The sequence below is a fragment of the Flavivirga jejuensis genome (genome assembly GCF_030540765.1).
Classification (GTDB): domain Bacteria; phylum Bacteroidota; class Bacteroidia; order Flavobacteriales; family Flavobacteriaceae; genus Flavivirga; species Flavivirga jejuensis.
The window spans coordinates 57,672-288,357 of record NZ_JAUOEL010000003.1 but is presented as its reverse complement, the minus strand read 5'-3'; the positions used below and the strand labels follow the sequence as shown (position 1 = coordinate 288,357).

The window sequence follows — 230,686 nt, the reverse complement described above, 5'->3', positions numbered from 1 at the left end:
TACATAATATTACCGCTACCACTGGCTCCAAATATTATTTTATGATTATTTTTTTTACCGTACTCTTTCACATAATCATTAATATCATTAATAACCGTTTGGGTCGATTTTTTATCTTCTTCCTGTATTTGCTTTTGTATGGCTTGTTGGTAATTGTTTATTTGTTGTTGTTTATTACTTAAGAGTTCTTGTTTTAATTCTAATTCTTTCTTACTCATTTTAGAGCGTTCTTTTTCATAGGTTTTTAGCTCGTTTTGCCAATCACTCATTAAGCTATCTACATTGGCATTTAGAGTTTTTGCTTTTTCTTCAAAAGCAGCTCTTACAATTTTTGTGCGTTTATAACCATCTAAAAGTTTGTTGACATCTACATACACTTGCTCTGATGATGATTGTAATTGAAAAATGGAAAAAATACTTGCTGCGATGGCAATTAGGGATACTGGGAATGCTAGTTTGTTCATTTAAAAAGGTTGTTTGTTTAATTTTTTTGTAATAATTGTTCTAATTTTAAAAGCCATGCTTTTATTTCTTGATTAATTTCTGTTTGTATTTTTAATTGGGTGTCTTGAGATTTTAATTGTTTATCTAGTTGAATGGTATAAAGGGTAGTTTCTCAATTTTTGAAGTAACTTTATATTCGTCTTGGCTAAAAGAAACCCTTTTTTACATCTCTTCTTCTGAAGGAATTTCAGATAAGTGTTTGTTTCTCTTTATAAATATTTCTGTTTTTTCTAAATCAGGAAAATCGTAATAGTCTTCAAAACAAAATCGGTTTATTTCTTAGGTATGGACATTTTCTGCTACAGTGAGTCTGGAACCTGAGGTGGTGGTAGCTATACCTACATTATTTCCTGTGTCTGTTATTTGGGCAATAATTGCATTACTAATAAATAAACTGAACAAAAATAACCTCTTCATAATTTGGAATTTTACGGGCGTAAAATTATAACATTACAATGAGAAATGTATAAGGTTCTCCCTTAGGATGTGTAAGGGGTTTTCCTTTTTTTTATAAGGTTTATTTGTGGGCGTGGCTGCCTGTAAACATTAGAGTTTTAAGAGCGAAGTAAATAGGGTGAATTAGAGTAGGGTATTAGTAATTATTTAGTAGTAGATAGTAAATTATTGACCTTAAAAAGATTAGCATGGTTTTTTTTCGAATTGTAATTACTTTAAAATCCACATAAATAAAAATAAGGGAAAACCTTATATATTCTAAGGTTTTTCCTTACTTGTTTTTTGGAAATTATTCATAGATTAGTTGTGTAATTCTTAAGTCCCAAAATATGCTGCATCTTCATTAAAAATAATTAAACACCCAGATATATTATAAGCTCCCAATGTCAAAGCATAATTTTTATTTATGAACTAACCTCGCTCTCAAAATACACGATTGAAAAATCCAAATTTAAATATAACTAAAGATGACAAGACCTATTAATGTTTTAATTATCGATGACCATGTAGCAATAATAGAATCCTATGAAAGAGCTTTTTCTTATTTAGGTTCAAATACAGACTATATTTTTAAAATTGATACCGCATCAGACTGCGATTCTGCTATATTAAAAGTAGGTTTAGCTTTAAAATCAGAACCATACGATTTAGTTTTTCTAGATATTAGTTTACCTCCTTCAAAAGATGATAGTATTCTGTCTGGAGAAGATTTAGGGAAAAGGATTCGACGATTATTTTGTGATGTTAAAATAATTGTGTCTACCCACCATAATAATAGTTATAAAATAAATAATATTTTTAATAGTGTTAATCCAGAAGGGTTTTTAGTTAAAAGCGAAGCTGGGTTTAGCAATTTTATAGAAGCCATTAAACATGTGCTAATAGGAACGCCTTATTATACCAAAACCATTTTAGAGTTTTTAAGAAAGAGTTTAATGAATGATTTTACTTTAGATGAAAAAGACAGGAGGTTGCTATATGAATTATCTAAAGGCACAAAAATGAAAGATTTACCAAGTACTATTAATATGTCTATTGGAGGAATAGAACGTAGAAAACGGCTGTTAAAGCAGGTTTTTAATACCACCAAAGAAAGTGACAATGTATTAGTAAAAGTAGCACAAGAGTATGGATTTCTATAGGTTACAGACGTTTTAGTAATGCCATTTGAAAAACTAATGAAAATCCTTATTCTTACTAAGGTTTTACCTTAGTAATTTCTCAATAATGATCCGTATTTTGACATTATCTAAGCCACTTGCTAAGTTGGTTTGTAAATTACTGATAATCAATTTAAAGTTTCATTTTATTTTTTAAAATAGACACTACTTAAATTTTATATAAGAACAATTAAATAATCATAATGAAAACATTGAAACTACCTGCGTATAACTTACAAGAAGTCTTAATTGTACTTATAATAATAGGTATTTTATTGCTTTTAGCATTGCCTAATTTAATGCCTTTAATTAGTAAGACTAAAAGTATAGAAGCACAAACACAACTTAAATATGTTTACAATTCTCAAACATCCTATCGATATATGTATTCAAAATATTCAATCGATTTAAATGATATTGATTTTGAGGCTCCAAAAACGGTTAAAGAAAATGGAACCAGTAATTATGTTTACGAAATTTTAAGCGCAACAAATAATAGCTTTAAGGCCAGAGCGACAGCTATAACCGATTTTGATGGAGACGGTACATTTAATGTTTGGGAAATAGATGAGACGGGAGCCCCCAAGCAAACTGTAAAAGATTAGTCAATATGATACTTTTAAAAGTTATACTGATACTAACCCTGCTTTTTATTCTATATCAAGATATTAAAGAACGCCAAGTCTATTGGTTTTTATTCCCGGTAGTGGCACTGTGTATTGGGGCGTTACATTATTTTAAAACAATTCCAGAGTTGTTTTTTATGTCTTCTTTTATAAATATACTTTTTGTGTCATGCTTGTTGCTTATTGTGTTTTTGTATATTAAATTTAAGCTAAAAATAAAGTTTAGTGCTGCTTTTGGTTTAGGAGATGTACTACTGTTTTTTTCCTTAGCATTTTCATTCGCCTCTGTAAGTTTTATAATTCTTTTGTCTAGTGCTTTATTTTTTTCATTAGTGCTTCATCTTATTTTAAATAAAAAACATGAAACAGTACCCTTGGCTGGGTATATGAGTATGTTTTTTGCATTAACCTACCTAGGGTTTTGGTCTGGGGTTATTCAATCACCTTATAAAATTTAAACAGATGGATAACTTTATTATAGATACTTCCTTAATTCAACTTATTAGTAGTGAGCAAGCTTATCATTATAATATTATACCTGTTGAAGCTCAAAACGGGCATCTTGTTTTTAAATCGGATAGTGTCTCAGACGTTCTTAAGCAAGAATTGCAGGTTGTTTTGGGAAAAGAGATCAAACTATTGCCAGAATCTTCAGAAAACATACAGCATTATCTAACGACTAATTTTAGAAAGCAAGCAGGTCATGCTAAGGAGGATTTACATTATACGACAGATTTTTTAGAAAAGTTATTACTAACGGCTAAAAATATTGGGAGTAGTGATATTCATTTTGAGCCGTACGAGCATTCTTGTCGAGTGAGGTATCGGTTAGATGGCAAATTAAAAGAACAATTTGTAATTGCTATATCGGAATATCCAGTTATAGTGAATAAGTTAAAAATTAAGGCAGGTCTGGATATTTCGGAAAAACGTTTACCACAAGATGGACGTATAACCATTAAGACACAAATAGACGAATTTGATATTAGAGCCTCTTCTTTACCAACATTACATGGTGAGAAGATGGTACTTCGTATTTTAAGTAAGGATGCCGATCATATTAATTTAGAAGATCTAGGATTTACAACCAAAGAATTAAATACTTATAAAGAGACTATTAAAAAACCAAATGGTATTGTATTGATCTCTGGTCCTACAGGATCTGGTAAAACAACCACCTTATACGCAACGCTTAAATTATTAAATGATGATCAGACCAATATACTAACCATAGAAGACCCTATCGAATATACTTTAGAAGGAGTCAATCAAGTCCAGCTTAAAGAAAATATAGGTTTAGATTTTGCGAGTACGCTACGTACTTTTTTGCGTCAAGACCCCGATGTGATTATGGTAGGAGAAATACGTGATGTTAAAACAGCGAATATGGCTATTCGTGCCGCTTTAACAGGACATTTAGTATTGTCTACCATCCATACAAATTCTGCTTGGGCTACGATTTCCAGGCTAATAGATATGGGGATTCCTGCTTTTCTAATTGCGAGTACTTTAAATGTTAGTATCGCGCAAAGACTTGTTAGAAAACTTTGTAACCATTGCAAAGAAGAACAAGCTATAAGCAAGGATGTTTTCCCAGAACATTTTAATATTCCAAAGACTTTAAAAACACATTTCGTGGCTGTAGGGTGTCATAGTTGTTACCATACCGGGTATCAAGGTAGAAAAGCTATTTATGAAATTATTCCTATTACCAAAGATTTAGTAACACACATTAAACACAACGATTTAGAAATAGATCATTATTTAAACGAACACCATATAGCCACTTTAAAAACCAATGCTATTAATTTAGTAGAACAAGGGATTAGCTCTGTTGAAGAAGTGTATGCCTTATTAACCGATTAAAAAATTTAAATTATGAAAAAATCACTTTTTATTACCTGTCTTTGTTTCTCAATATCATTCTATTTAAGCGCTCAAAATACATTTCCAGCTTCTGGGAATGTAGGGATTGGAATTTCAACTCCTAATTATTTGTTAGATGTTATTTCTTCTGATTTTGTTGTTTCAAAGTTTAGTCGATCTGGAAGTAGCGGAGGAGCTTCTTTACAAATTGATAATGCGTCTGGAACTGGAAGCTGGCAATTAGGTGTTGGATCAAATAATCATTTTGGCATTTATAAAAATAATGGATCTTTATTTGGACAACAGTTAATAATTCAGGATAATGGCAACGTAGGCATCGGCACCACAACCCCAGACTCAAAACTAACAGTTAAAGGTAATATACACACCAATGAAGTAAAAGTAGATTTATTGGGAGCCATAGCGCCCGATTATGTGTTTTATAAAGATTATGATTTAAAAACATTACAAGAAGTTGAGAATTATATTTCAGAAAAAGGACATTTACCAAATATCCCATCTGCAAAGGATATGGAAGATGCAGGTATTAAGTTAAAAGAAATGAACTTAAAACTGCTCGAAAAAATAGAAGAACTAACACTTTACACTATTAATCAAGAGAAAAAAATAACAGTTCTTAAAAACAAAACATCTAAAGTCGAAACCCTTGAAAAAGAACTTCAAAAGCAAAATAGAAGATTACAAAAACTAGAAGTATTATTAAGCTCAAAAAAACGATAAAACCATGAAAAAATCACTTTTTATTATCTGTCTTTGTTTCTCAACATCATTGTATTTAAGCGCTCAAAATACATTTCCAGCTTCTGGGAATGTAGGGATTGGAACTACGACTCCAAAGGAATTATTAGATATAAACGAAGGCAATATTAATGTGCTTGGTTATAATTCTTCAAGATATTTAAGGTTTACAGAGGTTAATCTTCAGGGGGCTTTTATTAATTATGATGGAACAAGTAATGTATTAAATATTGGGGTTAATCATATCAATAGTACAGATACAAATAATGATGTTAATTCTATTAGTATTGTCCGTTCAAATGGCAACGTAGGCATCGGCACCACAACCCCAGACTCAAAACTAACAGTTAAAGGCAATATACACACCAACGAAGTAAAAGTAGATTTATTAGGAGCCATAGCGCCCGATTATGTGTTTTATAAAGATTATGATTTAAAAACATTACAAGAAGTTGAGAATTATATTTCAGAAAAAGGACATTTACCAAATATCCCATCTGCAAAGGATATGGAAGATACAGGTATTAAGTTAAAAGAAATGAACTTAAAACTGCTCGAAAAAATAGAAGAACTAACACTTTACACTATTAATCAAGAAAAGCGTATTAACACGTTGGAAAATGAGAATAAAGAACTTAAAAATCAAGAAAAAAGGATTGCTTCATTAGAAGAAAAAATAGCCTTGTTACTAAATAAAAAACAATAATTAGTGCCCTTTTTACGCTTTATATATGAATAAATTCGTTTGTATTTTATTACTAACCATTAGTTTTGGTTTTGCTCAAAATCAAGACTCACGTATTACAACTATAAAAAACCAATTGGAGATTTTATCGGTTGATAACTCTGGGCTTACAGAGCAAGTAAAAACAGAGATTAGTGTTAGTAATATATCCTTATCAAATTTTTTGCTAGCAGTTTCAGACGTACATAAAGTAAACCTTAATATTGCTCCAGAACTCAATCAAATTAGTATTGTTAACAATTTTACTAATGTAACAGTAGCAGATTTATTGGTGTTTTTATGTAAAGAATATGATCTTACTATAGATTTTACAGGGAATATTCTTTCTGTAAAAAGGCATATAATACCTATAGAAGCACCAAAAAAACATATTATTCCTGTTAATTATAACCCAAGTGATAATAGTCTTACTATTGATGCTAAAAATGACAAGTTATATGAGGTGTTTAAACGTATTATGGACGAGAGTGGTAAAAATTTAGTGTTTACGCCTGGTATGGAAAGTAAATCTGTTACCTCCTATATAAAACAAATGCCTTTTGATGCTGCCTTGGATAAATTGGCGCTGGCAAATCATTTATTTGTAGAGAAAACAAAAGATGATTTTTATGTTTTTGAAGATAATACGCCTGTAAATTTAAATGATCCGAATGCGAGGCGACAATCTGCTAGAAGAAAATCGAACCTGAATTTTAAAATATTAGATTTAGAAACGAAATTGTTAGAAGTTGATTTTGAGAGTACATCTATTGGGAGCGTTATTAATGATATTAGTGCAGAACTGAATATCGATATTCTTACGGCAACACCATTAGACAATGCGGGAACAATAACTTTTAAGACAAAATCTATTACGTTTGATGACTTGCTAATTAAGATGTTTGAATCTCGAAAAGACATAGGTGCTAGCAATTCAGTTAAAACCAATACGAATCCCAAGCCTAATAGAAATAATACAAGTTTGGGAACACCTGAGATATTTACTTTTAAAAAAGAAGGCGATACTTATTTTTTTGGAACCGAAAATCAATTAAGTGTTCGGTCTGTTGAGGTGATTCATTTACAACACCGCTCTGTAGAATTATTATCAGATCCTTCTGGGAATAGTGGTAGTAGTAGAACCGTAGGTAGAACCTATGGAGGGCTAAATAGCTATAATAACACCTACGGAAGTTCTTTGAATACAAATACTACGAATCAGTTTATTACAAATTCAGGGACAAGCAGGAATACTAGACAATCTGTTAATACCAGTAATAGAACAAGTTTTAGTGACACTGGAAGTAAGGCAGAAGCATTAATAAGCATTTTGCCGAATGAAATTACGCAGGACTTAGATGTTAAAATAGATTACGAACTCAATAGCTTTTATGTGATGGGAGCCGCTGCAAAAATTGAACGTTTTAAAAGATTTATTAAAAAGATTGATAAGCCCGTTCCTGTAATACTTATCGAAGTCATGCTTATCGAAGTTAGTAGGAATTCAACCATTGAAGCGGGTGTAAGCTGGGGTATTGGTGAAGAGGCAGTTGAGACACAAGGAGGGATTTTTCCTCAAACCGATTTAACACTAGGGGCAAAAACTATTAATAAAGTGCTTAACGGTTTTGATGACTTCGGACATATTAATTTAGGAAAGGTTGTGCCTAATTTTTTTGCGACTATTAAAGCCATGGAATCTAATGGCAATATAAAAATACGATCCACACCCAAATTGTCAACTTTAAATGGGCATCGTGCTAATTTTTCAAACGGACAAACCTCATACTACGCCGTAACACAACGTAATATTTATGGTACCGATAATCCGCAAACATCAGAAATCACCAATTATGAACCTATCGATGCAGAACTTGGATTAACTATTAAACCTTTAGTGTCTGGCGACGGACAAGTAACACTTGATATTTTTGTAGTACAATCTGATTTTGGATTGCGTATTGCTGATGATGCTCCACCAGATCTTAATTCTCGGGAGTTTAGCTCAATTATTAGAGTGAAAGATCAAGATATTGTTGTATTAGGAGGTTTAGAAGAGCATGTAAAAAACGATTCGGGTACAGGGGTGCCCTTTTTAGCTAGAATTCCAGTAATTAAATGGCTTTTTAGTAGCCGTAGTCGTAAGGATTCCAAATCGAAATTAACAGTGCTTATTAAACCAACTGTTATTTATTAATGTTAAAGTCAATTAAAACATATCTGGAGTACGGAAATCATTTTTGTGGCGTAGAGCATACGGTACAAAATGATCAAGATGTTATATATACAACAGTTTTAAAAAAATCTAAGAATGATATCGATATTGAAAATGTTTTAAAAGAAACATCTTTTGACTCGTTATTTGATAAATTGCCTAAAAAACAACCTGTTTTTCTAATTATTAATAACAATAATGTCTTAACAAAACAGATTAAAAGCCCGCTTAAAGAAATAGAAAAATTAGTTTATAATGCTTTTCCTAATATTAATCTAGAAGATTTTTTTTATGAAGGAATAACACAAGAGGACAATCATTTTATAGCCATCTGTAGAAAGGTTTATGTAAAGGAATTGATTTCTAAATATCAAACTAAAGAGTTTTCTATAATTAATGTGTCTTTAGGGAATTCGGTGATTACCAATAGTAGTAATTTTATAAATTCTAATACGATTTGTACTTCAAATGCAAATATTTCAATTGCGAATGGAAGTATTACAGCCATAGATAAAATAGAGACTAAAGAATTAATACATTATAATGTAAATGGGCTAGAAGTAAATAATAACCAGCTACTATCATTTTCAGGAGCATTAAATGTTGTTTTGCAAAGTTTTAGCCCCTTAACTAATTTTGATTTACTAAAACAATCACTAAAAATCGATTATCAACAATCTCGGTTTTTTACACAATTTGTAAAATTTGCATTGGTATTTATATTGACTTCTTTGCTAATCAATTTTTTTATTTTCAATCATTATTTTAATGAAGTAAATACTTTAGAACAAACCTCACAGGTTAACCAAACGACTAAAAAAAAATTGTTAGACCTTAATGAAAGTGTAAATAAATCACAAAAAATGGTTGATGATATGCTTAAAAGTAGCGCTTCTAAAAGTTCCTATTTTGCAAATATTATTATACAAGGTTTACCTAATTCTATATTATTATCCGAATTAAATTTTCAACCAGTATTAAAGCGCATAAAAAAGGGGCAATCCATAGAAGTAGATAGTAACGTTATTTTAATTTCAGGAGCATCTAATAATAGTGATATGTTTTCTGAGTGGATGGTAGATATAAACAAGCTAAATTGGGTGCGAAAAACAGAAATTTTGAGTTATGAAGACACGTCAAAGACTAGTTCTAATTTTAGTATTAAACTAGTTATTACGAATGACTAAAAAAACTAAAAACATATTATTATTGGCTGGGTTTTTATTAGTCTTGGTCTTGTGTTATCAACTATCCTTTTCAAAAACATTAGATATTAAAAAAGAGTATCATAGTTTAAAAGCACAGGAGGCTCTATTTGAAAATACACCTAAGCAAGTATCTCTTTTAAAACAAAAACAAAAATATTACGATTCATTGCTTACCAAATATCAGCTTAATGGGAGCTCTGTTCAGAATAATCTTTTAAAAACCATTAACACCTTTGCAGATAATACGAACTTAAAAGTAGTTCATTTTTTAGAACCTCACATTATTAATAAAAATGACCTAAGAATAAATACCTATCAATTTACTTTGGAAGGTGATTATAATCATATTATAAAACTCATTCATAAATTAGAGCAACAAACCAAGTTTGGTGAAATAACGAACCTTCACTTTGAAAAGAAAAAGAATTTTAGAACAGGGAGATATTATTTGCAAGCCCACATCTTATTGAAGAGTTTTGGGTGAGTTGTATTTAGCCTTAAATAAAAATGATAAAAGGATGAAGAATGGCTATAATTATGTAGGCTATCATATTAAAATTTTATCAGTTTTATAGAGGGGTTAAGGTTTAATATCTCGACCCTTGAGTCGATTCCTATTATTGAGTTCAGGGCTTACTATTAGGTTTAATAGCTTTTGTCCGTAAAAATAAAATACAAACAATACCATTCATAACTAAACCTATGGATTAGAGGTCTATAGGTCTGCTTCGTGATATACGGTGTAAAATAATCCAAAGTGCAGTTTGAACGCATGTTCGTTTCTAGAACATACCAAATATAATAGAAACAAAAGACTAGATTTAGTAAGCTAAATGAAAGAATAATATCGGATTTGATAGAAAAAGTATTTAAATTCAAACCATGAAAGCGCTAATTTAACCTACTATTAACAAACAGTTAGTGGCGTTAATTTGTCTATTTAACTTTAAAAATATATACGATCAATGGCTATAGCAAAAGATAGAGTCTCAATCAAAGAAAAAATTGGATATGCATTAGGAGATGGCGCTGCAAATATAGCCTGGAGAGGCGTGGCAACATTTTTATTTATTTTTTATACCGATGTTTTTGGACTTAACCCAGCAACAGTTGGGGTGTTATTTTTAGTTGCCCGATTTAGTGATGGTATTAGCGATATATTAATGGGTATTATAGGCGACAGAACAAAATCTAAATATGGTAAGTTTCGCCCTTGGATTTTGTGGACGGCCATTCCATTAGCTACTATTCTCTCATTACTCTTTACAAGCCCAGAACTGAGTGATTCTGGAAAAATTATGTACGCATACGTTACATATATTTTATTTACACTCATTTATACAGCTAATAATATACCATATGGGGCATTAATGGCAGTTATGACGGGGGATGATAAAGTTCGAACAAGCATAGGGTCTTATAGAATGGTTGGTGCTTTTGGTGGTGGTATGCTTGTGCAAGGCGTGTTGCTTTTTTTAGTGGCTTATTTCGGAAATATAAATCCTACTGTAAAAGTAGATAAGTTAGATGATACGACATTTAGGGTAGAGGTGTCTGCACCATCGGATGTGTCTAATGTCAATATAAAAACGGATAATGGGATCGCTTTATTTACTTGGGATAACAAGACTGTTAATGCGGAAGAAAATACACCTACACATGCAAAAAGCTTTTCTATAGAAGCAAATAAACCTTATACATTTATCGTAACAGGAGAAGCGAATATAGATGCTGGTGAAATTTCTATTATAGACCAGAAGCAAGGTTATAGTAACTCCATGTATTTGCTTTCAGTATTTTTGGTTGTTTTTATGTTTATAACATTTTACACAACAAGGGAAAGAGTTACGCCGCCTAAAAACCAAAAAAATAATTTAGGGAAAGATCTAAAAGATCTAATAACTAACAAGCCTTGGTTGGTTTTATTAGTGGTCGGGCTATTGTTTAATGTATACAACTCAATAAAACAAGGCATTGTAGTTATCTACTTTACTCATTATTTAAATAATCAATTATTAGCAGCAAGTTTTTTAGTAGGACTTATGTTAGCATCGATTGCTGGAGCAATGGTAACGGCTCCTTTAGGGAAAAAACTAGGAAAACGAAACCTGTTTATTTATGCGTTAATTTTATCTGGGTTGGTGAATGCCTTATTTGTTTTTTGCGGTCCAGAAGATGTAGGCGCTATTTTTACTATTGGTATTGTTTCAGAATTTTTAGCAGCAATTTTCCCAACATTGTTTTTTGTTATGCTAGGCGATACAGCAGACTATTCTGAGTATAAAAACGGTCGGCGTGCAACGGGACTTATATATTCAGCAGGGTCGTTTGCAACTAAGTTTGGAGGTGGTATTGCAGGAGCTATAATCGGTTTTGTTTTGGCAGGCTTTAATTATGATGGTCAAGATGTAGTTGCGATTAGCGGCGCTATTCCTGGTATTATTATGTTGATGAGTTGGATTCCTGCAATAATAGCTTTAATTGCTGCTGGTTTAATGTTTTTCTATCCATTAACACAAAAGAAATTAGACGAAGTAACGTTCGAGTTGAATGCCAGAAGAGCGTTGGAATAGTTTTTAATAGCATTTCGACTGCGTTCAATGTGACAAAACAGAACAGAACAAATTTCCTTAACTTAAATGACATTGATAGGCAGACAGGGAGGAACGACAGAAGCATCTTGTTTATCTAAAATCAAAACAGATGCTTCAACTCCGACAATTGTCGGAATGGTCTGAATGATAAATTCTTTTGTGCTTTGTATCAGTTGTTTAGGGTTGTGAAATAAGTAGAGACTTATTGTAGGGTAATTTTACTCTAAGAACTCAATTAAAAAAGTTTAAAAGAGTTCTAACTCAAAACGAGTATCTAAAGAAGTATAAGAACTTCCTCCAACAAAAATTTCGAATTCTCCAGGCTCTATAATAAAATCACCCTGGTTATTATAAAAACCTAAACTTGCTTTATTTAAAACAAAATTTACTGTTTTAGTTTCACCAGCTTGTAACTCAATTAATTCAAATTCTTTTAACTCTTTCACTGGACGTGTTGTACTGGCTACAAGATCTCTAATATAAAGTTGAACGACCTCTTTACCAGTTACTTTGCCTGTATTGGTTACATTAACAGAAATATGGACGCTTTCATTTATATCAAACGTTTTTTTGTTAAGTACTAAATTTTCATATTTAAAAGTCGTATAGCTTAAACCGTGGCCAAACGGATAAAGCGGGGTGTTTTCTACATCGCTATAATGAGACCAAAAAACTAAATTAGGGTTATTGGTATCGCTAATAGGTCTTCCAGTGTTTTTATAATTATAATATATAGGTATTTGACCTACATTTCTAGGAAAGGTCATAGGGAGTTTGCCACTTGGATTGTAATCTCCATATAATACTTGAGCTACTGCGTTTCCTGCTTGAGTACCAAGTTGCCATGTTTCAAGGATTGCAGGAATATGTTTGTCTGCCCAATTAATAGTTAAAGGTCTACCATTGTTTAATACCAGAACAATATTTTTATTTACTTTATAAACTTCTTCCAATAATTCTTGCTGAACGCCAGGTAAATCAATGTCTGTTCTGCTTCTGGCTTCCCCACTTTGAAACCCATGTTCTCCTAAAACCATAACGACGACATCGGCTTTTTTAGCAGCATCTATAGCGTCTTTAAATCCGCTTTTATCTGTATTGTTTATATTAAGTTCATTAATAAATTGAGTGCTGCCAATGGTTACATCAGTTCCTTTTTTATAAACTAAATGGTTGCCTTTATAATTTTGCATCCCTTCAAGTACAGAGACCCCAGTGCTATCTTTCGAAGCAATTCTCCAGCTTCCTAACGGACTGTTTTTTTCATTTGCTAAAGCACCAATTAAAGCAATATTTTGACCTTCTTTTTTTAGTGGCAGTAAATGATTTTCATTTTTTAGTAAAACAATAGATTTTTTTGCCATATCCAGAACGGCGTCTAAATGTTCTGGGCTGTTGATTACTTCCTTCTCTCTAATTTCGTCACAATATCTGTATGGGTCGTCAAACAATCCCAATTCAAACTTTACAGTTAAAATTCTGCTAACAGCATCATCAATAATCTCTTCATCAATACTACCATCTTTAACTAGTTGCTCCAGCTCAAATACGTAAATATGCGATTCCATATCCATGTCAGAACCCGCTAACGCAGCCATTTTAGCAGCGTCTTTATTGTCTTTTGCATAGCCCCAAACAACAAGTTCTTTTATAGAGGCCCAATCGGAAATCACAAAACCTTTAAATCCCCATTTATTTTTTAAAATATCCCTTAGAAGGTATTTGTTTCCCGTAGCAGGAACCCCATCAAGCTCATTAAATGCGTTCATTAGAGTTTTAACATTGGCATCTACGGTAGCTTTAAACGGAGGCAGGGCAATATTATGTAAGGTTGAATTTCCTATGTCTACCGTGTTGTATTCTTTTCCAGCTTCAGAGAACCCATAAGCAGCAAAATGTTTGGCGCAAGCAGCTATGGTGTTTACGGCAGATAGGTCATCTCCTTGAAAACCTCTAACCCTTGCTACTGCAATTTTGCTTCCTAAAAAAGGGTCTTCTCCAGCACCTTCCATAACACGTCCCCATCTAGGGTCTCTAGATATGTCCACCATTGGAGCAAACGTCCAGTTTATACCTGCGGCCGATGCTTCTGCAGCAGCCACTTGAGCAGATCTTTCGATGGCTTCTAGATCCCAACTGGCTGCTTCGGCTAGAGGTATTGGACTTAAAGTTTTGTAGCCGTGAATAACATCAAAACCTATTATTAATGGAATTCCTAATCTAGATTCTTCTACAGCAATTTTTTGAACAGCTCTAACAGCTTTTGTCCCTCTTACAGAAAGCATAGAACCAACAAGTCCATTTTTTAAGTGCTCATATTTTTCTTCAGCATCACCCTCATTAGGAACAGGACCAGTTACATCCCAAAACCCATTATATTGGTTCATTTGACCAATTTTTTCTTTGAGTGTCATTATTTTAATAAGCGCATCTACTTTTTCGCTAATTAGATCTTCTTTAGGATGGGGTATCGTTTTATTTGTGTGGTTATCGTCTGTGCAAGCCATAAACATTAGTGTTACTATTATATATGTAATGAGTTTAAATTTAATATTCATAATAAAAATGTTATTACATGTAAAGTTTTAATATTCAACTATTTATGATTTTTTGTGTCGTATTATAAAGGTTGTTGAATCTAATTTTGTTTGTATTTAATAATACTATTTTTTCATTTTAGTGTATAAAATAATCATTTGTTAATATGATTTGATTTATTCTTAATACCTCGTGGTATAGAGCGTTAAATTCTATGTACCTCCTTGATACATTAGATTTAATGAGTGTTTGATTATTTAAATAAAAGCTAAAATATTTTTTTTTACGAATATATATTGCAAAAATATATGTATTAGTACGTATTAAATTGTCTTATATGATCAATTGGTGATACTATTTTTTATTTAAAATAGGTGAGTATGTTTTGGGTAAACATTTAGATAAATAAATGAAAAGAAAGACAAATTTTACAAAACACGCTTAATACATGCATTAAAACCTTCTCTAAATTCACTGGGGGTAGCATTTTTTTCTTTTTTAAAAATACGATTAAAGTTTGCTATATTGTTAAATCCGCACTTAAAACTTATTTCGGCAATGCTTAAGTCTGTTTCTAAAAGTAGCTTGCTTGCTTGACTTATGCGCGTACTATTTACATAAATAACAAAGGTTTTTCCAGTTCGTTTTTTTATGAATCTGTTAAAGGAGACAGGTGTCATGTTTACTAAAGCAGATATTTCATTTAGCGATATTTTTTTGTCGAAATTATTTTGAATATAGTCGTAGACCTTTTTTATTTTTGAGCTGTTTTCAAAGCTTCTTTTTTGTGTGGTAGAATTAGATAGCATGCGTTGATTTCTTGAACTTGCTAAGTCGTATAATATAGATATAAACTCTAAATAATAATCGATACCATCTGTTTTGCTAAGGTTTATAAGCCTTGGAGCGATATCCTCAGATGTTTTTTTTGAAAACAAAATACCATGAGCAGATTTTTCAAACATATCCTTAATAGGTTTAAATATGTTTCTTGCTAATAGCTTCTCATCAAGTAAATCGTAATTTATATGTATGGTGATCTCATGAATTTTTTTGCATTGGCATTTATGTAGCTCCCATCCATGAACTAGATTTGAGCCAACAAAAACAAGCTCGATATCGTCAATTTCTTCAATACTATCTCCTGCTATTCTTCTAACACCTTTTCCGTTTTGTATAAAATTTAATTCGTATTCTGGATGAAAGTGAATAGGGAAATCAAAATCGTCTTTTACGCGATCAAACACTAAAAAGCTATCTTCAGGAGTTAGTTGCGTTATTTCTCTATGGATATTATCTAGCATCTAAATATGTGTTTTTGCGATATTGTGAAAAATATATATTATTATTTGATGAAATCATATTATATGTGTGTCAATTTTGAAGTTAAATTTGTATCACAAACTAAATGTTAACTAATCATTAAATAATATGGATTATAATTTTTGTTCACTACAAATCTACTCTATTTAATGAAATTATTAAAAAATATTTTTTAATAAATTAATTTTCAATTACTTATGAAAGAAAAACTATTTAAAAAACTACTTTTTTTAGCAGTCTTTATTTTGAGTATCTCTACGTATTCTCAAAATATCACTGGTACTATTTCTGATTCTAGTGGCCCTTTGCCTGGAGCAAATGTCATAGTGAAAGGAACTTCGAATGGAGCTGGATCAGATTTTGATGGAAAGTATAGCCTAACTAATGTGGATTCTAATGCCATATTAATTTTTAGCTATGTTGGCTACGAAAAACTTGAAATTGCTGTTGATGGAAAATCAATTATTGATGTTGTTCTTATTGAAGACACGAGTACTTTAAGTGAAGTAGTGGTAGTGGGTTATGGAAAAACATCTAGACGTCTGGTAACTGGCGCTATTTCTTCGGTAAAATCTGAAGATATTAATTTAACCCCAGTTACATCTGCAGAACAGGCTTTGCAAGGGCAGGCACCTGGTGTTACGGTGATTAACAGCGGATCTCCTGGAACAGCACCACAAGTTCAAATACGTGGTCTAGGAACCTTTGGTAACAGTCAGCCATTATACGTAATAGATGGTATTGTTTCTGGAGGGATTAATGAGATTAACCCTAATGATATAGAATCTATTGATGTGTTAAAAGACGCATCAACCGCTGCTATTTATGGATCAAGAGCATCTAATGGTGTGGTACTTATCACAACTAAAAGAGGGAAGGCAGGAATAACTAGAGTAACTTTAGATTCTTATTTGTCTTCTCAAAGTGTTCCAAAAAAATTAGATTTACTTAATTCAGATCAGCTTAGACAATTTACGCAGGAAACGTTCGGTTTGCCTAATAGATATACGGTAGACGAAGCGTCAACAACACTCAACACAGATTGGCAAGACGAAGTATTTCAGACTGCTTTTACTCATAATACGAACGTAGGCGTTTCAGGAGGAAATGATACGGCTATATTTAATATATCCGCAGGTTTTATTGATCAAGAAGGCATTATTATTAATACCGGTTTTAACAGATCGTCTTTAAGAGCAAATAGTGAATTTAAGATTGGAGATAAATTTAAAATAGGAGAAACTCTGGCTATTGCAGATTCTGAAATGAAAAACGAAGAAGAAAATGGGGATAGAACATTAGTAGAACATATGATTAAATCATTGCCTTACACGCCTGTTTATGATTCAGATAAACTAGGTGGTTTTGGAGGGCCAGATGGTTCAGATGGTGGATCGGATGCGGAAAACCCTGTTAGACTCCAAACGATAAGTAATAATACAACCGATATTGCTAAAATATTAGGGTCGCTTTATGCTTCTTACGAGTTTATTAACGGTTTAGAGTATAAGTTTCAATATGGTTTTGAAAGAACATCAGCATCAACAAACATTCATCGTCCTACTTTTAATGAGGGAATAAATAAACGTGAGGCTGCACAACTTGATCAAAGTGCTAATATTTTTAGTTCAGACAGTTACACAAGCTCATTAGCCTACTCAACTATCTTTAATGATGTTCATAATTTGGATTTATTACTAGTTGCTGAAAAGTTTGAAACAACCGCTCGAAACAATCGTACTCAAGCTTCAAACCCTTTAAGTGATGCGGTGCCTGTAATTCAAGGTTCAGAAGGGATAACAGCAACCAACCAGCTTTTTGAATATGGTTTAATTTCTTATGTAGGAAGAGTTAATTACAATTATGATAGCAAATATTTGCTGTCAGCATCAATTCGTCGAGATGGATCTTCTCGTTTTGGAGACAATAACAGATGGGGAACATTCCCAGCAGTTTCTTTAGGATGGGTATTAAGTGAAGAGGATTTCTTAAAAGATTCAAATGCAATTAGTAGTATGAAGCTTAGAGGATCTTGGGGTACAACTGGTAACGATGGATCTACAGATTATGTTTATGAATCGGGATTAGTAGCTACATATGGTTATATTGCATTAAATAGAAATACAGGAGCTTCTAATTTTGGTACTGCAAACCCAGATTTAAAATGGGAAGAAGCAACCATGACTAATATCGGTTTAGATATGGCTCTTTTTAACAATACACTTACGTTATCTTTCGAATATTATAATAATGATGTTGAAGATGTTATTGTGCCAATTCCTAATGTGCCTTCCGAAGGTTTAGGTGCTGGTTTCACCCAACGTAATGGAGCTTCAACAAATACTAAAGGGTTTGAGTTTAATGTTGGTTATAATTATAACAAAGGAGAAGATTTTAGTTGGTCTGCTAACTTAAACCTTGGTACTTCTAAAAATGAAGCTACAGATTTGGGAGACCTGTCATTTATACAAAGTTCTACTTTTGAAGGTCAAACCCTATCCAGAATAACCGAAGGTGAAACATTATTTTACTTTTATGGACTTCAAACAGATGGCTTATTTCAACAAGGTGACGATACCAGTGCACAACCAAATGCAGTACCAGGTGATATTCGTTTTGTAGATCAAAATAATGATGGGGTTGTTGATGGTAATGATGAAGTGAAAATAGGGAACCCTTTTCCAGAACTTACATATGGTTTAAATCTATCGGCTAATTATAAAAACTTTGATGCTACGTTATTCTTTAGTGGTGTAAGTGGAAACGAAATATATAATACAAATTTATTTGATCTTGAAGGGATGGATCGTTTCTTTAATGCAGGAACAGCTGTGTTAAATAGATGGACTCCTACTAATACAAATGCAACAGTGCCAGGGTTTACAGAAGCAGCAAGAGCAGATAAACGTAATGTGGGACGTTCAGATCGATATATAGAAGACGGATCTTATGCTAAACTTAGAAACTTAACTATTGGATATAGTTTACCAGAGTCTGCATTAACATCAATTGCAAATGGTGCTTTTTCTAAATTTAGAATATATGCTACAGGACAAAACCTATTTACAATAACAGACTATTCTGGTTACGATCCAGAAATTGGAGGAAGTTCTACGGTAACTCCCGGACAACAATCAGCAGCTGCAGGAATAGGTATTGATAGAGGGGTATACCCACAGCCAAGATCATTTATTGTTGGGGTTCAATTGGCATTTTAATGTATATTAATTTATAATATAAAAAAACATGAAAAAAATTAAAATATTTTTTACTGGGATCGCAGTAGTTTTTGTAATTCTAATTTCCTGCGATGAATCGGGATTAGAATTAAATAATCCTAACCAAATGTCTCAAGCAACATTTTTTAAGTCAAGTTTGCAATTGGAAGCGGCGGCTACTGCGTGTTATACGTATCTTCAAGAAACGGGGAATTATGCGAGATATCAATTCTATATTAACGATAATATTGGAGGTGAAAATTATGCAGTAGGTAATTTAGAAGCAGATAAAGTACAGATGATTAACCGAAGTGTTGATGAAGCAAATGAAGGTAATATGAGATATTGGATACATAACTATCAAGGTATAGGACGTTGTAATTTTGTTATTACTAATGAAGAAAATTTCGAGAATATACCTGCTGATGAAGCCGCAGAAAGGTTAGGAGAAGTACGGTTTTTAAGAGCTCTTTTTTATTTTAATTTGGTTACTAAATATGGCGACATCCCATTGGTGCTAGATATAGAGAGTTTGAAATCGGGTAGGGCTAAATCGCCAGTATCAGAAGTTTACAGCACTATTGTTGCAGATTTGAGGTTTGCAACAGACAACTTACCTGTAAAAGGAGAAGAAGAGGTTGGCAGACCAACAACAGGGGCTGCTTGGGCATTGTTAGGAAAAGTGTTATTGCAAAACGGTGATGCAGCTGGTGCAAAAGAAGCTTTAGCAAATGTAACAGGCTATAGTTTGGTGTCTGATTATAGAGATAACGCTACCGTAGAAGGAGAACATAACGATGAATCTATATTTGAAGTACACTTTGATGAGGCTACAGGATTAAGTGACTCATGGGATCAGACAGGAAGGGGAAACGCGGAAACAACGTTTAGAGCTCAAGAGTATTCGGGATGGTGGAATGTAAAACCAAGCCAAGCACTTTTAGATGAATTCGAAGATGGAGACATGCGTTATGCATATACTTTTTATTCAATTGATGCTAGTGATAATGGCACCATGACTAATACATTTAATAATGGGGAAAGCACATTTGTTGCAGGGGATTTTGGACCAGATGATAATCCAGGATGGAGAAAGTATCAAAATTTAGATAATAGAGCTGCTGAGACACAAGCTAGTGGTATCAATGCAAGGGTTATTCGTTATGCAGATGTATTGTTAATGAGGGCAGAGGCAGAAATACGTTCTCCAGGCGGATCAGAAGCTGTCGCTTTAGGCTTCATTAATGAAGTTCGATCAAGACCATCGGTTGCTATGCCTGATGTTACAGTATCAGGTACTGCTGCGATCTTAGAGGCTATAAAACATGAGCGATGGGTGGAATTAGCAGGTGAGCAATCAAGGTATTTAGATCTTCAACGATTTGGTGATCTTGATTATCTGCTACCAATACCAAACGTAGAATTACAGGTTAATACCAATTTGTAAATAAAATAAGTTAGTTTTTTTTTATTAGTTAATCCTGTATACTTGTTGTACAGGATTTTCTACATTTGTTTATCCCCAAAAATTAGTTTCATTATGAAATTATTTAAGAGTTTTTTGCTTCTCGTTTTTATTATTTCTTGTTCAAAAAATATTGAGAAAAAACAGTTTACATTATTAAGTCCAAAAGCGTCAGGAATAAATTTTGAAAATGCTTTAACAGAATCAGACAGTCTAAATTATTTTAACTACCCATACATTTATATGGGAGGCGGTATTGCTGTTGGCGATTTTAATAATGACAATTTGCAAGACCTGTATTTTACAGGTAATATGGTTAATAATAGGCTTTACCTTAATAAAGGCGCTTTAGCTTTCGAAGATATTACAGAAAAAGCCAATGCGGGCTTATCGCATAACGATTGGTTTTTAGGAGTAACTACGGTAGACATTAATAATGATGGCTGGTTAGATATTTACTTAAGTGTATCTGGTAAAAAAGAAGCGTGTCCAAATAAATTACTGATAAATCAAGGATTAAATAAAGAAGGACATATAACGTTTAAAGAGGAGGCAGCAACCTATGGTATTGCAGATAAGGGGCATAGTACACAAAGCACCTTTTTTGATTATGATAATGATGGAGACTTAGATCTGTATGTTGCTAATTACCCCATTACGCCTTTTAAAACAACACCAGATACTTTTAGGCAACTTATAAGGCATGCGTCTTCAAGACATTCAAATCATCTATATAAAAATGATGGTAATGGCGTATTTACAGATGTTACAAAAGAGGCAGGTGTGCTGTCGTATAGTTTGTCTTTAAGTGCCAGTGTAAGCGATCTAAATAATGATGGTTATAAGGATATTTATGTAAGTAACGATTTTGCCAGTGCCGATTTTTGTTATATAAATAATGGAGACGGTACATTTAGAAATACGATCGAACAATCTGTAAAGCATACCGCTTTATATGGTATGGGTGCCGATATTGCCGATTTTAATAACGATGGTTTTTTAGATGTTTTTCAAGCAGATATGGATGCTTCTACAAACAAACGATCTAAAGCAAACATGGCAAGTATGAATGTTCAAATGTTTTGGGATACCTACAATTCTGGATTATATTATCAATATATGCACAATTGTTTACAACTAAACACAGGTGTTTTAGGTTTAGATAATACACCGCAATTTAATAATATTTCCAGGATCTCAAATACCTCTAGTACCGATTGGAGTTGGGGACCCATTTTTGCAGATCTAGATAATGATGGATGGAAAGATCTATACGTGTCTAATGGGACAAGACGAGAAATAAATAATACCGATTTTTTTAATGCTATTAAAAAAACTAGAAACCCTTTTGGGGAAAGGAAAAAGAATGATGGTCTTCAAAATTCATTAAAAATGCCATCAGAAAAAACAGATAACTTTGTTTTTAGAAATTCTAAAGATCTAACATTCGAAAAAATAAATGCCGAGTGGGGATTGGAGTTTAAAGGATTTTCCAATGGTGTTGCATATGCAGATTTGGATAATGATGGCGACCTTGAGATCATATTAAATAACATTGATGATAAAGCCGTTATCTTTGAGAATAATAATAGTGAGAATAACAATTATATCACCGTTCAATTTAATGGAAGCGAATTAAACCCTAGGGGGGTAGGTACAAAATGTACCATTATTTCAAATAATAAAAAACAGTTTCAAGAATTAAGTTTAGAGCATGGTTATATCTCTTCCATGGCATCGTTACTTCACTTCGGACTAGGAAAAGAAACTATAATAGACACCTTAAATGTGGAGTGGCAAGATGGTAAAACACAAACTTTAACAAATGTTTCAGTTAATAAAACATTAGTATTAAGCTATGCGGACGCGACATTAAATAAAATTGAAAAAAAGTTAAAAAAGGAACAGCCTTTTAATTCCAAAGATAATGTGTTAGATACTCTGTTTGTGCACATTGAAAACGGATATAATGATTACGATAAAGAAATACTATTACCTCATAAAATGTCCACTTTCGGTCCTTATGTATCAGTTGGTGATCTAAATAAAGATGGATTGGAAGACTTTTATGTAAGTGGTGCTTCAAACCAAAAAGGCGGATTATTCTATCAAAATAAGAATGGCTTGTTTGATAAAAAAGAATTTATGTTAGATAATGAGGCGATTCATGAAGATATGGGGTCTTTAATGTTTGACGCTGATAATGATGGGGATTTAGATTTATATGTTGTGAGTGGCGGTAATGAATTTGAGCCCGACTCCAAATTACTTCAAGACAGACTATATGAAAATGATGGTTCTGGGAATTTATCATTATCTAAAAACACACTCCCAGAAATGATTACTAGTGGGGCTCGGGTTTATAATTTTGATTATGATAAAGATGGCGACCAAGATCTGCTTATCTGTGGTCGATTGGTTCCAGGGAATTATCCTTCACCTGCAAAAACACATATTTTAGAAAATGTTAGCACGTCTAGGCATATTAAGTTTGTAGATGCTACAGATGCTTTAATCCCAACGTTTAATAAATTAGGACTAACCACTTCAGTAAGCATTGAAGATATAGATAAAGATGGGTGGTTAGATATCGTAGCTGTTGGAGAATGGATGCCTATACGTGTTTTTAAAAATAATCAAGGCAAAAGCTTTAGTGAGATCTCAGACAGTTTAGGGCTAACAAATACAACAGGATGGTGGTTTAGCATTGCTAGTGGTGATTTTGATAAGGATGGTGACATTGATTTTGTAGCAGGAAACCTGGGGCTTAATTATAAGTATAAATCATTTGAGGATGAGACTTTCGATATTTACTTTAATGATTTTGATGGTAATAATAAAAAAGATATTGTTTTAAGTTATTATAACGAAGGCGAAAAATATCCAGTTAGAGGACGTTCCTGTTCTTCTTCTCAAGTAAGGGAAATTAAAGAAAAATTTAAAACTTACAATGAATTTGCAGAAGCCACATTAGTTGATGTGTATGGAGAGGAAGAATTAGAGGCTTCTTTGCACTATCAAGTAAATACATTTGCGACCTCGTATATAGAAAATAAACAAGGAACTTTTGTTTTACACGCATTACCTAATGCTGTGCAATTATCTAATAGCAATCAAATATTAGTAAAAGACTTTAATGATGACGGAAATTTAGATCTGGTAGTTGCAGGTAATTTATATGGCTCTGAGATTGAAACCCCTAGAAACGATGCGGGAACGGGTGTGTTTCTAACAGGAAACGGACAAGGTGTATTTACGCCTCATTCTATTTGTGAAAGTGGATTTTATATACCTAAAGATGTTAAAGATTTAGCTATGATAAAAGTGGGTAAGAAGCAAATGATTATCGCTTCAAATAATAATGACCCCCTTAAATTTATAGAAGTTAAATCCAAATAAAGTTGCAAAGGCTATGAAGCAAATGCTTGCTTTTTATAAAAAACCTTGGGTTTGTATTCTTAGTTTATGTCTGTTTTTTGGATGCAAGGAGGAGTCAACCATGCAAGAGTTACTTAAGAAAGCATCCAAAGAACATTTTTTTACTCCAGAGAATGACTATGCATCTTCGGTTAAGGTGGCATATTTTGATAGTATTATTAAAACGGTTCCAGCCAATAAAAAAAGCAGTTTAAATTTACTGAAGGCAGAAGCATTGTTATATGCTGGAAAAACAAAAAGGGCGATTGATATACTAGAACCCTTATGGGATAGACGTTTAAATGGTCCTATAAATTATGATTTGGAACCTCGCGAAGAAGAAAAGATAGGGCCTTTGTTAGCTGTTGCTTATTTACGAATGGGAGAACAGCAAAATTGCCTGCATCATCATGAGGCTTCCGCCTCCTGCATTATTCCTATCGATCCCAAAGGATACCATCATGCAAAAGAAGGCTCAAGAAAAGCCATAGTAATGTTTGAGAAAATGTTGAGTTATAATTCTCATGATTTTAATAGTCGTTGGCTGTTGAATATTGCATATATGACCTTAGGAGAATACCCAGATGGAGTACCCGAAAAATGGGTAATCCCAGAAAGTGTTTTTAAATCGGACTACCCATTAAAAAAATTTAGAGATATAGCTCCTAAATTAGGGTTGAACATCAATGAGCTTTCGGGAGGTATTGTGGTAGACGATTTTAATAATGACGATTTATTAGATGTATTGGTCTCCAGCTGGTTTCCTTCGCATCTCCTGAGGTATTTTGTTAATAATGGTGACGGTAACTTTACCGAAAAAACACAAACAGCTGGTGTGACTGAGATTGGAGGAGGATTGAATATGGTGCAGGCAGACTATAATAATGATGGCTTTTTAGATGTGTTTGTTCTTAGAGGAGCCTGGTTAGGTAAATTGGGAAAACATCCAAATTCTCTATTACGAAATAATGGGGATAATACGTTTACAGATGTGACCATAGAAGCAGGGTTGCTTTCGTTTCATCCAACACAAACAGCAACTTGGGCAGATTTTAATAATGATGGATGGATAGATCTATTTATAGGGAATGAGTCTGAACCAAATAATATACATCCTTGCGAGCTATACATAAACAATGGAGATGGTACTTTTTCCAATAAAACTAAAAGCGCAGGACTTACTGTGAGCGATGCTCATAATGCTTATTATGTAAAAGGAGTTACTACGGTCGATTTTGACAATGATGGTTGGATGGATATTTACGTGTCCAATTATAAAACATCTAGTAAAAACCTATTATTCAAAAATACTGGTATGGATGAAGTAGGAGAGATTCATTTTAAGGAAGTAGGAACAAGTATTGGGATAGGAGAAACGTTCTCTAGTTTTCCCACTTGGTCTTTCGATTACGATAATGATGGCTGGATGGATATTTTTGTAGCAGGCTACAAAAGGAGTGGTTATGGAGATCCCATATCGGCAGATATTACTAAAGAATATCTAGGTTTCCCTCATCAGGCAGAGACCATGCGTCTCTACAAAAATAATGGTGGCACTTTTTCCGATGTGTCAAGTGAAGTAGGATTGAATAAGATCGGATATGCCATGGGAGCCAATTATGGCGATTTGGACAACGACGGCTATCTAGACATATATTTAAGTACAGGAGAGACGGGTTTTGAATCCATTATTCCGAATCGTGTGTTTCGAAACTCGTATGGAAAAACCTTTCAAGACGTTACAACAGCTGGAGGGTTTGGTCATTTGCAAAAAGGGCATGCTGTCTCTTTTTCAGATATTGATAACGATGGGGATCAAGATATACATGTTGTTATGGGTGGTGCTTTTGAAGGTGATAATTTTTTTAATTCTGTATATGAGAATCCTTATCAAAATGAGAACAGCTGGGTGAAATTTATTTTAGAAGGAACAAAGGCTAATCGTTCTGCTATAGGAAGTAAATTGGCAATAACCATTATAGAAGCTGGGCAAGAGCGGGTCATTTTTCACTCTATTGGTTCTGGAGGCAGTTTCGGGAGCTCAACATTAAGAGCAGAAATTGGTTTGGGTAAAGCTTCAGAGATAATTAAACTAGAATTGACTTGGGCTGGAAGCGGTACGCGCCAAATATTTGAAAATATTAAATTGAATACGTTTTATAAAATAATAGAAGGCAATCCGCAGATAAAAGAGGTTTATTTGAGACCAATACCTATGTAAACTGAAAATAATTTAACTTGAACCTGACGTAAATTAAAAAAACAAATAATGTTTTGTCATGTCGACAGAGCGAAGCATGAGTGACGAGACATCTCATAAAGGTGAGATTCCTCCTCGTACCTCATTCGGAATGACAAAAATACATTATTTATAAAGATGAGATTCCTTCTTACAAGCTACACTTTATGCCTTCAAAGAAAATATATTTTGTTTTCTAACGTGAATTCGACGTAAATTAAAAAAAGGTAAATAATGTTTATATTGTTGATAGATAGTATTTTGTCATGTCGACAGAGCGAAGCATGAGTGACGAGACATTTCATAAAGGTGAGATTCCTCCTCGTACCTCATTCGGAATGACAAAATTACATTATTTATACACGCAAATTACTTATTATCAATGCTTAATATGTCGAACGGACGTTTCTATACTCCTCTGTGCCAGAAATACATATAAACAAAAAAGACTGCTAAATGTAGCAGTCTTTATTTTTGTCTAAAAGATATTGTTGGTATTAATGACCAGCTTCTTTCTTTATTTCATCTACTTTGCTTTTTGCAGCATCAGCAGCGCCTTCTACTGCTTTACCAGCAGCGTCAGCAGCACCTTCTGCAGCTTCACCAGCAGCATCTACTGCTTTGTCAACTGCTTCTCCAGCAGCATCAGCAGCGCCTTCTACTGCTTCACCTGCAGCGTCTGCAGCACTTTCTACAGCTTCACTTGCAGCATCGGCAGCTTTATCAACTGCTTCACCAGCAGCATCAGTTGCAGCTTCTATAGCGTCTCCAGCTTCGTCAGCTTTTTTTGTGTCTCTACAAGAAGTAAAAGATAAACTTAGTACAAGTAGTAAAGCGGTACTTAATAATAATTTTTTCATTGTTCTTTGTTTTAGTGTTAATTATTTGAGTATTAAAATACTAGTTACGAATTTAACAACTTTTGATAGATTTTAAGAATTTTATGTTAATTTTTTTAACAATAACTCTATAAAATACCTTATATACGCAGATAATCTATAATTTGGATGACAGCACCTTTATTTTTTTTAATATAATCGCCATTATTTTTTCCAGAAGACAAGCATTTTTCCTTGTTTTGAATCAAGTCGTTTAAAATGCTATCAAACTCTTTTTGGTTGGAAACAGAAAACATACCATGAATAGCTATCATTGCTTTTGCTTCTGGAAATTTTTCGTGATTAGAGCCAATAATAATAGGAACAGAAAATACAGCAGGTTCTAAAGTATTGTGTAAACCAGTATGTCCCATTGCGCCACCTACATAAGCTATATCTGCATAACTGTAAACTTTTGAGAGAATTCCAATAGTGTCAATTATAAAAACTTGAGCATTAATTAATTGTTCATCATTTTTTTTGGAATACAATACAGATTTGGTATGTAATTTTTCTTGAATATTATTTATTTGTGACGCTTTTATATTATGAGGAGCAATAATAAATTTCACATTTTTATGACTGCTGGAATTAATATAATTGATCAATAAACTTTCACCTTCGGGCCATGTGCTACCTGCAACCACACATAGTTTATTGTTTTTAAAGGTTTTGATAAAACTTAAGTTGTTATTTAATTCTAACTGACTAAAAACTCGATCAAAACGAGTATCTCCACTAACAGTTACTTCGTTATAGCCTATAGATTGAAGCAACGTTTTTGAAACTTCATTTTGTGTAAAAATGTGCTCAAAAGTGAATAAGGCACGTCTCAATTCTGCACCATAAAATTTAAAGTAAGCTTGATTTTTTCTAAAAGCTGCAGAAATTAAGATAGCACGTAGCTTTCTCTTTTTTAATTCATTTAAAAGATTAGGCCAGATATCATATTTAACAAAAATAGTAAGCTCTGGGTTAACAATATTTACAAATCGTTTGGCATTGTGCTTAGTATCTAGAGGTAAGTAAACAATAACATCTGCAATAGGCGAATTTTTTCGAATTTCGTAACCAGATGGAGAAAAAAAACTGAGTACAATTTTGTGCTGTTTATATTGTTTTCTTAGTTCTTTAAAAACAGGAAGACCTTGTTCGTATTCGCCTAAAGAAGCACAATGAAACCATAAGGTTTTATTATTGGGGTTTAAATTACTTTTAAGAATCTTAAAAGTGTTTTGGCGACCAATAACGCCCTTTTTAATTTTCTCATTAAATAGAGAGGCGCATTTTAATCCAAAATGAGCTATATGTATGCCTATGTTATAAATAAAACCCAATTCTTTTCTTTGCAGCAAAAATACATTTCTTTGAAACAAATTCATTGGTTAACGTCAATGAATTTTGTAATTTCGTAGGCTGTTAGCCCACAGAGGGTATTCATTAAAATTAGTCTTGATTATTTACTTAAAAAAATAAAAGACTGCAATTTTTTTTAGATGAAAAAAATTCAAATGGTTGACCTTAAAGGTCAGTATAATGATATAAAAGATGTCATTAATCCTTCTATTCAGGAAGTTATAGAAAACACTTCATTTATTAATGGTCCTAAAGTTCATGAGTTTCAAAAAAATTTAGAGCAATATTTAGGCGTTAAACATGTGATTCCTTGTGCTAATGGTACAGATGCGTTGCAAATAGCGATGATGGGATTAGGTTTAAAGCCTGGTGATGAGGTTATTACTGCCGATTTTACTTTTGCAGCAACTGTAGAGGTGATCGCATTATTACAATTAACTCCCGTTTTGGTTGATGTTAATGAAGCTGACTTCAATATAAATATTGAAGCCATTAAAAAAGCCATCACCCCTAAAACAAAAGCCATTGTTCCAGTACATTTATTTGGTCAGTGCGCTAATATGGAAGCAATAATGGAAATTGCTGAAGCACATAATTTATTTGTAATAGAAGATAATGCACAAGCAATTGGAGCGTCCTATACATACAAAAATGGTAGTAAAGCTAAAGCTGGCACCATAGGGCATGTAGGGTCCACTTCTTTTTTTCCGTCTAAAAATTTAGGCTGTTATGGAGATGGTGGTGCTATTTTTACAAACGACGATGATCTTGCTCATACTATTAGAGGTATTGTAAACCATGGTATGTACGAACGTTACCATCATGATGTGGTAGGTGTTAATTCACGTTTAGACAGTATTCAAGCAGCAGTTTTAGATGTTAAACTACCACTTTTAGATCATTATAATAAAGAAAGACAAAATGCTGCTAAAAAATATAGTAAGGCATTTGAAGGGGTTGAAACTATTATAACTCCAGAAATATCAAATGACTGTTCTGAGGATTGCGAAACAGGTTGCGATTGTCATGTTTTTCATCAATATACATTAAGAATAAAAGGGATAGATAGAGATGCATTGGTAAAACATTTAAATGCAAATAATATACCTTGCGGTGTGTACTATCCTATTCCGCTTCATAGTCAAAAAGCATATAAGGATGCAAGATATAATGAAGAAGACTTTAAAGTAACAAATCAATTAGTTAAGGAGGTTATCTCATTACCAATGCATACTGAGTTGGATGATGAACAAATAGAATATATTACATTAACAATTATTAAATTTATAAATGGATAAAATATTAGTTACTGGGGGATTGGGGTTTATAGGATCGCATACTGTTGTTGAATTGCAAAATAAAGGTTACGATGTTGTAATAATTGACGATCTATCTAATTCTACAATTAAAGTTTTAGATGGTATAACAGCTATAACTGGTAAAGCTCCTCTTTTTGAAAAGTTAGATTTAAAAGATAGATCTGGTGTTGAAGCTTTCTTTAAAACACACAATGATATAAAAGGTGTTATTCACTTTGCAGCGAGTAAAGCTGTAGGCGAAAGCGTAAAAGAACCTTTGTTGTATTACGAAAACAATATTGGAACTCTGGTTTATATTTTAAAAGAATTGCAAAAATTACCATCAGCGAGTTTTATCTTTAGTTCTTCTTGTACTGTATACGGACAAGCAGATGAGTTACCAATAACAGAAAGTGCACCAGTAAAACAAGCAGAGTCTCCTTATGGAAATACAAAGCAAATTGGTGAAGAGATCATTAGTGATACTTGTAAAGTGTCCCCTAATTTAAAAGCTATTGCTTTGCGTTATTTTAATCCAGTTGGAGCACACGAATCAACTATGATTGGTGAGTTACCAATCGGCGTGCCTCAAAATTTAGTTCCTTTTATTACGCAAACAGCTATGGGTTTACGTAAAGAATTATCTGTTTTTGGAGATGATTATCCAACAGACGATGGTACTTGTATTCGAGATTATATTCATGTGGTAGATTTAGCAAAAGCGCATGTTATTGCTTTAGGTCGTTTACTTCAAGATAAGAATAAGTCAAATTATGAAACGTTTAATTTAGGGACAGGAAAGGGGAGTTCTGTACTGGAAGTTGTTCAGGCTTTCGAACGCGTTTCTGGAGAAAAATTAAATTATAAAATTGTTGATAGAAGAGAAGGCGATATTATTTCGGCTTATGCAGATACCAACAAAGCTAATGATGATTTAGGTTGGAAAACAGAATTATCTTTAGATGATGCGATGCGTTCTGCATGGGCTTGGGAACAAAAGGTAAGAGCAGAAGAATAGTCAAGTTGCTGTTAAGGATGTGTTGTAAAGTATTGTCCTTTAGGTAGTTGTTTTTTTTTAAAAATAACTTAAAATTAGTAGTTAAAAAGGGTATATTATTATCGGGGATTACCTTTTTAAGTTTTTTTTAAGAATTATAAATGCCTTTATTTATAATTTCATGGTAAGTTCGTTTTGCTATAAAATAGCATGTAATATACACTCTCAATCGATTCAATAATGTTATATAACTCAAAAATATTACTTTTTGTTTTATGCTTATTTGTTGTAACACCTAACAAATTAGTTGCATCTCCAGAATTAAATAGTAACTCCAATTTATTTTTAATACAAATAGATAGTTTAATTAAGCAGAAAAATATCAGTAATGATATGACGAAGTTAGAACTATTAGTATTATATAATGATGCTTTATTCGAAAAACACCCAGATTCAGTCAGTATATTTAAAAACTTAGCGATAATAAATGCCGATCTTAATCAACCAAAAGATGCTTTAGTTTTTACTAAAAAATATATTAATAATACGCTGGATTTTTCAATTTTAAATGATGGCGCATACAATGTTATTAGTGACTCGGAAGAATATGAAACCTTATCTGAAGATTACCGATTGCAATTAGACTGGCTTACATTTTTATTTTTATATGTTGCCTTAATTGGTTTTTTCTTTACTATTATTCTTAGTTTTTCTAAAAAATCTAATAGACAAGCTAAATTATTTATTGGTGGTTTTGTAGGCGTACATTCTTTATTTATTCTAGAGTTTGTACTGTATATTTCAAATTTTCAATATAAAGTTCCGCATACATATTTAATGGCATCTGCTGCGGCACTTTTATATGGCCCTTTATTATATTTATATTTTAAAAGTGTTATCTCAGACTTTAAGTTTAGAACTAAAGATTTATTGCATTTTTTGCCAAGCCTTATTTTAATTTTGTTTTTGTTTCCAATGTATTCACTTTCAGGAGATGAAAAGGTTAAAATAATGTTGGATATAAACGTTGTTTATAACAGTAATAGATATGTCATTTTTATTTCAAAAGTTTTATCACTTACAATATACGCGATTTTAATAGGTAGAGATCAGTATTTGTATGAAAGAAAAGAAAATCATTCTAAACATAATAAAGTACAAACGATTAATAAGTGGAAGAAGACTATTTATAAAATACATATAGTGTATTTGATTTCGTATATTATTTATGGGTTGCCTGTTAGCGGATTGTTAGCTTCTTTTCCTTACTTTATTAACTATATACAAGTAAGTATTATGTCTATTATGGTTATTTATTTATCATATATGGCATATGTACAACCTGAAATTTTTAAACAAGAGTGGACTAATTTATCGGAAGCTAGTAGACTATCCATGGAAAAATATCAAAAATCTGGACTTACTAATGCTTTGTCGAAAGAACTCAAAGAAAATTTGATAAAATTATTTGTAGAAGATAAAGTATACAAAGAAAACAATATAAATCTCGAAATATTATCTGAAAGACTTAATACGACACGACATAATACGTCTCAAATAATTAACGAGCATTTTAATATGAATTTTTTTGAGCTTATAAATAAGTTTAGAATAAAAGAAACAATTAACATTCTTAAAAATGATACTTATGGGAACCTTAATATTATTGATATCGCTTATGAGGTTGGTTATAATAATAAAGTAACGTTTAATAAGGCATTTAAAAAAGAAACATCATTAACACCTTCAGAGTTTATAAATTCACAATTCAAAAAGAATGTTTTTGTTTTAGGAATTAGTTTGGATGGATTACGTTCTCAGTCAAAGCAAAATAAATGCTAATAGCATCGCTATTGAGAGCCTAAGACGACAAGCCAAAGGGTAGAATTTAAACAGTTCTTATAGGTAAACATGAAGTAAACTATCTTCGGTAAGGTAAGGTATTATAAGAATTACCGTTAAATCTCCACTTTATCCTTTTTTTTACCATTGCAATTGTAAAAGGTTAAGGTAGTAATAGAACTTTACTTAAAATATATAAGATTCTTCTAACACTTTAAATTTCATTTAGTAGAGTATAATTTTTTGAATTAGTCACTTAAAAAAAAATTACTGCCTTCCTTTTTCAATCTGCATCGGACTAACTCAAAAAAACATTTAATTTTATGAAAGTAAGAAACTACTATTTAGTACCATTACTTATGGTATTTAGTATGGTATCGTCGTATGCTCAAGAAACGACTATTTCTGGTAAAATTGTGGATAAAGACAATTTATCATTGCCAGGGGCAACCATTGTAATTAAGAATACCACTAACGGAACTTCATCAGATTTTGATGGGAATTATTCAATTAAAGTAAATCAAGGGGAAACACTACAGTTTAGCTTTGTAGGGTATGTCAATCAAGAGATTGTTGTTGGATCATCAAGTACTATTAATGTTACCATGCAGGAAGATGAAACAGCTTTAAAAGAAGTTGTTGTAATAGCATACGGTACACAAACAAGAGAATCTATAGTTGGATCTGTTGGAGTTGTTTCAAGTGCTACTATAGAAACACAGCAAGTAACATCGCCATTAAGAGCACTACAGGGAGCCGTACCAGGATTGAGTTTATTAACAGAAGGAGGGCAACCTGGAAGTAGTCCTGTTATTAGAATTAGAGGAGTGTCAAGTGAAAGTTTAGAAAGGGGTCCACTAATTGTAGTAGACGGAGCAGCTTTTAATGGAGATCTTAGTACCATAAGTCAGGATCAAATAGCCTCTGTTTCTGTATTAAAGGATGCATCTTCATCAGCTCTATATGGTTCAAGAGCAGCAGGAGGCGTTATCTTAATTACAACTAAAAAAGGACATATTGAGTCTGCTCCTAAAGTAACATTAAGATCCCAAATAGGGCTATCTAATCCAACAATTGGGATTCACAATTTAGCAGCACCAGAAGATTATTTAAAGTTGACTTGGGAAGCTTTAAAGAATACAAACCAATATGAAAACGGTCAGACGGCTTCCGTTGCCGCTCAAAACGCAACAAATGGGTTAATTGATCATTTAGGATATAATCCATATAATACTGCAAATCCAATAGATGTTAATGGTAATTTAGTATCAGGTGCTAATTTATTATGGGATTCTAATTGGAAAGAAGAAATTATTAAAGAAGATTATCTTAGAGTAAATCATAATATTAGTATAACTGGCGGCAGTGAAAAAACAACATATTTCATGTCTTTGGATTATTTAAATGAAGAGGGACCAGTAATGCCTTCTAATTTCGAGAGAGTATCTTCAAGATTAAATATAGAAACGCAAATAAAAGATTGGTTTAAAGTAGGGCTTAACTCTAGTTTTTCTCGTTCTCGTTCTAATACTCCAGATCAAACAAGCGGTAGTACAACCCAAGTGATTTCCTGGATTTATGGGTTATCTAGTATGTATCCTATATACGCACGTGATGCTAACGGTAATTTAATAAGAGACACTTTTGGAAACCAAATATTCGATTTAGGAAACGGACTCGTTACCGGTCAAGCAGTAAATAGTACAAGACCTGTTTTTAATGGTGAGAATATTTTAGCGAGTTTAACTTTAGGAAAAGAAAGAAGAGTACGAACTAATTATTTGGCAAATATTTTTGCTGAAATAAACCTTTCAAAAAACTTAACCTTTAAAACGAGATTGAGTTATGAGAATTTTATGTTTGATTCTTATAGTTTCGATGATGATAAAATAGGATCTGCATCCGAGGTAAATGGGCGCGTATCACAAAGTCGAAACATAACAACGACCCTTAATGCTATTCAATCTTTAAATTATAAAAAGAGTTTCGGAAATCATAATCTATCTATAGATGCCATTACAGAAGCTTATACAGATACGCAGGATAATTTATTATCTCAAGGGACTGGTTTTTTACCAGGGGTAGAAAACTTAAACGGAAGTACGTCACCAGAATCTGTAAGTGGCGCTATTGTTACATCAAGAATTAATAGTTACCTAGGTAGAGTTAACTATAATTTTAACGAGAAATATTATGGTGAGTTTTCAATGAGAAGAGATGGGTCTACACGTTTTAGCCAAGATCTTAGATGGGGGAATTTCTTAGCAGGTGGTGCGAGTTGGATTGTGTCTAAAGAACATTTTTTAAAAGAAAACAACACACTTACATTTTTAAAACTTAGAGGATCTTATGGTGAATTAGGAAATAATAGAACAACCAATCGTTTTCCTTATCAATCTGTATTTCAAACAGGTTCTGTTAACGAAGGAAACCCAGGAATTTTATTAGAAGGGGTATCGGATGAAAATTTAAGATGGGAAAAAATAGCATCTTTAAATGTTGGAGCAGATTTCGAATTATTTAATGGAATACTATCTGGTACTTTAGAATACTATAATAAAGAATCGGTAGACTTAATTATGAATAAACCTTTTGCCCGTTCTATAGGAATTAATAAAGTTTTAACAAACATAGGTTCCATTAAAAACTTTGGTTGGGAAGCGTCTTTAAGGTCTGTTAATTTTAATTCAGATGATTTTACCTGGACTACTGGGGTTAATTTTGCATTAAATAAAAACGAATGGACTAAATTACCTCAAGAAGAAATTTTAGATGGGTCTAAACGTTATGTTGTTGGAGGTTCCATTTTTGACTTTTTCATCAGAGAATGGGCTGGCGTAGATGCTGCAGATGGTCGTGGTATGTGGTACATGGATGTACTAGATGCAAACGGTAATGTTACAGATAAAGTAACAACGAAAGACTATGGTGAAGCAACAAGATACGACCAAGGAAAATCTTCCTTACCAGATATAGAAGGAGGATTCACTTCTTTTGTTAGATATAAGCAGTTTGATTTAAATGTATTATTCAATTTTAGTTTCGGAGCTTATTTGTTAGATTCTGATTATTCTTCACTTATAAACCCTTTCGAAAACCCAGGAGGAAGCGCACATCCAGATAATTTTAATGCGTGGCAAAACCCAGGCGATGTTAGCGACTTCCCATTATTATTAGCTAGTAATAACGATCATTCAGCGCGTTCAACGCGTTTCCTGTTTAAAAATGATTACGTGAGATTAAAAAGTTTAACATTTGGTTATAATCTTCCGCAATCAGTTATTGATAGAATGAGATTAAGTAAACTAAGGTTCTTCTTGCAAGCTGATAATATTTTTACTTGGCAATCGCATAAAGGGATCGATCCAGAACAAGCATTTAATGGTATTACTAGTAATAGATCGCCATTATCAAAAACTATTACATCTGGGATTATTTTAGAATTTTAATCGAAAAAATAAGGAAAATGAAAATATATAATAAATTAAATATAACATTTCTACTGGTTTTAGTAGTTACTTTTTTGTCTGGTTGTTCGAAAGATTTTTTGGATGAACCTAAAAATACGGCGGGTATTTCTGGAGATATTGTTTTTACAGATAGAGATATCGTACAGGCTTTTATAACTGGTATTTACGCTAGATATAAAGGGCAATGGGATGATGATTTAACAAATGACAATCTTCCTGAAGGCGAGGGCAATGATTCTAATGCGGATACAGGTGGTTTATATGCCATGTATTTTGCAAGAACAGTTAAAGGAAACGATATAATTCAGGCGCCATCATGGTTTTTGTTTGATTATTCTCATGAAAATAGAGGAACTACTTTTAGGAGAACAAGTTTTACATGGACTTTTAATTATGAGATTATAAATTATGCCAATGTATTGATTAAAGGCGTTAGAGAGAGTCCAGATTTAAATGAAGCAACGAAAAAAGAATTTACAGCCGTAGCTAAAGCCATAAGAGCTTTTCACTATTTTCAATTAGCTTTAGAGTTTGCCCCTAATTATAATAATGATAGAACAGTAACGCGAATTCCTATTTATACCGAGCCAGCTACAGTAGAGTCCATTGGGAATCCTCCAAGCCCGTTATCTGATGTGTATAATTTAATTTTAACAGATTTAAAAGAAGCTATTCCAGATTTACCAGAAGATAGATTAGGTAAAAGTTATATTAACAAAGCAGTTGCTAATGGGTTTTTAGCTCGTGTGTTATTAGTGACCCAAGATGATTGGGAGTTAGCTTCTTCTGCAGCAAAAGCAGCTTATGGGAGTAATGCTTCCACTGCAGTTGTATCTTCAAACTGGGATGCAGGTTTTAACGATTTAACCGACCAAGACTGGCTTTGGGGACATTTTCAAGATGGATCAAACGAATCTAATTTCTTTTGGATGGCACCTCATGTTTTTATGGATCACTTATCAATATCATTTCTAGCAACTTACGTAAATACAAATTTTAGAGATACGTTTTCCGATACAGATGTTAGAAAATTATTTCAAGATATTTATGATTCTGAAACACCTTATAGAGAATTTGTTACTACGAAGTTTGCTTTTTCATTTGAATCAGACGTTCCTTTAATGAGAAAGTCCGAAATGGTATTGATTGATGCTGAGGCTCAATATAACTTGGGTCGTGAGCCTGAAGCTAGAGATTTACTATTTGCATTACAAAGTGAGCGAGATCCGAATGCTACGTTATCTTCTAATTCTGGAAGTGCACTTATGGATGAGATTTTATTAGAAAGACGTAAAGAGTTGTATGGAGAATTAGGCGTAGAGTGGTTTGATGCTAAAAGAATGAGAACACCTATTAATAGAGATGATGTACATAGAGTGGTTGTTAATGTGCCTGCAGATAGCGAATTGTTTTATTTAAATATTCCACAATCGGAAATAGATGCTAACCCAAATATGGATGAGAGTCTAAATCAATAATTAGTAAAACAACTTTGTTACATATTAATAAGAGGTCAAAAAGTGTCATTCTGAATGAAATGACACTTTTTGACCTCTTTTATATATAAATTTTTAAAACGGACTAGCCTTGAGGCAAGCTATTATGGAATAGGTTGCTTTTGTTATGAAAAAAGGAAGGTCTACAAAAATAGTTTTAGTCTTATAATTCTTCTACAGGTGCTTTCTTTTTCTTAAAACTAATAATAACTAAAATGATCATGCCTGTGGTTACAGATAAGTCAGCCATATTAAAAATACCAGTTCTAAATACGCCTCCTAAATCAATAAAAAAGAAATCGGTAACAGAACCATATATGATACGATCATAAACATTAGCTAAGCCACCACCAATAATGCTAGAGAAAGCAAAAAGAGAAAGCGTATCTAAGCTTTTATCTTTGAAAATATAACGTAGTACAAAACCAAGTACTACAATTGGTAAGATTAATAATAAGATGATTCTAAGTGCGGGATTTAAATCGCTTCCCATACCTAGAAAAGCACCAGCATTCTCAACATTCATCATTATAAAAGTATCCCCTATTAAAGAAATACGTTCACCAGCATTAATTTCTGTGCGGGCTTCTATATGCGTTCTAACAAGTGCTTTAGAAATTTGATCAACAGCAATAGTTAATATAATAACGAGTATAATGTAAATGGAGCGTTTAGATAATTTCATTTAGCTATACTAGTTTCAAAGGTTGCTGATACTGTTTGAGATTCTCTATTAATTTTCTTTACCAAACCTTGTAATACTTTACCAGGGCCTACCTCAGTAAACAATGTAGCACCGTCTGCAATCATTTGTTGTACAGATTGTGTCCAGCGTACAGGAGCAGTTAATTGCGATATTAAATTAGCTTTTATAGCAGTCTCATCTGTAACAGCATTTGCCGTTACATTTTGATAAATAGGGCAATTAGGTTTACTAAATACGGTGTTTTCTATAGCTGCTGCTAATTCTTCTCGAGCAGGCTCCATTAATGGTGAGTGGAAAGCACCACCTACAGGCAATACTAATGCACGACGCGCTCCTGCATCTTTTAAAGATTGACAAGCTATATTTATAGCATCAATCTCTCCCGAAATTACTAATTGTCCTGGACAGTTATAATTTGCAGCTACAACAATACCTTCTGTTACAGCACATACTTTTTCAACAATACTATCTTCTAAACCTAAAACAGCAGCCATGGTACTTGGTTGTAATTCGCAAGCTTTTTGCATGGCCAAAGCACGTTGAGATACTAACTTTAAACCATCTTCAAAATTTAAAGCGCCATTTGCTACCAACGCAGAAAATTCTCCTAGTGAATGTCCAGCAACCATTTCTGGCTTAAAGGTATCTCCTAAAGTTTTTGCTAAAATTACAGAATGTAAAAATATGGCAGGTTGTGTTACTTTAGTTTCTTTAAGGTCTTCAGCAGAACCTTCAAACATGGTATCTGTAATATTAAAACCAAGGATATCGTTTGCTTGTTCAAATAATTCTTGAGCTAAAGGGGAGCTTTCATAAAGATCTAAACCCATTCCTGAAAATTGAGCACCTTGACCTGGAAATATATAAGCTTTCATATTGTTTGTAATTATTGTTTTTCGAGCTGCAAAAATAGAAATAAAATTTGTAAAAAGAGATAATACCAGCTATCACTCAAAATAACCCGTATAATTTGCTTTTGAAAACGAAGCGATCTTATTTTCTAATATTAATAGCGGCTTCCGCACAACGTTCCCCATCCATAGCAGCAGATACAATACCGCCAGCATAACCACCACCTTCTCCGCATGGAAATAAATTAGAAACTTCGGGGTGTTCTAATTGCTCGTTTCTGGGAATGCAAACAGGCGATGAGGTTCTGGATTCGACACCAACGATGTTAGCCTCGGCAGTATAATAACCTGTCATTTTTTGTCCGAAAGCTTGAAATCCTTTTCTAAGTCTGCTTCCTATTAATTTTGGTAATAACGAGTGTAAAGGTGCCGATTTTAATCCTGGCTGATAGGAGGAAGCGTTCAAATCGTTCGATAGTTTACCTTCTACAAAATCTGTTAACCTTTGTGCTGGTGCAACCTGACTTCTGCCTCCTGCGGTAAAGGCTAATTTTTCTAAGTTTTTTTGGTATTCTAACCCTTTTAAAGGACCAAATTGTTCATATTTATACAAATCTGCATCGGCATTGATTTCAACAACAATACCCGAATTTGCATACAGATTATTTCGTTTAGAAGGTGACATACCATTTACTACAACTTCACCATTTGCTGTGGCTGCAGGAACTATAAACCCACCAGGGCACATACAAAAGGAATAGACGCCTCTGTCGTTTACCTGATTTACTAAACTATAAGAAGCAGCTGGGAGTAATTCATTGCGTTTACCACTACAATGGTATTGAATAGAATCTATAATGTGTTGCGGATGCTCTACCCGAACACCCATTGCAAAGGATTTTGCCTCTAAGGCTATTTTCTTTTTATGTAATAAATAAAAAATATCACGAGCCGAATGTCCTGTAGCTAAAATAACGCTGTTAACAGCTAATTCTTCACCATTTTGAAGTTGAATAGCTTGTATTTTATTGGCTTTTATAATAAAGTCAACAACTCGGGTTTCAAAATGAATTTCGCCACCATAATTTAAAATGGTTTCTCGAATATTCTGAACCACTTTAGGTAATTTATTGGTTCCAATATGCGGATGTGCATCTACCAGAATTTGATCGGTAGCACCATGAAATACTAAGTTTTCAAAAATTCTACGCACATCACCTCGTTTTAAACTTCGGGTATAAAGTTTTCCATCACTATAGGTACCTGCACCGCCTTCACCAAAGCAATAATTAGAATCCTCGTTTACAAAATGGTCTTGGTTTATGGCTTTTAAATCGCGTCGCCTGTCCTGCACATTTTTACCGCGTTCTAGTACAATAGGTTTGTATCCTAATTCGATACAGCGTAATGCGGAGTACATGCCAGCAGGACCAAACCCAACAATATGGATGGGTTTTGCTTTAGAAACATCTTTATAATCAAACTTATATGCTGAGGTTTCAGGTAATTTTTCTCTAATATAAACGGCAACTTTATAGTTGAAGATTATTTTTGGTTTTCGAGCATCGATAGATTTACGAAGTACTTTTATGCCTGTGATATCTTCCTTGTCGATATCTAAGGTATATGCCGACTTAATTATTAGAATATCATTACGTGCTTCGTCTTTAAGTGAAATACGAAGCTGAATCTCTTTTACCATGACGCAAAATTACTCAAATTTCAGAGAAGATTTTTCAAAACACAAATAGTATTGTGATTAAGAGAAAGGTTTTTCTAAAGTTATCCCCGTGTAAAGTAACGTTCATTTAAAATGTTAAGATGATGTTTTGCATGTCCGATAATGGTAAATCCAATAGCAAGAACGCTTATTTTTATTTCGGAACAAATACCAGTTTCATGAAGTGTACTTTTATCAAAACTTTCAAATAATATGGTAGTTGATTGTCTCACTAGTCTAAACTCTTTTAGTAAACTATCTATACTTCTATTATTAGCCTTAGCGTTTTTAGCATATACATTTTCATCAAAACCTTGTAAAGTGTTTGGCTCTAGTCTAGAGATACATAAAGCTCTGTATGCAAATATTCTTTCAGTATCAATAATATGTTGAAGCATTTCTTTAGGGGTCCATTTATTTGATTCGTATCTGTATGTTTGATGCTGAATTAGTTTTTCGGTAAAGCTTTCAAAAATAGTTTCACTGTTTTTTAAACCATCTATTAAATCCGTATTAGCATCAACTAATGCGATGTACCTGTCAAAGTAGTTTGGACTGAATTTTAAGTCGGATGTTTTCATTATTTTATACTTTGTTTTTTTTATAATAGGTTAATATATGTTTTGGGGTCTTTATTTCTTTTGGTAATAAAGCATCATTAATAGGAGGTTTTGCTACCTGTTTTAAAGGTATCATACCTGCCCAAACGGGGAAGTCTAAATCACTTTTTTCATCAACAACGCCTACATCTCTAATTTTAGCCGATGCGGTTTGTATTTCCATTTCCAGAACTAAAGTACTATTAAATTCTTTTAGATTCATAGGTCTTAGTGCATCCCAACGATCGGGAATCATATGATCTACAACACATTTTAAAGCGGCTTCTTTTGTTTCCTTATTTTCAACTTTAACAACACTGGTAAATAGCGTCGCCGATCTGTAATTTACAGAATGATGAAATCCAGAACGGGCTAATATAAGCGCATCTAAATGCATGATGGTCATACTCGCTTCTTTGGCTTCCAGAAGTGCTAATAACATGCGATTTTTTAGAGAACCGTGTAAGTATATTTTATTTTCTATTCTGCCATAAGCCATAGGTAAACAAATGGCTTTTCCTTTATAATTGTAACTTACATACCCCACAAATCCTGCGTCTAAAATATTATTTATTTGTTCTACATCATAAACGGCCCTTTTAGAGCCTCGTTTTACTTTGTTTAATTCTGATGTTCTATACGTTGACATAACTGTTCGATTTGATTGATGCTTGTTATTTAAAACAAAATTAGTAGATTTATGGAGTATTGTATTCATCCAGAAATCATTTTTTAAATAGTCCAGTTATGATTCCTTATAAAACCATTATAGAAATTGATAGAGCTAATAAACAACCAGTTTATATTCAACTTACTAATCAGTTTATCGATTTGATCAAGAAGCAAATCCTTCCTCCAAAAACGAAATTGCCAGGAAGCAGAACGTTGTCGGATTTAATAGGAGTACACAGAAAAACGGTAATTGCTTGTTACGAAGAACTCACTTTACAAGGTTGGATAGAAAGTGTTCCCCAAAAAGGAACCTTTGTTCATAAGGATATTCCGATGTTGCAGCAACAGAAATGGGCTGAAAAAAAGGTTACTAGGGATAGTAATGAAACGGGTTTTGATTTTAAGCGAAACACTCTGTTAGACCGAAAACTTCCTCAAGATTATACAAATGATTATATGTATGTTAATGATGGTGTTTCTGATGACAGACTTGCACCAACTAAAGAATTAGCTGTTATTTATAGAAAAATAACGAATAAAAAAAATACACTTAAATATATAAATTATGGAACTACTTACGGTAATCCAGAATTAAGGGACACTTTAGTTGGTTATTTGAATGACACCAGAGGATTGAATATTACCAGAGATAATATTCTTATAATTAGAGGGAGTCAGATGGGAATGTATCTAACATCTCAATTGTTAATTGAAAACCAAGATTATATTATTGTTGGAGAAACCAATTATAGTAGTGCAGATACGACATTTGAATTTGCTAAAGCGAAGTTATTAAGGGTTAAAGTGGACGAAAACGGATTGGATACAGCTGCCATAGAAAAGTTGTGTAAAAAGTATACTATTAAAACGGTTTATACAACGCCACATCACCACCACCCAACAACGGTTACGCTCTCTGCACAGCGGAGAATGCATCTTTTAAATTTAGCTAAAACGTATCGTTTTGCTATTCTTGAGGATGATTACGATTACGATTTTCATTATAACCATGCGCCTATTTTGCCTTTGGCAAGTCATGATAAGCATGGAAATGTTGTTTACATAGGTTCGATTTGTAAAACGGTAGCCCCAGTGTATAGAGTTGGTTACTTAATTGCATCAAAAGATTTTGTTGATGCATGTGCCAAATTGCGACGTTTTATAGATAGGCAAGGGGATGCTATTTTAGAACTAACATTTTCTAATTTTATTAAAGAAGGGAGTTTAGACAGGCATATTAAAAAAGTAGTTAGAATATATAAAGAACGCCGTGACCTTTTTTGTGATCTTCTTAAACAAGAAATGAGTGGTTATATTTCTTTCGAAATTCCAAAAGGAGGTATGGCACTATGGGTAACCTTGAATAAAAAGTATTCGTGGGATACGGTTACAGAAATGGCGAAACAACAAAAACTCATTATTTCTGAATGGCAGCGTTATGATATGGGAAACATTAAACATAATGCTATTAGAATAGGGTTTTCATGTTATAATGAGGTTGAAGCCAGGGAGTTTGTTAGACGGTTTAAAAAAACGATGGAGGCTATTGACGCAAAAGAATCTTTTAGCTAGTAGTTTGAGAATTTAGGTTTGTAAGGTGGTGAGGTGTTGCTTAACGTTTTGTATAAGAATAGTAAGGGATTAAACTCACTTACTTTCGGTTTAGCACTGAGCCAAATTTACAATTTTCTTTAAATAAATAATCCGCAAAATCATGAATTTTGCGGACTTTATAAGATGCACTAAACTTTGGGTTAAGCACTGAAACCATTATTGTTTTTACACTTTGTTATGCATTTTATTCTATATATTGATGCTGTTAATGAAGCAGATAATTCTAATTACTGATGAGTTGCTTGTAAGATAATATATCTCCTTCGTTTGGTATAAATATGTTCTTTTTTAAGTTTTCATTTTTGATGTATTCTTTCAAATCGCTTTTACTTAAACTGCAATGATTTATTGCATCCATATGAACAGCAATTATTTTTGAATTAGGTAAAAGTTTTATTATGCTTTTTAGTTCGGCCTGTGTTAAAGTCATAGTAATGTGTGGGGCTAAAACTGGATTTTTTTCTGTAAATTGGCATTCTCCAGTATTTGCTACAATCAATTTTGGATTTGTTTTTCTTAAACTATTAATCAGTAGGTCATCCAAAATAGCATCTCCCGTTAAAAACAATGTTTCATTTTTTGCCTTTAAGAAGAAGGAAGAAGATTTTCCAAATGGTTCTGCACCAGTTGCTCCTTTATGGTGGCTGGCTAAGAATCTTGATATACTTATTCCTTTCCAATTGAAAACACTATCAATCACTTGAATATTTGAAAATCCTTTTTCTTTTAATTTCTTATCATCTCCTGGCTGACAGAATATTAATGTGTTTTTTTGTAGAAGTCTTTCTGCATCAAGGTCAAAATGGTCAGTATGATAATGTGTAAGCAGTACTGCATCTATATTTTCCAATATTTTGTTTTTATCTATTGGTAATGGAATTAGTGGGTTTTTATTCTTATTTGAAAAAGGCATAGGTGGCTCGGTACTTACGTCAGATAATGTTGGGTCGACAAGTATATTGATGTTGTCAAAAGTTACAATGATACTTGCATTCCTTATTAGTTGAATTTCCATTGTACTATTAACTTCCGTTGTGTTTTTTGAAATACTCTCGGTTGAAGTACAGTTTGATAATGCAAATACAATAATCAGAATTATTGAAAGTGTTGCTATTTTTCTCATTTTAATTTTCCTTATTTTAATTATTTACTTAATAAAGTACAAAGATATAATTTCACAATCTTTTATGGAAGAACCTACTTTTTAGTATGGTACATACTTAATTGTATGTAATGAATGAAATCAGTACCTTTGGGGACAAATTAATTTTAAAAAAATATGAAAGAACCAAAAGAACACTGTCCATTAACAATGGCTGTAAAGGTAATTAGTGGTAAATGGAAATTGTTTATACTTAGTGTATTAGCAAATGGGGAAATAAAAAGGTATGGGGAAATTAGAAAAACTTGTGAAAATATAACTGAAAAAATGCTTACGAGTCAATTAAGAGAATTAGAAAAAGATGGTATAGTTTTTAGAAAGGTATATGCTCAAGTACCGCCTAAAGTCGAATATTCATTAACAGAGTTAGGTCAAAAATTATGTCTAATTTTTGACCCACTTTATGAATGGGGTATTGATTATATTAAGGAAATAAGACCCGACCAATTACATATTATAGCTACTAATGGTTATTGTGACTAATGATTATTATACTCAACCAAATTCGGGTTCATTTATTTTCCTTTTAGTAGTGGAATTCGAGTGGTTTTTTATTCTGGCTATTGCTTTTATAGCTTGTTGGTGGTAGTGTTTTATCCTATAGCATTTCGACTATTTGTATTTTATTTCCGCAAGTGTCATTGAAGACAGCAATTTTTACAGTTTAATATTGAAATACTGAAACAAGTTAAGTAGAGGTAAATAAAATAATTTTGTTTATCTCACAAAGTAGGTTCAGGTCTATCTCCTCTCATAAGTCAAAAACGAAAATTCATACTCATGATTTTCATCTTTAGTATGGAAGATATTTGCTGTTTCTTTCCAAACAGAAGTGTCTATTTCAGGAAAGAAGGTATCGGCTTCAAAGTCTTCGTGTACGCGTGTTAATTCAATTCTATCTGCTAAAAGTAAGGCTTGTTTGTATATCTCACCACCGCCTATAATAAAAGGTTGTGGGTCATTTTTAGCAGCATTAATGGCGTCTTCTAAACTATTAACTACAATAACGCCTTCTGGAGTTTTATAATCACTTTGCCTTGTAATAACGATATGGGTTCTGTTAGGTAGCGGCTTCGGAAAGCTTTCAAATGTTTTTCTACCCATTATGATGTGGTGCCTGTTAGTAAGGCTTTTAAAACGTTTTAAATCATCGCTTAAATGCCAGATCAATTTATTGTCTTTACCAATAGCATCATTTTCTGCAGCAGCAACAATAATAGTAAGCTCAGGCGCTATTTCTTTTTTCTTTAAAGAGTCATTATAATGCTCACTTTTAGCAATGATAGGCGCTTCATTTTTAAGTTCATTTTTTAGCTTTTCTATTCTGATTTTTTGTTGAACGATCAATTTATCCAATTGTTTTTGCTCCCAAGCTTTTCCCATGAATCTATGAGTAATAAATACATTGAATATGTGATAAATTAAAAGGAACAACCAAATTAAAATAGCAAACAAAAACCATTCTTTTCCAAGGATTTTAAAATCTTCGCCTATTCCTAAAACGGTATTTGCTAGAATTAAAAATACAGCACCTATTAAAAAGATAACGAAATGAACATACAAACGTTTTTTTTGTTTAATACGTTTTTGGGCATTTTTAATCAGTTCTAATTGCTCTTTGTCTATTTGAGGCTGTTCTTTCTTTTTTCCAAACATAAGTATCTAATAATAGATGTAAAGTTATAATATTTTGTTGAATTTTTTATGTTTATAAATAAAATCGTTTTCGTTCTAAAGCCATTGAAAGCCAAGTGAAAACAAAAAAAGGAGGTTTGTAATCTGATAAATATAACAAGGATATTTTATGTAGTTTAAATAAATGTAAAGTGATACTTATCAAATTGATAATTCTTTCTGGTTTATCAAATTATATATTAACTCACTGGATTTTGTTTTATAAATTTGTTACAGAAATAACATACAAAAACTAGAATTATGGCAATAACAAAACAATACTTAAAAAGCAAACCTATTTGTAAAGTTACTTTTACTGTATCAGCCAAAGAGGCAAATGAAGTCATAGTAGTTGGAACTTTTAACGGATGGAATACTAAATCAACAGCACTAAAAAAACTTAAAAACGGTACGTTTAAAGGCACTGTTAATTTAGAAAAAGAGAACTCTTATGAATTTCGATACGTTGTTGATGGGACTTACATTAATGATGACAAAGCAGACGCTTATGCCTGGAGCGATTATGCATCGGCCGAAAATGGTGTATTAAACGTTTAGTAAAGTGCTTTCTGGTTATTTGATAAAGCACTCTTTTAACGCTTTTTCTTTTTTGAATTATCTATTATTAAAAATAATAGGTAATGAATAACTAATAATAATTGGTTTGTCTTTTTGATAACCAGATTTTTTCATTTTTGGAATTAGCTTTAATACACGAAATGTTTCTTTTTTCAATTTTGGGTGAGAAGCTTTTACTCTAATGTCTTTAATATTTCCCTCCTTATCCACTTTGAAAATAGTATTTATTCTAATTTTTCCATTTGCTAAACCCAGTCGTTTGGCGATTTTTATATTAAAATTTTTTACAACATGATTTGAAATACCTGTAGACATACAATTTTTTAATTCAATATTATTGAGGCTTTCATTACAACCTTTGGAAACAGGTGCATTTTCTTTTATGGTAAAAAGAATTTCGTCAGAATCTTAGATAATTTGAATAGTTTCATCAGTATAGGGGTGGTATTGATGGAAGTGTTTTCTTCATAATATCTTCAATGTTTTATACAGCAACCGCACCTTTTATATGTGGATGTGGGTCGTAATCTACCAAAGTAAAATCTTCAAAGGTAAAGTCGAAAATATCTTTTACTTCTGGGTTTAATATCATTTTTGGTAAAGGTCTTAGATCTCTGGATAATTGTAGTTCCAATTGTTCATAATGGTTGCTATAAATATGGGCATCACCAAAGGTATGGATAAACTCACCCGCTTCATAACCACAAACTTGTGCCATCATCATAGTGAATAAAGCATAAGATGCAATATTAAAAGGCACACCTAAAAAGATATCTGCACTACGTTGGTAAAGTTGTAAAGATAATCTTGGTCTAGCATTTGCACCCTCTTTGGGGGTTGGAGGGCTTACATAAAATTGAAAAAAGGCGTGGCAGGGAGGTAAAGCCGCTTTACCATTAGCTACGTTTTCGTCGAATGATTTAGAAGTGTCTGGTAACACGGATGGATTCCAAGCAGAGACCAACATTCTGCGGCTATTTGGGTTTTTCTTTAAAGTATCAATAACCTCTTTGATCTGGTCGACTTCGTCACTATTCCAATTACGCCATTGATGTCCGTAAACAGGTCCCAAATCACCATTTTTGTCAGCCCATGCATTCCAAATACGCACTCCATTTTCTGTAAGGTACTTAATATTTGTATCGCCTTTTAAAAACCAAAGTAATTCGTAAATGATAGATTTTAAGTGTAATTTTTTAGTCGTAACCATTGGGAATCCTTCACTTAAATCAAAACGCATTTGGTGTCCGAAAACACTTTTAGTTCCAGTACCAGTACGGTCTCCTTTTTCGTTTCCGTTTTCTAAAACATGCTTTACAAGGTCGTGGTATTGTTTCATAATAACGTCCTGCAAAGGCAGGAATCTTTTTAAATTAAATAATAGGTTGAGAATGTAGTGAGAATCTTTTTTAAGACACTTCGACTGCGCTCAGTACGACAAAATGTTGTGCGATAAAAGTAAAAAAAAGCATCAAATTTTAATGCTAGATATTTTAATATATATTATAAAGTTATTAACTGTTATAAATAAGATGCCTACTACAATTTATCTTGAGTGAAAACGAAAGGCAGGAATTGTGTGTTATCCAATAATCATACCAGCAATAGTAGCAGATATTAAAGATGCAATCGTACCACCAATTAGGGCTTTCATGCCAAATTTAGATAAGGTTTTACGTTGCCCAGGAGCTAAAGAACCAATCCCTCCAATTTGAATGCCTATAGAAGCAAAATTTGCGAAACCACAAAGCATATAAGTAGCCATAATTATAGATTTTTCATAATTAAGATGGACAGCGCTTGTAACATCTTTCAAATCTCGTAATTGTATATAACCTATAAATTCACTAGCTGCTAATTTAATACCTAATAATTGCCCCATTAAAGCCATATCTTCTTTAGCAACTCCAATGAGCCACATGAGTGGTGCAAATGCATAGCCTAAAATTAATTCAAGCGATAAATTTTCGTAAGATGTATTATTAGCTACCCAGTTATTTATTGAAGAGATATCTCCAACCCAGCCCAGTATGCCATTAAACATGGCAATAAAAGCAACAAATACTAAAAGCATAGCACCTACATTGACTGCTAGTTTTAGCCCTTCTGTAGTGCCATTGGCAATGGCATCTAAAAAATTAGATCCAATTTTTTCTTGAGAAACAGAAACGTCTGTGTTAACATCTTCTGTTTGTGGGTATAATATTTTTGAAATTACGATGGCACCTGGTGCAGCCATTACAGATGCGGCTAAAAGGTGTTTTGCGTAAAACAATCGTAAGACTTCATCATCACCTCCTAAAAAACCAATATAAGCTGCCAGTACAGCACCAGCAACGGTTGCCATGCCACCAATCATGACTAAAAGTATCTCAGACTTATTCATTTTTTCCAAATAAGCCTTTATTAAAAGAGGTGCTTCTGTTTGTCCTAAAAAGATATTTCCTGCTACACTTAAACTTTCTGCTCCAGAAATTTTTAAAGCTTTGGATAATAACCAGGCCATAGCTTTTACAACTTTTTGAATGATGCCTAAATAAAATAAAACAGAGGTTAAAGCCGAAAAGAATATAATGGTCGGTAGCACTTGAAAGGCAAATATAAACCCAAACGTGTCCATGTCTACCACCAAACCTTCAAATAAAAATTTGCTACCAGCTCTTGTAAAGTCTAATACGTTTACAAAAAGCCCACCTATAAATTCAAAAATACTTTTAACGAATTCAACTTTTAAAACTCCAATAGCAATTAATAACTGAAAAGCTAAACCAATACCAACAATTTTCCAATTAATAGCTTTTCTGTTATTACTAAAAAGAAATGCCAGCAGTATTAAAGAAATCATGCCTAAAACCCCTCTTAATAGACTGCTCATTGAAAAACCTTGACTTGGAATAATGGTACTCGTTGAAACATTAGCAACATTTTTTATTGATGTAGCTTCAATTTTAGAACCTGTATTATTTAAGTCTAAAGTGTCTGTAGAATTATTTACAGGTGTAGTTTGTTGAACAATAGCCTCATTTTGAATAGTATCGGACAACTTAGTTTGATTTGTGTCTTGTGCTATAACAGATGTTGTAACTAAGAAAAAAATAGCGACAATAAACAAAAAAAACTGTTTCATAGAAAAGAGTAAATATTATTCCCGTTTCGAGATTTCATCACGAATATGAGCCGCTTTTTCATAATCTTCATTAGAAACAGCCTCATCTAATAAGTTATGCAATTCTTCGAGTGTTTTCCCTTTTAGATTTTCACGAGGAGCATCTGGTTCTAGTTCATCAGCCACTAGATCGTCTACTAAAATACTATCCTCATTTTCATCATCTTCCTTCGGATTCACTTTTAAGTATATCCCAGCCTTATCGAGAATGTTTTTATAAGTAAAAATTGGTGCATCAAAACGAAGTGCTAAAGCAATGGCATCACTGGTTCTGGCATCTATAATTTCTTCAATTTTATCGCGTTCGCAAATTAAACTAGAGTAAAAAACACCGTCAACTAGTTTATGAATAATCACCTGTTTTACGACAATATCAAAACGATCTGCAAAATTTTTAAATAAATCGTGTGTTAATGGTCTGGGAGGTCTAATCTCCTTTTCTAAAGCAATGGCTATGGATTGCGCTTCAAAAGCACCAATAACGATTGGAAGTTTGCGGTCGCCATCTAATTCGTTTAAAATTAGGGCATAAGCACCGTTTTGGGTCTGGCTATAGGATATTCCTTTTATATTTAATCTTACTAAACTCATAAATTTATAAAAAAGCAAAGAACCGTTTAAATTAGGACTTTACCAACTGACTAAGACAGATTTAAGAAATTAGTGCTAATTTAAGCAGTTCTATAATGACTATACAATTTATTAAAAAATAATTTATTGTTGTGCTTTAAAAGCTTTTAATTTTTCTATGAGTTGAGGAACAACTTCAAAAGCATCACCAACAACACCATAATCTGCAGCTTTAAAAAAAGGTGCTTCGGCATCTGTATTGATAACAACTTTTACTTTTGAAGCATTAATTCCAGCTAAATGTTGAATGGCTCCAGAAATACCAATAGCAATATATAAATTAGAAGCTACAGGCTTACCTGTTTGCCCAACGTGTTCGCTGTGAGGGCGCCATCCTAAATCTGAAACGGGTTTAGAGCATGCTGTTGCTGCTCCTAAAACATCTGCTAATTCTTCTACCATTCCCCAGTTTTCGGGACCTTTTAATCCGCGACCTGCAGACACAACAATATCTGCATCAGCTATGGTTACTTTGTCTGTTGCTTTATCTACAGATTCTACGGTTACTCCCGAATCTGAAATAGAGGGGGAGAAGTCTTCAGCGGAAGCGTTACCACTATTTTCTACCAACCCGAATGAATTATTAGAAACGCCAATAATTTTTATATCTGTATTAATTTGAGACATTTCGAAAGCTTTATTCGTAAAAGCTGTACGTTTCACTGTAAAAGGAGATGTGCTGGAAGGAGCTTCGATAACATTAGAAGCATAACCTGCATTTAAACCTACCGCTAAAAGAGGAGCTAAATATTTGCTGTCGGCACTTGAGCTTACTACGACAACTTTTGCAGCTTCTTTTTCTACAGCTTGTTTAATAGCTTCTGCATATCCATTGGCATTAAAAGATTGTAATTGTGCATTCGACACATTTAAAACTTTATCTACACCATAGTTTCCTAGTGCGGATGCATCATCTACATTTATGGTAACAGCTGTTACAGTTGTTCCTAATTGATTCGCTATTGCTTTGGCATAAGAAGCAACTTCTAAAGCTACTTTTTTAAATGTCCCTTGTTCTGATTCTGTATATACTAAAACTGACATAAATCTTATTTTTTTATCACCCCAACCCCTCTCCGAAGGAGAGGGGGTTTTTTGAGCTTATTTGTTTTTAATATTAATTTGGTCTTTTTTACCGTATCCTTCCGAAATCGTTTCCCTCCTTCGGAGGGGTTAGGGGAGGATCTTAAATAACCTTAGCTTCATTATGAAGTAAGTTAATTAAATCATCTAAATTATCTGCTGAAACCAATTTTATGGCTCCTTTTGGCGTAGGCTTTTCAAATTTTACAGAAGTAGTTTCTGCACTAACATCAATAGGCTCAGCAACAGTTAAGGGTTTTTGACGTGCCATCATAATACCTCTCATATTTGGGATTCTAAGATCACTTTCTTCAACCAATCCTTTTTGTCCGCCAATAACTAAGGGTAGTACCGTAGAAACTGTTTCTTTTCCACCATCAATTTCCCTTGTAGCTTTTACAGAAGTACCATCTATTTCTAAGTTAATACAGTTATTTATAAAGTTAGCATGGGTTAATCCTGCAATCATACCAGGAACCATACCGCCATTGTAATCGATAGACTCACGACCCGCAATTACTAAATCGTAACCACCTTCTTTAACCACATTTGCTAATTGTTTTGCTACAGAAAAGCCATCTAATGCCACAGTATTTACTCTAATAGCTGCATCGGCACCAATAGCCAAAGCTTTACGAAGTGTAGGTTCGGTTTCTGCGCCACCAACATTAACAACAGTAACATGAGCACCTTGTTTTTCTTTAAACCACATAGCGCGGGTTAAACCAAACTCATCGTTCGGATTTATTACGAATTGTACACCGTTGGTGTCGAATTTTGTGTCACCTTCACTAAAATTAATTTTAGATGTCGTATCAGGAACATGACTAATGCACACTAATATTTTCATATTATAACAATTTAATTGTTTAGTTTTTATTTGAGTTAAATCAGTCAATTTTTGCAATTATTATTTGAAAAATAATAGTTTAAAACTCACAAATACTGACTTAATTTTAAGAGTACGAAGGTAATTATTTTATTCCGATTATTTGTTATGCATGCATAACAAATAATCGGAATAATTATCAAAAAAGCATAGATATCGATATTTCTTTATGAATTTTAAATCTTTTCAATGTTTATTGACTATAAAATCTTTTTGTGAAGTAAAAATCAATTGCTGTTTTTTGATAAATATTTAATTATTTAGTATTGAAATTCTAAGGAGTATTTCTTGTTCAGATGTTTATAGAATTACGTGTTAATGCTTGTTTTTATTTGATGACGGTTTTAAATCTTTTTAATTATAATAGAAAGATTACATGATAACTCTTATTACTGGGAAAGAAATAAAAAGAATGAGAACTAATTTAAAGTAACAAATCCTCATTATTGATATGTGATTTCTGTAAAATTAATAATTTTTTTTCACGAAAAATTTTACTGTGAATTTTTATATAAAACTGTAATCAATAATTCTTATTTTTGCAATTCGATTTAAAATATATTTAATGAAGACAATTCAATTTAGAGAGGCTATTTGTGAAGCCATGAGCGAAGAAATGCGTAGAGATGAAAGCATTTATTTAATGGGTGAAGAAGTAGCAGAGTACAATGGTGCTTATAAAGCATCTAAAGGTATGTTGGATGAATTTGGAGCTAAGCGTGTTATCGATACACCGATTGCTGAACTTGGTTTTGCTGGTATTGCTATTGGTTCTACCATGACAGGAAACAGGCCGATTGTTGAGTATATGACGTTTAACTTTTCTTTAGTTGGAATTGATCAGATTATAAATAATGCTGCTAAGATTAGACAAATGTCTGGCGGACAATTTAAATGTCCTATTGTATTTCGTGGTCCTACAGCTTCTGCAGGTCAATTAGGAGCAACACACTCACAAGCATTTGAGAATTGGTTTGCTAATACACCTGGTTTAAAAGTAGTCGTACCATCAAATCCTTATGATGCAAAAGGGTTGTTAAAAGCAGCAATTCGTGATGATGATCCAGTTATCTTTATGGAAAGTGAGCAAATGTATGGTGATAAAGGAGACGTGCCAGAAGGGGAATACATCGTGCCATTAGGTGTTGCTGAAATTAAGCGTGAAGGAACCGATGTAACGATTGTGTCTTTTGGAAAAATAATAAAAGAAGCTTATAAAGCGGCTGATGAATTAGCAAAAGAGAATATCTCTTGTGAAATTATAGATTTACGTACTGTTCGTCCTATGGATAGAAAAGCCATAGTAGAATCGGTTAAGAAAACAAATAGATTAGTTGTTTTAGAAGAAGCATGGCCTTTTGGAAATGTGGCTACTGAAATTACATATTTAGTACAAAGCGAAGCGTTTGATTATTTAGATGCTCCTATAGTAAAAATAAATACAGCAGATACACCTGCACCGTATTCACCAGTTTTGTTAGCAGAATGGTTGCCAGATAGTAATGATGTAATAAAAGCTGTTAAAAAAGTGTTATACAAATAAATTAATTTTTTTTACGTTATATAAACTTCATTAGCACGATTGTTGATGAAGTTTTTTTTGTATTATGGATAAAAAACTACTTATTGCATTTTTTTTCTTCGGAATTATTTCCACAATAGCCCAAACTAAAGTTAGTGGTTATGTGTTTGACGAGTTTAACGAACCTGTGTCGTTCGCAAATGTTATTTTTAAAGGTTCTACAATTGGAACCATAACAAACGAGAATGGTAAATTCTATTTAGAATCTGATGAAACCTGGGGAGGATTAATCGTTTCTTTTGTTGGCTATGAAACGTTACATGTTCCTTTAGATAAAAAGGTGAATTATAGTTTAAAATTTACACTTAAAGAAGACCTGGGGCAACTAGATCAAGTTGTTATAACTACTGGAAAGCAATCAAAAAAGAACAATCCTGCTATCGATTTGCTTAAAAAAATATGGGAACATAAACGTAGAAACGGTTTAAATTTACATAAACAATACGAATACGATAAATACGAAAAAGTAGAATTTGATATTAATACCATAGATAGTGCACTTATTAAAAGTAGACTTTTTAGAGGGATGGAATTTGTTTTTAATGAAGTAGACACCTCTAGAGTTACTGGTAAAACGTATTTACCAATGTTTATAAATGAAGCGGTTTCTAAAGTTTATGGAGATAACACTATTAATAAAGAAAAGGAAGTTTTAAAAGGAAATAAAAACTCTGGATTTAGTGATAATCAAGTGGTGATCGATTTTGTTGGTGACTTGTATTCCGATTATAGTATATACGATAATTACCTAAAGTTTTTTGATAAGAGTTTTGTAAGCCCTTTGTCTAAAACAGGAGTTAGTACTTATAATTATGTACTATCAGACAGTGCTTTTATAGATAATAAATGGTGTTACAATATTATTTATTATCCTAGAAGAAAAAATGAACTGACTTTTAAAGGTGATTTTTGGGTAGCCGATACTACGTATGCTATTAAAGAAATTAATCTCCAAGCTTCAAAAAGTGCTAATATAAATTGGGTGAAAGAAATTTATATAGAACAAGAATTTGAAGTATTAAACGACTCGTTATTTCTTGTGAAGCGTGATTATATGATGTCTGATTTTGCTTTGAATAAAAAGGAAAAATCACGAGGTGTTTATGGTAAACGTACCACCTTATACGATAATTACGAGTTTGATAAGGAGTTAGATAAAAAGTTCTACGATCAGGAAGTTTATAACTACGATAAGGATGTCTACGATCGAGGTGATGCCTTTTGGGCAGAGAATCGTTTAGAAGCTCTAAATAAAGACGAAAAAGGTGTTTATAAAATGCTTGACACTTTAAAAACAGTCAAGAAATTTAAACAGCTTTATAATTTAGGAAGCATTTTGGCATCGGGCTATATTGAGTTTAATACATTACCATTAGATTACGGTCCTATTTTTTCAACCTTTGGATTTAACGAAGTTGAAGGTTTACGTTTACGAGCAGGTGGACGTACTTATTTTGGAAGAAATGACCTTTGGCGATTAGAAGGGTTTGTGGCTTATGGTTTTGAGGATGATAAATTTAAATATGGTATCTCGGGAAAATGGTTATTAGATAAAAAGAGCAGACTTATTATTTCTGGAGGTAATCGTCGTGATGTTGAGCAAATAGGAGCAAGTTTAACCACTTCAACAGATGTTTTAGGGCGAAGTTTAGCATCTTCATCTGTAGTTGGAACTAGCACAAATGATAAATTAACTTCCATAAATTTAACCAGCTTTGCTATAGAAGCAGAACCGTGGCGCAATGTTATTTTTAGATTGGGAGGTAATTATAGAACTTTAGAATCGGCATCGCCAACCTTTAGTTTAGATTATAATACACCAACGGGAGTAGCATCTGAAATTAAGCAGTTTGAAAGTTCATTGTCTGTGTCTTACTTTCCAACCCGAAAAATGACAGGTTTTGGTGTAGAACGTCGTGAAGCCAATGATGGTTTTGCGCGCATATTTACAAAAGTAACACGGGGTGAAAAGGGTTTATTAGATAGTGATTTCGATTATACAAAAGTACAGTTATCATACATACAGCCTTGGCAAGTTGGTGGTTTTGGTAGATTAACCACTACCATTGAAGCAGGTAAAACCTTTGGAGATGTGCCGTTAGGATTGCTAAGTGTTATACCAGGAAACCAATCTTATTTTTCTATTTATAATACCTTTTCTCAGTTAGATTTTTACGAATTTGTATCCGATACTTATACGTCGTTGCACTTAGAACATAATTTTAACGGACGTTTATTTTCTAGGATTCCGCTTTTAAGAAAACTTAATCTCCGTGAAATTGTGAGTATACGTGGTGTGTGGGGTGAGATTTCTGATGGAAATATTTTATTGAATACAACAGGTAATCCTAATGCCGTTCCTTTAGTGGCACCGTCGGATAAAATGTATTACGAATACAGTTTGGGCATTGGTAATATTTTTAAAGTATTTAGAATAGACTTCAATTTTAGAGGTAATTATTTAGATGAAGTTACAAACCCTGATGCTAGAAAATTTGGTATTACTGGTAGTTTTGGGTTTTATTTTTAATGTGTTTATAAGAATTATTTTTATACGTCTTAATTTTGTCGTTTATTAAATTAGGTACATAATAGAATCTAAACTTTTCGAACAATCTTAAACCTTCCCATATATTTTATATAAAAAATGTTCTTTTTTTATGGTACTCGATTGCTTTTTAAAACTTAAAATACATTAAGCTTTTTATTTAAACACAATTATCCATGACTTGTCAATACAAAAAAGCTTATGATTTGGTTCAAGGATTAAGGAGTATATTCAATACCGCTACCTCTATACAAACGGCTTACACCAAACTAGCACATTGGTACAAAGACGTAGAAAACTGACTTTAAAGCTTTAAATACTATTGTCAATACCATAAGTATTAACTATAGATCTATTTTAAACTACTTTATAAACAGAAGTATCAATGCTTCTGCCGAATCTTTTAATGCCAAAGTTCTTTTAATGTATCTCCATTTTTGAACCTAATTAACTATAAAGAGGTCAGACAGGTTTTTGTTGAGATTAGATGTATGGAACAGACATATATCAATAGATTGTATTATTTTTACGTGATAATTACTGAGTATAATTAAAGTAAAGGCAGGAATTCATATTTATTTTCAATTTAAAAAAGATCTGTTTTAACAGATACGATAGAACGATTTGATATCACCAACCACCATAGACCAAGTATTTGAAGCTTCCCGTATAGAGGAGGTTATAGGCGACTTTGTAAACCTTAAAAAAGCAGGAAGTAATTTTAAGGGTTTAAGTCCTTTTAGTGACGAGCGTTCACCAAGTTTTATGGTGTCGCCAGTAAAACAAATATGGAAAGACTTTTCTACAGGAAAGGGAGGGACTGCAGTATCTTTTTTAATGGAACACGAACACTTTACTTATCCAGAAGCTATAAAATACCTCGCTAGGAAGTATAATATTGAAATAGAGGAAACCGAACAATCTAACGAACAAAAAGAACAAGCAAACGAACGTGAAAGCTTGTATTTAGTGAGTGAGTTTGCAAGTGCGTATTTTCAAAAAATATTACATAAAACAGATCAAGGGAAGTCGATTGGACTAAGCTATTTTAAAGAGCGTGGTTTTACTCAGGAAACGATTGAGAAATTTGATTTAGGCTATTCGCTTGATTCGTGGCAAGCCTTTACAGATGAAGCTTTAAAACAAGGTTATAATATTGATTTTCTACAAAAAACAGGGCTTACTATTGTTAAAGAAGACAAGCGTTTTGATAGATTTAAAGGACGTGTTATGTTTCCTATAACGAGTATGAGTGGTCGTGTTCTAGGGTTTGGTGGGCGTATTTTAACGAATGATAAAAAAGCTGCTAAATATGTAAACTCTCCAGAAAGTGACATCTACCATAAAAGTAATGTGTTATATGGTATTTATCATGCGAAACAAAGTATCGCTAAAGAAAATAATTGTTATTTGGTAGAAGGTTATACAGATGTTATTCAGTTTCATCAAACAGGTGTGAAAAATGTCGTGTCTTCATCTGGAACGGCTTTAACATCAGAACAAATACGGCTTATAAATAGATTAACAAAAAACATTACGGTACTTTTTGATGGTGATGCTGCTGGTATGCGCGCTTCATTACGTGGTATTGATCTTATTTTAGAACAAGGCATGAATGTAAAGGTTTGTACTTTTCCAGAAGGTGAAGATCCAGACAGTTTTGCCAAACAAAACACTTTAGAAGAGCTTACTACGTATTTAGATGAAAATGCCAAAGATTTTATTCAGTTTAAAGCATCTGTTTTATTTGAAGAATCGAAGAATGACCCTATTAAAAAAGCAGAGACGGTTAGAGATATTGTAAATAGTATTTCCAAAATTCCAGATCGTATTAAAAAGGAAATTTATATTCAAGAATGTGCCAGAATAATGGACATTAGTGAAGAAGTTTTGTTTAGTACATTGGCTCAAATTAATGAAAAAGAATACCAGGAAGAAAATAAACAGTTTAAAAAAGATCAAAAAGCGTTTGAGGTTATTAAACACGAACAACCTGTAAAAAAGGTTGATGTACAGTTCGTTTTAGAACGAAAGATTATTGAGGTTCTGTTGCTTTATGGAAATAAAGTAGAAGACTTTGAGGATTTAGTTTTAAAAGAAAATAAGAAAGGTGAATTGATTTTAGAACCAGTCATCCATCAAGCGAAGGTCTTCGAAAAAATATTTCTAGACCTTCAAGATGATGAAATGGAATTCTCAAATGAACAATTTAAAACGCTGTATTATAGCATTATAGATGCTCTAAATCAGAATCCTGATTTTGAACTTAAATCGTTTATAAATACAGTTGATAGTCAAATGTCTAACGAAATTACAACCATTTTAATGGAAGATGAACGTTATACTTTAGATGACTGGAACCGTATGAATATTTTTCCAAAAGAGAAAATAAGAACTGTTGCACAGTTAGTTAGCGAAACTATTCTAAGCTTGCGATGTTTTTTAATCGATCAAAAAGTAAAGGAATTTCAACAAGAAACATTACAACGAAAAAACGACGTAAATAGAAATATTCTTGAAGAAGTCAAAGACTATTCTGGATTAAAAATGCTACTTTCTAGAAAGTTAAACCGGGTACTATAATTGTTGACTCAATTTTGCTTGATTAACTAGGTCAACTAAATTAGTAACTTTCAATTTTCGCATTAATCTTGCTTTGTAAGTACTAACCGTTTTCTCGTTTATATCAAGTTCCTTAGAGATCTCTTTATTTTTTCTACCAACAGTTAGAAGCTTTAAAACTTCTGCCTCTCTAGTTGATAGTTTTTTGTAAAAAGTACCACTTTTATTAACTCTATTTCCAAATGCTAATTGCTGGGTTAACTCATTACTTAAATGAATACCTCCATCTTGCACTTTTAATATAGCCTCATTAATGCTTATAACATTAACAGATTTGCTTAGATACCCAGATGCGCCAGCTTTAATGGCGTTTATGGCATAAACCTCTTCTGGTTGGCTACTAAAGATAATGGTTTTAGTCTCCGGATAGTCATTCTTTAAATAACGTAAAACTGTTAACCCATTTAATTTAGGGAAATCGGTTTCTGTTAAAATAATGTCTACGGGATTCTTTTTAACGAATTCTAGGATGGCCTCGCCATCGTCTACACTTCCTACGATTTTAATGTCTGAAGAAGCTGAGAAAAGAACTTCTAACCCTTTCCTTGTGATAGGGTGATTGTCTGCTATTAATAATTTAATCATAATTAAAAAGCTTTTTATAATATTTAGTTAGAATTAGTATTATAATTGAGAGAGCAAGCTTGGTGTAAATGTAATGCTTTTTTGAATAACCTACAAAACTTACAACAAAAAAGTAGGAATATTACAGATTGGTATGGGAATCATCTTATGCTTATTTGCGTTATTTAAGCGTTTATAAATTTTAAAAACCTCTAATTCTCTGCCAGAAAAATCATTTGCGTTTTTGCCCTCATCGCCCATTTTCATTGCCCATTCAAGCTCTGGGTACGAAGCTCCTATTTGGTCTTCGTCACTTCTAGTGTCTCCAAATAAACCATCACTTGGTGCGGCTTGCATTATAGACTCAGAAACTTGTAAATGTTTTCCTAATTCATAGACTTCCGACTTAATTAAATCGGCAATTGGGCTCAAATCGACACCTCCATCGCCATATTTTGTGTAAAAACCGACACCAAAATCTTCTACTTTATTGCCTGTTCCTGCAACCAATAATTTATAAAGGCCTGCATAATAGTAAAGTGTTGTCATACGTAACCGTGCTCTAGTGTTTGCTAAAGCCATATCTATTGTGGCTTGGTCGCCATCAAAAAACACTTCGGTTTTAAATGCTTCAAAAACAGGAGTCAAATTGGTATGTGTATCGCTTACATTGTGAAACCGATCTTTAAGCTGAGTTATGTGTTCTTGTGCTCTGGTTACATGACTTTCAGCTTGGTGAATAGGCATTTCTATACATAACACATTTAAACCAGTTTTTGCACATAAGGTTGAAGTTACAGCAGAATCAATACCGCCAGAAATACCAACTACAAAGCCAGTAACGCCAGCATTCGTTGCATAATCTTTTAACCAATTAACAATATAATCTACAACTTTTTCGGTTTGCATATTAAATGAATTTAAAATTTAATATCAATTGATTTATAAAATAGCTTGAATAAACGGGGTCATTTTTCATTTTATAAATTATAATATTTGTAAAAATAAGACTATAAAAATGAATTATAGTATCGTAAAATAAAAAAAAAGTGACAGCGTTTCTTGTATATTATTTCATAATCAAAATTGATATAAGAATAGTACCTTTGCAAACAAAAATATAATAAACACCCAATTAATAAAAATTTATGCCGTTTAAGTTTAATATGAAGTATTTATTATTGTGTTTAATAACATTTGTAGTCATTATTTCTTGTAAAGAAGGTGATGAACTAGAAAAAAAAATCGCTAATATTAATATAGATATTAATATAGAGCGTTTCGATTTGTTATTTGCTAATACCACGCCAGAAAAATTACCTGAACTAAAGAAAGCATATCCTTTTATGTTTTCAGAAAAATACAAAGACTCGTTTTGGATTGCTAAAATAGCAGATACATTACAGGTAGCGTTATTTGATGCTGTTGATAATGAATTTCAAGACTTTAATAAAACGGAACTAGAGGTAGAATCGTTATTTAATCATTTAAAATATTATTTTCCTGAAATTAATCCGCCAAGAATTATTACGACCACAAGCAACGTAGACTATAGGAACAGAGTTATAATTACTGATACTATTGCGATAGTAGCTTTAGATACTTATTTAGGAAGCGAACACGAGTTTTATGGTAATATTCCAAAGTATATAAGCGAAAACTTAAAGAAAGAACAAGTTACGGTTGATTTGGCTGAAGCGTATGCTAAAAGATATATATATCAAAGTCATAAAAAAACGTTGTTGGACGAAATGATTTATTTTGGAAAACAACTCTATTTTAAAGATGTTGTTATTCCGTTTAAAACAGAAGCCGAGCGCATAGGGTATTCACAAGAACAATTGGATTGGGCTATTGCTAACGAAAGTTATATTTGGCGTTATTTTGTAGAGCGTGAATTGTTGTTTAGTACAGATTCTAAATTGCTAGGCAGATTTATAAATCCAGCGCCATTTTCTAAATTTTATTTAGAAGAGATTGATGCAGATTCCCCAGGACGTTTAGGCCAATATATAGGATGGCAAATTGTAAGAGCTTATATGGCGCAGAATAAATTGGCTTTAAAAGATATGCTGATAACAAGTGCTGAAGATATTTTTAATAATTCAAAGTTTAAACCACGTAAATAATGTCGGATAAAATTACTTCTAGAATAGAATTGAATGTAGAACTAGATGCAAATAGAGTGCCTGAAAAATTACATTGGACAGCACAAGATGGCGGGATAACAAACGAAGAAGCAAAAGCGATGATGCTTGCTGTTTGGGATTCTAAAACCCAAGAATCACTCCGTATTGATTTATGGACAAAAGATATGCCTGTAGACGAAATGAAAGTATTTTTTCATCAAACATTAGTTGCTATGAGTGATACTTTTAACAGAGCAACACAAGACGAGAAAATGACTGCTACCATGAAAGATTTTTGTGATTATTTTGCTGAAAAACTGGAGCTGAATAAGTCGTAATTTGTTAGGTATTTATAATGCGATTTGGACTAATGCCTGAGTTTTAATTTATTTTGCGCTTTTTCGAATCGCGAAACTCCTTTTCAAGATGGTCTAAATATAAGATGCCATTTAGATGATCTATTTCATGTTGAAAAATTACTGATGTAAAATTCTCAACAGTTTCAGTTTTGTGTTCCCCATACATAGTATCGTATTCTATGGTTATAGATTGTGCTCTACTGTTTAATGTGTCTGTTCGATTAGGGATGGATAAGCAGCCTTCTTTAACTGTTTGTGTTTCTTTTGAGTATTTAATAATCTGTGGATTTAGATATACTTCAAAAGGAAAAAGTTCCTTGTCAAAACGTTGTATCCAAATAATATTCTTTAAAACGCCTACTTGTGGTGCAGCAATACCAACTCCCATAGAGATGCTATCTCTAACTGTTGCATAGAGCCTTTTTACAAAAATTTGTAATGTTCTATTATTTGGATCGGGTTTTATATAACTGCTATTGGTTCTTAGTAAAAGAGAATCTTTTTTGTTGGTTATTTTATAAACCCGCATAGGGGTTAGACTATCAGCATTGTTAATGAGACTATTTTCATTAGAAGAAAAAGAGTCTTTTCCAATGCCTTTAATACTAGAACATCCGATAACTAGTAAAAAAATAAAAGCTGCAAGAATTGATTTTCTCATTATAAATAAATACCCTTTATGGGTTACCATTCATTAATTTTATTAGAATCTAATTTAATAAAGATAAAAATTAAAATAGTAAATGCCCAGAGCCCAGAGCCCCCATAACTAAATAATGGTAGTGGAATACCTATTGTTGGTATTAACCCCATTACCATACCAATGTTGATTAAGAAATGAATAAATATAATTGAGGCAACGCCATAACCATAAACTCTGCTAAATTGCGATTTTTGCAATTCTGCTAAATGAAGAATCCGTAATAGGAGTAAAACAAATAATATCACTACAAAGGAACAACCTAAGAAGCCCCATTCTTCGCCAACAGTACTAAAAATATAATCGGTATGTTGTTCTGGTACAAATTTCCCAGTGGTTCTAGTCCCTTCCATAAATCCTTTTCCGTTAAAACCACCTGAATTGATTGCTTTTTCAGATTCGTTTAAGTTATAGGCAAATGTTCTTTTCATTGCTTCCAGTTTAACAGGGTCTTTTTCTAATCGCAACCATAAACTTATCCGATCTTGTTGGTGGGGTCTTAAGATGTAATCATAAAACGATTTTACACCAAAAGATAAAAGGATGGAAAGTAGTAGCACAAATAAAAGCTGAAAAAATGGTGCCTTTTTTTTGCTCATAAAATGATAACCTGTAATAACGATGGCCGCAACTATAGATGCTATTAAAGCGTCGAATTTTAAAGCTAAAACGGATAGTATAATCACCGATATGCCTATAGAAAGATAATACTTTGGTAATCCTTCTCTATACAATACAAAAAAGAAGGCGCCATAAACAATAGTACTACCAGTGTCATTTTGTAATAAAACTAAAAGAGCTGGGATAATAATAATTAGAAAGGTTTGAATTTGATCTTTAAGACTATTAATATTGGTATTTAAGTCACTAATATGTTTTGCTACGGCGAGTGCGGTAGCTGCTTTTGCAAATTCACTTGGTTGTAGCGTCATCCCTCCAATAGCATACCATGATGTTGCACCGTTTACATTCTTTCCGAAGATAAAAAGTCCGACCAGAGATAGCATAGAAACAATGAAAATGATACTGGAAAAACGTTCATAAAACTTAGCATCAATAGCTAATAAGAGGATAATTAAGATAAATGTTAAAAAAATAAATAAGAGTTGCTTTCCGTAAGGGTGTGAGAAATCGAAATAATTTATATCACCTCCAGTATGAGAGGCAGATAGTATATTTAACCAACCAAACCCGACCAGTAAGAAAAAAAGGATAATAGTAATCCAATCAAATTTAAAATGTTTGTTAGTGTCCCTAACCATTAATTTATGGGGTTTTGTAAATTTTTTACTTGTTGTTTAAGTTGTTTGTATTCGGCTTCTTCAACAAGTTGTAACCTTGTATGTTCATTAATTCTAAAAGGCTCTCCAGAATATGGTTTAGCGTATTCGTTTTCTAAGCTATGTCTTAAAATCCAGTCCTCTAAATCTTTTCTGGTAATATACCCTTTAATGTGTTTTTCTATAAGTAAACTAGCTATTTTGCCTGCAAAACGACTACCCCAATAGCCGTTTTCAACAAAAACAGCAATCGCTATTTTAGGATTATCTTTAGGTGCATAAGCAACAAAAATAGAATGATCTGTAAGCTGAGTTTTTAAACTATCTATAATAGCAAAATTTTCTACGGTTCCAGTTTTACCACAAATGTCAATATCTTTTACCTGTAATGAAGCTGCTGTACCTTTTTTATAAACTTGAAACATGCCTTCGATCACTGGTTCAAAATGTTCTCTATCTATCGATGTATACTTAGGTTTTGTATATTTTTCTGGTAATGTTTCATTTTCAATAGATTTTATAATATGTGGTGTATAATAATAACCTCTATTGGCAATAGCAGCAATCATATTTGCTAATTGAATAGGCGTAGTGGCTACTTCGCCTTGTCCAATGGCATTAGATATAGTATAAGTAGAATAAAATGTTTTTGGGTAAATGCGTTTGTAATAAGCTCTATTGGGAACACGACCTCTTGCTCCAACAAATAAATCATTATCTAAATAATTCCCTAAGCCAAAACTTTTAACATGCTTACTCCAATTATCGATTCCGATTGAGGCATTGTCATGTTTGTCTAAAATTTTTCTGTACGTCGTTGCGAAATACGCATTACAGGATCTTTGTATGCCAGAAACCAAATCATTTCTAGTGCCATAATTGCAATGACATTTCATAAAACGATTCCCATATTTGTAACCCTGGTAACAGGTGACTTTTTCAGTATCAGAAATAACGTTTTCTTGAAGTGCAATTAAGGCATTCATTAATTTAAAAGGAGATCCAGGTTCGTAAACCCCTTTCAAACTTCTGTTAAAAAGCGGTTTGGCGATAGTATCATTGTAAAGTTTTGTGAAGTTTTTGGAGCGATCTCTTCCTACTAACAAACTAGGGTCGTAGGTGGGTGCGGCAACCATGGTTAATATTTCTCCAGTGCCAGGTTCAATAGCTATAACCCCACCACGTTTATTTTGCATAAGTAATTCACCATAAGCTTGTAAATTGGCATCAATAGTTATAGTAATATCTTTTCCTTGTTCTGGGATGGTATCGAGTTGACCTTCTTTATAGGGACCAATATTTCTGTTAAATCGATCTTTTTGGATAAATTTGATGCCTTTTACACCACGTAATGTTTTTTCGTAAGTTGCTTCAACACCTTGTTTTCCTTTTAAATCCCCCATTCTGTAATAGGGATCTTTTTTTTGATCGTTTGTGTTTACCTCTCCAATATTTCCCAAAACATTAGCGCCAATAGTTGTTTGATAATGTCTGAGAGATCTTTTTTGAATATAAAAACCTGTAAATTTTCGCATTTTTTCCTGTAAAACAGCATAATCTTCTTTTGACATATGAGATAGGAAAACAGATGGCAATCTAGGGGAGTGGCGTCTGGCTTTATTGTATGTTTTTATAAATTTCTTTTTGTCTATTTTCAATAGTGAGCAAAACTCAAGAGTGTCTAGTGGTTCTACTTCACGGGGTATAATCATAACATCGTATGATGGCTGGTTGGCAACTAAAAGTGTACCATTTCTATCGTAAACGAAACCTCGTTTTGGATAATCAAATACTTTTCTAATAGCATTATCTTCAAATAAATTGTGTTCGGTTGAAGTGTATATTTGAAGGTAGAAGAGTCTAGCTATAAATAAAAGACCAACAAATATTATAGAAATGAAAAGTAGAAGCTGTCTCATTTGGGTTTTTGACTAAAAATAATAGTTATTATCATACTTAATAAGATGGTAAACATACTTGAGAATAACGTTTTTTGAAGCACTAAAATTATTTTTGAAAAGTTAAATATTTCTAATGAAAACAAAATAATATGGTGCAGTATAACAAGTAATATAACATAAGTGAGTTTCGAACCAAACTCTACAGTGCTAAATTTTATAGTATGGTGTTCGTAAATCATACCAAAGGAAAACTTTAATATGATGGGTCTTACATAAGCGATAAATACACAAGCTGCTGCATGAATTCCTCCAGAATCTAAAAACATATCAATAGTTAATCCTAATAAGAAACTTGATAAAATGATTATAGCTCTGTTGTTTTTAATTGGAAATAAGGCAATAAATAGAATATATGGATACGGGTTAATGTATCCTAAAAAGTTAATGTTATTAAATACTAAAACCTGTATTAGTATTAATACAATGAAACGGATGCTATTTACAGAAAATAAATTATTCATTTAGTAAATTAGTAATCTCAGGTTTGTTGATATTTTCTATAATGTAAACATGCTCGAGATTAGTCATATCGTTAAAAAGCTTCACATTAATCTCATAATAATTTTCGGAGGCATCCAATTCAAAATTAGCCACGGTACCAATAGGGATCCCCTTAGGGAAAATTGAAGAACGTCCAGAAGTAATGATAGTATCTCCTACAGAAACTGGAGCTATTTTTTGAATATCAACTAACTGAGTGAATTCAGGTGATTTGGCATCCCATTTTAATGTGCCATAATGATTTGTTTTTTTTAATTGCGCACTTATTGAGCTAGTCGAATTTAAAATAGATATTACTGTGGCATAATTACCACTTGTTTTATCAACAATACCTATAATGCCTTCGGTTGATGCAACACCAAAATCTTGTTTTATGCTATCATTGATGCCTTTGTTGATTAAAAGAACATTATCAATCGCAGAATAATTGTTTTTAATAATCTGAGCGTTAGAAAAATAATATGGCTTATTAAGGCTATCGGAATTGTTTATTTCTGTAGTGTTTTCTAAATTATACAAAAGTGATTTTAAACGTCTGTTTTCTTCGGATAAAAGCTTGTTTTGTGAGTTTAAACTAAAATATGCACTCATATTGTTTGCAGCATTGTAAATACTTCCACATAAAAAATTAGCCGAATTAATAAACTTGCTCTTATGGTAAGAATGTGATTGAATTGTAAATAAAATAGAAAAAGAAAACAGCAACAAGAACAACAAAAAGTTTTTGTTTCTTATTATGAAATTAATAATCTGTTGCATGGATTTAGGGGTGTCTCTATTTAATCAATACACTTTTGTATTTAGGTAAATTTTTAAGTGTGATACCAGTACCTCTAACAACGGCACGTAAAGGATCTTCTGCTATATAAACAGGAAGGTCTGTTTTTTGAGATAAACGTTTATCTAAACCTCTTAACATGGATCCACCACCAGCTAAATAAATACCAGTATTGTATATGTCTGCAGCTAATTCTGGAGGTGTTTGAGATAGCGTTTCCATAACAGCATCTTCAATTCTTAAAATGGATTTATCTAATGCTTTTGCGATTTCTCTATGCGAAATAGAGACTTGTTTAGGTTTACCAGTTAATAAATCACGACCTTGAACGCTCATATCTTCTGGAGGTAATTCTAAATCTTCGGTAGCGGAACCTATTTGTATTTTTATTTTTTCAGCGGTACGCTCTCCAACATATAAGTTGTGTTGTGTACGCATATAATAAACAATATCATTTGTAAAAACGTCACCTGCAATTTTAACAGATTTATCACAAACAATACCACCAAGAGCAATCACAGCAATTTCTGTGGTACCACCACCTATATCTACCACCATATTTCCTTTAGGTTGCATAATATCTACTCCAATACCAATAGCTGCTGCCATTGGTTCGTGTATTAAGTACACTTCTTTACCATTTACACGTTCTGCACTTTCTTTTACCGCACGCATTTCTACTTCTGTAATTCCAGATGGAATACATATAACCATACGAAGTGCTGGTGTGAAAAACTTCTTTTTTAAAGCAGGGATGTTTTTGATAAACATACTTATCATTTGCTCAGAAGCATCAAAATCTGCAATAACGCCATCTTTTAAAGGGCGAATGGTTTTAATATTTTCATGAGTTTTACCTTGCATTAAACTGGCTTCTTGACCAACAGCTATAATTTTTCCAGAAATTCTATCGCGTGCAACAATGGAAGGTGCGTCAACAACAACTTTGTCGTTATGAATAATAAGAGTATTTGCAGTTCCTAAATCTATTGCAATTTCTTCGGTTAAGAAGTCAAAAAAGCCCATGTGCTATTAAAAATTTAAGTGGTTTAAAAAACGAATCCCGTAAATGTAATAAAAGTTGATAAATATATAAGTTTTAAGACCATTCAAATTTCATTAAAAAAAAGGCATAATTCAATTATACGGATTTCATTGATTTTTAGATGACTAATAACGTAATATTTTTAATGTTTAAAATGACGTGTGCCAGTAAATACCATAGCCAGATCATTTTCATTACAATAATCAATACTTAATTGATCTTTTATAGAGCCACCAGGTTGAATAACAGCAGTTACACCAGCATTTTTTGCAATTTCAACACAGTCTGGAAAAGGGAAAAAAGCATCGCTGGCCATGGCAGCACCATTTAAATCAAATTTAAATGAATTTGCTTTATGTATGGCCTGTTCTAGGGCGTCTACACGACTTGTTTGTCCTGTGCCACTAGCATATAACTGTTTGTTTTTTACTAATACGATGGTATTAGATTTTGTGTGTTTACAAATTTTTGAAGCAAATATCAGATCTTCCAATTCATCAGTGTTTGGATTCGAGTTTGTAACATTTTTTAAACCTTCAATAGTATCTGTAATGGCATTTCTGTCTTGAAGTAATACACCGTTTAGACAACTTCTAACATTCATCTTTGGTAATTCTATATCGTGGAGTACTAGTATGATCCGATTTTTTTTACCTTGAAGTATTGCTAAGGCTTCTGCTGAAAAAGAAGGCGCAATAACAACTTCACAGAATAGTTTGTGAATGTCGTTTGCTGTTGCCACATCAATTTCTTTATTACTAATTAAAACACCACCAAATGCAGAAACGGGATCTCCAGCTAAGGCATCAGTATATGCTTGATGAAGTGTATCGCGTTGTGCTATACCACAAGCGTTATTATGTTTTAAAATAGCAAAAGTTGGCGCATCGTTTTTAAATTCAGTTATTAAATTTACAGCGGCATCAACATCTAAAAGATTATTGTAGCTTAATTCTTTACCGTGAAGTTTAGTGAATAACTCATCAAAGTTTCCGAAGAAAAAGCCTCTTTGGTGTGGGTTTTCTCCATAACGCAATACTTTGCCTTTTGTTTCGCTAATTTTTAAAGCAGCTTCATCATGATTTTTGTTGAAGTAGTTAAAAATAGCTGTATCGTAATGAGAAGATACATTAAAAGCTTTACCAGCAAAAAGTTTTCTGTTTTCTTCAGAAATAGTGCCGTTATTTTCAGATATTAGAGTTAAAAATTCAGCATAATCATCTACTGATGATACACAAATAACATCAGCATAGTTTTTTGCAGCAGCACGAATTAAAGAAATACCACCAATATCTATTTTTTCAATAATATCTTCGGTACTAGCACCAGATGCAACTGTTTTTTCAAATGGATATAAATCAACAATAACCACATCAATTTGAGGAATTTCGAATTCTGTTAATTCTGCGATATCACCATCATGATTTTGTCTGTTTAAAATACCTCCAAAAACTTTAGGGTGTAATGTTTTTACACGACCACCAAGAATAGAAGGGTAAGATGTAACATCTTCAACAGGAACCACGTCTACACCTAAATCATTTATGAATTTTTGAGTACCACCAGTAGAATAAATGGTAACACCTTGTTCACTTAATTTTTTTACAATAGGTTCTAATCCGTCTTTACTAAATACTGAGATTAATGCAGATTTAATGGTTTTTTCGTTGCTCATTTTCGATGTGTTATTTTTAATTCCTAATTTTTGGAATGAGATTATAGTTGTTTATCAGGGTTTTAAGCTGAAAATTTTAAATAAATGCAAAAGTACTTATTTCCTTCAAAATACAAGCTTCTAATTAACAAAAAAGAGGTAGATTTTTTAACTAAAAAGAGAAGTTGTTAACAAGCTACTTTTAAATCCCAAAAAAATAAAATCCCAAAACCCTAAATAATACTATTTTTATGTCATGAGAGTAAAACCTAAAAGGACTGTTAGCTGGTATTTGGAAAATGGAATGCTTTATTTGTACCTAATTTTAGTGATTTTTAATATTGTTACTTGGGGAGTGTCTGATATTAATTTCTTTGGTTTTAATAAAACAGTTGGATGGTCGTTTAATTATGAAGACATTTTTAATTTCTATTACTATGGATACTCAACGTTTATATACTTATTCGGTTTTATATTATTAATGATTTTAAAAAAGAAAACAAATAAAATTCTAGGTGCCATTTTTATGATACTTGTAATTTTACCTTTATTGATAACAAATTTAATTTACCTTAGGCTTTTAACTTTTTTAATTTTTCTCATTTTGTTTTTCGATGCATTAATAAAAAGAGCTAATAATCGAATTTAAAGTAGGTTGATAATTGAGTTTTGAGTTTTAATTTTGGAGTTTACGAAAGAAGTGTTGCTACTTGCGAACAAACAAACTCTAAAAAACGTTCGTCTGCTTGAGTAAATGGATCAGGAGTATTTGAATCAATATCAATTTGACCAATATTTTCACCATTTACAAAAATTGGAATCACAATTTCGGCTTTAACAGTAATACTACAGGCTATATAATTATCTTGTGCTGCTACATCTGGCACTATAAAGTTTTTATTACTAACAGCCACCTGTCCGCAAATACCTTTACCAAAAGGAATTACGGTGTGGTCTGTTGGTGCTCCCACGTAAGGCCCTAAATGCAATTCTTCTTTAGTACCATTTCTAAAATAAAAACCAACCCAATTATAATATTCTATATGTGTTTCAAGTAGTTCACAGATGTTTAAGAGACGCTCGTCTACAGTTTTTTCTGTATTTAAAACAATAGTTTTTACTTGTGGTTTCAGGGTTTCAAAAATCATAAATTCAAAAGTTTTGGCAAAAGTATTTAAAAAGGTGTAATTTCGATATCCAGTTTTGCATAATTTTAATCTTAATAAACCAGTTAAACGTTTTTTTTTGAAATAAGCTCAATGAGTTTTTTAGTATTAATTTATTAACGCTCTTATGCTAGTTATGTATAACCAATGAAAAATCGTATGTGCCTCTAAATGAAAACACTCTTTTTAAAATACAAGTCGGTTATAAAGTTTATCCTTACTTTTTTAGTGGTTTATATATCTTTTTCTGTGATTTATAAACTGTATTTAGATGCTTCTGATGGTTCCAGGTTTTATCCCGATTATTTAACGCATTTGGTAGCTAATCAAAGCAACTCATTATTAAACACGCTAGGGTATAATGCTCAAGTGTTGCCGCATCCCAATGAACCCTCTATGAAAGTTGTTGTAAGCGGCAAGTATATAGCTCGTGTTATCGAAGGCTGTAATTCTATAAGTGTTGTTATTTTGTTTATGTCATTTGTTATTGCTTTTTCTGGACGATTAAAAACAACGTTTTTCTATATACTTTCTGGTAGTGTTTTAATTTATACGGTTAATTTAATTCGGATTGTAATACTAACTATAGCATTATATCATTATCCTGAGCAAAAAGAAATTTTACATACAGTCGTTTTTCCAACAATTATTTATGGTGTGATGTTTTTACTATGGATTTTTTGGGTGAATCGTTTTTCTAAACTAAAAAAGAAAAATGTCTAAATTAATTAAATACATATTACTATTTATTTTATTCGCATTACTTGTTCTAATACGGATTTTTGAAAATGAATTGTTTTACGATCCCTATTTAACATTTTTTCAAAACGACTACTTATATATTGATAGTCCAAGACGTGAAGTTTTAAAATTAGTGAGCTTCACAACTTTACGGTATTTGGCAAACAGTATTATTTCATTGGCTATTTTATACGTGTTTTTTAAAGATAAAAGCATCATTAAATTTTCAACAGTCATCTATATATTGGCTTATGTTGTTTTGTTGTTAATTTATTTATATTTCGTTATTAACCCAAGACAGGAAGATTATTATCTGTTTTTTAATGTGCGTCGGTTTTTAATACAACCTGTTATTTTACTTTTATTATTACCTGCTTTTTATTATCACAGACTTAAAAGCTAAGTGTTAATCATTTAATAAAAGAAACGGCTGGAACTTCTATTTTTTGTATTTTTGTTTTGTGATAAAAGAATTATTACATAAAAGTTTTTCAATGCTTCTAGCATTACTCGTTTTGTTTTCAACAGTATCTTTTACTATTGAAAAACATTTTTGTGGTGATGTTTTAGTCGATGTCTCTGTTTTTACTGAAGTAGATAAATGTGCTATGGAAGCTTACGAGATTGCTTTGGAAAAAATCACAAAGAAACCATGTTGTAAAGATGTTGTTGATGTTATTGAAGGTCAAAATGAATTAAAACCTTCTTCATTCGAAGATTTAGATTTTGATGAGCAACAAATCATCGCATCTTATACATATGCTTACTTTAGCCTTTTTAAAGCGCTACCAAAGCAAATAACGCCTCACAAAGATTATTCTCCACCTAATTTGGTCACCGACATACATGTGCTAGACCAAGTTTTTATAATTTGATAAATAGATTTTTTTATTTCCTTGAAAAAGGGAATCTTTTAAAATTTATTAATTCAAATTTTCAATCAAAATGAAACATATATATGCAGTTACAGGGATGACCTGTAATGGCTGCAAATCTTCGGTAGAAGACAAACTTAATGCTATTGATGGTGTTTTAAATGCTACAGTAGCTTTAGAAAAAGCGCAGGTAACAATAGAAATGTCACATCATATTTCGATAGACGTATTGCAAAAAGCATTATCAGATAAATATACAATTTCGGAAAAGCATACGCCTGCTTCAAGTTCAGTTGATGAGGTTCAGGCATCTTCTGATATGACAGCAGGAAAAAAATCGGAGTTAAAACAGTTATTTCCGCTGTTCTTAATTTTTGGATATATTACAATAGCTTCAGTATTGTTAAATTACAGACCATGGCATGGTGCTAGTTTTATGCTCGATTTTATGGGGCTTTTTTACATTGTTTTTAGCTTTTTTAAACTTTTAGATTTAAAAGGCTTTCCAGAATCTTTTAAAATGTACGATCCCTTAGCTAAAGTAATGCCTATTTATAGCTGGGTATATCCTTTTATTGAGTTAGCATTAGGGATCTTATTTTTAATGCGTATTCAAATTCCAATCGCTTTAGTAGTCACATTGGTTATTTTAGGAATAACAACTATTGGTGTTATAAAAATACTTTTAAATAAAAAAACAATTCAATGTGCTTGCTTAGGAACCGCATTAAAACTCCCAATGACTAAGGCAACGTTTATTGAAAATAGTATCATGATTGTTATGGCAATTATCATGCTAGTTAAGACCTACAATTAAATGAAAAACATATTTTATATATTATTAATATTTCCAATTATCATGTCGTCTCAAGATAAAATTAGTGGGGTGATTATGGAAGCAAACGAAAAAAACGAGCCTATAGGCTTGCCAGGAGCTAACGTATATTGGCTAAATACATCTGTTGGCGTAGTAACAGATATTGACGGGACGTTTACAATTCCTTATGAGAACGGTTATACACAATTGGTAATTAGTTATGTGGGTTTTAAAACCGATACGATAACAATTACAACACCTAAACCAGTACGACATTGGTTGCAGCCTACAGATAATTTAGACGAAGTTACTATAAACTCTAGAAAACAAGCAACCGCAAAGTCGTATTTGCAGGCTACAAATGTATTTACAGTGAGTAGTGATGAGTTATTAAAAGCGGCCTGTTGTAACCTCTCCGAGAGCTTTGAAACCAATCCCTCTATTGATGTGAATTTTGCCGATGCCGTTACGGGAACACGACAAATAAAAATGTTAGGACTCAATAGTCCGTATATTTTAATTGCGACTGAAAATATTCCATCCATTCGAGGGGCTTCACAAGCTTTTGGTTTGAGTTTTATTCCAGGAACCTGGGTTGAGAGTATTCAAATAACTAAAGGCGCGGGTAGTGTTGTTAATGGTTATGAAAGTATCGCAGGACAAATAAATGCAGAACTGGTAAAACCATTAACCGATAATAAGTTGTTTGTAAATCTATACGGCGCCTCAAGCGAACGTTTTGAGTTAAATACACATGTTAATACTAAAGTGAACGATAGGTGGAGTACAGGTTTGTATTTACACGGCAACATGCACAATAATGAACACGATGTTAATGATGATGGGTTTTTAGATATGCCTAAGTATAATCAGATTAATGTTATGAACCGTTGGCAATACACCAATGCCGAAAAAGGGTTTGTGAGTTTTATAAATTTAAAGTTTCTAAATGATGAAAAAGAAACTGGTGAGCTTGATTTCGATCCGAGTACAGACAAGTTAACTACAAATGCATGGGGTAGCGAAATTGATACGAGACGTTATGAAGTATCGGCTAAATTAGGGTATGTAAATCCAGAGATTCCCTATCAAAGTTTAGGCGTTCAAACAGCATTTAGTAGCCATAAGCAAGATGCCTATTTTGGGTTGAATCAATATGATATTACCCATAATAGTTTATATGCCAATGCTATTTATAATTCTATAATTAGTGATTCCAGACATAAAATTAAAACAGGTGTGAGTTATACTTACGATCATTATGATGAATTTGTTAATACGGCAGATTATGAAAGAACAGAAAGATCTGTTGGTGCTTTTTTCGAATATAATTATGATAATTTGGATAAGTTGAATGTTACGGCGGGTGTTCGTCTTGATAATCATAATTTATTAGGCACGTTTGTTACACCTCGCGTACATGCCCGTTATACACCTTGGGAAAAATCTGCACTGCGCGTATCTTTTGGACGTGGAAAACGGAGTGCTAATATTTTTGCTGAAAATCAGCAACTATTTTCAACATCGAGAACTATTAATATAGTAAACACAACAGGGAATGTTTATGGACTAGACCCAGAAATAGCATGGAATTACGGAGTGTCTTATTTACAAGGATTCAATCTTTTTGGAAGAAAAGCAGATATTACTTTAGATTATTATAAAACCGATTTTAAGAATCAAGTAGTGGTCGATTATGAAACCCCGCAAGAAGTAAGTTTCTATAATTTAGAAGGGGACAGTTATGCAAATAGTTTTCAAGTAGAACTTAATTATAATGTATTTAAGGATTTCGATTTACGAATGGCTTATAAGTATTACGATGTTAAAACAGATTATAATTCTGGTAAGTTATCTAAACCATTGGTGCCAACAAACCGTTTGTTTGCTAATGCATCTTATGAGACTCATATGAGTAATGGTGATGAAGGACAATGGAAATTTGATGCCACATTTAATTGGTTGGGAGAACAACGTTTTTCGTCTACAGTAACAAATCCTGTATCATACCAATTGCCAGACAAAACACCAGCATTGGCGACATTAAATGTGCAAATAACAAAAGTGTTTTCTAGGAAATTTGAAGTATATGTAGGAGGTGAAAACGTTACGAATGTAAGGCAGTCTAATCCTGTTTTAGGAGCTGATGATCCTTTTGGAGCGAATTTTGATACCACATTTGTATATGGTCCCATTTTTGGAAGTCTGTATTATACTGGATTACGATTTAAAATATAAATACCTTCGAAGGAGGGAATCTCATAAATAGAAACTAAAATTAAAATTATGAAAAAAATAATAGTAGTATTGACCGTATTAATAACAACAGTATCATTTGCACAAAATAAAAATGCAAGAGCTTCTATGGAAGTAGATGGCGTTTGCTTAATGTGTAAAACCCGTATTGAAAAAGCATGCTTAAATACCAAAGGAGTTAAGTCTGCGGTATGGGATGTGAAAACTCATGAATTAAAGTTGATTTTTGATGAACGTAAAACCGATTTAAAAAAGATACAGAATAGTGTTGTTTCGGTGGGGCATGATACTAAAGAAATAAAAGCTACAGATGAAGCTTATGCTAGCGTACATCCTTGTTGTAAATACAGAGATGAAGCTGTTAAAGACGATCACAAAGAGGGTGAGGAACATAAAAAAGATGATGGTCATGGTCATGATCATTAAGCATGATAGTGAGTCGTCCTAAAATAAACAGGTTGACAGTTTTTACTAAAATAGATTTAAAAGCCTAAACATTTGTTTGGGCTTTTTGTTTGAAACAAAGTATCTTTTTAAATGCTGTAATAAAGAAATGAATGGTGTTAAAATCGTTTCTAAAAGAGAGGTGTTTGCTCCAAATCCAGAAGGTGGTTACAATCTTATGGTAAGTCAGACATTAAAAAATATTAAATTTAATAATGGGTTTACAGAAGAAAGTTTAAGTAGACAGGTCTAGTTTATACATTGTAAATAAAATGACCAAAAAAGGTGTCTAAAAAGTGTCATTCTGAATGCTATGAATAATCTCTATAAATTATAATGTTCTTATTTTTAGACAAATAAAATGCTTCGTTTTGCTTATGACAAAGTTCATCACCTTTTAAATAGCCTCTTTTTTGTTTTGTGTAAACCTGTTTCAAGACAGAATAGTTTAGAGAATACTGCAAAATCTATTTAGTTTTGAGTGATAATTGGTATTAAAGCTATTATATTTGGATCTATTATATTTGAAAGAAGAATAAATGCAATTACGTTTATGTGGTAGTTAGTAAAAACATAAACGACAAGCATTAAAATTCAATAGTTTAAAACCCTAAATCAAAATTTTAAAAATGAGAAAATTTAATTTAATTATCCTTTTATTAAGTATTATTACAATTAGCTGTAACAGTAGCGATGATTCAGGAATAGAAGAGCAATCTGGTTTTTTGAGAATAGGAGAGGTGGAATTTGAATTAGCAAATGGCATTTCAGAAGATTATAGTGATGACTCTATAAATGAGGTGTATAATATAGATTTGACTTTCCTTTCGAGTGAATTTACTATTGACGGAAAAGATTATACTGGAAATGGTGAAGGAATATATTTTGAGATTTATTCTCCTACCCCAAATAAATTATCTACTGGAATTTATGAGTATAATCAAACTGGAACGTCTTTGTCTTTTGATGATGCTACGGTTTTTTATAAAGACTCTGATGGGGAGAATTTAGAAAAAGGAATAAATAGTGGAACTATTACAGTAACTAAAAGTGAAAATGATTATTACGAATTGACTTTTGAGTGTGTTGATGAATTAAGTAGAACAATCACTGGTCGCTATAATGGTAACGTTAACTATATTCTTGAACCAAAAGAATAGATACTTTTACTAACAATGGTATACAAGAGTAAGACTCAAAAAATACAGACAGTATTTAACTCAAAAGCTTGTTAGTGCGTATTTTATAACTGATATCGAATTGATGTTTCGCCCTAAAAAATTTTAGATATTTTACAATAACCCTAAAATATATTTAGAAGAAAGTGTATGAGAAAATAAAATGAAGAGGTTTAAAAGATTAAATTAATCTGATAATTCAGTTAGTATACCTTCGTTTACAGCAAACATAAAAGTAGTTGATGCGTTTTTGAAATGAATTTTACTATTGAAATTTATTTTAGATAATTTCTTATACAAAATTCCGAAAATTAATCTAGCAGATTTTGTCGATATTACAACATCCAATGCGTTAATATCGATTGGCTCATTGTTTTTAAGAGAGGCTTCTATTTCTCTTAAAATAGTATTACTAGTATCATCTGTTGAGATGATTTTTCCGTATTTCGATAAATTAATTTCCATAAACTATTGAGTATTAAACAGGTCTAACTTATTGGGATTGTTAAATTTAGCAAAAAAATCGTCAATTTTGGTGTTTTTTAAGATATTTAATTTTAAATAAAATATAGAACCCTTCCAATATGGCGATTTTTTCACAAAAACCTTACCATCCTTGAAAACATATAACATATCCTCGGAGTAAACTCTTAAAGTGCCGTTGAGTTGTTGTGCGATTTTTTCTATATACCATAAGCCAGTGCCACAATGGAACTCATCTTTTTTAGAAGTGACACCCCTTTGAAAAGCGCTTCTCATTACTTGAAAATGATCTTTATTATCTGGATTAAGTGTTGTAAGTATTCCTTTTGAATTATCAACACAAACAATTTCTATCTTTTTTTTGTTGCCTTGTGCCATTAAAATAGAATTATTATCCTCTAAAGCATGATATAAAAAATTAGAAGCTATTTCACAAATGCATGTTTTAAAATATTGCACTAATTCTGGACATATGTTTTGATAGTAATCAGCAATAAACTGCGTGTACTTATTTTCTAGATCTTGTTTGTTTTTAAAACTTTCTCTGTTTATTGGATGAGGGGCAATAAAAAAGTCTGCTGTTTTTGATGGTTTTAAATTATTATACAACCCATCAGCTTCCTCTTGATTAACTAATTTTTTCATCAAATTTTCAATACCATAAATAGAAAATAACTTTAAAATATTATTCAAATTTGCTTTTGGTGATTCTAGGCATGAATATTTTGAAGCAAAATCAAACGCTTTAAAAATAACCAGTGCAGATACCGCATCCAACTTGGTAGCAGTGATTTTGAATTCGCAATTTGGAACGTTTTTACCTTCGTAATTAAAAATGAAGGATAGTTTTCGTATTAATGTAGACAAATTATTGATGCCAACATCACTATTATTAATGTTTACAATCAAGCTCTGTATAGTTTTTTGAATTCTTTGAGTAACGCTTCTTCCTTGTGCAAGTCTTTTAACCCCTTAGAAACATCTTCAATGATGTAGTCGGCAAATTTACCTCCAACTTTGCTCAGTTTTTCTCTTAAAAACAGATCATTATCGATAATATGGCCTCGTATTTTTTCATAAATAGCAATGCAGTTTTCTTCGGAGAAATCATCAGATAAACAAAAATTAGAAAAAATTAAATAAAGTTCATTCTCCTTTTCAAGTGCCTTTATATCAATATTCTCAGCTTTAAACTTTAAGCGATCAATTTTGCTGGCATTTCTGGTTTTTACCCATTCATTAAACCCGAACCCTAAAGCCGACAATATCAAAGTTACTCCAGCATTATCATTTAAAATCCTTAATAGCTCATTAATCCAGTCCATAATAATTTTTGATTTGGGGAATCATTATAAGTAAAAATAAGTATTTTATGATAAGATGATTGTTATATACCTCATAAAAATAAATATTTTAAGTTCTTTTTGTGGTTAATTAACAAAGGTGTTTTTTTAGTGAATCGGGCTAGAAATAAGCAGACAGTTTTATAGAGACTTTTTTGGGTTTTGGATGCATTTAATTTTGCATGGAAAATTATTGAACTCCATAAAAAAAACGCCTCAAAATAAATGGAGGCGTTTTTTAATATAATTTGAGTGTCGAGAGTTTCGACCCATTTCGATTTACATCATTCCTGGCATACCGCCACCACCCATTGGAGGCATAGCAGGACCAGCATCTTCTTTAATGTCAATTAAAGCACATTCGGTAGTAAGAATCATTCCTGCAACAGAAGCAGCATTTTCTAATGCGATACGTGTTACTTTCTTAGGATCGATAATACCAGCTTTAAGCATGTCTACATAAGCTTCAGATTTAGCATCGTAACCAAAGTCTTTTTTACCTTCTAAAACTTTAGCTATTACAACACTTCCTTCACCACCTGCGTTTTCAACAATAGTACGTAAAGGTGCCTCAATAGCACGTGCTACAATTTGAATACCAGTAACCTCATCAAGGTTTTCAGTAGTTATTTTTTCTAATACAGATTTTGCTCTTACTAAAGCAACACCACCACCAGCAACAATACCTTCTTCTACAGCAGCTCTGGTTGCGTGTAAAGCATCATCAACACGGTCTTTTTTCTCTTTCATCTCTACTTCACTAGCAGCACCAACGTAAAGAACAGCAACACCACCAGCTAATTTAGCTAAGCGTTCTTGTAGTTTTTCTTTATCGTAATCACTAGTTGTTGTTTCAATTTGAGCTTTAATTTGGTTTACTCTAGCTTTAATGTCTTTAGCAATACCAGCACCATTAACAATAGTTGTATTGTCTTTATCAACCGTTACAGTTTCAGCAGTACCTAACATACTTAAGTCTGCATTCTCTAAAGTAAATCCTCTTTCTTCAGAAATCACAGTACCACCAGTTAAGATAGCAATATCTTCTAACATGGCTTTACGTCTGTCTCCAAAACCTGGTGCTTTTACTGCAGCAATTTTAAGGCCTCCACGTAATTTGTTTACTACTAAAGTAGCTAAAGCTTGTCCGTCAACATCTTCAGCAATAATTAATAACGGACGACCAGATTGTGCAACTGGTTCTAATATTGGAAGAACTTCCTGTAAGTTAGAAATCTTTTTGTCAAATAATAAAATGTATGGATTTTCTAAATCGGCTATCATTTTATCTGCATCTGTAACGAAGTAAGGAGATAAGTACCCTCTATCGAATTGCATACCTTCAACAACATCAACGTATGTTTCCATACCTTTAGCTTCTTCAACAGTAATAACACCTTCTTTACCAACTTTAGTAAATGCCTGAGCTATTAATTCTCCAATAGTATCATCATTATTTGCAGATATAGCTGCAACTTGCTTTATTTTTTCAGTAGCGTTACCAACTTGCTTAGCTTGTTTTTCTAAATCTTCGGTGATTGCTTTTACAGCTTTGTCAATACCGCGTTTTAAATCCATAGGATTCGCTCCAGCGGCAACATTTTTTAAACCTTCTTTTACAATAGCTTGTGCTAAAACAGTTGCGGTTGTTGTACCGTCACCCGCCAAATCGTTGGTTTTAGAAGCTACTTCTTTTACCATTTGAGCCCCCATGTTTTCATCTGGGTTTTCTAACTCAATTTCTTTTGCTACCGTAACACCATCTTTAGTTACTTGTGGTGCTCCGAAAGATTTACTTATAATTACATTACGTCCTTTAGGACCTAAAGTTACTTTTACTGCATTGGCTAATGCATCAACACCGCGTTTTAATCCGTCACGTGCTTCAATATCAAATTTTATATCTTTTGCCATAATATGATTTATTTTTTATTCCCGTGAAGACGGGAAACTATTTAATAGAAATTTAGTTTTATTTGATGATATTCCCGTTCGTAGCTGCCAAAAGGCAGGTTTTACAGGAATGAAAAAAGCAATTAATTAAATAATTGCTAGAATGTCGCTTTCACGCATAATTAAATAATCCTTGCCTTCTAGTTTAAGTTCGGTTCCAGCATATTTTCCGTATAAAACAGTGTCGCCAACTTTTACAGTAATAGGTTCATCTTTTGTACCTTTTCCTGCAGCAACTACGTTACCTTTTTGTGGTTTTTCTTTAGCGTTATCTGGAATAATAATTCCTGATGCCGTTGTAGTTTCGGCTGCAGCAGGCTCAATAAGAACACGATCTGCTAATGGTTTAATGTTTAATGCCATTTGTTATATTTTTTTATTAAATTGAATTATGTTTTAACGTTTAAGCGTTATACTAAAAATGTGCCAATACTCAAGACCTGACAAACTTGCAGAAACAAAAAATGCCAACTTTTAAAGTTGGCATTTTTTGTTTCTTTTAATAAGGTGAATTTATTCTCCTGTAGAATCATCTGGTGTTGCAGTTGCAGCATCATTAGTTGATGGTACTGGAGTTGGTAAAGGAGCAGGAGCAGTTGTTGGTGCATCTAGATCTAAAGCTTTAGAATCTACACTTTCCGATCCTCTGTTAATGGCTATATTAGATGCTAATATTAAAACTAACAATAGGGTTGCTAAAGTCCATGTACTTTTATCTAAAAAGTCAGTGGTCTTTTTTACACCTCCTAATTGTTGTGTGCCACCGCCACCAAAAGATGATGATAATCCACCTCCTTTAGGGTTTTGCACCATAATTACTACGATTAATAAAAATGCTACTACTACAATTAATGCTAAAAATATTGTAAACGTACTCATTATTCTGTATTATTTTGTTCTTTTAATTGCTTTACAGCCTTAATTTGGTTTGCAAAGAAACCACTTTTTTCTGGATATTTCAAACTTAAAATTTTATAAGATTGAATTGCTTTTTTGTAGTTTTTTTGTTCTACATAGATACGTGCTAAAGTCTCAGTCATTAAGGCTTCTGGTTGTATCATTTGCGCTTTTGCAAGATTCCCTTTTGTAATTGTGGCTTTAAAAGGGTTTATTTTAGGGTTTTTTGTAATGAATTGATCAATAAGCTCAAACTTTTTACTTTTATTTAAAGCATCAGAAGATATTTCTTCTACTGGTTTTGGAGTCTTATCCTCATTTTTTTCATCCTTATCTTTTTCATCTTTATCTCTTTCAATGGGTTTATAATGTGCTAATTTTAACCATTGATTAAAAGAATGAGTTTCTTTTTTATCAAACTGAAGCGGCTTTCCAATATTTAATATGTCGTTAACAGACTCCTTCTGTGTTTTTGTTTCTGAAGTAATCTTTTCATCTGAAGTAGCCTTTTCATCTGTAGTAGTTTTTTCGTCTGTAGTAGTTTTTTCAATGGTTTCAGATTGATCTAAAACAAAGTTTACTGCTTTTTTAGGACGTGCTTCTTTGGGTTGAAACAAAGAAGGATCTAATACACCTAAAGTGTCTTTAATTTGTTGTTTTAAATCATGATCTACTTTAATGCTTTTATTTACCGAAAGATCTTCAACAGTAACATCGATGTCTTTTAGGTGTGTTGTGTTTTGTTTTATAAACTGTGAAATTTCATTTTGAATGAACGCTTCCGATGTGATAAAATCAAATAAAATACTTCTGTCTGTTGTGTAAGCAGCAGTCGTTTTAAGTTCTTGATTGTATTTAAAACTACTTTCATTTTTTAAGCCTTTAAGATATACCGCATGAGCCGATTGAAAATAAGGAAATTCATCGATAACAGATTTGACATCCCGAGTTTGTTGATGTGTTATGGTTTGCGGATGCTGTAATATGTTTATGAAATCTGTTGAGTTCATTAGGTTACCATTTGGCTAAAGTTGCATTAAAAATATCTTGTGTTAAGCGCTCAAAAATTTCGTCATGAGCTGTTGTTTTTTGTGAGCCAATAAGTTGAGAACTGGCTGGGTAATCATAAAAAAATGAAAAACTCTGTTCTAGATCGTCCTCTGGTTTCTTTTTGTTATAAAAACGAAGTTTTATACCAATAGTTAACCTATTTTGAGCAGCTGTATTTTCAGAGGTTGCCGTTGTTGGAGAAACTCTATAATTGGAAATCTCTCCTTCGTAAACGATGTCTCCATTTGAGGTAACAAGGTTCAGGTTGGTTTGATTTTGTATTAAATCTTGAAGTGTGTTTTGAAAAAGTAACTCTAACCCAGGTTCAATTAATAATGATGTATTCTCAAAACGATTCACTTGAAATGTTTTAACATCTGCAGGAATGGAAGCTCCCGTGAATGAATAAACCCCACAACTTATAAAGGTTGAGATAATTATTGATAAAAAGATATATTTTATGTATTTCATTTATTGTATTGAATTTTTGCTTTTACTTCGATTACATTTTAACTGTATGTTTGTGACATTTAGCTAATATTTGTAAAACGAATGGTTAGTAGTTTTGTTGTAATCTAGACTGAAAACTACAACTGGCTACTGCCAATTTTTTAAAGATCATATTGTTTTATCTTTCTATATAATGTCCGTTCACTAATGCCGAGTTCGGCAGCAGCTAATTTACGCTTTCCGCTGTGACGTTCCAGCGATTTTTTTATTAATTCTAATTCTTTGTCATGTAACGACAAGGTTTCTTCTTCTTCAATCTCTTCGGCAAAATGATATTTGTCTTGAATGTTTACTATTTCAACATCATTAGATGTATGCTCTGGAATAGAGATAACTTCATTCCTTTCTATTGATTCTTCGTAGTTGGCACCGTCTTCGTCATCATTCCCATAAATCTTTTGAATTAAACTTTCGTTATTTTTCTCAACATCCTTAGTATTATCATTTTTCATAAGCTCCATAGTAAGCTTTTTCAAATCGTTTAGGTCGCTTTTCATATCAAAAAGGACTTTATACAAAATTTCGCGCTCACTACTAAAATCACTTTCAGATTTTGAAGTTTTAATAACTGCAGGCAAATTAGTGCCAGAAATAGGTAAATAACTTTGAAGTGTTGCAGCAGTTATAGTGCGGTTTTGTTCCAATACTGACAATTGTTCTGCAATATTACGAAGCTGACGAATGTTACCACTCCAACGATGTTTTGCTAATATTTGAATAGCATTGTCTGTTAGTTTTACAGTTGGCATTTTATATTTAAGGGCAAAGTCGCTAGCAAATTTTCTAAACAATAAATGAATATCTTCTCGTCGCTCGCGTAATGGCGGTAAATGTATGTCTACTGTGCTTAATCTATAATATAAATCTTCACGAAACTTTTCTTTTTCAATAGCTTCAAACATATTTACATTGGTTGCTGCTACAATACGAACATTCGTTTTTTGTACTTTACTGGAACCAACTTTTAAAAACTCACCATTTTCTAGAACACGTAATAGACGTACTTGAGTAGTTAATGGCAATTCTCCAACTTCATCTAAAAAAATAGTACCACCATCGGCTACTTCAAAATAACCTTCTCTGGTTTGTGTCGCTCCTGTAAAAGCACCCTTTTCGTGTCCAAAAAGTTCACTGTCAATAGTTCCTTCGGGAATAGCACCACAGTTTACAGCGATGTATTTATTATGTTTTCTATGCGATAATTGATGTATTATTTTCGGAATGCTTTCTTTCCCAACGCCACTTTCTCCAGTAACCAAAACCGAAATATCGGTAGGAGCTACCTGAATCGCTTTTTCAATAGCACGATTTAGTGAAGGGGTATTACCAATAATGCCAAAACGTTGTTTTATAGATTGTATTGATTCCATTTATTTTTTAGATTTTAGAGTCAAGACAAAAGAACCGAGACTTTAAATTTGATTGTATCGCTATTTCTTTCTGCATAAGTGTCTTGCTTTTTTTGTCTATTTATCTTTAATTATTTTCAGAATACGCAATAGCCTCACCAATAAGTGTTGCACTGGTACAGTCTGTTATTTCTACATTTACAAAATCACCTATTTTATAATGTTCCTTTGGAAATACGGCTACAATATTTTGCGATGTACGTCCAGACCACTGCGAGTTAGATTTTTTAGATTCTTTTTCAATTAACACTTCTACAATCGTATGGAGGTGTTCTTTGGTTCTAATTTCACTGTGTTCACGTTGTAAATCGACAATATCTTGCAGTCTTCGTTTTTTTATTTCCTCTGGCACATCATCTTTCATTTTACGTTCAGCCATAGTTCCAGGGCGTTCTGAATAGGTAAACATATAACCGAAATTATATTTTACATAGTTCATTAATGAAATGGTATCTTGAAAATCTTCTTCTGTCTCCGTTGGAAATCCAACAATCATATCCTGACTAATAGCACAATTTGGGATAATACGACGAATATTATCAATTAGATCAAAATATGCCTTGCGTGTATGTAAACGATTCATTTCCTTTAAAATGCGGTCACTTCCGCTTTGTACTGGTAAGTGAATATGATTACAAATATTAGTATGTTTTGCCATAGTCTCTATTACATCCAACGTTAAATCTTGTGGGTTTGATGTTGAGAAGCGAATACGCATTTTTGGTTGAGTTTTGGCACAAAGGTCTAATAAGTTAGAAAAGCTTACAGCACTAGCTTTTTGAATCTCACTTGCTTTATCAAAATCTTTTTTTAATCCACCACCATACCAAAGGTAGCTGTCTACATTTTGACCAAGCAAAGTAATTTCTTTAAAGCCTCTATTCCATAAATTATTCACTTCTTCAAGAATACTTTGTGGATCTCTACTACGCTCGCGCCCACGTGTAAAAGGAACCACGCAAAAAGTACACATGTTATCACACCCACGCGTAATGGAAACAAAGGCAGTAACGCCATTCGTATTTAAACGTACAGGAGAGACATCACCATAAGTTTCTTCTTTAGAAAGAATAACATTAATAGCATCGCGACCTTCATCAACTTCGGCTAAGAGATTAGGTAAATCCTTATAAGCGTCTGGACCAACAACCAGGTCTACAATTTTTTCTTCTTCAAGAAATTTTGTTTTTAACCGCTCTGCCATACATCCCAAAACACCTACTTTCATTTTAGGGTTATGTTCTCTTTTTACAGCATTGTATTTTTCTAAACGCTTACGTACGGTTTGTTCCGCTTTATCTCGTATAGAGCAGGTGTTTACCAAAACCAAATCGGCATCCTCTAAATTTTGCGTCGTGTTAAACCCTTGATCCGCCATGATAGAAGCCACAATCTCACTATCACTAAAATTCATGGCACATCCATAACTTTCAATAAAAAGCTTGCGTTTATTGTTTTCTTTTTGTTCTAGGGCGAGCGATTCACCCTGTTTATTTTCATCTATGATCTTCTCCATAATATACCGAAACTGATAGCAGTCAATAAGTGTGCAAAGATACAATTTATTTGTGTTTTATGACAAACTGACAGTTTGAATTTATTTCAATTATTGGAAGTTGAAAATACTGTTTTACGCAACCAAAATGGGTTTTTGGTATCTATTTAAAAAAAACAAAAACTTTAAAAATGCTATTTATGAAAAAGATTTTATTTGTTGTTTCTGTAATATTTTGTTTTACGAACATGACATGTTCAGATGATGATACGATTAAAAATGAATCAGATGATTTTTTAATAGGTAGTTGGATAGACCCAATCTATAATGGTGAAAATACCACGTTTAGAAAAGCGACAGATTTACCTAAAGAAGATTATGGGATTTTATTTAAAGAAAATGGAGGCTTTGTTGAGCGTACATCTGGATGGTGTGGAACGCCACCATTATTTTTTTCCGATTATAGTGGAGAATGGCAGTTAGATAATGCGCTTATAGTAATATCTCAAGAACAATATCCTAGTTATGCCTGGCGCATTGTATCACTTACTGAGAATGAATTAGTCGTAAAAAAAGAGCTGACAGAGCAGGAGCAAGACCATCGAGATTTAATGGATTTATTTGATGAGATTTATCAATTGTCTACAAGTATTTCCTGTACAAACGCTAACGATTGGACTTTTACCACTTATGGTTCTAAAGCTTGTGGTGGCTTTCAAGGGTATATCGCTTATTCTACAAAAATAGATACAGTAGCTTTTTTGAAAAAAGTTGAAGACTACACAAATTTAGAAAAAGCATATAATATAAAATGGGACATTGTTTCAACATGCGATTTACCTGCGCAAGCAAAGGGAGTTGTATGTGAAAACGGATATCCTGTACTGGAATATTAATTCGAAATGGGAGCATTACGGTTAGGGAAATGAAATTTAAGACCAAACAACTATTGTAAACAACAATATATTATATTAACTTAGTTTCAGATCCCTATACTTTTGTCAATGCAGAAATAATAAATAAAGAAGCTTGTTTGACGGTATTTGAAAAACTATTTCATTTAATTTAACATCACGTCAAATTAATGGAAGTAATGAAATTATATTGTATATTAAAGGCTTCATTAAATTATAAATATTAAAACGACCAGCTATGAAATTAAAATATCTTTTTTTATCCTTATTTTTTATAAGCATATGGTCTTGTGATGAAAAAGATCTAGACTTAGAGCTTGTTCAAGTGGCTACTCCAGAGTTAATGACTAAAACCGATTTTAGAAATTCGGTTGCAATTACAGTGCCTAAAAATATTGAAAAGGTTGGTAAAATATATGCTTATAAAAACTACATTTTTGTTAGTGATGTTAATAAAGGGGTGCATGTTATCGATAATTCAAATCCTGTTTTGCCAAAGGCGATTAAGTATATTAATATTCCTGGAAATGAAGATATTTCGGTGAAAGATGATTTTTTATATGCAGATAGTGCTACCGATTTAGTGGTTTTTGATATCTCTGATATTAATTCGATTTCTTTAGTTGAAAGGTTAGAAGATGTTTTTACTATTTATAACTATAATATTCCTATTGAAGCCCAAGCTGTTGATTATGGAAAAATGGATTATGAGAATGAAATTATTGTTGGCTGGAAGGTAACTTCCGAATGGCGTAAGAAAATAGACAACAGATTAATTGCTGTAGAAATAATATCAAATGATGTCGCTTTTAACTCGGCAGAATCTGTTACAGGACAAGGAGGTTCTTTAGCGCGTTTTCAAATAGTTGAGAATTATTTATATACAGTAGGGAATTATCAAATGGCTATTTTTAATATTCAAAGTTTGTCATCACCAGTACTTGAAAATACGCAAAATGCGGGATGGAACATAGAAACGATGTTTCAAGCTAATGGTTATTTGTATTTAGGAAGTACTAACGGGATGTATATTTATAGTATAGAGAATCCATCATCGCCAGAATATGTTTCAGAGTTTACTCATTGGGAAGGGTGCGACCCTGTAATTGTTGATGGAGATTACGCTTATTTAACATTGCGAGGCGGTAACGATTGTGGGCAAGAAGAAAGTGTTTTAGAAGTTATAGATATTAGCGATAAAGCAGCTCCAATATTGGCAAATCGTTATGAATTACAAAATCCTTACGGATTGGGTATTAAAGAAAACACATTATTTGTTTGTGATGGCACCTCTGGACTAAAGTTATTTGATAAAGTAGATCCGTTACATGTAAAACTAACAAAAACATATGGGGATGTTCAGGCGAAAGATGTTATCCCATTAGAAAGCAACTTGCTTATGGTAGGGGGTAATACATTGTACCAATATAAATATATAGAAAAAGGTGTCGAGTTATTAAGTTCGTATACGTTAAAATGATACTCTGACATATAAGCTGTCCTACTAAATAAGTTGACAGTTTTTAATAAAATAGATTAAAACTGAGGCGTTAAGTTCTCAGTTTTTTTGTGTTATATTGCGTCATATTTAAAAAAAAATGTATCTTTTTAAAATTGAAAACCAATTTAACAAAGCCCATGGATACCCTAAATTCTCTATTCCAAAAAATAAACAACGCAGCACCTTTAGATTTTGGCACTATTATTAGCGACTCTATAGATTTATATAAGAAAGTCTGGCTTAAAGGGCTTTTAGTTATCTTGTTCATAGTAATTGCTTCTATGATTATAGGTTTTGTCTTCGGACTTATAGGTCTTGCTCCTAATGCTTTTGATTTTAGTAATGGATTTGATTTAGAGTTGATTACGAGTTTTTATTCTCAAAATGTGATTTACAGTATTCCCCAAACGATTTTGATAAGCACTTTAACTCTTGCTTTTGTAGCCGCTTTTTATAGGATTTGCAAACAAGTAGATTCGGGAGAAACTGGAAACGACGACTATTTTTATTTTTTTAATAAAGAATACTTTACGAAGGTCTTTATGTTAGGTATTATATATAGTTTAATAGCAACAGTTGCTCAGCTATTGTTTTTAATTCCTTACATATATGTAATTGTGCCTTTATCGTACTTTGCTATTGTTTTTGCTTTTAATCCAGATTTGAGTGAAACAGAAATAGTAAAAGCAAGCTTTGCTTTAGGAAATAAAAAATGGCTAATCACTTTTGGGGCGCTATTTGTTACAGGGATTTTAGGAATGTTAGGGATATTGGGGTGTGGAGTAGGACTGTTTTTAACAGTATCTATTGTTTATTTACCTGTATTTTTAATTTATAAGAAAGTAATAGGCTTTAAAGTAGATAGTGAGATTGAAAAAATAGGACTTAGGGACGATTTTGATTATTAATGATTGATGAAATTTATATATGAATACAATCAACAGTTTATTAGAAAAGATAGAAAATGCCAAAGCTTTAGATTTTGGAACTATTTTAAATGAGTCTATTGAGTTATTTAAAAAGACATGGCTCCAAGGTTTTTTATTGCAACTATTTACAATAATACTTGTAATGCCTTTAATTGTTGTTTTGTATCTTCCTTTAATAGGTGTTTTAATAGCACAACAAGAAGGTGACACTTCGGGTTTTGAATCGTTTAATGGTTTTTTTGTAGGAATGTCACTGTTATATGTCTTAATTGTAATTGTTGGGGTTTTTGTTTTTGCGGCAATTTCTGTAGCTTTAAATGCCGCTTTTTTTAGAATAATGAAAAAGTTAGATTATAATGAAGCAGTAACAACATCCGATTTCTTTTTTTTTGTAAAAGCAAAGCATTTAAGTAAAATATTTGTATTAATGCTGGCTTCTTTCGGAATTGCCATTTTAGCTGCATTATTATGTTATTTCCCTATATTTTATGTAATTATACCATTATCTTATTTTTCATTGATGTATGCATTTAATCCAGAACTTAGTGTGGGAGAGATTGTAAAGGCAAGTTTTAAATTAGGGCATAAAAAATGGTTAATCACTTTTGGCGTAATCATGGTAGCCTCTATGTTGTCACAACTAGTTGGTTTTTTATTATGTGGAGTAGGAATATTTTTTACAGCTTCTTTTGTTTACCATCCAACGTATTTTATATATAAAAAGGTTATTGGGTTTAAACGCACTGATGCTATTGATGAGATAGGGATTTTATCCGAATAAATTTTTAAATTTCGATATAAAAAACCTGCTTATTACATGTTAAAAGCAGGTTTTTTTATTTAAAAAATAAACAGATAATCTGTAAAATGCGGCAGATAAACTTTTTTTCATATACATTTGTAGCTTCAAAAATTGAAGTATGACGAAGAATTTAGTGATTGTTGAGTCACCAGCTAAAGCGAAAACCATTGAGAAATTTTTAGGAAAAGACTTTAAAGTAGAGTCTAGTTTCGGGCATATATCCGATTTGCCTTCCAAAGAATTGGGGGTCGATGTTGATGGTGATTTTAAACCAAATTATGAGGTTTCTAAAGATAAGAAAGCAGTTGTAAAAAAATTAAAGGACTTAGCTAAAAACGCAGAATGGGTTTGGTTAGCAAGTGATGAAGATCGAGAAGGAGAGGCTATTGCTTGGCACCTGTCTGAAACTTTAAAACTAGATAAAGAAAAAACAAAACGTATTGTTTTTCACGAAATCACAAAAGCGGCTATTCAAAAAGCAATTGAAAACCCAAGGGGGATTGATTACGATTTGGTAGATGCACAACAAGCCCGTCGTGTATTAGATAGAATAGTTGGTTACGAGCTTTCTCCAGTACTTTGGAGAAAAGTAAAAGGAGGCTTGTCGGCTGGTAGAGTTCAATCTGTTTCAGTAAGGTTAATTGTTGAAAAAGAAAGAGAAATTCAAGGCTTTGCTTCTGTAGCCTCATATAGAGTTGATGCAGAGTTTTCTAACGAAGACGGACAAACCTTTAAAGCGAAACTGCCAAAGAATTTTTCAACAAAAGAAGACGCTCAGAAATTTTTAGAAAAAAATAGTACGGCGACTTTTAAGGTGTCTGATTTAGAAAAAAAGCCAGCAAAAAAATCACCCGCAGCACCATTTACAACATCTACATTACAACAAGAAGCCTCACGTAAATTATATTTTTCAGTAAGTAAAACCATGACAATGGCGCAACGCCTTTACGAAGCAGGTTTAATTACTTATATGAGAACAGATAGTGTTAACCTATCAGACGAAGCACGAAAAGGAGCAGAGGCAGAAATTGAAAGTGCTTATGGCTCGAGATATAGCAAACCAAGAAATTATAAAGGAAAAGCAAAAGGAGCTCAAGAAGCGCATGAGGCTATTCGTCCAACGAACTTTTCAACACATTCGGTAGATATCGATAGAGATCAAGCACGCTTATACGATTTAATTTGGAAACGTGCCATTGCATCACAAATGAGTGAAGCAGAGTTAGAACGTACCAATGTTAAAGTTAGCGGATCTACGCATAATGAAACCTTTACAGCTAATGGAGAGGTTATCACTTTTGATGGCTTTTTAAAAGTGTATTTAGAAGGAACAGATGACGAAGATGTTGAGCAAGAAGGTATGCTACCAGCAATGAAAGTTAATGAGACACTTCTTAATAGTTATATTACAGCAACAGAACGTTACACACGACCACCAGCAAGGTATACAGAAGCATCCCTTGTTAAGAAGTTGGAAGAATTAGGAATTGGGCGTCCATCAACATATGCGCCAACTATCTCAACCATACAGAATAGAAACTATGTAGAAAAAGGAGCTGTAGAAGGTGTGGAGAGAAGTTATACACAATTAAAGCTTCAAAATGGTGATGTAAGTGATAAAAAATTAACTGAAAAAGTAGGGTCAGATAAAGGAAAACTAGTGCCAACAGATATTGGTATGATAGTAACCGACTTTTTGGTAAATCATTTCGAAACTATTTTAGATTATAATTTTACAGCTAAGGTTGAGGCCGATTTTGATGATATAGCCGAAGGGAATGTGAATTGGACTAAAATGATGAAATCATTTTATAAAGATTTTCATCCAAAGGTGGAAGATGTAAAAGAAAATGCAGAAAGAGAATCGGGCGAGCGTATTTTAGGAACAGATCCAAAATCTGGAAAGCAAGTAAGTGTACGTTTAGGTAAGTTTGGACCCATGGTGCAAATAGGTACTGTTGATGATGAGGAGAAACCACAATTTGCCAGTTTGAGTCCAGACCAGCAATTAACTACTATTACTTATGAAGAAGCTATGGATTTATTTCAGCTTCCAAAGAGTTTAGGAACTTATGAAGGAGAAGACCTTGTGGTGAATAATGGCCGTTTTGGTCCGTATGTTAAGTTTGGCGATTCGTTTGTTTCGTTGCCAAAAGGTGTAGATCCTTTAAGTGTAGAGTTTGATGCTGCCGTTGTTTTAGTTAAAGAAAAGCAAAAAGCAGACGCACCTATATATATGTATAAAGAATTACCTGTACAAAAAGGAAAAGGGCGTTTTGGACCATTTATTAAATGGAACAACATGTTTATTAACGTAAATAAAAAATACGATTGGGATAATTTATCTGATAATGATATTATTGAATTAATTGAGACCAAGATTCAAAAAGAGATAGACAAGGTTATTCATAATTGGGAAGAAGAAGGTGTTCGTGTTGAAAAAGCGCGCTGGGGTCGACATAATGTTTTGAAAGGGAAAATAAAAGTAGAACTTGCTAAAACAGTTGATGTTTCAGAAATGACTTTGGAAGAAGCTAAAGCAATTATAGAAGCCAATACTCCAAAGAAAAAGGCAACAAAGAAAAAAACAACTAAGAAAAAAGCACCAGCAAAAAAGAAGTCATAAGAAAGAAGTGAGTCGTTCTATGTTATAAATAGAATTAGTCAATGGTGGTGCATTACATTTGATAAATTTAAAAAGAGAAGAATAGCTAATGAATTTTAATTTTTTGTCTCCTGTTTCAGATTTGGTTTTAGCTCATAACGAATTACTTTCGTCTCAATCCTTAGGAAGAAAATTAAAAATTCACTCAGAACAGTATGGTATACCAGATTTAGACCATGTAGATATTGCTATTTTAGGTGTTTTAGAAAACAGGAATGATATTAATTATATAGGAGAAGAATTCCATTTAGATGAAATTCGAAAATCTTTATATAGCCTTTTTCCTGGAAGTTGGAATACCAACATTGTAGATTTAGGCGATATTAATAAAGGGGAGAGTGTAGAAGATACCTATTTTGCACTAAAAACTGCAATAAGTATTTTGGTAAAAAAAAATATTATACCAATCATACTAGGAGGAACACAAGACCTCACCTATGCGAATTATAGGGCTTATGATACTTTAGCACCTATGGTTAATATTGTAAATGTTGATAGTAAATTCGATTTAGGTGATTCCACCAAACCAATAAAGAATAATAGTTTTGTTGGTAAGATAATTTTAGATAGACCTTATAACCTATTTAATTATGCAACTATCGGATATCAAACTTATTTCAATTCGCAAGAAGAGATCGATTTGATGGATAGTCTTTATTTTGAATCCTATAGACTAGGACAGGTATCTAATGATATTTCTAGTGTTGAACCAGCATTGAGAGATGCTAATATTGTTAGTATTGATTTAACTTCGATAAAAGGATCAGAGGTTAGCCTAAATCAAAAATATTCGCCTAACGGATTGGATGGAAAGGAGATTTGTGCTATTTCGCGTTATGCAGGTATTAGTAATAAAGTAACTTCTTTTGGTATTTATGAATATAAACCTTCCAAGGATGATGAAATAACATCCATGTTAGTATCACAGATAATTTGGTATTTTATCGAAGGTGTTAATTACAGAGTAAAGGATGATGATTTTTCAGATGATAGAAATTACCAAAAATTTATTACAATGATAGACTCTCAAGAATTGGTGTTTTATAAGAGTAATAAAACAGGTAGATGGTGGATTGAAATTCCCTTTTTATCCGAAGTAAATAATAAATTGAAAAGACATACGTTATTACCATGCATGCATCAGGATTATTTGGACGCTTGTAATAATAAGCTGCCAGACCGTTGGTATAAAGCATTCCAAAAGAATTGTGTTTAATGCCAAAAACAGTTCAAAAGTTAATTTCATCGGTAAAGCGTTATTTTTTTACGATGAAATGTATTTTTTTTACTAAAAAAGTTGTTTTTTAAAAAATATATAAATATGTTTACGCTCTCAAAAATGAAGCTTAAACTAATTAACCTCGAGTTTTCTATGGATATGAAGAAGTTTATATTATTAATCGCAGTAATAACAATGCTAGCTAGTTGCGGCTCTAAGGATAGAGGAGAACTAGTGGGTGTGCAAGGAAAGAAATGGCACCCAGAAAAACCTTTTGGAATGCAACTCATTCCTGGAGGATCGTTTATTATGGGTAAAGCGGATGATGATCTTGCTGGCGTGCACGATGCACCCGCAAAAACAGTTACTGTAAGAGCCTTTTATATGGACGAAACAGAAATAACAAATAGCGAGTACCGCCAATTTGTTAATTGGGTAAGAGACTCAATAGTTAGAATGAAACTTGCTGTATTGGCTGATGAGGTTGGTAAAGTACCCGAAGATGGAGGTATTGGTGAGTTTGCATTTAAAGATGCAGATACAGCTAATATGTCTGTTTACGAAAAGTATATGTTCGAAAACTATACAGGTTTAGGACCAACAGGATATGAAGGACGAAAAATCAATCACGATGTTGATTTGATTTTTAACACAGGAGAATATCCAGATGAGTATTATACTGAAGTAATGGATACGATGTATCTTCCTATGGAAGAGTCTTATAATGGACAACGTACTTGGGATGTAAAAAAGTTTAAATTCCAATACAGTTATATGGATATTCAGGAAGCTGCCAGAAACAGAGGTCTTAAACGTAAAGATGCTCTAATAAAAGAAGAAATTGAAGTATATCCAGATACCACTGTTTGGATTAGAGATTTTGCATACTCTTATAATGAGCCGATGCATAACGACTATTTTTGGCACGATGCTTACAGTGATTATCCAGTAGTTGGTATAACATGGACACAAGCTAAAGCCTTTTGTGAGTGGAGAACTATTAATAAAAACTCATACCAAAAATCTAAAAAAGGTTCAGCTATGGTAAATAGATTTAGATTACCATCTGAAGCAGAGTGGGAATATGCAGCAAGAGGAGGTCTTCAAGCAGCAACTTATCCATGGGGAGGACCTTACACTAAAAGTGATAGTGGTTGCTTTATGGCAAACTTTAAGCCTGTAAGAGGAGATTATGCTGCAGATCAAGCATTGTATACAGTAGAAGCCAAGTCTTACGAGCCTAACGATTATAATTTATATAACATGGCAGGTAATGTGTCAGAATGGGTAAACGCATCTTATGATGCTTCATCTTATGCTTACACATCAACAATAAACCCGAGTGTAAATGATCGTCAAAATAAGCGTAAAATTGTAAGAGGTGGATCATGGAAAGATGTAGCATACTTTTTACAAGTAAGCTCTAGAGATTATGAATACGCTGATTCAGCAAGAAGCTATATTGGATTTAGAACAGTACAAGATTATATGGGGACAAAAGTGACTAATAATTCCAGTAACAAATAAGAATCAAATCAATAACAATAATAAATACTATTAATTAACCTACTTAAGTATCTTACTTAAAATTAAAAACCAAAAATTATGGCAAAGTCAAAAGCAAGTAAAAGATTTATGAATATGGCTTATGGATTAGGAGCAGCAATTGTAATCGTTGGAGCTCTATTCAAAATTATTCACTTCGAAATTGGACCTTTAACAGGTAACGTAATGTTAACTCTTGGTCTTGTAACAGAAGCAATTATTTTTGCACTATCTGCATTCGAACCAGTTGATGATGAATTAGATTGGTCGTTAGTGTATCCAGAATTAGCAGGGGGAGCACAAAATGGAAAAAAAGAGAATGAGAATCCACAAGGGATGTTAGCTAATAAATTAGATGAGTTATTAAAAGACGCTAAAATTGATGGCGAATTAATGGCAAGTTTAGGAGAAAGCATTAGAGGATTTGAAGGGGCAGCAAAAAATATGTCTTCTACTGTAGATTCTGTTGAAGCAGCTAAAAAATATGGTGAAGAATTATCATTAGCTGCTGCTCAAATGGAATCATTAAACAGCTTATATAAAGTACAGTTAGAAAGCGTTAATAAACAAGCTTCAATTAATGAAGAATCTATTGAAAATGCTGCTCAATTAAAAGAGCAAATGCAATCATTAGCATCAAATTTATCTTCATTAAACGGTGTTTACGGTGGTATGCTGTCTGCAATGCATAAAGACTAATTAGGGGTTAATCCCAAATTTTTATTAATTAACCAAAAACCTAATTAGACATGGCAGGAGGAAATTTATCACCAAGACAGAAAATGATTAATCTGATGTATTTAATATTTATAGCGATGTTAGCTTTAAATATGTCGAAAGAAGTACTTTCAGCATTTGGATTAATGAATGAGAGACTAGTAGAGTCTAACAAATCAGCAGAAGCGCGTAATCACAGTTTTGTTGATAATTTAAAGCTTAAAGCTGAAGAACAACCAGAAAAATACGAGCCTTTAAAAGCAAAAAGTGAGATATTAGATAAGTTGAGTAGCGATTTTAATGCATATCTTGAAGAGTTGAAAGGTAAAATGACTGCAACAGTTGATGATCCTACTGAGTATGAGATCATGGATAAAGGCGATTACCTTGATCAAAATTTCTTTAAAGGAGATAGACTTAAAGAAGGTGGAGAAAAGTTTTTAGAACAAATTAATACTTATAGAGAAGGGGTTGTTGATTTGCTTAAAGACGAAAAAGGGATGGCAGAGATCGTTAAAGATGTTAAAGATAAGTTTAACACAGATGACGTTAAAAGAGGAGCAGGAACTGTTGGTTGGTTAAGCCATAATTATAAAGGTTTTCCTTTAGTGGCATCATTAACTAAAATGACACAACTTCAAGCAGATATTAAGACTACTGAATCTGAGGTGTTGTCTAATATGCTACAAGGAACACTTTCTAGTGAGGTATCTATGACTAACTATACAACATTAATGGAAACATCTAAATCTGCTTATTTTAATGGCGAGAAATTTGATGGACAAATTGTGTTAGGTCGTAAAGATGCTTCTACAAAGCCAACAAGAGTTGAGTTAACTTTAGATGGTAGAAAACTTAGAGAAGATCAATATGTTATCGAAGAAGGAAAAGTAAAATTAAAAATAGGAACAGGTAGTGTTGGTGAACACAAAATTAAAGGAAATTTAATTTTTGCTCAAGATGGAGAAGAAATTGAAGTACCAGTAAACTCATCATTTGCAACAGTTTCTAAACCAAATGCAGCAACAATCTCTGCAGATAAGATGAATGTAGTTTACCGTGGTGTTAAAAACCCAATGACTATTTCATTTGCTGGTGTTCCAGATAATAAAGTAAGAGCGAGTGCCCAAGGTTTATCAAAAGCTTCAGGTAGTAGATACATAATGGATGCTACTAGAGTTAAAGGTAGAGAAGTAACAATAAATGTTACTGGTACATTACCAGATGGACAAAAAGTAACCGATAGAGCTAAATTTAGAATTAAAGATTTACCAAAACCAACAGGAACTATAAGAGGTGAAGATGGTGCTATAAAAATGCAAAAAAACGCTCTTAAAATATCTACTATTGGTGCAAAGTTTGATGATTTCGATTTTGAATTGCCATTACGAGTTACTGGATTTAAATTTAAAGTTCCAGGGCAACCAACAATAACTGTTAGAGGAAACAAGTTAGATAAAAGAGCACAAGCTGCCTTACTTAAAGCAAAACGTGGATCTGGAGTTCAAATATTTGATGTTGAAGCTAGAGCCAAAGGCGTTAGCGTAATACTTAAAAAAGTATCTCCAGTTTTTGTTGAGTTAACAAACTAGAATATTAGAATTAACCTTTTAGGTTAACCTAAGTAAATTAAAATGTATAAATAAGATGAAATATCCATAACGAAAGTTAGAATATTAACTCTAAAGTTGCGTTATGGATATTACATATGAACATTGAGAAATAATAAATTTAAGAACATGAAATTAAAAAGTTTTTTATTAGCCGTTACTACTGTTTTTACGGTGTCGGGTATGTTTGCTCAAGCAAATATATTAAACGCTAAGAGTCCTGATGAAATTGGAGTAAGAACAGAAGCACAAAAGGCAGTTGACAATGATAAACCTTTAGAATATGGTTATGTTGATGACAGAGATATCTTGTATTCTAAAATGACATGGGAAAAAATTATTCTTGATGAACGTACAAATTTCCCGTTGTATTACCCAACCGATACTAATAATATTGGTAGTAATAGACGATCGTTATATCATGTTCTTATGAAGAATATCGAAAATGGAAATATTGAAAATATATACGACGATTCTTATTTTACAGCAAAACGTACTTTAAAAGATATTGAAGGTGCTTTAGTAAAAATTGATACTACAGAATTAGGTATTGAGCAATTAAATGCAGGAGAAGAATTATCTCCAGAGTATATTAATAGAAGAGATATTACAGCAGCAGATATTAAAGAATATCATATTAAAGGTCTTTGGTATTTTGATAAGCGCCAAGCCGAAATGAAGTACAGATTATTAGGAATTGCACCTGTAGCACCAGATGTGAATTTTATTGATGAGCCAGAGCCAGATTTAGTGCCTTTATTTTGGGTGTTTTTCCCAGATGCTAGAGAAGTATTGCATGAAGCTAAATCATTCAACAATCAAAATAGTTCCATTCCTTTTTCTTTCGATCATGTTCTAAATGCGAGACGTTTTCATGGATATATTTATAAAGAAGAAAATGTTCAGGAGGATAGAAAAATAAGTGAATATGTATCGCAAAATGCTTTAATGCAGTTATTAGAATCTGAAAGAATTAAAGATAGAATCAGAGATTTTGAATTGGATATGTGGACGTATTAATTCACGCCATAATTAAAATATAATAAAAACGCTCACTTTTTAAGTGGGCGTTTTTACGTTTCATCAATTCTCAGCTTCTTAAAAGGATGCTTTTCGTATGCGGAAGTGTTAAAATAAAATTTTAAACATTGTATCTTCGCGACATTATGAAAGTAGATTATATCGTTGTAGGAATTGGGTTGGCAGGCATTAGTTTTTGTGAACAATTAAAAGCCCATAATAAAACATTTGTGGTGTTTGATGATGCATCACAGCTATCTTCTACTGTAGCAGGAGGCTTATATAATCCCATTGTATTAAAACGCTTTACATCTGTTTGGAAAAGTAAAGAACAATTAGAAATAGCATTACCCTTATATGCGCATTTAGAAAAGGAGTTACAAGTAAAATTAGATTATAAAATCCCTGTCTACCGTAAATTCGCATCACTCGAAGAACAAAACGATTGGTTTGCTGTTTCAGATAAACCAATACTTTCAGAATATCTTTCAGAAAAGATCATTAAAAATGAAAATGATGCTATTGAGGCGGCCTTTGGATTTGGAGAGGTTCTAAATACAGGGAGAATAGATGTGAAAACGATGCTTGAAGCTTATAAAGCAGATTTATTGAAAAATAAATTATTGTTCGAGAGCGGGTTTCATTATGATGCTATTAAAACAGAAAACAATGTGCTGCAATACCAAAATATAACAACAGCAAATATTGTATTTTCTGAAGGGTATGGTATCAAACAAAACCCTTATTTTAATCATTTACCATTAGTACCAGCAAAAGGGGAATTGGTAATTATACATGCACCAGATTTAAAAATCAACTATGTTTTAAAAGCAGGCGTTTTTTTAATTCCGTTAGGTGACGATTTATATATTGTCGGAGCTACTTACGAATGGAAAGATTTGAGTAATACCATTACCTCAAAAGCAAAAGAAACCCTCTTAAATAAGCTAGAAAAGTTTATCAATTGCTCTTTTAAAGTAGTCAATCAGGTGGCAGGAATTCGCCCTACGGTAAAAGATAGACGTCCGCTAGTTGGACAACACCAAATACATAAAAACCTTTTTGTACTTAATGGTTTAGGAACACGAGGTGTTATGATAGGGCCCTATGTGGCGAAACAACTTTATAATTTTATTGAAAATGATATTCCTTTAGAAAAGGAAATTGATATTAATAGATTTAAATTGAATATTTAACTTCTATAACTTTTCTCTTTTTTTAAATGAAGTGGTTAGAACTCTAAAAACTCAAATGTCTATTTTTAGTACAACACTGCGCTAGGGATTGAACGGTTTGTTTGAGCTCCTCGAAGAGAGCGAGTAGTGAAAGCCCGACCCTTGTGGTAGCGCCCAAAAGATTATTTTTTTGCCAAAGACTTATCGTAACTCATAAAAAAATTAATCCAAATGTTTCTCGATAGTCTTAAAATAATAGGCATAAACACAATTAGAGTAGCAATAATTGATATGAATATAACATGGATACTTGCTTTAAAAACGAAAAATGAAATAACAAAAGCAGCAGTAGCAAACGCAATTCCAACAGGATAACTTACATACATAGAGCCATAAAAAAAAGAGGGTTCTATTTTATATTTAGTTTTACAATTGCTGCAATTTTCGTGCATGCTTAAAGCTTCAGAGAGTTTGTAAGGGTTTTTATTTTTAAACATAGATTCTTCATGGCACTTTGGGCAAGCCCCTGTTAGAATACTATATAATTTTGTTCCTTTTTTAAACATATAATTTAACGTATTTTTGCAAGCTCAATAGAAAAATAGCTTTTTTATAAATCGAGATTTCTATTAAAATGATTTTTTTGCAACAAGCAGGAGAATCAAAAACAAAAATAAGTTTTTAATAATAAAAGTACTGTAATATAAGTTACATTTCTATGATGAACATTCATAATTTATCGATTTCGTTTCAAGGGGAATACCTGTTTGAAGATATTACGTTTAAACTAGGCAATGGAGATAGAATAGGCCTTATTGGGAAAAATGGAGCAGGTAAATCTACGATGCTTAAAATTTTATCAAAAGAGATGGAACCCGATACAGGGCAAATTGCTGCAGATAAAGATCTTAAAATTGGCTTTTTAAAACAAGATATTGATTTTGTTTTAGGAAGAACCGTGCTTGAAGAGGCCTATGAAGCGTTTACTGAGATCAAAGAGTTAGAAGTTAAAATGGAGGGTATTAATACCCAATTAGCAGAACGTACCGATTATGAAAGTGAAGGCTACAATCAATTAATGATTGATATTAATGAACTTCAGCATCAATATGAAATATTAGGTGGTTACAATTATCAAGGTAATACCGAAAAAATTCTTCAGGGATTAGGGTTTAACCGATCAGATTTTAATAAACTAACCGATACCTTTTCTGGTGGTTGGCGTATGCGAATAGAGTTGGCCAAATTGCTTCTTCAAAATAATGATATCCTTTTATTAGATGAGCCTACAAACCATTTAGATATAGAATCTATTATTTGGTTAGAAGGGTTTTTAAAGAATTATCCTGGAGCAGTCGTAATTGTGTCGCACGATAAAATGTTTTTAGATAATGTAACCAACAGAACTATAGAGATTTCTTTAGGCAGAATTTACGATTATCCTAAACCTTACACAAAATATTTAATATTACGTGAAGAGTTAAGAACGCAACAATTAGCGTCTCAAAAGAATCAGCAAAAACAGATAGAGCAAACAGAAAAGCTTATTGAAAAGTTTCGAGCAAAAGCATCAAAAGCAACTATGGCGCAATCGCTTATTAAAAAACTTGATAAGATTGATAGAATTGAAGTAGATGAAGATGATAATAGTGTGATGACGCTTAATTTTCCTGTATCTATAACCCCTGGAAAAGTGGTGGTAGAAACAGAAAATATTTCAAAAAACTATGGAGATAACCAAGTTTTACAAAATATTGATTTGCTTGTAGAGCGTGATAGTAAAACAGCTTTTGTTGGGCAAAACGGACAAGGGAAATCCACGTTAGCCAAAATTATTGTTGGCGATATAAAGCATGATGGTCATTTAAAGCTAGGGCACAATGTACAAATAGGTTATTTTGCTCAAAACCAAGCGGAGTATTTAAACGGTAACAAAACGGTCTTAGATACGATGATTGATGCTGCTAATGAAACCAATAGAAGTAAAGTACGTGATATTTTAGGGTCCTTTTTATTTCGTGGCGATGAGGTCGATAAATATGTACGTGTACTATCTGGGGGCGAACGAAATCGTTTAGCATTAGCAAAATTAATGTTACAGCCGTTTAATGTTTTAATAATGGATGAGCCTACAAACCATTTAGATATAAAGTCTAAAAATGTATTAAAGGAGGCTTTAAAACGATTTGAAGGTACTTTAATTTTGGTATCGCATGATAGGGATTTTCTTCAGGGACTAACCAATTTAGTGTACGAGTTTAAAGATCATAAAATAAAAGAGTATCTAGGGGATATAGATTATTACTTAGAACAGCGTAAAGTTGAAAACCTTCGTGAGGTTGAAAAAAGAACAGTTGTAAAGGATGTGCCTAAAGAAAAGAATCATCAATCATACGAAGCTCAAAAAAAGTTAAAATCTTTAAATAATAAATTAAGCAATGTTGAAGCTAAAATCAATCAGTTAGAGCGTGATATAAAAGCTATAGATAAAGAGCTTGAAGTTAATTACGAAACAGTTACCTCTAAACCTGATTTTTTCAAAAATTATGAAAAAATGAAAACTGATTTGCAGGGGTTTATGGAGAAATGGGAAGGGGTTCAGTTGGAAATTGAACAGTTTTCTAACTAATATTTGTTAAAATTTAATGTATTTCGTCGAATAAAATAGTTTTTAATCGATATATCTTCTATTTTCGTAAGTGAATTAATCCCAAATTAATACGGAACATGAAGACTTTAAAACTTTTAGCAATATGCTTTTTTGTAACGACCTATTCATTTGCCAATACTTCCTTAACAGAAAAAGATGCATTAATTGCTTTATATAATGCTACCAAGGGAGCGGAGTGGAGTGCTACATGGGATTTAAATGCTAGTATGGATACCTGGCATGGTATTAAAGTAGAAGATAATAAAGTAATTGAAATTAACTTACAATTTAATAACCTTCAAGGAGAGTTACCGCAAGAAATAGGTGACTTAACGCATTTAAAGAAGATCAATTTAGGTTTTAATAAATTAACTGGGAAATTGCCTTTAACGATAAAAAATTTAAAAGAATTAACATCTTTAGAATTATTTATGAACGGATTTGAAGGAAGCATACCTTCGGAGTTAGGTGAATTAAAGAAACTTGAGGCTTTAAAACTTTATAGTAATAAATTTACTGGAGACATTCCTAATTCATTAATGAACTTAACTAATTTAAAAGAGCTTTTATTAGGAAGCAATTTTTTAACTGGTCATATTCCAAACGAGATTTATGCTTTGTCAAAATTGAAAAAGCTAAGCCTTATGGATAATAAAATGGATGGAGAGATTCCTGTTGAAATAGCACAATTAAAAGATTTGGAAGAGCTATTATTGTCTACAAATCAATTTACAGGAGATCTACCAATGGAATTTATGAACTTAACCAAGTTAAATACTATGATGGTTAGTGATAATAATTTAAATGAAGAGTTTACTAGTGTTTCTGGTAAAAACCCTCCTAGTTTAATACATTTAGAAATGCAAAACGCTACGGCGACGATGGATATTGAAAAAGAATAATTATATTTAATACGTTCTTAGTTTAAAAAAGTCAACACTATTTGTTGGCTTTTTTTAGTTATATATGTTATGATAGAGCATTTTTTTACGTGTCCATATTGTTGGAAAACCATTTCTATGCTGATTGATACTTCTATCATCAAACAATCTTATATCGAAGATTGTGAGGTGTGTTGTAATCCAATGCAAATATCTGCTCAATTTTTAAATTCAGAATTAATAGATTTTCAGGTAATTAACATCGAATAATAATTTTTTTTTACTTTAATGCTTGTTATAGTAAAAAAGGATTGTATATTTGCAGTCCGAAATGATTTGGTCGGCATTATGAACCGAAAGTTAAGAGCTAAGTAAATCGTTTTAAGATTATATCGCGGGATAGAGCAGTAGGTAGCTCGTCGGGCTCATAACCCGAAGGTCACTGGTTCGAGTCCAGTTCCCGCTACTAGAAAAGACAAGGCTTTCGAGAAATCGAAAGCCTTTTTTATTACTATATATAACATTTGTGATCAAGACTATGGTAAGTTCTTAATATACTCAGAAGGACAAGTTCCCGTAAAGTTTTTAAAAGCTTTAGAAAAAACACCTGAATAGTTAAAACCGACCTCTTTTGCTAAGTAATTGATTGAGTAATTTTTGTATTTGGGCTCTTCATTTAATAAAAATATGGTGTGTTCAATTCTTAATTTGTTAATATAGTTATTAAAATTTAAGCACTTATGTTCATTAATAGTTTTTGATAAATACTTAGGATTAGTATTCATTTTTTTAGCCATATTGCTCATATTTAAATTTGAATCTAAAAAATCTTTACGTTTTTCAAAGCCTTCTAAACATTTTAAAATTTTATTCGAAAAATCGTTTTGATCAGTTTTAGTTGTTTTTTTATTTATAAAAAAGAGCTTTAGCAGATCTTCGTTGTCTTTAGTTTTTGTTTTCCGGTGTATAGCAGTAATACTTTTTTTTACTAACAACTCCTCAGGTATATTTAACTCAGAAGATATAACCTCGTTGCTATACCCTTCTAAGAGCATTTTTATAACACTTTTTTCGTTGGAATTCAAAGCATACAGATCACTAAAATAATTTATTTTTTCACTATTAAATTTATGAGAAGTATTTTCATTGAAATACTCTAATAATAAATCAGATTGATTTTTATTAATATAGGACTGTTGTTTAAGAAACAGAGATAGTAATATAATAAAACCAATATTGAACAGTAAAATTTCTGTAAAAACATCTTCATTAAGAATTAATAATGAAATAGGGATAGAAGCTAAAATTAGTAAGGCTAAACCACCAAGCAAAATTATAGACCTATGATGACGTGTTTCCGAATGTTTATAATCCTCCTTAAAAAGAATAATACTATTAAATAGGCTGGCAATTAGGATTAAAGTTGATGCTGAAATGAAAAGAACTTTCGAATATTTAAAAGTAAATGAAAAAGAAAAAGGGATAATAAACAATATGAGTATTAAAGTCAAAACTAAACTTAAAATGGTTTTGATTTTAAATAACTTAATAGGTATAATACGATATTGCTCGTAAACAAAGCACAAATAATAGACAACGGTAACAATAGAGCTAAAGAGCAAGAGGGTTTTTTGGATGAAAATTTTTAAGGGTAAAGATGCAGAAGGAAAAAGGAAATGCAATATGTTATAAAAAATAAAAACGATTGTTAGCTTTTTGAAAATCCCTGATGCTCTAAGATTTTTGTTATGTGATAAAAAGATGGTTAGTATAAAAAGGACACATATTTGTATTATAATAAAAGCTAATATGATTAAATCTTCTTTTTTATTTAGAGTAATCATGCCAGTAAATTTTAGGTTTTCAAGTGAATTCATGAAAAATGCGTAAATAAAAAGTTAATATTAAGTTGAAACAAATATCATGTTTTTTCTTATAAATTTAAATAATTTGTAGGATTTTTTTGTCGATTTCATCAAATAAAACAAGAGTTTGTATAAGCTTTGTGTATTAATTATTAGATGTTATTTCTTACAAATAATCATGAATTTGAATCTAATATTCTTAAAATCAGTCAATAGTAATTATCATTATCGATTAATAATTACAAAATTTGTATGGATTAAAACTCAGTAACAATTGCAGTTTTAAAGTGATTAAATTCTTACCTACACATACTTAACTTAAATCAACAACTTTTTAAACTTTAAATGATATGATTTTTAATTTAAAATTAATAAGGAAGCAGTTTTTTGCGATGCCTTTAAAGGAAGCAAATTTTTCTGTTAGAAAATTTGAAGAAGGTCATGAAGCGCAATCTAGACTTGAAATGGTTGCTAAAACAGTTGTAAACGGATACAATACAACAGTAGAACATGGGTTAAATGATGATTTAAGAGCAATTTCTCAAAGTATATCTAATGAGCTTTCTGGTTTTTTTCATGAAGGGATTGGAATGGGGTTGTATGCTTTGGACTTAGTTTCATTAAGAAATAAAAATCGATTCTGGAATTATATAATAGAAAAAGATAAAAAACACGAATATATGTCTTACATAGGAGCAGGACTTACGTGTGGTGTATTTAATTCTTCGTACGAAAAACTAATTGATAAAATTGATCCTATGAGTGGTCCGTTAGTGTTGGATGGGGTTGGCTTCTATTATGCCATGTTTAAAACAAAGAAAACCATAACTAACTTTTATGTTCCCAAAAAAATAAAATCAAATGACTTTTATTTGGAGCGCTATGACAATGGTTTGGGAAGAGCTTTGTGGTTTTATAATTCGGGCGAACCTAAAAAAATAAAGAATACTATAAATACTTTTCCTAAAGAAAGACGAGCAAATATCTGGTCAGGGATAGGCTTAGCAGCTGCTTATGCAGGAGGTATTTCCAATGATAAAATACCAAAATTAAAAAGTAGTTCTGGGATATACCAAATTATGTTAGCTCAAGGGGCTTTACTAGCAGCGCATACTAGGTATACTGCAGGAAACCCCCATAAAGATGATATAACAGTAAAACTATTAACAGGCATAAGTGGATTAAAATGCCATAAAAAAGCTTTGGAGTTTAAGCAGCGATTCCAAGGAGAAAAATATATTGATGGGAAACCTTCTTTCCAAGTATTTCTAGAACATATTAGAGAATGGTTAGGGCAAGTTAATTTGCAAGATGTTAATTATGAGATAGAAGAAAGTAAGCTTGTAGTGGATATAGTCTAAAATAAACCAACTTTAAAACACATCTAAAAATTAATAAAATGTTCAGAAAAAAGTTAATTCTTTTAGTAATACCTCTTATGTTATGTTCATGCGAGGAGCGCAAAAAAAGTTTATTAGTAAATGTAATTTCAGGAAAAGAAGAAGTTGTTGAAGAAGGGTATTTATATACACCATCAACACAATCTTTTTTAAGAGGACACCATTGGTTTGAAAAAATAAAAGAAGCCACGATATCTTTTACTAGTGATAAAAAGGCTGATATTAATTTTGATATCTCTAAAGGCGAAGGAGATCATTTTTCGATAAAAGAGTTGCCTTTAAATTATCTGGTACCACGGTTACATTATAAACTTAAAGGTGAGCCAGATGATTTCGATTTATTCAATTTAATGATGGCAGAATACTCTAGAAACGGATTAAGTTTTCCGTACGGAATGGTGAACGATAAAATTACGCATTTCGAAACAAGTTTACTTCCTGAGATTCCTTGGAAGTTAGCCGAAGATTATGAGTTTTTACCCAATCCAAAATTTAAACCTGTACGATTTAGTGTGGTAAATAACTGTTTGTCTTCTGGACTTTGGGAAATGAATGCAAGTGATAAAACAGGCGAAATTTATCATTCATGGTTTAGTTTCCCAAAAGAAGAATACTACAAAATTACTGCGGGAGTAAATAATTTACCTGAAGACAAGGTGAAAAAGGCTTTGGTATGGAAAGACGAGGAGGTAGAGATTGATTTAAGTAGATTAAGAAAAGTACTAAAACCATTAGGCGGTAATGTACCAACAGTAGTAAACGAAGAAGTAAGTTATTCATCTCAAGGATCACGTCGAAAACTATCTAAAGGATTTGTTACTTGTGAGAAGTCTGGGAACTATGTGCGTCCAGATTCATTATGCGATATGTTAGACAGAAAAGTAAAAATGTCCAAGTTTATAGAACCAGGCATTTATTCTGTTAATGATAAAATGGAATTTGATTTCAGTATTTATAAAAGCCCCTTAAGCGTTGAAGTTTTTGAAGTGGAGCCATATACCAGTTATAATTTTAATTCAAAAGAAGATCATAAAACAAAAGATAATTTTAAGTATATCGAGTTACATTTTAATTACCCAAATAACAAGAAAATTATACTAGGAAATTTACCGTTAAACTTATTAGTGCAAAAAGAAGACTATACACTACATGGTTTTGGAGTAGGAATCTTATCGGCATCTGGTTTTGCAGAAAGAAGGCCTTTTTTAATAGATCAAGGGTACCACCCCAGTTTTGCTTATTTAGCTCGAGAAGATGCTAATGGAAAATTATACGCATTGAACTCTCATGGTGAAGGGCTAGAACAAGTATTTATTAGAAGCTTCCCAACAGATAAAAAACCACATTGGGATATCACTTTTACCTCATACGAACGCATTACAGATATTGTAAAATACAGAGTGCCAATTTCTCAACCTTTAATAAAGGAGCAGATAGCCCACACAGAAAAGTACATTACACCAGTGTATTTTTCATACAGAGATGATAATTTAAGATAAAACCATAAATAATGAAAAAGAGTTTAGCAAAGAAACTTAAGATTATAACTTTAGGAGTAATCACATTTTTAATCGTGTTTGCTATAATATTTCACAATATTGTAATATATAAAGTAAGCCAAGTAACTAACGTTGAAGCAAAGTTTGGAGAAGAATTAGATGGAGCCAATGAAGATGTTAAGTTTCTTAATGTCGTAAAAAATAATAGTAAACCTTTAGATGAAAGTAAATTTTCAAAATTAGAAAAACCTTCAGCATTTAAAGAAGTAACCCTTTTTGATGATGATGCTAAAAACTGGGGAACTTATGCGGGTCAGTACGGGTCATGTGGGTTATTAATTTTTGACGCAAATGGGGATGATAAATTAGATACTTATTTCTTGAATCCTGGAGATAACTGGGTGCGTCCAACAGATGAAAAAGGTGTTTTAAAAGAAGAACCTAGGTTACAGTATAATGCATTATTCTTAAATATGGGGAATGATGAAGCTGGTAATCCAATTTATAAAGAAGTTGATGAATTGGCTAAAGCAAACGATACTTATGTGAAAGAAGAAATTCTAATAGAAAACTATTTGTTTCCTCGTGAAAATTTAGCGGATTCCCGTAAGCGCAAAGGACGTAACTCACAAACAGCTATAGCCGCTGATATTAATGGCGATGGTCTACAAGATATTTTAGTTGGTAACGGTATGGAAGGCATGGTATGGTCTTCACCAAAAACGCAACGTGTATTAGGGCAGTTTGTGCGCCCAGTAGGACGTCAGGCAAACAATGTGCGCGTACCAATGAAAAGTCAGGGCTTAGGGTTTATAAAAGGATACCAACCACGTGATAACACAAATGATCAAAGAGAATCATCAAATGGAAACGAGTTTTATGGAGCCAACACGATTTTCTTGAATATGGGAGATAAAGATAATGATGGAATACCAGAATGGAAAGATGTAACTAAAGAAACAGGGCTTTCTGGTAAAAGAAACACATTCTCAATTTTAGCTGCAGATTTCGATTTAGATGGTGACTTGGATATTTTCGAAGGAAATGCAATGGATGAAGATTATTGGCCAGGTGGAGCTAAAGCACTTTCGGGAGGTGCAAACCAATTATATATTAACCAATTATCTGAAACAGGAAAATTAACCTTTATTGAAAAATCTTCAGAAATGAATGTTGATGGGGTTTATGATGAAGATAATCCAATGCCAGACTATTACCGGGTTCGTAAGTTACCAATACTACCAAAAGAATATTCATTGGCGTTTATGAGTTTTGAGCCTTATAAACCAAAATGGCTGACAATTAATGGTCAGGAATCAGAGCATGGGCAATTATCATGGTCCTCAGTAACACAAGATGTAAATCACGATGGCTATCCAGATATATGGGTGGCAAATGATTTAGGATGGTTGCGTTTATATATTAACGATAAAGGAAAAGGATTCGTTCAGCCTAAAAAATATGCACGTTCAGATAAATCAGGATACTGGATGACTTTTTCGCCAGCCGATTTCAATAACGATCTAAAAGAAGATGTATTTGCAGGAAATTTAGGAGGGTCTTCGATGAATTTTGCATTCTCCTATCCAGATCCTAATATGATTTTAGACCCTGTGATGACCGTAGGAACCATGTCTCAACAGTACTTTGCAAACCGTCACCGTGCTATGCATGCCGTTATAGATGGTAATGATTTTAGAAACGAGTTAGAGACCAAAGTAAAGCACTCAAAAGCATTACCTCCAGATGCAGCGTTACCAAATAATGTACGTCCATTTATACCAGGAGGGCGTCATGTCCCTTACGATATTAATAGTTTAGACCCCTATGAATTTGCTTGGGGATCTACCACCTTGGATGTTCAAAACGATGGTAGGAAAGATTTATACTGGATAGGATGCTTATGGGGATCTGGAGGAGGTATTTTTCCGATTATGGGAACAGGTCCAGGCCGTTTATTGGTAAATGCTACAGATAAGGGGGAGAAAGTGAATTTTAAAGACCTAACAGCCGAATACAATGTGTTTAATATTTTAGAAATGAAATATGATAAACTAGATAGCGAAGGACATATCTATCGTAAATCACCAACCAAGAATTGGGGTAAACGAAGTATGGTATATAGCTACGATTTGGATGTGTGGGGATTACAAGGACCAGATGTGCTTCAAAAAGTATCCAATAGGTCTATGATTCAATTAGCGGAAGAAGGGCGTTCGGTTGTTGCAGCCGATATTAATAATGACGGCTATCAAGATATCATTTTAAGAAACATTGGAGGTTACGATTCAAGAAAATCAACAGGAGTAAATTTAAAAGCCAAAATTGATGGAAAAATAAGGGTATTACCTGCTCACGATGCTAACTTCCCGACACCAACCAATTTTGAGCCAGGAGATTCAAGAGTATTTATTAATACACATAAAGGGAGCAATTATTTAAAGGTAAGACTAGAGGATAACACCCTAGGCTCTTTCAACAAAAATGGAGTAGGAGCTAAAGTATTTGTTAATAAGGATAATTTAATGGTTAATCGTGCAGGGGGCGGAGGCTTTCTATCGAACTACTGCGGTGATTTACATTTTGGGTTAGGTAACAAAAAAGCAGAGACCATAAAAATCCAATGGCCAGACAAAGAGCAAACTGTAGAAGAATTTAAACTAGGTTCAATAGCTAATGGTATTGTTACGATTACAAAAGGAGAAGGGCTAACTAGCTGGAAAGAAAATTTGTAATCAGCAGTCATTAAAGTACTAATAATAAAAATCGGATATCATGAAAAAAAGCGAAGGTATAGCTATAGTGGGAATGGATTGTCGTTACCCTGGAGCTAATAATATAAATGAATTTTGGGAAAATATTTTAGCTGCTCGTCAACAATTTAGAGCCATGCCTGATAAACGTTTGAATTTGGATTATTATGGTACTGATGATAAAGACGCTGTAGATTTAACTTATATAAAAAAAGCAGCAGTATTAACAGATTATCATTTTGATAGAGTGAAATTCCGAGTTTCGAAGTCCACATTTGAACAAACCGATTTGACTCATTGGTTAGCATTAGATGTAGCCGCAGGAGCTTTGGCTGATGCTGGTTTCGAAAACGGTGTAGGCTTGCCTAAAGATAAGGTAGGGGTTATTATAGGGAATTCGTTAACAGGAGAGTTTACTCGCGCGAACATTATGCGTTTACGCTGGCCTTACGTGTTTAAAGTATTTGAATCTACTTTAAGTAATTTAGATTATAGTAAGGAAGAAATAGCATCTATACTATCTCAAACTGAAAAAGTATATAAAGAACCCTTTCCAAAACCAGATGCAGATACATTAGCAGGAGGGCTAAGTAATACTATAGCGGGTAGGGTTTGTAATTATTTCGATTTTAATGGAGGAGGTTATACCGTTGATGGCGCTTGCTCTTCATCTTTATTAGCATTAACCAATGGTTGTAATGCTATTATAAATGGCGAAATGGAAATGGCATTAGTAGGGGGAGTCGATTTAAGTATAGATCCTTTTGAAATGATAGGTTTTGCCAGAAATGGTGCTTTGGCAGTAGAAGATATGCAAGTCTTTGGGGATAAATCTCAAGGATTTTGGCCAGGTGAAGGTTGTGGAATTGTTTTAATGATGAAGGAATCTCAAGCAAAAGAAATGGGATTAAATATCTATTCTGTGATTCGTGGTTGGGGAATTTCTTCAGATGGTAAAGGAGGCATGACACGGCCTAAACCTGAAACGCAACAATTGGCATTGGAAAGAGCCTATAGCCGCTCAGGTATCGATATATCTCAGGTTACTATGTTCGAAGCACATGGAACGGGGACTCAAATTGGAGATAATATAGAGCTTACAGCGTTAACAAATGCATTATCAAGTAGTGATAAGTTAGAGAAACCAGCCATAGTAAGTTCTGTAAAACACCTCATAGGTCATACCAAAGCAGCTGCAGGCATTGCAGGAGTTATAAAGGCGTCAATGGCTACAAAAAATAAAGTAGTACCTCCGTCTGTTGGTACTTCTGGGGCGCATCCTGTGATTAAAGAAAATAATGATAAGATAAAAGTAGTTCATGAACCAATACCTCATAATGATGAGACGGCATTTATATCAGGAGTTTCTTCTTTTGGTTTTGGGGGAATCAATGCACATATTGTATTAGAAAGCGCCAGTTTAGAAGCGTCCAATTACAGTGAAAGCGCTTTAAATAAATATGCTAATAGTACAAGGGATTTTGAGATCTTCCCCTTTACAGCAGTAACTAAAGAAGCTTTAATTAAGAAGTTAGAACAAGTTGCAAAAATAGCTTCCAAAATTTCTAGAGCACAATTTCTAGATCTTTCAAATTCTATATTAAAAAATTTTAAAACGCAAGGAACATATAAAGCATCCATTGTTGCAGCAACACCAGACCAATTAGAACAAAATGTAAAGACATTATTGCAGCATTTGGAAGTTTCTGAAAAGAAGCTAATTAACGAAAAAGAAGGTGTCTATTTTAATGAAAACAAAAAAAAGGAAAATATCGCATTCCTATTCCCTGGACAAGGAGCACCTATTTATAATGGACAAGGAGGCTTTAAAAAGTTACATCAAGAAGTATCAAACGAAAGTGCAAGTATAGTAGATGAATCTAATGATATATTAGAATCTACAATAGTTGATACAGAAATTGCGCAACCAAAAATAGTAGAGAGCACTTTAGAATCCATAGAGCTTCTCAAAAACTTAGGAGTAAATGCTGATTATGGAGTAGGTCATAGTTTAGGTGAAATTTCGGCTTTAGCATGGGCAAAAACCATTAGTAAAGACCAAGCGATACATATGGCACAGGTACGCGGAAACTGTATGTCTAGCCTTGGAGAAGAAGGAGGTACTATGTTAGCATTAAGTTGTGAAGAAACTGTATTAAATAAACTAATAGAAAATATTGATGTTGTTATTACAGGTTATAACGGTAAAAATAATTACGTAGTAGGAGGTATTAAAGAAGCTATTATAAAAGTAGAAGGTAGAGCTTTTAGTTATGGTGTGAAAAATGCACTTTTAAAAGTGTCTCATGCATTCCATACCCCTATGATGAGAAATGCAGCATTAGAATTCAAAAAACATTTAGACCAGTGGGAATTTAAAAAACCTTCAAAAAATGTAATATCTACAATTACTGGTGATAAATTAGAAGAAGATAGTTGTTTAGGAACCTATTTATACGAGCAAATAGAAAATCCCGTAAAATTTTCGCAAGCTATAGAATCTTTAAAAGAAAATACATTGTTTTTTATTGAAGTTGGTCCTGGGACTACTTTACAAAAAACTTTAAAAAATGATGCAGACGTTAATGTTGTTTCATTAAACTACGGAAATGAATCTTTAAAAGGCCTATTAAGTACATTATCAGCTTCCTTTATACATGGCGCAGCAGTAAAGTTTGAAGCGTTAACAACAAACAGATTCTTTAAAACTTTTGACATCGAAAATTGGGTGTTAGATGTGTTAATAAATCCTTGCGAGATGATAGATTTTAAATCTTCGGACATAAAGGAGCTAATGAATCAGAAAAATCAAGAATCAGAGGCAATAGTTTCAACAGATTCTTCAAACTTATCAAAGCTACCAACAGAGCATACCGAGGAGGGTGTTTTAACATATTTAAAAAACCTGATAAGTGAAAAAACGGAAATCCCTGTAGAAGTCATTACAAATGGAGACCGTATTATGTCCCAATTGCATTTAAATTCATTAGTGATTACAGAAATAGTATCACTTGTAGCTAAATCATTCAATAAGAGTCATAAAGTGTATTCGGCAGCTTCAATATTAGCAAATGCAGATGGTACTATAGAAGAGTTAAGTAAGTTAATTTATGAGGGAGAAAATGATAATAGAAGCAACTCGGAATCTAAAATGTTTGATTTTTCAGAATATACCAATTGGACACATATTTTTAACCGAATAGATGTCGTAAAGAAACGCTCTAAAATAAAAACGATAGAAGGAGAAGGCGCTATTTTAATTCAAGGGACAAATTCTAATTTAACACAAAGCGTTCAAAATCTAGTAAATACACAAAAATTTACTTTAGGTAATGGAGGGGTTTTTGTATATCAAAATACAGATACTAATGACGTATTACAGGATTTTTTACACTTCTTAAAACACCCGCAAATTCTACAAAGTAACTTTGTAGCGGTCATTCAGGTAAATAATAGTAAAGAAACTACAATTACAGACTTAAAACCAGTTTTCCGTTCTTTCATGTTAGAACATTCTATTATAGAAAAAACACTGGTATTGGAAATAGCAGAGACTATTGAAGATAAGCTTACCATTATAAAAGAAGAACTTGAAGTGATTTCGAACTATAAAGAAGTCATTTATTCGGATAAAGAAAATAGATTTGAATCCCAGTGTGAAGTGTTTTTTCCAGAAAAAGGAAGTATTACAAACCAAATAACATCAGATGATGTCATTTTAGCTACAGGAGGAGGTAAAGGTATTACATTTGAATCTGTATTTCAGTTGGCTAAAAAAACAAATGCAAAATTAGCCATTCTTGGTCGATCAAAAGAAAATAGTAGCAAGGAGTTGTCTGATAACTTAGCGTTATTAAAGGAGCAAGGTATCGATTTCAACTATTATAGTGTTGATGTTTGTTCAGAAGATTCCACGGCTCAAACAATAGAAAAGATTAAAAGCGACTTTAAGAAAATTAGTGTCATAGTTCATGGAGCAGGAATTAATAATCCTAAAAGTATTCAGGATCTACAGGCCAAAGATTTTGAAATAACAGCTGAAGTAAAAGTTAACGGTTTAAAAAATGTTATAAATCAACTTGAAATACAAGACTTACGATTTGTAATAGGGTATGGTTCTATTATTGCTCAAAGTGGTATGCAAGGAAATGCAGATTACGCTTTTGCAAATGATCAACTCGCCCTATATATTCAAGACTTAAAGAGGCTTGCGCCAAATTGTAGATGTTTAACATTAGAATGGTCAGTTTGGGATGAAACTGGAATGGGAGCTAATTTGAATAGTATTGATAGTTTAAAGCGTATAGGAGTATGGCCTATACCAGTAAAAAATGGTGTCACAATTTTGGAAAACATTTTGGCAGATGCGTCTTGCCAAGAAGGAAGATATATTGTATCGGGAAGGTATGGAACCATTCCTACACTTACTTTTAGTAAAAAGAAGAATACATTAGATAGGTTTGTTTCTAAAATTGTTTATCAAATTCCTGAAGTAGAGATTATTTCCGAGGTAGGAATTAATCTTAATGATGATATATACTTGAAAAATCATGTATTTAATGGACAATACGTTTTTCCAACTGTAATGATTTTAGAAGGAATGGCTCAATGCTGTAACTCGCTATCTAAAAATAAAGATTCGTGGAATTTCGAAAACCTAAAGATTAACAAGTCCATTTTTATACCAGAAAAAGGAGTTAATAAGATTCGTTTTGTGGTTTCGAGAGTAGCAGAAAACACTTTTCAAGCTGCCGTATTAAGTGAGGATTCTAGTTTTGAAGTAAAATGTTTTGAAGCAACAATAACTTATAAATCTGTACAAGTAGCCAATAGAAATAGTATTGACACGTCATCATTAACTAAGTTAGCAATTCATACGCCAACACATTTTTATGATGACTTGTTATTCCATCATGGCCCTTTTAGAAGAATAAAACACTTCCATGAAGTAAATGCATTAGATGCTTTAGCACTCACAACAACTTCGTTAGAGGAATCTTGGTTTGGAGATTTTGTATCTGCAAATTTAATTTTGGGAGATCCTGGGTTAAATGATGCGGCTATACATTGCCATCAAGCATGTAGACCTTCACAACAATTGCTTCCTACAGCTGCTAGTGAAATTTATATAAATGCTAATCCAGTTGAAGGATCATTATATATCCATACGAACGAATTGGAGGAAATAGGAAACGAAACTACCATAAATGTTTACATAACAAATGCAGAAGGAGAAGTAAAACAATATTGGAAAGGCTTGGTCTTAACAAAAGTAACTGGAGTTGATAAAAATCAAAAGTGGATTCCTGAGTTGTTGAAGCCTTATTTAGAATATCATATTAAAAAAATAATAGAAAAACCTTTTAAACTAACACTTTCGCAAGTTGAAAACTTTGTAAAAAGTACCATAGAAAAAGGTTTTGCTACTATGGATATTGATGCTGATTTTATGATTACGCTAGGTACAGAACAATCTTACCAAGACGAAAGTAAAGATAATGAAAACATAATTTTTAATTCTTCTACTTTTTTGGAAAATTATGGAAAAAAAGTAGTATTTTTCATATCAAAAAGGAAGGAAAAATTTGTAGTTTAAGTAGTGTTTGAATTAAAAAAAGACTATTAATGATCTTCTTTTTAAATGTTTAATACTTATAAATAACATTAAAATTAGCTAATATGCCAATGATTTATACTCCTCAGGGAGCTTGTTTTGAATACAGATTTAAAACCACATTTGAAGAAACCAATTTAGTTGGGAATATATATTTTGCCAATTATGTTTTATGGCAAGGGAAATGTAGAGAGATGTTTTTGTACGAAACCTGTCCCGATGTGATTAAAGATATTAACAATGGACTTTCACTAATTACATTGGATTTAAGTGTGCAATACATATCTCAATTGTTTGCTTTTGATAATGTTGTAATGCATATGTTTCTAGAAGCCCAAAGCCCAAGTAGGTTATTAATGCACTTTAAATATTACAAGGAAGAAAACGAAGCGCTTGTATTAGTTTGTGAGGGAACACAAGCAACGGCATCAATGCGGGAAGAGAATGGGAAAATGGTATCAGTACCTTTTCCAGAGTCTATGTTTGATGTTTTTGAAGAGTATGAAATTATGTGATTTTTAAATCAGGCAAAAATCATATAACCGTTTTATATAAGATTAGTTATAAATACTATTTGTTGTTATCGGGGTCATCCATGTTTTATGTTCATAATAGCAAATTTTTAAGGAAGAATAAAAACGAAACACAATAAAAAAATGAGTAAATCGAGCACTTTAATAGAGTTAAATAGTGTATATAAAACATATTTTTTGGGAACCCAGAAGGTTAAAGCGTTGAAGAATATAAACTTTTCCATTATGCATGGTGATTTTATAGCCATAGCAGGACCGTCTGGAAGTGGAAAAAGTTCATTATTAAATTTAATTTCCATGATAGACGAACCAACTAATGGGGAGATTCTTTATGGAGATGTGAAAATTAAAGACTTGACCGATAACCAAATTACAAGCTTTAGAAATAAAAAAATAGGTATTGTTTTTCAAAATTATAATTTGATTCCAGTACTAAATGCTGTAGAAAACGTAGCCTTTCCTTTGCAGATAAATAAAGTTTCTAAAAAAGAAAGTATCGAAAGAGCCTCAAATTTATTGGAAGAAGTTGGGCTAGGAGAACATTTAAATCATAGACCTAATAACTTGAGTGGAGGGCAAAAACAGAGAGTAGCTATTGCCAGAGCATTAATTACAAATCCAGAAATTGTAATAGCAGATGAACCTACAGCAGCTTTAGATAGTAAGACAGGTATGGATATTATTAATCTTATGAAGCATTTAAACGAAACTAAAAAAACAACGTTTATTTTCTCTTCTCATGATCCTAAGGTCATTGATAATGTAGATTCAGTAATTACATTACGTGATGGAGAAATTATACAGGCAGAAAATGCAGTACTTAAATCAAAAGAAGAAGTAATAAACTCATAAAAGCACAACCATGAACTATTTAGATTTTGCAATACGAAATATAAGAAGACATAAAAAGCGTTCTTTAGTAACCATTTTTACGATTTGTTTAGGTTTTACAGCCCTTGGAATTATGGGAGGGATTTTGAATAATATTTTTTCTCGTTTAAAGGAACAATCAATAATAACCGAAAAGCTAGGACATATAACTTTTGCAAAAGAAGGGTTTTACGAGAATGGTAAATTACATCCAGAGGAATACTTATGGAACGAAAAAGAAATGAAAAGCATTATAAGTATTCTGGAAAATAGTGGTGATGTTGAATTGGCAACGCCTCGATTAAGTTTATTTGGAATAGCAAGTAATGGAGAAGCTTCTACAATTTTTATAACAGAAGCTATCGTACCAGAAGACGATCATGTGCTAATTAAAACAAACGTTGATGGAAGAACAGATAGAGAAGATATCTCTTTAGCTGTAGCAAAAGACAAAAATTCAGATGTAGCCATAGGATCAGAATTATCATCCAGTTTAAAATTAAAGGAAGGCGATTATTTAACATTACTAACAACTACTAAAGATGGTATTGCTAATGCCGCAGATGTAGATATTAAAAAAGTCTATAACACAGGAAACCCTGCGAATAATGACAAGTATGTGTTATCAAATTTTTATATGGCTCAGGAGTTGTATGATACCAAAGGAGCAGAGCGTATTGTGGTTACTTTAAAAGAACCTAAGAATATTGGCGAAGCCCAAGTAAAATTAAATAGTTTATTAAAGGCAGCGGGATATAAAGTAGAGTCCAAAACTTGGGATAAACTCTCATTAACTTTTGGTAAAGTAAAAACCATGTTTGAAGTAATATTTAGAGTTTTAACAATGATTATAACAGTTATTGTGTTGTTAACACTATTAAATACTATGCAAATGGCAGTTACAGAACGTACCCGTGAAATAGGAACAATAAGAGCAATTGGAGTCCTTAGAAAAAACATAATAAAATTATTTTGTGCCGAAGGTATAATAATGGGGATTATAGGATGTCTATTAGCATTGCCAATTTTATTCTTAATCGCATTTATTCTAAAAACTCTTAATGTCACTTTCATTCCACCTGTAGCATCAACCGAGGTACCAATAGCTTTAATATTAAAACCAAGTAAAATAGTGCCGGTATTTGTATTATTTGTGGTAGCCTCTTTAGTTTCCGCATTCTTAGCTTCAAGAAAAATAGCGAAACAAAAAGTAGTTATTTCATTATCTCGAACAAACTAAAGTTTTATAGCTCATAAAACCTACAATGAAATAAGATATAATTATTTTTCTATATGGATGGATGCGGATGGAAAGGAAAGAAGTTAAATATCAATAAATGTGCATGTTCTTGTTCAAAAAGAATGAATCAAAAGGAGGTTTTATTTATTAAAATTAAAAATATATGTCAAATTAATCAATAATGAAACTTATAAAGACAATAAAAGGTATCATGCTGTTTGTTTTTTTTGCAAGAATATTTTTTTCATGTGAAGAGGAAAAAGATATACCTAATAACGATCCTATAATAGCATTGCAATCTGTAGTAGATAGCTTGGGAGGAATTCATGTCATTGAAAACTTAAAAAACATTAGTTATACTACAACGGGAGCATCTTATGAATACGAACAAAATGGACCAAACCAAGTTGAAGAATTACTAGTTAATAACTATGTATACGATTTAGTTTCTTTCATTGGAGAAAGAAAATTGAGTATAAATTATAAGAAAAATTTAGGATTATTCCCTTTTAAGTATAATTCTCCGAAAACGGAAATCATTATAAATGATAAAAGAGGAATGCTTGAAGGGCAATATAATTTTGGTTCTATATATCTAGGATTTAATCAAAAGGTGCCTTTAAGTATAGAACGTATGGAAGCGTTGCTTAAGGTACAATTAATGAGTAACCCATTGGCTTTAATAAAGGTATTAGCTCAAGAAACAGATTTAACAACAGAAACTTCAAAAGGCATTTTCCAATTATCGACAATTATTGATAATTTAAAAATAGAGGTCGTAATAAATCCAAAAACTAATTTGCCAGAAAGAGCAACGATCATAGAATCCGATTTTATGTTTGGAGACACCCCTTTTGTTGTGAACTATTCAGATTGGGAGCCCATAGGTGAAACAAAATACCCTAGATGTATAACACATACATTTAGAGGAGATGTTTTAAGAAAGGAAACGATTTCTAGTATAGCACTAAATAATACAGATATACCTGACGATCATTTTAATGTACCGATCTTAGGTGAAGGGGGCGTGTATAATAAGGAGAAAGCAGAGCGAGGTTATTTGTTCTCACAATGGTACCACAGAATGTTTTATATGCATTTAACGTTAGATCAAGATTTGTCAAAAGCTTTTTTGTTAGAAGAGGCAGATTTATCACAATTTAATTTAAGAAGCCAAAGAGTAAGTGATCATATCAAAATTATAGGAAGACCAGATGTGACTATATGGGGAGTCGCTATAAAAACTTCAAAAGGAGTCTATTTTGTAGATAGCTCAATTAATGATATATGGGCGAAAGCAATTATGAATACTACTAGAAAAGCGTTTCCTAATGAAAAGTTTTTAGGAGTTATTCCAACACATATACATGGGACACATATTTCTGGAATTCGTGAGTTTGCTGCAAATATGAAGGATATTTATATAGGTGCATCAGGAGAATCATTTGTGAAAGAGGTATTGGCATCAAAACATTTATTGGTACCAGATACTTATGAGAATTTAAATAAGATGAATAAAATTCATCCTGTTTCGGAGAAAGAAATCATTGGAGATAACGAAATTGTAATTTATGATTTTAGTATTAAGGATATACCAAATAATCCTCATTCCAAGGACTTAGTAGCAGTATATGTCCCAAAAGAAAAAACATTGATTCAAACAGACTTTTACTATTCTGGTCTGGCAGAAAATGTTTTTAATAATAAAACATTACGTCAGTTTCAAGAGCCTATAAAACAATCGCTCAAACAAAGGGCGCAGTTTGTGTTAAAGTTTATTGAAGAAAAGCAGTTGGATGTAGAAAAGATAATAAGTACTCATGGAGGCGTAGGTTCTATTGATGATGTAAAGGTGATTGCTAATTATTAATCGAAAAGAATTTCCCCAGGCACTGTCTGCCAATGAAGGCAGGAATAGTTGGTTTCAAGAAATTCTTTATTAAAATAATTATAAGAAGTAATTAAAGAACAAAAGTCAGCTTAAAAACATAAAAGAATGAATATAACAAATGTAACTTTAAAATTTCCATCTCAGTTCTCAGGGTATATCAATAATGAGAAAACAGCGCAGTTCGAAGGAGAAAAATTCTCTGATTTTATAAACTATTTAGATGACACTTTTGGGTATATCAAAGAACGTCTTTTTGATGAGAATGGGGAATTACGCCCATATATCAATTTTTATATAGGTAAAAAAAATATAAAAACACTTCAAGGATTGCAGTCTGAAGTGTCTAATGGAGAAAAAATAACCCTTTTACTTTCACGGGCAGGAGGATAAAATAAAAAATAGTTTCAATGACTTTAGTAGAAAAAATTTTGTTATCACTACATACCATTGCGGGAGCAGTTTGGATAGGATCTGTTTTTATGGGAGCATTTATAGATACGCCAGCAGCAGAAGAAAGTGTAGAAAAAGGAAAATTTCCATTTAAGTTTATAATAGGTCAAGGAAGGAGGGTGTTTTACAGTGTATACTTTGGGATTTTTCAATTATGGGCAACAGGTATATTATTGTTAATAGTGCACCCGCCATTAAACAGTATAGAAATAAGAATGATGATAGGAAAGTTCTTTTTTCTTTTCATAATGACTGCTTTTACACTTTATGGAACTTTTATTACATGGCCAAAAATACAATTAGCTACAGATAAAGAAGCTTATACTCTACATAAGTATTATAACTATAGAGCTTATGGAACATTTGTTAGCGGCATTTTGGGTTTGTTATTAACCCTATGGTTTTATTTATACAAAATATAAAGATCTTATTTATAAAAAATTAAATTATGAAAAAAACAGTTCTAGCACTTCTTGCACTTATTTTTTTAGTTTCAACATCGTTTAAAGAAGTTAGTGATACTACAGATTTTGAAGAGATCTTGAAACAATCCGATTTTTATAGAGGAGGTCGTGTACCAGGGATTTCTTGGGATTTAGAAGTACAAAATATAGAAGAAGGAAATTTGAGAAATAAATTAAATCTTAAAGTAGAAGCCACTACAAATTCTGAAAGCCAATATGCATTAATTTCTTTCTTGAAACCTAAAAAGTATGATGGACAAAAGCTGCTATTACGAGGAAATAATATGTGGTTTGTAAAAAGAGGAATGAGAAGACCAGTACCTATTTCAGGAAGGCAACGATTATCTGGCTCGGCAGCTAATGCAGATGCAGCCGCAGCAAACTATTTTTTAGATTATGATATAATAAATACTTCAAGTGAAACAATTGAAGGAAAAGCATGTTGGAAATTAGAATTAATAGCAAAAAAGAATTTAGTAAGTTATTCAAAAATTATCTATTGGATATCTAAAGAAGAGAGTTTTGGATTAAAAGCAGATTTTTTTGGTAAATCGGGAAAACTTATAAAAACAGGTTACTTTGATTATGAAAATAAAGTGACTTATGAAAATAAGTCATACAAATACATATCAAAAATTACGATTATAGACAAAATCAACACGAAGGATAAAACTATTCTGGATATTGTAAACCCAGCATTTGAAGCTTATAGCAATGCTAAATTTCAAAAAAATAGTTTGTTAGAGTAAACAATCGAATAATAAAAGTTTTAAGACCATTCAGTAGTCAGTTTTACCAATAATCGAAGAACTTTAAGTTAATTCATACCAATGAAAAAAGCAGTAGCACTAATATGTGCACTAATGTTGGGGGTATATTCCTTTGCACAAACTCAAAAAAAAGAGGAAAGTAAATTCAATAATCTGGTAAAGCAGATAAGGTGGTCTGTGGATGTGTTGCCCTTTACCAGGATAACTAAATTTGACGAAGATACAGGAGGGTTAAATCCCCAAAATAGAATTGCCAGATTAGATAAATATAATGGCGGATTGTACCTGAGACCAGATCTTAAATTCAAAAATAAGGCATTTTCTTTTTTCTTAAAACCTCGTTTTAATACCGACTGGAGAGAGCAAAAAGGGATGGAAACTGAATTTTATTTTCAGCAAGCAAAACTTAAAATGCAATTAAACGATGCTTTTTATATAACGGGAGGTCAATATATAAAAAGTATAGGAACGTCTGTTTATGTAAACCCCAGTAATCCCTATTTTTTAGAATCAGGAAGGTTGAACCCAAAAATAGAATTGCGCCCAATGAATTTTGTAGAGTTAAATTTCACAAAGGAGAATTGGGATTTTACACTTATTTCAAACGTACACGAAGGAGAAGCAGAACTTTTTGATTTTCCATTCTTTGAATTCAAAAGACAACATGGACTATTAGTAGAATATTATGGAGAATCCCAAACTATAGGAACCATAGTTTCTATAAGTGAAGATGAACGTTATCATTTAGGGTTTTATGGCCAACGTAATTTAAACGATGCCACTCTGGTTTGGTTTGATGGTGCAGTAAACTATAATCCAAATAGGTTTTATCCAGTAGAAGGTCATAGTACAGAACTTTTACCATTTGAAATGGTTAATGGCGATGAAAATAAGAACTACTTTTTTTCAGGCTTAGTAGGTGCTTCATATACCTTTAGTTTTGGGCCAACTCTAAATCTAGAATATTATTATAATGGAAAAGGTTATGATGATAAAACCTTCGATTTATATAAAGAAACAGTAGTCGCAGGATCATTAAGTAATTTCGATGTCATTTTTGATTTGTCTAACCTTAATTTAGGTAGAGCGGCCAACACAGGGATGCCTTATTTACGTAGAAATTATATTTTTTCACAGATTGGTGAGAATGATGTTTTTGGGGAGTTGAATTATAATTTTAGATACTTCTATTCTATAGACGATCAAAGTAGCCAGTTTTCATCATTAATAGAGTGGAATGCGTTGGATAATTTAGAAATATTTTCTGTGTTTATTGCCAATATAGGAGAAAAAACTTCCAGCTTTAATAATCTATTAAATAACCAATTAATGTTAGGAACTATCTGGAAGTTTTAGAAAGTCAGTTCAATAGATATTTAATATGAATTGGTAACTAATAAAATCGTTTATAAAACCAAAATATGATGAAAACACCAAGCTCAATTTTGATTATTTTTATGATCTTTTCTATATTTTCATGTCATAATGATGATTCAGACGACAATAATTCAGAATCAGAAAAATCCAATTTAAAATCATTTCTAAGTGAAATACGCCCAGTATATTTTAATAACTTAAATTTCGAATCAAGTGAGGTAGAAAATGCGATGCCAGTTTTTTTTAATAATTTAAGACTGACTTATAATGACCTCGAAAAACAATTTAACGAAGGCAAGTTCACAACCAACTTCGATTTAAATCAAATGAGGAGAGCACAAATGTATTATTCATTTTACATTACAGGTGTAGTAGGAGCTTATTTAGAAGGAACAATAGATTTTAAATCTATAACAGGAGATGTAAAACAAGGAATATATAGTGGCGTAAATGTTGACAATCCAGATTTTATTCAAAAAGAAATAAAAGCATTAATGGATAGAGCTACAGAAGTAGCAGAAAAGGCAGTAAATATTGCTGGTTATAATGATTTAACCTATGGTTTTTATGCTATAATAAAGCAAGTACAGCAACGTGCGTCTAACAATAATATTAATAATGCTGAAAATCATGATTTAATTATAGATTATACACAGCAAGTATTAAAAGATTATACGCTAGTACCAGTATGGAATTTATTAGCGCCTCAAGTGGCGATGTCCAATTATAAAGATCCATTAAATACTTTTGACAACCCTAATCTGAATCTATTATTAAAGCAGATAAACGAACGTTTAGGACCAGATGCGGTGCCATCTTTAGGAGGACAAACAACAGAGATTATTGGGCCTTTGTACCGTATGGATTTAAACATAAAAAAAATAGATTGGTTGTTTAAAAGCAATCCAATTCTTTCGCAAGACCAGATTAATGAACTTAAGGAATACCTCGACGTAACAGATGTAGCAGCAAATTCAATAGAAGTATCCAGAGCTAGTGTTTTGGAAGTATGGAAAGATAATAAAACATATTACGAACGTAAAGACAAAATAAGTGCTATAAAAGAATATTGGGAAGCTGCAAGGCAAGGTAAAAAAGCAGAGCGGCCAGAATTGGAATCATTTATAGATTCAAAAAACTTTAAAAAAGCATACCAGTGTTTTGCCTGCCATCAATTAACTAATCAGTAAATAATATATACAATGAGCATTAAAGATCATTTACAGTATTTAAAAGATACAACGGTAAAAGAAGTTGATGTAAGAAGCGCACACCAACAATTTGCAGATAATCAAAGTGTATTGATTGATATAAGAGAGAAGGACGAAGTAAAATCAGGAAGTCCTACTGGAGCAGTGAGGATTTCTAAAGGACTATTGGAAATGCAAATAGAAAATATTGTTTTACATAAGCAACAAGTAGTTTTATTGCTATGTGCTAGCGGTAATCGTTCCGTGTTATCTGCCAATTCGTTAGCTCAAATGGGGTACGAAAATGTGTTTTCAATAAAGGGAGGTTATAAAAATTGGAAGGATAGTGGCTTACCTTTTGAAGTGCCAAAAATGCTTAATGAAAGTGATAATGAGAGATACAAGCGTCATTTATTAATACCAGAAATAGGAGAAGAAGGTCAGATGAAATTATTAAATAGTAAAGTTCTTGTTGTGGGAGCTGGAGGAATAGGTTCTCCGGTAGCTTGGTATTTAGCCGCCGCAGGCATAGGTACGTTAGCGATTATTGATGATGATGTGGTAGACAAAACAAATTTGCAACGTCAAATATTGCATACAAATGATAGTGTGGGAACTTCTAAAGTTCTTTCAGCAAAAAAACGATTAGAAGCTTTAAATCCAGATATTAATATTATAACCTATAAAGAAAGGTTAACCAAAGAAAATGTAGATCATATTATTGGAGTTTATGATGTGGTTTTAGACGGAACGGATAACTTTAATACGCGTTATTTAATTAATGATGCTTGTGTAAAGCATAAGATTCCTAATGTACATGGTTCAGTATTTCAGTTTGAAGGTCAGGTATCCACCTTTTGGCCATCAAAGCATGAGAATGCGCCATGTTATCGTTGTTTATACCCTTCACCACCTCCAGCAGAACTGGCGCCTTCTTGTGCAGAAGCTGGCGTTTTGGGGGTACTACCAGGTTTAGTAGGGGTTCTGTGTGCTACCGAAGCTATCAAGATTATTGCAGGATTTGGTGAGCTGTTAATAGGAAAGTTACTGGTTTATAATGCGTTAGATTGGGAATTTGACACATTTGAGGTGCAAAAAGACACGCAATGTAAATATTGTAATAGTAACAAAAATACCGAATACCCTGAATATGTAGAATACGAAGATACATGTACATTATAATCATAAAAAATATTAAAAAATGAAAAAGCTAACACTAATTATTTTTTTAGTACTCATCGTTGAAAATACGTTTGCACAGCGTTCTTTAGAAGTAGGTAAGGAAGTGCCTTTTATTCTGTTGTCTGAAGAAAATGGGGGCTTTCTTAAAACAAAAACAGATTGGAAAGCATCAGATATTTCTGGAGAGCCAACATTGGTAATGTATATAGATCCAGATAACGAAAAAGACAACTTACATGTAGAAGAAAAAATTCAAAATACGTTTAAAAATTCAAAAATTAGGGTCTTTGGAATTGTAAATTTAGAAGCTACCAAACTTCCTTTTTTTGCGGTAAAAATGAAATTAAAGAAGCGAGAAAATAAGAATGAGTCGCTACAAATAGTATTGGACAAAAACAGAATAGTAGAAAAAATATGGGGATTACAAGACGATAAATATCATGTGTTGTTCTTTGATAAAAAAGGTGTTTTACGGTTTATAAAAAATGGTGTTTTAAGTAATGAAGAGTTAGATACTTTAATAGCAACAATTAAACAATATAAATAATTAAAGGTGATTTTATAGGAAAGTGTGTTGTTGGTTTAAGCATTAAAAATGTAATTTTTTAATCTCAAAAGAAGTTTTATTATTACAAGCAAAGTAGGTGCAATAATTAGACATAATAGATAATTTATAAAATGTCCAAACAGTATTATTGTAACAGACTCTGTTAGTTGGAATCTCTATGTCTTTTAGAGTAGAAGATAGGCCATCTCCTGTGGCTTTTAACAAAGCTTCTTTTTTTGTCCATAAGTCAAAGAAAAGAGAAGGATTGGAACTGTAGTTTAAGAGTTCCCATTCACTGTCTGAAAAATGGTTTTTAAAATTATAAAGATCAACAGTTATAACTTCCTCAATATCGATACCAATAACATTGTATAAACTAACAGCACAAACAACAATGTCATTGCTGTGAGAAATACTAAAATTTACATGAGGACTTGTCTTTAGTTGAGGTTTGCCCGTAGAATTATAGGTCATTTGAGACATGTCAAAGGCTTTAATGTTTAAAAATTTTAAGGCTTTAAATAAAAGAGCGCGTCCCAAAAGACGATCGTAGGGAATGGTTTTTTGTGTTAATGAAATTTGTTCACCAAAACGTAAAGAATTTTTTAAAAACTCAAAATTTTGTACTAAAAACTCAGAATTTATAAAAGCACTAACCTCTGAATAAAATATTAAATCTTTAGTAATAGAAGTAGACATTGGTTGTTAAAATTTAGACTTAAAACATAAATGCAAAATGAATATGTATATAACACTTTTACAACGCAAAACCTTTTTCATTTTACTAGCATAAATATAAATCAGTACTAATTGCTGAAAGCGATAATTATAAAAACTAATATCATAATTATAAATTAAAAAAATGGAGTTTCATAAGTTTAAATTACTAACAATTTTTATAATATTTTCTTTAAACCCGATTTTAGCTCAAGAAAAAGAAAAAACTACAAATAAACCAGTAGTCTTTGGCGATTTTCGATTTAGAGGAGAACAGGATTGGGATTCAAGAAAATCTAATGGAGATTTTCGCAAAGACCGCAGCAGATTAAGATATCGGTTTAGACTGGGTGTAAAATACGATTATAAAGATTGGGCACAAGTAGGAGCACGGATAAGAACTGGTAATATATTAGATCAACAAGGACCACATATTACCCTGGGAGGAGGAGACTCAAAAGAATTTGGGCTTGTGAATTTAGGGTTTGAAAAACTCTACTTTAAAGCAGAATATAAATATCTATCAGGTTGGATAGGAAAGAATAGCTTTCCTTTTTTTAAGCAAAATGAATTGTTTTGGAATGACAATGTATTTGTAGAAGGTATTGCAGTAAGTTTTTCAAATTTTTCTGAAAAGAAGTTTTTAAAAAATATGACCCTTAATTTAGGCCATTTCATTTTTGAAAGTAAAAATTCAGGATTAGATAAAGACCGATTTTTACAAGGCATACAATTGGTTAAAAAGTTTAAAAATTTATCTGCTTATACTGGGATTTACTATTTGAATCATGTTCCCGATATTCCCGATGGGATGGGGACTTTTGATATTGAATATAATATCTTAAACCTAGGTGCGCTATATCAGTTTGGTATAGGCAATACGTATAGACTAGGAGTAGATTACTATCAAAATTTAAGTGATAACCCTCAAATAGAAAAAACGATTAAAGATGAAAATACAGGTCTCGTTGGTAACATAGGTTTCGGAAAATTAAAGCAAGAAAAGGACTGGAGTTTTGATATTACATATGCTTATTTAGAGAAAATTTCTGTAGTAGATTATTTTGCACAAAACGATTGGGCAAGATGGGATTATGCTTCCTTTGAAGCGAGCGGTTCTCGTTTAACTAATTTTCAAGGAGTAGAATTTAAGATTGGTTACATGCTAAATAAGCAAATGAATCTAATTTTTAGAGGGTATCGAGTACATCAAATTAAAACGTTGGGGCAAGAAAAAGAAACAGGATCTCGGGTAAGGATTGATTTTAATTTTAAATTTTAGGTCATGTTATTGTCTTCTTCATCTATAAGTCGAACAAATATAATTTTATAGGACAAGTTCTAATTATACATAAATTTGGATCATGCCTAATTGTTGTGTTTAAGCAAAAAAATATAATTAATCTGAATGAAAAGAATTCTGCATTTTTTTTGACACCTCTGAATTGTGCTCTGAAAACTTTAATTTTAGCATTGAAAAATTTTGCAATGTGCTAATTTGGTGCAAACCGTTTATCTAGAAGTAGCGATATTGATCCTTAATAAGTTTAACTATAAATAACAATATTATAAAGATATTTGATTAAACAAGTTATAAACAAACACATTATAAAATAATAAGTCTCCTAAATTAGGAGACTCAATATCTGACCATCATTCCCTCAATAAAATAAATAGATAGTCAATTTTGATTGCTCACAATCAAATAAATTTGGTTTAAAATTTTACCAAAACTCAATGAATACACCATTGGATGTGTTTTTAAGTGTAACACTAACTGGTATTTCTTCACAAAGTTTCGCTAATTGTATAATTTGATGTTTTACCAAAGGTTCTTCAACGATAGTTATTAAACCATCAAAATTTCCTTTTTGGGTTTCAGTTTTAAAGATGTCTTTAAAGCCTTCTTCAATTCTTTTATGGTATTTTTTATTTACTGCCATTTTATAATTAAGGTTTTAAAATTTTATTCTCGGATTTATAGTTTTGTAATGTTTGTATGGTAAGGGCTATGATCGATTGACTATATATACTGAGATTGTTATTCATTTTCGCTACTTATTGTTCTTTAGAATTTTTTTCAAGCGGTTAGACATGGTTTTGTGTTCTCTAGCTATTTCAACAATGGCATTAAAGACTAAAATATTCTTAGAAATACCTGCTTTTGTATTTCTAACAGTTTGAGAATCGGATGAAATTCCGTTTTCTTTTAGCTTGTCTATAACTTTAGCAGTGTATTCTTTTGGGAGATGAATTGTTAGTAAATTTTCGAGTGCCTCCTGTTCTGTGCGAGTCTGTATATCATATAATGCACATAATTTGTTTAAATTTGTCATAGCTTGTATATATTTGTAAGTAATTGAGTGAATTTACATACAAAAGTATATAAATAATTAAAATAAAAAAATATATTTTATTCATAAGTATAATTTATAATTATTCTAAATATGGTGTTTAAGGAGAAATTAAAGCAATTAATTAAGAGTAAGTATAGCAGATATGGTGATTTAGCTGATAAATTTAACATGAACTATACGCAATTATCGCAATATATAAATGGTAAGAAAATATCAATTGAGTTCTTACATAAGATAATTGATGAATTTCCAGAGGTAGATCTTAATTGGTTATTAAGAAATGACAATATGGATAGTTTGCAAGAAGGTATGGAGGCTTACAAAGTACCATTGACTAAAAAACAAATTATAGATAGAATAGAAGCTTTAGTAGTAGAGTTGAAAGCCCAAACGCAAGAAGAGTGATATGTTTTTATTAGTCTACGCTTATTGCGTGGCAGGAAAACTCTATTTTGAAAAGCTGGGGAGCAATATTTACAAAATTGGTAGTTGAACCTACCTATGCTGGACAGGCAGGCTAACCCCGCTTTTTTTAGCGAGATCTTTAAGATTAATACCCCGAAGCTTGCTTCAGATTTTTTAAAAACATGTCCTATTGAATGCCTTGTATGCTTGCAGCTAGGTAGTTTACTCACTATGCAACATTTTTGTAATAATGAATTCAAGAATCTTGCGATTTCATGGGAATGATAGTTCCAACAGAAACCTCGAGGAAAGGAGTTACAGGGATTCTTTTCGATTAAGAAACTGTTTAAATTTTATCCTTTAGTTTATTTTGTCGTCTTAAGTCATTCATGAAATGAAATTTCTTTAAATAACGATGCTGTTCGCATTTATCTTACCTTGACAGAGAACGTAACCCACCCAAACTAATTCAATTCCAAAAACAAAACTGTAACAGTTTCTAAATAAAGTCCAAAATTCTTTCTAAAGCCATGCCTCTTGATCCTTTAATAAGTATGGCGTTATTTTCTGTTTTAGAACCATTAAACCAATCTTTAAAATCGTTAAAAGAATTAAATTGTTTTGACTTGTTTGATTTTGTTTTTGTTTTATAAAAATTTTCTCCAATAAATACTACTTGATCAATATTTAAGGAAGTTGCTAAATCAACAATATTTTGATGTTCTTTTTCAGCGTCTTTTCCAAGCTCGAACATATCTCCAATACATGCTGTTTTTTGTGTATTTGGCTGCTTTTCAAAATTTAATAAGGCAGCTCGCATACTTGTGGGGTTTGCATTGTAGGCATCTAAAATAATAGTATTAGTGCCTTTTTTTATAATTTGCGAACGGTTATTTGTTGGTGTATAATTTTCAATAGAGGCTTTTATGTCGTGATCTTTAACTTTAAAATAATTGCCTATAGCAATAGCTGCTGCAATATTATTAAAGTTATAATCACCAATAAGCTGACTTTCAATTTCTAAATTATTGTACTCCGATTTTACAAAAGGGAGCGCTTCAATAAAATCGATATTTATATCAAAATCACGATTATTTTTACCAAATACAAATCGGTTTGCATGTGTTGTTTTTTCGATTTGAATCATGTCATTACCATTCACAAAAATGGTCTTATTGTTATTAGTAAGGAAGTCGTACATTTCACTTTTTCCTTTAATAACACCTTCTATACTTCCAAAACCTTCTAAATGAGCTTTTCCGAAATTGGTTATATAGCCATAATCTGGTTTGGCTATGTTGCATAAGAATTCAATTTCTTTTTGATGATTTGCACCCATTTCTACAATCCCTATTTGGGTACTAGTTGTCATAGAAAGTAATGTTAATGGTACCCCAATATGGTTATTTAAATTGCCAACAGTTGCTGTAGTTTTATAGCTTTTAGATAATGTAGCATTTATTAATTCTTTGGTTGTTGTTTTGCCATTACTACCAGTAAGTGCAATTATAGGAATGTTTAATTGCGTTCTGTGATAAGCAGCTAATTCTTGCAATGTTTCAAGAACATTTTTAACTAAAATGGTTTTAGAAGATGTGTTAAATTGAACTTCATCTATAATAGCATATTTAGCACCATTTTTTAAAGCTTGTTCCGCATACGTGTTTCCATTAAAATTTTCGCCTTTAAGAGCGAAAAAGAGGTTGTTTTTTTTAATCTTTCTGGTATCGGTACATACCGAATCGCATTGTAAAAAAAGCGCGTGTAATTGTTCTATTTTCAACGATTAGAATTCTTTTAGGTTTGTAAAATTAAATGTATAAAAAAAAGTCCTGACATTTGTCAGGACTTTTAATAATATTAATAATAATAAAAATTAATTCTTTGTTTTGGTTTTAGTTTTTGATTTAGAACCAACACGCGACATAGCACATCTAAATCCGATGTAATCTGTTGCCATATCTTGCGGGAAATAACGTCTTTGAGCTGGATCTAACCAATACTCTCTATCTTTCCAAGATCCTCCTTTGTAAACTCTAACTTCATCATTAATTAGAGACGTTCTATTATTTCCTCTATCATATTCTCTAATTATATTTCCTAAAGAGTCTCTTGTAACCTTATGTTTAGGAGAGTTGTACATTTTTCTGGTTGTTTCCTCCTTTTTATCTCCATCTTCATCATCAGAGAAACTTTCATAATAACGAGAAGAACGCTTATCGCCATCTCTAAAGTTTATTTCATCACTCTTATCGAAATTAGTACGTAAATACGTTTCGTTTTCATCGATAGGAACTTGTGCTATCTCACCAGGTAAATTTCTAGCGATTACTTTTCCGTTTGGCAATGTATCATATACAATATCATCAGCAGTCACTATTTTTACAGTACCATCTTCATTTAAAGCATTTTTAGTATAAACATTACCACGGAAATAGTTAAAGTCGTTAAAATCACTATCTATAATAGGTCTGTAAACATCAGCAACCCATTCGGCAACATTACCAGCCATGTCGTATAAACCAAAATCGTTAGGATCGTAAGATTTAACAGCATTTGTAATATCTGCTCCATCATCAGACCAACCAGCAATACCACCATAATCACCTTTTCCTTGCTTAAAGTTAGCCAATTGATCACCACGAATTTTACGTTTGTCAGAACGTGTATACTGTCCGTCCCATGGGTATTTTTTACGTCCACGATATAGATTGAAATCTCTAATTTCACTTAATCCTAAAGCGGCATATTCCCACTCGGTTTCAGTTGGTAGTCTATATTTTGGTGAAATTATTCCAGTTTCACGAGTGGCATAAACATTAGTTTCGTTACCATCTGCATCAACTCGAACATTTCTTCTATTACGACCATCACCATTAATAATTTCTTCGTTACCACCGTATGTTAAGGTAGGAGCATTAATATAAGTATCTGTACTAAATGTCGATTCTGCATTAACATCAATAATTTTAGCATCACGTTTTAGATAACCAGCTCTTTCTAAGTTATACTCATTAACACGATCTGATCTCCAGTTAGCAAATTCAACAGCTTGAATCCAACTTACACCAACAACAGGATATTCTCCATAACCTGGATGACGCAAGTAATTCTCTGTCATTACTTCATTAAAACCTAATCGGTTTCTCCAAACGAGTGTATCTGGTAAAGCACCGTGATAAATATTTCTGAAATTTTCTTCAGATGGTGGGTAAACCCTTTTAATCCAATCTAAATACTCCATGTACATGGCATTGGTAACCTCAGTTTCATCCATGTAAAAAGATTGCACATGTTGCTGAGTAGGACTGTTATTCCAATCATGCATAACATCATCTTGAACACGTCCTTTAGTAAATGTCCCTCCTTCTATAAATACTAATCCAGGAGATGTTTCTTGTTCTTTAAAGTCAGTGTTGTACTGAAAACCTCCTTCTCTGGAGTTAATCTGCCACCCTGTAGCTCTAGAACTATTTTTTGAACTCGAAGATTTTTTACAACTAGTTGAAGCAAAGGTTAGTGCTACTACTAATAAAACCTTGAATGCTACTGCTTTTTTCATATCCATACTTTTAAGTAAGCTAAATAAAATTTTTGGTGCTGCAATATAAGAATTAAACCTAATAACGCAAGCTATTTTATACATTTTAACCAAAAAAAGGTGTATTTCACCCTATTTTTTTGACATTACAACGATGTTTTTGTCGTTTTTTATCATTGTTTTGTGTTGTATTAACGCGTGTTTTCCTAATTTATTATTGTATTTTTGATGCAGTTTAAAAAAATATTGCTTTTTTAATAATAAGAAGCCTTTAACTACGTTGTTTTAACGATGAAAGAGAAAATTTTATTTTTATTTTTTATTATTTGTTCTGTTGCATACGGGCAACAAAAAAAATATACCATTACTTGGGGAAGTTCTAAAACAATTTCAGGAGGAAGTTATACTATCGAATTACCTTCTTTTAATGATGAGAATTTTAGATATAGCTTTGAAGAAGGTTTATTATTTGTAGACCAGTGGGAAGCAAATCAATTAATAAACGAATCTTCTATAGTTGTTAGTAATGTTGTTTATGCCTCTATATCTAAAGCTAATTTAAAAGATTTAGATCTTGGTAATATTCCCGATAAACTGGAATTTAGTTTAAAAAACTCTAATGCAAGAGACAAACAATATGTGTCTTTTGAACTTTCTCCTATTATTAAGGATTCACAAAATAGTTATAAGAAGGTTGTTTCATTTAAGCTAGATTATAAAACTGGAACAACCGAGAGTAGAGTCTCTTCATTTAATAAAAGTTTTAAAACATCTAAAGTTATTAGTAATTCGGTATTAAGCTCAGGAGATTGGTACCGTTTCTATGTTGATGCTACAGGAGTTTTTAGATTATCAAAAAGTTTTTTGGAAGGTTTAGGAGTTAACGTAGATAATGTGGATCCTAGAAATATAAAATTATATGGTCATGGTGGACGTATGATTCCATATGCCAACGCTATAGCATACCCTTTTGATGTCCCAGAGAATGCCATAAAGTTTGTAGGTGAAGAAGATGGTGTTTTTAATAACGAAGATTATATTCTGTTTTATGCTCAAGGACCAAAGGAGTATCATGAAGAGAGCAATACTAATATAAACTGTTATGTGGATAAAACATATTATTATATAAATGTAAGCCCTGGTTTAGGAAAACGGATTCAACAATTTATAGAACCTAGCGGAGCTGTAGATTTAGTTATTGATACGTTTGAAGATTATAAATTTTATGAGATCGATGAGTATAATATTGCTTCGTTAGGAAGACGCTGGTTTGGTGATAGATTCGATGTAGATAATAATAAAATTTTTGAATTTGATTTTCCAGATTTAGTGACATCAGAGCCAATAGACCTAAGGGTTTATGTTGCGGCCGCAGGAAGTACTCGTAGCTCAATGAAGCTTACTGTAAACGGAACACCTATTTCAACAAATAGCATTGCTGCCTCATCAGATTCCAATTTAGCAAATGGCACTTCTTTTACAAATAGTATTAATGTGAGCAGTTCAACGATAGAAGTTGGACTTAATTTTGATAATGAAGGGAATCCAAGCACGCAGGGGTATTTAGATTATATATCAATAGAAGCAACATGTTTGCTGAACTTTTCAGACAAACAATTTCAATTTAAAAATAGCGAGGTTGCATTAGTATCGGGAATAGGGCAATATAATATTAGCAATACATCACGCGTTTCAGAAATTTGGGATGTAACCGATATATATAATGTTTCCAATTATTTAAATACAGACGAAGCTTCTAGTATTAGTTTTACATCTCCATTAGGGAGCTTAAAAACCTTTGTAGCTGTAACGCCATTAGATTATTACGAACCAAAAACAGATTCAAGAACAACCATTAATAACCAAGATATTAAAGGCACTATTTTTCAAAATAGTCAAGGTGTATTTCAGGATGTAGATTATATTATTGTTGCTCCAAATAATATGATTAGTCAAGCGGAACGCCTAGCTGAGATTAATAGAACTCAATATGATTTGAATGTGAAGGTTTTAGATTTAGATAATATCTACAATGAATTTAGTTCTGGTAATCAGGATATAGGAGCTATTAGAAATTTAATTAAGTATGTTTATGATAATGCAAGTACAGTAGAGAATAGAATAAAGTATGTGTGTTTATTTGGGGATAGCTCTTTTGATTATAAAGATAGAATACAAAACAATACTAATATAGTGCCTTCTTGGCATTCTTATAATAGTTTTAATCTTACGAGTTCTTTTATTTCAGATGATTTTTATGGCATGATGGATACTAATGAAGGAACCATGGATACAAACGATAAATTAGACATTGCTGTAGGTCGAATTTTAGCAGATACACCACAACGAGCTGAGGAGATGGTCGATAAAATAGCATCTTATTATGTAAAGGAGGCTTTGGGAAGTTGGCGAAATAATTTTGTAGTTATATCTGATGATCCTGATGAAGAAATACCGACAGATTTACAGGACACTACAGATCTAATTGGGAATAGAGTAACACAGGAAAAACCATTTATGAATGTTGTAAAAATACATTCTGATGCCTTTCAGCAAGAAACATCGGCAGGTGGAGATAGTTACCCAGAAGTCACTACTGAAATTGTAAATGCTATAGATAATGGTGCTTTGGTTGTAAATTATTTTGGTCATGGAGGAGAGAATGGTTTGGCCTTAGAACGTATTCTTTTAAAAACACATATTAATGATTTTCGTAATTCTTACAAGCTTAATTGTTTTGTGACCGTAACCTGTGAGTTTACTAAATTTGATAACCCACTTAGAGAAACGGCTGGTGAACTCACTTTTTGGAATAAAGAAGCTGGAGCCGTTGGATTAATTACAACTACAAGACAGGTGTATGTTAATTTTGGAGTTGATTTTAATAGGGAATTTGGGCAATATTTGTTTTCTTATAGTGATAAAGATACTTATGAAGATTACGAATATCCTTCAATTGCAGAAGCGCTAAGACTGACAAAAAATGACCCTTTAATTTCTAATAATTCTCAAAGACGTTTGGTTTTCTTTATAGGAGATCCAGCTATGAAATTAGCTTTTCCTAAGCCAGATATAAGATTAACAAAAATTAATGATGTCCCTATTGCTCAAGCCACAGATACATTAAAAGCATTAAGTTATGTGAAATTAGCAGGCGAAGTGGTTGATATTTCAGGAAATTTAATAACTAATTATAATGGAACGCTTTCAACAACTATTTATGATAAGACAATTAATAGGGAGACGCTTGCTAATGATGGTATTAAGAGTGGAGGGCAAATTGTGATATTAAATTTTGAAACCCTTGGAGAAATTATATTTAGAGGCCAAGCATCTGTAAAGAACGGTCAATTTGAGTTTGATTTTGTAGTTCCAAAAGATATTGGAATTCCTGTAGGGTTTGGAAAAGTAAGTTTTTATTCAAAAAATGAAGCCCTATCCCAAGATCAGGCTGGTGCAAGTATTAATACAGTTAGAATTGGAGGCGTAAATGAAAATGCAGAAGAAGATAATATAGGACCCGTTATTACACTTTACATGAATGATGAGAATTTTGTGTCTGGAGGCATAACTAACGAATCACCTACACTATTGGCTAAAATGGAAGATTCTAATGGGATTAATACAGCAAGTGGTATAGGGCATGATATCGTCGCGATAATTGATGGTGATGAAAAAAATCCAATAGTTCTTAACGATTATTACCAAACAGAAGTAGACAATTATAAAAAAGGCGTAGTGAGTTTTCCGTTTAGGGATTTAGAGCCAGGAATTCATACTTTAACTGTAAAGGCTTGGGACGTCTATAATAATTCTTCAACTTCTGAGATTCAATTTGTTGTATTTGATGAAGATCAAAATTTAGTTATAAATAATGTGCTTAATTATCCAAACCCCTTTGTGAATTATACAGAATTTTGGTTTAATCACAATAGTTCGGAGCCTTTAGACGTTTCTATACAGATATTCACTGTTTCTGGAAAATTAGTTAGAACCATTAATGGATTAACAACAGGGGGAGGAACAACGACAAGTTCTTTATCTAGAGACATTGTTTGGGATGGTAGGGACGATTTTGGAGATAAAATAGGAAAAGGAGTCTATATTTATAAATTAACAGCTCATTCTAGCTTGTTAAATAAAAAAGTAGAAAAAATTGAAAAATTAGTCATATTGTAATGATATTTAGCTGTTTATGTATGAATAGCTGAGTAAGTAGTAAAAAAACACCAATAAGTTTTTAAAATAAAAAATTATATTTACAAACTAAACTTAATACATGAAGAATAAACTACTAATAGTTTTGGCCATTGTTTTTGTGCTAAAGCTTGACGCTCAAGAGGTAACAATTTTGCCTGATCAAGACAAAAGAGTTATCACAACAGGATTACCATTTTTAATGATTGCATCTGATGCCCGTGCAGCAGCTATGGGAGATATGGGGGTTGCAACATCAGTTGATGCATTTTCACAACAATGGAATTCATCAAAATATGCGTTTTCAACAACAAAATCGAGTATTGGAGTAAGTTATACCCCATACCTAAGTAGATTAGTAAATGATATCTTTTTAGGAAATGTTACTTACACTAATAGATTAGATGATCGTAGTGCTTTTGCGGTAAGTTTAAGATATTTTTCATTAGGAGATATTGAGTTTGTGGATAATGGATTTGATGAGCCAAGAATACAAAGACCTAGTGAACTTGCTCTTGATGCATCTTATGCGTTACGCTTATCAGAACAGTTTGCTATGTCTGTAGCAATGCGCTATTTACGATCAGATTTAAGAATACAGGGTGTTGATGGAGATGCATCGGCTGCGAATACTTTTGGTGTGGATATTACAGGGTATTATCAGGGTGAGGAAGAAGCTTATGCCGATTTTAATGGAAGATGGCGTATGGGATTTGCCATTCAAAATATAGGTCCAAGATTTAAGTATGATGATGGCGGACTTGATAATTTTCAACCTACAAACCTGCGTTTAGGTGGTGGTTTCGATTTTATATTTGATAATTATAATAAAATTGCTGTTACAGCCGAAGTAACAAAACTACTGGTACCAACACCACCTGTTTATGGTTATGTAGATTTAGATGATGATGGAACTCGGGATACAGATGGTAGTGAACCACTCATTATAGCTGAAGGTAAAGATCCAGATGTAAGTTTTTTATCAGGTATATTCCAATCGTTTGGTGATGCACCAGATGGTTTTAGTGAAGAATTAAAAGAATTTACATGGGCGTTAGGCGCAGAATATTTATATCAAGATTCTTTTGCTTTTAGAGCAGGTTATTTTAACGAAAGTGAAGATAAAGGAGCTAGAAAATTTTTGGCATTAGGAGCAGGGTTTAAAGCGAACGTAGTAAATATTGACTTATCATACTTGTTTTCAGCATCAAAAGTACAGAGTCCTTTAGAGAATACATTACGTTTCTCATTAACCTTCAATATAGGTGAAGACACATACAAAGAGTATTAAGTAATATTATATTAAGATATATTAAAAACTATTGTTCGTTGAGCAATAGTTTTTTGTTTATGATATTTTGTAAATTGAACTAATCCCGATTTTTAGAGAGATCATGATTTAATCTAAAAATTATCGGCTCCCTAGGTTGGGGCTGCCTGCCAGTAAAAGCAGGGATCGTTAGTTTTAAGAATTTTTTTATTACTAATTATTATTTATACATTTTACATATGAAGGAAATAAAAATAGAAACGACATTATATATCTATAAAGAAATAAAGGCACTTCCAAAAGACGTTATTGCACTCATGCAAAATGCTATCGAAGCTCGTAAGAATGCCTATGCCCCTTATTCAAATTTTAATGTAGGAGCAGCGCTCTTGTTGGATAATGGTGAAATAATTACAGGTAACAATCAAGAAAACGCCTCGTACCCATCTGGGTTATGTGCAGAACGTACAGCCATTTATTATGCGGGCTCGCAGTATCCAAAGGCAAAAATAATCCGAATGGCTATTTCGGCAGGCTCAAAAAATAATAAAACTACAAAGCCTATTCCGCCTTGCGGTGCTTGCAGGCAAGCTATAGCGGAGTATGAAGTAAAACAGGATACCCCTATAGAAATCTATTTTATGGGAGAAACAGGAAAAATTGCTAAATCCAATTCTCTTGCAAATTTATTACCTTTAGTTTTTGATAAGTCAGTACTTTAATGTTTTGGCAGGATTAGAATAAAAGGATACAAAAGCCATCAAAAATTTTAAATACAATAGTATTTATTATAAAAAATTATTAAATAAGCAATCTTGACTGTAATGCACTTTTTTTTTAATATTTTTTTTACTTTAATCAACTAAGGTTTTTGCAATAACGAGCAATGTATTACTTTTGTATTTCGCTTAATTAAAACTAATATTAGTCGATGCAAAAAATCACTAAAGGAACATACCTGAAATGGTATGAGGATATGCTGTTTTGGAGAAAGTTTGAAGATAAACTAGCAGCTGTATATATACAACAAAAAGTAAGAGGATTTCTTCATTTGTATAATGGTCAGGAAGCTGTTTTAGCAGGTGCTTTGCATGCTATGGATTTGACTAAGGACAAAATGATTACGGCTTATAGAAATCACGTACAACCTATAGGTATGGGAGTAGACCCTAAACGTGTTATGGCAGAATTATATGGAAAAGCTACAGGTACCTCTAAAGGTATGGGAGGTTCGATGCATATATTTTCTAAAGAACATCGTTTTTATGGAGGTCACGGTATTGTTGGAGGACAAATTCCTTTAGGTGCTGGTATTGCTTTTGGTGATAAATATCATGATAGTGATGCCGTAACGCTTTGTTGTTTTGGTGATGGTGCTGCCCGCCAAGGGTCGTTACACGAAACATTTAACTTGGCAATGCTTTGGAATCTTCCAGTAGTGTTTGTTTGCGAAAATAATGGTTATGCTATGGGTACTTCGGTAGAACGTACGGCAAATCATGAAGATGTATGGAAATTAGGTTTAGGTTATGAAATGCCATGTAGTCCAGTTGATGGGATGAACCCTGTAAAAGTTGCAGAAGCATTTGATGAAGCTATACAACGCGCTAGAAAAGGAGGCGGGCCAACATTTTTAGAATTAAAAACATACCGATATAGAGGGCATTCTATGAGTGATGCTCAGCATTATAGAACTAAAGATGAGGTAGCGGAGTACAAGAAAATAGATCCAATAACTCAAGTTAAAGATGTTATTCTAGAAAAGAAATATGCATCTGCAGACGATTTAAAAGTGATTGATAAACGTGTAAAAGATAAAGTAACAGCATGTGAAAAATTTGCTGAAGAATCTCCATTCCCAGAAGTACAACAGCTTTACGATATGGTTTACGAACAAGAAGATTACCCATTTATTCAACATAAATTATAAGCTATGGCTATAGTAGTAAATATGCCGCGTTTAAGCGATACCATGGAAGAAGGAACCGTTGCGGTTTGGTTAAAAAAAGTAGGAGATACCGTTGAAGAAGGTGATATACTTGCTGAAATAGAAACCGATAAAGCAACTATGGAGTTTGAGTCTTTTAACGAAGGGACTTTACTTCATATAGGTGTTCAAGAAGGAGAAACAACTAAAGTAGATACTTTATTAGCTATTATAGGAGACGAAGGAGAAGATATTACAAGTTTACTAAGTGGTGGTGGTAATACTGCTTCTGCGGAAGCAAAAGAAGAAGCTACTCCAGTTGAAACCAATAATGAGCCTGCTCCAATTGAAGCATCTGCAGATGTTGTTGCACTGCCAGAAGGCGTTATTGTTGTAACCATGCCACGTTTGAGTGATACTATGGAAGAAGGAACCGTAGCAACATGGCTTAAAAAAGTAGGTGATGCCGTTGAAGAAGGAGATATTTTAGCTGAGATTGAAACAGATAAAGCGACTATGGAGTTTGAGTCGTTTCAAGCTGGAACATTATTATATATTGGATTACAAGAAGGAGAATCCGCAAAAGTAGATGACTTATTAGCTATTATCGGTCCTGCAGGAACAGATGTTTCAGGTGTTGCTAGTAACTTTAAAGTCGTTTTAGATTCAGTAAAAACGGAAGAAGCTCCTAAAAAAGAAGCTCCAAAAGCAACGGCTAAGAAAGAAGAGGTTAAACAAGAAGTTGCAAAACAAAATAAACCAGTTGCCGCTGTGTCAGCAAATGGCGGACGATTATTTGCATCGCCATTAGCTAAAAAGATAGCAGAAGAAAAAGGAATTAACTTGTCACAAGTTCAAGGTTCTGGAGAAAACGGACGTATTATAAAGCAAGACGTCGAGAATTTCGTGCCAGCTCAATCGGGTGCATCTGTTGGGAAATTTGTTCCAACAGGACAAGAAGATTTTGATGAGGTTACGAATTCGCAAATGCGTAAGGCTATTGCCAAAGCATTAACAAATTCAAAATTTACTGCACCACATTACTATTTAAATGTGGAGTTTGATATGGAAAATGCGATTGCATTCCGTAAGCAATTTAACTCTATTCCAGATACAAAAATATCATATAACGATATGATTGTTAAAGCTTGTGCTTTAGCATTAAAGGAACATCCACAAGTAAATTCGCAATGGTTCGCAGATAAAATGCGTTTAAATAACCATGTACATGTTGGTGTAGCAGTAGCAGTTCCAGATGGACTTGTAGTTCCTGTGGTTAAGTTTGCTAACGAACAATCGTTGCCACAAATAGGAGCGGCAGTTAAAGATCTTGCAGGAAAAGCTAGAAACAAAAAATTAACACCAGCCGAAATGGAAGGTAGTACGTTTACAGTTTCCAATTTGGGAATGTTTGGTATAGAAAGTTTTACATCTATTATCAACCAACCAAACTCTGCCATTCTTTCTGTAGGTAATATTATTGAAAAACCAGTAGTTAAAGAAGGTAAGATTGTAGTTGGTAACACGATGAAATTGTCATTAGCCTGTGATCATAGAACGGTTGACGGTGCTACTGGAGCTCAATTTTTGCAAACATTAAAAGGGTATATTGAAAATCCAGTGACGATGTTAGTTTAATTAGTTTTAGCTGTCTTTGCTGAAACTTACTTCAGTATTTCAGAATCTCTAATACATATTTAAAACCTGTTTCATTTGTTTGAAACAGGTTTTTGTTTAATTAGTAGGTGTTTATTGATCTATATCAATGGTCAGGTTAGATTGTTAGGGTAATTTTGGGGTTGTTAATCCTAAAAATCTATCACAATGATTAAAAAAATACCGCTTTTGGTACTTCTCTTAAGTTTATGCACAACATTACAAGCACAATTTATCACAACCTGGGAAACAACAACAGCAAATGAGTCTATCACCATACCAACTATAGGTACTGGTTATAATTACACCGTAGATTGGGGAGACGGTGATACAAGTATTAACCAAATGGGTGATGCAACACATGCTTATGCTACAGCAGGTACTTATGCAGTAACAATTACGGGCGATTTTCCTAGAATTTATTTCAATAATACTGGCGATAGATTAAAAATTAAAAGTATAAAGCAATGGGGAAATCAGAAGTGGGACTCTATGCTGGCAGCTTTTCGTGGTTGCGCATACTTAGAAGGAGAAGCAACAGATACTCCAGATTTATCTAACGTTGAAAATATGAGTAGAATGTTTGATGGTGCATCAATATTTAACCAAAATATTGGAGACTGGGATGTATCAAATGTTAAATATATGATAGAAATATTTCATAGAACAGTTGCATTTAATCAAGATATTGGAGACTGGGATGTGTCAAATGTTGAAAATATGTCTGATATGTTTCATAGTGCAGTTGCATTTAATCAAGATATTGGAGAATGGAATGTTTCTAAAGTTACAGAAATGTCCGATATGTTTAATTTCGCTATTTTATTTAATCAAAATCTTGGGAGCTGGAATGTAAGTAATGTCACTACTATGCATGAAATGTTTTATTTGTCTAAACTTTCTACAGAGAACTATGAAGCTTTATTAAAAGGTTGGAGTAGCCTCTCTTTACAATCTAATTTAAGTTTTGAAGGAGGGTATAGTACCTATTGTAGTGAAGAGGCGGAAAACGCCAGACAAAAACTTATAGATAATTTTAATTGGAGTATAGATGATCGAGGTAAATATTGTCCGTTTATAACAACCTGGGAAACTACCACAGCAAATGAGTCCATTACTATACCAACTGAGGGAACGGGTTATAATTATACTGTAAATTGGGGAGACGAAACAACAGATGTAGATTTAAAAGGTAATGCAACACATACTTATGCATTAGCTGGCACTTATACTGTAACTATTTCTGAAGATTTTCCTAGAATTCATTTTAATAATTCTGGTGATAAATTAAAAATACAAACTATCGAGAATTGGGGTACTCAAACTTGGGAGTCTATGGAAAATGCCTTTTATGGTTGCGAGAATTTACAAATAAATGCCACAGATCCTCCAGATTTATCATATTATAATATTAGCCTAAGTAACATGTTTCGAGGGGTATCTAATTTTAATCAGGATATCGGAAATTGGGACGTTTCGCATGTTAAAAGTATGGAGGGTATGTTCGATGGAGCAACTCATTTTAATCAGGATATCGGAAATTGGGACGTTTCAAGTGTTACCAGTATGAAGAATATGTTTCGCGGCGCATCAAGTTTTGATGGAAATATAGGGAATTGGAATTCTAAAGTTGATAATGTTGAAGATATGGAAGGTATGTTTGATGGTGCAACCCATTTTAATCAAGGTATAAAGGATTGGGACGTATCAATGGTTACTAATATGACACATATGTTTCGAGGAGCATCAAGCTTTAACAGAAATTTGTTGAATTGGTCTAATGGTGTTCGTAACGTTAAGTATATGGAAGGGATGTTTGATGGCGCTACAGCTTACAATCAGAGTATGAAAGATTGGAATGTTAGTGGTGTTACTAATATGAAGCATATGTTTCGTGGCGCATCAAAATTTAATGGGAGTTTAGAAAACTGGTACAGTTCCGTTAGGAATGTTGAAAATATGGAGGGGATGTTTGATGGTGCAGAAGATTTTAATCGAGATTTGATAAGTTGGAATGTTAGTAGTGTTACTAATATGAAGCATATGTTTCGTGGCGCATCAAAATTTAATGGGAGTTTAGAAAACTGGTACAGTTCCGTTAGGAATGTTGAAAATATGGAGGGGATGTTTGATGGTGCGGAAGATTTTAATCAAGATTTGGAAGGTTGGTATGTTATTAAGGTTACTAATATGAAGCACATGTTTCGTGGTGCATCAAATTTTAATGGAAGTTTGGATAACTGGTACAGTTCCGTTAGGAATGTTGAAAATATGGAGGGGATGTTTGATGGAGCGGAAGATTTTAATCAAGATTTGGAAGGTTGGTATGTTATTAAGGTTACTAATATGAAGCACATGTTTCGTGGTGCATCAAATTTTAATGGAAGTTTGGATAACTGGTACAGTTTTGTTTATAGAGTTGAAAATATGGAAGGAATGTTTGATAATGCAACAAGTTTTAGTCAAGATATAGGAGGCTGGAATATTTCGAATGTTACAACCATGAAGAACATGTTTCAAGGGGTTACGCTTTCTACTGAACATTATGAAGCTCTTTTAAAAGGATGGAGTAGTAGGGGGTTATTGCAAAGTGGTGTATACTTTAACGGAGGTAATAGTGTGTATTGTAATACTGAAACGGAAAGGCAAAAGCTAATTGATGCAGGTTGGACTATAACAGATGGAGGAAAAGATTGTGGTTTAAGCACACCAGATATAGTAGCAGAAACATTAAGATTATATCCTATTCCAACAGCGGGAAGTATAACAATAGATATAGAGGGTACTATAGAACAGTTGGCAATTTATAACTTGCAAGGAGCAGAAATATGGTCGGAAAAAAAGGAGGATAGTAAAAAGATTGATTTATCAGACTTATCAAGTGGGACTTATGTATTAAAAGTGCAAACTGATAAGGGCACAGTAGTCCGTAAGATCGTTAAAAAGTAATCATGCACTTTAATATTTATAAAACACTGCTCTTAAATATCAATATATAAGAGCAGTAATCAGCTATTATATAATAACGTCAGTTCTTCGATATATTAAATATTGATAATGAGTAATTTTTGTATATAAATAATGAAATTGTGCCATCCTATGTTTGTAAAATGTTGGAGTCATTCAGAACATTCCGATAATTTTCAGGGTTGAAGAATCTTATAAATTTTAATGCTTTATTTTTAAGATTCTTCGTTTCGCTCTAACACTAATCTTTTACAAACATAGGACGACATAGTGGCTCATTTTACTCAAAAGGATAATTCATTTCATGCTTGCAAAAGTTTGGTGCCATTCCGAAAGCTATCGAAAACAAAATATATTTTGTTTGAAGGTATGAAGCGTAGCTTTTGATGAAGCATCTCATGCTTTGCTCTGTAGATGTTATAAAGTTATGTTTATCAATAATATATGTTATTTTCCTTTTTTAATTTACGTCGAATTCACGATAATAAAAATGTTTAATTCAAATAAATGCTGTAGAATAAAATAGTTTCAATATGCCATTATTATAATAGTAGTTTTTTATCTTTAAACATTAAATTAATTCGGAATGAAAAAACTATTAAGTATTTTAATAATCATAATGTTTTTGGGTTGTGGTTCTCAAAAAAATCCCTCGGAAGAAAAGATAACGAGTGGTGCTAGTAATGATGTATCGATACAGGTTTTAAAAGAAGATGTGATGTCGAGTTTAGAGTATTTAGCTTCAGATGCTCTGGAAGGAAGAAATACAGGTAGTGAAGGTATTGAAAAAGCGGCTGTTTTTATTGAGAATTTTTTTAATAAAAATAATGTCCCACCTTATTTTAAAACATACAGAGATAGCTTTAATTTAAAGGACATTGTTGGGTACAATATAGTAGGATATATTGAAGGACATGATCCTAAATTAAAAAACGAGTTTGTGATATTAGGCGCACACTACGACCATATAGGTGCAGCAGAAGCTGTAAATGGAGACAGTATAGCTAATGGAGCAAACGATGATGCTTCTGGTACCGTAGCCGTTTTAGAATGGGCTAAGTATTTTTCTAAATCAAAAACAAATAAACGGAGTATTTTATTCACACTATATGATGCCGAGGAAATGGGATTAAAAGGTTCTGGTCATTTGGCAAAACGATTGAAAAAAGAAGCCTTTAATCTGTATACCATGATTAATTTTGAGATGATAGGAGTTCCTAGAGCTAAAGAAGAAACCATGGCGTATATTTCTGGATACGAAAAATCTAATATGGGCAAAAAACTTAATGAGTATAGTGATAGCGAAATTATTGGGTTTTTCCCTAAAGCTAAAGAATTTCAGTTGTTTATGAGGTCGGATAATTACCCGTTCTATAAAGCCTTTAAAATTCCTGCACATGCCATTTCTACATTCGATTTTACCAATTTCGATTACTATCATCATGTAGACGATGAGGCTGATAAAATGGATTTTGAACACATGACATCTTTTATAAATAAAATGATTCCAGCTTTAGAAGGTATGATTAATGTGGGAGCTAAAGAAATAAAAATGAACGATGAGTAAAAACATAATTATAACAGGAACAAGCAGAGGTATTGGTTTTGAGTTGGTGCAGTTATTCGCTAAAGCTGGTCATAATGTCTTAGCGCTTTCTAGAAATAGTAAACCAATAGAAGCCCTTCAATTAAAAAATGTTGCGTCATTGTCATTCGATTTAAGTGAAAATAATGATTATAAGAAAGTCGAAACTTATATTAGTTCTAATTGGAACCAGGTAGATGTTTTAATTAATAATGCAGGAACTTTACTTAATAAGCCTTTTTCTGAAACGACCATAGAAGATTTTGAATACGTTTATAAAACGAATGTTTTTGGAGTTTCAGAAATGACTCGAATTGTTATTCCTTTTATGAAACAAAAAGGACATGTAGTAACAATTAGCTCAATGGGAGGTGTACAAGGTAGTATGAAGTTTCCAGGTTTAGCGGCTTATAGTTCTAGCAAAGCAGCAGTAATTACTTTAACCGAATTGCTTGCCGAAGAATATAAGGAAACAGACTTATCATTTAATGTATTAGCTTTAGGAGCCGTACAAACCGAAATGTTGGAAGAGGCTTTTCCAGGGTATCAAGCACCTACGACAGCATTGGAAATGGCAGAGTATATCTTTGATTTTGCACTTAACGGACATAAGTATTATAACGGAAAACTGCTTCAGGTTTCTAATTCTACGCCATAAGTTATTCTATAATCTATAGCTGCATTAATTAGGCTTCCATCTAGTGATCAGAGTCTGGTAGTATTAGGGGAAATTATAGAGACTTCTAATTTCCTAATACTACTTTATGTCGATACATAATAAATGTTATAACTTTTTATGATTTTTTTTAATCAATAATCCTATACTTAAAATAAGTAGAGATTAGGTTAATTGTTTCATTTAGTTTACATGCTATTAAGTGTGTTTTTGAGTCCTTATGCCATGTGTAGTGGCAGTTTTTTATGTTAAAAAGGTATTTGTTTTCCTAAATTTGGTTATTTATCTACCTATTAGTCTTTTAAAAATATTTATCTTGCAGTAAATTTTAACCTACAGATGTTGAAAAAAAAACTACTCTTAGCCCTAATAATCTTTTCTATACCAAAAATTCAAGCCCAGTGCAATCTAATAGAAACAATTGATATTTGCGATATGACCACGATTGATGGTGATGGTGATGGTGTACCAGATGGAATTATTAATTTATATGATGCATTTAATGCAGTACATGGAGGCACCCCTATTTCTTTGGCAACAGGCCTCTGGCATGATCCAGGAGGTAATTTTGCACTTGACGAAACAACAGGAGATTTGTCTTTATGGAATTTAAGAAATTCCTCGATATCAGCAACCGATTATCAGTTTACAATAAATAATGCAAGTTGTGGTAGTGTACCAGCGGTAACTATTAACTTAGTTTTGGGTGCGTTTTCAGGTTATGCTAAAGGACTTAATGCTGGCGGTACAAATTTAGAAGTTTGCGATGTAGGTTCTACACCAAGGAATATATGTACTCTAATTGCAGATATTGATCTTTTTGAGTCTTTAGAGTCTACTGTAAATCCACACCGTAATGGCGTATGGAAGTATAACGGAAGTAGTCCTAATTTTATAAGCTTAACGGGGCAAAACTTATCAACTTTATCAGTTACAATTCCTTATGAAAAAGGACAAAATTTAGTAGATCGAGATGTTTTTGAGTTTACGTATACGGTGCCAGGCATGGCTGTACCACCTTGTGCTCCTTCTGCTCCTGTAGAAACAACTGTAACTGTTTCAGTTGTAAGAAAAGTGTTTTCTGGGTACCCTCAAAATAAGCGTATTTGTGAAAGAGATATTTTATATGGAAACTACAATCTTGATATTAATTTAAATGATGATAAATACCTATTATTAGAAGATTATGAAGGTCAATGGGAACTAGATCCTTTATCGTTTAATCAAATAACTTCTGTAAATGACTCATTGATAAATATAAGAGACATTTATGACCAGATAATAGATGGAGGCGCAAATCAACGGTTTGGGTGTGTGCAAGCAGATTATACGTATTCTGTAAAAAAACGTTCTGGAGTTTGTCAAGATACAGCTTCTACAGTTAGCTTTAAGATATATGAACATATAAGACCCTTTAAACAACGCACCAGACCATTTGAGCGTTGTGCAGCTAATGTTAAAGTAGATTTATTTGATGAATTAGAGTTTACAACAGACGTTAATGGTGTTGAATATATTTATGATAGTAACAGTTGTACAAATTGGAATTTTATTTTTGGGCCATCAAATTTAGGTCTGGCAAGCAATACAGGTTCCATATGCGAAACTTCTGTAGGTTATTCTTCATCAGGAACCATTAATTTGTTAAATGCAGATCCTGGAACATATGTTTTTGAATATGTGGTTCATGAAAATTATAATTGTAATCCAGATTCGTTTGAGGCATTGGATTATGCTTCAGATAGATGTAACCCTCCCCCTGTTTTAGGTGGTTGTGGTAATGAATCCGCTTTTGTAACCCTTACAATTCTTCCTAAAAACTATGCAGGTGAAGATACATTAGGTTTATCCTTTTGTGAAACAAATATAACAATAACCAATCCATTAGATTTATTTACTCTATTAACTACTAAAAACAATACGACCCCCATTTACAGAGGGCCTTTGGGAGAATGGGTTGATAATAACACAGGTAATGTGATTGCAAACCCAGTTACTTTACCAAATATAAATAATCAACAAACATTTAATTATACATATAGAACAACAACAGGGCCTCCGAATAATTGTGAAGACGAAGCAGACCTGTCTTTTACAGTATATGAAGCCTATCAATCAGGTATTAGTACACCAATAGATGTATGTAATACAAATCCAATTTTTAATTTATTTGATAGATTAGGAGGCGCCCCTAATACAACAGGAACCTGGTCTGGACCAAGCGGATTTAGTACAACAGATCACAATGCGATGTTTGATCCCGCTTCATCAGTAGCTGGAGATTATATATATACGGTTCCAGATAATAGAGATAGTACAGGAACTGTTGTATGCTCTGGTAATTCAGTAACTGTTACAGTTGTAATTCACCAAAGCCCTAGTGCTGGAAATGATAGTGGTCCATACGGAGTGTGTCGTTCAGATTTGGAAATAGATTTAGTCGATTATTTGGATGCAACAGCAGATCTGGGAGGTACTTTTCGTGATTTAGATATTACAAATGCACTTACAGGGAGTTTGTTAGATGTATCTCAATTAGTAGCAGGAACATATAGATTTGAGTATGGAATTCAAGGTCATACTTCCTGTGGTTTAATTACCTCTATAATTTTAATAGAAGTAGCCGAAGTAGATGTTCCAACGGTAGTTAATCAATCATTTTGTGCTATTCAGGGTGCTACAATTTCAGACCTTCTGGTAAGTAATGGCATAGATTTTAATTGGTATGATACAGCTACTTCAACGAATCGACTTCCATTAGGAACCGTTTTAATAAGTGGAGAAGATTATTATGTGGCTGCTATAGATAGTGAGAATTGTGAATCGGAAAGAGTACAAATAATAGCCTCCGTTTTACCTATAGATGATCCAAGTTGTGAAAGTTGTTTTAAAGATGGAATCTCTGTTAATGGAGATGGAGAAAACGACGTGTTTGATTTATGTGGTTTACCAAGAGTATTTCCAAATTTCGAATTGAAAATCTTCAATAGATACGGATCTACTGTTTATAAAGGAGATCGAAATACACCACTTTTTGAAGGGAAATCTAATGTGGCTTTAACTGTTGGAGATAAATTAGCTTCTGGAGTTTATTTCTATATATTCGATCCAAGAGATGGTGCTACATCCCCGATACAAGGAAATTTTTATTTAAGCAGGTAATAAGTCATGTATAGAATGAAAATTAAAATATTTATAGTATTCATAATATGTGGTTTATCTGTATTTGCGCAACAAGAACCTCAGTACACCCAATATATGTATAACATGAGTTTGGTGAATCCTGGCTATATGATAAACGAACCAAGTATTGTGCAAGTAGGTAGTTTGTATCGTACACAATGGGTTGGTATAGAAGGCGCACCAAAAACAGCGAATGCATTTGCTAATATTCCTTTAAGCGAAAAGGTAGAATTAAGTGTAAACTATTTAAATGATAATGTTGGAGGTAATGTAAACCTTAGCGAAAATGTATTTAATGTTAACGCAGCATATAAAATTAACCTTCAGAAAGATTTGAATCTGTCCTTTGGAATTAAAATGGGATTTGATCATATAAATTTTAGTGCATTAGGAAGTAATGTAGGTGGAGATCCTTTGTTTCAGAATACAAATAAAACAGTGATTAATATAGGTGCAGGAGTCTTTTTGTTCCACAAAAATTATTATGTCGGATTATCGTCACCCAATCTTATTCCCAGCGATTTAGATGTTAATAGCGATGTCGTATATAAAGATAAACCCCATGCCTTTTTAATTGGAGGTTATGTGTTTGATATTAATAGTGAATTCAAATTAAAACCATCAGCAGTTGTTAAATATGTTACAGGGTCGCCTTTATCATTCGATATATCTACAAATGTACTTTATCAAAATACATTTGAATTAGGCATATCCTATAGATACCAAGATGCCGTTGCCGGATTAGCAGGAATTAATATTACACCAAATTTAAAAGTTGGATATGCTTACGATTTTAACACGAATAAATTAAATACTTATAATAATGGAAGTCATGAATTTATATTACTCTATAGATTTGATGTATTAGGTTTAAGTAAAAAGTATTCATCTCCAAGATTCTATTAATTATGATAAAAAAAATCACGTTCATTGTTATAGCTTTATTAGTAGCGCAAATGTCATTTTCGCAAAGAAAAACAAGAGCAGACCGGTTTTTTGAAAAAGGAGATTATATAAATGCCGCTAAGTATTATGAGGAAGAAATTAAGAAAGAACGCCATAAAAAAGCTATAGAAAATATAGCAGTTTGCTATTATAATACATTTGAATACCGTCTGGCATCAAGATATTTAAAACTACTGGTAAAAGGAAGGTATGGAGAAAAAGATAAGACGTATGATAACCATTATAACTTTAAATTATATCAAGTATTATCGGCTTTAGGAGATTATGAAACAGGTTTGGATTATTTTAAGCTGTATAAAGAAAACATATCGGATACTTTAGATAAATCGGAATCTATTGAAATTATAGAAGCCTTTAAATTAAAAAATCCAGATTACAAGATCAAAAAGGCTCAGTTTAATTCGGAAGCATCCGATTTTGGAGCTGTAAAATTTAATGATAGCGTTTATTTTACTTCCGATAGGGATAATAAAGGTTTTTTAAAGAAAAAATATAAATGGACACATCAATCTTTTCTTGACATCTACGCAGTGAAAGTTGATGGGGATAATGATACACTTGGAGCTATTAAGCCGCTTACAAAAACCATAAATTCCAAATTACATGAAGGTAATTTCTGTTTTACTAATGATGGCAATACACTGTATATTTCTAGAAGTAATTATACAGACGGCAAGAAGGAGTTTAACGAGCAATCTACTAACAACATCCATTTATATAAAACGACTCGAGTAGATGGCAAATGGAACGAGCTAGAAAAATTAGAATTCAATAAAAACGGATTTTCTTATCAACACCCGGCATTGAGTCCAGATGGGAAAAAACTCTATTTTTCATCAGATATGGAAGGAGGCTATGGTAACTTCGATTTGTATTATGTGCGTATTGAAGTAGATGGAACTACTGGCGATCCCGTTAATTTAGGGGAAACCATTAATACAGCAAATAGAGAGCATTTTCCATTTATATCACAAGAAGGGGATTTGTTTTTTGCATCAAATGGTCATTTAGGCTTAGGGATGTTAGATATTTTTGTTTCAGAACAAATTAAAGATGAGTTTACAACTCCTGTAAACTTAGGAGCGCCTATAAACTCAAGATACGACGATTTTAACTTGAATTATCACAATGTTGAAGAAGGGTTCTTTTCTTCAAATAGGAAAAAAAATAATGATGAAATTTTCAAGTTTAAACAAACGGGAGAAATTTTCTTAAGAGAATATATTAATAGGTTTGAAGTAAGAGATGCCGAAACAAAAGAATACATTCCCAATACAATAGTGGTATTAAAAGACAAAAAAGGTGTCGAAAAATACACCAATACATTAGATTCTTTAGCTTTTTTTAATATTAATTTATTACCAGATAATTATGAGTTTTCTGGTAATAATGAAGCCTATTTGCCAAATACATTAAAAGTAAAGGTTCTTGAGGACCAAGACCAAAGGCATGTGTTGTATTTAAAGAAACTTCCACCGCCACCGCCAGTGGATCCCGTAGAAGTTATAATTGCAGAGAAGAAGATTGATAAAAAGTTAAAAGAAGATGACCCCAAACGGTTTGAATTGTTAACTGATGTTGAAGGACCACCAGTAATTGAAAAAGATGGGAAATTATTTTTTCAATTAGAACCAATTTATTTTAATTTTGATATGTGGAATATTAGGAGCGATTCAAAAATAATATTAGATGAATTGGCAGCTAAATTAGAACGTTATCCTAATATTCATTTAAAAATAAGTTCGCATACAGATAGTAGAGGAACCGTGCGCTATAACCAAATTTTATCTGAAAGACGTGCAGAATCAACCCGAAATTATTTAGCTTTGGAAGTCTATATAAATGCACGCAGAATGAAATTTCAAGGTTTTGGAGAGCTAGAACCCATTGTACCTTGCCCTATGTTAGACTGTACGGATGAAGAGCACCAATTAAATAGACGTAGTGAGTTTGAGATTATTGAATATTAAGATTTTTTATAGTACATATGAGTAAATATAAGTGTGTTATTTTCGATTGTGATGGTGTGTTAGTTGATAGCGAACCTATAAGTATTCAAACATTAGTAGATATCGCAAATGAATATGGAGCGAATATAGATTTGGAATACGGTATGAAACATTTTAAAGGGAGTTTTTTTGAAGCTTGTAAAAGTAGAATTGCTACACATGCCAAAACGATACTTCCTGATAATTTAGAAGATATATATCGAACACGAAGTTTTGAATCTTTTAAAAAAAATATGAAACCCGTTGAAGGTATAAAAGAAGTACTCGATAATTTAAAACAGCCATTTTGTGTAGCATCTAGTGGGCCAGAAAATAAGATTGAGCTTAATTTAGGACTCACAGGTTTATTACCTTTTTTTGAGAACAATATTTTTAGTTGCTATGCCATTAAAAAATGGAAGCCAGACCCTGCGGTTTTTTTATGGGCTGCAAAAACTATGGGATTTAAACCAAGTGAATGTGTGGTTATAGAAGATAGCTTGTCTGGAGTTCATGCAGCAAAAAAGGGAGGGTTTGATGTGTTTGGATTTACAGCTCATGATTATAATGATGAGTTACAAAGTGAGGCTACTAAAGTGTTTAGTAGTATGTCTGAGCTTTTAAAAATGTTGTGATGCTTTAGCTATATTCTAAGATTAAAATGATTTTCTTCCATCTTTTTTTTATCCTTATTCACGAGGCAAATTCCCCATTGATATAAATCAAATGAAGCGTTAATTCTATTATCCTTGTATATGTTTTTCCACACACTTTTCATTCCATTTGACCAATTTATATCATCAAATATCAAAATTGATTTATCGGATAAAAAGGGATACAATAATTCGAAATACTTTTGAGTGGCAGTCTCATCATGATGTCCATCAATAAAGACCAAATCGATTAATTCATTTTTATCAAGAACCTCTGGTAATATATCATAAAACTTTCCATTAACAACTTTGTAATCCTTATACTGAAGGTTTTTTAAACTCTCATTTGCAATTTTGGCTCGCTCTTTTGAGCCTTCAATAGTTGTGAGGTTTCCATTATGGTTTAGTTTTAATGCTAAGATTTGGTATGCTGCCGATACTCCAAGACTTGTTCCTAATTCTAAGCAATTAGTTGGTTTATGTGCTCTAATAATTTTAAAAATTAATTTCCCCCATTTCTTATTACTTGAAGCAATTTTGTGGATGTCTGAGATCTTCTGAATCGTAATGTTCCCTTCTTTTATATTTTGTTGGCTTCTTTTTGAGTTTGAACTTCCAGCCCCATAATCTACATTTTCAATGGTCTCAGATGATTTTAAATATTTTTTTTCTAATTTATCAACTTCATTAAGTGCCGCTTTTTCCTCCTCAGTCCAACTATTATCAGAAATTATAAAATCAATCACTGATCCCATAATTCGAATATCATTATCACTATTTTTTTTAAGTTCCTTTAATGTAGATTTTGTTTTAATTAAATATTTTAATTTGTTAGTCACTTTCTTTATCATCCTAATTTTGTTTATTGAGTTAATCACTTAGTTACACTAAATATCTAGGGTCTAGCTTAGTGTTGTCTATACAAGTTTGTTGTAAAATAACCAGTTACGTTGTTATTAAAACATAAAACAATAACAATGAAAACAAAACCTGAATTACCCGTAAGTGAAGGTTTAAAAGTAGTAAAAACAGATTTAAAACACATAGAAAAAAAGTTAGAAAATAAAATACAAACAACAAAGATTAAGTTCTCGCTGTTTCGTCCTAAAAAGCCTACCTATTAGTGCTTGGTGATCAGTTTTGTAAATGAGTATAGGTTGCTTGATAAGAAGTCATAGATTCTCCTTTTTATTGATTAGACAAAAATATAAAACAGGAAACCTTTTCGGTTTTTAGTGAGACTCATGCTTCATCTAAAAATTCTCCTACCTTTGGGTTGGATCTGCCTGCTTGCAAAGGAGGGTTTCCAATTATAGCGTTCTTTAGGAGTCTAATTTATTGAGTTTGGTGCTTTCTTAGAAACTGTTTAAATTTTATCCTTTAGTTTATTTTATTGCCTTAAGTCCTCATTCTGCGGCAAATTTTCTTTAAATAGCGATGCTATTCGCATTTATTTTGCCTTGACTGAGAACGTAATCCCACCCAAACTAATTCCAAAAACAAAATTTGAAGATTTTTCATACAAGTATAATAGTTGAAACTTTAAAGAATTCTCGTATTTTTGTTGTGATGCAAAATTTACTTCAAAGCTACATCCCAGAAAAAGCGTTGACTCAGGTTCTAAAACTTTTAGAACATGATAATTTGTTAATTAGAATTAAAAATGAACGTAAAACCCGCCATGGTGATTATAAACGATTGCCAAATGACCAACATGAGATAACAATAAATTCAAACCTCAATAAGTTTCGGTTCTTAATCACCCTTATTCATGAGATAGCCCATTTTGAAGCTTATAAAACCTATGGTAGATTTATAAAACCGCATGGTATAGAATGGAAGCGTAGTTTTCAGCATTTAATGTTACCCTTTATAAATCCAAATATATTTCCAGAACATTTGTTACCACTCTTAGCAAAACATTTTAAAAACCCTAAAGCAAGTAGCGATACCGATGCTAATTTAGCCTTGGCGTTAAAACAGTTTGACCCGCCAAGTAATAAAACTTATATTTTTGAAGTACCTTTAGGGAGTGTTTTTAAATTGTATAATGGTAAAGTATTTAAAATGGGTCAAAAACGAGTCAAACGTTTTGAGTGTATTGAAGTAAGTACAGGAAAGTTGTATCTTTTCAACCCTAATGCAGAAGTTGAGATTGTTATTCCTGAAGATGTAGGAATCTCATGAATTCAAACTAAATATCATAAGTGCGTTGTAAAAAGCACTTCTAAAATTATAAATAAACAGATTTCCGTTTTCACGGGAATGACATGATACATATGAAAAATAAAAACTATTATGCCATTTTAATGGCGGGCGGTGTCGGTTCTAGATTTTGGCCAGTGAGCACTCAAGATTTTCCTAAACAATTTCATGATATGTTAGGGACTGGTGATACATTAATCCAGAAAACATTCCATCGATTAGCAAAATTAATACCAGAGGAAAATATTTTTATTTTAACCAATGAGTGTTATAATGACCTCGTGTTAGAACAATTACCAAGCGTTACAAAACGACAAGTTGTTTTAGAACCTGCCATGCGAAATACAGCACCCTGTATTTTATATGCGTCATTAAAAATTCAAAAAGAAAACCCAGATGCTGTTATGATTGTAGCGCCTAGCGATCATTGGATTGAAGATGAAAATGCTTTTTCTAAAAATGTAGAACAGGCATTCGATTTTTGTTCTGAAAATAAAGCGCTCATGACTTTAGGTATTCAACCTACATTTCCTAACACAGGATATGGTTACATTGAATATGATAAGACCTCTACTAAAGAAATAAAATCGGTTAATCAGTTTAAAGAAAAACCTGTTTATGAGGTTGCGAAACAGTATATAGAACAAGGAAACTTTTTATGGAATGCTGGTATTTTTATGTGGAGTGTAAAAAGTGTTGTTGAAGCTTTTAAAAGTAACCAACCAGAATTATTTGCATTATTTGAAAAAGGTATAGATGTTTATAATACCGATCTTGAAGAAAACTTTATCCAAGATAATTATGGTAAGGCAGAAAACATTTCGGTAGACTATGCCATTATGGAAAAATCTAGCAATGTTTATGTAATTGCTGCTGAATTTGATTGGAATGATCTTGGTACCTGGGGGAGTTTATATGATAAGTTAGATAAGGATGACAGCAAAAATGCGATCGTGAATGCCAGAACATTATCGGAGGACGCTTCTGGAAATATGATTCGCACTAAGAACGACAAAATTGTAGTTGTTGATGGTTTGAAAGATTACATTATTGTAGATAAAGACGAGGTTTTGCTTATCTTTCCTAAGACAAAAGAGCAGGACATTAAAAAAGTACTCCAAAAAGTGAAGGATACATTTGGAGAACATTATGGGTAAAATATAATTATGAGTGAAGAAAGTAAATTTAATTTTTCAGACGAAGAAACTAATCAGGATAAAGCCGTTGAGCAATCAAAAGAAGCTGTAAAAAAAGATGCTAAAGGTTTGTTTAAAAGCATTAAAATCTTTTTTAGTGAGTTACTTGATTTTAGAGAAGATACCGACAGAGATGCAACTATTGAAGCTATAAAAGGAGATATTCCTTTTAAAGGAGCCACTGCTTGGATATTAATCTGTTCGATCTTTGTGGCTTCTGTAGGGTTAAATGCAAACTCTACTGCGGTGGTTATTGGTGCCATGTTAATTTCGCCATTAATGGGACCTATTTTAGGAGTCGGACTTTCTATTGCTATTAACGATATTGATACTTTAAGGAAATCGCTAATAAACTTAGCGACCATGATCGTTCTAAGTTTGCTAACAGCTTACCTGTTCTTTAAGTTTTTTCCAACTGCAGATTTGGTTACTAACGAACTTTTTGGACGAACAAAACCAGATGTTAGAGATGTCCTTATAGCCTTTTTTGGAGGCGCAGCATTAATTATTGCACGTACTAAAAAAGGAACAATCGCTTCGGTTATTTTTGGTGTTGCTATTGCTACAGCTTTAATGCCTCCATTATGTACAGCGGGTTATGGGCTAGCTCATAATTGGGACTATTTTGTAGGAGCTATGTATTTGTTTACTATAAACACGATGTTTATTGCATTGGCAACATTCATAGTGTTGAAGGTTTTGCGTTTTCCAATGCTAAAATATGCTAATTCTAAAAAAAGAAAGCGTATCGCCCAGCTTGCATCTATATTAGCAATATTAGTTATGGCACCTGCGATATGGACGTTCGTAGAATTTATAAAACAAAGTGGTTTTGAGAATGATTATAATAATTTTATTAAAGATGAAATTACATCTAATCCGCAGTTATGGTACCAAAATGGAACATTAAATACTGATGAAAAAAAAATAACGCTATATTTTAATGGAGAAATAGCAGAAGTTACAGAAGCCGATTTGCGAAATGAATTAAAACATTATGAAAAGATTGAAGCATTTGATCTTGAAATAAATGGAAATAAAAATAGAAGTATAGATAAAATATCTGATGCTTACGACAGGGCTATTAAAGAATTAGACCAAAAGGATCATGTCATTTCAGGTTTACAAAAACAAATTGCAGATTTGCAAATTGAGATTGTAGATTTAAACAAGCAAATAGAAAGTAATGACTCCCAAAAAAATTCAGTGTCGTTTACTAATTTATCACGTGATGCTAAAGTAAGATTTAGTGACTTACAATATTTTAGTTATGCAAAAATGCTTGAATCTAAAGATTTTATTAAAATTGATACCATAGCTGTGACCCATATAAAATGGAGGAAATCGATGAAGGATAGCCTGGTCTCAGTGAAAGAAAAAGAATTAAGTAAATGGTTGAAGCAAAAACTGAATTTAGATACCTTGGTGCTTAAAAGAGTGAATTGATAAATGGAGAATATATATTGAAAACAAAATAATATGATGAAAAAGTATATTTTATGTGCCGTTTTAATGACTCTATTGTTAAGCGTTTCTTGTAAAAAAAAGCAAGAAACAATTCCAGTTAAAGAGGATTTAAAAAAAACACCAAGCTTAGATTTAGTTTGGCAAACAGATACGCTTTTAACGACTAGTGAAGCGGTTTTATACCATAAAGAATCAGATATTATTTTTGTTTCTAATGTTAATAAGTCTCCATGGGAAAAAGATAATAATGGTTTCCTGTCAACCATAGATACTAAAGGAAATATTTTGCAATTAAAATGGCTTGAAGGATTAAGTGGTCCCAAAGGAATGGGGATTTTTAATGATAAGCTATATGTAAACGATATTGATAGAATTGTAGAAATAGATATAAAGACTCAAAAAATAATTAATACCTATCCCGTTGAAGGAGAACCACATTTAAACGATATCACTGTGGGACCAAAGGGAATTATATATGCGTCTGGATCAAATACAAATTCGATTTATGTTTTAGAGAATGGAGAAATTAGTACCCTTAAAACGGGAGAAGAAGGACGATTGAATGGATTATTACACCAAAGAAGAGGTGTTTTCTTTTTAGATTCTGGAAGACACTGTTTTGGACTTTATAATTTTCGTTCAAAAACGTCTATAGTACTTACAGAAGGTCTTGGGCATGGCGATGGCGTTATACGATTAAAAAATAATGATTTTATTGTCTCTAATTGGAAAGGGCAAGTGTTTTATATTGATGCATCCAATTGGGAAAAAAGACTATTGCTAGATACGCGAGAGGATGGCATTTATGCAGCAGATATCGATTATATTCCAGAAACACAGATGTTACTTGTTCCCACCTTTTTTCATAACAACGTTATGTGTTATAAGCTTAATTTGTAATAAAATACAATAAAAACCTGAGTTCGACCTAAGGAACATGAGGTTGTTTTTGTAAAATGCTGTTTATGAAACGTTTATCTTAATGAAGTAAATTTTAGATATCTGAAACATATTCAAATCTATTAATTTCAAGCTAAAAACCAATAAACATACCATCTTCTTCCTTAAATTATTATAAACTAGTCTAGCTAGTTTATAATAATTATAAGTTGAATCTAGCATATTTATTGCCTTTTATCTACGATCCTTAGATCAAACTCAGGTTAAAAGTAAAGAGGCTGTTTAACAATTGATAAACTTTGTGATTCAGAGCAAAACAATTTGTCATTCAGAGAAAAGTGAAGCATTTTATTTGTTTGAAAACCAAAATATTAAAATTTTATAAATTCTTCACAGCTTCACTGCTACTTTTAAAACAAAATATATTTTGTTTCTCGGTAAAATTCAGAATGACACTTTTTATACAGCCTCTTTACAGTTATTTCATAACATGCTTTGTTTTAAGTTAAACCTCTTTATTTTTAATGGGAAACGCTAAGAGATGAAATTCCCACTAACCCATAAACAGAAGAACCACTATGGCTACTAGATGTAGACTGTAAATAACATCCCACTTTAAAATAGTTGCCATCAGAATTTATACTTCCTGAAGTAAAAAGAGTACTCGTTCTTGAACCACTAGAATTTAATGCATAAAGTTTTACGATTTTATTTTTCATGGCCAATTCAAAAGAATAAGCGGTGTCCATATTAAAATTGAAATTAATGGACTGTCCACTACCTAATAATTCCTCAGTAGCATACCCTAGAAGCCTCAATGTTACAGAGCCAGAATTTTGTCCACTACTTCCTTGTACTTGAACTCGGAGGATGTCATCATAAGATGAGCCACTTTCTGCATGAATTTGACCAAAACATACCTTTCCAGATGGTGGTAAATCATCTACCCTAACGGTCCATTTCATTGAATGTTCCGTACTAGTGGTGCCATCCCAATGTATTGTGGAAGAACCGTTTGAAGTCATTTCTCTTAATTCGGTTCTTGGATTAGACGAACCTCCACTTGTTGGATTACCTGGGTACGTTTTAAAATAAGCAAATCCGTTAGAGCCATAAAACCAACCTGAGTTGTCATTTTTTGATGCACTGTCAACATAAGACAGCCCATTGTTGCTACTGCCTACATTAAGAGAACCAGAATATGCATTTAACTTCCAATTTGTGAGGCCACCTAAAATATCTTTAGCTGAACCGCTAGGAGGAGGAGTAGTACCGCCACCAGGTGTTCCCCAAAGTTCTATCTCTTTGATATCACTATAACCATTTGAAGAATTACCAGTACATGTAACTCTCATGTATCTGTTATTACTGTTAACAAGGTCGTAATCATAAAAATTACTAGTATTGCCTGGACTCGATTTAGTTCCAACAAGATTCCAACTGCCACTAGTTGAATTACGTACATGGAACTTCATTTTGTATACCCTGCTATTTCCTGCATGATGTGCAATTTTAACATAATCAATTAATGCTGTAGAACCAAGATCTAAATATAAATATACAGTTCCATTGGCAGTCCACCGCGTATTTAAATTGCCATCTGTGGCTTTTGCTGCAGAGTAAGTAGAGCTATGTTGTGCACTGGCAGAAACCGAATTAATCGACATCTTAACAGATTTATCGGATTTAGCAGTAGAAGGGATTTTTGTGTTTTCGTCAACTACTTGCTCAACATCATTTGTGGCCTCAAGAGCGAGATTTTCATTGGAACAATTTGTTACCAGAAGTAATAGGGCAATAAATAAAGCATTTAAGCAATATTTTTTCTTAAAAAAAAATTCATTTTTTTTCATAATATTATAGTTTAGTTTAAGCTCAGCAATGTTTAGTCGTTACTGCTAAGTTTTAATCTATATTATAAAAATCAAATTTTCTAAAAAGTGGTTTACCAAACTGCTTTACCAAATTGGTTTACCAATTTGGCGAGGCTAAAATAAGTAAAAATTTCGAATAAAATCAATAATTAAGCAAAAAAAATATTAAATAATTGAATATTTAATATATATGAGTGTGTTTTGTTAGTGTTTTATCACTATTTTTTCAATAAACTTGATTTTTTAGGAACTTAAAACCTTCATGCTTATTTAATAGAAAAGAATTGATGAGATGATGGAGACATAAGGCGTTGAGGCTATTCAATAGTTATTTAAAATGATCCAATTATTGTTATATCTGCTATTTATGTACTGGATGTATGAATCTAGAGCCTAATAGAGTTATGATAGTATATGATTAGGGTTTTTCCTTCGATTCCAAAAAGGAGAATGTGCCCAACGATTTTCCAATCCATAAAAATAATCTCTGCTTTTTTTGTATTTTTTAAAATCGGTTTCTAGAAAATCGTGATAGTTTTTTAAAGCATTTTCGTTCGAGTTATTTAAGATTTCCGTAATGGTCTTTGCTGCCTCCATACCTGTTAGCAAACCTTTATGAATACCAAGAGAACAAATAGGATCGTAGGAAGAAGCGGCATCACCAACAGCCAACCAATTTGGACCACAAGGTTGTGGTAGGGAAGATGATAAAGCAGGACTTGCTATTATTTTTTCGCATAGGTTTAAGTGCGGTTTTAACTGCAAAGGCAATACTTTGGTTTCTCTTAAGAGTGCCAGCCAGTGCTCAGGCTTAGTCAATTCATATTTGTTAACAACTTCTGGATCTGTTGCTAAGGCGGCAATAACACGTTTGCCAGGTAAAACCGCAAAATACCACCAGCCATATTCAACAGCTTCTAACATAGTAAGCGAACTAAAGTTGACGGCATTAGGTATCTCAATGAAACCAGAAAGAAAGATCAAACGATCAAGGATGTTTTTAGAAGGCCCTCTTTTTCTAGCGAATATAGCATGAGCTCCACTGGCATCTACCACAAAACGTGCCTGAATCTTGGTTGTTTCTTTTTTTTCATTTTGAATTTCTAAACAAAAACCTGTATTGGTTTCAGAAACAATGCTTTCAAATAGTGTTTTTGTTCGTAATTCAGCTCCTAATTTACAGGCTTGATTGGCGAGAAAACGTTCAAACTTGTTTCTATCTAAATGCCAACCCAATCCATGGGGATTGATAAAATAATCATTATAACCAGATTCGGCACTACCCCAAATAGAACAACTACCTCCCACTTGTAGATGCCCTTCCAACTTAAAGGCATGCCATATGCCTAGTTGCCGCAGTAATACATTGGTGTTCGGCGGTAGGCTTTCTCCTATTTTACTATCAGAATAACTCCCTTTTTCTACAATCAATACCGATTGTATTCCCAATCGAACCAATTGAATTGCTGTTGCTGTTCCTGCAGGGCCACCACCAATAATGACAACCTCGTAGTTTTCTGAATGTTTTGTTTTTTTCATACCTGTTTCAATGTAATCTTTCCTCTCCATGTAAGTAATACCATTTTCAACCTAAAATTAGAGCTAGTATTAAAAACGTGAAACTCGACATAAATTAAAAAAGATAAATAATGTATATTTCTGATAAACCATGTTTTGTTATGTCGACAGAGCGAAGCATGAGTGAGGAGATATCTCATAAAATTGAGATGCCTCCTCAAAAACTACGCTTCATACCTTTAATCAAAATATATTTTGTTTTTGATAGCCTTCGGAATGAACAATTTTATTATTTATATGCGCAAATTGCTTATTATCAATATTTAATATATCGAACTGACGTTAAAAACAAAATAGATGTCTACATAAAAAAGATATTCCACGACATTGAGTATCTAATCAAGTCGTGGAACACATATTCTTAAAATCTATTTAATCGAAAGGAATTTCTCCAGGCTTTACCCCAAGCCTGTCTGGCTGGCAAAGGGAAGCTGGCTTTAAGAAATTTTTTATTTCGTATTACTCAAATTATTCACGAAGACTTTGGTAAAAAATTTGGCCATGGTGGTACAGACTCACCGTCTTCAAACTGACTTTCTGCTTCCAGATACCAACCCGTAGGATAACCAAAATCGTCGATCCCATCAATGGTAGTAGCTTCCATGACTACGCCTATTTTTTGCCAATTAGTCATAATGTCTTCGATGGACTGGTAACGACACACATTCTGTTCAGGTGTTCCCGAACTTTTTGGTACTGATGGATCTTTAATAGGATCTGTTCCAGGGCCTCTTAAGGTAAACCACTGAGCTTTCTCAGTATACGGTTTGGTGCTCGTAAATACCGCAACTGGACGTTGGGCTGGCCAAGACCAGAAACTATAATCATCATAAGATGACGGTCCGTATGAAGGAGGTGCTGATGTTGGATAAACTGTAGTTTCATTTGTGGAAGGTGGATGGTTAGCACAAGAGTTATAATCAGTATGCCATGGTATGGCCATTAGTTTAAGTATATCACCAGGTTGAATTCCTGTTGTGGAATGAAAAGGAACATAACCTTCTGTTAAAAAGGCTTGTCCAGGTGTTATATTTCCATAATCGAGTTGTTGGGAATTTATTCTAAAAGGTCCCGTATTGGAATTTTCCCAATCGTCAATGTACAAATCCTTATTCCGTACTATCCAGGTTAGATCAATACCAGGACTAAAACGACCTCCCAAACAATTGAGAAGGGTGTTTTGATCCAGTAGTTCTCCCGCTCCCAATACCGAAGAGGTTTCATTACATTTTTTTAAACTCCATTGCGTTAAAAAGAAATATTGTGTTTTTGTAACACTCAAGAAACTTTGCCCAGAGTCTCCAAGGCTTAACGGCATGTATGGCGATGGGCTACCATCTGGAGCATAAATGTCAAATTGATCTTGATTAGGGTTTCTAAGTAGTGTAAAGAATTTATTAGTGGGCGAGCCGCTATTGTAAGTTGTAGGACGACCAGCGTGTGGATTTCCTCCAGAGGTTGACCCAGGGTATAATGGAAGATTAGCAATCCATTGCTGGAGTTCGGCACCTTCAAAAACTCCTGTTACTTGATTGTCAAATCCTGGAATGTAATTGTCATTAAAAGAAGTTCCATCATACAATTCTGGAATCAATCTTAAATCACGCACCCATGCATCGTAGATATCCTCCCAAAGAGAAACGACATTTTTTATCTGAGGGGCATATGATGGATCTGTTGCTGCTACCCAGGCACTGCCTTGTACAGCTAATTGAGAGCCATCACTTAATACTATAACTGCAGAAACAGGGCCGTCTCCTGCATCGTCAAACCAACCATTGTTATCTACTGGACCTGTTAATTTCTGTTTTCCCCAGTTGGCCGATTTCCCATAACCACCAGTTACGATCAAGCGTCCAAATTCATCTGTTTGAAGCTCTCCTAAAGAGGTAATGGGACCTTGTGGTTCTATGAGGTCATTGAATGCATCACCAGGAAAAGATTTAGGATAGTTGGCAATTTCACTTACAGTCTTGCTTATATCGTTATAATAAGATGCCGTTGTATCCTTATCAAAAGCAACGGCTGGTGTATTTACCCCAGATATTGTACGTGGTCCTGGATCAATGAATAGTGATTTTAAACGTTGTGGGTCTGCTGCTGGCGCTCCTGCTGTTGGATAATCGGGATTTCTTAACGGCGGTAAATTACCATTGCTAAATGTTGTGGCTCCCCCGCCTCCTGCAGGATCAGACTCATAAAATTGGGCTTTTTTATTAGCCATATGTACAGACCAAATAATATCTGTAACCATTTGCCCATTAACACTAGAGCCAATTTTAACTTCTTGCAAGGTAGCATCTGGACCTAGAGGATATGTCTCTTCTCCAGTTATTGCAGCATATTGATAAATTTTAAAACGTGCTGCCTGGCGTTTAAATTTTTGTTCGGTGGTATTATCACGTAAATCATCACTGGTAATCGTAGTTGATTCTGTACCTTTTTTTATAGGTAAGCCGCCGCTAATGTCACCAGATGTGTCTCCAGCAGCTGTTTCAGGAGCTAGATAGTATTCATCACTGTTTCCCACTCGGGCAATGCCAATAGCAGGGTGAATTCTAAAATTTAAATCATTACTCATAAATTTTGTTGTTTATATTAATTTATTGGTTGCAACTGTATTTAAAAGGATGAACATAAGTGTATGTCGCTTTCAACTTCTAAAAACTTTTGGCATGAATTCACAGGAATTCAGTTTTACAATGTTTATTCTTTTGGTATATCTCGAAGTAGACTTTCAGTCTGCCAAAACGAACCTATGGACTAGAAGTCCATAGGAGTGGTGGTTTAGTGTTTATTATAATTTGTAATAAACTTATCTTTAATAATACTATACTGTCACAATGAAAAATTACTCGTTGAAAATCTTCTTTAAATTAATTTTATTAGTCCGCGCTTATTACGTGGCAGGAAAACTCAATTTTGAGAAATCTGTAAGACGCATTCAAAATTGTAAGTTGAACTAATCCCGCTAAAAGTAGGGTCTAGGTTTAATACCTCGACCCTTGTGTCGATTCCTATTATTGGGTTCAGGGCTTGCCCTGAGGTTTGACCTTTTTATTCTTTAACTTAAAAGCGTTTTATACAAACGCTTCATTAAAATAATGAGAAGCCGTTAATAATTTTTTTATTAAAGTGTTAGCATGTATAGTTGTAATTATGTATTATAAGTGTTTTTAGCAAACTCAGGGCAGCCATTGTCTATCCAGTCAGATAATGCTTGAATAATAGCAGTTTGAGTTGGGATTTCTGAATTATACGGAGGACTTGGCTTTGGCATATCTGGGAATCCCGTTTTATTGGCAGCACCTCCTTTTAGTACCTGAATAATATTTGAATTTTCCGAATCATTTATAACAAGGATAGGAATCCCATAAACAGGAACCGTTCCTGTTGTGAACTCCGTATAGGTTAAGGTTGTCCAAAACGCACCATGCTGTGCTAGTCCTGGAGTAAGGCTGTTTGCTGACACGAAATTGTTTAGCTGTGTTGTTACATCTGCATAACTGTTAATTGTTACTGTACTCATGTTAATTGTATTTTAAAGTTAGAAATAATTAGTTTAGAAATAATTAGTTTTGTTTTAAAGGGAATCCTTGTGAATTCTGGTTTACCACTTTTACCCCAGATGGATAATCTTCAGGAGCTTCAGGAATAAAGAAATTCCCTTTAGCAGAAATAACACTAAAGTCATAACCTCCGGTTTGTCCTTGAGATCCATGACAACCTAAACAACCACCAGCAGTGAATGCCTCAAACTTTGAAGTCCCACCAGATTCTACCAACTTGTGTACTTTAGGAGTGTTAGGGTCAACAATATTAGCAAATGTTCCTGTTAGTGTCCCTTGGAAAAATTGAAGTGTATTGTTTGTTTCTGTCACAAAATTTGATAGAAAGAACGTTTGAGGTGGTACTTCTGCCGTTGGATTGTTTGTTACTTGACCTTGGATACCGATAAGTTGATAATTAGCCCATACGATATCATTACCAAATTGCGTTTTCAATTGGTTTTGAACCTGTGAATTGTAAGCAACCAAATTAAAAGAACCATCTGTACCATCTGGTATTGGATATTGTCGAATGGCTTTAATAACCCCTCCTTCTGGAATAGAACGCCCTGGTATGGTTGTGCTATCTACTTCGGCATGTGTATTTACAAATCGGAATCCATTTTTTTCGTTTGAAACATGTTCAAATGTTGCGTATGTAAACGTTTGGAATTCGGGTGTTTTTTGGATAACATGCAATCCTATTAATAAGAATATATCATTATGAACTTGAAAGGTAGGACTCTTCCCCGAATACCAAATAGCTTTTGTATGATGAAATTCGTCTAGATTGTCGGCTGTTGGGTCATAACGTCTCCAGGTGGCTTTCATTTCTACAGAGCCATTAGGGAGTTCAAATAAAGGACTTCCATAAGTTTGATTGTTAATCTTCTTCATGGTATTTCCAGCAGCGTTATTGCGGGTTGTTTGATTTTGAAAACTATTGTCTTTAACATAATCATATATTACATTATTCGCCTTAGCTTCATATAATAAAGATGCATCTGTAGTATTTGGAGATATCATAGGCGTATAATACATATCAGCCAAAGTAATCTCGCTTGCTTCGTCTAAATTATTAAATAACGTTTTAGTTGCTCCAGGGCCGGGGGTAATGGTTACAAAAGAAGGATATTGATAATTAATAGGAGCATCTTCTATAGCAGGTAAAGGGCCTTGTGGGCCAGGATAAAGTTCTACTCTATGAGCAAAGGTTTCCCAAACAACAGTTCCTCCAGCCCCTGTTGCTCCAAGTGTAGCTGTAGAAGGTGTACCACGTTTGTAACCAGACGAAGCAGGATTAGAGTTGGTCGCTGCTGGCCAATTTACAGCGATAAATTCTTGCCAGGCAAATTCTGCCATTTCTTCCGGGCTGGAATTATAGCCTCCTTTAGGATCTGTTGGCACTGTTGAAGAAAACGTAATTGGAGCAAATGAGTGCCCTGTATTAACGGGTTTGTATTTTGAAAACTCAGTTTTCTTAATTGTAAAAAAAGCCAAAACAGAAAAGCATACAACGGTTACTGTGAGTATTTTAATAATTTTTTTCATTATACTTATTATTTATTTGTTGTAGCTAATATATTACTTTTTTTAAATAAAATGTAAGTTTTATACTATAATATGTAGGATTATTTTTTCGTTAATAAAACATTAATAAAGTAGAAAGAGTCATTGAAACCGATATGTGTTCAGCCTTTTATCGAAAAGAATTTTTCTAGGCTCTGTCTCGGGGCTCAATGTCTTTAAGTTAAGAGTTTTTAGCACCTCAATTGTCTGTGAGCGTAGTCGAAATGCTATTAAAAACTATGGTTATAAGGTCTTCGATTGCGTTACCATTGACGAATTTTATAAATGATTAATTTACAATCGTTTGTCATTCGGAGCACAGCGAAGAATCTATATAATTAATCTCTAAAGATTCTTAAGTCGTACCTCCTGAATGACATCCCAATTACATCATTTCATCCGCTAGTTAAAATTTTTAACACACATCTCAGACTGACATTTTAGCCTTAACTTAAAGACATTGAGTGCCTGCCTACAGGCAAAGGCTGGTACAGTCAATTTTAAGAATTTTTTTATTCTCTTTATCATGGAATGCAACTTTTGTTTTTAACTCAAAAAATTCAAATTTAACAGAAGACATCCATCTAGAATAAAATTATTAGCTATTTTGTGGCCAATTGAAAAAATTAAAACACTTCTACAATAAGCTTCGAAAAGGATATCTTATTTTAGGAATTTTATAAGAGAAGATGAAAATATATAATGTAAATTCAATACCAACTAAGCAATTAATTATTACAGGGAAAGGCGATTCTAATCTTTGGGATAACGCTCATGTTTTAACAGATTTTAGCTCACCTTGGGAAAACAAAAAAGAAGCTAGAACAGAATTTAAAGCTTTGTGGGATGAAGATTATTTGTTTTTTTGTTTTCATGTTTTTGATGATACCATACATATAGATAATACAGACACTGGTTTTAATAGTATAAATGTTTCAGATAGAGTAGAGCTCTTTTTTAGAATAAATCCATCTCTTACACCATATTATTGTTTGGAAATAGATCCAACTCCAAGAATTATGGATTTTAAAGCCTTTCCAAATAAAGATTTTAATTTTGATTGGGATTGGCCAAAACAGGATTTGATTGTAAAATCTAATTCTAATAATAAAAGGTTTACTGTAGAAGGTAAAATAAGTATGACATCTTTGAAATCCTTAAATTTAATAAATAATCAAACGATAGAAACTGGGATTTACAGAGCAAAATATTATAAACAAAATGATTCGACCTATAAACCTGTCTGGATAACTTGGGTTGATCCAAAAACAGAAACTCCAAATTTTCATATACCTGACTCATTTGGAGTATTAAAACTTGTCGATAATTAATTTTCTAAATAAGAACCCAAATTTTCAGAATTTACGATATCTATAGGTAACAGCTTTTTGCTAGGAATTTCTTTCTTAAAAAGGAAATGCTCAACTAAATAAGTTAATCCGAGATAAGTTTGTGTTTTGGGGCTTTGGTGAATTAAAAATGATATAATATTGCTTTTTAATAAATCAATATTTTCAGTTAATAAATCGTAGCCAATAAGTTTAATGTTTTTGAAATTGTTCTGCTGAAGAATTTCTACGACTTTATAAGCCTTAGATGTGGTTACAAAAATCCCAGAAATATTTTGATTAGATTTTAAAAACTCTATAAGTGACTGATAAAGGTTTTCTTGCTTTACACTAAGTACCGACACATTATTGTTTGTGCCTCTAAATTCGCCAAAATAATCTCTAAATCCTTTTTCTTTTTGTTGCATATGTATGGCATTATTGAATGTCTCATCAATATGAACAATAACGACTTCAGATTTTTCAGGAACAATCATATGCATTAATTGAGCAGCAACTCTACCACTTTGAAATAAGTTCTGGCCAACGAAACTAACCACTTGCTTCGAATCTATTTGATTGTTAAAAATACTCACTATAATACCAGCCAATTGATAATTTTTAGCAACACTTACACTTTCTTTATAGAATAGGGGGGTTAGTAAAACAGCATCTGGCTTTAATTTTAAGACTTTGTTGTTAACATCTTGGAAAGATTTGGTGCTTGTTGGACTGTAAAAAAACAATTTAATATTTACTCCAAAAGATTTGAATTCTTCAATGGCTTGATTAGCTCCTAAGATACAAGGTTCCCAAAAACTATCTTCCTCAGGATTAGGAAGCACCAGACAAATGTCATAAATTTTATTGTTTTTTAGATTTCTAGCCATGGGATTGGGCTGATAATCAATTTCCTCTAGTAATTTTGTAACGGCATCAAAAGCTTTTTGAGAAACTTTCCCCCTTTTATGTATTACTCTGTCTACTGTTCCTTTTGAAACGCCAGCTAATTTGGCAATATCTTTAATAGTATATGTTTTCATATAGAGCAAATATATAAAACTTAAGAGTAACATTACAAAAAATGTGCTCGATAACATTATTTTTGTGTGTTCGAGCACATTTTTGTGTGTTTTCCTTTTTTTATTGAAAATAAATAAATACATTCGGCACATAATAACAACTAAAAAGGATGATTTATTAACAAAAAAGTAATGTTAACATCTGTTTTAAAATCAAAATTGTTCCAATTTAAATGAAAGAAATTATATCAATAGCGCCAGGAAGAACATGCTTATTTGGAGACCATCAGGATTATTTAGGTTTGCCAATAATAGCCTGTGCCATAAGTCTTAATATAAAATTAACAGCTACTGAAAATGGCGGACGAACATTAAATATCAACACACCAGATATTAATGAAAAGCGAATAATACATATTGATGATGATACAACGACGATTTCTAAAGGAGATCATTTGTTATATGCTCTTAGAGTTTTAAAGCGGCATGGTTGTATTCCTAATAAAGGTTACGATATTGAAATAATAGGAACCTTACCAATTAATGCAGGAACTTCAAGTTCGTCTGCTGTTGTTGTTTCGTGGGTGTACTTTTTAATCGAAGCCTATGGAGTTACTGCAGATGTAACCCCTGAATTTATATCTCAAATGGCCTATGAGGGTGAAGTTTTAGAACAAGGAGCACCAGGAGGTAAAATGGATCAATACAGTATCGGCTTAGGTAATATTGTTTATGTAGAAACGGGAGATAATTTTTCATATGAAATAATTAACAGCCCTTTAGAAGGTCTTATAATTGGTGAGTCTGGAATCCCTAAAGAAACCGTAGGACTTTTAAGTAAATTAAGAGAAAAAGCTTGGGAAGCTATTTTCTGTGTAAAAAAAGAAATTAAAGACTTTGATATAAAAAAGGCAAAAAGAGAAGATTTAAAAAAGTATTTGAACTACATACCAGATACTTTACAACCCTATTTTCATGCTGCTGTTATAAATCATGATATCACAAGAAAAGCTTTGGTTGAATTTAAAAAAGAGTATCCAGATTTCAAGAAGCTAGGAGCCTTAATGACCGAACATCATAATATCTTAAAAAATGCTTTAAAAATTACAGTTCCAACTATTGATGCTATGATAGAAGGAGCATTAGGTGCTGGTGCGTTAGGAGCTAAAATAGTTGGTTCTGGCGGCGGTGGTAGTATTGTTGCTTTAGCGCCACAAGGTAAAGAACAACAAATTATAGAAGGTATTAAAAATGCTGGAGGAAAAGATGCGTATCAAGTATCGGTAGATCCTGGCGCAAGAATAATAAACACAACTAAAAAGGTAAACGTATAATATGCATACTAATTTAATCATATTAGCAGGAGGCGCTTCATCCCGAATGAAAAAGCAAACAGATGCTAAAAATTTAACAGAAGAGGAAGTTGAGCAAGCTAACAAAAGAAGTAAAGGTTTAATAGGCGTAGGCCCAGAAGGGAGGCCGTTATTAGACTATTTATTATATAATGCAAAAGAAGCAGGCTATAAAAATGTATACATAATTATTAGTGAAAACGGATCCCTTTTTCAAGAATTCTATGGTAATAAGAAAAAGAATAATGATTTTCATGGGCTAAATATCTCTTTTGCAGTACAGTATATCCCTAAAGAGAGAGTGAAACCATTTGGTACAGCAGATGCATTATTCCAGGCCGTAGAACAATACCCAGAATTGAATTCTGAGTTTTATACCGTTTGTAATAGTGACAACTTATATTCGACAGAAGCATTACATGCTTTAAGAACGACTAAAAGTCCGAATGCTTTTATAAGTTATGATCGTGATTCGTTAGAGTTTCCTTCAGAACGTATTTCACGTTTTGCCATTGCAATATTAGATAATGAAAATCATCTCATAGACATTATTGAAAAACCAGAACCAAACACGGTTAGTAAATCCAAAGACGCAGAAGGAAAAGTAAGAGTTAGTATGAACGCTTTTAAGTTTCAGGGAGATGTGTTATATCAATATTTAAAAGATTGTCCCGTACATCCAGAAAGAGATGAAAAAGAGTTGCCTACAGTGCTGTTGAATGTCGTAAAAGAGTATCCTAAAGACGTAAAAGGAATTCCCTTTGCAGAGCATGTACCAGATTTAACAGCAAAGGAAGATATCGTTGCAGTAAAAGAATATTTAAAAAAGCATTTTGTCAATTTAGATTGGGGTTTGGCAGTGAATGCAGTATTAAAACATAATTGATAATAAAATAATGATGACGAAATATATTATTACAGGAGATACTGGTTTTATAAGAAGCCATATAACAGAGACTTTACATAATCAAGTTTTTTTAGATACCTCTCTAATAATTTATGGAGTTATAAAACATGCCATAACAAGTTCAAAAAAGTTTAAAGAATTAGGTTTTAAACCAGATTATACATTACAGCAACAAGGTCTGGAAGCAACCATTAGTTATAACCAATTAATAATAAAGCAATAAAAATATGGTGTCCTTAAGCACATTAGATTACACATTAATAATACTGTTTTTTACAGTAACGCTGTCTATAGGCATTTATGTTTCCAAGAAATCGGGTAAAAATACCTCAGAGTTTTTTCTTTCTGGCAGAACGATGCCTTGGTGGTTATTAGGAGTTTCTATGGTGGCAACAACCTTTTCAACAGATACACCAAATTTAGTGACCGATATTGTTAGAACTAACGGTGTATCTGGTAATTGGGTATGGTGGGCATTTTTAATAACAGGATTGCTAACCGTTTTTGTATATGCCAAATTATGGCGTAAATCTAATGTAAATACCGATATCGAATTTTACGAATTTAGATACGGTGGTAAACCTGCTACTTTCTTAAGAAAATTCAGAGCCATTTATTTAGGCGTTATTTTCAATGTGATTACGATGTCTGCAGTAACACTGGCGGCCATTAAAATAGGTGGTATTATGTTGGGGTTAGAGCCCTGGCAAACCGTTATTAGTGCTGGTCTTGTTACAGTAGTATTTAGTGCGTTGGGAGGTTTTAAAGGCGTGGTCTATACAGATTTTGTTTTATTCTTTGTGGCCATGGGTGGTGCTATTGGAGCAGCTTATTATTTAGTAAACTTACCAGAAGTAGGGGGTATAGAAGCCATGATGTCTAACGAACATGTTGCAGGCAAGTTGTCTATACTACCAGATTTTAGTGATAAACAAGCATTAATAACCTTATTAATTATACCCTTAGCAGTACAATGGTGGAGTTCTTGGTATCCAGGAGCCGAGCCTGGTGGTGGTGGGTATATTGCACAACGTATGTTAGCAGCAAAAGACGAAAACCATGCCATAGGAGCTACTTTTTTCTTTAATATTATGCACTATGCATTACGTCCGTGGCCATGGATTCTTGTAGCACTAGCATCGTTAGTAGTCTTTCCAGATTTAGCAAGTATTCAAGAAGCATTCCCTAATATAGCCAATGATAAATTAGGACATGATTTGGCGTATTCTGCCATGCTTACTAAATTACCAAGTGGCTTACTTGGTTTGGTGCTGGCGTCTTTAATTGCTGCCTATATGAGTACCATTTCAACACAACTAAATTGGGGGTCATCCTATATTGTTTACGATTTTTATAAACAACAAATCAATCCAGACGCTTCAGAAAAACGATTGGTAGCCGTTGGTAGAATCTCAACAGTTATCCTAATGGTGTTTAGCGCCATATTAGCATTATTATTACAAAATGCTTTACAATTATTTGAAGTTTTATTAGTCTTTGGCGCTGGTACAGGACTTATATTTATTTTACGCTGGTTTTGGTGGCGTATCAATGCTTGGAGTGAAATTACAGCGATGTTTGCATCTGGTATTATTTCAATACTATTAAAATTAACACCTGTTGGAGCTTATCTTTTTAATTCAGAAACAGGTATTTTCCAAGACTATTTAGAATATCCCTTCGTTGTTTTAGTCACTACAATAATTTGGTTAATAGCAACCTATATCACACAACCAGAAAGTAAGGACGTACTTCAAAGTTTTTACAAAAAAATTCAACCAGGTGGTCCAGGATGGACTAAGGTGCTTAACGATGCCAAAGCCGAAAATATAACACTAGTAGATTCTGGTGAAGGCTGGAGCGTTCCTTCTGGTATTTTGGCCATGCTTCTCGGTTGTGTGTTAATTTATAGCTGCATGTTTGCCACAGGATATTGGATTTATGGCGATTATAATTATGCCATGGCACTCACTGTTGTAACTGCAATTTCTGGTGTTTTATTAACAAAAGTTTGGAAAAAAATCAAAGCAACCATTTTATAAAAAAAGAAAATTAAGTAATGTTAAAAAGTACAATAGATAGCGCAACAGGTTTTGAAAAAAGGTTCGAAAAGATCGAGACCGTAGTTTTTGAAAACTCATCTACAGCATCAAAAGCGGTAGCTAAAGAAATGGCTGACCTTATTAGGGTAAAACAAGCACAAAAACAACCTTGTATATTAGGTTTAGCTACAGGATCTTCTCCTAAAAGTTTATATGCAGAACTGGTGCGCATGCATAAAGAAGAAGGTCTGAGTTTTAGAAATGTAGTGTCTTTCAATTTGGATGAATACTACCCAATGGAACCCGATTCTGTAAATAGTTATGTGCGATTTATGAAAGAGTTGCTGTTCAATCACGTTGATATATTGCCAGAGAACATTCACATTCCAGACGGAACATTGCCAAAAGAAGAGATTGCTAATTATTGTAACCAATATGAAGCTAAAATTAAAGCTGTTGGAGGTATCGATTTACAGATATTGGGCATTGGAGGCAATGGACATATCGGATTCAACGAATCGGGGTCTTTGCAAAATTCTAAAACACGTTTGGTGGCCTTAGATCATATCACAAGAGTTGCAGCAAGTGGTGATTTTGGAGGATTGAGCAATACTCCTAGAACCGCTATTACATTAGGTGTTAAAAAAATAATGGAAGCCAAACGGGTTATATTAATGGCTTGGGGCGAACGAAAAGCTAAAATTATTAACGCCTCGGTTGAAGGCCCTGTTACTAACCAAGTGCCTGCTTCGTTTTTACAAGAACATAATAATGCCACTTTTATCATTGATCAAGAAGCCTCTTCAAAATTGACAAGAATTAACACCCCTTGGTTAGTTGAAGAAATTGTATGGACTGATAAAATAATCAGGAAAGCGGTACTGGGTTTAGCACTTCATATAAAGAAACCCATATTAATGCTTACCGATGCCGATTATATTGAAAACGGCATGAGTGACTTGTTAGCAGATTCGGGACCAGCCTATAATATTAACATAAAAATTTTCAATAAAGTACAGCATACTATTACAGGGTGGCCTGGAGGCAAACCCAACGCGGATGATAGTAACAGACCCGAGCGTGCAGATCCTATAAAAAAACGCGTGCTGATTTTTAGTCCGCATCCAGATGATGATATCATTAGTATGGGTGGCACTTTCAAACGATTACAAGAGCAGGGGCATGAAGTACATGTAGGGTATCAAACTTCTGGAAATATTGCGGTTGACGATAGTGAAGCATTACGATTTGCCAGTTTTGTTTGTGATTATAATAACAAGTTTGAAATAGAAAATAAAGAGGCAGAAACCATTTATAAAAAAGCCATAAAATTTCTTGAAAACAAAAAAGTAAGTGAAATAGATATTCCTGAAGTAAGGTATATAAAAGGCCTCATAAGAAAAGGAGAAGCCCAAGCTACCTGTCGTTTTGTAGGTATTCCAGAAAATCAAATCCACTTTATGGAACTCCCTTTTTATGAAACGGGGGCTATTGATAAAAAACCTTTAAGTGAAGAAGATATTAAAATAACTATAAACCTTATTGAAAAAATAAAACCACATCAAATATATGCCGCAGGCGATTTAGCAGACCCGCATGGTACGCATAAAGTATGTTTAGATGCCGTTTTTGAAGCCGTTAAAAAATTAAAGAAAAAACCATTTATGAAAGACTGTTGGGTGTGGTTGTATAGAGGTGCATGGAAAGAATGGGGGATTGACGAGATTGAAATGGCAGTTCCTATGGGACCCGATCAAGTTCTTGAAAAGAGGAAAGGTATTTTTAAACACCAATCGCAAAAGGACGGCGTGGTATTTCAAGGCTCCGATAGTAGAGAATTTTGGCAACGTGCCGAAGATAGAAATAAAGAAACTGCAGATTTATACGATCAACTAGGCTTATCACATTATGCAGCGATGGAAGCATTTGTTAGATGGAAATTTTAATTTAAGTAAAAAACAGATGTCATTAATAAAATCAATATCAGGAATTAGAGGAACTATAGGAGGTCATGCAGATAATAACCTAACACCTATTGATATCGTAAAGTTTGCTTCGGCTTATGGTATGTGGTTAAAAACACAAACAACCAAAGATAAATTAACTGTTATTGTAGGAAGAGATGCTAGAATTTCTGGAGAAATGGTAAGCAATTTAGTAAGCAACACGCTTATTGGTTTAGGTATTAATGTAACAGACATTGGTTTATCTACAACACCAACGGTAGAAGTTGCAGTGGTGCTTGATGAGGCAGATGGCGGTATTGTTATAACAGCAAGTCACAATCCAAAACAATGGAATGCTTTAAAATTATTGAATAATAAAGGAGAGTTTTTAAACGCAAACGATGGCGCTGAGGTTTTAAAATTTGTAGAAAATAGTTTTTACGAATTTTCAGAAGTTGATGATTTAGGAACATATTCAATAAAAAAGGATTATATTAATAGACATATCCAAAAAGTTTTAAGTTTAGAATTAGTTGATATAGAGGCCATAAAAGCTGCTAAATTTAAAGTAGTAGTAGATGCTGTAAATTCTACAGGTGGTATTGCCATTCCTGCATTGCTAGAAAAATTAGGTGTAGCATGTGTTAAGCTATATTGTGAGCCAAATGGTCATTTTCCGCATAACCCAGAGCCTTTAGAAGAACATTTAACAGATATTTCTAACCTGGTAGTCAAAGAAAAAGCAGATTTCGGAATTGTTGTAGACCCAGATGTAGATAGGTTGGCACTGGTTAATGAAGATGGTTCTATGTTTGGAGAAGAATACACGCTTGTAGCTTGTGCAGACTATGTTCTTGGAAAAACAAAAGGGAATACTGTGTCTAATTTGTCTTCTTCCAGAGCCTTAAGAGATATCACCGAAAAACATGGATGCAAACACCAAGCCAGCGCGGTTGGAGAGGTCAATGTTGTCGCGCTAATGAAATCTACAAATGCCGTTATCGGAGGTGAAGGTAACGGCGGTATTATTTACCCTGAATCACATTACGGAAGAGACTCCTTAGTTGGTGTCGCTTTATTTTTATCGCATTTGGCAACTATAAAAATGTCTTGCAAACAACTTAGAGATAGCTATACGAATTACGTCTCAAGTAAAAATAAAATTCAATTAACACCACAAATTGATGTCGATAAAATTTTAGAGACCATTGCCAATAAATATAACCATGAAGAAGTAAATGCTATTGATGGTGTTAAAATTGATTTTGAAAACGAATGGGTTCATATGAGAAAATCAAATACAGAACCTATAATTAGAATATATACCGAGGGGAAATCTAAAAAGAATGCAACCGATTTAGCAGAAAGATTTATTAATGAAATAGAAGCGGTCATTTAAATGATTAAATAAAACAACTTAAAGCTAAAATAACTAAAACCACTTAAAAATGAATTATGAAAAGACTTTAACGCTAACAGACATTAACTTAAAAACCGAAAAATGTTGCAGCATTTTCCGGTTATCATAAGTGACTTAATTTAATCTCTAATAAATAAAATCATAGCAAAAATATGAAAAAAATCAAGACGCTACTCGGCATAAAGAGTAATGAATTTAAATTTGATTTAAGAATGAAGCTAATCTTATTAGTATTCATATGCTCTTTAACGCAAATAAATGCGAATACATATTCGTTGAACTCTAATATTTCTTTAAAAATAGAGACTATTAGCAACCAGGAAATAATAATTAAGGGAACCGTTACCGATGATGCTGGCATACCACTTCCAGGAGCTTCAGTTTTAGTAAAAGGAACAAATAACGGAGCCTCAACAGATTTTGATGGTAAGTATACGCTCCATGTTTCTAATGGCGCAACAACATTGGTTTTTTCTTATCTGGGTTTTGTAACACAAGAAATAGCAATTGATGGTCAATCTACTATAAATGCAGCATTAGTAACAGATAATGCAAGTTTAGATGAAGTGGTGGTAATTGGATATGGTACTCAAAGAAAGAAAGATGTAGCAGGTGCAATCTCTACAGTTAAAACAGAAGAACTAGTGCTTTCATCTTCACCTTCAGTTGGAGATGTACTTAGAGGTAAAGTTTCGGGTTTACAAATTACTCAAAATAGTGCACAACCAGGTGGCGGATTAGATATACAAATTAGAGGTGCAGGGTCTGTTAATTCCAGTAATGACCCCCTAATAATTCTTGATGGATTTCCAGTTAATGAATTTCAACAACCAGATAGTGGTAATAAATATAGCGGTGGAACACAAAGTATTTTGAATTCTTTCAACCCAAATGATATAGCATCAATATCTGTTTTAAAAGATGCTAGTGCGACATCAATTTATGGAGCAAGAGCTGCAAATGGTGTTATTATACTAACTACTAAAAAGGGGAAGTCTGGGAAAGTACAAGTAGATTATTCAACGTCATACTCATTTCAAGCGTACGCAGATAGTTTCGATATTATAGCTTTACCAGAATGGATGCAGTTGCGAAATGATGCAGCAAGAGAAAATTGGGAATTTTTAAATGGCGTATTTCCATATGGTAATACAACGCTTGAGGAAGCCATTGAAGATCCTGTTTTTGGTACTGCTTTTACAAGATTTTATTCAGATGATGAAATTAATAATGCAGGACAAGGAACAAATTGGTTAGATTTAGTAACCCGAGATGGTAGTACGCAGCAGCATAACTTATCTTTAAGAGGAGGTACAGAAACCACGAAGTATTATATGTCTGGGAATTTATACGAACAGAAAGGTGTTCTAAAAAACTCTGGGTTCGATAGAGCATCATTAAGATTTAATTTAGATCAAAAACTTAATAATTTTTTAAGTTTAGGTATGAATCTTAGTATAAGTAGAATTAACAATGAAAATAGCCAGCTAGGAGGAGATCAATTTGAAAATTCTGGATTAGTGCGATCTGCGATACAATATGGACCACATATTCAAGCTATTGACGAGTTTGGTAATTATCCAATTAATCCGGATAATGCATTAGAACCGAATCCATTTTCACTACTAACTATTACAGATGAAGGTATTATAGACAGAACGTTAACAAATTTTTATTTGGAGGTTAAACCTTTACCAGGGCTTATTGGGCGTTTCCAAATTGGAATTGATAAAGGGAATAGTGTTAGAAATGCTTATTTACCTAAAACAACATTATATGGTGATTTGGTAAATAGTAGCGCATCAATTAATAAAAGCGAATTGAATGACCGTACTTTTAATTTTACTTTAAATTATTCAAAAAGATTAGGAGACAATCACGATTTTAATTTATTAGCAGGTTATGAAAGGCAAAAATCTGAAGAGCTAGGTTCTTCTAGTAGCGCTACAGGCTTTCTTACAGATTCCTTTTTATTTAACAATTTAGGTATTGGAGAATCGGGAAGAACAGTAGCTTCATCGTTGATTGAAAGTAATGTTGTTTCTTTTTTTGGAAGATTAAATTATATCTATAAAGGCAGATACATTTTAACATCTACGGTGCGTAGAGACGGCAGTAGCGTATTTTTTCAAGATAGACAATATGGTATTTTTCCATCTATGGCTTTAGCGTGGAATGTATCAGAAGAGCCATTTATCAAAAATTTAAGTAATAAAATATCTTTATTAAAGCTAAGGGTTGGTTATGGAGAAACAGGAAATTCTGCTATAGATGGTAGTGCTTTTGGTTCCCTATTACCACTGTCTGCCTATTTAGGTCCAGATGAATCTGTTTTAACAGGAGTGATAGCAAATACATTAGATAACCCCGATTTAAAGTGGGAAACTACTAAAGAAATAAATTTAGGTCTTGATTTTGGTTTTTTTGACGGGAGAATTTCAGGATCACTTGAGGTTTATAGTAAAGAAATTTCAGATCTCCTTCAAATAAAACCACTTAACTCATTTCAAGCCGTAAATGAAATAATTGCAAATGTTGGTTCTACAGAAAGTAAAGGTATTGAATTTACATTATCTACAGTAAACGTAGAAACTGATAATTTTAAATGGCAGAGTACATTTACCTTTTCTAAATTTAAAGATACCTGGAAAGAAAGAGCTCCAGATTGGAAACCAGAAGTTTATGAGAATGTAAACGACCCTATTCGTAGTCAATTTTCATATCTGTCAGACGGAGTTATGCAAATTGGAGATGTTGTTCCAGCACAAGACGGTTTAGTACCAGGGCAAATAAAAATTAAAGACGTTAATGGTTTTTCTAGAGTAGGTGGTGAGATTACTGGCGATCCTTTAGTAGATGAAAATGGTGTATTCTTAAGAACAGGTGCTCCAGATGGTATTATAGATGAAGCAGATATTGTATTGTTAGGTACTTCCGATCCAGATTTTATTGCAGGTTTTAGTAACTCTATAAGCTATAAAGGCTTTCAACTTAACTTTCATTTTAATGGCATGTTTGGAAGACAAATAATAGACCAAACAGATTTTGCTTTAGGAGTAACAGCATTACCAGTTGCCTCAAATGGACGAAATGCACTAACAAGTGTATATGATAGATGGACGCCAGATAACCCAACAAATACCAGACCAGGATCACATTTTGGTTTTTCAGAATGGGACTCAGGAGATTTCTTCTTGCAAGACGCATGGTTTATAAGACTTCAAAACTTATCGCTGTCGTATACGCTACCATCAAAATGGGTAGGTAAACTAGTTAATAGTGCTGCAATACGTTTTGATGCTCAAAACTTATTTGTTATAACACCTTACAGTGGTGTAGACCCGGAAACAAATGGATTCGATCCTAGATTGGTGGACACAGATAGAGATGCCTCTAATTTAGTAGCAGCTTATCCAAACGTTAAAACATACACATTAGGTATAGACTTAAAATTTTAAAAAATAAAAACATGAAAAATTTAAAAATTGGCTTACTAAGTATTTTAGTGACTTTTGTGCTGGCTTGCAGTCCTGATTTAGATTATGTTGATAATTCAGAAATTAACCCAACTTTATTTCCCCAATCTGAATCTGATATTGAAGCTTTGGTTATAGGATCATACTATCCTTTAAGAGGTTCTTGGGCGAACGGTATTCATTCAACATCAGAGCGCGGATTAATGTTTATGCTAGATGCAACTACAGAGATTCTACAAGGACCTTATGGTATTCAACAAGTACAAACCTTACATAGTTACAATCCTACATCATCAGATATTACAAGGTTTTATGATGATTTTTACAATAAAATTAGCGAAATGACTTTGAACATAGCAGCCATTGAAGGGTCTTCTGCTAACGATAATTTAAGAAAACGAGGTATTGCAGAAATTAAATGTGCCAGAGCATTATTAAGTTACGAACTTTTCGATATGTATGGCCCTTTTGTAGTGGCTCCTTTAGAAATCTTACAAAACCCTTTAGCCGAAGAACCTTTAGCTAAACTTACAAATGCAGAAATGGTAAGTTTTATAGAGCAAGATTTACTAGATGCTGCTGAAGATTTACCAAGCCCTAGTGAAGCCGATTACGGTAGATTTAGCCAAGGTATGGCTAGAATGATATTAATTAGATTGTACCTGCATGAAAAAAGATGGGAAGATGTAGAGACACAGGCTAATGAAATAATAGCTATGGGATACTATGAGTTAGAAGATGATTATGTTGGTTTATGGGATGTAGAAGCTCCAGTTGAGAGTAAAGAAGTGATATTTTCGGTTCCGGCAGATGGTGATGGAACAAGCGAAAACCAATGGCAATTAATGGTTTTACCAAGTAATTATCCTAACCGAGGTGGTTTTGGTACCATACAAAGTTCTTGGGCATTCTATGATTCGTTTGAAGCCAGCGATATTCGTAAAACAAACTTAATAGCAGAATATGAAGGTACAGATGAGATTATTTATAACAGATCAAACCCTGGAACATTTTTACAATTAGGCCCTTTGCCTCTTAAAATAGCAGAAGATGCAGATAGAGATACAGATTTAACAACAGTTGATATTATTTTATACAGATATGCAGATGTACTATTATCTAAAGCTGAAGCATTAGCAAATAAAACAAATGTACCAACTCAAGAGGCTATAGATTTAATTAATATTGTTAGAGAAAGAGCACAGATAGATCCAATTGAATTAGCAGACTATGCAGATATAGATACTTTTAATACCATGATTTTATTAGAAAGATCTCATGAGTATTGGTGTGAAAACGGACAATACCGTTCGGATTTAATTAGACATGGCAAATACACTGAATATGCGAATGATTTAAATGGCGCCGCTAGTCAAAGTGCCGATTACAAAGCGTTATTCCCTTTTTCATTAAGTAAAATAAGTGAAGGTAAAGGGTTGTTCATACAAAACTCAGGTTATAATTAAGTTTAGTTAGTTTGATGAAAGGGTTGTCTTGTTATTTTTTGAGAGTAAGTACAAACAACCCTTTTTCTAAAGATAATACTATTAAAATATAATATAAAAGTGGAGAAATAATGGATTCTAGAAGAGACTTTATCAAAAAAACAGCCATACTAGGAACAGGAGTTTCATTACTTCCAGGGTTTACTTTTGGAATACATGGAAATAATAATGCAGATAAATTAAAAATAGGAATGATTGGTGTTGGTTTACGTGGCACAAATCATTTAAAAAACCTGTTACTAAGAGACGATATCAATATTATAGCAATTTGCGATATAGATCCTAAAAGAACAAACCTTGCAACAGAGCTCATTACAAAAAAAGGGTATAAAAAACCGTTAATTTTTGGTAAAGATGATTACGATTACAAAAACCTTCTTGCTTTAGAAGAAGTAGATGCCGTTGTAATTTCTACACCTTGGTTATGGCATACACGTATGGCTAAAGATACCATGAAAGCGGGTAAATATACAGGTTTAGAAGTGTCCGCAGCAAATACCATGGAAGAATGTTGGGATCTTGTAAATACACATGAGCAAACAGGAACGCATTTAATGATTCTTGAAAATGTAAACTACCGAAGAGACATTATGGCTGTATTAAATATGGTTAAACAAGATGTTTTTGGAGAATTACTCCATTTTAGATGTGGGTATCAACATGATTTACGACATGTTAAATTTAATGACGGAAAAACGGCCTATGGTAAAGGTGTTGAGTTTGGAGAAAAAGGTATTTCAGAATCTGTGTGGCGAACACAACATTCCGTTTTAAGAAATGCAGATATATACCCTACGCATGGTATCGGTCCAATAGCAGCAATGTCTGATATCAACCGAGGGAATAGGTTCATGACGTTAACCTCTACAGCTACTAAAGGTGTTGGGTTACATAATTATATTGTTAAGCATGGAGGTGAAAATCATCCAAATGCAAAGATAAAATTTAAGCTAGGTGATGTCATTACATCTACCATTGAAACAACGAATGGAGAATCTATAATTGTAACACACGATACCAATTCACCAAGACCATACTCCTTAGGGTTTAGAGTGCAAGGTGCCAATGGTTTGTGGGAAGTTGATGGTAATAGAATTCATATCGACGGAAAAACAAAACCTCATGAATGGGATGCAGCTGATGCGTGGTTAAAAAAATACGATCATCCATTATGGCAAAAGTATGGTGAATTAGCCAATGGCGCTGGACATGGTGGTATGGATTTCTTTGTGATGCATGCTTTTGTAGAAGCGGCAAAATTAAACGTGGCACCACCCATGGACGCTTATGATGCAGCAGCATGGAGTGCTATTACACCACTATCTGAAGCTTCTATAGAAAATAATGGCGCACCACAAGACTTTCCAGATTTCACTAGAGGTAACTGGGTGAAAAGAAAGCCTTATAATTGGATTAAAGACAGCTATTAGTTGTTAGCAATCATAAAAAAATGAATATGAAATATAAATTTTTAACATTTATAATTGTTTGTGCAATTATTAGCTGTGGTAGCGATAGTGTTTCTTCAGATGATGATGAAGTACCTGTTGATGAGACTGTAAGTGATATTACTTATACAGCATCAAACGCGGTTATTTCAAATCCAGAACGTGGGTTCATGCACACATGGAGTGTTGCTTCAGAAGGTACGCCACTTAGCTTGGTTACACTTCAAAGTTTAATGAATGAAAATGTTACTATCATTTTACGGTTGTATTATTTAGATGCTTTTAAAGATTCAGATTTAAGCACAGCGCAATTAGATTTAATAAAAACAGATTTTGAAAACCTAAGAGAAGCTGGTGTAAAATGTGTTTTACGTTTTGCTTATAACAGTAATCAAAGCGATACCGATGCACCGCTTAATATCATTGAATCTCATTTAGATCAATTAAAAACCATTTTTGAAGATCATGCAGATGTGATTGCTTTTGTACAAGCAGGTTTTATAGGGTCTTGGGGAGAATGGCATACAACAACAAATGATTTAAATACAACAGAAAATAGAACAGCAGTATTAAACAAATTGTTAGAAGCATTCCCAGAAAGTATAAAAATTCAATTGAGAACACCAGGATATAAACAAGAAATTTTTGATTATACAACAGCCATAGGAGCCGATGTTGGTTATGGTACAAGCGATATGGCGCGCGTTGGTTTTCATAATGATTGCTTTTTAGCAAGCGTAGACGATTATGGAACCTACAATGATGTTGCTATAGAAAAAAGTTATATAAGTAAAGAAGCACTCTTTGTTCCAACAGGAGGAGAAACCTGTCCTCCAAGTGGTATTCCAACAGCAAGTTGCGCAACCGCAGATACAGAGATGTCTTTACTAAAATGGACCTATTTAAATCTTGATTATTATGGACCCGTATTAAACGTATGGAGAAATAATAGTTGTTTTACAGATTTTCAAAAAGAACTAGGTTATAGACTGGTATTAAAATCTGCTAGTTTAAAAAAAGAAGCAACGTCTAACGGTAGCTTTGATCTAAACACGATTATAGACAATGTTGGTTTTGCACCAGTTTACAATGCTAAGAATACATTTTTAATATTCAGAGCCGTTAGCGATGGCACAATTTATAAGAAAGTATTAAACTTTGATATTAGAAAAGTTGTTCCAGCTATAGATTACGATTTAAACGAGTCTGTTAGTCTTTCTGGAATTCCGTCTGGAAATTATCAATTGCTTTTAAAAATAGAAGATGCCCATGATACTTTGTCAGACCGACCAGAATATTCAATACAATTAGCAAATACAGATACTTGGGAATCAACAGAAGGTCTCAATGATTTACAACACACATTAATTATTAATTAAAACTATTTAATCTCTAAATAAATTTATTATGAAAAAACTAAATTTTTTCTACTGTTTATTGGCTGTTTCACTACTTGCAGGTTGTGGATCAGACGATACTGAAACAACTTCAAATGAAGGTATTATAGCAGACTTTTCATTTTCTAATGATGAGAGTGAATTTACATTTACTAACCTTTCAGAAGGTGCAACAAGCTACAGATGGGATTTTGGCGATCTTTACTTTTATTCCGAAGAAGAAAATCCTGTTTACAACTACGATATTGTTGGAGGAGAACTTACAGTTACATTAACAGCAATTGGTGAATCTGGAGCCGAAGCTTATGTTTCTAAAACGATTATAGCTCCGATTGTTATTAATGCAAATATCGATATAGATGGGGGTTTTGAAGACTGGGATGTAGTACCCGTTTCCAATGAATTTCCATCAGGCGTTATCAAAAAAATGAAGTATTATACCAAAGGAGCTAATATCGATATTTATTTAGAAGGAGACCCAGATATGACATTGGATATTGTAGATATGCTTTTTAATATAGATGAAGATAATGGAACTGGATATAATGAAGCATGGAATATTGGTGCTGATTATTTATTTGAAGGTTCCCTAGCACCTGGAGAAGGCAGTTTCTACACCCATACAGGTACTGGCGGTGGTTTTACATGGAATTGGATAGGATTAGATCCCACCTTTGAAACAAGTGGGGTAATCATTATTGATGACGAGACTAATGCTTTAGAAATGAGATTGCCTAAAAGTTTACTTGGAGCAACAGGTGAAACTATTAATTTTGGAATGTGGTTAAATTGGGGTACCGAGTTTTATCCAGAAGACAGAGATGGTTCTTCTATCGAAATAAAACTAAAATAAAATAACCTTTGAGGTTGTCTAAAAAGTGTCATTCTGAATACCATGAAGAATCTCTAAATGTCATTCAGAAGGAGGTACGACTGAAGAATCTTATAAATTTTAAAAGCTTCATTTTTAAGATTCTTCGCTTTGCTATCATTGACGTTTTTTATAAATGCTTAATTTTTAATCACTTGTCATTCAGAGCGCAGCGAAGAATCTTTAGAGATTAATGATAAAGATTCTTCAGTCGTACCTCCTACCATTGACGTTATTTTTTAAGACGTTGTTTTTCATAACATTAAAAATATTCGATCATGTGGATTCCTGCCTTCGCAGGAATGAAAAAAAACTACTAACCTGACCATACTCAATAACGTCATTTCCTCCACTTGATATTTTTTTATCTCAGGTCTCTGAATGACACCAACCTTTTGCAAACATAGAATGACACTACTTATTTTTGTATGTTACCTCACCCAGAACAGTCAAAAAAGCAGTTATAAAGGCTTCAAAAGAGCCATAAATAGAACCCTGCCTTTACCAGCAGACAGACCCGACCCAAGGATCAGAAAATTTTTAGATTAAAAATGAATAAAACAATTACAAAAACAAACAATCGCTTAATGTCTATCGATGTTTTAAGAGGCTTCGATATGCTCATGATTATTTTTGCAGATCGTTTTTTTGCAGATTTACATGAAGGCTCACAAACAGCGTTTACAAACACTTTAGCGACTCAGTTTTCACACCCAGAATGGTTTGGTTTTCATTTTTACGATATTGTTATGCCTCTTTTTCTTTTCGTTGTTGGTGTGGTGATTCCTTTTTCTATGGAAAGAAGAGTTCAAGAAATTGATAATAAAGCAAAACTATATCCACATTTAATAAAGCGTTTTATAATATTATTCGTTTTGGGGTGGATCGTTCAAGGAAACCTATTGCATCTGGATATTAATGAATTCCAAATTTTTAGTAACACCTTACAAGCTATTGCTGTAGGGTACTTCTTTTCGTGTGTAGTATATATACACTTAAGTAAAAAAGCGAGATATATGCTCTTCGCGGTTTGCCTTATTATTTATGCTTTACTATTAGAGTTTGCTGGTGTACCTGGTAGTGGTAATAGCGAATTATTACCAGATAAGAATATTGCTATTTATATAGATAGATTTGTTTTTGGTGACTTCGATGATGGTTATCAATATACATGGCTATTAAGTGGTTTAGGATTTATAGCCACAACACTATCTGGTTTGTTTGCAGGAGAAGTGCTTCGGTCTAAATTACCGAGAGAAAAAGTAGCACAGAACCTTGTTTTAATTGGTATTGCAGCTGTAGTATTAGGATTAATATTAAATATATGGCATCCTATTGTAAAAAAACTTTGGAATAGCTCTTTTGTATTAGTTTCATCTGGAATATGCTTCCTATTATTAGCAATATTCTATTGGATTATAGATGTTAAGGGCTATGTAAAATGGGGGATACCATTAAAAGTTATTGGTATAAATGCAATTACTGCTTATATGATATCCCATGTAATAAACTTCCCAGAAATAGCAAAAGAATTACTTTTTGGTTTTGAGCAATATCTAGGAGCATACTATAATGCTTTTGCTACCGCTGGAGGCTTTGGGATTATTTACCTCTTATTATGGTATATGAATAAAAATAAAACATATATAAAAATTTAGCGTTTGAAAAATAAAATGAAGGCATCTTGACTTTTTGTTTTTAACCGAAAATGAATCGAAATTTATTCAGATTAAAGACTTTTAGAAAAGTAGTGCTATACATAAGAAAAGTAATCAAATATATAACAGTTACGATTTACCCAAAAATATTAATGGATAGATATAGATAATGAATAGACATGCTTAAAAAATAATACGATATAAAAAGGTAGACACTAATTTCACGAATTTTTCTGCCTACCGGCAGATTTCAAACCTGTACGGGTCTAAGACAGACTGTAAGTCTGATTCGTGTTAATGTTAGGCATAGAGATCTCAGACACATTGAGATGCTATTGGTGTAAATTTGTGTAATTCGTGTCTTAAATTATCGCTTGATGCTCAAGGTTTAGTTTGCAACCCTAGTTGTTACAAGTTAAATTCTATAAAACCAATAGCCATTTTTAAGAAATAAAAAAAGTCAAAAAAAATGCAATAAAAAAAATGTGAATTCGTGGCAAAAGCATCAAAAAGGAAAGCATAGGTTTGCCCTGTTTAAAAAAGAAAATAAATAGTTATGAAAAAAATAGTACTCATAGTTTTAAGTTTTGGCTGCTTTATTATTGCATGTGGTGGGGGAAGCGACAATGTTAATGACGATACTATTGTTGAAAGTCCGATTTTAAACGAAGGAGGTGTTTCTGAATTTGAAAATGTGCAGCCCATGACAGGTATTGTGGTGTGGGATGGTAATACAAATGCTAGTTCGGGAGCCCATACTTTAGAATACTCATATATGCTTTATGAAGATATCGTTTCTGAAGAAGGTGTTTATGACTGGACAGTTGTTGAAGATAAATTAAACGCCATAGCCTCAAGAAATCATCAAGCTATTCTTCGGTTTAGATATGCCTATGTGGGAGAACTAACATCCGTTCCAAAATACATAAAAGAATTACCCGATTATAATGAAACTAAAGGACTAAGTGAAAATAAAGAAACATGGTTTCCAGATTGGTCGCATCAAGAATTAAAAGACTTTACATTAGCATTTTTTGAAAAATTTGCCGAACGTTATGATGACGATAACAGATTAGCTTTTTTACAAGTTGGTTTTGGTTTATGGGCAGAATACCATATTTATGATGGCCCTTTTATATTAGGAGAAACATTCCCTTCAAAAGACTATCAAATAACATTTTTAAATAAACTAGATGCCGTATTTAATAATTTACATTGGTCTATTTCTATTGATGCCGAAGACACTAACGTAACGCCTTTACGTACTAACACGTCACTATTAGACATCCCTTTTGGAATATTTGATGATTCCTTTATGAGCGAAGAACATGGAGAAGTAAACGAACCCCGTTTTAATTTCTTTGGTACAACTAGATATCAAAACGCAGCTATAGGAGGCGAATTTAATTATTACACAGACTATGATCAGCAAAATGTATTATCGCCAAATGGGCCTCACGGAGAATCATACGAGTCATTTGCAAACAGATTTCATATTTCATATATGATTGGAAACGATCAATATGAATATCAAACGTCAGATAGAATAAAAGAGGCCAGTATCAATACAGGATATAAATTTGAAATAACAAAATTTGAAAAGACCGATAATAAATCTTTGCTAACAGTAAAAAACATAGGAACAGCACCTATTTATTACGATACATACCTTTCAATTAACGGTAACAAATCTACAACATCCCTTAAAACCTTAATGCCAAATCAAGAAAGTGTATTTACCATAAATTATGACGGTAATGAAGATTTAACCATAACCTGTAATAGACTATTAAGCGGACAAGTTATAGATTTTAAAAAATCATATTAAATTTTTAATAGAAAAGAGGCGTTGCCTTAAATCCGTAGATCTACCGATAGGCAATTTAATCAGTTAAGATATAGTTTAGCCTAGCGACATACTATACCTGAAATTTAATAGTTAAATTTAACTATTATTAAACACAAGTATATCTATAAGTAAACTTATGAATGTTTTATTTAAAACCTACTCAGTCGTTCCTCCTTCTGAATCTCATAAATTTTATTGCTTTATTTTTAAGATTCTTCGACTCCGACAATTGTCGTAATTCCTATCTTATCTGAACAATATATAATTCAAATTATTTATAGCTTATTTTAAATAATAATTAGGATAAAATATTTGATCAAGTTAAATTGATATTGAATCATTTTAAGAAGTAAATGAATAACCATCATATAAAAAACTTAAAAGAATATTATCAAGTTTATAGAAAACCTTTTTAGACTGATTATGCTATCAATGCGTTTCGGTTTTTAAAAATTAGAGGTTTTTAATCGTTTTAACGTAGGAAATAAGCTACTTATATAAGTTTGAAACGACACATAATTCTTATTTTTAATACAAAAATGGTTCTTTTGGAGATTAAGGAGTATACAAAAAAGATACAAATAGAGTTTAATTTATTATTAAATAACTGGTATTTTTTTATATTTGCATCCCTTTGTAAATTAATTAGTTAAGAGCCTAGTTTGTTTTTTACTGTTTTAATATATTATATTTTTATTGGAAATTTAAAATCTTTTGAGAATATATATGTTTATTTTTTTCAGGAAATTAGCAAATAATTGCGTACATTTTTACAAGATTAATGAATAATTACTTAGTTTAGCGAATCTTATTTCTTACAGAGCCAATGAGGGAAGGCGAAAAAAAATTTACACTAAAAAGTTTCAAAAAGCTTTTTGAAAGCTTATATCCACAGCTTTGTGTATTTGCATATAAATACCTTAACGATTTGGAAATATCGAAAGATATTGTTCAAGAGGTTTTTGTTAAAGTTTGGGAAGATGAAATCTCTTTTGAAAACGAAAATCATGCAACAGGATTTTTTTATAAAGCTGTAAAAAATAGAAGTCTCAATTATCTAAAAAGTAAAAGCTATAAACTTACAGAGCGTTATGAGCTTGCAAATATAGAAATGTACGATACCGAAGAGTTCTATATGTCTGAAGCTGTAGTTATAGAAACAACCAGTGTTATAGAAAAGGCCATCAATAAATTACCAGATAAAGCAGCCCAAGTTATTAGATTGAGTATAGAAGACTATACGAATAACGAAATAGCTAATGAACTATCTATATCTATCAATACGGTTAAAGACCATAAAAAAGTGGCCTACCGAAAATTAAGGGATATCCTTAGTTTTTTAAGAATCAAATAATAAATTAAAAGACACATAGAAATGGGGCAGTCATGCCTAGTTTCTAGGCACGTTTTACTTACTATCTTTAGTACAAAGTCTATTTTGTAATTCAATAACGTTCAACATAAGTTTTGTTGAATCGAAAAGAATTCGTCTTAAGGTTGTTCGAGTAGGAATCTTATCTTTATGAAATGTCTCGTCACTCACGCTTAGTTCTGTCTATATTTACAAATAACTGTTTATCAGGTGTATAAATGTTATTTATCTGTTCTAGTTAACGCCGAAGTTCACGTTAAAATAGAAACCTTCCTTAAAAGATGTGGGTACAACGTAACTTTTTTAAGGGAAGTAGGTTTTTCAAATGAAAAATTCGGAGGATCTCGAAGAGTTTGCGTTCCCGTGAAATCACAAAATTTATAAATTCCTTATTGTAAAAATAGTGTATAATAAATAAAACGAGATTCTAAATACGGTATTTTGGTTTTTGATATTTTAGGTAAAAACCTGTAGGCGAATTAATTGGGGGTGAAACCAGCGAAACACCTGTATATATCTGCTTCGAGCTAGCCAGCCAGAAAAAGCTGAGGTAGCTGATTTTAATAAACTTCTTATATATAAATTTTTTCTTACAGAAAACCCACCCGATTTTATTTTTTGTTGTATTAATTACATAACTCATCTTGTACTTTTTTATTGAAATTATTTTTTTGTAGTGATTGCTATAGCTATAAATTTAAAAAATAAGCAAGGTCTAAATACTACCTATGGGTAGGCATAGTTGTTTTAAATCATAAATAAGTCAAGATGAGTTTATAATAAAAAAGAATAACTAATAAATAACTATAAAAAATAGTAACTCGGCTATTAAAAAGTATAGAGAATAGCGAAGGGGCTAGTCTGAATAGGAGCATTAAAAAAGAAAACGATAGATTGAAAAATATAAAAGTGCCATGATAAAAAGGGAATAAGATTGGTTTTAAGATTAATTAGGTTAGAGTGGTTAAGAATTCAAACCATCTGTTCCCTTTTAATTAGAATATAGAGCACAAAGAAAAGAGTAACATGTTAGGAAATGGTTCTGTAGATTGTTTTAGAGAAATAATAGTCTGTTTTAAGAATTTTGTATTGAACCTGAAAACCGAAGCGCATGAGGACTAGTGAAGACATTAGTCTAAAAAAATAAAAGAAGAAGTTATGATAAAAAGGGAATAAGATTGGTTTTAAGATTAATTAGGTTAGAGTAGTTAAGAATTCAAGTCATCTGTTCCCTTTTAATTAGAATATAGAGCACAAAGAAAAGAGTAACATGTTAGGAAATGGTTTTGTAGATTGTTTTAGAGAAATACTAGTCAGGTTCTATACGGCTTACTTTTGAGGATAGTCAGTTTTAAGAATTTTGTATTGAACCTGAATATCTGAATATCGAAACGCATGAGGATTAGTGAAGACATTAGTCTAAAAAAATAAAAGAAGAAGTTATGATAAAAAGGGAATAAGATTGGTTTTAAGATTAATTAGGTTAGAGTAGTTAAGAATTCAAACGATCTGTTCCCTTTTGTTTTTGAGAATAGAAAAATCAAGATGAGGGCGATTATAAAAATTTGTGAATTGGTGGTGAAAAAACATCAAAAAAAAGTATGAATTTGTCCTGTAATAAATATTGACATACGAATTAAATAAACGGGTTGTTTTTTGAATTAGTCACTCTAAAGGCAACATTTTTTAAGTAGGATAAGGACAACCGTTATTATAAATCGGTTGTCCATTATTTTTTGATTAAAAAAGAGTACTTGATGGTTCTGTCAAAATATCATTACATTAAATTTATTCTATTTTATTACATTAAGCATTTCGATTATAGTCAGGATAAGCTAAAGCCAGAATGATATTAAAACAACGGTTAACTATATCAAAAAACCCAGACAGACTTTCTCTCTTAACTTAACGACATTGAATTCTACTACAAGATCGCTTTTCAATAAATTCTTTATTATTAGGATTCATAATCTATGAATGATGAAAATAATATCCAAAATATTTTAATAATGTGTTGTTTATATATAAAACCCACCAAAAACATACAAAACATATTATCCGTACTTTCATTTTTATTGGTCGTAAATGTAATATTACTGTTTTCGGTAAATGGTAATGCACAAACATTGATGTCTGGTGTTAATCTGGATCCAGGGACTATCGTATCCGAAAATATGTTGCAAGTCACGGGGTCTACAACCTTCACTTTAAGCAATGGCATAAAAGTACATTATAAGTTTGCAGACAAAAATAAGAACGATGTACAGTTCAAAGCAATAAGTTATGGAGGTTTTTCATTAATAAAAGATTGTGACTTTGCTACAGCGCAAGTGTTGAGTAAAGTGATGCCCTTTTTTGGTTTGGGCGATTATTCAAAGACCGATCTGCCAAAAATACTGGCAGGAAAAACTGCCAATACAAGTATACATATTTCTAATTTAACAGAAAGCATCAGCGGATCTTCAATAACAAAGGATGTAGAGACGCTATTGCAAATGATTCATTTGCATTTTGTTAAACCTCGATTCGATGCCGATGCATATCAAGTCCTAATGAAGCATATAGATAATGATATCATTAAAAGAAGCCATACCATTAATGAAAAAATAAACGATAGTATTACAACTACTTTATATGGGAATAACAATCCCAAACAGCGTTTGTTTAACCATGACTTTGTTAAAGAGGTGTCCTACGATAAATTAAAAGCGGTATATAAAGAGCGTTTTAATAATGCGGCCGATTTTGAGTTTTTTATAGTAGGAGATATTCAAAAGAGCGTATTAAGAACCTTATTGGAACAATATATTGCCAGTATCCCAACAAATGATGTTAAAGAGATGTGGCAGGATAATTCAGAACCTTGGTTACAAGATACTATAGATAAAGATATTCCCTTAAAGATAGAAGTAGCTAAGAGTTCAGTCAGAATTGGATATAAGAAGGCAATGGCATATAGTTTAAAAAACGAATTAATAGCAAAAGCACTGGGTGATATTTTACGATTGCGATTTACAGAAAACTTACGGGAAGAAGTCGGTGGAACTTATGGACTGAGCATACAAGCTAGTATGTTAAAACGACCTTTAGAACAAGTATCTTTACAGATAGCCTTCGATTGCAATCCAGACAACGTACAGCAGTTTATAAGTATGGCAAGTCAGGAGATAAAAAAGATAACAAATGGAATTATAGCACAAACAGACTTGGATAAAACAAAGGCCAATTTTTTAAAAGAAAGAAAACTGCAAGAGAATTATAATAGTTACGATATGAGTTTGCTAATAAATTACTTTCGTGAGGGCTATAATATGAATGCTCCTAAAAACTTTAAAGACCTGGTAAATGCAATTACAGCTAAAGACCTACAGTCGTTTGCAAAAGCATTAATAAAAGATTCTAAATCTTATGAGATCGTCTTTAGTGAAGGGGTTGATGATAGATAGTGAGTCTTTTAGTAAGAATCTAGTTCGAGTTAAGTTGTGACTATTTTTAGAGAACCTGACTACGGGTTTACCAAGCCAAAGGCATAATAAGCTTCAAATCTATAGATTTGATAGACTGAAAGTCTGATTCGTGTTAATGTTAGGTATAGATATCTCAACCTTTGTGCAATTCGTGTATTAATTTAGTTGTAATCTAAAGCAGCGCAATCGAAGACATTATTAAGCTTAATTTTAAAGCATTTCGACTTTAAATCCCAAAACATCATTCTGAACTTTTTAATAAAAAAAATGTAAGTGCCTGCTTAACATACCCTATTTTACCACCCTTTTTTGTTTTTAGTTGTATATATTATATAACTAATCTTGTATTTTTGCGAACAAAAGCACAAGAAGTATATATAATCTAAAATATTATTAATGGATAATTCCAATAAAATCAAATCACTCTCAAAGAAATTAGCAGCCTCGCTAATTAAAAAAGAAACCTCGGGTGGTTTAGAAAAATCTGAGATTTTCGATACAAAAACAAAATCTCAGATGCTTATGGATATTAAAGAGGGTAAACGCTTAGAACTTTTAAAGCAAATAGATACAGAAAAAGATTGGAAGGTTGTTAAGGGAAGAATCCAGCGTTCAAAAAGATCATTTAGATTATGGTCTTATGGTATAGCGGCTTCTGTTGTATTATTAATCTCAATAACCTTTGTTTTAAATAACAGAGATCAAAATGTTATTGATTTCGAAGCACCTATAATTGTAAACAACAATATCGAGAAAGGTATAGATAAAGCCATCTTAACGTTAGAGGATGGTTCAGAAGTCACTTTAGAAAAGGGAACTGCGTATCAAACGACTCGCGTTACCAGTAACGGTGAAGAGATAATATACGAGGCTACTAACAACCAACAATCAACGACCAACAACTATAATACCTTAACCATCCCTAGAGGCGGTCAATTCTATATAGTATTATCCGATGGCACCAAAGTTTGGTTGAATTCAGAATCTCAACTAAAATACCCTGTGGCGTTTACTAATGGGGAAACCAGACAAGTAGAACTAGTCTATGGTGAAGCCTATTTTGATGTGTCTCCAAGCACAGCTCATAAAGGAGCTAAGTTCAAGGTATTTCATCAATCTCAGGAAGTTGAGGTTTTAGGTACTGAGTTCAATATAAAAGCTTATAAAGGTGAGACAAATATATATACAACGTTAGTGGAAGGTAAAGTAGCTGTTTCCTACACTAATAAAAGTAAAACCCTTGTACCAAACCAGCAATTAAGTCTTAATCTCGAAACGAATAATATAAGTGTGGCTAAGGTTGATATCTACAATGAAGTTGCATGGAAAGATGGTGTCTTTAGTTTTGAAAGTATGCCTCTAAACGAGATTATGAAAGTCCTATCTCGTTGGTACGATATGGATGTTATCATTGAAAATACAGTACAAAAAGAAGAACGATTTATTGGAACATTCAATAAAAGTAATAGTATTGAAGATATTTTAATGGCTATTAAGAGTACTAATGTTATCAATAATTATGAAATAAATGATAAAACATTAGTTATTAGGTAGATGATTATGAATATAGAAAAATTAATTTTAAGATTGATTGCTCTATAGGCTATTTATAAGAGAAGGGACTAACTTAGTTGTTCTTTTGGTAAATTGATATGGCTGGCTAACAACACTATTTTTATGTATAGATTGTTTGAAATTAATATCAATATTATGCATTTATACTACTAACGTCAGTTCTATATATTAAATATTGATAATGAGAAATTTGTATTCATGAATAACTCATTTATGGATGTTTTACCTAATAACGAGATACTTGAAATTTGTGAGATTCCGTAAGTTGAATGCTCTGATTTTAGATTATGTCCTACAATTACAACAAGACAATAAGTAGTCATTGCTGTGTAAATTTGTATTATTACAGCATTTTCTGAACTCTCCAAAAAGATTTAATTTTAAATGTTGCTTTATCCATTTAAAGAACAACTCAATTTGCCAACGGTTTTTATACAAAAGTGTTATTTGCTCTGTTATTAAATCTGTATTGTTTGTTAAAAAAATAAAAGTGCGCTTAGTTTCAATATCATAATATTTGATTCGTTTAGTTTTATTGAGATAATCCTTAGAAATATAAAAACCTGTACTCCAATTTGGTCAACTTTTACTCCTGTTTTCTTATTGACTTTGCTCTTATAACAAAAAAAGAAGAACGTTTAGTAATTTCATATAGTCGTTTAAAATCGATATAGCTCTATTGAAAATGTAGTAAGTTCCAACTTCATATGGAATAATATCCATTGTATTTACATCATATAGAGCTGCCTCATAATATGCACAAATACAGGGAAGGTGATAGTGATATCATAAAGAGTTTTATTCCTCCTTTTATTTCAAAATTATCCTTTTTTAGTTTCTTTTGAGCGGGGTCTATTAGGTAATTCTAGGCATTCGGTCTAGCAAGTAAATTGCAAAAAACTTTCAAATGCTTCATTACATCCTTTTCAGACAAGTTTTAATCCATTTGAGTTAAATTTTATCATCGATATTTGTTCCATAGTTGTTAGTTAGTTAGTTGTCTTTTCAACTTCGGCTGCGTCCATTCTCCTTTATTGGGATTTTGGAGATTGAGCGTAGCTGGAGCTGAAAAGAACGATATTTTAAGTACTGATCAATTTTTATCGTTGCGTGTTAACAAAATGACTTCCTCTTTAAAAACTTGTAACATGAATTCAAAAAATTAATGCCTATACCAAAAAGATACATAATGAACTCTGAAAAAAACGCTCCTTTTGAAGTGATTTAAGCTTTTTTCTATTGGCTGGAAAATGCTCTTTTTTACTCAATTTTTGCCTTTTTATTGCTCCATAGTACTACTATGAATTGCAAAAATGCTTTAATTGACTACAAAATAGTTGTTTTTCGCTTCAATCAAAAAAGCTTAAACCACTTCTTTATTAATATTTTATGTGAGAACAACATGTTCACACAAATTTTCAGTTTTTTATTTGGTTAATTACTAAAATTTAAGCGTGTGAAATATTGTTTTTTTATAGTTACAATGCTCTGCGTAACGGGAGTTTTCGGACAAGCAAAATCATTTAAAATTTCTGGAGCATTAATAACAGAAACAGATAAAATGGCTTTAGAAGCTGCCACTATTTATTTAGAGCGCGTTAAAGATAGTGCATTAGTTACTTATACTATTTCAGATAGACATGGCAGGTTTTCTTTAGAAGGTAAAACTAGCGATAAACATTTAAATCTTTATATCTCGTATGTTGGTTACCAAACCCACTATCAATCTATTCATTTAGATCAGAATCTTATTAATTTAGATACTATTAACCTAAAAGCAGATCTCAATGCGTTAGAGGAAATCTTTATAAAAGTTAACCCGCCAGTTGTCATAAAAAAAGACACTTTAAAGTTCAACGCCTCGTCTTTTAAAACTAAAAAAGATGCTAATGTTGAAGATTTATTAAAGCAATTACCTGGGGTAGAAGTTAATGAGGAAGGAGAAATAACCATAAATGGGAAAGCTGTAGATAATATTTTGGTAAATGGAAAGCCATTTTTTAGCAACGACCCAACAATAACCACACGGCATTTAAACAAAGACATTATTGATAACATTCAAATTACAGATACCAAAACTAAAGCTGAAGCTTTTGCAGGAGACGAAGGTGCCAAAGAAAAAAAAACGGTTAACCTTGTTATAAAAGAAGAAAATAACAATGGTACTTTCGGACAAATTGCAGCGGGTACGGGAACAAATAAGCGTTACGAGTTTGCAGGGATGCTTAATCGTTTTGATAACGACCAACGTATTAGTATGCTTGCAGGTGGAAACAATATCAATTCGCCTGGGTTTAGTTTTGGGGGTGGGCGCACAAGCGGACAAGGTATCGTCGTATCTCAAAATTATGGCGTTAATTATGTCGATAAATTGAGAAAAAAGAGTGATCTCTCTGCTAACTATTTTTTTTCTAATAGCCGTTCAGAAAATGAGAATACAACAGAACGTGCTTATATTCTCTCAGATTCAAGATATACTACCAGTTCAAGTACAAAATCATATAACGAAGGTGCTAATCATACTATTGGCTTAGGATTTAATATCAAAATAGACTCTACACTTTTAATCAATATAAATCCATCATTTAATGCTTCTAAAAACAACGCAGAAACGTCTGGAAATAATAAGTCTCGAGATTCAGAAAACACTTTAACAAATCAATCTAGCTCGTCTTCATTTTCAGAAACTACTAATAGAAATTTTAATAACCGTTTAGATATAACAAAGCGATTTGGTAAAAAGGGAGCCTATTTAAAATTTAATATCTTAAATAAGTACGAGACTGCGGAGACCGATACCTATTTAAATTCGGAAACTGCTATTTTTGGAGATAACCCCGAAACTATTGATAGAAAACAATTTACAAATGGAGATCGAAAAACAAAAGGACTCTATACAAGTGCTTCTTTTAGATGGCCTTTAAAAGCTAACACTTTGTTTTTAGATTTTAAATTTAATTATAGAAATGATACACAGGAAAATATAAACAGTACTTACGCTTTTGATGCAGACACGCAAGATTTTACTTTGTTTGATACAGATTTAAGCACAGATTTTGAATATATAACTCAAAGGAGCACCCCAGCTTTAAGGCTTACTTATAAAAAAGAAAAATGGTCTGTTAGTTCTGAAGCAGGATATGTATTTAGAACCTTGCAAAGCACTGATTTCCTAAGACCCGATTTAAGTTTAACACGTGATTTTGAAACTGTAGAATTACGATCGAGTTTTCAGTATCAATTTAACCCAAAATCATACATATATGCTAGTTACGGCTTAAATAATACGCCCCCGCAATTATCACAACTACAACCGTTTCAAGATGTTTCAGACCCTATAAATACAGTAACTGGAAATCCTAATTTAAAACCTACCAATACCCATAGTTTTTATTTAGGACATAACACGTTTCATTTTCAAAAACGCAGCGGTTTTTATAGTCATATATATGCTAACTTAAGCAACAATCAGGTGGTTACTAAAACAACTATTGACGAAAATCTTGTGAGAAACACAAGCTATGCAAATGTAAACGGAGGCTATCGTTTAAGTGCTGGTGGTGGTTATAATAAAACCATAAAAATAGATTCTCTAAAAACATTTAAGTATAACATAGGCCTTTCTACAAGTTTAAACAGATCTGTTAACTTTAATAATGAGGTACAATATACCTCAAACAATACAGCTTTAAACCCCCATGTAGGTATTACCTTTGTATGGGATGCTATTATGATGATCGTACCAAATTATAGGTTATCATTTAACAAAACCACATTTGATCTAGACGATTTTGAAGACCAGGAATTTATTAATCATGCAGTCGGTATGCAGATAACCACATTCATCCCTAAAAAATTTGAATGGCGGCATGATATTAGCTTTAATTATAACCCAAATGTTGCTGAAGGGTTTCAAAAAAGCGCTTGGTTCTGGAATACAACCCTTTCTTATGCTATGTTTAAAGATCAAAGTTCTTTAAATTTAAAGATTTACGATCTATTAAATCAAAATACAAACGCCAGACGTATTGCTACTCAAAATTACATCCAAGACTCTCAAAGTCTCGTTCTTAAACAGTACTTTATGTTAAGTTTTAGTTGGAAATTCAACAACTTCTAATTTCTAATTCCTAACTCCCACCTCCCAAGTAAAATCCTTTTCAGGTAAGTTTTAATCCATTTCAGTTAAATCATATCATCGACCTTTGTTTTGGTTAGTAATTTTTGTCTTTTTGACTTCGGTTGCGCCCAGTCCCCATTTATTGGAATTCTACAGATTGAGCGTAGCCGAAACAAAAGACAACCTATTGTGTTAAAGAACCAAGACCGCTTCACTTTTAGAACAAAGAAAAAAGACTTGCTTTTAGTTAACTTTCAAGGATCGGTTTTAAAAAACAAATAATAGTTCTTCTTTGATAATGAATTTTATAAATGAAAAAACTTTATAGCTTTATCAGAGGAATTCTTTTCGATTTCACTATCCAACTCCTAACTTCTAACTTCCACCACCTCCCAAGTAAAATCCTTTTCAGGTAAGTTTTAATCCATTTCAGTTAAATCATATCATCGATCTTTGCTTTGGTTAGTAATTTTTGTCTTTTTGACTTCGGTTGCGCCCAGTCCCCATTTATTGGAATTCTACAGATTGAGCGTAGCCGAAACAAAAGACAATCTATTGTGTTAAAGAACCAAGACCGCTTCACTTTTAGAATAAAGAAAAAAGACTTGCTTTTAGTTAACTTTCAAGGATCGGTTTAAAAAAACAAATAATAGTTCTTCTTTGATAATGAATTTTATAAATGAAAAAACTTTATAGCTTTACCAGAGGAATTCTTTTCGATTTCACTTTCCTACTTCCATCTCCCAACTTCCAACTCCTAACTTCTAACTTCCACCACCTCCCAAGTAAAATCCTTTTCAGGTAAGTTTTAATCCATTTCAGTTAAATCATATCATCGACCTTTGTTTTGGTTAGTAATTTTTGTCTTTTTGACTTCGGTTGCGCCCAGTCATCATCTATTATTTGAATTCTACAGATTGAGGCGTAGCCGAAACAAAAAAACAATGTATTGCGTTAAAGAACCAAGACTACTTCGCTTTTAGAATAAAGACTTGTTTTTAGTTAACTTTGAATGTTTAACTTATAACTTACAATGAATAATGGTTTTCTTTTTTACGACATATCTATTGCAAACTCTATGAACGTACAGCCACTCTTCAAGCACAAGGAACTCAATTCATGTGAATTTGTGTCTTAATTTAAAATCAAGAAACACGCTCTTACCCCACTATTCATAATACTTGGCCCATATAACACTAATTCACATTTGTGAAATATCCTTTTTAGACAAGTTTTAATCCTTTTCAATTAAGTTTTACTGTTGATCTTTGTTTTAGTCTGATATATGATTTCGGTTGCGCCCGGTCACATTTTTATAGGGATTCTGGAGATTGAGCGTAACTGGAATTAATATCTAGAATCTATTGAGTTCTTTTAGATCATTTTTGAACACTTTCGAAAATAAAGTCTATTTTGTTTGAAACTATGAATCACATAATTAATAGCTAAATAGCAATATTCAATAAAACTTTCTTTTTATGTGATGTCTCCTATCGTCAGACATGACCTCGAAATCTAATTTTGTATTCTAAAGAATAAGCCTGTTTTAGGTGTGAAAGTCAACATTATAAGGTGTTTGTCTCCTTTAGCATTCGTGAAATTAAAATATTTTTTCATTGAAGGCGCCTTGCGAAACAAACCGAAAGCTCTTAAAACCGATAATTTCATATAGGTTTCGACTTTAGCCTGACTTGATCGGAGTCGAAAGGCTACCATTGACGTGTTTTATAAATACTTAATTTTTGATCGTTAATTGTCGGAGTCGAAGAATCTTTACAATTAATCTCTAAAGATTCTTCAGTCGTAAGCTTCGCTTATATCTTCAAACAAAATATATTTTGTTTTCGATAGCCTACCATTGACGTTATTTTTTAAGATGTTGTTTTTCATAACTTTAAAAATATTCGATCATGTGGATTCCTGCCTTCGCAGGAATGACAAAAAAACTACTAACCTGACCATACTCTATAACGTCATTTCCTCCACTTGATAATTTTTTTTATCTCAAATCTACCATTGACGTGTTTTGTAAACAACTAATTTTCAATTGCTTGTTATTCAGAGCGCAGCGAAGAATCTTTATAATTAATCTCTAAAGATTCTTCAGTCGTACCTCCTTCTGAATGACACCCAATTACGTCATTCCCTCCACTTGAGAAATTTTTGGTCTAATGCCTCTGGATGACACCCGTATTGCGTCATTTCATCCGCTAGTTAAAATTTTTAACACAGATCTCTCTGAATGACACCCGTATTACGTCATTTCATACGCTAGTTAAATTTTTAACTCAGATCTCAGACTAACATCTGATATATTATTAATTTTTGACATGTACTACAGTCTTTTATAACAATTAATCCCTCTCAGACAATTTTTACTCCTTTTCTGGCAAGTCTCACACCCGCATTATTATTTACTTTTGTAATTGATTTAAATTTACTTATAATCACCCCCCTTTAACTGGGTAGCACTAATTTGTAGTTGTCTAAAAACTCTTTTCAAGTAGAAAACTACCCAGTTTTTAATGTAGTATACTATATCAGGATTAAATAAATCCCTCTCAGGTAAGTTATTATCCTTAAAAAGTAAATTTTGTTTACGATTTTTGTTAGCCTATTTGCATAGACCCAATCTATAATTATAAAACAATGATACAACGTATATTTACTCATAAAAAGACCAACAAAAAACTCATCATGTTCGAAGATAGAGAGTTTGAAAAGGAAAACCCTATTAAACAATATGGGAATGCCGTTATTGTGAAGCAAATGGTCTTAAATGGTGTGCCTAAAGAAGAGATGATTGGAGAAAAGGGACTTACTCCTACAAGCAACGAGATATTCAAAGGCGCTCATGATCATTGGTTAAAACTAAAAAGTGACTTTCAAAAAATAAAAATTCCAGAAAACTTAATAAAGCTTTTAAATACCAATAGAAAAAAAGACCAGGAAAAGTTACTCGATGGCTTATTTCTTCCTTTAGAAATTCTAACGTCTTTTATCTTTAAGGCTTATCATGAGTTTGGGTACACGTTGAGTCAATATATTTCTGAGTTTTCTAAAAAAGACTCTAAGTCTGTTGCCAGGATTATAGATTGTGGTGAACATTGGCATTGCTTTTTTACAACATCCAAGGATTCATCAGAAGAAAAAACACAGATTCACTACCTATCCAGCGACTTTGGTATTGATAGAACCGATCTTGTTAAAAAAATAAAATCAAGTGACTCCTTGTTTAAATTAGACAGTCTACCGCATATTACTTTGTAATCATAATTTGTGAGTAGGCCTTAAGGTCTCTCTTTTAAGATCCCCAAAAAAACCAGAGCTATCTCTATTCTTAAGTTTTTAAATTCTTTCTATATAGAATGCGCTCTGGTTTTTTCTTTTTAATTATCAATGTCAAAGAATAAAGACCGCTTCGCTGTTAGAATAAAGAATACAGACTTGTTTGTAGTTAGTAAGCACCCTAAAATTCCAAAACCCAACCACTAATTGAAAGGTTTAGATTTTTTATTTCTGCTTTTTCGAAAGCCCTAAAGGTAAATTGTATAATCATCATGTATAGATCAATTTGATGTGATGTATCAATCGTGTCTTGCTCTTCCCTCTTTTTATTAGTATCTATCTAAAATAGTTATTAATAAATATCCTTTTACAAATTATTTTACTAATAGTTATATGAGCTTTTAATTTTTATTTGATTTAATAAGAGAGAGATTCTTCGCTTCGCTATCATTGACTTTTTTATAAATACTTAATTTACAATCGTTTGTCGTTCATGGCACAGCGAAGAATCTTTATTATTAATCTCTAAAGATTCTTCAGTCGTAAGCTTCGCTTATATCTTCAAACAAAATATATTTTGTTTTCGATAGCCTTAATGACAGTAACTTTTTACAAACATAGGATGATACCCCAATTACGTCATTTCTTCCGCTAGTTAAAATTTTTATCTGGTGTCTGAATGACACTTTTTAGCCCCTCCTTAATAATTAGATGTCGTAGTCTTTGGATCGTTTCCTTAAATCTCTGGGCGTAAACCCATACTTCTCCTTAAAAGCTTTAGAGAAATGCGGTGCACTTATAAACCCTGTTATATGAGCTATTTCTTTAATAGAAGTATCAGTATGTTGAATTAATAGGCTCGCTTTTCTCAATCGTTCATCTATTAAAAAACGAAAAACAGTTTGCCCGTATAATTGTTTAAAGCCATACTTTAATTTAAATTCATTCGTTCCAAAAGTATGTGCTAATTCTACTAAAGAAGAAAGCTGTTTGTCTAAGTTATTAACTATATGATCATGAACTTCTCGGATTTTCCTAATATCTGAAAAACTTAGGTTTAACTGTTTACTTTTTTTACTATTATTAGCCTGTTTGATGGCTTTGCTTGCTTCCTTTCGGGATGTTACAAAGTTCCGTAATGCTATGTCTCTTGCTGTACTATTTTTAATAATTTCTACAGAGGTAATCACTATTCTTTTCGATTGATTAGTCTTATCAATAAATTTACTTACTAGACAATTGGTTGTTAAAATTAAATTTTGTTTAGTTTTAAAAGATAGTATAATAAATTCTTCATGAGCATCCATATCTATATGTGCTAACTTAGACATTAAGCCGTTCCAAGCTAATTTTGAATCTTGAGTTAGGAATGTAGAAAAAGGATTTTCGTGTAATTCGTTATCATTAAAAAACAACATTTGCTTTATACGAGAATTAAAAGTAATAATAGTATCCTCCATATCTAATACAAAGAACATTTGAACCAGATGTTTGTAAGTTTCATTTAGATTTGCGTATCCCTGATGGAGAAAAGAAGACTTTATCTCTTCAAAGGTCATATTAATCAATGCAGTGAGCGCTTCAATATCATCATCCAGATTAGATCTTTCAAGTTTGTAAGCAAAGTTTCCGCTGGCAAACTCCAAAAGCATGGTATGTATTTGTTTTATTCTTTCTTTATTAATATCATCATCGAGCATAAATACGGTATTTAAATTTATTTAGTACGAGAGATTTTATATTATTTAAACAAGAAAAATTAGAGATTATTTTATTCGAAAAAATAAATCTGTGTAAAATTTCTTATAAATCATTTCAGATTGCGATTAGATTGTTTTCTCAAATCTCTTGGGGTAAACCCATATTTTTCTTTAAAAACTTTAGAAAAATGCGGCGCACTTACAAACCCTGTTACATGGGCTACTTCTTTTATGGAAGTATCTGTATGTTGAATCAATATACTAGCTTTCCTTAATCGTTCATCTATTAAAAAACGAAAAACAGTTTGTCCATATAATTGTTTGAATCCATATTTTAATTTGTATTCATTTGTTCCAAAAGTATGTGCTAATTCTATTAATGGAGAAAGCTGCTTGTCTAAGTTATTAACTATATGATTATGGACATTTCGGATTTTTCTAATATCCGAAAAACTTAAGTTTAACTGTTTATTTTTCTTACTGTTATTTGGAGCCTCACCAGCTGTCTCGCTTATGCCCATTCCAGAGTTTAAATTCTCTCTTTCTATTCTGTTTTTAATAATTTCTATAGACGTAATCACAATTCTTTCCGATTTATTAGTCCGATCATTAAATAAGCTTGCCAAGCAATTAGTTGTTAAAATTAAATTTTGCTTGGTTTTAAAAGATAGCATAATAAATTCCTCATATGCATCTAAGTTTGTACTAACCAACTTAGATTTTAAATCATTCCAAGCTAATTTTGAATTTTGAGTTAAAAACGTAGAAAAAGGATTTCCTTGTAATTCATTATCATCAAAAAATAACATTTGTTTTATACGAGAATTAAAAGCGACAATAGTACCCTCTACATCTAATACAAAGAACATTTGAATAAGGTGCTTGTAAGTTTCACTTTGGTTTGCATAACCCTGATGGAGAAAAGAATCTTTTATTTCTTCAAAGGTCATATTAACCAATGCAGTGAGCGCTTCAATATCATCATCCAGATTAGATCTTTCAAGCTTGTAAGCAAAATTTCCACTGGCAAACTCCATAAGCATGGTATGGATTTGTTCTATTCTTTCCTTATTAGTTTTATCTTCGTTCATTGTTTAGACTTATTTAAAATTTGGGGTTTAATACTAAAATCAAAGATTATAAAACAACAGTATAAGTTTATAGTTATTTAGGAAATAAGGTTCAGGTATTCTAAAGCATCCGCTTCTTTGGTGAATTTTTCAATCTTAAAAGTTGGTCTGTTAGCTTTAATAAAAAAACCTGATATAGCGCTAGTTAATGGCGTCTTAACTAATAAAGCAATGGCTTTAATTAGTACACCTCCCTCGCCTGCGAAGTAGTTTCTCGCTCCTTTATCTACGCTTTTAAGGCCTCTCAAGTCACAAAAAATTAAAAATGCTTTACCTTTTTGCAATAAGAGTCTGTCTTCTACAACCTTTATAGCTGCAGGTTGGTCTAGTGAGATTCCATTTTTGTAGACTAAATAAAGAATGTCTTTTTTAATCCAAAACTTGGCGAACTCGTTTTCAATATAGTCTGTCAAATCATTTTAAAATTTTGGGGTTTCATTGTTTAAAAACTCTAAAGCATCTTCTTTTTTTGTAAATACTTGAGTTTTAATAGCAGGATCACTAGTTTTAATATAGAAGCCTGATATGGCACTAGTTAGTGGGTTATTGACTAATAAAGCTACTGCTTTAATTAGTACAGAGCCTTCTATGGCTAAGTAGTTTCTTGCACTTTTGTTTATGCTTTTAATACCTCTCATGTCACAAAAGATTAAAAAAGCTTTGCCTTGTTGTAATGAGAGTCTATCTTCTACAATTTTTGTAGCTACAGATTGATCTATAGAGATTCCGTTTTTGTAAACAAAAAAGAGAATATCTTTTTCAATCCAGAACTTAGCGTATTCATTTTCTATATGTTCTTTCAAAATTATTTAAAAATTTAGGGATTCAAAAAATAATGTTTATTTAAATATTTATATACATATGGTTTAGTTTTTAATTATTGTTAAATTAATTTTCGGTTTAAGAGAGAAATGTCTTGTTATTAAGCGAAACAAATTAGCACAAAATAAACTAGGACAAAACAAATATAATTACAATTATTTTAACAGAGCTGGGGTAAAACCGTACATTTTAACTCTTTATAAGTAACTTTTGGGCTAATTGTGTTTTGCCATTTAATTCCTAATTAATGAATTATTTTTCAATATTAATAGGTGTTAATATGTTATAATTCAATTATTTAGATGTATTTTTTGCTGTATTAAATCTTAAAATATTTTTTTATTTATATAAAACTTGTCTTAGAGGGATAAAAACTTATCTATAAGGGATTTTTACTGAATACACAGGGATTTTACTCAGATTTGGCGATTAATTTGTATAGTTTTATATAATCAGAATATATTAAGTTTATAGATTAAACTAATAATGCTGCAGATTAAATTAACCCCATAAAAAATCTCAAAATGGCAAAAATCAAGCATAACAATTTTCTCGACACCGTTAATGAAGTATTTACAGATGCAAAAGAACAAGGCGTATTACATTTATATGCCGAAGGAGATAATTTTACAGGAAGAAAGATAAGAATAAAGCAAAAAGATCTTTTTCATTTTGGGACAACTGGATATTTAGGTTTGGAGCAAGACAAGCGTTTAAAGGAAGCTGCTGCAGAAGCCATTTATAAATATGGAACACAGTTTCCACTTTCTAAAAGTTATATTTCAAATCCGTTATATCGTAATCTTGAAGAAAAGATTGCCCAGTTGTACGATGCCCCTGTTATTATTACAAAAAATAGTACACTTGGTCATTTTGGAGTTATTCCTAGTGCTGTTGAAGATGGTGATGCCATTGTTTTAGATCATCAAGTACACTGGAGTGTGCAAAGTGCCGCGAATGTACTTAAAACCCGTAGTGTACCCATTGAGATGATTAGACACAACAATCTTGATATGTTAGAAGATAAAATTAAAAAACTATCCTCTAAGTACAAAAAGATATGGTATATGGCAGATGGTGTTTATTCAATGTATGGCGACGTAGCTCCATTAGAAGATCTTATGAAGTTATGTGATAAATATCCGCAATTACATTTGTACTTAGATGATGTTCATGGTATGAGCTGGACGGGGAAACGCGGGACGGGTTATGTACTTAGTAAACTAAAAGAATTGCCAGATAATGTGTTGTTATTTGGAACCTTAAGTAAAACGTTTGGAGCTAGTGGAGCAGTGGCTGTATGTACTCATAAGAAAAGGCATCATAAAATTAAAACCTTTGGGGGGCCTTTAACTTTTTCGGCTCAATTAGAACCAGCTTCTGTGGCAGCAGCAATTGCATCTGCCGAGATTCATCTTACCCCCGAGATTTATATGTTACAAAATGAACTACTTGAACGTATAACCTTATTTAATACATTATTAGAAAATACAGACCTCCCTTTAGTAGAACGAAATAATTCTCCTGTATTTTATATAGGAACAGGAATGCCTGTTACAGGATATAATTTAGTGAATAGATTGATGAAAGAAGGGTTTTTTGTGAATTTGGGAATATTCCCAGCAATACCAGTAAAAAATACAGGAATAAGAGTAACCATTTCTAGACATAATCAGGCAAAAGAAATAATAAGCTTGGTACAAGCTTTGGTTTATCACTATCCTAAAGCTTTAGAAGACACTCATACCACCCCTGCTAAAGTAAGAGCAGCTTTTAAACTGCCTATTTTAAATGAGACACCAAAAAAGAAGCTTGTAGAAGAAGTTCGTGTTGAATATGAACAGACTATAGAGCGTATCGATAAAGATACATGGAACAAACTTATGGGTAAACAGGGTGTTTTTGATTGGGACGGTCTCCTTTTTCTCGAAAAAGTTTTTACGAAAAATAAACGTTCTGAAAACAACTGGGACTTTCACTATATTATCATTAAAGATGAAAAAGATAAGCCAGTATTGGCTACATTTTTTACATATGCCCTTGGAAAAGATGATATGCTTGCACCAATTTCTGTGTCTATTAAATTAGAGGAAACACGAAAAAAAGATCCTTATTATCTTACCTCTAGGGTGTTGGGTATGGGGTCGCCGTTTACAGAAGGAGAACATATGTATGTAGATAAATCACACCCACATTGGAAATTGGCAATAAAACAGATGTTGGATAAAATCGAAGAATTGGATCAACAATTTAACTCAAATTGGTTGGTGTTAAGAGATTTTAAACATGATGATGAACTTAGTAAGTTATTCCACGAACAAGGATTTATTAAGATGGTGATGCCCGATTCATGTCAAATACTAGATCTTTATTGGAACAATATAGATGGGTATCCTGATAGTTTATCTACGCGTTCCAGAAAACACTTTAAGAAAGATATTCTGCCCTATGAGGATCGTTTTAAGATTGTATATAATAAAGAACCTAAGAAAAAGGAAATTGATCAGTTTTATGAATTGTATCATAATGTGAATAAAAACAACCTTGCTTTGAATATGTTTCCTTTACCAAAAAAACTATTCACAATGATGGCTCAACATCCTAATTGGGAGTTTTTAACGCTCTATTTAAAAAAAGAGTTTAACGCTGGAAAATCGGATATTCCAGTAGGTGTTATGTTTTGTTACAATAATATGGGAAACACTTACACGCCAGCTTTTATAGGAATGGACTATAATTACACAGACGAGCACCAAGTTTATAGACAGCTATTGTATCAGACAATTAAACGGGCTACAGAACTTAAGTTTAATAGGATAGATTTTGGTATGACTGCATCCTTTGAAAAGAAAAAAGTAGGAGCCACTGTTATACCAAAAATGTCCTATATACAAGCCAAAGACAATTTCTCATTAGAGTTAATGGGGGTTATGCAAAATAATTAGTTAACATTGGGATTGCCTCCAGTGTTATTAAGGAAGCATCTTCATTGTTATGTCATTTAAATAAAGAAGCTACTTTACTATATAGAGTGGCTTCATTATTAGTTTTTAACTAAAACACTAATAAATATACTTATATGTAAATTTGTATTTAATAATAGTTAAACTTAGTTATTGAGGCTCGGGTATAGTTTATTGCTAACTGTGCTTAGTGGCGGTAAAAATAAGAGCAATAATATGAAGAAGCTACTTTATAAAGAAATAGAGTAACATTTATATTTTAGATGATTAAAAATTAAATAATACCAGTTATTATTTCAAATGAGCTATAAATAATTTGAATTATATTTTGTTTAAATAAGATATAAATAATAAAATATAAACCTTCTTTAAAAGATTATGAGAATACTGTAATTCAGTAAAAAAAAGGAATCTTTCGCTTCAATCAAAAAAGTTTAAACACCTCTATTAGAAGAGTCCCTAACAATTAGTTCAGCATCCAATATTATTTTATTCAACTGTTGCTTAACAACCGTTTTCTTTACGTGTTCCAAAAAAGTTTTAGCAGCCAGTTTTCCAATTTTAGCACTATGTTGATTTATACTTGTAATAGTAGGAGTCACCATAGCTGTAAAAGGTTCATTGCCAAAACCTACTAAAGCAATCTCTTCAGGTATTTTTATGCCCAGTTCGTTTAATACTTGCAAGGCTCCCAAAGCAGCATAATCACCAGCAATATACACCGCGTCTGGTTTGTTTTTTAAAGCTAGTAGTTGCGTCATTTTATCACGCCCGTCTTCAGTGGTAAGGCTACTTTCAATTAAAAGAGCTTCTTCTAAAGGAAGCTTATGTTTCTTAAGAGCATCAATATAACCTCTAATTCTATTGTTAAAAATACGTGTATGTTTATAACCACCAATATGAGCAATTCGTTTGCAGCCTTGTTGTACCAAATGATCAACAATTAATTGACTACTGTCGTAATCATTAATTCCAATATAGTCTACGTTTAAATCGTTTTCCCCACGATCAAATAAAATTAAAGGAATGCCTTTAGATTTAATTTTTTCATAATATTCTAAATCAACAGTTTCATTAGCCATAGAAGCTATAATGCCATCAACCTGTGTAAATAAAAGCGTATCAATGTTACTACATTCTTTTTTATAAGATTCGTTAGATTGTGTTATAATGATATTGTATCCTTTTTTATTTAATTCTTCCTCTATATTTTGAATCACAGAAGAGAAAAAGTTACTGTTTGTTCTGGGAACAATAACCCCAACTAAGTTACTTTTTCCTTTGCGTAATGCACTTGCAAGATGGTTTGGTTGATAGTTTAAGTCTTTCGCTACTTTTTTTACCGCTTCCTTTGTTTTATCACTAATTCGAGAGTCATCATGAAGCGCTTTTGATACAGCAGCAGGAGAAATATTTAAAACACTCGCTATATCTTTAATAGTAGTTTTTTTATTATTACTCAAAATTTTATATATTTGCTTAAACGTTTAAGCAAATATAATGCTTTAGTTTAATAATCAAAGCTTCAAGTCTTTTATATTCAAGCTTTGATTTTATTTATAAAGACTGCTTAAACGTTTAAGCATATTGCGAGCTAAACAATTAAATAAAAATTAAAAAAATGAAAAAAGTAGTCACTTTTGGGGAGATTATGCTAAGATTAGCACCCCAAGGATTTTTAAGATTTTCTCAAGCGAATAACTTTGATGTTGTATATGGTGGTGGAGAATCTAATGTGGCAGTATCATTAGCTAATTATGGTGTTCCTGTAGATTTTGTAACACGTTTACCTAAAAATGATATTGGTGCGTGTGCCATGATGGAAATGCGTAAAAGAGGCGTTGGCGTAGATAAAATTGTTTATGGAGGTGACCGCTTAGGTATTTACTTTTTAGAAACTGGAGCCGTTTCAAGAGGAAGTAAAGTGGTGTATGATAGAGCACATTCTGCAATTGCAGAAATCGAATCTGGTATGATTGATTGGGATGCTGTTTTTGAAGGTGTAGAATGGTTCCATTGGACAGGTATTACACCTGCAATTTCGCAAGGCGCTGCAGATGTTTGTTTAGAAGCTGTAAAAGCGGCAAGTTCTAAAGGAATTACTGTTTCTACAGATTTAAACTACAGAGCTAAACTTTGGAAATTTGGTGGAGACCGTGAAGCGATCATGACAGAGTTAACATCTTATTGTGATATTATTTTAGGAAACGAAGAAGATGCCGAAAAACATTTTAATATTAAACCAGAAGGGTTGGATATTACAACGCAAGGACACGATGTAAAAGCAGAAGCTTTCTTATCTGTTTGTAAACAAATGATGGAGAAATTCCCAAGAGCTAAAAAAGTAATTACAACTTTAAGAGGGTCAATTTCTGCATCTCATAATACATGGGCAGGTGTTTTATACGACGGATCAAAAATGTACGAAACACGCCAGTATCAAATTACCGATATTGTTGATAGAGTAGGTGGTGGTGATAGTTTTATGGGAGGTTTAATTTACGGATTACTTAAATATCCTGAAGATGACCAGAATGCTTTAGACTTTGCTGTAGCAGCATCATGTTTAAAACACACAATAAAAGGAGATGCCAACTTAGCTACTGTTGATGAGGTAGAAAAATTAATGGGCGGGGACGCTTCAGGTAGAGTTGCTAGATAGTAATTAATAGTTGAATTTTTTGTGTTTAACAAAAATACAATTCAACAAAAAACAAATAAACATATAACACACATGGCACAATATACAAGAATAGAAGTTGCAGAAGTTATGAAGAATACAGGATTAGTTCCTTTGTTTTATAATAGCGATATAGAAGCAAGTAAAAAAGTATTAAAAGCTTGTTACGATGGTGGTGCTAGATTACTAGAGTTTACTGCCCGAGGTGATTTTGCTCACGAGGTTTTTGGTGAATTAATAAAATATGCCATTAAAGAGTTGCCAGGCATGGTAATGGGGGTTGGTTCTGTAACCGATGCTGCTGCTGCCTCAAGGTTTATGGCTTTAGGTGCTAATTTTATTGTAACACCTGTTTTAAGAGAAGATATTGCCATTGCTTGTAATAGAAGAAAGGTTTTATGGTCTCCTGGTTGTGGTACGTTAACTGAAATAGCAAGAGCTGAGGAATTAGGATGTGAGATTGTTAAACTATTCCCTGGAGATATTTACGGACCACAATTTGTAAAAGGCATTAAAGGCCCTCAACCTTGGACGAGCATTATGCCAACAGGTGGTGTCTCTCCAACAAAAGAGAGTATAGAAGCTTGGTTTAATGCAGGAGTTACTTGTGTTGGAATGGGATCTAAATTAATAGCCAAAGATGCTAACGGACAGTTTGATTATGCCAAAATAGAAGAACTAATAAAATTTTCTATTGGTCTTATTAAAGACGTTAGAAGTTAATAGAAAGAGTACTGTAATATTTTACATAACTTAAAAACCTTCCAATATTCAGGAAGGTTTTTTTTATGTATGTAAATTTGTTACTTTTGGCATTCAAATAAATTTAACCAAATTATGGTGAGACATTATTAGTTAGAAATTCTAGCAATTATATTAATGTCGCATAAGACAACTAAAATAATAAAGGAAAAATGAAAACATTAAAAATTTTAAGTTTAGCTACAATCGCTTTACTTGCCGTTTCATGTAATAAAAACGGTGTTACAAATAAACCATTAACAACACAAATAGACTCTGTTAGTTATTCAATAGGTTTAAATATGGGCCAACAATTAAGAGGAGGATTTGAAGAAGCAAATATAGATCTTTACATTCAAGGACTTAGAAACGGACTTGATTCAACCAATATCTTGATAGAGAAAGAGAAAGTTAATGCTGTTATTCAAGGATACTTTAAGAAAAAGCAAGAGGCTGAAATGAAAGCGCAGCAAGAAGAAGCTCTTAAAAAAGCGGAAGAGGAATTTGGAGAAAATAAAATTGCTGGTGAAAAGTTTTTAGCTGATAACATATCAAAAGAAGGTGTTGAGACTACAGAAAGCGGATTACAATATATCGTTATGAAAGCGGGTACTGGAGAGAAGCCTGTTCCTGCATCAAAAGTTAAGGTACATTACCATGGTACTTTAATAGATGGAACTGTGTTTGATAGTTCTGTAGATAGAGGAGAACCAACACAGTTTGGGGTTAGCCAAGTTATAAAAGGATGGACAGAAGGTTTACAGTTAATGTCTGTAGGTTCTAAATACAAATTTTTCATTCCTCAAGAATTAGCATACGGAGCAACGCCAAGACCAGGAGGTGTTATTAAGCCATTTGCTGCGCTCGTTTTTGAAGTAGAATTACTAGAAATAGTTAAGTAGTTTAAAAAAATCTTAACTTATAATTTATAAAAAACAGGAAGCATATGCTTCCTGTTTTTTGTTTTAAAGGATGCATGGTGTAGTAAAGTACAAACATCGTAACTTTGCATTGATAAAAACAAAGAATATATGAGCCATAAAGCAGGTTTTGTAAATATTATTGGTAATCCTAATGTAGGTAAGTCTACATTAATGAATGCCTTTGTGGGAGAGAAATTATCTATTATAACATCCAAGGCACAAACCACACGACACCGAATTTTAGGAATAGTAAATGGAGAGGGTTTTCAAGTGTTGTTTAGTGATACACCAGGTATTATAAAACCAGCTTATGAGTTGCAAGCATCTATGATGGGGTTTGTAAAGTCTGCTTTCGAAGATGCCGATGTATTACTTTATATGGTCGAAATAGGAGAACAAGCGTTAAAAGATGAAGCGTTCTTTGAGAAAATTAAGAGTTCAAAAATTCCAGTATTATTACTTTTAAATAAGATTGATACATCCGATCAAGAACAATTAGAAACTCAAGTACAACTTTGGGCAGAAAAAGTACCAAATGCAGAAATTATTCCTATTTCGGCATTAGAAGGCTTTCAAGTAAAAGAAGTATTTAATAGAATTATAGAATTACTTCCAGAATCGCCTCCATTTTACCCAAAAGATCAATTAACAGATAAACCAGAGCGCTTTTTTATAAATGAAAGTATAAGAGAAAAAATTCTGCTTCATTATAAAAAAGAAATTCCTTATGCGGTAGAAGTTGACACAGAAGAATTTTTTGAAGAAGAAAATATTATTAGAATTCGTTCTGTTATTATGGTAGAGCGCGAGACTCAAAAAGGTATTATTATAGGACATAAAGGAAGTGCTTTAAAGCGTGTAGGAGTTGAAGCTAGAAAAGACTTAGAGAAATTTTTTGGTAAACAAATTCATCTGGAGCTTTATGTTAAAGTAAATAAAAATTGGAGAAGTAATCAAAATCAACTAAAACGTTTTGGGTATAACCAGTAGACGATGTTAATGTTTTCTTCTTGATTGGGTAGTGTTAAATATAGATACAATATTTGTGGGTGCACCGTGGCTATGTCAGTATGCAGACTACCTCCAATTTTTTAGCTGGATCTAGGTATGATCCTTTTATTTATAACCCCATTCATAAAATTATTTAATGCGCCCATTTCGTTTACATTAGATGCTTTTCCAATACTACCAGCAAAGTATAAAGCAATCCAAATAACAACCATTAAAAGCATCAAACCAACCTGTAGAGCAAAACTTTCTTTTAAAATCCAATTAGTATAAGCCCATATACTAAAAGCTATAAATAAGCTAGCGACTATAAAATGGAAAAACATAAACATGGTCCAAACCGTTGGGTTAGGGCCAAATAATCCATGAACTACACTAGAATTATCATCAATTTCGTCAATCTCTAAATGTAGCTGTGGTGACCAAAAAGTCTGTTTTTCTTTTGGGAATTTAATAAAGACATGATTATCTAATCTCGTTACAATAAATTCAGATTGGTTAGCTTTTAAAGCTTCAAAATCTTTTAAAACAGATTGGTTATTGGTACTAAGTTTCATTTTAAAACGCGGTCTTAAAACAATGTCATTTGTTGCTGGCATATCATTCGTGTTTTCAGTACAGTAAATTACTATTTTTTCTATTAAGAAACTGTTTAAGTTTTGTTTTTGGAATTAGTTTGGGTGGATTAAGTTCCCAGATAAGGCAAAATAAATGCGAATAGCATCGTTATTTAAAACCTGAGTTTGACGTAAGGATCGTAGATAAAAGTCAATAAATATGCTAGATTCAACTTATAATTATTATTGACTAGCTAGCTAGCTAGTCAATAATAATTTAAGGAAGAAGATGGTATGTTTATTGGTTTTTAGCTTGAAATTAATAGATTTTAATATATTTCAGATATTTAAAATTCACTTGCTTAAGATAAATGTTTAATAAACAGTTTTAAAAAAAATAGCCTCATTTTCCTTACGTCGAACTCAGGTTTAAAGAAATTTTGCTGCAGAATGAGGGCATAAGACGACAAAATAAACTAAAGGATAACATTTAAACAGTTTCTATATATAAATCGTTTTAATCTTTATAAAAAAGAACTTTGAGTAGACTATATTTCCTATTTTTGCAAAATATTACCAGCGGGTAATATAAACAAATCAGCCTTAGGCTGTTGCATACCATTTATAGATTATGAGTAATATAGTAGCTATCGTAGGAAGACCAAATGTAGGGAAGTCAACATTTTTTAATCGTTTAATACAACGAAGAGAAGCCATCGTTGACGCTGTAAGTGGTGTTACAAGAGATCGTCATTACGGTAAAAGTGATTGGAACGGCAAAGAGTTTTCACTTATAGATACTGGAGGGTATGTATTAGGTAGTGATGATGTTTTTGAAGCTGAAATTGATAAGCAAGTAGAATTAGCTATTGATGAGGCTGATGCTATCATTTTTATGGTAGATGTTGAGAATGGAGTTACTGGTATGGACGAAGATGTTGCTAATTTACTTAGAAAAGTGAATAAGCCAGTGTTTTTAGTCGTTAATAAAGTGGATAATGCGAAACGTTCTAAAGAGGCCGTAGAGTTTTATTCCTTAGGATTAGGAGAATATTATAACATAGCTAGTATAAATGGTAGCGGTACAGGAGAATTATTAGATGCTTTAGTTGAAGCATTACCAGAAAAAGAAGACGTAGAAGAAGAAGCATTACCACGCTTTGCTGTTGTTGGTCGTCCAAATGCAGGGAAATCATCATTTATTAATGCTTTAATAGGAGAAGACAGATACATCGTCACAGATATTGCAGGAACCACCAGAGATTCTATTGATACAAAATATAACCGTTTTGGTTTTGAGTTTAATTTAATTGATACTGCGGGCATACGTAGAAAATCTAAAGTAAAAGAAGATTTAGAATTTTACTCGGTAATGCGTAGTGTAAGAGCCATAGAGCATGCAGATGTTTGTCTTATAGTTTTAGATGCTACACGTGGTTTTGATGGTCAGGTTCAAAATATATTTTGGTTAGCAGAACGTAACAGAAAAGGTATTGTTATTTTGGTTAATAAGTGGGATTTAGTAGAGAAAGACCATAAATCAATGAAAGAATATGAGAAGGCGATTAGAAAACAAATCGAGCCTTTTACAGATGTACCAGTCGTATTTATTTCAGTATTATCCAAACAACGTATTTTTAAAGCCATAGAAACTGCTGTTGAGGTTTATAAAAACCGTTCTAAAAAGATAAAAACGAGTAAACTTAATGATGTTTTACTTCCTATTATAGAAAGTTACCCACCGCCAGCATATAAAGCTAAATATGTAAAGATTAAATACATTATGCAACTGCCAACACCACAACCGCAATTTGCATTTTTCTGTAACTTACCTCAATACGTAAAAGATCCCTATAAACGTTTTTTAGAAAACAAACTTCGCGAACACTTTGATTTTGAAGGAGTCCCTATTAGTGTTTATATGCGTAAGAAGTAGAATTATAAAGGTTTTTATAAAAAATAAAAACGTATTCTAGTCTATTGTAGCAAATCACTCATTTTTTAATACTAAACTCTAATTAGCTATTAGGTTTTTTTAGTTAGTGCATTATATTTGTTTAAAACTTATTAGGTAGTGAAAAAACGTCTTTTAATTTTATTCATTATAATATTTTCTATCAATACCTATGGTCAGAAAGTTATTCACAAGCCAGATTGTATTTATAGCAATATTTCTGGGGAAATAGAAAAAGTAGAGCTTACAGAAAAAGAAACCATACTCCATTTTCATGTAAGAAAACCTAGGGGCGGATGGATTTACATCCCAAGCGCAACCTATATTGAAAGTAGTTTGACCAATGAGGGGCGTTTATATGTTATTAAAGGGGAAGGGGTTGGAGTAGCTGAGAAGTATTATTTATCGCGAACAGCTGAAATAAGATATAAGTTATATTTTCCTGCTTTGAGAAAAGATGTTAAAGAGATAAATTATGATGAATCTAACTCTAGAGGTAATAAATTCATATATAAATTAGATGTTTCTAAGAATGGATACAGTTTTAGATCATCAAAGTGGCGGAATATGCGTGAACATCTTGATAGCAAAAACAAATCTTCAATAAATAATAGAGACAAACAATTAGGAGAAGTTAAAACAGGAAAAAGTGATGGTGATGTGTTTCCTGAGGATTTACCGAAAGCGTTTTTTGGTAATTGGTATGATAAATATGGTACACTTATATTAATTACGACACCAGAGTATATTGTTTCTGATTTTAGGATTCGATATTATCGGAGTATTCAAAAAATTGGAAACAATAAATTTAAGATTGAGACTACTGCTAACTCTTTTGAAATTTTAAGCCTTGATAATGAAAATATGATTATTAGGACAGACAAATTGAGCAGTCTTAAAAAGAAGCCAAGTAATAACAGATCTGAATTTATAAAAGGGAATTGGGTTCATAAAAATAGAATTAGTAAACTAACCGTAACAGACGATTTCTTTTACTTCTATGATAAAACATCTGAAAACACATTAGGTAGCAAAAAAAAACGTATTGATCATGTGGCGGAATCTAAATCTGATGATGTCATTTGGTATATTCTATATAATCAGGGGGAATTCAGTATATACATCGCGAATAAGATAAATGGCGAATACGTATTAAGCCCCAGAGGCCAGATGGAAACTAAGTACAAAAAGATTAAAAAATAGAACGTAAAACCTCTTTATTTGAAACAAAAAAGACGCTTCATTTTATCTATACTTTTTATTCCTGTTTTATTATTTGGACAAGGAATAAGTATGTTACCTTCAGAGCTTCCAGATTCTATTTTTGGAAGTTGGGTAGATGATAAAAATAATGTCATGCTAGTTGTTGCTCCAGAATACATCGTTATTCAAAATGAATTATATTATTATAATGATATAGTAAAAGAAAAAGAGGTTATAAACTTGACTTGTGTAGATGATTTTAATGTAAAATATGTTAGTCTTACAGAAATTGATTCTGCTGGTATTTATTTAGATGAAGGTTATAAAATAACAAAACTTGTAAAGAATCAAGGAAGTATAACAAATAAATTACCTGATGCAATTATAGGTAAATGGTATGCATCTAAAAACGAAATAAAAATATTAGAAGATGAAGTGCTTTTTTCTGATTATTCCTATAAAGTAGATTATATAATTTCAACCGATAATTCTAAACATTATTTTGTTTTATATAAAGACGGTGAGTATTATTTTTCCTATAGTTATTTTAATGAAGATGGACACTTTTTACGAACAAATTTTTCAAAAGAGATTCTTTTCAAGAAAGAATCTTTTTTTCAAAAGCATTTTATAAGTTTTATTTCTATAATTATTTTGTTGTTTTTGTTTATTGGGTATTATCTGTTTAAGTGGAAAATAGCTATGACTAAAAAGAAAGAAGTAGCGAAACGCATGTTTACCGAAATGCAGCTTAAAAGTATTCGATCACAAATGAATCCCCATTTTTTGTTCAATGCGTTAAGTGCTATTCAGAATTTTATAAACAAAGGCGACAGCATTAGTGCAAATCATTATTTAACCGAATTTTCACAACTCATGCGGTTAACATTAGATAAATCGGAAAAAGGAGTAGTACCGTTATCTGACGAGATTGAATCAATAAAAAAATATCTTGAATTAGAAAAGTTACGTTTTCCTTTTCATTACATGATAAAGATAGACCCGAAAATAGACACATATTTAACAGAAGTTCCAGCGATGTTAATTCAACCGTTTGTTGAAAATGCTATTATTCATGGGTTAAATGAAAAAAAAGGAGAGAAAAAACTAAGTATTGAATTTAAAATAGAAGAAGAAAACTTATCGTGCCTTATTATAGATAATGGTATTGGTATTAAAAAGGCTCAAGCTAAAAAAGATACAGGTTTAAAGAGAGAGAAGTATGGGTTGAAATTAGCTGAAAACCGTATTAATTTAATTAATGAAAGCTATAAAACCAATGCAAAAGTTGAGATCATTGATATTTCTAATAATACAAGGGAAACGGGAACAGTAGTTGAAATTTTATTGCCTTTAAGGTATTGATATAAAAGAGATAGCATTAAAAAACGTTTTAAAAATGGACGTACATGATAATTAAAAGCATCATAATTGATGATGAAGTTCATAATTTAGAAAACCTGAAAGGGTTGTTAAAAAGAAACTGCCCTAATGTAGAGGTTGTCGCCATGGAATTTTCTGCAGAAGAAGGCATAGAAGCGATTAGAAAGCTGCAACCCGATTTAGTATTCTTGGATATTGAAATGCCAGCTAAAAATGGTTTCGATATGTTGGAATCTATGGGAGACGTTAACTTTGAAGTGATTTTTGTAACAGCTTACAATCAATACATACTTCAGGCAATTAAATCCTGTGCACTCGATTATTTAATGAAACCAGTGGCCATACAAGAATTGAAGGATGCCGTGTCCAGAGTTGCTCAGGTAGTTTCAGATAAAAAAGAAAATCAAAAATTAAAGGTGTTGGTTGAAAATTTAAGAGATATAAATCAACCTAAAAAAATAGCATTACCAACGGCAGAAGAACTTTATTTTGTATCGATCGATGATATTATAAGATGTAAAGGAGAAAATAATTACACCATGTTTTATTTGGCTAACGGAGATTCAATACTAGTATCGCGAACGCTAAAGGAGTGGGATGACATGCTATCTTCATATCAATTTATCAGAACACATCAATCGCATTTAATTAATAGCATACATGTAAAATCTTTTGTAAAAAAAGATGGCGGTTATATTTTAATGAAAGATGGTAGTATGGTAAGTGTTTCTAAGCATAAAAAAGAACAAACGCTAAGTAAATTGGCGTCTTTAAGATGATATTCTAAATTCTAGTCAAAGAAGTCTAAATACTAATTAAATGGTAATAATAGCTAATTGTTAAGCCTAAAGTAGACGCATGTGTAATATATTTGTTGTATAAGAATGAATCAACCAGCATAACATAAGTTTTACGTGGTTTTTTAAGCAATTAAAAACCTTTGTCTGATTTATGTTTTACGCAGGTTAAAACAAAAAGCAATTAACAATCAAACCAAACCTATTAGTAATCGCCATGAAAAAAAATATCATCATCAACTTCTTTATAGGACTATTATGTACCTATACGTTTGCACAAAAAACAATTGAAAATCCAGAATGCAGATTTAGTTCTATTCCTGGAATCATCACAAAAATAGAATTGTTAGACACCACGACCGTTTTGCATTTTCGTCTCAAGCGAAATCAAGGATCAGTATCTAGAATAAGCGTTCCGAAAAGTACTTATATAAAAGATACAAATGGAGAGGATAAGTTGTTTATAACAAAGGCTGAAGGGATTAAATTAAATACATGGCATCCTATACCAGAATCGGGAGAGGTTATTTATAGCTTATATTTTCCTAAATTAAATCCTAAGGTAAAAAGCATTGATTTTGGAGAAGATAAAGATAGATGGACCATCTATGATATAATCCTTAATGAAGAAGATTTACCCATACCAAAAGTACTTATGGGCAATTGGATGTTGACAGATGGAAGTAACCAATGGGATTATGGTTTTTATTTAAAAAATGCAGTAGTAGATGGCACTGTTTGGAAATATAAATCTGTTGAGGTTAAAGGCAAAAAATATATTATAAGCTTAGAGAAGGCAGGTCAATTAAAAACGATTTATGCTAAACTAGGGAAAAATGGATTGGTGAATTTTGCTAAAAGCCCTAAACAATATAAAGTGTATAGTACAAAAAAAGTACATAACCCTAATTTCAAACCTATAAATAATGATTGGTATACAGAAGAAGATATTAAACATGGTTTTACTACCTATTCAGGCTTAATAAAGGGGTATACTAGTAGTGGTAAAGAAAAAACAGGTACAGTTAGTGTTAATAATATTTTTACGGGTAGTCAGGAGTCGTATATAGTTAAAATTGCAGAAGATGGTAGTTTCTCTGTAAAAATCCCTGTGCCTTGCCCTACAGGTATAATTGTTGTATTGCCAAGTAATATCTACAGTTTTGTATTTGTTGAACCTGGAAAAGAAATTTTTCATTTAATTGATGGAGGTAATTCAAAGTTTATGGGGGACGGTGCACAAGTGAATTCAGATTTAAGTTCAATGCAATCAATACAATATGAGTTTGTAAGAGGTATAGGAGAGAAGTCTCCAGAAGATTATAAAAAATTGTGTTTTGATAATGGTGAAAAATATAGTAAAAAGATAGACTCTATTAACAAAGGACGATTTATATGCAACAAGGCTTTACAATTAAAAAAGTTAGAAGTGGAACTTATACCATTAATAAGGATTGCAGATTATGAAACAAGAAGATGGGGTTTTGGCAAAAGAAATGAATTGATAAAAGATGAAAAGAGAAAAATGCTAATTAAAGAGTTTAAAGTAGATGCTTCTTATTATAATTATATACCAGAAGATGTATTAAATAATAAAATGGCCGTATTATCTGGATTCTATGATATGCTTATTTCAGGTCTTAAGTACAGTAAAGTATTTAGAGAGAGTGACACTAAAGTTTTTTCAGTAATGCTACAAACGGCAGAAGCGAGACAAGATAATATGGCAGAGTTTTTAAAGGTACCAGAATGTTTTATGTTAGATGTTATCTCGTGTCAGGGGAAGACAAGAAATCTTTTAGAATTTAATCCATATTCAGATACTGAATTAAAAAATATCAAAGAAACCATTAAAACACCTTTTTTGTCAAATTATTTGACCTTTTTAAATGATAAAACAAAGGCCGAAGTTGAAGAGAAAAAAACTGACGGTTACACTGAGTATACTGATAAAACAGAAGACGATGAACAATTTCGTGCCATATTTGAAAAATTTAAAGACAAAGTAGTTTATGTTGGTTTTTGGAGAACCTATTGTGGTCCTTGTTTAACAGGAATGGATAGGATTAAACCACTAAAAGAAGCCATGAAAAATGAAGATGTGGTGTTTTTGTACATAGCAGATCAAAAATCTGATGAAAAAGTATGGAAAAATTTAATAGCAGATATTGATGGAGAACATCTTAGAGTTTCTACAGATGAATGGAATTACTTAGCAGCGAAGTTCAATATTTCATTATTTCCGCACTATGCACTTATAAATAAAAAAGGAGAAATTGTAAATCCTAGAATGAAGATCAATCACTCAAATGATGAATTAAAAGCAATCTTTAAAACTGAAATAGAGAAATAGTTTTTCTATTTAGTGGTTACTTCCATTTTAATAAAAAGGATAAATAATAACATTTATGAATGATTTATATCTTTTTTAAGAAGTTTATAATAGTACTAATTTATCTTCGTTAAAAATTTCACCTATAAATATAATGTTTGTAGGTGAAATCGGTAGTTAGTCATCAATCAAAGTCCCTATTATAGAAAGTTACCCACCGCCAGCATATAAAGCTAAATATGTAAAGATTAAATACATTATGCAGCTGCCAACACCACAACCGCAATTTGCATTTTTCTGTAACTTACCCCAATACGTAAAAGATCCCTATAAACGTTTTTTAGAAAATAAACTTCGCGAACACTTTGATTTTAAAGGTGTTCCCATTAGTGTTTATATGCGTAAGAAGTAAACTTTTATAATTCCATTTGATTAACTAAAATTAAATTATATCTTTGTGTCATACTTGAATAGGACACTAATACATTGCTGTATGATTTATATAAATGACCTGGTATTTAATTATGATAAACAAAAAAGTTTATTTAATAATTTGAGTTTAGAACTTGAAAGTGGACAAATAGTTGGTTTGTTTGGTAAAAATGGATCAGGAAAATCTACTTTTCTAAAGTTAATCTCTGGATTAATAAATCCAAGATCTGGTGTTGTAAAATTAAATGGAGATAACCCTTTTAAGCGTTTACCTTCTTTGATGGAAGATGTTTACCTAGTGTCAGAAGATTTATATATACCCGACATTTCTATTAAAAAATACATTGATGCTTATGCGTTCTTTTACAAAAAATTTGATTTAGAAAAAATGCATAAAATCATGAAAGATTTTGCGCTTCAAGAAACAGATTATTTGCACAAAATATCATACGGTCAAAAGAAAAAATTTTTGATTGCTTTCGCACTTTCCACCAATTGTCAATTTTTGCTCTTAGACGAACCTACTAATGGAATAGATATCACATCAAAAAGTATATTTAGAAAGGTGTTAATAAATTCTATAACAGATCATCAAATGGTAATTATATCCACACACCAAGTAAGAGATATTGAAACTATTATAGACCGTATTTTGATTTTAGATGATGGAAATAATGTTTTTAATTATCATGTTAATGATATATCAGAACACTTAAAGTTTGAAAGGCTTGCAGATATTTCAAACAAAAAAAATATAGTGTTTTATGAAAAAGAATTAGGGGCGTATAAAGTTATTTCTCCAGTCGATAATAGCGAAGAAACAGATATTGATTTAGAATTATTATTTAATGCAATTATAAGTAAGGCTCAAATAAAATTATAATAATGAATTTACAGGAGTATTTCAATTTAAACAGGTTCTGGTTGTATTTAAAGCATGATTTAAAATTGTATAAAAAAAAATATCTTGGTTTTATTCTAAGTTTTATTCTTGTACTTTTTTTAATAGATTTATTTGTAATTGAACAGAATTTATATATAGTTAAAGTAGAAAATAATTATGTTAGAACGTTTAGAACAGAAATCTATCAAGTCGTTTTCTTGTTAACACTTTTAATGAGTTGGGTGTTAGTAATTGGATCAAGCTTTTTACCATTAAGAAAAAGAAGTAGTACTATTAATTATTTGCTTTTGCCAGTATCTTTATTGGAGAAGGTTTTAGTGCAGTTTATTATAAGAGTAGTCGTATTTACATGTCTGTTTGTTTTTTTGTATTGGATAGAGTTTAAATTGGCGCTTTCTATAATTTATTTATTTGAAGATAAGCAAAGTTTAATTGTACCTAGTTTTGGAGTGTTTGACTTTTTTGAAAAATCGTTAATATTTTCTCATAAAATAATTATAATACTGTCTTTATTCTCTGTGACCTCATTTTTATTTGCAGCGACAACTTATTTTCAAAAACGCCCCGTTTTAAATACAGTACTTGCATTAGGAGTATTAGTTTTATTAGCCTTTGTTTTTTCGGTTGTAATGTCTCATATATTATTACCTGATGAAGTTAATGGATTTGAAATGAAAATATTTGATAGAGAATTGCCTAATAAATGGAATACCATACAAATATGCCTTTCTACTATAGGAGTGATGTCTAGTTTATTTTTCTTTCCAATTGCTTATTTTAAATTAAAAGAAAAGGAAGCTTAATATGGAGTTTAAATCAAATAAAGGTATATATCTCCAAATTGCTGAAAATATTTGTAATCAGATATTAGAAGGTAAGTTAGAAGAAACTAAAAGAGTGCCATCTATACGAGAATTAGCTGTAGAGATGGAGGTTAATAGAAATACTGTAATGCGCACTTTTAGCTTTTTACAGGATGAGGAAATATTTGTAAATAAAAGAGGAGTTGGTTTTTTTGTAGCAGATAATGCCTCTAAGTTAATCTTAAAAAAAGAAAAGCAGAATTTTTTTAAAAATGAGTTTCCGTACCTAATAAAAAAAATTAAGCTACTAAAACTTAATAGTGAAGATTTACAAGAACTTATTTTAGAAATGAAAAATAACGATACTCATGAAAACAAGTAAATATATATTAATTGCATTTTTGATTTTCTTTTTTGGATCAATAACAGTGTTGCATATAGACTCGAAATTACACGAAGAGAACTATAAAGCCTTAAGGATTGAAAAAGCGAAAAATAGAGAGATAAGAGATGATTTTTATATTGCTCGTGATGAATTTCGAAATAATAAGAGTAGAGAGAATTGGGGAAAATTATTAGAAAAAACAAAATTATATTTTACAGGTAATATCTTGTATGTAGAAGATTACAATACTGCTTGTTGGACTATTTATAATAACTATAAAAAATTTGGTAGCCTTGATGCTTTAAAAATGGTAAAAACTTGGGCAGAAACAGCTGTTAAGTTAACCCCTCAAGATGGACACATGCACGATACCTATGCAAATATTTTATTTGAGTTAGATTATGTTGAAGAAGCTGTAAAACATCAAGATACAGCAGTGAAGATACTTGAGAGAGAAGGACACGGATGGACAGATTTGTATAGAGAACGATTTAATAGATTTAAAATGCATTTACAAGATAGTGATGTTAAAGTAGGTGATAAATACATTGATGTTACAGCAACAAGTTTTGATGATAAAAAGATTAATTTCTCCGAGTTGATTGATGGGCAAGTAGCATTAATAAATTTTTGGAGGTTATGGGATGAGAAAATCAATGAAAGGAATAAGTCTTTGTTGACCATTTATAATGAATTTAATGCTAAAGGGTTAATTATCGTTGGTGTAACTAAGGGGGGCAGTTCAAATGTTCTTGAGACTATACATGATATGACTGCTAAAAATAAGCAACCTTGGGTAAATCTTTTAGATTTAGAAGGAGGTGACAGAATTTGGGATAGGTATAATGTTATAAATACACATTATAGAAGGTTATTAATTAATAAAGAAGGTGT

177 protein-coding genes, 1 tRNA gene and 1 pseudogene (2 of these 179 only partly in view) are annotated in these 230,686 nt (G+C 32.3%); 119 read left to right on the top strand and 60 right to left on the bottom strand.

The window, feature by feature from the left end; all coding sequences use genetic code 11:
- Positions 1–464, bottom strand: partial view of an OmpH/Skp family outer membrane protein gene (locus tag Q4Q40_RS09965; RefSeq protein ID WP_303301650.1) — the 5' portion only. The gene continues 70 nt to the left of window position 1, outside the view; the window shows 464 of its 534 coding nt (coding positions 1–464); it begins with the start codon at positions 462–464; the stop codon falls past the left edge of the window.
- Between the two features lie 319 nt (positions 465–783).
- On the bottom strand, positions 784–921 hold the full coding sequence (locus Q4Q40_RS09960) for a hypothetical protein (protein ID WP_303301649.1): 138 nt from the start codon (positions 919–921) through the stop codon (positions 784–786).
- A gap of 506 nt (positions 922–1,427) precedes the next feature.
- Here Q4Q40_RS09960 and Q4Q40_RS09955 point away from each other — a divergent pair.
- From Q4Q40_RS09955 to Q4Q40_RS09910, 10 genes are all read left to right on the top strand, one after another.
- Entirely contained in the window at positions 1,428–2,102 is a 675-nt protein-coding gene (locus Q4Q40_RS09955) for a response regulator (protein ID WP_303301648.1), read from the top strand.
- Between the two features lie 221 nt (positions 2,103–2,323).
- The gene (locus Q4Q40_RS09950) at positions 2,324–2,725 is read left to right on the top strand and encodes a prepilin-type N-terminal cleavage/methylation domain-containing protein (RefSeq protein WP_303301647.1); all 402 of its coding nucleotides are present in this window, start codon (positions 2,324–2,326) and stop codon (positions 2,723–2,725) included.
- Positions 2,726–2,730: 5 nt separating this feature from the next.
- Positions 2,731–3,204 (top strand): hypothetical protein, encoded by a 474-nt coding sequence (locus Q4Q40_RS09945; RefSeq protein ID WP_303301646.1) that lies wholly within the window; start codon positions 2,731–2,733, stop codon positions 3,202–3,204.
- 4 nt (positions 3,205–3,208) lie between these two features.
- Entirely contained in the window at positions 3,209–4,612 is a 1,404-nt protein-coding gene (locus tag Q4Q40_RS09940; RefSeq protein ID WP_303301645.1) for a GspE/PulE family protein, read from the top strand.
- 12 nt (positions 4,613–4,624) lie between these two features.
- A complete protein-coding gene (locus Q4Q40_RS09935) occupies positions 4,625–5,353 on the top strand; it encodes a tail fiber protein (RefSeq protein WP_303301644.1) in 729 nt (242 codons plus the stop codon).
- Between the two features lie 4 nt (positions 5,354–5,357).
- A complete protein-coding gene (locus Q4Q40_RS09930; protein WP_303301643.1) occupies positions 5,358–6,077 on the top strand; it encodes a tail fiber protein in 720 nt (239 codons plus the stop codon).
- A gap of 25 nt (positions 6,078–6,102) precedes the next feature.
- On the top strand, positions 6,103–8,292 hold the full coding sequence (locus Q4Q40_RS09925) for a type II secretion system protein GspD (RefSeq protein WP_303301642.1): 2,190 nt from the start codon (positions 6,103–6,105) through the stop codon (positions 8,290–8,292).
- Positions 8,292–9,497: a hypothetical protein gene (locus tag Q4Q40_RS09920; RefSeq protein WP_303301641.1), complete on the top strand. Its 1,206-nt coding sequence runs from the start codon at positions 8,292–8,294 to the stop codon at positions 9,495–9,497. Before Q4Q40_RS09925 ends, Q4Q40_RS09920 begins: the two co-directional genes overlap by 1 nt.
- Entirely contained in the window at positions 9,490–10,002 is a 513-nt protein-coding gene (locus tag Q4Q40_RS09915) for a hypothetical protein (RefSeq protein WP_303301640.1), read from the top strand. The genes Q4Q40_RS09920 and Q4Q40_RS09915 overlap by 8 nt, the downstream gene beginning before the upstream one ends.
- A 481-nt stretch (positions 10,003–10,483) precedes the next feature.
- Complete coding sequence (locus Q4Q40_RS09910; RefSeq protein ID WP_303301639.1) at positions 10,484–12,091, top strand: MFS transporter; 1,608 nt, start codon at positions 10,484–10,486, stop codon at positions 12,089–12,091.
- A 266-nt stretch (positions 12,092–12,357) separates the two neighbouring features.
- On the opposite strand, the gene bglX is transcribed toward Q4Q40_RS09910, so the two are convergent.
- On the bottom strand, positions 12,358–14,670 hold the full coding sequence (gene bglX, locus Q4Q40_RS09905; protein WP_303301638.1) for a beta-glucosidase BglX: 2,313 nt from the start codon (positions 14,668–14,670) through the stop codon (positions 12,358–12,360).
- A 408-nt stretch (positions 14,671–15,078) separates the two neighbouring features.
- On the bottom strand, positions 15,079–15,954 hold the full coding sequence (locus Q4Q40_RS09900) for an AraC family transcriptional regulator (protein ID WP_303301637.1): 876 nt from the start codon (positions 15,952–15,954) through the stop codon (positions 15,079–15,081).
- A gap of 216 nt (positions 15,955–16,170) precedes the next feature.
- Between Q4Q40_RS09900 and Q4Q40_RS09895 the strand changes: the two genes are divergently transcribed.
- From Q4Q40_RS09895 to Q4Q40_RS09880, 4 genes are all read left to right on the top strand, one after another.
- Positions 16,171–19,191, top strand: a complete 3,021-nt coding sequence (locus tag Q4Q40_RS09895; protein ID WP_303301636.1) for a SusC/RagA family TonB-linked outer membrane protein — start codon at positions 16,171–16,173, stop codon at positions 19,189–19,191.
- 28 nt (positions 19,192–19,219) lie between these two features.
- Positions 19,220–20,638 carry a RagB/SusD family nutrient uptake outer membrane protein gene (locus tag Q4Q40_RS09890; RefSeq protein ID WP_303301635.1) on the top strand — a complete coding sequence of 473 codons (1,419 nt, stop codon included), beginning with the start codon at positions 19,220–19,222 and terminating at the stop codon, positions 20,636–20,638.
- Between the two features lie 93 nt (positions 20,639–20,731).
- Positions 20,732–24,055, top strand: a complete 3,324-nt coding sequence (locus Q4Q40_RS09885) for a VCBS repeat-containing protein (protein ID WP_303301634.1) — start codon at positions 20,732–20,734, stop codon at positions 24,053–24,055.
- A gap of 13 nt (positions 24,056–24,068) precedes the next feature.
- Complete coding sequence (locus Q4Q40_RS09880; protein ID WP_303301633.1) at positions 24,069–26,294, top strand: CRTAC1 family protein; 2,226 nt, start codon at positions 24,069–24,071, stop codon at positions 26,292–26,294.
- Positions 26,295–26,809: 515 nt separating this feature from the next.
- Here Q4Q40_RS09880 and Q4Q40_RS09875 read toward each other — a convergent pair.
- Together Q4Q40_RS09875 and Q4Q40_RS09870 are read right to left on the bottom strand one after the other, a co-directional pair.
- Positions 26,810–27,172 (bottom strand): hypothetical protein, encoded by a 363-nt coding sequence (locus Q4Q40_RS09875; RefSeq protein WP_303301632.1) that lies wholly within the window; start codon positions 27,170–27,172, stop codon positions 26,810–26,812.
- 119 nt (positions 27,173–27,291) lie between these two features.
- Positions 27,292–28,572: a 3-deoxy-D-manno-octulosonic acid transferase gene (locus tag Q4Q40_RS09870; RefSeq protein WP_303301631.1), complete on the bottom strand. Its 1,281-nt coding sequence runs from the start codon at positions 28,570–28,572 to the stop codon at positions 27,292–27,294.
- A gap of 114 nt (positions 28,573–28,686) precedes the next feature.
- On the opposite strand from Q4Q40_RS09870, the gene Q4Q40_RS09865 reads away from it, so the two are divergent.
- The 5 genes from Q4Q40_RS09865 (at position 28,687) to Q4Q40_RS09845 (ending at position 37,631) form a co-directional block, all read left to right on the top strand.
- On the top strand, positions 28,687–29,844 hold the full coding sequence (locus Q4Q40_RS09865) for a DegT/DnrJ/EryC1/StrS family aminotransferase (protein WP_303301630.1): 1,158 nt from the start codon (positions 28,687–28,689) through the stop codon (positions 29,842–29,844).
- Positions 29,837–30,862: a UDP-glucose 4-epimerase GalE gene (gene galE / locus Q4Q40_RS09860; RefSeq protein WP_303301629.1), complete on the top strand. Its 1,026-nt coding sequence runs from the start codon at positions 29,837–29,839 to the stop codon at positions 30,860–30,862. Before Q4Q40_RS09865 ends, galE begins: the two co-directional genes overlap by 8 nt.
- Positions 30,863–31,081: 219 nt before the next feature.
- Entirely contained in the window at positions 31,082–32,683 is a 1,602-nt protein-coding gene (locus Q4Q40_RS09855) for a helix-turn-helix domain-containing protein (RefSeq protein WP_303301628.1), read from the top strand.
- 323 nt (positions 32,684–33,006) lie between these two features.
- Complete coding sequence (locus tag Q4Q40_RS09850) at positions 33,007–36,132, top strand: SusC/RagA family TonB-linked outer membrane protein (RefSeq protein WP_303301627.1); 3,126 nt, start codon at positions 33,007–33,009, stop codon at positions 36,130–36,132.
- Between the two features lie 17 nt (positions 36,133–36,149).
- Positions 36,150–37,631, top strand: coding sequence for a RagB/SusD family nutrient uptake outer membrane protein (locus Q4Q40_RS09845; protein WP_303301626.1), 1,482 nt, complete (start codon positions 36,150–36,152; stop codon positions 37,629–37,631).
- 181 nt (positions 37,632–37,812) lie between these two features.
- Here the strand turns inward: Q4Q40_RS09845 and lspA are convergent, their stop codons facing one another.
- The 5 genes from lspA to Q4Q40_RS09820 form a co-directional block, all read right to left on the bottom strand.
- Positions 37,813–38,334, bottom strand: a complete 522-nt coding sequence (lspA, locus tag Q4Q40_RS09840; RefSeq protein WP_303301625.1) for a signal peptidase II — start codon at positions 38,332–38,334, stop codon at positions 37,813–37,815.
- Complete coding sequence (fabD, locus tag Q4Q40_RS09835; RefSeq protein ID WP_303301624.1) at positions 38,331–39,230, bottom strand: ACP S-malonyltransferase; 900 nt, start codon at positions 39,228–39,230, stop codon at positions 38,331–38,333. The genes lspA and fabD overlap by 4 nt, the downstream gene beginning before the upstream one ends.
- A gap of 118 nt (positions 39,231–39,348) precedes the next feature.
- Positions 39,349–40,908, bottom strand: coding sequence for an NAD(P)/FAD-dependent oxidoreductase (locus tag Q4Q40_RS09830; RefSeq protein WP_303301623.1), 1,560 nt, complete (start codon positions 40,906–40,908; stop codon positions 39,349–39,351).
- A gap of 80 nt (positions 40,909–40,988) precedes the next feature.
- A complete protein-coding gene (locus Q4Q40_RS09825) occupies positions 40,989–41,507 on the bottom strand; it encodes a DinB family protein (protein WP_303301622.1) in 519 nt (172 codons plus the stop codon).
- Between the two features lie 4 nt (positions 41,508–41,511).
- Positions 41,512–42,243: a pyridoxamine 5'-phosphate oxidase family protein gene (locus tag Q4Q40_RS09820; RefSeq protein ID WP_303301621.1), complete on the bottom strand. Its 732-nt coding sequence runs from the start codon at positions 42,241–42,243 to the stop codon at positions 41,512–41,514.
- A gap of 29 nt (positions 42,244–42,272) precedes the next feature.
- Between Q4Q40_RS09820 and Q4Q40_RS09815 the strand changes: the two genes are divergently transcribed.
- On the top strand, positions 42,273–43,769 hold the full coding sequence (locus Q4Q40_RS09815) for an aminotransferase-like domain-containing protein (RefSeq protein WP_303301620.1): 1,497 nt from the start codon (positions 42,273–42,275) through the stop codon (positions 43,767–43,769).
- A 265-nt stretch (positions 43,770–44,034) separates the two neighbouring features.
- On the opposite strand, the gene Q4Q40_RS09810 is transcribed toward Q4Q40_RS09815, so the two are convergent.
- Positions 44,035–44,934 (bottom strand): MBL fold metallo-hydrolase, encoded by a 900-nt coding sequence (locus Q4Q40_RS09810; RefSeq protein ID WP_303301619.1) that lies wholly within the window; start codon positions 44,932–44,934, stop codon positions 44,035–44,037.
- Positions 44,935–45,090: 156 nt separating this feature from the next.
- On the opposite strand from Q4Q40_RS09810, the gene Q4Q40_RS09805 reads away from it, so the two are divergent.
- Positions 45,091–45,456, top strand: coding sequence for a winged helix-turn-helix transcriptional regulator (locus tag Q4Q40_RS09805; RefSeq protein WP_303301618.1), 366 nt, complete (start codon positions 45,091–45,093; stop codon positions 45,454–45,456).
- A 258-nt stretch (positions 45,457–45,714) separates the two neighbouring features.
- Here the strand turns inward: Q4Q40_RS09805 and Q4Q40_RS09800 are convergent, their stop codons facing one another.
- Positions 45,715–46,629 (bottom strand): dihydrofolate reductase, encoded by a 915-nt coding sequence (locus Q4Q40_RS09800; protein WP_303301617.1) that lies wholly within the window; start codon positions 46,627–46,629, stop codon positions 45,715–45,717.
- A gap of 279 nt (positions 46,630–46,908) precedes the next feature.
- Here Q4Q40_RS09800 and Q4Q40_RS09795 point away from each other — a divergent pair, with 279 nt between their 5' ends.
- Entirely contained in the window at positions 46,909–47,205 is a 297-nt protein-coding gene (locus Q4Q40_RS09795) for an isoamylase early set domain-containing protein (RefSeq protein WP_303301616.1), read from the top strand.
- A gap of 57 nt (positions 47,206–47,262) precedes the next feature.
- Here Q4Q40_RS09795 and Q4Q40_RS09790 read toward each other — a convergent pair whose 3' ends face one another.
- The 6 genes from Q4Q40_RS09790 to Q4Q40_RS09765 all read right to left on the bottom strand — a co-directional run bounded on the left by Q4Q40_RS09790 (position 47,263) and on the right by Q4Q40_RS09765 (position 52,955).
- The gene (locus Q4Q40_RS09790; RefSeq protein ID WP_303301615.1) at positions 47,263–47,541 is read right to left on the bottom strand and encodes an energy transducer TonB; all 279 of its coding nucleotides are present in this window, start codon (positions 47,539–47,541) and stop codon (positions 47,263–47,265) included.
- A gap of 169 nt (positions 47,542–47,710) precedes the next feature.
- Positions 47,711–48,565 (bottom strand): thymidylate synthase, encoded by an 855-nt coding sequence (locus tag Q4Q40_RS09785; protein WP_303301614.1) that lies wholly within the window; start codon positions 48,563–48,565, stop codon positions 47,711–47,713.
- A 243-nt stretch (positions 48,566–48,808) separates the two neighbouring features.
- Positions 48,809–50,353, bottom strand: coding sequence for a NupC/NupG family nucleoside CNT transporter (locus tag Q4Q40_RS09780; RefSeq protein WP_303301613.1), 1,545 nt, complete (start codon positions 50,351–50,353; stop codon positions 48,809–48,811).
- A 15-nt stretch (positions 50,354–50,368) separates the two neighbouring features.
- Complete coding sequence (locus Q4Q40_RS09775) at positions 50,369–50,983, bottom strand: bifunctional nuclease family protein (protein WP_303301612.1); 615 nt, start codon at positions 50,981–50,983, stop codon at positions 50,369–50,371.
- A gap of 123 nt (positions 50,984–51,106) precedes the next feature.
- Positions 51,107–52,066, bottom strand: coding sequence for an electron transfer flavoprotein subunit alpha/FixB family protein (locus Q4Q40_RS09770; RefSeq protein WP_303301611.1), 960 nt, complete (start codon positions 52,064–52,066; stop codon positions 51,107–51,109).
- Between the two features lie 142 nt (positions 52,067–52,208).
- Positions 52,209–52,955 carry an electron transfer flavoprotein subunit beta/FixA family protein gene (locus tag Q4Q40_RS09765; RefSeq protein ID WP_303301610.1) on the bottom strand — a complete coding sequence of 249 codons (747 nt, stop codon included), beginning with the start codon at positions 52,953–52,955 and terminating at the stop codon, positions 52,209–52,211.
- A 604-nt stretch (positions 52,956–53,559) separates the two neighbouring features.
- Here Q4Q40_RS09765 and Q4Q40_RS09760 point away from each other — a divergent pair.
- The 4 genes from Q4Q40_RS09760 to dnaG all read left to right on the top strand — a co-directional run bounded on the left by Q4Q40_RS09760 (position 53,560) and on the right by dnaG (position 59,707).
- The gene (locus tag Q4Q40_RS09760; RefSeq protein WP_303301609.1) at positions 53,560–54,537 is read left to right on the top strand and encodes a pyruvate dehydrogenase complex E1 component subunit beta; all 978 of its coding nucleotides are present in this window, start codon (positions 53,560–53,562) and stop codon (positions 54,535–54,537) included.
- A 64-nt stretch (positions 54,538–54,601) separates the two neighbouring features.
- Positions 54,602–57,106: a DUF5686 and carboxypeptidase-like regulatory domain-containing protein gene (locus tag Q4Q40_RS09755; RefSeq protein ID WP_303301608.1), complete on the top strand. Its 2,505-nt coding sequence runs from the start codon at positions 54,602–54,604 to the stop codon at positions 57,104–57,106.
- Between the two features lie 194 nt (positions 57,107–57,300).
- Positions 57,301–57,426 carry a hypothetical protein gene (locus tag Q4Q40_RS09750; protein ID WP_303301607.1) on the top strand — a complete coding sequence of 42 codons (126 nt, stop codon included), beginning with the start codon at positions 57,301–57,303 and terminating at the stop codon, positions 57,424–57,426.
- A gap of 322 nt (positions 57,427–57,748) precedes the next feature.
- Positions 57,749–59,707: a DNA primase gene (gene dnaG / locus Q4Q40_RS09740; RefSeq protein WP_303301606.1), complete on the top strand. Its 1,959-nt coding sequence runs from the start codon at positions 57,749–57,751 to the stop codon at positions 59,705–59,707.
- Here dnaG and Q4Q40_RS09735 read toward each other — a convergent pair.
- Positions 59,702–60,331 (bottom strand): response regulator, encoded by a 630-nt coding sequence (locus Q4Q40_RS09735; RefSeq protein WP_303301605.1) that lies wholly within the window; start codon positions 60,329–60,331, stop codon positions 59,702–59,704. The genes dnaG and Q4Q40_RS09735 overlap by 6 nt on opposite strands.
- Positions 60,332–60,430: 99 nt before the next feature.
- Positions 60,431–61,219 carry an NAD(+) synthase gene (gene nadE / locus Q4Q40_RS09730; protein WP_303301604.1) on the bottom strand — a complete coding sequence of 263 codons (789 nt, stop codon included), beginning with the start codon at positions 61,217–61,219 and terminating at the stop codon, positions 60,431–60,433.
- 257 nt (positions 61,220–61,476) lie between these two features.
- Here nadE and gldB point away from each other — a divergent pair, with 257 nt between their 5' ends.
- A complete protein-coding gene (gene gldB / locus Q4Q40_RS09725) occupies positions 61,477–62,439 on the top strand; it encodes a gliding motility lipoprotein GldB (RefSeq protein ID WP_303301603.1) in 963 nt (320 codons plus the stop codon).
- On the top strand, positions 62,439–62,777 hold the full coding sequence (gldC, locus tag Q4Q40_RS09720; RefSeq protein WP_303301602.1) for a gliding motility protein GldC: 339 nt from the start codon (positions 62,439–62,441) through the stop codon (positions 62,775–62,777). The genes gldB and gldC overlap by 1 nt, the downstream gene beginning before the upstream one ends.
- 43 nt (positions 62,778–62,820) lie before the next feature.
- On the opposite strand, the gene def is transcribed toward gldC, so the two are convergent.
- From def to Q4Q40_RS09680, 8 genes are all read right to left on the bottom strand, one after another.
- Positions 62,821–63,459 carry a peptide deformylase gene (gene def, locus Q4Q40_RS09715; protein ID WP_303301601.1) on the bottom strand — a complete coding sequence of 213 codons (639 nt, stop codon included), beginning with the start codon at positions 63,457–63,459 and terminating at the stop codon, positions 62,821–62,823.
- A gap of 23 nt (positions 63,460–63,482) precedes the next feature.
- Entirely contained in the window at positions 63,483–64,760 is a 1,278-nt protein-coding gene (rodA, locus tag Q4Q40_RS09710) for a rod shape-determining protein RodA (RefSeq protein WP_303301600.1), read from the bottom strand.
- On the bottom strand, positions 64,760–66,697 hold the full coding sequence (gene mrdA / locus Q4Q40_RS09705) for a penicillin-binding protein 2 (RefSeq protein WP_303301599.1): 1,938 nt from the start codon (positions 66,695–66,697) through the stop codon (positions 64,760–64,762). The genes rodA and mrdA overlap by 1 nt, the downstream gene beginning before the upstream one ends.
- Positions 66,694–67,200, bottom strand: coding sequence for a rod shape-determining protein MreD (locus Q4Q40_RS09700; RefSeq protein ID WP_303301598.1), 507 nt, complete (start codon positions 67,198–67,200; stop codon positions 66,694–66,696). The genes mrdA and Q4Q40_RS09700 overlap by 4 nt, the downstream gene beginning before the upstream one ends.
- Positions 67,193–67,999 (bottom strand): rod shape-determining protein MreC, encoded by an 807-nt coding sequence (gene mreC / locus Q4Q40_RS09695; protein WP_303301597.1) that lies wholly within the window; start codon positions 67,997–67,999, stop codon positions 67,193–67,195. The genes Q4Q40_RS09700 and mreC overlap by 8 nt, the downstream gene beginning before the upstream one ends.
- Before the next feature lie 16 nt (positions 68,000–68,015).
- Positions 68,016–69,044 carry a rod shape-determining protein gene (locus Q4Q40_RS09690; protein WP_303301596.1) on the bottom strand — a complete coding sequence of 343 codons (1,029 nt, stop codon included), beginning with the start codon at positions 69,042–69,044 and terminating at the stop codon, positions 68,016–68,018.
- A 161-nt stretch (positions 69,045–69,205) separates the two neighbouring features.
- On the bottom strand, positions 69,206–70,738 hold the full coding sequence (gene purH, locus Q4Q40_RS09685; RefSeq protein WP_303301595.1) for a bifunctional phosphoribosylaminoimidazolecarboxamide formyltransferase/IMP cyclohydrolase: 1,533 nt from the start codon (positions 70,736–70,738) through the stop codon (positions 69,206–69,208).
- Between the two features lie 668 nt (positions 70,739–71,406).
- Positions 71,407–71,865: a GAF domain-containing protein gene (locus Q4Q40_RS09680; protein ID WP_303301594.1), complete on the bottom strand. Its 459-nt coding sequence runs from the start codon at positions 71,863–71,865 to the stop codon at positions 71,407–71,409.
- A gap of 189 nt (positions 71,866–72,054) precedes the next feature.
- Between Q4Q40_RS09680 and xrtF the strand changes: the two genes are divergently transcribed.
- The 8 genes from xrtF to Q4Q40_RS09640 all read left to right on the top strand — a co-directional run bounded on the left by xrtF (position 72,055) and on the right by Q4Q40_RS09640 (position 78,176).
- Positions 72,055–72,606: an exosortase family protein XrtF gene (gene xrtF, locus Q4Q40_RS09675; RefSeq protein ID WP_303301593.1), complete on the top strand. Its 552-nt coding sequence runs from the start codon at positions 72,055–72,057 to the stop codon at positions 72,604–72,606.
- Positions 72,599–73,027 (top strand): exosortase F system-associated membrane protein, encoded by a 429-nt coding sequence (locus Q4Q40_RS09670; protein ID WP_303301592.1) that lies wholly within the window; start codon positions 72,599–72,601, stop codon positions 73,025–73,027. The genes xrtF and Q4Q40_RS09670 overlap by 8 nt, the downstream gene beginning before the upstream one ends.
- Positions 73,028–73,118: 91 nt before the next feature.
- Positions 73,119–73,499, top strand: a complete 381-nt coding sequence (locus Q4Q40_RS09665; RefSeq protein ID WP_303301591.1) for an HYC_CC_PP family protein — start codon at positions 73,119–73,121, stop codon at positions 73,497–73,499.
- Positions 73,500–73,569: 70 nt separating this feature from the next.
- On the top strand, positions 73,570–74,316 hold the full coding sequence (locus Q4Q40_RS09660) for a heavy-metal-associated domain-containing protein (RefSeq protein WP_303301590.1): 747 nt from the start codon (positions 73,570–73,572) through the stop codon (positions 74,314–74,316).
- On the top strand, positions 74,317–76,554 hold the full coding sequence (locus Q4Q40_RS09655) for a TonB-dependent receptor (RefSeq protein WP_303301589.1): 2,238 nt from the start codon (positions 74,317–74,319) through the stop codon (positions 76,552–76,554). It abuts the gene before it with no gap.
- A 48-nt stretch (positions 76,555–76,602) separates the two neighbouring features.
- Entirely contained in the window at positions 76,603–76,998 is a 396-nt protein-coding gene (locus Q4Q40_RS09650) for a heavy-metal-associated domain-containing protein (protein WP_303301588.1), read from the top strand.
- A 127-nt stretch (positions 76,999–77,125) separates the two neighbouring features.
- Complete coding sequence (locus Q4Q40_RS09645) at positions 77,126–77,269, top strand: hypothetical protein (protein WP_303301587.1); 144 nt, start codon at positions 77,126–77,128, stop codon at positions 77,267–77,269.
- A gap of 376 nt (positions 77,270–77,645) precedes the next feature.
- Positions 77,646–78,176 (top strand): hypothetical protein, encoded by a 531-nt coding sequence (locus Q4Q40_RS09640; RefSeq protein ID WP_303301586.1) that lies wholly within the window; start codon positions 77,646–77,648, stop codon positions 78,174–78,176.
- Positions 78,177–78,380: 204 nt separating this feature from the next.
- On the opposite strand, the gene Q4Q40_RS09635 is transcribed toward Q4Q40_RS09640, so the two are convergent.
- From Q4Q40_RS09635 to miaB, 10 genes are all read right to left on the bottom strand, one after another.
- Positions 78,381–78,659 carry a hypothetical protein gene (locus Q4Q40_RS09635; protein WP_303301585.1) on the bottom strand — a complete coding sequence of 93 codons (279 nt, stop codon included), beginning with the start codon at positions 78,657–78,659 and terminating at the stop codon, positions 78,381–78,383.
- A gap of 3 nt (positions 78,660–78,662) precedes the next feature.
- On the bottom strand, positions 78,663–79,586 hold the full coding sequence (locus tag Q4Q40_RS09630) for an ATP-binding protein (protein ID WP_303301584.1): 924 nt from the start codon (positions 79,584–79,586) through the stop codon (positions 78,663–78,665).
- Positions 79,583–80,002, bottom strand: coding sequence for a hypothetical protein (locus tag Q4Q40_RS09625; RefSeq protein WP_303301583.1), 420 nt, complete (start codon positions 80,000–80,002; stop codon positions 79,583–79,585). The genes Q4Q40_RS09630 and Q4Q40_RS09625 overlap by 4 nt, the downstream gene beginning before the upstream one ends.
- A gap of 297 nt (positions 80,003–80,299) precedes the next feature.
- Positions 80,300–81,934, bottom strand: a complete 1,635-nt coding sequence (groL, locus tag Q4Q40_RS09620) for a chaperonin GroEL (protein ID WP_303301582.1) — start codon at positions 81,932–81,934, stop codon at positions 80,300–80,302.
- A gap of 126 nt (positions 81,935–82,060) precedes the next feature.
- Entirely contained in the window at positions 82,061–82,336 is a 276-nt protein-coding gene (locus Q4Q40_RS09615) for a co-chaperone GroES (RefSeq protein ID WP_135877259.1), read from the bottom strand.
- Between the two features lie 150 nt (positions 82,337–82,486).
- Positions 82,487–82,852, bottom strand: a complete 366-nt coding sequence (secG, locus tag Q4Q40_RS09610) for a preprotein translocase subunit SecG (protein WP_303301581.1) — start codon at positions 82,850–82,852, stop codon at positions 82,487–82,489.
- Positions 82,852–83,880, bottom strand: coding sequence for a DUF8458 domain-containing protein (locus Q4Q40_RS09605; protein ID WP_303301580.1), 1,029 nt, complete (start codon positions 83,878–83,880; stop codon positions 82,852–82,854). Before Q4Q40_RS09605 ends, secG begins: the two co-directional genes overlap by 1 nt.
- 4 nt (positions 83,881–83,884) lie before the next feature.
- The gene (gene lptE / locus Q4Q40_RS09600) at positions 83,885–84,391 is read right to left on the bottom strand and encodes an LPS assembly lipoprotein LptE (RefSeq protein ID WP_303301579.1); all 507 of its coding nucleotides are present in this window, start codon (positions 84,389–84,391) and stop codon (positions 83,885–83,887) included.
- 140 nt (positions 84,392–84,531) lie between these two features.
- The gene (locus Q4Q40_RS09595; RefSeq protein ID WP_303301578.1) at positions 84,532–85,800 is read right to left on the bottom strand and encodes a sigma-54 interaction domain-containing protein; all 1,269 of its coding nucleotides are present in this window, start codon (positions 85,798–85,800) and stop codon (positions 84,532–84,534) included.
- A 106-nt stretch (positions 85,801–85,906) separates the two neighbouring features.
- Positions 85,907–87,355, bottom strand: a complete 1,449-nt coding sequence (miaB, locus tag Q4Q40_RS09590; RefSeq protein ID WP_303301577.1) for a tRNA (N6-isopentenyl adenosine(37)-C2)-methylthiotransferase MiaB — start codon at positions 87,353–87,355, stop codon at positions 85,907–85,909.
- Positions 87,356–87,534: 179 nt separating this feature from the next.
- On the opposite strand from miaB, the gene Q4Q40_RS09585 reads away from it, so the two are divergent.
- The 11 genes from Q4Q40_RS09585 to Q4Q40_RS09535 all read left to right on the top strand — a co-directional run bounded on the left by Q4Q40_RS09585 (position 87,535) and on the right by Q4Q40_RS09535 (position 101,452).
- Positions 87,535–88,230 carry a lipocalin-like domain-containing protein gene (locus Q4Q40_RS09585; protein ID WP_303301576.1) on the top strand — a complete coding sequence of 232 codons (696 nt, stop codon included), beginning with the start codon at positions 87,535–87,537 and terminating at the stop codon, positions 88,228–88,230.
- Between the two features lie 256 nt (positions 88,231–88,486).
- Complete coding sequence (locus Q4Q40_RS09580) at positions 88,487–89,728, top strand: LVIVD repeat-containing protein (protein ID WP_303301575.1); 1,242 nt, start codon at positions 88,487–88,489, stop codon at positions 89,726–89,728.
- A gap of 158 nt (positions 89,729–89,886) precedes the next feature.
- On the top strand, positions 89,887–90,657 hold the full coding sequence (locus Q4Q40_RS09575; RefSeq protein WP_303301574.1) for a hypothetical protein: 771 nt from the start codon (positions 89,887–89,889) through the stop codon (positions 90,655–90,657).
- 19 nt (positions 90,658–90,676) lie between these two features.
- A complete protein-coding gene (locus Q4Q40_RS09570; RefSeq protein ID WP_303301573.1) occupies positions 90,677–91,459 on the top strand; it encodes a hypothetical protein in 783 nt (260 codons plus the stop codon).
- 139 nt (positions 91,460–91,598) lie between these two features.
- On the top strand, positions 91,599–94,106 hold the full coding sequence (gene topA, locus Q4Q40_RS09565) for a type I DNA topoisomerase (protein ID WP_303301572.1): 2,508 nt from the start codon (positions 91,599–91,601) through the stop codon (positions 94,104–94,106).
- Positions 94,107–94,194: 88 nt separating this feature from the next.
- The gene (locus tag Q4Q40_RS09560; RefSeq protein ID WP_303301571.1) at positions 94,195–95,361 is read left to right on the top strand and encodes a formimidoylglutamase; all 1,167 of its coding nucleotides are present in this window, start codon (positions 94,195–94,197) and stop codon (positions 95,359–95,361) included.
- 162 nt (positions 95,362–95,523) lie between these two features.
- Positions 95,524–96,891: a T9SS ring complex lipoprotein PorK/GldK gene (gene porK, locus Q4Q40_RS09555; RefSeq protein WP_303301966.1), complete on the top strand. Its 1,368-nt coding sequence runs from the start codon at positions 95,524–95,526 to the stop codon at positions 96,889–96,891.
- A 78-nt stretch (positions 96,892–96,969) separates the two neighbouring features.
- Positions 96,970–97,608 (top strand): type IX secretion system motor protein PorL/GldL, encoded by a 639-nt coding sequence (gene porL, locus Q4Q40_RS09550; protein WP_303301570.1) that lies wholly within the window; start codon positions 96,970–96,972, stop codon positions 97,606–97,608.
- 50 nt (positions 97,609–97,658) lie between these two features.
- The gene (gene porM / locus Q4Q40_RS09545) at positions 97,659–99,218 is read left to right on the top strand and encodes a type IX secretion system motor protein PorM/GldM (protein WP_303301569.1); all 1,560 of its coding nucleotides are present in this window, start codon (positions 97,659–97,661) and stop codon (positions 99,216–99,218) included.
- A 147-nt stretch (positions 99,219–99,365) separates the two neighbouring features.
- Entirely contained in the window at positions 99,366–100,256 is an 891-nt protein-coding gene (gene porN, locus Q4Q40_RS09540) for a type IX secretion system ring subunit PorN/GldN (protein WP_303301568.1), read from the top strand.
- Positions 100,257–100,402: 146 nt separating this feature from the next.
- Positions 100,403–101,452, top strand: coding sequence for an NAD(P)/FAD-dependent oxidoreductase (locus Q4Q40_RS09535; RefSeq protein WP_303301567.1), 1,050 nt, complete (start codon positions 100,403–100,405; stop codon positions 101,450–101,452).
- 161 nt (positions 101,453–101,613) lie between these two features.
- Here the strand turns inward: Q4Q40_RS09535 and Q4Q40_RS09530 are convergent, their stop codons facing one another.
- Positions 101,614–101,997 (bottom strand): DUF983 domain-containing protein, encoded by a 384-nt coding sequence (locus Q4Q40_RS09530; protein ID WP_303301566.1) that lies wholly within the window; start codon positions 101,995–101,997, stop codon positions 101,614–101,616.
- A 152-nt stretch (positions 101,998–102,149) separates the two neighbouring features.
- On the opposite strand from Q4Q40_RS09530, the gene Q4Q40_RS09525 reads away from it, so the two are divergent.
- The 4 genes from Q4Q40_RS09525 to Q4Q40_RS09510 all read left to right on the top strand — a co-directional run bounded on the left by Q4Q40_RS09525 (position 102,150) and on the right by Q4Q40_RS09510 (position 105,428).
- On the top strand, positions 102,150–104,060 hold the full coding sequence (locus tag Q4Q40_RS09525; protein WP_303301565.1) for an ABC-F family ATP-binding cassette domain-containing protein: 1,911 nt from the start codon (positions 102,150–102,152) through the stop codon (positions 104,058–104,060).
- Positions 104,061–104,158: 98 nt separating this feature from the next.
- On the top strand, positions 104,159–104,983 hold the full coding sequence (locus Q4Q40_RS09520; protein WP_303301564.1) for a Two component regulator three Y domain protein: 825 nt from the start codon (positions 104,159–104,161) through the stop codon (positions 104,981–104,983).
- 69 nt (positions 104,984–105,052) lie between these two features.
- Entirely contained in the window at positions 105,053–105,232 is a 180-nt protein-coding gene (locus Q4Q40_RS09515) for a zinc ribbon domain-containing protein (RefSeq protein WP_303301563.1), read from the top strand.
- A gap of 123 nt (positions 105,233–105,355) precedes the next feature.
- Positions 105,356–105,428, top strand: a tRNA-Met gene (locus tag Q4Q40_RS09510).
- A gap of 70 nt (positions 105,429–105,498) precedes the next feature.
- On the opposite strand, the gene Q4Q40_RS09505 is transcribed toward Q4Q40_RS09510, so the two are convergent.
- A complete protein-coding gene (locus tag Q4Q40_RS09505; RefSeq protein ID WP_303301562.1) occupies positions 105,499–106,473 on the bottom strand; it encodes a helix-turn-helix domain-containing protein in 975 nt (324 codons plus the stop codon).
- A 704-nt stretch (positions 106,474–107,177) separates the two neighbouring features.
- On the opposite strand from Q4Q40_RS09505, the gene Q4Q40_RS09500 reads away from it, so the two are divergent.
- The 15 genes from Q4Q40_RS09500 to Q4Q40_RS09430 all read left to right on the top strand — a co-directional run bounded on the left by Q4Q40_RS09500 (position 107,178) and on the right by Q4Q40_RS09430 (position 128,607).
- On the top strand, positions 107,178–108,188 hold the full coding sequence (locus tag Q4Q40_RS09500; RefSeq protein WP_303301561.1) for a DUF1702 family protein: 1,011 nt from the start codon (positions 107,178–107,180) through the stop codon (positions 108,186–108,188).
- Positions 108,189–108,226: 38 nt separating this feature from the next.
- Positions 108,227–109,726: a hypothetical protein gene (locus tag Q4Q40_RS09495; protein WP_303301560.1), complete on the top strand. Its 1,500-nt coding sequence runs from the start codon at positions 108,227–108,229 to the stop codon at positions 109,724–109,726.
- A gap of 11 nt (positions 109,727–109,737) precedes the next feature.
- Positions 109,738–112,461, top strand: coding sequence for a CRTAC1 family protein (locus Q4Q40_RS09490; RefSeq protein ID WP_303301559.1), 2,724 nt, complete (start codon positions 109,738–109,740; stop codon positions 112,459–112,461).
- Between the two features lie 40 nt (positions 112,462–112,501).
- Positions 112,502–118,075 carry a type I polyketide synthase gene (locus tag Q4Q40_RS09485; RefSeq protein ID WP_303301558.1) on the top strand — a complete coding sequence of 1,858 codons (5,574 nt, stop codon included), beginning with the start codon at positions 112,502–112,504 and terminating at the stop codon, positions 118,073–118,075.
- An 83-nt stretch (positions 118,076–118,158) separates the two neighbouring features.
- Positions 118,159–118,608 carry an acyl-CoA thioesterase gene (locus tag Q4Q40_RS09480; protein WP_303301557.1) on the top strand — a complete coding sequence of 150 codons (450 nt, stop codon included), beginning with the start codon at positions 118,159–118,161 and terminating at the stop codon, positions 118,606–118,608.
- 141 nt (positions 118,609–118,749) lie between these two features.
- Positions 118,750–119,478, top strand: coding sequence for an ABC transporter ATP-binding protein (locus Q4Q40_RS09475; protein WP_303301556.1), 729 nt, complete (start codon positions 118,750–118,752; stop codon positions 119,476–119,478).
- A gap of 10 nt (positions 119,479–119,488) precedes the next feature.
- The gene (locus Q4Q40_RS09470; RefSeq protein WP_303301555.1) at positions 119,489–120,736 is read left to right on the top strand and encodes an ABC transporter permease; all 1,248 of its coding nucleotides are present in this window, start codon (positions 119,489–119,491) and stop codon (positions 120,734–120,736) included.
- A 181-nt stretch (positions 120,737–120,917) separates the two neighbouring features.
- Positions 120,918–122,606 carry an MBL fold metallo-hydrolase gene (locus tag Q4Q40_RS09465; RefSeq protein WP_303301554.1) on the top strand — a complete coding sequence of 563 codons (1,689 nt, stop codon included), beginning with the start codon at positions 120,918–120,920 and terminating at the stop codon, positions 122,604–122,606.
- 126 nt (positions 122,607–122,732) lie between these two features.
- Positions 122,733–123,017: a ubiquitin family protein gene (locus Q4Q40_RS09460; protein WP_303301553.1), complete on the top strand. Its 285-nt coding sequence runs from the start codon at positions 122,733–122,735 to the stop codon at positions 123,015–123,017.
- Positions 123,018–123,034: 17 nt separating this feature from the next.
- Entirely contained in the window at positions 123,035–123,499 is a 465-nt protein-coding gene (locus Q4Q40_RS09455) for a hypothetical protein (protein ID WP_303301552.1), read from the top strand.
- Between the two features lie 26 nt (positions 123,500–123,525).
- Positions 123,526–124,290, top strand: a complete 765-nt coding sequence (locus Q4Q40_RS09450; protein ID WP_303301551.1) for an outer membrane lipoprotein-sorting protein — start codon at positions 123,526–123,528, stop codon at positions 124,288–124,290.
- Between the two features lie 81 nt (positions 124,291–124,371).
- Positions 124,372–125,667 carry a hypothetical protein gene (locus tag Q4Q40_RS09445; RefSeq protein WP_303301550.1) on the top strand — a complete coding sequence of 432 codons (1,296 nt, stop codon included), beginning with the start codon at positions 124,372–124,374 and terminating at the stop codon, positions 125,665–125,667.
- 65 nt (positions 125,668–125,732) lie between these two features.
- A complete protein-coding gene (locus Q4Q40_RS09440; RefSeq protein WP_303301549.1) occupies positions 125,733–126,878 on the top strand; it encodes a hypothetical protein in 1,146 nt (381 codons plus the stop codon).
- A gap of 12 nt (positions 126,879–126,890) precedes the next feature.
- Positions 126,891–128,060: a molybdopterin-synthase adenylyltransferase MoeB gene (moeB, locus tag Q4Q40_RS09435; RefSeq protein WP_303301548.1), complete on the top strand. Its 1,170-nt coding sequence runs from the start codon at positions 126,891–126,893 to the stop codon at positions 128,058–128,060.
- A gap of 19 nt (positions 128,061–128,079) precedes the next feature.
- Positions 128,080–128,607 (top strand): YtfJ family protein, encoded by a 528-nt coding sequence (locus Q4Q40_RS09430; protein ID WP_303301547.1) that lies wholly within the window; start codon positions 128,080–128,082, stop codon positions 128,605–128,607.
- A 42-nt stretch (positions 128,608–128,649) separates the two neighbouring features.
- On the opposite strand, the gene Q4Q40_RS09425 is transcribed toward Q4Q40_RS09430, so the two are convergent.
- On the bottom strand, positions 128,650–129,306 hold the full coding sequence (locus Q4Q40_RS09425) for a 4'-phosphopantetheinyl transferase family protein (RefSeq protein WP_303301546.1): 657 nt from the start codon (positions 129,304–129,306) through the stop codon (positions 128,650–128,652).
- 163 nt (positions 129,307–129,469) lie between these two features.
- Here Q4Q40_RS09425 and Q4Q40_RS09420 point away from each other — a divergent pair, with 163 nt between their 5' ends.
- Positions 129,470–130,606, top strand: coding sequence for a putative porin (locus Q4Q40_RS09420; RefSeq protein ID WP_303301545.1), 1,137 nt, complete (start codon positions 129,470–129,472; stop codon positions 130,604–130,606).
- Between the two features lie 442 nt (positions 130,607–131,048).
- Here the strand turns inward: Q4Q40_RS09420 and Q4Q40_RS09415 are convergent, their stop codons facing one another.
- Positions 131,049–131,267, bottom strand: coding sequence for a hypothetical protein (locus tag Q4Q40_RS09415; RefSeq protein ID WP_303301544.1), 219 nt, complete (start codon positions 131,265–131,267; stop codon positions 131,049–131,051).
- 111 nt (positions 131,268–131,378) lie between these two features.
- Positions 131,379–131,660: a hypothetical protein gene (locus tag Q4Q40_RS09410; protein WP_303301543.1), complete on the bottom strand. Its 282-nt coding sequence runs from the start codon at positions 131,658–131,660 to the stop codon at positions 131,379–131,381.
- A 111-nt stretch (positions 131,661–131,771) separates the two neighbouring features.
- Between Q4Q40_RS09410 and Q4Q40_RS09405 the strand changes: the two genes are divergently transcribed.
- Positions 131,772–132,086 carry a helix-turn-helix domain-containing protein gene (locus tag Q4Q40_RS09405; protein WP_303301542.1) on the top strand — a complete coding sequence of 105 codons (315 nt, stop codon included), beginning with the start codon at positions 131,772–131,774 and terminating at the stop codon, positions 132,084–132,086.
- A gap of 499 nt (positions 132,087–132,585) precedes the next feature.
- Here Q4Q40_RS09405 and Q4Q40_RS09400 read toward each other — a convergent pair whose 3' ends face one another.
- Complete coding sequence (locus Q4Q40_RS09400; RefSeq protein WP_303301541.1) at positions 132,586–133,869, bottom strand: UDP-N-acetylmuramoyl-tripeptide--D-alanyl-D-alanine ligase; 1,284 nt, start codon at positions 133,867–133,869, stop codon at positions 132,586–132,588.
- Between the two features lie 93 nt (positions 133,870–133,962).
- Complete coding sequence (gene gldJ / locus Q4Q40_RS09395) at positions 133,963–135,654, bottom strand: gliding motility lipoprotein GldJ (protein WP_303301540.1); 1,692 nt, start codon at positions 135,652–135,654, stop codon at positions 133,963–133,965.
- A 264-nt stretch (positions 135,655–135,918) separates the two neighbouring features.
- Here gldJ and porU point away from each other — a divergent pair, with 264 nt between their 5' ends.
- The 12 genes from porU to Q4Q40_RS09335 all read left to right on the top strand — a co-directional run bounded on the left by porU (position 135,919) and on the right by Q4Q40_RS09335 (position 156,677).
- Positions 135,919–139,806 (top strand): type IX secretion system sortase PorU, encoded by a 3,888-nt coding sequence (gene porU, locus Q4Q40_RS09390; protein ID WP_303301539.1) that lies wholly within the window; start codon positions 135,919–135,921, stop codon positions 139,804–139,806.
- 100 nt (positions 139,807–139,906) lie between these two features.
- On the top strand, positions 139,907–141,115 hold the full coding sequence (gene porV / locus Q4Q40_RS09385) for a type IX secretion system outer membrane channel protein PorV (RefSeq protein ID WP_303301538.1): 1,209 nt from the start codon (positions 139,907–139,909) through the stop codon (positions 141,113–141,115).
- A gap of 218 nt (positions 141,116–141,333) precedes the next feature.
- Positions 141,334–141,816 (top strand): cytidine deaminase, encoded by a 483-nt coding sequence (cdd, locus tag Q4Q40_RS09380; protein WP_303301537.1) that lies wholly within the window; start codon positions 141,334–141,336, stop codon positions 141,814–141,816.
- A gap of 209 nt (positions 141,817–142,025) precedes the next feature.
- Positions 142,026–143,024: a pyruvate dehydrogenase (acetyl-transferring) E1 component subunit alpha gene (gene pdhA / locus Q4Q40_RS09375; RefSeq protein WP_303301536.1), complete on the top strand. Its 999-nt coding sequence runs from the start codon at positions 142,026–142,028 to the stop codon at positions 143,022–143,024.
- A 3-nt stretch (positions 143,025–143,027) separates the two neighbouring features.
- A complete protein-coding gene (locus Q4Q40_RS09370) occupies positions 143,028–144,659 on the top strand; it encodes a dihydrolipoamide acetyltransferase family protein (protein ID WP_303301535.1) in 1,632 nt (543 codons plus the stop codon).
- A gap of 186 nt (positions 144,660–144,845) precedes the next feature.
- On the top strand, positions 144,846–147,626 hold the full coding sequence (locus Q4Q40_RS09365; protein ID WP_303301534.1) for a BspA family leucine-rich repeat surface protein: 2,781 nt from the start codon (positions 144,846–144,848) through the stop codon (positions 147,624–147,626).
- 604 nt (positions 147,627–148,230) lie between these two features.
- Positions 148,231–149,211, top strand: coding sequence for a M28 family metallopeptidase (locus tag Q4Q40_RS09360; RefSeq protein ID WP_303301533.1), 981 nt, complete (start codon positions 148,231–148,233; stop codon positions 149,209–149,211).
- Positions 149,204–149,887 carry an SDR family NAD(P)-dependent oxidoreductase gene (locus Q4Q40_RS09355; protein ID WP_303301532.1) on the top strand — a complete coding sequence of 228 codons (684 nt, stop codon included), beginning with the start codon at positions 149,204–149,206 and terminating at the stop codon, positions 149,885–149,887. The genes Q4Q40_RS09360 and Q4Q40_RS09355 overlap by 8 nt, the downstream gene beginning before the upstream one ends.
- Before the next feature lie 453 nt (positions 149,888–150,340).
- Complete coding sequence (locus Q4Q40_RS09350; RefSeq protein ID WP_303301531.1) at positions 150,341–153,067, top strand: T9SS type B sorting domain-containing protein; 2,727 nt, start codon at positions 150,341–150,343, stop codon at positions 153,065–153,067.
- Positions 153,068–153,082: 15 nt separating this feature from the next.
- Positions 153,083–153,994 carry a PorP/SprF family type IX secretion system membrane protein gene (locus Q4Q40_RS09345; RefSeq protein ID WP_303301530.1) on the top strand — a complete coding sequence of 304 codons (912 nt, stop codon included), beginning with the start codon at positions 153,083–153,085 and terminating at the stop codon, positions 153,992–153,994.
- A gap of 2 nt (positions 153,995–153,996) precedes the next feature.
- Positions 153,997–156,024 (top strand): OmpA family protein, encoded by a 2,028-nt coding sequence (locus Q4Q40_RS09340; RefSeq protein WP_303301529.1) that lies wholly within the window; start codon positions 153,997–153,999, stop codon positions 156,022–156,024.
- Between the two features lie 17 nt (positions 156,025–156,041).
- Positions 156,042–156,677 (top strand): HAD family hydrolase, encoded by a 636-nt coding sequence (locus Q4Q40_RS09335; RefSeq protein WP_303301528.1) that lies wholly within the window; start codon positions 156,042–156,044, stop codon positions 156,675–156,677.
- An 8-nt stretch (positions 156,678–156,685) separates the two neighbouring features.
- Here Q4Q40_RS09335 and Q4Q40_RS09330 read toward each other — a convergent pair whose 3' ends face one another.
- Positions 156,686–157,546, bottom strand: a complete 861-nt coding sequence (locus Q4Q40_RS09330; RefSeq protein ID WP_303301527.1) for an O-methyltransferase — start codon at positions 157,544–157,546, stop codon at positions 156,686–156,688.
- A gap of 126 nt (positions 157,547–157,672) precedes the next feature.
- Here Q4Q40_RS09330 and Q4Q40_RS09325 point away from each other — a divergent pair, with 126 nt between their 5' ends.
- From Q4Q40_RS09325 to Q4Q40_RS09305, 5 genes are all read left to right on the top strand, one after another.
- Positions 157,673–157,819 carry a hypothetical protein gene (locus tag Q4Q40_RS09325; protein ID WP_303301526.1) on the top strand — a complete coding sequence of 49 codons (147 nt, stop codon included), beginning with the start codon at positions 157,673–157,675 and terminating at the stop codon, positions 157,817–157,819.
- Positions 157,820–158,264: 445 nt separating this feature from the next.
- Entirely contained in the window at positions 158,265–158,882 is a 618-nt protein-coding gene (locus tag Q4Q40_RS09320) for a SprT-like domain-containing protein (RefSeq protein ID WP_303301965.1), read from the top strand.
- Positions 158,883–158,974: 92 nt separating this feature from the next.
- Positions 158,975–160,057, top strand: a complete 1,083-nt coding sequence (locus Q4Q40_RS09315) for a mannose-1-phosphate guanylyltransferase (protein ID WP_303301525.1) — start codon at positions 158,975–158,977, stop codon at positions 160,055–160,057.
- A gap of 9 nt (positions 160,058–160,066) precedes the next feature.
- Positions 160,067–161,542, top strand: coding sequence for a DUF389 domain-containing protein (locus tag Q4Q40_RS09310; protein WP_303301524.1), 1,476 nt, complete (start codon positions 160,067–160,069; stop codon positions 161,540–161,542).
- Between the two features lie 33 nt (positions 161,543–161,575).
- A complete protein-coding gene (locus Q4Q40_RS09305) occupies positions 161,576–162,463 on the top strand; it encodes an NHL repeat-containing protein (RefSeq protein WP_303301523.1) in 888 nt (295 codons plus the stop codon).
- A 521-nt stretch (positions 162,464–162,984) separates the two neighbouring features.
- Here Q4Q40_RS09305 and Q4Q40_RS09300 read toward each other — a convergent pair.
- The 5 genes from Q4Q40_RS09300 to Q4Q40_RS09280 all read right to left on the bottom strand — a co-directional run bounded on the left by Q4Q40_RS09300 (position 162,985) and on the right by Q4Q40_RS09280 (position 171,014).
- Positions 162,985–164,316, bottom strand: coding sequence for a polysaccharide lyase family 7 protein (locus Q4Q40_RS09300; protein WP_303301522.1), 1,332 nt, complete (start codon positions 164,314–164,316; stop codon positions 162,985–162,987).
- Positions 164,317–164,739: 423 nt separating this feature from the next.
- A complete protein-coding gene (locus Q4Q40_RS09295; protein ID WP_303301521.1) occupies positions 164,740–165,876 on the bottom strand; it encodes an NAD(P)/FAD-dependent oxidoreductase in 1,137 nt (378 codons plus the stop codon).
- 511 nt (positions 165,877–166,387) lie between these two features.
- Complete coding sequence (locus Q4Q40_RS09290; protein WP_303301520.1) at positions 166,388–168,496, bottom strand: LodA/GoxA family CTQ-dependent oxidase; 2,109 nt, start codon at positions 168,494–168,496, stop codon at positions 166,388–166,390.
- 576 nt (positions 168,497–169,072) lie between these two features.
- Positions 169,073–169,444: a hypothetical protein gene (locus tag Q4Q40_RS09285; RefSeq protein ID WP_303301519.1), complete on the bottom strand. Its 372-nt coding sequence runs from the start codon at positions 169,442–169,444 to the stop codon at positions 169,073–169,075.
- A 43-nt stretch (positions 169,445–169,487) separates the two neighbouring features.
- Entirely contained in the window at positions 169,488–171,014 is a 1,527-nt protein-coding gene (locus Q4Q40_RS09280; RefSeq protein ID WP_303301518.1) for a hypothetical protein, read from the bottom strand.
- Between the two features lie 707 nt (positions 171,015–171,721).
- Between Q4Q40_RS09280 and Q4Q40_RS09275 the strand changes: the two genes are divergently transcribed.
- Positions 171,722–172,363 (top strand): carbohydrate-binding family 9-like protein, encoded by a 642-nt coding sequence (locus Q4Q40_RS09275; RefSeq protein ID WP_303301517.1) that lies wholly within the window; start codon positions 171,722–171,724, stop codon positions 172,361–172,363.
- Here the strand turns inward: Q4Q40_RS09275 and Q4Q40_RS09270 are convergent.
- A complete protein-coding gene (locus Q4Q40_RS09270) occupies positions 172,360–173,403 on the bottom strand; it encodes a LacI family DNA-binding transcriptional regulator (protein WP_303301516.1) in 1,044 nt (347 codons plus the stop codon). The two genes, Q4Q40_RS09275 and Q4Q40_RS09270, sit on opposite strands and share 4 nt — an antisense overlap.
- Before the next feature lie 212 nt (positions 173,404–173,615).
- Here Q4Q40_RS09270 and Q4Q40_RS09265 point away from each other — a divergent pair, with 212 nt between their 5' ends.
- The 16 genes from Q4Q40_RS09265 (at position 173,616) to Q4Q40_RS09190 (ending at position 199,646) form a co-directional block, all read left to right on the top strand.
- Entirely contained in the window at positions 173,616–174,716 is a 1,101-nt protein-coding gene (locus Q4Q40_RS09265; RefSeq protein WP_303301515.1) for a GHMP family kinase ATP-binding protein, read from the top strand.
- Position 174,717: 1 nt separating this feature from the next.
- The gene (locus tag Q4Q40_RS09260) at positions 174,718–175,620 is read left to right on the top strand and encodes a sugar phosphate nucleotidyltransferase (protein WP_303301514.1); all 903 of its coding nucleotides are present in this window, start codon (positions 174,718–174,720) and stop codon (positions 175,618–175,620) included.
- 10 nt (positions 175,621–175,630) lie between these two features.
- Entirely contained in the window at positions 175,631–175,864 is a 234-nt protein-coding gene (locus Q4Q40_RS09255; RefSeq protein WP_303301513.1) for a hypothetical protein, read from the top strand.
- Positions 175,865–175,868: 4 nt separating this feature from the next.
- The gene (locus Q4Q40_RS09250) at positions 175,869–177,683 is read left to right on the top strand and encodes a sodium:solute symporter family protein (RefSeq protein WP_303301512.1); all 1,815 of its coding nucleotides are present in this window, start codon (positions 175,869–175,871) and stop codon (positions 177,681–177,683) included.
- A gap of 17 nt (positions 177,684–177,700) precedes the next feature.
- Entirely contained in the window at positions 177,701–179,629 is a 1,929-nt protein-coding gene (gene nagB / locus Q4Q40_RS09245) for a glucosamine-6-phosphate deaminase (protein ID WP_303301511.1), read from the top strand.
- A gap of 16 nt (positions 179,630–179,645) precedes the next feature.
- Positions 179,646–181,028, top strand: a complete 1,383-nt coding sequence (gene glmM, locus Q4Q40_RS09240; RefSeq protein ID WP_303301510.1) for a phosphoglucosamine mutase — start codon at positions 179,646–179,648, stop codon at positions 181,026–181,028.
- A gap of 173 nt (positions 181,029–181,201) precedes the next feature.
- Positions 181,202–184,507, top strand: coding sequence for a SusC/RagA family TonB-linked outer membrane protein (locus tag Q4Q40_RS09235; RefSeq protein ID WP_303301509.1), 3,306 nt, complete (start codon positions 181,202–181,204; stop codon positions 184,505–184,507).
- Positions 184,508–184,518: 11 nt separating this feature from the next.
- The gene (locus tag Q4Q40_RS09230; RefSeq protein WP_303301508.1) at positions 184,519–185,991 is read left to right on the top strand and encodes a RagB/SusD family nutrient uptake outer membrane protein; all 1,473 of its coding nucleotides are present in this window, start codon (positions 184,519–184,521) and stop codon (positions 185,989–185,991) included.
- Between the two features lie 110 nt (positions 185,992–186,101).
- Positions 186,102–187,460 carry a Gfo/Idh/MocA family protein gene (locus Q4Q40_RS09225; RefSeq protein WP_303301507.1) on the top strand — a complete coding sequence of 453 codons (1,359 nt, stop codon included), beginning with the start codon at positions 186,102–186,104 and terminating at the stop codon, positions 187,458–187,460.
- Positions 187,461–187,486: 26 nt separating this feature from the next.
- Positions 187,487–188,857: a DUF4832 domain-containing protein gene (locus Q4Q40_RS09220; protein WP_303301506.1), complete on the top strand. Its 1,371-nt coding sequence runs from the start codon at positions 187,487–187,489 to the stop codon at positions 188,855–188,857.
- A gap of 28 nt (positions 188,858–188,885) precedes the next feature.
- Positions 188,886–189,728, top strand: a complete 843-nt coding sequence (locus Q4Q40_RS09215; protein WP_303301505.1) for a hypothetical protein — start codon at positions 188,886–188,888, stop codon at positions 189,726–189,728.
- A gap of 569 nt (positions 189,729–190,297) precedes the next feature.
- Positions 190,298–191,404, top strand: coding sequence for an acyltransferase family protein (locus tag Q4Q40_RS09210; protein ID WP_303301504.1), 1,107 nt, complete (start codon positions 190,298–190,300; stop codon positions 191,402–191,404).
- Between the two features lie 556 nt (positions 191,405–191,960).
- Positions 191,961–193,232 (top strand): hypothetical protein, encoded by a 1,272-nt coding sequence (locus Q4Q40_RS09205; protein WP_303301503.1) that lies wholly within the window; start codon positions 191,961–191,963, stop codon positions 193,230–193,232.
- An 847-nt stretch (positions 193,233–194,079) separates the two neighbouring features.
- On the top strand, positions 194,080–194,607 hold the full coding sequence (locus Q4Q40_RS09200; RefSeq protein ID WP_303301502.1) for an RNA polymerase sigma-70 factor: 528 nt from the start codon (positions 194,080–194,082) through the stop codon (positions 194,605–194,607).
- Positions 194,608–196,634: 2,027 nt separating this feature from the next.
- Positions 196,635–198,071 (top strand): M16 family metallopeptidase, encoded by a 1,437-nt coding sequence (locus tag Q4Q40_RS09195; RefSeq protein ID WP_303301501.1) that lies wholly within the window; start codon positions 196,635–196,637, stop codon positions 198,069–198,071.
- 417 nt (positions 198,072–198,488) lie between these two features.
- Positions 198,489–199,646 carry a FecR family protein gene (locus tag Q4Q40_RS09190; protein WP_303301500.1) on the top strand — a complete coding sequence of 386 codons (1,158 nt, stop codon included), beginning with the start codon at positions 198,489–198,491 and terminating at the stop codon, positions 199,644–199,646.
- A 306-nt stretch (positions 199,647–199,952) separates the two neighbouring features.
- On the opposite strand, the gene Q4Q40_RS24070 is transcribed toward Q4Q40_RS09190, so the two are convergent.
- Positions 199,953–200,222, bottom strand: coding sequence for a transposase (locus Q4Q40_RS24070; protein ID WP_367892781.1), 270 nt, complete (start codon positions 200,220–200,222; stop codon positions 199,953–199,955).
- Between the two features lie 901 nt (positions 200,223–201,123).
- On the opposite strand from Q4Q40_RS24070, the gene Q4Q40_RS09185 reads away from it, so the two are divergent.
- On the top strand, positions 201,124–203,787 hold the full coding sequence (locus Q4Q40_RS09185; protein WP_303301499.1) for an outer membrane beta-barrel protein: 2,664 nt from the start codon (positions 201,124–201,126) through the stop codon (positions 203,785–203,787).
- A gap of 2,649 nt (positions 203,788–206,436) precedes the next feature.
- Positions 206,437–207,057 carry a hypothetical protein gene (locus tag Q4Q40_RS09180; RefSeq protein ID WP_303301498.1) on the top strand — a complete coding sequence of 207 codons (621 nt, stop codon included), beginning with the start codon at positions 206,437–206,439 and terminating at the stop codon, positions 207,055–207,057.
- A gap of 725 nt (positions 207,058–207,782) precedes the next feature.
- Here Q4Q40_RS09180 and Q4Q40_RS09175 read toward each other — a convergent pair.
- The 4 genes from Q4Q40_RS09175 to Q4Q40_RS09160 form a co-directional block, all read right to left on the bottom strand.
- Complete coding sequence (locus tag Q4Q40_RS09175) at positions 207,783–208,775, bottom strand: helix-turn-helix transcriptional regulator (RefSeq protein WP_303301497.1); 993 nt, start codon at positions 208,773–208,775, stop codon at positions 207,783–207,785.
- Between the two features lie 110 nt (positions 208,776–208,885).
- Positions 208,886–209,866 carry a helix-turn-helix domain-containing protein gene (locus tag Q4Q40_RS09170; protein ID WP_303301496.1) on the bottom strand — a complete coding sequence of 327 codons (981 nt, stop codon included), beginning with the start codon at positions 209,864–209,866 and terminating at the stop codon, positions 208,886–208,888.
- A 77-nt stretch (positions 209,867–209,943) separates the two neighbouring features.
- Entirely contained in the window at positions 209,944–210,318 is a 375-nt protein-coding gene (locus Q4Q40_RS09165; RefSeq protein ID WP_303301495.1) for a DUF7793 family protein, read from the bottom strand.
- Between the two features lie 6 nt (positions 210,319–210,324).
- Positions 210,325–210,708 carry a DUF7793 family protein gene (locus Q4Q40_RS09160; protein WP_303301494.1) on the bottom strand — a complete coding sequence of 128 codons (384 nt, stop codon included), beginning with the start codon at positions 210,706–210,708 and terminating at the stop codon, positions 210,325–210,327.
- Between the two features lie 543 nt (positions 210,709–211,251).
- On the opposite strand from Q4Q40_RS09160, the gene Q4Q40_RS09155 reads away from it, so the two are divergent.
- Entirely contained in the window at positions 211,252–213,672 is a 2,421-nt protein-coding gene (locus tag Q4Q40_RS09155; RefSeq protein WP_303301493.1) for an aminotransferase class I/II-fold pyridoxal phosphate-dependent enzyme, read from the top strand.
- 452 nt (positions 213,673–214,124) lie between these two features.
- Here the strand turns inward: Q4Q40_RS09155 and Q4Q40_RS09150 are convergent, their stop codons facing one another.
- On the bottom strand, positions 214,125–215,153 hold the full coding sequence (locus tag Q4Q40_RS09150) for a LacI family DNA-binding transcriptional regulator (protein ID WP_303301492.1): 1,029 nt from the start codon (positions 215,151–215,153) through the stop codon (positions 214,125–214,127).
- 158 nt (positions 215,154–215,311) lie between these two features.
- On the opposite strand from Q4Q40_RS09150, the gene Q4Q40_RS09145 reads away from it, so the two are divergent.
- The 4 genes from Q4Q40_RS09145 (at position 215,312) to era (ending at position 219,024) form a co-directional block, all read left to right on the top strand.
- Positions 215,312–216,352: a sugar kinase gene (locus Q4Q40_RS09145; RefSeq protein ID WP_303301491.1), complete on the top strand. Its 1,041-nt coding sequence runs from the start codon at positions 215,312–215,314 to the stop codon at positions 216,350–216,352.
- A 72-nt stretch (positions 216,353–216,424) separates the two neighbouring features.
- On the top strand, positions 216,425–217,093 hold the full coding sequence (locus Q4Q40_RS09140) for a bifunctional 4-hydroxy-2-oxoglutarate aldolase/2-dehydro-3-deoxy-phosphogluconate aldolase (RefSeq protein WP_303301490.1): 669 nt from the start codon (positions 216,425–216,427) through the stop codon (positions 217,091–217,093).
- Positions 217,094–217,284: 191 nt separating this feature from the next.
- Positions 217,285–218,013, top strand: a complete 729-nt coding sequence (bamJ, locus tag Q4Q40_RS09135) for a BamJ family beta-barrel-assembly machinery protein (RefSeq protein WP_303301489.1) — start codon at positions 217,285–217,287, stop codon at positions 218,011–218,013.
- Positions 218,014–218,142: 129 nt separating this feature from the next.
- Positions 218,143–219,024, top strand: a complete 882-nt coding sequence (era, locus tag Q4Q40_RS09130; protein ID WP_303301488.1) for a GTPase Era — start codon at positions 218,143–218,145, stop codon at positions 219,022–219,024.
- Between the two features lie 101 nt (positions 219,025–219,125).
- Here era and Q4Q40_RS09125 read toward each other — a convergent pair whose 3' ends face one another.
- Entirely contained in the window at positions 219,126–219,641 is a 516-nt protein-coding gene (locus Q4Q40_RS09125) for a GTP-binding protein (RefSeq protein WP_303301487.1), read from the bottom strand.
- Between the two features lie 589 nt (positions 219,642–220,230).
- On the opposite strand from Q4Q40_RS09125, the gene der reads away from it, so the two are divergent.
- The 10 genes and pseudogenes from der to Q4Q40_RS09075 all read left to right on the top strand — a co-directional run.
- Positions 220,231–221,535, top strand: coding sequence for a ribosome biogenesis GTPase Der (der, locus tag Q4Q40_RS09120; protein WP_303301486.1), 1,305 nt, complete (start codon positions 220,231–220,233; stop codon positions 221,533–221,535).
- Between the two features lie 138 nt (positions 221,536–221,673).
- On the top strand, positions 221,674–222,756 hold the full coding sequence (locus tag Q4Q40_RS09115) for a hypothetical protein (RefSeq protein ID WP_303301485.1): 1,083 nt from the start codon (positions 221,674–221,676) through the stop codon (positions 222,754–222,756).
- Between the two features lie 18 nt (positions 222,757–222,774).
- Positions 222,775–224,121: a sensor histidine kinase gene (locus Q4Q40_RS09110; protein WP_303301484.1), complete on the top strand. Its 1,347-nt coding sequence runs from the start codon at positions 222,775–222,777 to the stop codon at positions 224,119–224,121.
- Between the two features lie 44 nt (positions 224,122–224,165).
- Entirely contained in the window at positions 224,166–224,918 is a 753-nt protein-coding gene (locus Q4Q40_RS09105; protein WP_303301483.1) for a LytR/AlgR family response regulator transcription factor, read from the top strand.
- A 235-nt stretch (positions 224,919–225,153) separates the two neighbouring features.
- The gene (locus Q4Q40_RS09100; protein ID WP_303301482.1) at positions 225,154–227,289 is read left to right on the top strand and encodes a TlpA family protein disulfide reductase; all 2,136 of its coding nucleotides are present in this window, start codon (positions 225,154–225,156) and stop codon (positions 227,287–227,289) included.
- 172 nt (positions 227,290–227,461) lie between these two features.
- Positions 227,462–227,680: pseudogene (locus Q4Q40_RS09095) on the top strand (ribosome biogenesis GTPase Der); the annotation flags it as partial.
- Positions 227,681–227,761: 81 nt separating this feature from the next.
- Complete coding sequence (locus tag Q4Q40_RS09090; protein ID WP_303301481.1) at positions 227,762–228,583, top strand: ATP-binding cassette domain-containing protein; 822 nt, start codon at positions 227,762–227,764, stop codon at positions 228,581–228,583.
- A gap of 2 nt (positions 228,584–228,585) precedes the next feature.
- The gene (locus tag Q4Q40_RS09085; protein WP_303301480.1) at positions 228,586–229,407 is read left to right on the top strand and encodes a hypothetical protein; all 822 of its coding nucleotides are present in this window, start codon (positions 228,586–228,588) and stop codon (positions 229,405–229,407) included.
- Position 229,408: 1 nt separating this feature from the next.
- A complete protein-coding gene (locus Q4Q40_RS09080) occupies positions 229,409–229,789 on the top strand; it encodes a GntR family transcriptional regulator (protein WP_303301479.1) in 381 nt (126 codons plus the stop codon).
- On the top strand, positions 229,776–230,686 hold the 5' portion of the coding sequence (locus tag Q4Q40_RS09075; RefSeq protein WP_303301478.1) for a peroxiredoxin family protein. 64 nt of this gene lie beyond the right edge of the window; 911 of the gene's 975 nt are visible here — the first part of the coding sequence; it begins with the start codon at positions 229,776–229,778; the stop codon falls past the right edge of the window. The genes Q4Q40_RS09080 and Q4Q40_RS09075 overlap by 14 nt, the downstream gene beginning before the upstream one ends.

What these genes read in the sequence shown, in the direction of transcription:
- Q4Q40_RS09960 (WP_303301649.1), bottom strand. Translation starts at nt 921, where the DNA reads ATGAAGAGGTTATTTTTGTTCAGTTTATTTATTAGTAATGCAATTATT.
- Q4Q40_RS09955 (WP_303301648.1), top strand. Translation starts at nt 1,428, where the DNA reads ATGACAAGACCTATTAATGTTTTAATTATCGATGACCATGTAGCAATA.
- Q4Q40_RS09950 (WP_303301647.1), top strand. Translation starts at nt 2,324, where the DNA reads ATGAAAACATTGAAACTACCTGCGTATAACTTACAAGAAGTCTTAATT.
- Q4Q40_RS09945 (WP_303301646.1), top strand. Translation starts at nt 2,731, where the DNA reads ATGATACTTTTAAAAGTTATACTGATACTAACCCTGCTTTTTATTCTA.
- Q4Q40_RS09940 (WP_303301645.1), top strand. Translation starts at nt 3,209, where the DNA reads ATGGATAACTTTATTATAGATACTTCCTTAATTCAACTTATTAGTAGT.
- Q4Q40_RS09935 (WP_303301644.1), top strand. Translation starts at nt 4,625, where the DNA reads ATGAAAAAATCACTTTTTATTACCTGTCTTTGTTTCTCAATATCATTC.
- Q4Q40_RS09930 (WP_303301643.1), top strand. Translation starts at nt 5,358, where the DNA reads ATGAAAAAATCACTTTTTATTATCTGTCTTTGTTTCTCAACATCATTG.
- Q4Q40_RS09925 (WP_303301642.1), top strand. Translation starts at nt 6,103, where the DNA reads ATGAATAAATTCGTTTGTATTTTATTACTAACCATTAGTTTTGGTTTT.
- Q4Q40_RS09920 (WP_303301641.1), top strand. Translation starts at nt 8,292, where the DNA reads ATGTTAAAGTCAATTAAAACATATCTGGAGTACGGAAATCATTTTTGT.
- Q4Q40_RS09915 (WP_303301640.1), top strand. Translation starts at nt 9,490, where the DNA reads ATGACTAAAAAAACTAAAAACATATTATTATTGGCTGGGTTTTTATTA.
- Q4Q40_RS09910 (WP_303301639.1), top strand. Translation starts at nt 10,484, where the DNA reads ATGGCTATAGCAAAAGATAGAGTCTCAATCAAAGAAAAAATTGGATAT.
- bglX (WP_303301638.1), bottom strand. Translation starts at nt 14,670, where the DNA reads ATGAATATTAAATTTAAACTCATTACATATATAATAGTAACACTAATG.
- Q4Q40_RS09900 (WP_303301637.1), bottom strand. Translation starts at nt 15,954, where the DNA reads ATGCTAGATAATATCCATAGAGAAATAACGCAACTAACTCCTGAAGAT.
- Q4Q40_RS09895 (WP_303301636.1), top strand. Translation starts at nt 16,171, where the DNA reads ATGAAAGAAAAACTATTTAAAAAACTACTTTTTTTAGCAGTCTTTATT.
- Q4Q40_RS09890 (WP_303301635.1), top strand. Translation starts at nt 19,220, where the DNA reads ATGAAAAAAATTAAAATATTTTTTACTGGGATCGCAGTAGTTTTTGTA.
- Q4Q40_RS09885 (WP_303301634.1), top strand. Translation starts at nt 20,732, where the DNA reads ATGAAATTATTTAAGAGTTTTTTGCTTCTCGTTTTTATTATTTCTTGT.
- Q4Q40_RS09880 (WP_303301633.1), top strand. Translation starts at nt 24,069, where the DNA reads ATGAAGCAAATGCTTGCTTTTTATAAAAAACCTTGGGTTTGTATTCTT.
- Q4Q40_RS09875 (WP_303301632.1), bottom strand. Translation starts at nt 27,172, where the DNA reads ATGAAAAAATTATTATTAAGTACCGCTTTACTACTTGTACTAAGTTTA.
- Q4Q40_RS09870 (WP_303301631.1), bottom strand. Translation starts at nt 28,572, where the DNA reads ATGAATTTGTTTCAAAGAAATGTATTTTTGCTGCAAAGAAAAGAATTG.
- Q4Q40_RS09865 (WP_303301630.1), top strand. Translation starts at nt 28,687, where the DNA reads ATGAAAAAAATTCAAATGGTTGACCTTAAAGGTCAGTATAATGATATA.
- galE (WP_303301629.1), top strand. Translation starts at nt 29,837, where the DNA reads ATGGATAAAATATTAGTTACTGGGGGATTGGGGTTTATAGGATCGCAT.
- Q4Q40_RS09855 (WP_303301628.1), top strand. Translation starts at nt 31,082, where the DNA reads ATGTTATATAACTCAAAAATATTACTTTTTGTTTTATGCTTATTTGTT.
- Q4Q40_RS09850 (WP_303301627.1), top strand. Translation starts at nt 33,007, where the DNA reads ATGAAAGTAAGAAACTACTATTTAGTACCATTACTTATGGTATTTAGT.
- Q4Q40_RS09845 (WP_303301626.1), top strand. Translation starts at nt 36,150, where the DNA reads ATGAAAATATATAATAAATTAAATATAACATTTCTACTGGTTTTAGTA.
- lspA (WP_303301625.1), bottom strand. Translation starts at nt 38,334, where the DNA reads ATGAAATTATCTAAACGCTCCATTTACATTATACTCGTTATTATATTA.
- fabD (WP_303301624.1), bottom strand. Translation starts at nt 39,230, where the DNA reads ATGAAAGCTTATATATTTCCAGGTCAAGGTGCTCAATTTTCAGGAATG.
- Q4Q40_RS09830 (WP_303301623.1), bottom strand. Translation starts at nt 40,908, where the DNA reads ATGGTAAAAGAGATTCAGCTTCGTATTTCACTTAAAGACGAAGCACGT.
- Q4Q40_RS09825 (WP_303301622.1), bottom strand. Translation starts at nt 41,507, where the DNA reads ATGAAAACATCCGACTTAAAATTCAGTCCAAACTACTTTGACAGGTAC.
- Q4Q40_RS09820 (WP_303301621.1), bottom strand. Translation starts at nt 42,243, where the DNA reads ATGAATACAATACTCCATAAATCTACTAATTTTGTTTTAAATAACAAG.
- Q4Q40_RS09815 (WP_303301620.1), top strand. Translation starts at nt 42,273, where the DNA reads ATGATTCCTTATAAAACCATTATAGAAATTGATAGAGCTAATAAACAA.
- Q4Q40_RS09810 (WP_303301619.1), bottom strand. Translation starts at nt 44,934, where the DNA reads ATGAGAAAAATAGCAACACTTTCAATAATTCTGATTATTGTATTTGCA.
- Q4Q40_RS09805 (WP_303301618.1), top strand. Translation starts at nt 45,091, where the DNA reads ATGAAAGAACCAAAAGAACACTGTCCATTAACAATGGCTGTAAAGGTA.
- Q4Q40_RS09800 (WP_303301617.1), bottom strand. Translation starts at nt 46,629, where the DNA reads ATGTTTGGAAAAAAGAAAGAACAGCCTCAAATAGACAAAGAGCAATTA.
- Q4Q40_RS09795 (WP_303301616.1), top strand. Translation starts at nt 46,909, where the DNA reads ATGGCAATAACAAAACAATACTTAAAAAGCAAACCTATTTGTAAAGTT.
- Q4Q40_RS09790 (WP_303301615.1), bottom strand. Translation starts at nt 47,541, where the DNA reads ATGTCTACAGGTATTTCAAATCATGTTGTAAAAAATTTTAATATAAAA.
- Q4Q40_RS09785 (WP_303301614.1), bottom strand. Translation starts at nt 48,565, where the DNA reads ATGAAACAATACCACGACCTTGTAAAGCATGTTTTAGAAAACGGAAAC.
- Q4Q40_RS09780 (WP_303301613.1), bottom strand. Translation starts at nt 50,353, where the DNA reads ATGAAACAGTTTTTTTTGTTTATTGTCGCTATTTTTTTCTTAGTTACA.
- Q4Q40_RS09775 (WP_303301612.1), bottom strand. Translation starts at nt 50,983, where the DNA reads ATGAGTTTAGTAAGATTAAATATAAAAGGAATATCCTATAGCCAGACC.
- Q4Q40_RS09770 (WP_303301611.1), bottom strand. Translation starts at nt 52,066, where the DNA reads ATGTCAGTTTTAGTATATACAGAATCAGAACAAGGGACATTTAAAAAA.
- Q4Q40_RS09765 (WP_303301610.1), bottom strand. Translation starts at nt 52,955, where the DNA reads ATGAAAATATTAGTGTGCATTAGTCATGTTCCTGATACGACATCTAAA.
- Q4Q40_RS09760 (WP_303301609.1), top strand. Translation starts at nt 53,560, where the DNA reads ATGAAGACAATTCAATTTAGAGAGGCTATTTGTGAAGCCATGAGCGAA.
- Q4Q40_RS09755 (WP_303301608.1), top strand. Translation starts at nt 54,602, where the DNA reads ATGGATAAAAAACTACTTATTGCATTTTTTTTCTTCGGAATTATTTCC.
- Q4Q40_RS09750 (WP_303301607.1), top strand. Translation starts at nt 57,301, where the DNA reads ATGACTTGTCAATACAAAAAAGCTTATGATTTGGTTCAAGGATTAAGG.
- Q4Q40_RS09735 (WP_303301605.1), bottom strand. Translation starts at nt 60,331, where the DNA reads ATGATTAAATTATTAATAGCAGACAATCACCCTATCACAAGGAAAGGG.
- nadE (WP_303301604.1), bottom strand. Translation starts at nt 61,219, where the DNA reads ATGCAAACCGAAAAAGTTGTAGATTATATTGTTAATTGGTTAAAAGAT.
- gldB (WP_303301603.1), top strand. Translation starts at nt 61,477, where the DNA reads ATGAAGTATTTATTATTGTGTTTAATAACATTTGTAGTCATTATTTCT.
- gldC (WP_303301602.1), top strand. Translation starts at nt 62,439, where the DNA reads ATGTCGGATAAAATTACTTCTAGAATAGAATTGAATGTAGAACTAGAT.
- def (WP_303301601.1), bottom strand. Translation starts at nt 63,459, where the DNA reads ATGAGAAAATCAATTCTTGCAGCTTTTATTTTTTTACTAGTTATCGGA.
- rodA (WP_303301600.1), bottom strand. Translation starts at nt 64,760, where the DNA reads ATGGTTAGGGACACTAACAAACATTTTAAATTTGATTGGATTACTATT.
- mrdA (WP_303301599.1), bottom strand. Translation starts at nt 66,697, where the DNA reads ATGAGACAGCTTCTACTTTTCATTTCTATAATATTTGTTGGTCTTTTA.
- Q4Q40_RS09700 (WP_303301598.1), bottom strand. Translation starts at nt 67,200, where the DNA reads ATGAATAATTTATTTTCTGTAAATAGCATCCGTTTCATTGTATTAATA.
- mreC (WP_303301597.1), bottom strand. Translation starts at nt 67,999, where the DNA reads ATGCAACAGATTATTAATTTCATAATAAGAAACAAAAACTTTTTGTTG.
- Q4Q40_RS09690 (WP_303301596.1), bottom strand. Translation starts at nt 69,044, where the DNA reads ATGGGCTTTTTTGACTTCTTAACCGAAGAAATTGCAATAGATTTAGGA.
- purH (WP_303301595.1), bottom strand. Translation starts at nt 70,738, where the DNA reads ATGAGCAACGAAAAAACCATTAAATCTGCATTAATCTCAGTATTTAGT.
- Q4Q40_RS09680 (WP_303301594.1), bottom strand. Translation starts at nt 71,865, where the DNA reads ATGATTTTTGAAACCCTGAAACCACAAGTAAAAACTATTGTTTTAAAT.
- xrtF (WP_303301593.1), top strand. Translation starts at nt 72,055, where the DNA reads ATGAAAACACTCTTTTTAAAATACAAGTCGGTTATAAAGTTTATCCTT.
- Q4Q40_RS09670 (WP_303301592.1), top strand. Translation starts at nt 72,599, where the DNA reads ATGTCTAAATTAATTAAATACATATTACTATTTATTTTATTCGCATTA.
- Q4Q40_RS09665 (WP_303301591.1), top strand. Translation starts at nt 73,119, where the DNA reads ATGCTTCTAGCATTACTCGTTTTGTTTTCAACAGTATCTTTTACTATT.
- Q4Q40_RS09660 (WP_303301590.1), top strand. Translation starts at nt 73,570, where the DNA reads ATGAAACATATATATGCAGTTACAGGGATGACCTGTAATGGCTGCAAA.
- Q4Q40_RS09655 (WP_303301589.1), top strand. Translation starts at nt 74,317, where the DNA reads ATGAAAAACATATTTTATATATTATTAATATTTCCAATTATCATGTCG.
- Q4Q40_RS09650 (WP_303301588.1), top strand. Translation starts at nt 76,603, where the DNA reads ATGAAAAAAATAATAGTAGTATTGACCGTATTAATAACAACAGTATCA.
- Q4Q40_RS09645 (WP_303301587.1), top strand. Translation starts at nt 77,126, where the DNA reads ATGAATGGTGTTAAAATCGTTTCTAAAAGAGAGGTGTTTGCTCCAAAT.
- Q4Q40_RS09640 (WP_303301586.1), top strand. Translation starts at nt 77,646, where the DNA reads ATGAGAAAATTTAATTTAATTATCCTTTTATTAAGTATTATTACAATT.
- Q4Q40_RS09635 (WP_303301585.1), bottom strand. Translation starts at nt 78,659, where the DNA reads ATGGAAATTAATTTATCGAAATACGGAAAAATCATCTCAACAGATGAT.
- Q4Q40_RS09625 (WP_303301583.1), bottom strand. Translation starts at nt 80,002, where the DNA reads ATGGACTGGATTAATGAGCTATTAAGGATTTTAAATGATAATGCTGGA.
- groL (WP_303301582.1), bottom strand. Translation starts at nt 81,934, where the DNA reads ATGGCAAAAGATATAAAATTTGATATTGAAGCACGTGACGGATTAAAA.
- Q4Q40_RS09615 (WP_135877259.1), bottom strand. Translation starts at nt 82,336, where the DNA reads ATGGCATTAAACATTAAACCATTAGCAGATCGTGTTCTTATTGAGCCT.
- secG (WP_303301581.1), bottom strand. Translation starts at nt 82,852, where the DNA reads ATGAGTACGTTTACAATATTTTTAGCATTAATTGTAGTAGTAGCATTT.
- Q4Q40_RS09605 (WP_303301580.1), bottom strand. Translation starts at nt 83,880, where the DNA reads ATGAACTCAACAGATTTCATAAACATATTACAGCATCCGCAAACCATA.
- lptE (WP_303301579.1), bottom strand. Translation starts at nt 84,391, where the DNA reads ATGAAATACATAAAATATATCTTTTTATCAATAATTATCTCAACCTTT.
- Q4Q40_RS09595 (WP_303301578.1), bottom strand. Translation starts at nt 85,800, where the DNA reads ATGGAATCAATACAATCTATAAAACAACGTTTTGGCATTATTGGTAAT.
- miaB (WP_303301577.1), bottom strand. Translation starts at nt 87,355, where the DNA reads ATGGAGAAGATCATAGATGAAAATAAACAGGGTGAATCGCTCGCCCTA.
- Q4Q40_RS09585 (WP_303301576.1), top strand. Translation starts at nt 87,535, where the DNA reads ATGAAAAAGATTTTATTTGTTGTTTCTGTAATATTTTGTTTTACGAAC.
- Q4Q40_RS09580 (WP_303301575.1), top strand. Translation starts at nt 88,487, where the DNA reads ATGAAATTAAAATATCTTTTTTTATCCTTATTTTTTATAAGCATATGG.
- Q4Q40_RS09575 (WP_303301574.1), top strand. Translation starts at nt 89,887, where the DNA reads ATGGATACCCTAAATTCTCTATTCCAAAAAATAAACAACGCAGCACCT.
- Q4Q40_RS09570 (WP_303301573.1), top strand. Translation starts at nt 90,677, where the DNA reads ATGAATACAATCAACAGTTTATTAGAAAAGATAGAAAATGCCAAAGCT.
- topA (WP_303301572.1), top strand. Translation starts at nt 91,599, where the DNA reads ATGACGAAGAATTTAGTGATTGTTGAGTCACCAGCTAAAGCGAAAACC.
- Q4Q40_RS09560 (WP_303301571.1), top strand. Translation starts at nt 94,195, where the DNA reads ATGAATTTTAATTTTTTGTCTCCTGTTTCAGATTTGGTTTTAGCTCAT.
- porK (WP_303301966.1), top strand. Translation starts at nt 95,524, where the DNA reads ATGAAGAAGTTTATATTATTAATCGCAGTAATAACAATGCTAGCTAGT.
- porL (WP_303301570.1), top strand. Translation starts at nt 96,970, where the DNA reads ATGGCAAAGTCAAAAGCAAGTAAAAGATTTATGAATATGGCTTATGGA.
- porM (WP_303301569.1), top strand. Translation starts at nt 97,659, where the DNA reads ATGGCAGGAGGAAATTTATCACCAAGACAGAAAATGATTAATCTGATG.
- porN (WP_303301568.1), top strand. Translation starts at nt 99,366, where the DNA reads ATGAAATTAAAAAGTTTTTTATTAGCCGTTACTACTGTTTTTACGGTG.
- Q4Q40_RS09535 (WP_303301567.1), top strand. Translation starts at nt 100,403, where the DNA reads ATGAAAGTAGATTATATCGTTGTAGGAATTGGGTTGGCAGGCATTAGT.
- Q4Q40_RS09530 (WP_303301566.1), bottom strand. Translation starts at nt 101,997, where the DNA reads ATGTTTAAAAAAGGAACAAAATTATATAGTATTCTAACAGGGGCTTGC.
- Q4Q40_RS09525 (WP_303301565.1), top strand. Translation starts at nt 102,150, where the DNA reads ATGATGAACATTCATAATTTATCGATTTCGTTTCAAGGGGAATACCTG.
- Q4Q40_RS09520 (WP_303301564.1), top strand. Translation starts at nt 104,159, where the DNA reads ATGAAGACTTTAAAACTTTTAGCAATATGCTTTTTTGTAACGACCTAT.
- Q4Q40_RS09515 (WP_303301563.1), top strand. Translation starts at nt 105,053, where the DNA reads ATGATAGAGCATTTTTTTACGTGTCCATATTGTTGGAAAACCATTTCT.
- Q4Q40_RS09500 (WP_303301561.1), top strand. Translation starts at nt 107,178, where the DNA reads ATGATTTTTAATTTAAAATTAATAAGGAAGCAGTTTTTTGCGATGCCT.
- Q4Q40_RS09495 (WP_303301560.1), top strand. Translation starts at nt 108,227, where the DNA reads ATGTTCAGAAAAAAGTTAATTCTTTTAGTAATACCTCTTATGTTATGT.
- Q4Q40_RS09490 (WP_303301559.1), top strand. Translation starts at nt 109,738, where the DNA reads ATGAAAAAGAGTTTAGCAAAGAAACTTAAGATTATAACTTTAGGAGTA.
- Q4Q40_RS09485 (WP_303301558.1), top strand. Translation starts at nt 112,502, where the DNA reads ATGAAAAAAAGCGAAGGTATAGCTATAGTGGGAATGGATTGTCGTTAC.
- Q4Q40_RS09480 (WP_303301557.1), top strand. Translation starts at nt 118,159, where the DNA reads ATGCCAATGATTTATACTCCTCAGGGAGCTTGTTTTGAATACAGATTT.
- Q4Q40_RS09475 (WP_303301556.1), top strand. Translation starts at nt 118,750, where the DNA reads ATGAGTAAATCGAGCACTTTAATAGAGTTAAATAGTGTATATAAAACA.
- Q4Q40_RS09470 (WP_303301555.1), top strand. Translation starts at nt 119,489, where the DNA reads ATGAACTATTTAGATTTTGCAATACGAAATATAAGAAGACATAAAAAG.
- Q4Q40_RS09465 (WP_303301554.1), top strand. Translation starts at nt 120,918, where the DNA reads ATGAAACTTATAAAGACAATAAAAGGTATCATGCTGTTTGTTTTTTTT.
- Q4Q40_RS09460 (WP_303301553.1), top strand. Translation starts at nt 122,733, where the DNA reads ATGAATATAACAAATGTAACTTTAAAATTTCCATCTCAGTTCTCAGGG.
- Q4Q40_RS09455 (WP_303301552.1), top strand. Translation starts at nt 123,035, where the DNA reads ATGACTTTAGTAGAAAAAATTTTGTTATCACTACATACCATTGCGGGA.
- Q4Q40_RS09450 (WP_303301551.1), top strand. Translation starts at nt 123,526, where the DNA reads ATGAAAAAAACAGTTCTAGCACTTCTTGCACTTATTTTTTTAGTTTCA.
- Q4Q40_RS09445 (WP_303301550.1), top strand. Translation starts at nt 124,372, where the DNA reads ATGAAAAAAGCAGTAGCACTAATATGTGCACTAATGTTGGGGGTATAT.
- Q4Q40_RS09440 (WP_303301549.1), top strand. Translation starts at nt 125,733, where the DNA reads ATGATGAAAACACCAAGCTCAATTTTGATTATTTTTATGATCTTTTCT.
- moeB (WP_303301548.1), top strand. Translation starts at nt 126,891, where the DNA reads ATGAGCATTAAAGATCATTTACAGTATTTAAAAGATACAACGGTAAAA.
- Q4Q40_RS09430 (WP_303301547.1), top strand. Translation starts at nt 128,080, where the DNA reads ATGAAAAAGCTAACACTAATTATTTTTTTAGTACTCATCGTTGAAAAT.
- Q4Q40_RS09425 (WP_303301546.1), bottom strand. Translation starts at nt 129,306, where the DNA reads ATGTCTACTTCTATTACTAAAGATTTAATATTTTATTCAGAGGTTAGT.
- Q4Q40_RS09420 (WP_303301545.1), top strand. Translation starts at nt 129,470, where the DNA reads ATGGAGTTTCATAAGTTTAAATTACTAACAATTTTTATAATATTTTCT.
- Q4Q40_RS09415 (WP_303301544.1), bottom strand. Translation starts at nt 131,267, where the DNA reads ATGGCAGTAAATAAAAAATACCATAAAAGAATTGAAGAAGGCTTTAAA.
- Q4Q40_RS09410 (WP_303301543.1), bottom strand. Translation starts at nt 131,660, where the DNA reads ATGACAAATTTAAACAAATTATGTGCATTATATGATATACAGACTCGC.
- Q4Q40_RS09405 (WP_303301542.1), top strand. Translation starts at nt 131,772, where the DNA reads ATGGTGTTTAAGGAGAAATTAAAGCAATTAATTAAGAGTAAGTATAGC.
- gldJ (WP_303301540.1), bottom strand. Translation starts at nt 135,654, where the DNA reads ATGGATATGAAAAAAGCAGTAGCATTCAAGGTTTTATTAGTAGTAGCA.
- porU (WP_303301539.1), top strand. Translation starts at nt 135,919, where the DNA reads ATGAAAGAGAAAATTTTATTTTTATTTTTTATTATTTGTTCTGTTGCA.
- porV (WP_303301538.1), top strand. Translation starts at nt 139,907, where the DNA reads ATGAAGAATAAACTACTAATAGTTTTGGCCATTGTTTTTGTGCTAAAG.
- cdd (WP_303301537.1), top strand. Translation starts at nt 141,334, where the DNA reads ATGAAGGAAATAAAAATAGAAACGACATTATATATCTATAAAGAAATA.
- pdhA (WP_303301536.1), top strand. Translation starts at nt 142,026, where the DNA reads ATGCAAAAAATCACTAAAGGAACATACCTGAAATGGTATGAGGATATG.
- Q4Q40_RS09370 (WP_303301535.1), top strand. Translation starts at nt 143,028, where the DNA reads ATGGCTATAGTAGTAAATATGCCGCGTTTAAGCGATACCATGGAAGAA.
- Q4Q40_RS09365 (WP_303301534.1), top strand. Translation starts at nt 144,846, where the DNA reads ATGATTAAAAAAATACCGCTTTTGGTACTTCTCTTAAGTTTATGCACA.
- Q4Q40_RS09360 (WP_303301533.1), top strand. Translation starts at nt 148,231, where the DNA reads ATGAAAAAACTATTAAGTATTTTAATAATCATAATGTTTTTGGGTTGT.
- Q4Q40_RS09355 (WP_303301532.1), top strand. Translation starts at nt 149,204, where the DNA reads ATGAGTAAAAACATAATTATAACAGGAACAAGCAGAGGTATTGGTTTT.
- Q4Q40_RS09350 (WP_303301531.1), top strand. Translation starts at nt 150,341, where the DNA reads ATGACCACGATTGATGGTGATGGTGATGGTGTACCAGATGGAATTATT.
- Q4Q40_RS09345 (WP_303301530.1), top strand. Translation starts at nt 153,083, where the DNA reads ATGAAAATTAAAATATTTATAGTATTCATAATATGTGGTTTATCTGTA.
- Q4Q40_RS09340 (WP_303301529.1), top strand. Translation starts at nt 153,997, where the DNA reads ATGATAAAAAAAATCACGTTCATTGTTATAGCTTTATTAGTAGCGCAA.
- Q4Q40_RS09335 (WP_303301528.1), top strand. Translation starts at nt 156,042, where the DNA reads ATGAGTAAATATAAGTGTGTTATTTTCGATTGTGATGGTGTGTTAGTT.
- Q4Q40_RS09330 (WP_303301527.1), bottom strand. Translation starts at nt 157,546, where the DNA reads ATGATAAAGAAAGTGACTAACAAATTAAAATATTTAATTAAAACAAAA.
- Q4Q40_RS09325 (WP_303301526.1), top strand. Translation starts at nt 157,673, where the DNA reads ATGAAAACAAAACCTGAATTACCCGTAAGTGAAGGTTTAAAAGTAGTA.
- Q4Q40_RS09320 (WP_303301965.1), top strand. Translation starts at nt 158,265, where the DNA reads ATGCAAAATTTACTTCAAAGCTACATCCCAGAAAAAGCGTTGACTCAG.
- Q4Q40_RS09315 (WP_303301525.1), top strand. Translation starts at nt 158,975, where the DNA reads ATGAAAAATAAAAACTATTATGCCATTTTAATGGCGGGCGGTGTCGGT.
- Q4Q40_RS09310 (WP_303301524.1), top strand. Translation starts at nt 160,067, where the DNA reads ATGAGTGAAGAAAGTAAATTTAATTTTTCAGACGAAGAAACTAATCAG.
- Q4Q40_RS09305 (WP_303301523.1), top strand. Translation starts at nt 161,576, where the DNA reads ATGATGAAAAAGTATATTTTATGTGCCGTTTTAATGACTCTATTGTTA.
- Q4Q40_RS09300 (WP_303301522.1), bottom strand. Translation starts at nt 164,316, where the DNA reads ATGAAAAAAAATGAATTTTTTTTTAAGAAAAAATATTGCTTAAATGCT.
- Q4Q40_RS09295 (WP_303301521.1), bottom strand. Translation starts at nt 165,876, where the DNA reads ATGAAAAAAACAAAACATTCAGAAAACTACGAGGTTGTCATTATTGGT.
- Q4Q40_RS09290 (WP_303301520.1), bottom strand. Translation starts at nt 168,496, where the DNA reads ATGAGTAATGATTTAAATTTTAGAATTCACCCTGCTATTGGCATTGCC.
- Q4Q40_RS09285 (WP_303301519.1), bottom strand. Translation starts at nt 169,444, where the DNA reads ATGAGTACAGTAACAATTAACAGTTATGCAGATGTAACAACACAGCTA.
- Q4Q40_RS09280 (WP_303301518.1), bottom strand. Translation starts at nt 171,014, where the DNA reads ATGAAAAAAATTATTAAAATACTCACAGTAACCGTTGTATGCTTTTCT.
- Q4Q40_RS09275 (WP_303301517.1), top strand. Translation starts at nt 171,722, where the DNA reads ATGAAAATATATAATGTAAATTCAATACCAACTAAGCAATTAATTATT.
- Q4Q40_RS09270 (WP_303301516.1), bottom strand. Translation starts at nt 173,403, where the DNA reads ATGAAAACATATACTATTAAAGATATTGCCAAATTAGCTGGCGTTTCA.
- Q4Q40_RS09265 (WP_303301515.1), top strand. Translation starts at nt 173,616, where the DNA reads ATGAAAGAAATTATATCAATAGCGCCAGGAAGAACATGCTTATTTGGA.
- Q4Q40_RS09260 (WP_303301514.1), top strand. Translation starts at nt 174,718, where the DNA reads ATGCATACTAATTTAATCATATTAGCAGGAGGCGCTTCATCCCGAATG.
- Q4Q40_RS09255 (WP_303301513.1), top strand. Translation starts at nt 175,631, where the DNA reads ATGATGACGAAATATATTATTACAGGAGATACTGGTTTTATAAGAAGC.
- Q4Q40_RS09250 (WP_303301512.1), top strand. Translation starts at nt 175,869, where the DNA reads ATGGTGTCCTTAAGCACATTAGATTACACATTAATAATACTGTTTTTT.
- nagB (WP_303301511.1), top strand. Translation starts at nt 177,701, where the DNA reads ATGTTAAAAAGTACAATAGATAGCGCAACAGGTTTTGAAAAAAGGTTC.
- glmM (WP_303301510.1), top strand. Translation starts at nt 179,646, where the DNA reads ATGTCATTAATAAAATCAATATCAGGAATTAGAGGAACTATAGGAGGT.
- Q4Q40_RS09235 (WP_303301509.1), top strand. Translation starts at nt 181,202, where the DNA reads ATGAAAAAAATCAAGACGCTACTCGGCATAAAGAGTAATGAATTTAAA.
- Q4Q40_RS09230 (WP_303301508.1), top strand. Translation starts at nt 184,519, where the DNA reads ATGAAAAATTTAAAAATTGGCTTACTAAGTATTTTAGTGACTTTTGTG.
- Q4Q40_RS09225 (WP_303301507.1), top strand. Translation starts at nt 186,102, where the DNA reads ATGGATTCTAGAAGAGACTTTATCAAAAAAACAGCCATACTAGGAACA.
- Q4Q40_RS09220 (WP_303301506.1), top strand. Translation starts at nt 187,487, where the DNA reads ATGAAATATAAATTTTTAACATTTATAATTGTTTGTGCAATTATTAGC.
- Q4Q40_RS09215 (WP_303301505.1), top strand. Translation starts at nt 188,886, where the DNA reads ATGAAAAAACTAAATTTTTTCTACTGTTTATTGGCTGTTTCACTACTT.
- Q4Q40_RS09210 (WP_303301504.1), top strand. Translation starts at nt 190,298, where the DNA reads ATGAATAAAACAATTACAAAAACAAACAATCGCTTAATGTCTATCGAT.
- Q4Q40_RS09205 (WP_303301503.1), top strand. Translation starts at nt 191,961, where the DNA reads ATGAAAAAAATAGTACTCATAGTTTTAAGTTTTGGCTGCTTTATTATT.
- Q4Q40_RS09200 (WP_303301502.1), top strand. Translation starts at nt 194,080, where the DNA reads ATGAGGGAAGGCGAAAAAAAATTTACACTAAAAAGTTTCAAAAAGCTT.
- Q4Q40_RS09195 (WP_303301501.1), top strand. Translation starts at nt 196,635, where the DNA reads ATGTGTTGTTTATATATAAAACCCACCAAAAACATACAAAACATATTA.
- Q4Q40_RS09190 (WP_303301500.1), top strand. Translation starts at nt 198,489, where the DNA reads ATGGATAATTCCAATAAAATCAAATCACTCTCAAAGAAATTAGCAGCC.
- Q4Q40_RS09180 (WP_303301498.1), top strand. Translation starts at nt 206,437, where the DNA reads ATGATACAACGTATATTTACTCATAAAAAGACCAACAAAAAACTCATC.
- Q4Q40_RS09175 (WP_303301497.1), bottom strand. Translation starts at nt 208,775, where the DNA reads ATGCTCGATGATGATATTAATAAAGAAAGAATAAAACAAATACATACC.
- Q4Q40_RS09170 (WP_303301496.1), bottom strand. Translation starts at nt 209,866, where the DNA reads ATGAACGAAGATAAAACTAATAAGGAAAGAATAGAACAAATCCATACC.
- Q4Q40_RS09155 (WP_303301493.1), top strand. Translation starts at nt 211,252, where the DNA reads ATGGCAAAAATCAAGCATAACAATTTTCTCGACACCGTTAATGAAGTA.
- Q4Q40_RS09145 (WP_303301491.1), top strand. Translation starts at nt 215,312, where the DNA reads ATGAAAAAAGTAGTCACTTTTGGGGAGATTATGCTAAGATTAGCACCC.
- Q4Q40_RS09140 (WP_303301490.1), top strand. Translation starts at nt 216,425, where the DNA reads ATGGCACAATATACAAGAATAGAAGTTGCAGAAGTTATGAAGAATACA.
- bamJ (WP_303301489.1), top strand. Translation starts at nt 217,285, where the DNA reads ATGAAAACATTAAAAATTTTAAGTTTAGCTACAATCGCTTTACTTGCC.
- era (WP_303301488.1), top strand. Translation starts at nt 218,143, where the DNA reads ATGAGCCATAAAGCAGGTTTTGTAAATATTATTGGTAATCCTAATGTA.
- Q4Q40_RS09125 (WP_303301487.1), bottom strand. Translation starts at nt 219,641, where the DNA reads ATGCCAGCAACAAATGACATTGTTTTAAGACCGCGTTTTAAAATGAAA.
- der (WP_303301486.1), top strand. Translation starts at nt 220,231, where the DNA reads ATGAGTAATATAGTAGCTATCGTAGGAAGACCAAATGTAGGGAAGTCA.
- Q4Q40_RS09105 (WP_303301483.1), top strand. Translation starts at nt 224,166, where the DNA reads ATGATAATTAAAAGCATCATAATTGATGATGAAGTTCATAATTTAGAA.
- Q4Q40_RS09100 (WP_303301482.1), top strand. Translation starts at nt 225,154, where the DNA reads ATGAAAAAAAATATCATCATCAACTTCTTTATAGGACTATTATGTACC.
- Q4Q40_RS09090 (WP_303301481.1), top strand. Translation starts at nt 227,762, where the DNA reads ATGATTTATATAAATGACCTGGTATTTAATTATGATAAACAAAAAAGT.
- Q4Q40_RS09085 (WP_303301480.1), top strand. Translation starts at nt 228,586, where the DNA reads ATGAATTTACAGGAGTATTTCAATTTAAACAGGTTCTGGTTGTATTTA.
- Q4Q40_RS09080 (WP_303301479.1), top strand. Translation starts at nt 229,409, where the DNA reads ATGGAGTTTAAATCAAATAAAGGTATATATCTCCAAATTGCTGAAAAT.